Origin of the sequence: Bhargavaea beijingensis (assembly GCF_900101985.1) — a bacterium.
GTDB classification, from domain to species: domain Bacteria; phylum Bacillota; class Bacilli; order Bacillales_A; family Planococcaceae; genus Bhargavaea; species Bhargavaea beijingensis.
Genome location: NZ_FNAR01000001.1, coordinates 57,346 through 281,845 on the forward strand (window position 1 = coordinate 57,346; position 224,500 = coordinate 281,845).

Annotated in this window: 248 protein-coding genes, 6 tRNA genes, 1 riboswitch and 1 other annotated feature (1 of these 256 cut by a window edge); of the genes, 202 read left to right on the forward strand and 52 right to left on the reverse strand. The window is 55.1% G+C overall.

What is annotated here, in order from left to right:
* The 3 genes from BLT01_RS15480 to BLT01_RS00325 form a co-directional block, all read left to right on the forward strand.
* Positions 1-221, forward strand: the final stretch of a protein-coding gene (locus BLT01_RS15480; RefSeq protein ID WP_092092834.1) for a M28 family peptidase. Its footprint begins 1,126 nt before the window's first position; only the last 221 of its 1,347 coding nucleotides appear in the window; its start codon lies off the left edge, out of view; the stop codon is at positions 219-221.
* A gap of 150 nt (positions 222-371) precedes the next feature.
* Positions 372-701 (forward strand): PadR family transcriptional regulator, encoded by a 330-nt coding sequence (locus BLT01_RS00320; RefSeq protein WP_092092840.1) that lies wholly within the window; start codon positions 372-374, stop codon positions 699-701.
* On the forward strand, positions 698-1,456 hold the full coding sequence (locus BLT01_RS00325; RefSeq protein ID WP_092092845.1) for an HAAS domain-containing protein: 759 nt from the start codon (positions 698-700) through the stop codon (positions 1,454-1,456). Before BLT01_RS00320 ends, BLT01_RS00325 begins: the two co-directional genes overlap by 4 nt.
* Positions 1,457-1,783: 327 nt before the next feature.
* Here BLT01_RS00325 and BLT01_RS00330 read toward each other — a convergent pair whose 3' ends face one another.
* The 4 genes from BLT01_RS00330 to BLT01_RS00345 all read right to left on the reverse strand — a co-directional run bounded on the left by BLT01_RS00330 (position 1,784) and on the right by BLT01_RS00345 (position 5,169).
* Positions 1,784-2,689: an acetamidase/formamidase family protein gene (locus BLT01_RS00330; protein ID WP_092092849.1), complete on the reverse strand. Its 906-nt coding sequence runs from the start codon at positions 2,687-2,689 to the stop codon at positions 1,784-1,786.
* Positions 2,690-2,819: 130 nt separating this feature from the next.
* Entirely contained in the window at positions 2,820-3,143 is a 324-nt protein-coding gene (locus BLT01_RS00335) for an MGMT family protein (protein ID WP_092092854.1), read from the reverse strand.
* Positions 3,116-4,672, reverse strand: a complete 1,557-nt coding sequence (locus tag BLT01_RS00340) for a PH domain-containing protein (protein ID WP_092092858.1) — start codon at positions 4,670-4,672, stop codon at positions 3,116-3,118. Before BLT01_RS00340 ends, BLT01_RS00335 begins: the two co-directional genes overlap by 28 nt.
* Positions 4,672-5,169, reverse strand: coding sequence for a PH domain-containing protein (locus tag BLT01_RS00345; RefSeq protein WP_092092861.1), 498 nt, complete (start codon positions 5,167-5,169; stop codon positions 4,672-4,674). The genes BLT01_RS00340 and BLT01_RS00345 overlap by 1 nt, the downstream gene beginning before the upstream one ends.
* A 123-nt stretch (positions 5,170-5,292) precedes the next feature.
* Here BLT01_RS00345 and BLT01_RS00350 point away from each other — a divergent pair, with 123 nt between their 5' ends.
* Together BLT01_RS00350 and BLT01_RS00355 are read left to right on the forward strand one after the other, a co-directional pair.
* A complete protein-coding gene (locus BLT01_RS00350) occupies positions 5,293-6,966 on the forward strand; it encodes a DUF2207 domain-containing protein (protein ID WP_092092865.1) in 1,674 nt (557 codons plus the stop codon).
* Complete coding sequence (locus BLT01_RS00355; protein WP_092092870.1) at positions 6,959-7,228, forward strand: hypothetical protein; 270 nt, start codon at positions 6,959-6,961, stop codon at positions 7,226-7,228. Before BLT01_RS00350 ends, BLT01_RS00355 begins: the two co-directional genes overlap by 8 nt.
* Positions 7,229-7,306: 78 nt before the next feature.
* Here the strand turns inward: BLT01_RS00355 and BLT01_RS00360 are convergent, their stop codons facing one another.
* Entirely contained in the window at positions 7,307-7,942 is a 636-nt protein-coding gene (locus tag BLT01_RS00360) for a spore coat protein (protein ID WP_092092875.1), read from the reverse strand.
* Between the two features lie 180 nt (positions 7,943-8,122).
* Here BLT01_RS00360 and BLT01_RS00365 point away from each other — a divergent pair, with 180 nt between their 5' ends.
* Positions 8,123-8,470 (forward strand): TOBE domain-containing protein, encoded by a 348-nt coding sequence (locus BLT01_RS00365; RefSeq protein ID WP_245696825.1) that lies wholly within the window; start codon positions 8,123-8,125, stop codon positions 8,468-8,470.
* Between the two features lie 88 nt (positions 8,471-8,558).
* Here BLT01_RS00365 and BLT01_RS15105 read toward each other — a convergent pair whose 3' ends face one another.
* Entirely contained in the window at positions 8,559-8,714 is a 156-nt protein-coding gene (locus BLT01_RS15105) for a hypothetical protein (RefSeq protein WP_176764975.1), read from the reverse strand.
* Between the two features lie 129 nt (positions 8,715-8,843).
* Between BLT01_RS15105 and BLT01_RS00370 the strand changes: the two genes are divergently transcribed.
* The 3 genes from BLT01_RS00370 (at position 8,844) to BLT01_RS00380 (ending at position 11,270) form a co-directional block, all read left to right on the forward strand.
* Positions 8,844-9,698: a dimethylarginine dimethylaminohydrolase family protein gene (locus BLT01_RS00370; protein ID WP_092092880.1), complete on the forward strand. Its 855-nt coding sequence runs from the start codon at positions 8,844-8,846 to the stop codon at positions 9,696-9,698.
* Positions 9,699-9,774: 76 nt separating this feature from the next.
* Positions 9,775-10,161, forward strand: coding sequence for a DUF302 domain-containing protein (locus BLT01_RS00375; RefSeq protein ID WP_092092884.1), 387 nt, complete (start codon positions 9,775-9,777; stop codon positions 10,159-10,161).
* Positions 10,162-10,280: 119 nt separating this feature from the next.
* The gene (locus BLT01_RS00380; protein WP_092092888.1) at positions 10,281-11,270 is read left to right on the forward strand and encodes a M23 family metallopeptidase; all 990 of its coding nucleotides are present in this window, start codon (positions 10,281-10,283) and stop codon (positions 11,268-11,270) included.
* 31 nt (positions 11,271-11,301) lie between these two features.
* Here BLT01_RS00380 and BLT01_RS00385 read toward each other — a convergent pair whose 3' ends face one another.
* From BLT01_RS00385 to BLT01_RS00395, 3 genes are all read right to left on the reverse strand, one after another.
* Positions 11,302-12,711, reverse strand: a complete 1,410-nt coding sequence (locus tag BLT01_RS00385) for a sensor histidine kinase (RefSeq protein WP_092092891.1) — start codon at positions 12,709-12,711, stop codon at positions 11,302-11,304.
* Positions 12,708-13,418: a response regulator transcription factor gene (locus tag BLT01_RS00390; protein ID WP_092092896.1), complete on the reverse strand. Its 711-nt coding sequence runs from the start codon at positions 13,416-13,418 to the stop codon at positions 12,708-12,710. Before BLT01_RS00390 ends, BLT01_RS00385 begins: the two co-directional genes overlap by 4 nt.
* 116 nt (positions 13,419-13,534) lie before the next feature.
* Positions 13,535-14,992 (reverse strand): S1C family serine protease, encoded by a 1,458-nt coding sequence (locus tag BLT01_RS00395; protein WP_092092901.1) that lies wholly within the window; start codon positions 14,990-14,992, stop codon positions 13,535-13,537.
* 148 nt (positions 14,993-15,140) lie between these two features.
* On the opposite strand from BLT01_RS00395, the gene BLT01_RS00400 reads away from it, so the two are divergent.
* Positions 15,141-15,425, forward strand: coding sequence for a DUF6509 family protein (locus BLT01_RS00400; RefSeq protein WP_092092906.1), 285 nt, complete (start codon positions 15,141-15,143; stop codon positions 15,423-15,425).
* 201 nt (positions 15,426-15,626) lie between these two features.
* A complete protein-coding gene (locus tag BLT01_RS15110; RefSeq protein WP_176764976.1) occupies positions 15,627-15,803 on the forward strand; it encodes a hypothetical protein in 177 nt (58 codons plus the stop codon).
* A 96-nt stretch (positions 15,804-15,899) separates the two neighbouring features.
* Here the strand turns inward: BLT01_RS15110 and BLT01_RS00405 are convergent, their stop codons facing one another.
* The gene (locus tag BLT01_RS00405; RefSeq protein ID WP_092092911.1) at positions 15,900-16,283 is read right to left on the reverse strand and encodes a VOC family protein; all 384 of its coding nucleotides are present in this window, start codon (positions 16,281-16,283) and stop codon (positions 15,900-15,902) included.
* Between the two features lie 241 nt (positions 16,284-16,524).
* Here BLT01_RS00405 and istA point away from each other — a divergent pair, with 241 nt between their 5' ends.
* The 3 genes from istA to istB all read left to right on the forward strand — a co-directional run bounded on the left by istA (position 16,525) and on the right by istB (position 18,828).
* On the forward strand, positions 16,525-17,601 hold the full coding sequence (istA, locus tag BLT01_RS00410; protein ID WP_245696837.1) for an IS21 family transposase: 1,077 nt from the start codon (positions 16,525-16,527) through the stop codon (positions 17,599-17,601).
* Positions 17,602-17,885: 284 nt separating this feature from the next.
* A complete protein-coding gene (locus BLT01_RS15355; protein ID WP_245696826.1) occupies positions 17,886-18,074 on the forward strand; it encodes a hypothetical protein in 189 nt (62 codons plus the stop codon).
* On the forward strand, positions 18,049-18,828 hold the full coding sequence (istB, locus tag BLT01_RS00415) for an IS21-like element helper ATPase IstB (RefSeq protein ID WP_092093897.1): 780 nt from the start codon (positions 18,049-18,051) through the stop codon (positions 18,826-18,828). The genes BLT01_RS15355 and istB overlap by 26 nt, the downstream gene beginning before the upstream one ends.
* A 55-nt stretch (positions 18,829-18,883) precedes the next feature.
* Here istB and BLT01_RS15115 read toward each other — a convergent pair whose 3' ends face one another.
* The 4 genes from BLT01_RS15115 to BLT01_RS00425 all read right to left on the reverse strand — a co-directional run bounded on the left by BLT01_RS15115 (position 18,884) and on the right by BLT01_RS00425 (position 23,612).
* Complete coding sequence (locus tag BLT01_RS15115; protein ID WP_176764977.1) at positions 18,884-19,021, reverse strand: lipoprotein; 138 nt, start codon at positions 19,019-19,021, stop codon at positions 18,884-18,886.
* A 215-nt stretch (positions 19,022-19,236) separates the two neighbouring features.
* Complete coding sequence (locus tag BLT01_RS00420; protein ID WP_092092916.1) at positions 19,237-21,867, reverse strand: hypothetical protein; 2,631 nt, start codon at positions 21,865-21,867, stop codon at positions 19,237-19,239.
* 370 nt (positions 21,868-22,237) lie between these two features.
* Positions 22,238-22,375, reverse strand: a complete 138-nt coding sequence (locus BLT01_RS15120) for a lipoprotein (RefSeq protein ID WP_176764967.1) — start codon at positions 22,373-22,375, stop codon at positions 22,238-22,240.
* A gap of 589 nt (positions 22,376-22,964) precedes the next feature.
* Positions 22,965-23,612, reverse strand: coding sequence for a hypothetical protein (locus tag BLT01_RS00425; RefSeq protein WP_092092921.1), 648 nt, complete (start codon positions 23,610-23,612; stop codon positions 22,965-22,967).
* A gap of 141 nt (positions 23,613-23,753) precedes the next feature.
* On the opposite strand from BLT01_RS00425, the gene BLT01_RS00430 reads away from it, so the two are divergent.
* From BLT01_RS00430 to BLT01_RS00440, 3 genes are all read left to right on the forward strand, one after another.
* Positions 23,754-24,980 (forward strand): phospholipase D-like domain-containing protein, encoded by a 1,227-nt coding sequence (locus tag BLT01_RS00430; RefSeq protein ID WP_092092926.1) that lies wholly within the window; start codon positions 23,754-23,756, stop codon positions 24,978-24,980.
* 427 nt (positions 24,981-25,407) lie between these two features.
* The gene (locus BLT01_RS00435; RefSeq protein WP_092092930.1) at positions 25,408-25,827 is read left to right on the forward strand and encodes a very short patch repair endonuclease; all 420 of its coding nucleotides are present in this window, start codon (positions 25,408-25,410) and stop codon (positions 25,825-25,827) included.
* 105 nt (positions 25,828-25,932) lie between these two features.
* Positions 25,933-27,216, forward strand: a complete 1,284-nt coding sequence (locus BLT01_RS00440) for a DNA cytosine methyltransferase (RefSeq protein ID WP_092092935.1) — start codon at positions 25,933-25,935, stop codon at positions 27,214-27,216.
* A 7-nt stretch (positions 27,217-27,223) separates the two neighbouring features.
* On the opposite strand, the gene BLT01_RS00445 is transcribed toward BLT01_RS00440, so the two are convergent.
* The gene (locus BLT01_RS00445; RefSeq protein WP_176764978.1) at positions 27,224-27,610 is read right to left on the reverse strand and encodes a DUF3427 domain-containing protein; all 387 of its coding nucleotides are present in this window, start codon (positions 27,608-27,610) and stop codon (positions 27,224-27,226) included.
* Positions 27,611-27,754: 144 nt separating this feature from the next.
* On the opposite strand from BLT01_RS00445, the gene BLT01_RS00450 reads away from it, so the two are divergent.
* From BLT01_RS00450 to BLT01_RS15125, 7 genes are all read left to right on the forward strand, one after another.
* Positions 27,755-28,201, forward strand: a complete 447-nt coding sequence (locus BLT01_RS00450; protein WP_092092945.1) for a hypothetical protein — start codon at positions 27,755-27,757, stop codon at positions 28,199-28,201.
* Positions 28,202-28,206: 5 nt separating this feature from the next.
* Positions 28,207-28,989, forward strand: coding sequence for a phosphotransferase family protein (locus tag BLT01_RS00455; protein ID WP_092092949.1), 783 nt, complete (start codon positions 28,207-28,209; stop codon positions 28,987-28,989).
* Positions 28,990-29,002: 13 nt separating this feature from the next.
* Positions 29,003-29,248 (forward strand): hypothetical protein, encoded by a 246-nt coding sequence (locus tag BLT01_RS00460; RefSeq protein WP_092092953.1) that lies wholly within the window; start codon positions 29,003-29,005, stop codon positions 29,246-29,248.
* Positions 29,220-29,669: an aminoglycoside 6'-N-acetyltransferase gene (aac(6'), locus tag BLT01_RS00465; RefSeq protein ID WP_092092958.1), complete on the forward strand. Its 450-nt coding sequence runs from the start codon at positions 29,220-29,222 to the stop codon at positions 29,667-29,669. Before BLT01_RS00460 ends, aac(6') begins: the two co-directional genes overlap by 29 nt.
* Entirely contained in the window at positions 29,669-30,208 is a 540-nt protein-coding gene (locus tag BLT01_RS00470) for a histidine phosphatase family protein (protein ID WP_092092961.1), read from the forward strand. Before aac(6') ends, BLT01_RS00470 begins: the two co-directional genes overlap by 1 nt.
* Positions 30,209-30,306: 98 nt before the next feature.
* On the forward strand, positions 30,307-31,497 hold the full coding sequence (locus BLT01_RS00475) for a DHH family phosphoesterase (RefSeq protein ID WP_092092965.1): 1,191 nt from the start codon (positions 30,307-30,309) through the stop codon (positions 31,495-31,497).
* 91 nt (positions 31,498-31,588) lie between these two features.
* Positions 31,589-31,750, forward strand: a complete 162-nt coding sequence (locus BLT01_RS15125; RefSeq protein WP_176764979.1) for a hypothetical protein — start codon at positions 31,589-31,591, stop codon at positions 31,748-31,750.
* 92 nt (positions 31,751-31,842) lie between these two features.
* Here the strand turns inward: BLT01_RS15125 and BLT01_RS00480 are convergent, their stop codons facing one another.
* Complete coding sequence (locus BLT01_RS00480; RefSeq protein ID WP_092092970.1) at positions 31,843-32,394, reverse strand: GNAT family N-acetyltransferase; 552 nt, start codon at positions 32,392-32,394, stop codon at positions 31,843-31,845.
* A gap of 101 nt (positions 32,395-32,495) precedes the next feature.
* Between BLT01_RS00480 and BLT01_RS00485 the strand changes: the two genes are divergently transcribed.
* Positions 32,496-32,693 carry a PspC domain-containing protein gene (locus BLT01_RS00485; RefSeq protein ID WP_407639295.1) on the forward strand — a complete coding sequence of 66 codons (198 nt, stop codon included), beginning with the start codon at positions 32,496-32,498 and terminating at the stop codon, positions 32,691-32,693.
* Between the two features lie 27 nt (positions 32,694-32,720).
* On the opposite strand, the gene BLT01_RS00490 is transcribed toward BLT01_RS00485, so the two are convergent.
* From BLT01_RS00490 to ligD, 3 genes are all read right to left on the reverse strand, one after another.
* Positions 32,721-33,095 (reverse strand): hypothetical protein, encoded by a 375-nt coding sequence (locus BLT01_RS00490; protein WP_143020569.1) that lies wholly within the window; start codon positions 33,093-33,095, stop codon positions 32,721-32,723.
* A complete protein-coding gene (locus tag BLT01_RS00495) occupies positions 33,076-34,245 on the reverse strand; it encodes a ParM/StbA family protein (protein ID WP_125903642.1) in 1,170 nt (389 codons plus the stop codon). Before BLT01_RS00495 ends, BLT01_RS00490 begins: the two co-directional genes overlap by 20 nt.
* Positions 34,246-34,817: 572 nt before the next feature.
* Complete coding sequence (ligD, locus tag BLT01_RS00500; RefSeq protein WP_245696838.1) at positions 34,818-36,659, reverse strand: DNA ligase D; 1,842 nt, start codon at positions 36,657-36,659, stop codon at positions 34,818-34,820.
* A 173-nt stretch (positions 36,660-36,832) separates the two neighbouring features.
* On the opposite strand from ligD, the gene ku reads away from it, so the two are divergent.
* From ku to BLT01_RS00560, 12 genes are all read left to right on the forward strand, one after another.
* Complete coding sequence (gene ku, locus BLT01_RS00505; protein WP_092092989.1) at positions 36,833-37,663, forward strand: non-homologous end joining protein Ku; 831 nt, start codon at positions 36,833-36,835, stop codon at positions 37,661-37,663.
* Between the two features lie 148 nt (positions 37,664-37,811).
* Positions 37,812-39,347: an AbgT family transporter gene (locus BLT01_RS00510; RefSeq protein ID WP_092092993.1), complete on the forward strand. Its 1,536-nt coding sequence runs from the start codon at positions 37,812-37,814 to the stop codon at positions 39,345-39,347.
* Positions 39,348-39,528: 181 nt separating this feature from the next.
* Positions 39,529-40,920: an alkaline phosphatase gene (locus tag BLT01_RS00515; protein WP_092092997.1), complete on the forward strand. Its 1,392-nt coding sequence runs from the start codon at positions 39,529-39,531 to the stop codon at positions 40,918-40,920.
* A 273-nt stretch (positions 40,921-41,193) separates the two neighbouring features.
* Positions 41,194-42,045, forward strand: coding sequence for a malate synthase (locus tag BLT01_RS00520; protein ID WP_092093902.1), 852 nt, complete (start codon positions 41,194-41,196; stop codon positions 42,043-42,045).
* 58 nt (positions 42,046-42,103) lie between these two features.
* The gene (locus tag BLT01_RS00525; protein WP_092093000.1) at positions 42,104-44,392 is read left to right on the forward strand and encodes an ATP-binding cassette domain-containing protein; all 2,289 of its coding nucleotides are present in this window, start codon (positions 42,104-42,106) and stop codon (positions 44,390-44,392) included.
* Between the two features lie 171 nt (positions 44,393-44,563).
* Positions 44,564-45,700: a YibE/F family protein gene (locus BLT01_RS00530; RefSeq protein ID WP_245696827.1), complete on the forward strand. Its 1,137-nt coding sequence runs from the start codon at positions 44,564-44,566 to the stop codon at positions 45,698-45,700.
* Positions 45,697-46,470, forward strand: a complete 774-nt coding sequence (locus BLT01_RS00535; protein WP_092093004.1) for a YibE/F family protein — start codon at positions 45,697-45,699, stop codon at positions 46,468-46,470. The genes BLT01_RS00530 and BLT01_RS00535 overlap by 4 nt, the downstream gene beginning before the upstream one ends.
* 257 nt (positions 46,471-46,727) lie before the next feature.
* Positions 46,728-48,377: an FAD-binding dehydrogenase gene (locus BLT01_RS00540; RefSeq protein ID WP_092093009.1), complete on the forward strand. Its 1,650-nt coding sequence runs from the start codon at positions 46,728-46,730 to the stop codon at positions 48,375-48,377.
* Positions 48,378-48,610: 233 nt separating this feature from the next.
* Positions 48,611-49,051, forward strand: a complete 441-nt coding sequence (locus BLT01_RS00545) for a TlpA family protein disulfide reductase (RefSeq protein WP_092093013.1) — start codon at positions 48,611-48,613, stop codon at positions 49,049-49,051.
* Positions 49,052-49,371: 320 nt separating this feature from the next.
* Positions 49,372-51,069 carry a ribosomal protection-like ABC-F family protein gene (gene abc-f / locus BLT01_RS00550; RefSeq protein ID WP_092093016.1) on the forward strand — a complete coding sequence of 566 codons (1,698 nt, stop codon included), beginning with the start codon at positions 49,372-49,374 and terminating at the stop codon, positions 51,067-51,069.
* 82 nt (positions 51,070-51,151) lie between these two features.
* Positions 51,152-51,670, forward strand: a complete 519-nt coding sequence (locus tag BLT01_RS00555) for a peroxiredoxin (protein WP_092093020.1) — start codon at positions 51,152-51,154, stop codon at positions 51,668-51,670.
* Between the two features lie 38 nt (positions 51,671-51,708).
* On the forward strand, positions 51,709-52,149 hold the full coding sequence (locus BLT01_RS00560) for a TlpA family protein disulfide reductase (RefSeq protein WP_092093023.1): 441 nt from the start codon (positions 51,709-51,711) through the stop codon (positions 52,147-52,149).
* A 126-nt stretch (positions 52,150-52,275) separates the two neighbouring features.
* Here the strand turns inward: BLT01_RS00560 and BLT01_RS00565 are convergent, their stop codons facing one another.
* Positions 52,276-52,947: a phospholipid phosphatase gene (locus BLT01_RS00565; protein WP_092093027.1), complete on the reverse strand. Its 672-nt coding sequence runs from the start codon at positions 52,945-52,947 to the stop codon at positions 52,276-52,278.
* 102 nt (positions 52,948-53,049) lie between these two features.
* Positions 53,050-53,604, reverse strand: a complete 555-nt coding sequence (locus BLT01_RS00570; RefSeq protein WP_092093032.1) for a hypothetical protein — start codon at positions 53,602-53,604, stop codon at positions 53,050-53,052.
* A gap of 101 nt (positions 53,605-53,705) precedes the next feature.
* On the opposite strand from BLT01_RS00570, the gene BLT01_RS00575 reads away from it, so the two are divergent.
* The 10 genes from BLT01_RS00575 (at position 53,706) to BLT01_RS00620 (ending at position 61,949) form a co-directional block, all read left to right on the forward strand.
* Positions 53,706-54,290 carry a TetR/AcrR family transcriptional regulator gene (locus BLT01_RS00575; RefSeq protein WP_092093037.1) on the forward strand — a complete coding sequence of 195 codons (585 nt, stop codon included), beginning with the start codon at positions 53,706-53,708 and terminating at the stop codon, positions 54,288-54,290.
* A gap of 57 nt (positions 54,291-54,347) precedes the next feature.
* Positions 54,348-54,456: riboswitch (TPP riboswitch) on the forward strand.
* Positions 54,457-54,550: 94 nt separating this feature from the next.
* The gene (gene tenA / locus BLT01_RS00580; protein ID WP_092093041.1) at positions 54,551-55,234 is read left to right on the forward strand and encodes a thiaminase II; all 684 of its coding nucleotides are present in this window, start codon (positions 54,551-54,553) and stop codon (positions 55,232-55,234) included.
* Positions 55,231-56,022 carry a hydroxyethylthiazole kinase gene (gene thiM, locus BLT01_RS00585; RefSeq protein WP_092093044.1) on the forward strand — a complete coding sequence of 264 codons (792 nt, stop codon included), beginning with the start codon at positions 55,231-55,233 and terminating at the stop codon, positions 56,020-56,022. The genes tenA and thiM overlap by 4 nt, the downstream gene beginning before the upstream one ends.
* Positions 56,019-56,858 (forward strand): bifunctional hydroxymethylpyrimidine kinase/phosphomethylpyrimidine kinase, encoded by an 840-nt coding sequence (thiD, locus tag BLT01_RS00590; protein WP_092093049.1) that lies wholly within the window; start codon positions 56,019-56,021, stop codon positions 56,856-56,858. The genes thiM and thiD overlap by 4 nt, the downstream gene beginning before the upstream one ends.
* A gap of 22 nt (positions 56,859-56,880) precedes the next feature.
* Positions 56,881-57,513, forward strand: coding sequence for a thiamine phosphate synthase (gene thiE / locus BLT01_RS00595; RefSeq protein ID WP_218123182.1), 633 nt, complete (start codon positions 56,881-56,883; stop codon positions 57,511-57,513).
* Positions 57,510-58,013 (forward strand): energy coupling factor transporter S component ThiW, encoded by a 504-nt coding sequence (thiW, locus tag BLT01_RS00600; RefSeq protein ID WP_245696828.1) that lies wholly within the window; start codon positions 57,510-57,512, stop codon positions 58,011-58,013. Before thiE ends, thiW begins: the two co-directional genes overlap by 4 nt.
* Before the next feature lie 193 nt (positions 58,014-58,206).
* On the forward strand, positions 58,207-58,836 hold the full coding sequence (locus BLT01_RS00605; protein ID WP_092093056.1) for a TetR/AcrR family transcriptional regulator: 630 nt from the start codon (positions 58,207-58,209) through the stop codon (positions 58,834-58,836).
* Positions 58,833-59,723, forward strand: coding sequence for an ABC transporter ATP-binding protein (locus tag BLT01_RS00610; RefSeq protein WP_092093060.1), 891 nt, complete (start codon positions 58,833-58,835; stop codon positions 59,721-59,723). Before BLT01_RS00605 ends, BLT01_RS00610 begins: the two co-directional genes overlap by 4 nt.
* Positions 59,720-61,282: an ABC transporter permease gene (locus BLT01_RS00615; protein WP_092093063.1), complete on the forward strand. Its 1,563-nt coding sequence runs from the start codon at positions 59,720-59,722 to the stop codon at positions 61,280-61,282. The genes BLT01_RS00610 and BLT01_RS00615 overlap by 4 nt, the downstream gene beginning before the upstream one ends.
* Positions 61,283-61,424: 142 nt before the next feature.
* A complete protein-coding gene (locus tag BLT01_RS00620) occupies positions 61,425-61,949 on the forward strand; it encodes a GrpB family protein (RefSeq protein WP_092093067.1) in 525 nt (174 codons plus the stop codon).
* A gap of 26 nt (positions 61,950-61,975) precedes the next feature.
* Here BLT01_RS00620 and BLT01_RS00625 read toward each other — a convergent pair whose 3' ends face one another.
* Together BLT01_RS00625 and BLT01_RS15360 are read right to left on the reverse strand one after the other, a co-directional pair.
* Positions 61,976-62,167: a hypothetical protein gene (locus tag BLT01_RS00625; RefSeq protein ID WP_092093072.1), complete on the reverse strand. Its 192-nt coding sequence runs from the start codon at positions 62,165-62,167 to the stop codon at positions 61,976-61,978.
* 47 nt (positions 62,168-62,214) lie between these two features.
* Positions 62,215-62,529, reverse strand: a complete 315-nt coding sequence (locus tag BLT01_RS15360) for a hypothetical protein (protein WP_092093075.1) — start codon at positions 62,527-62,529, stop codon at positions 62,215-62,217.
* A gap of 144 nt (positions 62,530-62,673) precedes the next feature.
* Here BLT01_RS15360 and BLT01_RS00635 point away from each other — a divergent pair, with 144 nt between their 5' ends.
* Complete coding sequence (locus tag BLT01_RS00635) at positions 62,674-63,081, forward strand: thiol-disulfide oxidoreductase DCC family protein (RefSeq protein ID WP_092093914.1); 408 nt, start codon at positions 62,674-62,676, stop codon at positions 63,079-63,081.
* Positions 63,082-63,213: 132 nt separating this feature from the next.
* Here the strand turns inward: BLT01_RS00635 and BLT01_RS00640 are convergent, their stop codons facing one another.
* The gene (locus BLT01_RS00640; protein WP_176764981.1) at positions 63,214-64,407 is read right to left on the reverse strand and encodes a DUF3238 domain-containing protein; all 1,194 of its coding nucleotides are present in this window, start codon (positions 64,405-64,407) and stop codon (positions 63,214-63,216) included.
* Between the two features lie 143 nt (positions 64,408-64,550).
* Between BLT01_RS00640 and BLT01_RS00645 the strand changes: the two genes are divergently transcribed.
* The gene (locus BLT01_RS00645; protein ID WP_245696839.1) at positions 64,551-65,480 is read left to right on the forward strand and encodes a nuclease-related domain-containing protein; all 930 of its coding nucleotides are present in this window, start codon (positions 64,551-64,553) and stop codon (positions 65,478-65,480) included.
* Positions 65,481-65,741: 261 nt separating this feature from the next.
* Positions 65,742-67,442, forward strand: a complete 1,701-nt coding sequence (locus BLT01_RS00650; protein ID WP_092093087.1) for a hypothetical protein — start codon at positions 65,742-65,744, stop codon at positions 67,440-67,442.
* Between the two features lie 36 nt (positions 67,443-67,478).
* Here the strand turns inward: BLT01_RS00650 and BLT01_RS00655 are convergent, their stop codons facing one another.
* Positions 67,479-68,081 (reverse strand): GNAT family N-acetyltransferase, encoded by a 603-nt coding sequence (locus BLT01_RS00655; RefSeq protein WP_092093093.1) that lies wholly within the window; start codon positions 68,079-68,081, stop codon positions 67,479-67,481.
* 307 nt (positions 68,082-68,388) lie between these two features.
* On the opposite strand from BLT01_RS00655, the gene BLT01_RS00660 reads away from it, so the two are divergent.
* The 75 genes from BLT01_RS00660 to BLT01_RS01030 all read left to right on the forward strand — a co-directional run bounded on the left by BLT01_RS00660 (position 68,389) and on the right by BLT01_RS01030 (position 134,294).
* Positions 68,389-68,895, forward strand: coding sequence for a CtsR family transcriptional regulator (locus BLT01_RS00660; protein ID WP_092093097.1), 507 nt, complete (start codon positions 68,389-68,391; stop codon positions 68,893-68,895).
* Between the two features lie 58 nt (positions 68,896-68,953).
* Positions 68,954-69,502, forward strand: coding sequence for a UvrB/UvrC motif-containing protein (locus BLT01_RS00665; RefSeq protein ID WP_092093102.1), 549 nt, complete (start codon positions 68,954-68,956; stop codon positions 69,500-69,502).
* On the forward strand, positions 69,489-70,559 hold the full coding sequence (locus tag BLT01_RS00670) for a protein arginine kinase (protein ID WP_092093105.1): 1,071 nt from the start codon (positions 69,489-69,491) through the stop codon (positions 70,557-70,559). Before BLT01_RS00665 ends, BLT01_RS00670 begins: the two co-directional genes overlap by 14 nt.
* Positions 70,560-70,787: 228 nt before the next feature.
* Positions 70,788-73,250, forward strand: coding sequence for an ATP-dependent protease ATP-binding subunit ClpC (gene clpC / locus BLT01_RS00675; protein ID WP_092093108.1), 2,463 nt, complete (start codon positions 70,788-70,790; stop codon positions 73,248-73,250).
* Between the two features lie 83 nt (positions 73,251-73,333).
* Complete coding sequence (radA, locus tag BLT01_RS00680; protein WP_092093113.1) at positions 73,334-74,707, forward strand: DNA repair protein RadA; 1,374 nt, start codon at positions 73,334-73,336, stop codon at positions 74,705-74,707.
* Positions 74,708-75,019: 312 nt separating this feature from the next.
* Positions 75,020-76,096, forward strand: a complete 1,077-nt coding sequence (locus tag BLT01_RS00685; RefSeq protein WP_092093116.1) for a PIN/TRAM domain-containing protein — start codon at positions 75,020-75,022, stop codon at positions 76,094-76,096.
* A 52-nt stretch (positions 76,097-76,148) separates the two neighbouring features.
* On the forward strand, positions 76,149-76,853 hold the full coding sequence (ispD, locus tag BLT01_RS00690) for a 2-C-methyl-D-erythritol 4-phosphate cytidylyltransferase (protein WP_092093120.1): 705 nt from the start codon (positions 76,149-76,151) through the stop codon (positions 76,851-76,853).
* Complete coding sequence (gene ispF / locus BLT01_RS00695) at positions 76,850-77,326, forward strand: 2-C-methyl-D-erythritol 2,4-cyclodiphosphate synthase (protein ID WP_092093124.1); 477 nt, start codon at positions 76,850-76,852, stop codon at positions 77,324-77,326. Before ispD ends, ispF begins: the two co-directional genes overlap by 4 nt.
* A gap of 435 nt (positions 77,327-77,761) precedes the next feature.
* Positions 77,762-79,219 (forward strand): glutamate--tRNA ligase, encoded by a 1,458-nt coding sequence (gene gltX / locus BLT01_RS00700; RefSeq protein ID WP_092093127.1) that lies wholly within the window; start codon positions 77,762-77,764, stop codon positions 79,217-79,219.
* A gap of 391 nt (positions 79,220-79,610) precedes the next feature.
* The gene (gene cysE, locus BLT01_RS00705; protein ID WP_092093130.1) at positions 79,611-80,267 is read left to right on the forward strand and encodes a serine O-acetyltransferase; all 657 of its coding nucleotides are present in this window, start codon (positions 79,611-79,613) and stop codon (positions 80,265-80,267) included.
* Complete coding sequence (cysS, locus tag BLT01_RS00710; RefSeq protein ID WP_092093134.1) at positions 80,264-81,664, forward strand: cysteine--tRNA ligase; 1,401 nt, start codon at positions 80,264-80,266, stop codon at positions 81,662-81,664. The genes cysE and cysS overlap by 4 nt, the downstream gene beginning before the upstream one ends.
* A 4-nt stretch (positions 81,665-81,668) precedes the next feature.
* Complete coding sequence (locus BLT01_RS00715; RefSeq protein WP_092093137.1) at positions 81,669-82,088, forward strand: Mini-ribonuclease 3; 420 nt, start codon at positions 81,669-81,671, stop codon at positions 82,086-82,088.
* Entirely contained in the window at positions 82,085-82,840 is a 756-nt protein-coding gene (gene rlmB / locus BLT01_RS00720; protein ID WP_092093141.1) for a 23S rRNA (guanosine(2251)-2'-O)-methyltransferase RlmB, read from the forward strand. Before BLT01_RS00715 ends, rlmB begins: the two co-directional genes overlap by 4 nt.
* Positions 82,840-83,349 carry an NYN domain-containing protein gene (locus BLT01_RS00725; RefSeq protein WP_092093144.1) on the forward strand — a complete coding sequence of 170 codons (510 nt, stop codon included), beginning with the start codon at positions 82,840-82,842 and terminating at the stop codon, positions 83,347-83,349. The genes rlmB and BLT01_RS00725 overlap by 1 nt, the downstream gene beginning before the upstream one ends.
* Positions 83,350-83,422: 73 nt before the next feature.
* On the forward strand, positions 83,423-84,073 hold the full coding sequence (gene sigH, locus BLT01_RS00730; RefSeq protein WP_092093917.1) for an RNA polymerase sporulation sigma factor SigH: 651 nt from the start codon (positions 83,423-83,425) through the stop codon (positions 84,071-84,073).
* Positions 84,074-84,255: 182 nt separating this feature from the next.
* Entirely contained in the window at positions 84,256-84,441 is a 186-nt protein-coding gene (gene secE, locus BLT01_RS00735) for a preprotein translocase subunit SecE (RefSeq protein WP_092093148.1), read from the forward strand.
* 200 nt (positions 84,442-84,641) lie between these two features.
* Entirely contained in the window at positions 84,642-85,175 is a 534-nt protein-coding gene (gene nusG, locus BLT01_RS00740) for a transcription termination/antitermination protein NusG (RefSeq protein ID WP_092093153.1), read from the forward strand.
* 165 nt (positions 85,176-85,340) lie between these two features.
* Complete coding sequence (gene rplK / locus BLT01_RS00745; RefSeq protein ID WP_143020570.1) at positions 85,341-85,766, forward strand: 50S ribosomal protein L11; 426 nt, start codon at positions 85,341-85,343, stop codon at positions 85,764-85,766.
* A gap of 117 nt (positions 85,767-85,883) precedes the next feature.
* Positions 85,884-86,585, forward strand: coding sequence for a 50S ribosomal protein L1 (rplA, locus tag BLT01_RS00750; RefSeq protein WP_092093157.1), 702 nt, complete (start codon positions 85,884-85,886; stop codon positions 86,583-86,585).
* Positions 86,586-86,625: 40 nt separating this feature from the next.
* Positions 86,626-86,770: a sequence feature (ribosomal protein L10 leader region), on the forward strand.
* A 36-nt stretch (positions 86,771-86,806) separates the two neighbouring features.
* A complete protein-coding gene (rplJ, locus tag BLT01_RS00755) occupies positions 86,807-87,307 on the forward strand; it encodes a 50S ribosomal protein L10 (protein WP_092093161.1) in 501 nt (166 codons plus the stop codon).
* 71 nt (positions 87,308-87,378) lie between these two features.
* A complete protein-coding gene (gene rplL / locus BLT01_RS00760) occupies positions 87,379-87,741 on the forward strand; it encodes a 50S ribosomal protein L7/L12 (protein ID WP_092093166.1) in 363 nt (120 codons plus the stop codon).
* A 129-nt stretch (positions 87,742-87,870) separates the two neighbouring features.
* Positions 87,871-88,473, forward strand: coding sequence for a class I SAM-dependent methyltransferase (locus tag BLT01_RS00765; protein ID WP_092093171.1), 603 nt, complete (start codon positions 87,871-87,873; stop codon positions 88,471-88,473).
* 305 nt (positions 88,474-88,778) lie between these two features.
* Complete coding sequence (gene rpoB, locus BLT01_RS00770; RefSeq protein ID WP_092093176.1) at positions 88,779-92,327, forward strand: DNA-directed RNA polymerase subunit beta; 3,549 nt, start codon at positions 88,779-88,781, stop codon at positions 92,325-92,327.
* A gap of 99 nt (positions 92,328-92,426) precedes the next feature.
* Positions 92,427-96,029, forward strand: coding sequence for a DNA-directed RNA polymerase subunit beta' (gene rpoC, locus BLT01_RS00775; RefSeq protein ID WP_092093180.1), 3,603 nt, complete (start codon positions 92,427-92,429; stop codon positions 96,027-96,029).
* A gap of 257 nt (positions 96,030-96,286) precedes the next feature.
* A complete protein-coding gene (locus tag BLT01_RS00780; RefSeq protein ID WP_092093185.1) occupies positions 96,287-96,532 on the forward strand; it encodes a ribosomal L7Ae/L30e/S12e/Gadd45 family protein in 246 nt (81 codons plus the stop codon).
* Between the two features lie 97 nt (positions 96,533-96,629).
* Positions 96,630-97,049, forward strand: a complete 420-nt coding sequence (rpsL, locus tag BLT01_RS00785) for a 30S ribosomal protein S12 (protein ID WP_092093189.1) — start codon at positions 96,630-96,632, stop codon at positions 97,047-97,049.
* 44 nt (positions 97,050-97,093) lie between these two features.
* Positions 97,094-97,564 carry a 30S ribosomal protein S7 gene (rpsG, locus tag BLT01_RS00790; protein WP_092093194.1) on the forward strand — a complete coding sequence of 157 codons (471 nt, stop codon included), beginning with the start codon at positions 97,094-97,096 and terminating at the stop codon, positions 97,562-97,564.
* 51 nt (positions 97,565-97,615) lie between these two features.
* On the forward strand, positions 97,616-99,694 hold the full coding sequence (gene fusA, locus BLT01_RS00795) for an elongation factor G (protein WP_092093197.1): 2,079 nt from the start codon (positions 97,616-97,618) through the stop codon (positions 99,692-99,694).
* A 115-nt stretch (positions 99,695-99,809) separates the two neighbouring features.
* Positions 99,810-100,997: an elongation factor Tu gene (gene tuf / locus BLT01_RS00800; protein ID WP_092093200.1), complete on the forward strand. Its 1,188-nt coding sequence runs from the start codon at positions 99,810-99,812 to the stop codon at positions 100,995-100,997.
* Between the two features lie 522 nt (positions 100,998-101,519).
* Entirely contained in the window at positions 101,520-103,187 is a 1,668-nt protein-coding gene (gene ilvD / locus BLT01_RS00805; RefSeq protein WP_092093203.1) for a dihydroxy-acid dehydratase, read from the forward strand.
* A gap of 355 nt (positions 103,188-103,542) precedes the next feature.
* On the forward strand, positions 103,543-105,282 hold the full coding sequence (gene ilvB, locus BLT01_RS00810) for a biosynthetic-type acetolactate synthase large subunit (protein WP_092093207.1): 1,740 nt from the start codon (positions 103,543-103,545) through the stop codon (positions 105,280-105,282).
* Positions 105,279-105,794 (forward strand): acetolactate synthase small subunit, encoded by a 516-nt coding sequence (ilvN, locus tag BLT01_RS00815; protein WP_092093212.1) that lies wholly within the window; start codon positions 105,279-105,281, stop codon positions 105,792-105,794. The genes ilvB and ilvN overlap by 4 nt, the downstream gene beginning before the upstream one ends.
* Complete coding sequence (gene ilvC, locus BLT01_RS00820; protein ID WP_260470080.1) at positions 105,701-106,921, forward strand: ketol-acid reductoisomerase; 1,221 nt, start codon at positions 105,701-105,703, stop codon at positions 106,919-106,921. The genes ilvN and ilvC overlap by 94 nt, the downstream gene beginning before the upstream one ends.
* Positions 106,908-108,458 carry a 2-isopropylmalate synthase gene (locus BLT01_RS00825; protein ID WP_092093218.1) on the forward strand — a complete coding sequence of 517 codons (1,551 nt, stop codon included), beginning with the start codon at positions 106,908-106,910 and terminating at the stop codon, positions 108,456-108,458. Before ilvC ends, BLT01_RS00825 begins: the two co-directional genes overlap by 14 nt.
* Positions 108,459-108,494: 36 nt before the next feature.
* Positions 108,495-109,592: a 3-isopropylmalate dehydrogenase gene (gene leuB / locus BLT01_RS00830; protein ID WP_092093223.1), complete on the forward strand. Its 1,098-nt coding sequence runs from the start codon at positions 108,495-108,497 to the stop codon at positions 109,590-109,592.
* Positions 109,593-109,610: 18 nt separating this feature from the next.
* A complete protein-coding gene (gene leuC, locus BLT01_RS00835; RefSeq protein WP_092093226.1) occupies positions 109,611-111,020 on the forward strand; it encodes a 3-isopropylmalate dehydratase large subunit in 1,410 nt (469 codons plus the stop codon).
* A 28-nt stretch (positions 111,021-111,048) separates the two neighbouring features.
* A complete protein-coding gene (gene leuD, locus BLT01_RS00840; protein WP_092093229.1) occupies positions 111,049-111,639 on the forward strand; it encodes a 3-isopropylmalate dehydratase small subunit in 591 nt (196 codons plus the stop codon).
* Positions 111,640-111,885: 246 nt separating this feature from the next.
* Complete coding sequence (locus BLT01_RS00845) at positions 111,886-113,202, forward strand: Na+/H+ antiporter family protein (protein WP_092093232.1); 1,317 nt, start codon at positions 111,886-111,888, stop codon at positions 113,200-113,202.
* An 869-nt stretch (positions 113,203-114,071) separates the two neighbouring features.
* The gene (gene rpsJ / locus BLT01_RS00850) at positions 114,072-114,380 is read left to right on the forward strand and encodes a 30S ribosomal protein S10 (protein ID WP_008298888.1); all 309 of its coding nucleotides are present in this window, start codon (positions 114,072-114,074) and stop codon (positions 114,378-114,380) included.
* A 45-nt stretch (positions 114,381-114,425) separates the two neighbouring features.
* Positions 114,426-115,052: a 50S ribosomal protein L3 gene (rplC, locus tag BLT01_RS00855; protein ID WP_092093235.1), complete on the forward strand. Its 627-nt coding sequence runs from the start codon at positions 114,426-114,428 to the stop codon at positions 115,050-115,052.
* An 18-nt stretch (positions 115,053-115,070) separates the two neighbouring features.
* Positions 115,071-115,694: a 50S ribosomal protein L4 gene (gene rplD, locus BLT01_RS00860; protein WP_092093238.1), complete on the forward strand. Its 624-nt coding sequence runs from the start codon at positions 115,071-115,073 to the stop codon at positions 115,692-115,694.
* Positions 115,694-115,978: a 50S ribosomal protein L23 gene (rplW, locus tag BLT01_RS00865; RefSeq protein WP_063182516.1), complete on the forward strand. Its 285-nt coding sequence runs from the start codon at positions 115,694-115,696 to the stop codon at positions 115,976-115,978. The genes rplD and rplW overlap by 1 nt, the downstream gene beginning before the upstream one ends.
* A gap of 42 nt (positions 115,979-116,020) precedes the next feature.
* Positions 116,021-116,851: a 50S ribosomal protein L2 gene (rplB, locus tag BLT01_RS00870; RefSeq protein ID WP_092093241.1), complete on the forward strand. Its 831-nt coding sequence runs from the start codon at positions 116,021-116,023 to the stop codon at positions 116,849-116,851.
* 60 nt (positions 116,852-116,911) lie between these two features.
* Positions 116,912-117,190, forward strand: a complete 279-nt coding sequence (gene rpsS / locus BLT01_RS00875; RefSeq protein ID WP_092093244.1) for a 30S ribosomal protein S19 — start codon at positions 116,912-116,914, stop codon at positions 117,188-117,190.
* 19 nt (positions 117,191-117,209) lie between these two features.
* A complete protein-coding gene (gene rplV, locus BLT01_RS00880) occupies positions 117,210-117,554 on the forward strand; it encodes a 50S ribosomal protein L22 (RefSeq protein ID WP_092093247.1) in 345 nt (114 codons plus the stop codon).
* 3 nt (positions 117,555-117,557) lie between these two features.
* A complete protein-coding gene (rpsC, locus tag BLT01_RS00885) occupies positions 117,558-118,214 on the forward strand; it encodes a 30S ribosomal protein S3 (protein WP_092093250.1) in 657 nt (218 codons plus the stop codon).
* Between the two features lie 2 nt (positions 118,215-118,216).
* Positions 118,217-118,651 (forward strand): 50S ribosomal protein L16, encoded by a 435-nt coding sequence (gene rplP / locus BLT01_RS00890; protein ID WP_092093252.1) that lies wholly within the window; start codon positions 118,217-118,219, stop codon positions 118,649-118,651.
* Complete coding sequence (gene rpmC / locus BLT01_RS00895; protein ID WP_008298877.1) at positions 118,641-118,841, forward strand: 50S ribosomal protein L29; 201 nt, start codon at positions 118,641-118,643, stop codon at positions 118,839-118,841. Before rplP ends, rpmC begins: the two co-directional genes overlap by 11 nt.
* An 18-nt stretch (positions 118,842-118,859) precedes the next feature.
* Positions 118,860-119,123: a 30S ribosomal protein S17 gene (gene rpsQ / locus BLT01_RS00900; RefSeq protein ID WP_063182502.1), complete on the forward strand. Its 264-nt coding sequence runs from the start codon at positions 118,860-118,862 to the stop codon at positions 119,121-119,123.
* A 31-nt stretch (positions 119,124-119,154) separates the two neighbouring features.
* Positions 119,155-119,523, forward strand: coding sequence for a 50S ribosomal protein L14 (gene rplN / locus BLT01_RS00905; protein WP_008298875.1), 369 nt, complete (start codon positions 119,155-119,157; stop codon positions 119,521-119,523).
* Positions 119,524-119,559: 36 nt separating this feature from the next.
* On the forward strand, positions 119,560-119,895 hold the full coding sequence (gene rplX, locus BLT01_RS00910; protein WP_008298874.1) for a 50S ribosomal protein L24: 336 nt from the start codon (positions 119,560-119,562) through the stop codon (positions 119,893-119,895).
* Positions 119,896-119,922: 27 nt separating this feature from the next.
* Positions 119,923-120,462, forward strand: coding sequence for a 50S ribosomal protein L5 (gene rplE / locus BLT01_RS00915; protein ID WP_092093255.1), 540 nt, complete (start codon positions 119,923-119,925; stop codon positions 120,460-120,462).
* 19 nt (positions 120,463-120,481) lie between these two features.
* Positions 120,482-120,667 (forward strand): type Z 30S ribosomal protein S14, encoded by a 186-nt coding sequence (locus BLT01_RS00920; RefSeq protein ID WP_008298870.1) that lies wholly within the window; start codon positions 120,482-120,484, stop codon positions 120,665-120,667.
* 30 nt (positions 120,668-120,697) lie between these two features.
* Positions 120,698-121,096, forward strand: a complete 399-nt coding sequence (gene rpsH, locus BLT01_RS00925) for a 30S ribosomal protein S8 (RefSeq protein ID WP_008298867.1) — start codon at positions 120,698-120,700, stop codon at positions 121,094-121,096.
* 30 nt (positions 121,097-121,126) lie between these two features.
* Complete coding sequence (gene rplF / locus BLT01_RS00930) at positions 121,127-121,666, forward strand: 50S ribosomal protein L6 (RefSeq protein ID WP_092093258.1); 540 nt, start codon at positions 121,127-121,129, stop codon at positions 121,664-121,666.
* Between the two features lie 31 nt (positions 121,667-121,697).
* Positions 121,698-122,057 carry a 50S ribosomal protein L18 gene (gene rplR, locus BLT01_RS00935; RefSeq protein ID WP_063182490.1) on the forward strand — a complete coding sequence of 120 codons (360 nt, stop codon included), beginning with the start codon at positions 121,698-121,700 and terminating at the stop codon, positions 122,055-122,057.
* 23 nt (positions 122,058-122,080) lie between these two features.
* Positions 122,081-122,578, forward strand: coding sequence for a 30S ribosomal protein S5 (gene rpsE / locus BLT01_RS00940; RefSeq protein ID WP_092093262.1), 498 nt, complete (start codon positions 122,081-122,083; stop codon positions 122,576-122,578).
* 13 nt (positions 122,579-122,591) lie between these two features.
* The gene (gene rpmD, locus BLT01_RS00945) at positions 122,592-122,771 is read left to right on the forward strand and encodes a 50S ribosomal protein L30 (protein ID WP_092093265.1); all 180 of its coding nucleotides are present in this window, start codon (positions 122,592-122,594) and stop codon (positions 122,769-122,771) included.
* A gap of 33 nt (positions 122,772-122,804) precedes the next feature.
* Positions 122,805-123,245: a 50S ribosomal protein L15 gene (gene rplO / locus BLT01_RS00950; protein ID WP_092093269.1), complete on the forward strand. Its 441-nt coding sequence runs from the start codon at positions 122,805-122,807 to the stop codon at positions 123,243-123,245.
* Entirely contained in the window at positions 123,245-124,540 is a 1,296-nt protein-coding gene (gene secY / locus BLT01_RS00955; RefSeq protein ID WP_092093273.1) for a preprotein translocase subunit SecY, read from the forward strand. Before rplO ends, secY begins: the two co-directional genes overlap by 1 nt.
* Positions 124,541-124,592: 52 nt before the next feature.
* On the forward strand, positions 124,593-125,240 hold the full coding sequence (locus tag BLT01_RS00960; RefSeq protein ID WP_092093277.1) for an adenylate kinase: 648 nt from the start codon (positions 124,593-124,595) through the stop codon (positions 125,238-125,240).
* A 298-nt stretch (positions 125,241-125,538) separates the two neighbouring features.
* Entirely contained in the window at positions 125,539-125,757 is a 219-nt protein-coding gene (gene infA / locus BLT01_RS00965) for a translation initiation factor IF-1 (protein ID WP_092093280.1), read from the forward strand.
* Between the two features lie 35 nt (positions 125,758-125,792).
* The gene (gene rpmJ, locus BLT01_RS00970; protein WP_076758849.1) at positions 125,793-125,906 is read left to right on the forward strand and encodes a 50S ribosomal protein L36; all 114 of its coding nucleotides are present in this window, start codon (positions 125,793-125,795) and stop codon (positions 125,904-125,906) included.
* A 24-nt stretch (positions 125,907-125,930) separates the two neighbouring features.
* Complete coding sequence (rpsM, locus tag BLT01_RS00975; RefSeq protein ID WP_092093285.1) at positions 125,931-126,296, forward strand: 30S ribosomal protein S13; 366 nt, start codon at positions 125,931-125,933, stop codon at positions 126,294-126,296.
* A gap of 25 nt (positions 126,297-126,321) precedes the next feature.
* On the forward strand, positions 126,322-126,711 hold the full coding sequence (rpsK, locus tag BLT01_RS00980; RefSeq protein WP_008298848.1) for a 30S ribosomal protein S11: 390 nt from the start codon (positions 126,322-126,324) through the stop codon (positions 126,709-126,711).
* A 132-nt stretch (positions 126,712-126,843) separates the two neighbouring features.
* On the forward strand, positions 126,844-127,785 hold the full coding sequence (locus BLT01_RS00985; RefSeq protein ID WP_092093289.1) for a DNA-directed RNA polymerase subunit alpha: 942 nt from the start codon (positions 126,844-126,846) through the stop codon (positions 127,783-127,785).
* A 47-nt stretch (positions 127,786-127,832) separates the two neighbouring features.
* The gene (rplQ, locus tag BLT01_RS00990) at positions 127,833-128,213 is read left to right on the forward strand and encodes a 50S ribosomal protein L17 (protein WP_008298846.1); all 381 of its coding nucleotides are present in this window, start codon (positions 127,833-127,835) and stop codon (positions 128,211-128,213) included.
* Between the two features lie 405 nt (positions 128,214-128,618).
* Positions 128,619-129,464, forward strand: a complete 846-nt coding sequence (locus tag BLT01_RS00995) for an energy-coupling factor ABC transporter ATP-binding protein (protein ID WP_092093294.1) — start codon at positions 128,619-128,621, stop codon at positions 129,462-129,464.
* Complete coding sequence (locus BLT01_RS01000; RefSeq protein WP_092093301.1) at positions 129,440-130,312, forward strand: energy-coupling factor ABC transporter ATP-binding protein; 873 nt, start codon at positions 129,440-129,442, stop codon at positions 130,310-130,312. The genes BLT01_RS00995 and BLT01_RS01000 overlap by 25 nt, the downstream gene beginning before the upstream one ends.
* A complete protein-coding gene (locus BLT01_RS01005; RefSeq protein WP_092093305.1) occupies positions 130,309-131,106 on the forward strand; it encodes an energy-coupling factor transporter transmembrane component T family protein in 798 nt (265 codons plus the stop codon). Before BLT01_RS01000 ends, BLT01_RS01005 begins: the two co-directional genes overlap by 4 nt.
* 119 nt (positions 131,107-131,225) lie before the next feature.
* Positions 131,226-131,972 carry a tRNA pseudouridine(38-40) synthase TruA gene (gene truA / locus BLT01_RS01010; RefSeq protein ID WP_092093310.1) on the forward strand — a complete coding sequence of 249 codons (747 nt, stop codon included), beginning with the start codon at positions 131,226-131,228 and terminating at the stop codon, positions 131,970-131,972.
* Between the two features lie 184 nt (positions 131,973-132,156).
* Positions 132,157-132,594, forward strand: coding sequence for a 50S ribosomal protein L13 (rplM, locus tag BLT01_RS01015; RefSeq protein ID WP_092093314.1), 438 nt, complete (start codon positions 132,157-132,159; stop codon positions 132,592-132,594).
* A gap of 18 nt (positions 132,595-132,612) precedes the next feature.
* Positions 132,613-133,005: a 30S ribosomal protein S9 gene (gene rpsI, locus BLT01_RS01020; protein ID WP_092093318.1), complete on the forward strand. Its 393-nt coding sequence runs from the start codon at positions 132,613-132,615 to the stop codon at positions 133,003-133,005.
* A 90-nt stretch (positions 133,006-133,095) separates the two neighbouring features.
* Complete coding sequence (locus tag BLT01_RS01025) at positions 133,096-133,716, forward strand: NAD(P)-dependent oxidoreductase (protein ID WP_092093323.1); 621 nt, start codon at positions 133,096-133,098, stop codon at positions 133,714-133,716.
* A gap of 143 nt (positions 133,717-133,859) precedes the next feature.
* A complete protein-coding gene (locus tag BLT01_RS01030) occupies positions 133,860-134,294 on the forward strand; it encodes a DMT family transporter (RefSeq protein ID WP_092093327.1) in 435 nt (144 codons plus the stop codon).
* Between the two features lie 35 nt (positions 134,295-134,329).
* Here BLT01_RS01030 and BLT01_RS01035 read toward each other — a convergent pair whose 3' ends face one another.
* Entirely contained in the window at positions 134,330-135,430 is a 1,101-nt protein-coding gene (locus tag BLT01_RS01035; RefSeq protein WP_092093330.1) for a nitric oxide synthase oxygenase, read from the reverse strand.
* 138 nt (positions 135,431-135,568) lie between these two features.
* Positions 135,569-135,961, reverse strand: coding sequence for an SET domain-containing protein (locus BLT01_RS01040; RefSeq protein ID WP_125904239.1), 393 nt, complete (start codon positions 135,959-135,961; stop codon positions 135,569-135,571).
* 155 nt (positions 135,962-136,116) lie between these two features.
* On the opposite strand from BLT01_RS01040, the gene BLT01_RS01045 reads away from it, so the two are divergent.
* Positions 136,117-136,380, forward strand: a complete 264-nt coding sequence (locus tag BLT01_RS01045; RefSeq protein WP_143020571.1) for a hypothetical protein — start codon at positions 136,117-136,119, stop codon at positions 136,378-136,380.
* 34 nt (positions 136,381-136,414) lie between these two features.
* On the opposite strand, the gene ptsP is transcribed toward BLT01_RS01045, so the two are convergent.
* The gene (gene ptsP, locus BLT01_RS01050) at positions 136,415-138,127 is read right to left on the reverse strand and encodes a phosphoenolpyruvate--protein phosphotransferase (protein WP_092093340.1); all 1,713 of its coding nucleotides are present in this window, start codon (positions 138,125-138,127) and stop codon (positions 136,415-136,417) included.
* Positions 138,128-138,394, reverse strand: a complete 267-nt coding sequence (locus BLT01_RS01055) for a phosphocarrier protein HPr (protein ID WP_092093344.1) — start codon at positions 138,392-138,394, stop codon at positions 138,128-138,130.
* A 130-nt stretch (positions 138,395-138,524) separates the two neighbouring features.
* Here BLT01_RS01055 and BLT01_RS01060 point away from each other — a divergent pair, with 130 nt between their 5' ends.
* From BLT01_RS01060 to BLT01_RS01070, 3 genes are read left to right on the forward strand one after another with little or no spacing between them, the layout of a single operon-like run.
* Positions 138,525-139,277, forward strand: coding sequence for a DeoR/GlpR family DNA-binding transcription regulator (locus BLT01_RS01060; RefSeq protein ID WP_092093347.1), 753 nt, complete (start codon positions 138,525-138,527; stop codon positions 139,275-139,277).
* On the forward strand, positions 139,274-140,203 hold the full coding sequence (pfkB, locus tag BLT01_RS01065; protein ID WP_092093351.1) for a 1-phosphofructokinase: 930 nt from the start codon (positions 139,274-139,276) through the stop codon (positions 140,201-140,203). The genes BLT01_RS01060 and pfkB overlap by 4 nt, the downstream gene beginning before the upstream one ends.
* Positions 140,200-142,125, forward strand: a complete 1,926-nt coding sequence (locus BLT01_RS01070) for a PTS fructose transporter subunit IIABC (protein ID WP_092093355.1) — start codon at positions 140,200-140,202, stop codon at positions 142,123-142,125. The genes pfkB and BLT01_RS01070 overlap by 4 nt, the downstream gene beginning before the upstream one ends.
* Positions 142,126-142,199: 74 nt before the next feature.
* Here BLT01_RS01070 and BLT01_RS01075 read toward each other — a convergent pair whose 3' ends face one another.
* From BLT01_RS01075 to BLT01_RS01085, 3 genes are all read right to left on the reverse strand, one after another.
* Complete coding sequence (locus tag BLT01_RS01075) at positions 142,200-142,598, reverse strand: YbgA family protein (protein ID WP_092093359.1); 399 nt, start codon at positions 142,596-142,598, stop codon at positions 142,200-142,202.
* A gap of 79 nt (positions 142,599-142,677) precedes the next feature.
* Positions 142,678-143,112 (reverse strand): YugN family protein, encoded by a 435-nt coding sequence (locus BLT01_RS01080; RefSeq protein WP_092093363.1) that lies wholly within the window; start codon positions 143,110-143,112, stop codon positions 142,678-142,680.
* A gap of 147 nt (positions 143,113-143,259) precedes the next feature.
* Entirely contained in the window at positions 143,260-144,279 is a 1,020-nt protein-coding gene (locus BLT01_RS01085) for an LLM class flavin-dependent oxidoreductase (RefSeq protein WP_092093367.1), read from the reverse strand.
* 152 nt (positions 144,280-144,431) lie between these two features.
* Between BLT01_RS01085 and BLT01_RS01090 the strand changes: the two genes are divergently transcribed.
* From BLT01_RS01090 to BLT01_RS01260, 36 genes are all read left to right on the forward strand, one after another.
* Positions 144,432-145,286: a squalene/phytoene synthase family protein gene (locus tag BLT01_RS01090; RefSeq protein ID WP_092093370.1), complete on the forward strand. Its 855-nt coding sequence runs from the start codon at positions 144,432-144,434 to the stop codon at positions 145,284-145,286.
* Entirely contained in the window at positions 145,270-146,304 is a 1,035-nt protein-coding gene (fni, locus tag BLT01_RS01095) for a type 2 isopentenyl-diphosphate Delta-isomerase (RefSeq protein ID WP_092093374.1), read from the forward strand. The genes BLT01_RS01090 and fni overlap by 17 nt, the downstream gene beginning before the upstream one ends.
* A 321-nt stretch (positions 146,305-146,625) precedes the next feature.
* Complete coding sequence (locus tag BLT01_RS01100) at positions 146,626-147,114, forward strand: PTS sugar transporter subunit IIA (protein WP_092093380.1); 489 nt, start codon at positions 146,626-146,628, stop codon at positions 147,112-147,114.
* A gap of 29 nt (positions 147,115-147,143) precedes the next feature.
* Complete coding sequence (locus tag BLT01_RS01105) at positions 147,144-147,977, forward strand: PRD domain-containing protein (protein ID WP_092093385.1); 834 nt, start codon at positions 147,144-147,146, stop codon at positions 147,975-147,977.
* Between the two features lie 19 nt (positions 147,978-147,996).
* Positions 147,997-149,442, forward strand: coding sequence for an N-acetylglucosamine-specific PTS transporter subunit IIBC (gene nagE / locus BLT01_RS01110; RefSeq protein ID WP_092093390.1), 1,446 nt, complete (start codon positions 147,997-147,999; stop codon positions 149,440-149,442).
* A gap of 31 nt (positions 149,443-149,473) precedes the next feature.
* Positions 149,474-149,749, forward strand: coding sequence for an HPr family phosphocarrier protein (locus tag BLT01_RS01115; protein WP_092093394.1), 276 nt, complete (start codon positions 149,474-149,476; stop codon positions 149,747-149,749).
* A 934-nt stretch (positions 149,750-150,683) separates the two neighbouring features.
* Positions 150,684-151,184, forward strand: coding sequence for an RNA polymerase sigma factor (locus BLT01_RS01120; RefSeq protein ID WP_092093398.1), 501 nt, complete (start codon positions 150,684-150,686; stop codon positions 151,182-151,184).
* Entirely contained in the window at positions 151,181-152,110 is a 930-nt protein-coding gene (locus tag BLT01_RS01125) for an anti sigma factor C-terminal domain-containing protein (protein ID WP_092093402.1), read from the forward strand. Before BLT01_RS01120 ends, BLT01_RS01125 begins: the two co-directional genes overlap by 4 nt.
* 542 nt (positions 152,111-152,652) lie before the next feature.
* A complete protein-coding gene (locus BLT01_RS01130; protein ID WP_092093406.1) occupies positions 152,653-153,315 on the forward strand; it encodes an ABC transporter ATP-binding protein in 663 nt (220 codons plus the stop codon).
* A gap of 2 nt (positions 153,316-153,317) precedes the next feature.
* Positions 153,318-155,732, forward strand: coding sequence for an ABC transporter permease (locus tag BLT01_RS01135; protein WP_092093410.1), 2,415 nt, complete (start codon positions 153,318-153,320; stop codon positions 155,730-155,732).
* Positions 155,733-155,766: 34 nt separating this feature from the next.
* A complete protein-coding gene (locus BLT01_RS01140; protein ID WP_092093413.1) occupies positions 155,767-157,149 on the forward strand; it encodes a VanZ family protein in 1,383 nt (460 codons plus the stop codon).
* A gap of 93 nt (positions 157,150-157,242) precedes the next feature.
* Entirely contained in the window at positions 157,243-157,614 is a 372-nt protein-coding gene (locus BLT01_RS01145) for a PaaI family thioesterase (RefSeq protein ID WP_245696830.1), read from the forward strand.
* 26 nt (positions 157,615-157,640) lie between these two features.
* On the forward strand, positions 157,641-157,787 hold the full coding sequence (locus BLT01_RS15130; protein WP_176764982.1) for a hypothetical protein: 147 nt from the start codon (positions 157,641-157,643) through the stop codon (positions 157,785-157,787).
* A gap of 199 nt (positions 157,788-157,986) precedes the next feature.
* Positions 157,987-158,745: an SDR family NAD(P)-dependent oxidoreductase gene (locus BLT01_RS01150; protein ID WP_092093421.1), complete on the forward strand. Its 759-nt coding sequence runs from the start codon at positions 157,987-157,989 to the stop codon at positions 158,743-158,745.
* A gap of 63 nt (positions 158,746-158,808) precedes the next feature.
* Positions 158,809-159,246 carry a MarR family winged helix-turn-helix transcriptional regulator gene (locus BLT01_RS01155; protein ID WP_092093425.1) on the forward strand — a complete coding sequence of 146 codons (438 nt, stop codon included), beginning with the start codon at positions 158,809-158,811 and terminating at the stop codon, positions 159,244-159,246.
* 13 nt (positions 159,247-159,259) lie between these two features.
* A complete protein-coding gene (locus BLT01_RS01160) occupies positions 159,260-160,066 on the forward strand; it encodes an SDR family NAD(P)-dependent oxidoreductase (protein WP_092093430.1) in 807 nt (268 codons plus the stop codon).
* Positions 160,067-160,436: 370 nt separating this feature from the next.
* Positions 160,437-161,156, forward strand: coding sequence for a GntR family transcriptional regulator (locus BLT01_RS01165; RefSeq protein WP_092093435.1), 720 nt, complete (start codon positions 160,437-160,439; stop codon positions 161,154-161,156).
* A 16-nt stretch (positions 161,157-161,172) separates the two neighbouring features.
* On the forward strand, positions 161,173-161,727 hold the full coding sequence (locus tag BLT01_RS01170) for a dihydrofolate reductase family protein (RefSeq protein ID WP_092093440.1): 555 nt from the start codon (positions 161,173-161,175) through the stop codon (positions 161,725-161,727).
* A gap of 152 nt (positions 161,728-161,879) precedes the next feature.
* Positions 161,880-162,302 carry a phosphonate C-P lyase system protein PhnG gene (phnG, locus tag BLT01_RS01175; RefSeq protein WP_092093444.1) on the forward strand — a complete coding sequence of 141 codons (423 nt, stop codon included), beginning with the start codon at positions 161,880-161,882 and terminating at the stop codon, positions 162,300-162,302.
* 12 nt (positions 162,303-162,314) lie between these two features.
* Positions 162,315-162,923, forward strand: coding sequence for a phosphonate C-P lyase system protein PhnH (gene phnH, locus BLT01_RS01180; RefSeq protein ID WP_092093449.1), 609 nt, complete (start codon positions 162,315-162,317; stop codon positions 162,921-162,923).
* A complete protein-coding gene (locus tag BLT01_RS01185) occupies positions 162,911-164,020 on the forward strand; it encodes a carbon-phosphorus lyase complex subunit PhnI (RefSeq protein ID WP_092093453.1) in 1,110 nt (369 codons plus the stop codon). Before phnH ends, BLT01_RS01185 begins: the two co-directional genes overlap by 13 nt.
* Positions 164,010-164,876, forward strand: a complete 867-nt coding sequence (locus tag BLT01_RS01190; protein WP_092093457.1) for an alpha-D-ribose 1-methylphosphonate 5-phosphate C-P-lyase PhnJ — start codon at positions 164,010-164,012, stop codon at positions 164,874-164,876. Before BLT01_RS01185 ends, BLT01_RS01190 begins: the two co-directional genes overlap by 11 nt.
* Positions 164,863-165,711: an ATP-binding cassette domain-containing protein gene (locus BLT01_RS01195; RefSeq protein ID WP_092093461.1), complete on the forward strand. Its 849-nt coding sequence runs from the start codon at positions 164,863-164,865 to the stop codon at positions 165,709-165,711. The genes BLT01_RS01190 and BLT01_RS01195 overlap by 14 nt, the downstream gene beginning before the upstream one ends.
* A gap of 13 nt (positions 165,712-165,724) precedes the next feature.
* Positions 165,725-166,906 (forward strand): phosphonate metabolism protein PhnM, encoded by a 1,182-nt coding sequence (gene phnM / locus BLT01_RS01200; protein WP_092093465.1) that lies wholly within the window; start codon positions 165,725-165,727, stop codon positions 166,904-166,906.
* A gap of 15 nt (positions 166,907-166,921) precedes the next feature.
* Positions 166,922-167,635, forward strand: coding sequence for a phosphonate C-P lyase system protein PhnL (locus tag BLT01_RS01205; protein ID WP_092093470.1), 714 nt, complete (start codon positions 166,922-166,924; stop codon positions 167,633-167,635).
* Complete coding sequence (locus BLT01_RS01210) at positions 167,632-168,453, forward strand: PHP domain-containing protein (RefSeq protein ID WP_092093473.1); 822 nt, start codon at positions 167,632-167,634, stop codon at positions 168,451-168,453. The genes BLT01_RS01205 and BLT01_RS01210 overlap by 4 nt, the downstream gene beginning before the upstream one ends.
* A 124-nt stretch (positions 168,454-168,577) precedes the next feature.
* Positions 168,578-169,606, forward strand: coding sequence for a PhnD/SsuA/transferrin family substrate-binding protein (locus tag BLT01_RS01215; RefSeq protein ID WP_092093476.1), 1,029 nt, complete (start codon positions 168,578-168,580; stop codon positions 169,604-169,606).
* 91 nt (positions 169,607-169,697) lie between these two features.
* On the forward strand, positions 169,698-170,474 hold the full coding sequence (gene phnC, locus BLT01_RS01220) for a phosphonate ABC transporter ATP-binding protein (RefSeq protein WP_092093479.1): 777 nt from the start codon (positions 169,698-169,700) through the stop codon (positions 170,472-170,474).
* A gap of 14 nt (positions 170,475-170,488) precedes the next feature.
* Positions 170,489-171,274: a PhnE/PtxC family ABC transporter permease gene (locus tag BLT01_RS01225; protein ID WP_092093482.1), complete on the forward strand. Its 786-nt coding sequence runs from the start codon at positions 170,489-170,491 to the stop codon at positions 171,272-171,274.
* Positions 171,275-172,126 carry an ABC transporter permease subunit gene (locus BLT01_RS01230; RefSeq protein WP_092093486.1) on the forward strand — a complete coding sequence of 284 codons (852 nt, stop codon included), beginning with the start codon at positions 171,275-171,277 and terminating at the stop codon, positions 172,124-172,126.
* A 158-nt stretch (positions 172,127-172,284) separates the two neighbouring features.
* Positions 172,285-172,788, forward strand: a complete 504-nt coding sequence (locus BLT01_RS01235) for a methylated-DNA--[protein]-cysteine S-methyltransferase (protein WP_092093490.1) — start codon at positions 172,285-172,287, stop codon at positions 172,786-172,788.
* A gap of 310 nt (positions 172,789-173,098) precedes the next feature.
* Positions 173,099-174,433 (forward strand): type I glutamate--ammonia ligase, encoded by a 1,335-nt coding sequence (gene glnA / locus BLT01_RS01240; protein ID WP_092093493.1) that lies wholly within the window; start codon positions 173,099-173,101, stop codon positions 174,431-174,433.
* A gap of 30 nt (positions 174,434-174,463) precedes the next feature.
* Positions 174,464-174,763: a rhodanese-like domain-containing protein gene (locus tag BLT01_RS01245; RefSeq protein ID WP_092093496.1), complete on the forward strand. Its 300-nt coding sequence runs from the start codon at positions 174,464-174,466 to the stop codon at positions 174,761-174,763.
* Between the two features lie 229 nt (positions 174,764-174,992).
* Positions 174,993-175,718, forward strand: coding sequence for an N-acetylmuramoyl-L-alanine amidase (locus tag BLT01_RS01250; protein WP_092093498.1), 726 nt, complete (start codon positions 174,993-174,995; stop codon positions 175,716-175,718).
* 72 nt (positions 175,719-175,790) lie between these two features.
* Positions 175,791-176,903 carry a P-loop NTPase gene (locus tag BLT01_RS01255; RefSeq protein WP_092093501.1) on the forward strand — a complete coding sequence of 371 codons (1,113 nt, stop codon included), beginning with the start codon at positions 175,791-175,793 and terminating at the stop codon, positions 176,901-176,903.
* Between the two features lie 153 nt (positions 176,904-177,056).
* Complete coding sequence (locus BLT01_RS01260) at positions 177,057-177,521, forward strand: GNAT family N-acetyltransferase (protein ID WP_092093504.1); 465 nt, start codon at positions 177,057-177,059, stop codon at positions 177,519-177,521.
* Positions 177,522-177,595: 74 nt separating this feature from the next.
* On the opposite strand, the gene BLT01_RS01265 is transcribed toward BLT01_RS01260, so the two are convergent.
* Positions 177,596-178,003 (reverse strand): DinB family protein, encoded by a 408-nt coding sequence (locus tag BLT01_RS01265; protein WP_092093507.1) that lies wholly within the window; start codon positions 178,001-178,003, stop codon positions 177,596-177,598.
* Positions 178,004-178,085: 82 nt separating this feature from the next.
* The gene (gene gerD, locus BLT01_RS01270) at positions 178,086-178,703 is read right to left on the reverse strand and encodes a spore germination lipoprotein GerD (protein ID WP_092093510.1); all 618 of its coding nucleotides are present in this window, start codon (positions 178,701-178,703) and stop codon (positions 178,086-178,088) included.
* Between the two features lie 131 nt (positions 178,704-178,834).
* Here gerD and BLT01_RS01275 point away from each other — a divergent pair, with 131 nt between their 5' ends.
* Positions 178,835-179,548 carry a KinB-signaling pathway activation protein gene (locus tag BLT01_RS01275; protein WP_092093515.1) on the forward strand — a complete coding sequence of 238 codons (714 nt, stop codon included), beginning with the start codon at positions 178,835-178,837 and terminating at the stop codon, positions 179,546-179,548.
* Between the two features lie 46 nt (positions 179,549-179,594).
* Here the strand turns inward: BLT01_RS01275 and BLT01_RS01280 are convergent, their stop codons facing one another.
* On the reverse strand, positions 179,595-180,251 hold the full coding sequence (locus BLT01_RS01280; protein ID WP_092093519.1) for a hypothetical protein: 657 nt from the start codon (positions 180,249-180,251) through the stop codon (positions 179,595-179,597).
* Between the two features lie 194 nt (positions 180,252-180,445).
* Between BLT01_RS01280 and BLT01_RS01285 the strand changes: the two genes are divergently transcribed.
* The 3 genes from BLT01_RS01285 to BLT01_RS01295 all read left to right on the forward strand — a co-directional run bounded on the left by BLT01_RS01285 (position 180,446) and on the right by BLT01_RS01295 (position 182,556).
* A tRNA-Asn gene (locus tag BLT01_RS01285) sits at positions 180,446-180,520 on the forward strand.
* Between the two features lie 512 nt (positions 180,521-181,032).
* Positions 181,033-182,295 (forward strand): MFS transporter, encoded by a 1,263-nt coding sequence (locus tag BLT01_RS01290; RefSeq protein ID WP_092093523.1) that lies wholly within the window; start codon positions 181,033-181,035, stop codon positions 182,293-182,295.
* Positions 182,296-182,483: 188 nt separating this feature from the next.
* Positions 182,484-182,556, forward strand: a tRNA-Thr gene (locus BLT01_RS01295).
* 237 nt (positions 182,557-182,793) lie between these two features.
* Here the strand turns inward: BLT01_RS01295 and BLT01_RS01300 are convergent.
* Together BLT01_RS01300 and BLT01_RS01305 are read right to left on the reverse strand one after the other, a co-directional pair.
* Positions 182,794-183,453: a class I SAM-dependent methyltransferase gene (locus BLT01_RS01300; protein ID WP_092093527.1), complete on the reverse strand. Its 660-nt coding sequence runs from the start codon at positions 183,451-183,453 to the stop codon at positions 182,794-182,796.
* A gap of 151 nt (positions 183,454-183,604) precedes the next feature.
* Positions 183,605-184,000, reverse strand: a complete 396-nt coding sequence (locus BLT01_RS01305) for a hypothetical protein (protein WP_245696841.1) — start codon at positions 183,998-184,000, stop codon at positions 183,605-183,607.
* Positions 184,001-184,339: 339 nt separating this feature from the next.
* Between BLT01_RS01305 and BLT01_RS01310 the strand changes: the two genes are divergently transcribed.
* From BLT01_RS01310 to BLT01_RS01320, 3 genes are all read left to right on the forward strand, one after another.
* Entirely contained in the window at positions 184,340-185,497 is a 1,158-nt protein-coding gene (locus BLT01_RS01310) for an AAA family ATPase (RefSeq protein WP_092093531.1), read from the forward strand.
* A gap of 11 nt (positions 185,498-185,508) precedes the next feature.
* Entirely contained in the window at positions 185,509-186,915 is a 1,407-nt protein-coding gene (locus tag BLT01_RS01315; RefSeq protein WP_092093535.1) for a VWA domain-containing protein, read from the forward strand.
* Positions 186,916-186,995: 80 nt separating this feature from the next.
* Positions 186,996-187,430, forward strand: a complete 435-nt coding sequence (locus tag BLT01_RS01320; RefSeq protein ID WP_092093539.1) for a YugN family protein — start codon at positions 186,996-186,998, stop codon at positions 187,428-187,430.
* Positions 187,431-187,774: 344 nt separating this feature from the next.
* Here BLT01_RS01320 and BLT01_RS01325 read toward each other — a convergent pair whose 3' ends face one another.
* The 4 genes from BLT01_RS01325 to BLT01_RS01340 form a co-directional block, all read right to left on the reverse strand.
* A complete protein-coding gene (locus BLT01_RS01325) occupies positions 187,775-188,056 on the reverse strand; it encodes a hypothetical protein (RefSeq protein ID WP_092093542.1) in 282 nt (93 codons plus the stop codon).
* Positions 188,053-188,361 carry a DUF2089 family protein gene (locus tag BLT01_RS01330; protein ID WP_092093545.1) on the reverse strand — a complete coding sequence of 103 codons (309 nt, stop codon included), beginning with the start codon at positions 188,359-188,361 and terminating at the stop codon, positions 188,053-188,055. The genes BLT01_RS01325 and BLT01_RS01330 overlap by 4 nt, the downstream gene beginning before the upstream one ends.
* Before the next feature lie 149 nt (positions 188,362-188,510).
* Positions 188,511-190,148 (reverse strand): PDDEXK-like family protein, encoded by a 1,638-nt coding sequence (locus BLT01_RS01335; RefSeq protein WP_092093548.1) that lies wholly within the window; start codon positions 190,146-190,148, stop codon positions 188,511-188,513.
* A gap of 33 nt (positions 190,149-190,181) precedes the next feature.
* Positions 190,182-190,784, reverse strand: a complete 603-nt coding sequence (locus tag BLT01_RS01340; RefSeq protein ID WP_092093550.1) for an HD domain-containing protein — start codon at positions 190,782-190,784, stop codon at positions 190,182-190,184.
* Between the two features lie 81 nt (positions 190,785-190,865).
* Here BLT01_RS01340 and BLT01_RS01345 point away from each other — a divergent pair, with 81 nt between their 5' ends.
* The 5 genes from BLT01_RS01345 to BLT01_RS01365 all read left to right on the forward strand — a co-directional run bounded on the left by BLT01_RS01345 (position 190,866) and on the right by BLT01_RS01365 (position 192,309).
* Entirely contained in the window at positions 190,866-191,726 is an 861-nt protein-coding gene (locus tag BLT01_RS01345; RefSeq protein WP_092093553.1) for a pirin family protein, read from the forward strand.
* Between the two features lie 198 nt (positions 191,727-191,924).
* Positions 191,925-191,996, forward strand: a tRNA-Glu gene (locus tag BLT01_RS01350).
* Positions 191,997-192,002: 6 nt separating this feature from the next.
* Positions 192,003-192,086 (forward strand) — tRNA-Tyr (locus tag BLT01_RS01355).
* Between the two features lie 60 nt (positions 192,087-192,146).
* Positions 192,147-192,221: transfer RNA gene (locus BLT01_RS01360), tRNA-Gln, on the forward strand.
* A 15-nt stretch (positions 192,222-192,236) separates the two neighbouring features.
* Positions 192,237-192,309: transfer RNA gene (locus BLT01_RS01365), tRNA-Lys, on the forward strand.
* A gap of 35 nt (positions 192,310-192,344) precedes the next feature.
* Here BLT01_RS01365 and BLT01_RS01370 read toward each other — a convergent pair.
* On the reverse strand, positions 192,345-193,031 hold the full coding sequence (locus tag BLT01_RS01370) for a hypothetical protein (protein ID WP_245696831.1): 687 nt from the start codon (positions 193,029-193,031) through the stop codon (positions 192,345-192,347).
* A 315-nt stretch (positions 193,032-193,346) separates the two neighbouring features.
* Here BLT01_RS01370 and BLT01_RS01375 point away from each other — a divergent pair, with 315 nt between their 5' ends.
* Together BLT01_RS01375 and BLT01_RS01380 are read left to right on the forward strand one after the other, a co-directional pair.
* Positions 193,347-193,922 carry a GNAT family N-acetyltransferase gene (locus BLT01_RS01375; protein WP_092093559.1) on the forward strand — a complete coding sequence of 192 codons (576 nt, stop codon included), beginning with the start codon at positions 193,347-193,349 and terminating at the stop codon, positions 193,920-193,922.
* Between the two features lie 116 nt (positions 193,923-194,038).
* Positions 194,039-194,746, forward strand: coding sequence for a DNA alkylation repair protein (locus tag BLT01_RS01380; protein WP_092093564.1), 708 nt, complete (start codon positions 194,039-194,041; stop codon positions 194,744-194,746).
* Between the two features lie 54 nt (positions 194,747-194,800).
* On the opposite strand, the gene BLT01_RS01385 is transcribed toward BLT01_RS01380, so the two are convergent.
* Entirely contained in the window at positions 194,801-195,256 is a 456-nt protein-coding gene (locus tag BLT01_RS01385; protein WP_092093569.1) for a VOC family protein, read from the reverse strand.
* A gap of 156 nt (positions 195,257-195,412) precedes the next feature.
* On the opposite strand from BLT01_RS01385, the gene rocF reads away from it, so the two are divergent.
* The 3 genes from rocF (at position 195,413) to BLT01_RS01400 (ending at position 197,756) form a co-directional block, all read left to right on the forward strand.
* Positions 195,413-196,318: an arginase gene (rocF, locus tag BLT01_RS01390; RefSeq protein ID WP_376739639.1), complete on the forward strand. Its 906-nt coding sequence runs from the start codon at positions 195,413-195,415 to the stop codon at positions 196,316-196,318.
* A gap of 217 nt (positions 196,319-196,535) precedes the next feature.
* On the forward strand, positions 196,536-197,099 hold the full coding sequence (sigW, locus tag BLT01_RS01395; RefSeq protein WP_092093577.1) for an RNA polymerase sigma factor SigW: 564 nt from the start codon (positions 196,536-196,538) through the stop codon (positions 197,097-197,099).
* Positions 197,100-197,111: 12 nt separating this feature from the next.
* Positions 197,112-197,756 carry an anti-sigma factor family protein gene (locus BLT01_RS01400; RefSeq protein ID WP_092093582.1) on the forward strand — a complete coding sequence of 215 codons (645 nt, stop codon included), beginning with the start codon at positions 197,112-197,114 and terminating at the stop codon, positions 197,754-197,756.
* A gap of 244 nt (positions 197,757-198,000) precedes the next feature.
* Here BLT01_RS01400 and BLT01_RS01405 read toward each other — a convergent pair whose 3' ends face one another.
* Complete coding sequence (locus BLT01_RS01405) at positions 198,001-199,587, reverse strand: SulP family inorganic anion transporter (RefSeq protein WP_092093585.1); 1,587 nt, start codon at positions 199,585-199,587, stop codon at positions 198,001-198,003.
* Positions 199,588-199,906: 319 nt separating this feature from the next.
* On the opposite strand from BLT01_RS01405, the gene cdaA reads away from it, so the two are divergent.
* From cdaA to BLT01_RS01450, 9 genes are all read left to right on the forward strand, one after another.
* A complete protein-coding gene (gene cdaA, locus BLT01_RS01410) occupies positions 199,907-200,743 on the forward strand; it encodes a diadenylate cyclase CdaA (RefSeq protein WP_092093922.1) in 837 nt (278 codons plus the stop codon).
* Positions 200,736-202,136, forward strand: a complete 1,401-nt coding sequence (locus BLT01_RS01415) for a CdaR family protein (RefSeq protein ID WP_092093589.1) — start codon at positions 200,736-200,738, stop codon at positions 202,134-202,136. Before cdaA ends, BLT01_RS01415 begins: the two co-directional genes overlap by 8 nt.
* A 38-nt stretch (positions 202,137-202,174) precedes the next feature.
* Positions 202,175-203,527, forward strand: a complete 1,353-nt coding sequence (gene glmM, locus BLT01_RS01420; protein ID WP_092093594.1) for a phosphoglucosamine mutase — start codon at positions 202,175-202,177, stop codon at positions 203,525-203,527.
* A gap of 114 nt (positions 203,528-203,641) precedes the next feature.
* Positions 203,642-204,397 (forward strand): hypothetical protein, encoded by a 756-nt coding sequence (locus BLT01_RS01425; protein WP_092093597.1) that lies wholly within the window; start codon positions 203,642-203,644, stop codon positions 204,395-204,397.
* A 164-nt stretch (positions 204,398-204,561) separates the two neighbouring features.
* The gene (locus BLT01_RS01430) at positions 204,562-205,656 is read left to right on the forward strand and encodes a carbohydrate kinase (RefSeq protein ID WP_092093600.1); all 1,095 of its coding nucleotides are present in this window, start codon (positions 204,562-204,564) and stop codon (positions 205,654-205,656) included.
* The gene (locus BLT01_RS01435) at positions 205,653-206,570 is read left to right on the forward strand and encodes a pseudouridine-5'-phosphate glycosidase (RefSeq protein WP_092093606.1); all 918 of its coding nucleotides are present in this window, start codon (positions 205,653-205,655) and stop codon (positions 206,568-206,570) included. The genes BLT01_RS01430 and BLT01_RS01435 overlap by 4 nt, the downstream gene beginning before the upstream one ends.
* Before the next feature lie 273 nt (positions 206,571-206,843).
* The gene (locus BLT01_RS01440; RefSeq protein ID WP_092093611.1) at positions 206,844-207,410 is read left to right on the forward strand and encodes a TetR/AcrR family transcriptional regulator; all 567 of its coding nucleotides are present in this window, start codon (positions 206,844-206,846) and stop codon (positions 207,408-207,410) included.
* Positions 207,411-207,511: 101 nt separating this feature from the next.
* Complete coding sequence (locus tag BLT01_RS01445) at positions 207,512-210,604, forward strand: MMPL family transporter (protein WP_092093615.1); 3,093 nt, start codon at positions 207,512-207,514, stop codon at positions 210,602-210,604.
* Between the two features lie 106 nt (positions 210,605-210,710).
* Positions 210,711-211,121: a VOC family protein gene (locus BLT01_RS01450; protein WP_092093620.1), complete on the forward strand. Its 411-nt coding sequence runs from the start codon at positions 210,711-210,713 to the stop codon at positions 211,119-211,121.
* On the opposite strand, the gene BLT01_RS01455 is transcribed toward BLT01_RS01450, so the two are convergent.
* Positions 211,105-211,524, reverse strand: coding sequence for a hypothetical protein (locus tag BLT01_RS01455; protein WP_092093925.1), 420 nt, complete (start codon positions 211,522-211,524; stop codon positions 211,105-211,107). The two genes, BLT01_RS01450 and BLT01_RS01455, sit on opposite strands and share 17 nt — an antisense overlap.
* Before the next feature lie 107 nt (positions 211,525-211,631).
* Between BLT01_RS01455 and BLT01_RS01460 the strand changes: the two genes are divergently transcribed.
* Both BLT01_RS01460 and BLT01_RS01465 read left to right on the forward strand, forming a co-directional pair.
* Positions 211,632-212,486, forward strand: coding sequence for a DUF4037 domain-containing protein (locus tag BLT01_RS01460; RefSeq protein ID WP_092093624.1), 855 nt, complete (start codon positions 211,632-211,634; stop codon positions 212,484-212,486).
* 13 nt (positions 212,487-212,499) lie between these two features.
* A complete protein-coding gene (locus BLT01_RS01465) occupies positions 212,500-213,120 on the forward strand; it encodes an HAD family hydrolase (RefSeq protein WP_092093628.1) in 621 nt (206 codons plus the stop codon).
* Here the strand turns inward: BLT01_RS01465 and BLT01_RS01470 are convergent.
* Entirely contained in the window at positions 213,109-213,594 is a 486-nt protein-coding gene (locus BLT01_RS01470; protein ID WP_092093631.1) for a hypothetical protein, read from the reverse strand. The genes BLT01_RS01465 and BLT01_RS01470 overlap by 12 nt on opposite strands.
* Positions 213,595-213,756: 162 nt before the next feature.
* Here BLT01_RS01470 and BLT01_RS01475 point away from each other — a divergent pair, with 162 nt between their 5' ends.
* Positions 213,757-214,167 carry an HIT family protein gene (locus BLT01_RS01475; RefSeq protein ID WP_092093634.1) on the forward strand — a complete coding sequence of 137 codons (411 nt, stop codon included), beginning with the start codon at positions 213,757-213,759 and terminating at the stop codon, positions 214,165-214,167.
* Between the two features lie 223 nt (positions 214,168-214,390).
* Here BLT01_RS01475 and BLT01_RS01480 read toward each other — a convergent pair whose 3' ends face one another.
* The 3 genes from BLT01_RS01480 to BLT01_RS01490 form a co-directional block, all read right to left on the reverse strand.
* A complete protein-coding gene (locus BLT01_RS01480; RefSeq protein ID WP_092093638.1) occupies positions 214,391-214,894 on the reverse strand; it encodes a GNAT family N-acetyltransferase in 504 nt (167 codons plus the stop codon).
* 1 nt (position 214,895) lies between these two features.
* Entirely contained in the window at positions 214,896-215,336 is a 441-nt protein-coding gene (locus BLT01_RS01485) for a YtoQ family protein (protein ID WP_092093642.1), read from the reverse strand.
* Positions 215,337-215,431: 95 nt separating this feature from the next.
* Positions 215,432-216,004 carry a TetR/AcrR family transcriptional regulator gene (locus BLT01_RS01490; protein ID WP_092093647.1) on the reverse strand — a complete coding sequence of 191 codons (573 nt, stop codon included), beginning with the start codon at positions 216,002-216,004 and terminating at the stop codon, positions 215,432-215,434.
* Between the two features lie 133 nt (positions 216,005-216,137).
* Here BLT01_RS01490 and BLT01_RS01495 point away from each other — a divergent pair, with 133 nt between their 5' ends.
* The 3 genes from BLT01_RS01495 (at position 216,138) to uvsE (ending at position 218,361) form a co-directional block, all read left to right on the forward strand.
* The gene (locus BLT01_RS01495; RefSeq protein WP_092093651.1) at positions 216,138-216,803 is read left to right on the forward strand and encodes a carboxymuconolactone decarboxylase family protein; all 666 of its coding nucleotides are present in this window, start codon (positions 216,138-216,140) and stop codon (positions 216,801-216,803) included.
* A gap of 16 nt (positions 216,804-216,819) precedes the next feature.
* A complete protein-coding gene (locus BLT01_RS01500) occupies positions 216,820-217,254 on the forward strand; it encodes an OsmC family protein (RefSeq protein WP_092093654.1) in 435 nt (144 codons plus the stop codon).
* Positions 217,255-217,467: 213 nt separating this feature from the next.
* Positions 217,468-218,361 carry a UV DNA damage repair endonuclease UvsE gene (uvsE, locus tag BLT01_RS01505; protein WP_092093657.1) on the forward strand — a complete coding sequence of 298 codons (894 nt, stop codon included), beginning with the start codon at positions 217,468-217,470 and terminating at the stop codon, positions 218,359-218,361.
* A 185-nt stretch (positions 218,362-218,546) separates the two neighbouring features.
* Here the strand turns inward: uvsE and BLT01_RS01510 are convergent, their stop codons facing one another.
* Together BLT01_RS01510 and BLT01_RS01515 are read right to left on the reverse strand one after the other, a co-directional pair.
* A complete protein-coding gene (locus tag BLT01_RS01510; RefSeq protein WP_092093661.1) occupies positions 218,547-218,915 on the reverse strand; it encodes a hypothetical protein in 369 nt (122 codons plus the stop codon).
* Positions 218,912-219,664 carry a class I SAM-dependent methyltransferase gene (locus BLT01_RS01515; RefSeq protein WP_176764983.1) on the reverse strand — a complete coding sequence of 251 codons (753 nt, stop codon included), beginning with the start codon at positions 219,662-219,664 and terminating at the stop codon, positions 218,912-218,914. The genes BLT01_RS01510 and BLT01_RS01515 overlap by 4 nt, the downstream gene beginning before the upstream one ends.
* 300 nt (positions 219,665-219,964) lie before the next feature.
* Here BLT01_RS01515 and BLT01_RS01520 point away from each other — a divergent pair, with 300 nt between their 5' ends.
* The 3 genes from BLT01_RS01520 to BLT01_RS01530 are packed head-to-tail and all read left to right on the forward strand — an operon-like array spanning position 219,965 to position 221,214.
* The gene (locus tag BLT01_RS01520; protein WP_092093668.1) at positions 219,965-220,456 is read left to right on the forward strand and encodes a DUF2975 domain-containing protein; all 492 of its coding nucleotides are present in this window, start codon (positions 219,965-219,967) and stop codon (positions 220,454-220,456) included.
* Between the two features lie 13 nt (positions 220,457-220,469).
* On the forward strand, positions 220,470-220,679 hold the full coding sequence (locus tag BLT01_RS01525; protein ID WP_092093672.1) for a helix-turn-helix domain-containing protein: 210 nt from the start codon (positions 220,470-220,472) through the stop codon (positions 220,677-220,679).
* 58 nt (positions 220,680-220,737) lie between these two features.
* A complete protein-coding gene (locus BLT01_RS01530; protein ID WP_092093675.1) occupies positions 220,738-221,214 on the forward strand; it encodes a DinB family protein in 477 nt (158 codons plus the stop codon).
* Positions 221,215-221,380: 166 nt separating this feature from the next.
* Here the strand turns inward: BLT01_RS01530 and BLT01_RS01535 are convergent, their stop codons facing one another.
* A complete protein-coding gene (locus BLT01_RS01535) occupies positions 221,381-221,947 on the reverse strand; it encodes a hypothetical protein (RefSeq protein WP_092093678.1) in 567 nt (188 codons plus the stop codon).
* A 184-nt stretch (positions 221,948-222,131) separates the two neighbouring features.
* On the opposite strand from BLT01_RS01535, the gene BLT01_RS01540 reads away from it, so the two are divergent.
* Together BLT01_RS01540 and BLT01_RS01545 are read left to right on the forward strand one after the other, a co-directional pair.
* A complete protein-coding gene (locus BLT01_RS01540; protein ID WP_092093683.1) occupies positions 222,132-223,118 on the forward strand; it encodes an NAD(P)H-quinone oxidoreductase in 987 nt (328 codons plus the stop codon).
* A 197-nt stretch (positions 223,119-223,315) separates the two neighbouring features.
* Complete coding sequence (locus BLT01_RS01545) at positions 223,316-224,416, forward strand: metallophosphoesterase family protein (protein WP_092093687.1); 1,101 nt, start codon at positions 223,316-223,318, stop codon at positions 224,414-224,416.
* The last annotated feature ends 84 nt before the right edge of the window (positions 224,417-224,500 follow it).

The window sequence follows — 224,500 nt, forward strand, 5'->3', positions numbered from 1 at the left end:
CCGAGCTTGTCCTTTACAAGCGGGGCTCCTCGGATCATGTCAACTTCCACGAGGCGGGCATCCCGGCGGTGAACTTTATCCGCCGCGAACCGGGAACAGCGGCACTTGAGCCGTATTACCACACACCTCAAGATACCATCGAGTTTGTCAGCCAGGAACGCCTCAAGGAAGCGGGCGACCTTGTCGGGTCCGCGCTTTACTCGGTCATCCGCAAAAACTGAACAGCTGAATCAGCCGTCCGGCAACAGCCGGGCGGCTTTCTCTATGCCGGTAGTTTGTTTAGCAAGTTAGTTGACGAGGGCATTTCTGTCTGCTATCATGGTAAACAAGATAGAGGTAATTGGTTAAGCAAGGTACTGGAGGCGGACGCTATGTCAACAAGCCAGATGCTGAAGGGGGTGCTGGAAGGGTGCCTTCTGGCCATCATCGGCAGGGGAGAAACATACGGTTACGAGATGGTCGAGAAGCTGGGGGGATACGGGCTGACCATGGTGAGTGAGGGAAGCATTTATCCGGTGCTCCTGCGCATGCAGAAGGAAGGCTTAGTCATGACGGTCATGCGGCCGTCGCCAAATGGGCCGAAGCGCAAGTATTACCGGCTGACGGATGCCGGGGAACTAGAGCTTGAGGCATTCAAAAAACGCTGGAATGTGATGGCGGGAGCCGTCGGAAACCTGCTGGAGGGGGGGCGGAAACGATGATGCTGTCGAAGAGAAGTGAGGAGTTTATCGCAAACGTCCGGATGTACCTGATGACGTCCGGCAAGAACGAACGGGAAATCGATGAAGTCGCGGAAGAGCTGGAGGACCATCTTGCAGAGCTTGAGATTCGCGGGGAAAGTGTGGACAGAATCACTGGCGGATCACCAAGGGAATACCTCGCGTCGCTTGAACAGGAGATGGACAACGACTATGCCGGCTGGCTCAAGTATGTGCCTGCGTTTCTGGTGTCATTTGCCGCTTTTGCCGCCATGGGCCCGGCCATCCGAGGAATGTTTTCTCTCAATCTGCTGCAGCTGATCGGCTATCCGGTTGTTGCTGGAGTGGTCATCATGCTTTACCGGACCATGTTCCGTAAGATGGCTGCCGGCCAGTGGAGCGATAAAAAACTGTTCCTTGTGGGGGGCGGCCTGTCGATGCTGTCCGTTCTCCTATTTGTCGGTGTGCTTCTGGCTGGTTCCTTTATCATGGATCCGTTCTACACGGCCGGCCGGACCGGAAACTTGGTGATCATCCTGCTGTCGGCAACGGCGTTTGCAGCGGCAGCGGCCATGATGGGCTCCTGGCTCCTCATCACGATTCCTGTAGCGCTTTTTCTGCCGGAGTGGCTGATCCTTTCCATGCCGCTCCAGGAGGAAGCCAAAATGCTTTTCTCTGCCGTCCTCCCATTTATTGCTGTCGTTCTCGTCCTTGCAGCTCACTTGCTTTACGAAAAACGCAAGGCTGATGATGTATAAAAAGCCCCGGCTGTCGTCCGCTCATGCGGTCAGGTTGCCGGGTTTTTGTCTGGCACCCGCGTGATGACTTGCACATGTGCAGGCCAGCCCATCCGGTATCGAGACATTCAGCGCAGGTATCGGGGCATTCACGGCAAGTATCGAAACATTCAGCATGGGTATCGGGACATTCATGGCCAGTATCGAGACATTCGGTCGCAGTATCGCTTTCCGCATGAGCCACGGCAACAGCAATTGCTGGAACGGGCATTCAACCGGACGGAGAAACCCTCGTCCTTATTTAATAAGATAAAGCCGGCTCCCCATCGGAAACCGGCTTGTCCCATCTTATTCGAACAGCGTCACATTGTATGCATCCAGGACGTACTTCGGCACGAAGAATCTTGCCGTCATGAGCGGATCGACAATCTGGCTGATCTGCGACTGTCCGGCGGCGCTCAACATCATGGCCAGGTCTGCGGCGCCGAGGCCGGTCCTTGTAAGCAGGAAGTCTGCCATCTCTTCGACGGCCGCTTTTGCCGCTTCATCGAGAGTCGGTTTCGAGACGAGGAATGCGATGCCGTCCCCGTTCTCGAGGAGCGGGTGGCGGAGGGCGCCTTCCTTCACGACTTCAAGCGTAACGGTCGCCTTGCCGGGCACCTCAATGCCCGAGACGCCGATTTCACCGTCGCCCATCGCCGCATGGAAATCGCCGAGTGCAAACAGTGCGCCTTCCGCGAACACCGGGAAGTAAAGCGTCGCGCCCTCGGCGATCAGGGTCGTGTCCATGTTGCCGCCGTGTGCGCCGGGCGTCCCGCACGGCACGGGCTCGCCTTCAGGAGCGACGCCGATCACACCGATCATCTTGTTGAGCGGGATCTTCAGCTTGTCGTCAAAGACGGCGTGATCGCCCTCGACCGGGATGATCTTGGACGCCATTTCTTCCTGGCGGTGTCCGAGCACGCCGAGATCAGGGCCTGTTGCCATCACTCCCTGGTTTCCGATTTCAAGCTTCTCGATCCGCACTTTCAGCACATCGCCCGGCTGTGCCCCTTCCACATAAATCGGCCCCGTCGCGGGGTTGATCCGCTCCCAGTCGATGCCCCCGATTTTCGTATCGGCCGACTGGACCTGGTTTTCAAAGCAGTCATAGGTTTCGATTTCGATTGTCGTTCCCGACTCCACGCGCTTGACCGGTTCGTGTGTTTTGTCGAACGCATAGATCACATCTTTGCACGCCAGCGTTTCTGCCATTACCGATTGCCCCCTTGCAGACTTGTTGCCAATAGTCTATCAATTTAGCGGCGTTCTGACCAGTGATGCCCTGGCCGAGGTTCAGATGCACTCATTTCACACTTCGGACCGCTCGCACAACCAAAGAGAATCATTCCTCTTCGCCAAACCCCGGGTGCCATCTGTATCGCTCCATGTCCACACGCTTTCCGCCGATTACAAGTACCCCTTCTTCACGCAGCCGCTCCTCCTGCTCAAAAGCGGCCTCCCCGTCACTGATGACGATTTCGCCCTTTGCGTTCACAATGCGGTGCCAAGGGATGCCGTGCTTCCGGCTCATCGAGTGAAGAATTCTGGAAACCTGGCGCGCCCCTCCCGGATTGCCGGCAAGACGCGCAATCTGCCCGTAGGAGGCGACCGTTCCGGCCGGCACTTCTTTCAAAAGCTTCACGACCCGCTCCGTAAAGTCTTCCATGATTCCGCCTCCTCATCTGCCCGTACCAGTTCCGGATTCCGTTCCGTATACCATCGGTTAAACTGTTCCGCCGCCGATTTCGGCAAATCCTTCAGTTCCTCGACATGGACCGGCTTCGCCCGGTTGGTCGTGCCGACTGTGGCGACACCGAACCGCTTCTGCAGAAATGACTGGGATACCGCGGCCTCGATGACTTTCTCCCGTCTGGTCACGAACGTTTCACGCGACAGGCCGCCTTTACTGAATTGGACAAGCGGGCCGCGGATGGCATAACGGGTATTGCGGTAGTCAAAGTACCTCAGGGCATAAGTGAAGACAAAAAGTGCCGCTGCAAGTACCGGCCAGTCCGGGACAAATGGGAAGTCGGGACGCCAGAAGGAAAGCACGAGGGTGCCGATCATGGCGGTCCACGGGAAACGGAGCATCCGTACAGTCAGCGCTGCCTTTGGAAGACGCTCCATCCCGTCCAGCACCCGGATGTCGGGAAGCAGCTCGCCGACCAGCTCAACCGCGCGCTGCTTCCCGAGAAATGGATAAAGTGAGCTGATGTCTTCGAGTCCTTCTTCAAAACTCCCCACGGTAACAAGCTTGGCCTCAGCGAGCCCAAGCAACCGCTTAAACGGCGTTTCGGTGATTTGGATGGCCTGGACATGCTTTTTCCTGACGGAGAGCGAGTGCTCCGTCAGCACGCCCCTCCGGATGTAAATCCGCTCGTCATCCGATGAAATCTCGTACCGGCCATACTTCAAATAGGTCCTGATGATGCCGAACGCGATCGCCGCGACTGCGAACAGGGCGACAGTGATGACGAGCACGATTCCGGAACCAGCCAGGAACGACAGGAAACCCTCTGCCCGGCTGTCGAGATCAAAGAAGTCATCGATGTTCGAATAAAGGGTCGCGAGCACGGGGATGAGTGCGATAAAACTGAACGACAGGAACGATGCCTTCAGAACGTCTTTAAGCTCCGGCGTGAAGTGGACGGTACGGATTTTCCCGGGGAGGGGCCCGGTACCGGCCATTTGCTGAGCTTCACCGCCTATGCTGCCTGATCCGGTAACCGGCCGGTCCGCTTCCATCCGCTCCTTCCGGTAACCGTCCAGCGCCTCTTCGATCCGGGCGGCTTCCGCCTTTGTGATCGCAGGGAATTTCACGCTGGCATCCTCGCCGTCCGCGCCGGTTTCGAGGGTGAGCGAGGTCAGGCCGAACAACCGTAGAACGGCCGGCACTTGCCGATTGACGTTCTGCACGCGGCGGAACGGCACATTGCGATGCTTACGGGAAATGATGCCGCTGTTTATCTGTACCGAATCGGCCTCAAGCCGGTAGGTCGTGCGCCACCAGGACAGGATGATGTTTAGGGTGGAAATCGCGATGGCCGCGATGAAAATCCAGCGGCCCGCCACCACCCATCCCGCATCGGAGCCTCTCCTGAGGACGAACAGGAAGATGAACACAATAGCGCTGTTTTTGACGAGTTCATAAAGCGACAGGAGGATCCGCCCGGGATGCATACGCCGGCTTTCCATCACTCTTCCTCCTCCCGGATCTTCGCGAGCCGGGCGATCCGATTGCGGAATTCTTTGGCTTCCTGCTCCGGCAGCGCAGGGATGGAGTGGTTCGATCCCATCGTGCCGACCGTGAGCGTGTACAGGCCGTATTTCCGTAAAAGCGGGCCCTGTTCAAGCCCGACATACTGGACCTTTGTCATCGGAACCGTCTGGTGCTGGACGGTGAGGACACCGTGCCGCATCTGGACGAATTCCTCGTCCGCCCCGTAACGCCACGTCCGCTGAAGAATCACGGGCTCGATCAAAATTGAATACACCGCCGACAGGGCTGTCAGGCCGCCGAATATCCACAGCACGGTCATGGCCCAGTCCCACCAGCCAAAACGGCTCCCGGCGATGATGAGGCCCGCGAACACGAGCAGCGTGATGCCGTGGCCGATCGTATTTGACAGCCGCCATACCGTCACCGCTTTTTTTGAGATTCTTCCTTCCGGTTCCCTGATGTCGAGTTCCATTGCCCTGCACCTCCGATAAATCTTATTTCCTATACGGAACGGTGTGTGTGAAGGTTTCACGGAACCAGGGCAGCCGTTCTTCCGTATACGGTATCATGAAAGCATAAGACGGGAGGTGCCGGGATGAAACAATGGGTGATGGCGGGTCTCTTGGTGCTGATCATGCTGGCCGGGGCTGTTCCTGCATCCGCCGCGGATCTGAAAGTGAGCAAATCCCAGGTCCGGCTCTGGATCGGTCCTGACGGCGCGGTGAGAGTCAACGAAATCCATACGTATGAAATTCCTGACGGGACCGATGGGGTGTTGCGGGACTTTACTTATGGCACCCATGAAAATGTAAGCGGGTTCCGCGCAGGCGAAGTGGACGGCTCGGCACGGGTCGGTGAAGTCGCGGACGAAGAGGTCCGTCCCGTCGCGGTGAAGGAAGGCGGAACCGGCTGGGAGCTGCTTATGGACGGCCGGGGAGGAAAGCGGACCTTCCTCTTGTCTTACTTACTGGAAGATGCGCTGAAGGTGTACGGCGGATACAGCGATCTTGAGGTCGGGCTATTCTCCAGCACCAGCTACGAGTTTGAGGGGCTCCGGAATTTCGAAGTTTCCGTGGTCCTGCCCGGCAATGCCGGCGCCGCTTCGATCCGGCCGTACACGAGGAACATGAACGGTTCAGAGGTGGATGTGAAGGATAATGGCGTCATTTTCCATGACCCGCTCGTCGAGGAACCGCTGGACGCGGCCTACCGCTTGTTTTTCCCGTCCGATGTGATGGCGGACGCTGTGAAAGGGAACGCACCGCAGACTTTGGAGGAAGCCGCAAAGGCGGAGGAAAAGCGCTACACCTATCTTGCGGCGATCCGTCCGTACCGGGAAACGTTTGAGAACGCCGGGTTCCCGATCGCCCTGGCATTTATCCTGGCCGGATTGGCGGGCTTGGCCATGCCCCAGCGGCTGCCCATCGCAAAAAGGGATGAAGCGATGATCCTTTCCCTGGATCTCGTCTACCTGCATTTCGTCCGCTGGGCGGGTCGCTTCACACCCCGTGCGACAGATGCGGTGCTATATGGGCTTCTTGAAAAACGTGCGGTGTCCGTCATCGGAGGTCCGGGCGAACAGGTCTGGGAGGTGAAGGGCGGCACGGACCGTCTTGAGCCGCATGAGCAGCTGTTCATCAGGAAACTGTTTCGCAATACTGGCGGCCGGCGCATCCTCGGTCCGGCAGAAATCAAGTCGGACCGGGCAAAGCGGGCGCTGAAGGAATGGCACAGGTCCGTTCTCCTCATGTTGGAGGAAGCGGGCACGATGAACCTGAAAATCCCGAAGCGCGTCCTGCTGATCTCCGCACTTATCCCAACAGCTGCCGCCATGATTGGAGTCGTGGTCGCCGCGATGCCGGCGGGATGGCTTGCGGCATTTCTGGCGGGCATACTCGTCTTTTTGTACCTCCATGCGAAGAACATGCATTGGCGCTGGCTCGGTATCGCCTACGGGCTTTACCTGACCCTCAGCGTGGCGGCGTTTGACGTGCCGGATACCGGAGCGGTGATCCTGCTGTTCGTCATCGGCTATCTTCTCGTGTGGCTCTTTTTCCCCCGGGCGCTCCTCGTCTCCCGGTTCGCCTACCGGCTCAAATACGCCATCAACCGGCTGATCTATACGGGGGACCGCTTCCGCGTGCCGGATGGGACATTGGAAGAAAACCGGCTCCGCGAGCACCGGGTGCATGTGCTGGCCCCGAAATTCAAAGGACTCGCCGGGATGATCAGGAACCGGAAAGAAAAGGAAGTGAAGGCGGATGGGTGACCTGTTTATGCTGTTGGCCGCCTTCCTGGAAACCCGCTGGCCCACAAAGAAAAACCGCCTCATCAATCAGCGGATGAAACTGTTGAAGAAAAGCGGAATCCTAGACAGTCTGAACGTCCGTTACGGCCCTGTCGTGATTCACAGCACGGAATTCCGTGAGTTTATCAGAGAGCGGGAATTGGAAAGGATTCTTCAGAATCCCCGTCGGACGGATGAATGGATGAGGGAGCTGGACCTGTATGTGAAGGAACGGGGACTATAAACGTGGATGGAACAAGACACAAAAAAAGCATGCGGACCGCAGAGGGGTCCGCATGCTTTTTCTCCGTTCATGCAGCGATTACTGCATGCCTCCCTGGCTGCCGGCCGGGGCATAGGCGTTCATGATGGCCTGCATGTCCTGCTCGGCAAGCTGCGGCACCTGGTAGTAGTGGTGCTTGTTCTGGTAGATCGACAGCTCGTAGGCCATCTCGATGCAGTTCGGCACCGAGTCGGCGAGCACACGGCGGACAACAGGATTTGTAGTCTCCAGTGCTGCGGCCGTACAGGCCGTCGCGCCGGCTTTGTGGCCAGACAGAAGGAAGCCGGAGATGGCTGCGTCGTTCAGCTCCTGCGGGGACTGCATCGGCTTTTTCGGCTGCGACTGCTTCATCCCGTAAACCCAGTCATTGCCGCCTGCCATCTTGTAGCTCTGCGTCGGCATCTGGGGATCGGTCCCAGACTTGAAGCAGTCGACAAGCGTGTTGTACGACTGCTGCATGAACCGGTACTGGCGGTCCATGATATCGATGAGCTCGGGATCCTGTGCATGCGGACGCATCAGGGTCGACATATCCATCGCACCGATCATCGTCGACAGCACTTCGTGGACGTCAAATGCCTCATGTCCCCCGTGGTTCATCTGCTGGCCCACCTGGCCGGTATGCATATTCGTGTGGGTGACGTTCTGCGGGTCTTGGCCGAAGTTTTGCGTCATCTGCATATTCCCTCCATTTTTTCATGTTGGCCGAACACGGATAGTATCCGCTTTTCTTACGGCATTATGCATTTGCTGAAGGGATGATCGAGTGTCGACGGAATCGTCATGGCAGTGACTTTCATACTGCCTTTATGAAGAAAAAGGCAGTTCGTCATTAACCGACAAGTCCTGCCTTTTATGGACAGAAATAATGTAGAACTATCGATAAAGACGCCTGGCTACGGCGAAGGCCCGGTCACGATGGGCATCCGCCCGGAACATGTCGCGCTCGGGCAGCCTGCTGCCGCAGGCCAGTCAATGGCCGTTGTGGACTCGGAAGTCATTGTTTCCGAGCTGACCGGAGCGGAAACACTTCTCTACTCGAAACTCGGCAGTCAGGAGCTGATCGCCCGTATCGACTCGGGGCTGGATCTCCGAGCAGGGGAAAGTGTCCGGCTCGCCTACGACATGGAACTCGCCCACTTTTTCGATGCCGTAAGCGGAGACCGCCTGAAGCTCGGGGAAAAGGCGGCAATCTCACTATGAATAAAAAACGCAGTTCCGGTTTTACCGGAGCAGCGTTTTTTTCGTTCGGCACATACTGAAACCGGCATTTCAAGATGCCGGTTTTTGGTTACTCGCTTTTTTCCTCATTATGGGTTTCGGCCGATTCACGGGCCTCTTTTTTCATGTCGTCAAGCTTTTCTTCTGCCTTCTTCGCGGCATCATTGGCTTTTTCTGCCCATTTTCCATTCTGCTGATTTTTGTCGTTGTCCGCGTAGCTTTTCATCAGAATCGCTCCCTTTCTGTTCTTGCCCTTATTATTCCCGAGTGCCGTGGAATGAAACAGCCTGTTTTTATCCGTGCGGAATGGGGAAAAGTAAAGCGATCATGGATTTATAGTGGAGGAGAAGAAAAGTTGACATTGCCGAAGGACGAAACATCCAAGATTGAAGTCAGCACAGAATACGGCACGCTCCGGCGGGTGATTCTCTGCCCGCCGCGTTATATGGCGATTGAAGAAGCGATCAATGAAGTGCAAAAGCAATATGAAGATGAGAACATCGATCGGGAGCGGGCGATGGATCAGTACCGCACGTTCCGCGACACGCTCCGTGCCCACGGCGCGGAAGTGATCGAGCTGGAGCCATCTGAAGAATACCCGGAGCAGGTGTTCACCCGCGACATCGGTTTTGCAGTTGGTGACGAGCTGTTCATCTCCCGGATGGCGAGCGATATCCGCCAAGGCGAGGAAGAAGCGCTGGAAACGTTTCTCCACGAAAAAGGCATCCGTTACCGGAAGCTGGAAGGCGGCAGAATCGAAGGCGGGGATGTCATCGTCGACCGGGACACCGTCTATGTCGGAGTCAGTGAGCGAACTTCCCGCGATGCCATCCGGATGCTGACGGAAGAGCTTCCTGAGCATGACATCATACCGGTCGATTTTGACGGGAAATACCTGCACCTCGACTGCGTCTTTAATATCCTGTCGCCGGATACGGCACTGATTTTTCCGGAAGCACTGGATTCGGAGACTGTGGGGAAGCTTGGTGGTAAGTATAATCTGATCGAAGTGAACGCGGACGAGCAGTTCACGATGGGGACGAATGTTCTGTCGATCGGCGGTCGCAAGCTGTTCAGCCTGCCCGTCAACCCTGCGGTGAATCACGCCATGCGTGCACACGGTTACGAGGTCATTGAAATCGACTTTACGGAGATCATCAAATCCGGCGGCTCGTTCCGTTGCTGCTCGATGCCGGTGGAAAGAGACTGACTGTTCGTTTTGACTCATTTCCCGGGGAATCATGTTATTTCCCGGGAAATCGACAAACTGGAACGGAGGAGATAAAATGTTCGATTACACAATGGAAACGGCCAAATCCAGGGAAGAGGCGATTTCGGCTCTTAAAGAAGAACTGGCAGGCGTTCAGTTCGGTGTTCTGTGGGAGCTGGACATGACTGATACGCTTCAGCAGAAAGGACAGGATTTCGACAAGCCCATCACGATTCTGGAAGTATGCAACCCGGCCGCTGCAGCAGAAGTGTTGAAAAAAGAGTTGAGAATCGGCTATCTCCTGCCATGCAAGATCGCTGTCTATGAGGACGGCGGCAAGACCCATATCGGGATGCCAAAGCCGACACAGCTGCTTGGCCTGACCGGCAGGGAAGATATGATTGCTTTTGCCGGGGAGATCGAGGAGACAATGAAAGCTGTAATTGATCGGGCGGCAAAATAATGGTCACATCAAGAATGAGCCTAATGTTAGGTTGAATCAATATTAATATAACCGCATATTGCCACTCATGAGAATGGGACGGCCGGCAAGCCTAAGAGGGTGAAGGGAGGTTATGACCCGTGCGCCACGCCATCTGGCTGCCGGCCTATTTGGTGCTGCTGTCCGTCCTTTTTGTTACGATCGTCCGGGCGGAAGATTCTGGAGAGGAAACGGAGCAGACCACTGCAGAGGAACGGATGAATTTGTATATGACGTACGAGACGCCTGCCGTGCCGTGGCATACGCTTGCCGCAATCGACCGGTACGAGCGGAACATCCAGCGGGTCCGGAACGATCTGGAAGAGATCGGGGGCCCGGTCGCTTTCCGGTTCGAGGATGAATTCTGGGCCGGCGCGCCGAATCCGGAACAGGAGGAAAGCGATCCTGCGGCCATTGAGTTTTTTGAAGGCGGCGGCATGGACGGCAACGGGGACGGCAAAGCCGACCCGGAAGACCCGGAAGACATTCTTTATACACTGGCAAACACGATCGGCAACAAGGGCGGAGACGTGCAGGACCGGCGTCTCGCGCTATACGAATTCTTCGGCAGTGAAGAGGCCGTGCGGCAAATCATGACGATTGACGAACTGTTCCGCAGCTTCGGCACCATCGAGCTCGACGCCCATGTGTTTCCTTTGCCCAAGACCCACCACTACACCTACAGGAGCACATGGGGTGCCAGACGCGGCTGGGGCGGCCGACGGATGCATGAGGGGACCGATCTGTTCGCCTCGTACGGTGTTCCGGTCCGTTCCGTTACCTATGGCGTGATCGAGATGAAGGGCTGGAACGAGTTCGGCGGCTGGCGGGTCGGGATCCGCGATGCTCACAACGTATATCATTATTACGCTCATCTCTCGGGCTTTGAAAAAGGAATCGAAGAAGGGCAAGTCGTCGAGCCTGGAACAGTCGTCGGCTATGTCGGCAGTTCCGGCTACGGCAAGGAAGGTACTTCCGGCAAGTTCCCGCCCCATCTCCATTACGGCATGTACAAATTCGACGGCCGCTCCGAGTGGGCGTTCGATCCATACCCGTCGCTGAACCGGTGGGAACAGGAAGACAGGAAATAGCGAAAGGGCCTTCCCGATGCGGGAGGCCCTTTTACTCTTGGGGAGGAAAGCGCAGCACAAACCTTGTGCCGGCACCTTTTTGGCTTACGACATCGACAGTTCCGCCGTGCAGCCTGACAAGCTGCCGCACGATCGACAGTCCGAGGCCGAATTCCCCGAACGGGTTGGACGTCCGGGAGACGCCTGCGCGGTAGAAGCGGTCCCAGATTCGCTCGACGTCTTCCGGATCGATGCCTTCGCCGGTGTCGGTGATCTCGATGACCGCCGTCCCGCCGTCCACGTATCCCCTAAGAGTGATCGTGCCGTCTCTGGTGAATTGAATGCTGTTTTTCGTGATGTTGATCAGAATCTGGGTCAGCCGGTCGTAATCGGCGAAAACCGTTACGCCGCCTTCTGTTTCCGTGCGGATGACATTGCTTTTATTGTCTGCAATCGGCTCCAGCTGCTCGGCAATCAACGGCAACAGCTCATCCAGCAGGATCTCCGTTTTCTCGAGCGTGATCTGGCCGGAGCGGATCTTCTCATAGTCCAGGTTTTCATTGACGAGACGGATCAGCCGGCGGGTTTCCTTGCCGGCCAGGGCGAGTGCCCGCTCCCGTTCCTGTTCCTGGATCATGCCGTCCCGGAGGCCGTCAAGCGTCCCGCGGATCGTCGTGAGCGGCGTGCGCATCTCATGGGAAACATCAGCGATAAACTGCCGCCGGCGGTTTTCGAGCCGGTCGATTTCATCCATCGATTCCTCCAGCTGTTCTGCCATTCCATTAAAGTCCTCGGACAGCTCCCCGATCTCATCCACTTTGGAAGAAGGAACGCGCACCGAATAGTCGCCGGAAGCGACGAGTGATGCCGCGTTGCGCAGCCGCTTGAGCCGTTTTACATGGAAGGCGGACAGGCCCCATCCGAGCAGAAGGGAGGCGGCAAGCGCCGCAAGCATCGCCCAGAGCAGGTAGCGGTTCAGCTCGGTAATGATCTCACGCGACCCGGAGATCGGGGAAGTGAGCAGCACGCCTCCGGTGAACTGTCCGCCCCGGACATAGGGCAGGAGGGTGAAGGTGACTGCGACATCCGACCGCTCAAACTCCTGGTTCACGATGATGGCCTGTCCGTTCCGGATCTTATCCCATTCCTCTTGGCGCAGCTTAATGAGAGACGCGGGCCTGCCCGAAGAGTAGATCACCGCGGAGTCCGAGTCGAACAAGCTGAACTGGATGTCTCTGCCTTCCAGTACGCGCCCATATTCGCCGAGGATCCGCCGGGTCTGCCCCGGCTCTTCCGACAGGTCCCCCATCAGATTGCGCCCGTAGGACACGAGCTCATCGGCCTTGTCCTCATAAATCAGCTGCTCGGCGAAATGGGCGAACAGCAGTGTCAGGATGAGGAAGGCGATCAGGAGGACGCCGATGTGGCTGGCGATCAGCTGGTAGAGATACCGGAACTTCATCCGTCCGTCTCCTCGAACCGGTAGCCGACGCCCCATACGGTATGGAAAAACTGCCGCCCGCCCGATTCCGTCTTGGAGCGGAGACGCTTCACATGCACGTCCACCGTGCGGTCATCGCCGTAGAATCCGTATCCCCATACATTTTCGATCAGCTGCTCACGCGAGAAGACCTGTTTGGGATGACGGGCGAAGTGGGTAAGCAGATCGAACTCCTTCGGTGTGAGGCCGGGCAGCGGCTCGCCGTCAAGACGCACTTCCCGGGTTTTCTCGTTGATCAGGAAATGCCGGGTCCGGATGATGCCTTCTTCCTCCGGCTGCGGCTGTTTCCCGTATCGGCGGGTCACGGCGCGGATCCGGGCCATGAGCGCAGCCGGGCTGAACGGCTTCGTTACGTAATCGTCCGCTCCGGTTTCAAGCCCCGTCACCTGGTCTTCCTCGCCGGTCTTCGCCGTCAGCATGATCACCGGCACATCGAGTCCCGCCTCGCGGACTTTCCGGCAGATCGTCACACCATCCATGCCCGGGAGCATCCAGTCGATGATCAGGCAGTCATACTCGCCCGTCATCGCCTCCCGGTAGCCCGTGTCCCCGTCTGTAATAAATGTACCGTCGATGCCTTCCTTCGAGAAAAACATCCCGATCATCGACGCCACGCTCTCGCTGTCTTCAATGACGAGAATCCTCACTGCCTCCGCCTCCTTTCCCATCAGATCTCACTCCTTTCAGTATAATCAAAGCTTTAACCTGCCTGCAAAAAAGGGAAGGTGCCGGGCGCCCACAATAAAAACCCGCCGGCAACCTGCTGCCGGCGGGCACTGCCCCATCAAGACGGGGAAGAAGCTTTATTCGAGCCGAGCGTGACCGGGATCTCCGTCTTCTTGCCTTCACGGTAAACAGTGAACACGGCCTGGTCGCCGACTTCAAGTTCGGAGTAGAGATAGCGGCGCAGTGCCTGGCCGTCCTCGATCTCCTCGCCGTCGATGGCGGTAATGACATCGCCTTCCTTGATGCCTCCCTTTGCAGCGGCGCCCTCCGGATCGACGCCCGCGATGTAGACACCCTGAGAGATGTCGTTCGGCAGGCCTTCGAGGTAGCCGCGAGGAATCTGGGCAACATCATACATCGAGATGCCGGCGTAAGGCCGCTCGACATGGCCGGATTCCATCATTTCCTCAACGAGCGGCACGACATCATTGGATGGGATGGCGAACCCGAGGCCTTCAACGCCCGAGCCGCCGATTTTCAGGCTGTTGATGCCGATTACTTCGCCATTCATGTTGACGAGCGCGCCGCCGGAGTTCCCCTGGTTGATGGCAGCGTCGGTCTGGATGACGTTCATCTCCCACTCGCCGGCGGATGTGTCGACGCTGATCGAACGGTCGGTCGCGCTCACGATCCCTTCCGTCACGGAGCGGGACAGCTCGAGTCCGAGCGGGTTGCCGATCGCGACAACCGAGTCTCCGGCGCGAAGCGCGTCAGAGTCGCCGAATGCCAGCGGTTCGGCATCCACCAGGTTCGCATCGACCCGGACAACGGCAAGGTCGCTCAGGGCGTCCGCGCCGACCAGTTCGGCCTCTGCACGTTCACCGTTTTCCAGGGAGACTTCGAGTTTGGATGCCCCTTCAACAACATGGTTGTTTGTCACGATGTAGGCGGACTCATCGTTTTTCTTGATGATGACGCCGGAGCCCGTGCCCGCAGGGATCGACTGGCCGCTGCCGGCGCCGCCGAACGGGTTGCGCTGCTGTTGCTGCTGGTAGTTCACGATGCCGACGATCGAGCCGGATACCTGCTCGACCATATCGGCAAGCGATCCGTCGGTCGACACCTTCGTTACTTTACCTGTCGACTGCTGCGACTCGGACTGCAGGCCGCTCTCAGCCGGCTCGTTTGTCTCTGCAGGATCTCCGTCAAGGAGCGGTACCGCGATGGCGAGCGTCAGGACAGAGCCCGCGACCCCGCCGCCGATCGCCTGCAGCCAGCCGGCGCCGCCGCGCTTTTTCTTTTCGCGGCTGTCTCGCGCCTGCACGGGGGCAGAGGGTTCTTCTGCGGCTCCGGGCATGTCGGACCGGTAGGCTTCCTCGCGTGTTTCTTCCGGGGATTCTTCCGTACTGAAGCGGGCGGGCTCCGTCAGCCGTTCGTCAGGAATCTGGTCGGGCACCCCGTCCTCGCCGTGCTGCCATTCCTGTTCACGGATGTCCGGCTCGGCCGGATTGTGGTTCGGTTCATTTATAGGATCATGCTGATCGCCGGGTTCCCGGCCATTATGGTGATTTGTCATCTGACAATTCCTCCTTGCATCTGTTGACTTCACTTTAAGGGACAGATATGAACAAAGTATTAACAAGATTAAAATCGATTTCCCCGCGTCCCGCGCGCCCCTCTCGGGTATAATAGAACCACCATCACGGAACGGAAGGATGTTGCACATGGAAATCACGGGCCACACGGTCGAACTGCTGAATGACCCGACCGGAATCATCGAAGGGGACCGCTATGAGTTCTTCCTGGATCTCAACCTTGATGAAGAGGACGAGCTGTACACGGAAGGCGGCGTGAAGCTCCGCGTCCTTTTCGCCGTACAGGACGGACGCGAATGGATCGCGAATTATGACTTCATCGAAGCCGCAACCGGCAAGGCGATGGGCTTCGCGCTTGAAGAGGACGAGGAAAAAGAAGTCCTCGAATACTGCCGTACCCATAAGGACGCATGACCCCGCGGACCGGATGCACCGGTCCGTTTTTTCATGCACCTTCAGCACGTATTCTTCCCTTCAGCTGAAAAGGCAAACTTTTGAGCAATGTCCTTTCTAAATGGGCAGAATTTTCGTATAATGATAGCAGGAAAGGTTGTCTGTCTCTAAGTCTCTCTGTCTCTAAGTCTCTCTGTCTCAACACAAGTGAGGAGGGATCGTATGGTAAGGCATCCAAACGGCAAGTTGAACCAGCCCGACGACAAAGAAGCAGTCCTTAACATGATTGATGAGGGGGCCCCGGTCCATTCCGCCCGCGAAGAACAGGCCGGGGACTTTAATCTCCGGCGGGAAAACAGCTTCGGCGAAGAGGAACTCAGGAACATCACGTATCAGTAAACAGCGAACATCGCCCTCCATTGCTGCTGGAGGGCGATGTTCATTTTAGTAAATAATGCCCCCTCTGCAGCTTGGGCTGCGAAGGGGGCACTCTTATTAATCATTGCAGATCATCAGTACATTGCCGTCCGGGTCCCGGAAATTAAAATAGGCAAAATCGCCGATCCGCTCGATCTCTCTTGCAATAGGAATGTCATTCTCCTGAATGAACCGGTAAGCCTCATCGATATCCTCAGCATAAAAGTTAAACAACGCATGATCAGAGGGCTTGAGGGTGAAGCCAGGGTCAAACGTATGGTCATCCAGCGTCAGCCCGGCTTTCGAGGTCACGGGGATATTATAAACAGGTGACTCCACATCACGTTCATCAAACGGAAGTCCAAGCAAGCGGCTGTACCATGCTGCGGACTTCTTGAGGTCACTGACATGAATAAACACATTGTTCACTTTTCCGGCAATCGGTGAAGCGGTTGAATTCATTTTCATCCACCTTTCAGTGAGGGTTAATCTTAGCATTCAATAAGGCGGACGAAATTCCTTTAAAATACAATCAAAAAAGCACCGCCTGTGACGGTGCTTTGTCTCAGTCTTCGTTTTGTTGTAAACGATAAACTGAAAGTGACCAATTTCGAAAAATAGAATAGAGCCACTTTCCAACCAGAAAAACACCTTCTGTATACTGGGATCAGTAGACGGAAGGCGGGGATTGGAAGTGAAGAAAATGGAACTGTATTACAAGATGAAAGACTTGGAGGGAAAGGGATTTTCCCAAAGACAGATTTCTAAAAAGCTGAGAGTCGGAAGGAATACGGTTAGCTCCTACCTGGGCATGTCTTCAAAGCAGTTCATCGAGTATATCCATTCGCTCGAGACGCGGCCAAAGAAGTTGGATCCTTATCGGGAGCACATTCTCGGATGGCTTCGGGAACATCCGGATCTTACCGGCGCCCAGGTCCACGATTGGCTGATTGAGCGGATGGAGCTGAAAGGCGTTACCCAGGCAACGGTCCGAAGCTACGTGAAGGATATAAGGGAGCGTTATGGGATTCCGAAGGTGAAGAACCAACGGGTCTACGCAGCGGTGCCCGAGTTTCAGCCGGGCCATCAGGCCCAAGTGGATTTCGGACAGTTGAAGGTGCTTACGGTGGACGGAAAGGAAAGAAAGCTGTATTGCATCGTCTTCATCCTTTCCCACTCCCGCTTTAAATACGCGGAGTGGTTGGACCGGCCATTCAGGACAGTCGATATGATCCGGGCCCACGAGAATGCCTTCCATTATTTTGGCGGAATGCCGGAAGAGATGGTCTACGACCAGGATGCCATCCTAGCGGTCAGTGAGAATGCGGGCGACCTGATCCTGACATCGGAGTTCGCCAGATACCGGGAACACTGTAGCTTCATTGTGCATCTGTGTCGGCGGAGCGACCCGGAGTCCAAGGGAAGGGTCGAGCAGGCCGTGAAGTACGTGAAGAACAACTTCGCCAAGAACCGGCTATTTGAGGATTTGGCAGCCTGGAACGAATCGACACTCCGCTGGCTGGCACGCACGGGAAACCATAATGTCCACCACAATACAAAAAAGAGACCCGCCGAAGTGCACGCCCTCGAAAAGCCGCACTTACGGAAGATCCCTTCTGAGTTCCCGCTTGGGAACCTAACTGATACCAGTATAACAAGGACCATCCATAAGGACAATGTCATCCGCTTCTCAGGCAACCGGTATTCGGTGCCTGCCGGCACTTTCGGAGCGATGGAAAGAATGTCGCCTACGTCGAAGAGAAGGCGGGAACCCTCCTGATCCGGTTAAAGCCGGAGGCGCCACCAATCGCCATACACCGGATCCCTGAAGAAAAAGGGCTCGTTGTCAGTGATGAGAATCATCGGAAACGAGATGTCTCCAGGAGTACGATTCTCGCCGCAAAAATTACAGAAGCCTTTGCGGACAAGGAACTGATCGGCTGGTATCTCGATGAGTTAAGGAAGAAGTATCCGCGTTATCTTTCAGCTCAGTTCGAACGGATGGAAGACGCCATCCGCGCATACTTGCCTTATGTGGACGAGGCACTTGAGAAGGCCAGGCTATTGAACTTGGTAAGCGCAAATGATTTCCGTGATATCGCCTCTTCCCTGGCAAGGGACTCAAAGGAGAAAAAGAACGGAAAGGCCGAAGAATGGGTTTCTACCTACGAGCACCTCCGGGCAGCCGAGAGGACAGTAGATTACTACGCAAGCGTATTGGGAGGGAATGGCCATAACCAGTCCGGCAACTGATCTACAGGAAAAGTGCAAGTCGCTCCGTCTCGCAGAAACAGCAAAGGAGCTGCCAGAGCTTCTGCGGAGCGCGGAATCGGAAAATTGGACCTACCATGAGTTCATTCACCAAGTCCTTTCTCACGAGCTGGGGGCCCGTGAAAAGAAGAATATCGAGCGATTCATGAAGTGGGCCAATTTCCCGTATCACCGGACGCTTGCGGAGTATGATCTCGGCGAACAGAGCGCAATCGGGGAACGGCAGTTCAAGCTCCTGAAGGAGCTGACATGGATTGACAACCACTTCACGCTCATCCTCATGGGTCCACCCGGGGCCGGCAAGACCCATCTTGCGGTCGGCCTGGGCATCCATGCGATCGAAGACGGCCGCCAGGTAGCCTTCGTCTCGATGGCTGAGCTCGTACATATCCTCAAGACCCGTGAATATGCGAGCAAGTCCCGGACGAGATACAAGCGGATTATCGACTCAGAGCTCGTCATCATCGATGACGTCATGTATATGTCAATCGACCCCAAGGAAGCCAACCTGTTCTTCCAGTTCATCTATGAGCGCTATGACCACACGGCTTTTATCCTTACGTCGAATAAGGGGCCGAATGAATGGGGACGCTTTCTGGGCGACCAGACACTCACCGCCGCCATCCTTGACCGCCTGCTTCACCGCAGTGAGGTCATCTCATTCAGTGAGCACGATGACAGCCTCCGAATGAAGCATCGCAAGACGTTGTTTTCGGATACAATGGCTCCATCCTAATTTGCGAAAGTGGTAACATCCTAATTTTCGAAAATGGCACTTTTCTACTTGACGGTTACATTTGTTCCTGTTGCTCGGAAGGCTCCTCTGTCGGATCCGGTTCCTGCTCATCGCCTCCGGTGCCGCAACCGAACAGAAGGCCTGCTGACAACAGGACAGACATGAATCCGAAAAGTTTCTTATTTAACCCCATCACTCCTTTCTAAAGGATGGGATTAGCTTGTGGGATTTAGGGAAATGGAGGAAAATCGAGGTATATTTTTACGATGTGTATGCAACCACTCACTAAATAAGCGAACAGCGCCCCCTTGTATCATGTGGGAGAGCGCCGTATGTTGCATTCGACAGGAGCTATTAACAATAGCGAATCCTCAGGACATTGCTAAAAAGAAGAAACATCGATATCCATTATTTCGTTGCTTTAAACTCAAACAAACTATCTATATTATGGGTTAACTCACTTGTAACTTCTGTAAAGTCAATTAGTTTTTTATTAGCATTTTTTAAAGTCTTACTAATGATAAACTCCATATGTTTTTTTTCTATTAATGCACCTTTCGATGCCAATAAAACTTTATTTATCAAATTAAAAAATAGGTCTTTAACATTTTCGATAAGTTCATAGTTTTTTCTGTACTCTTCATGAAGATACAATAAGGCATCATTAGTTAAGAATACAATTTCTGTATCATAATATTTGCTAATTGAAGCTCTAATGTCTTCATAAGTATTGGTTGCATTTTTTTGTTTGAATATGTTGCTTATAAAAATATGCCCATCTAAATGTTTGCTATTTGTAAAGTCAGACAACTCTATTGTTTCACTTAATGATCTAATGTAACGTATTGCTTTATCCTTTTCACCCACACTAAAATTGTATCCTTTTAAATCTGTATTTAGCTTACAATCATAGGAAAATGCCAATTTATTAGTTTCTATTTTCTTTCCCACATATTCATCGAAACCCAAGGTAAATACCCCTTCGGGTAGCTCATGACCAATATATTCATGCCCCCACTTTTGTACATTAATAAAGAGGTCTTTTAAAATAGTATAAATATCATCCTCATAATCGGCTGGGGTATAATTATGTACTTTTGGATTTTCTATATTGTGTTTTACTGTTAAATATGATTCAGATGCAGCATCAGAAATGTAATTCTTTGTTTTTAATTCAAGTGTGTAAAATGTTTTATTTAAGAAACTTACTAAATTATTGCTATCTCTCTCGTAAAAGTTTCCGAAACTTATTGCAGAAAAACAGCCGCTAGAATAGCGTTCTATTGCTTTACTTCCCTGACCCACTGTAATAATTAATGTAGGATCTAAAAATTTCTTTAGTTTTGAGAAGGCTAGACCTGAAATAGTTTCAGTACAAACTAACACTTTAAAAAGCTTACCCATCTTATTCTCAATCTTTAAAAATTTAAAAGTAGAACCAGCTACTTTTCTGTTGGAAATACCATTAAATTCCCACTCAGAAGACTCGCAAATTTCCTTTACCTTCCATATTACATATTTATCAATCTTATCATTGTCCATTGTTACAATATGATCATCGATCGTTTTTACCTCAGAATCACAATCAGGACAATCTTCTTGTATAACTTCACCATCCTCAATAATTTCCTCATATGTGCATGAAGTATTTGAGCAAAATCTTTTTAATACCTTAACTTTATTCAACAATCCAGCCTTAAATAATTCATCACGTTTTTTTATTTCTATTGAATTAAGATTTCTTCCATTCCGACTGTTCATTATATAATCTACTAAGTCAGCTTCACCATCTATTGTACCTACATTGGAAATTTGTTTATACAGCGGCAAACCAAAACGGCTAAAAAACTTCTCTTTTAAAATTCTCTTTTTCTCAACGTCTAATCTACTATCGTTCATTTGAAAGATAATATTGCCATTATCTAAGATCGATGAAAATATTGTCCTTCTAGTTCCATGCGATCGAAAAGAAATAGACTCCACACTTTTAATACTACTGATGCTTATTGCTCCCTTTTCATAAGCATCATAAACGGACTGGCTAATATCAATATCTTGCAGGGCAAATGCTATAGCTGGTGAATTTTCTAATGGACTTTCTCTAAATTTAATTCTATCTACTAAAAAGTCGTCTACTTGTTCCCCGGAGAAATTTTTTCCTTTTAAAATGCTGTCTCTAACTGCTTCATGGTTAACATCATTAAATGGCTCTTCCTTAATTTTGGTTGCCGAAGCTTCAAATGTTTCTTCAAGATATTCTTTAATAGCGACTAATTCAAAATTAGCCTTTGTTTTAATTTCAAATAAATTCTTGCTCGAGTCTATCGAAAACAAGATTCTTATGATTTCTCTATTACGGATCGCTTCATTAAAGTCCTCTTTTGAAATATCATTCACTTCTTTATAAAGCAAAATAATGTACAATCCTTCAATTTCGCAATATGAATGAATTTTGTAATTATTCTCCTCCCTAGAAGCCTTGTATAGTTTATCTCTAAGTTTTTGTTCAAAAGTAAATTCATTAGATACTTTATTAACAATAGATTTGTCCATTTCCTTGTCAATGCCATATATAGTTCCAGAAGAATGATTTTGCCATATATTTAATGTTCTAATTGCAAAAAGATGTGACGGTGACTTCTTATATAATGAATAAATTTTACTAATTGGCTTTGTATAGTTTTCGCTTTCTTCATTTGAATGCAATTCGAAATACTGATTAATTGTCTTTTTCTTTCTATTCATGTAATCCTGAAGGTTAAGTATAAGTAATTTTTGAGAGTCGGATAATTTATTACAAAGATCGTCAATAAGTGATTCCTTATTTTCATCTTCTTTAACTTTTATTTCACCTAGTTCTGCTATTTCTTTAATTTCTTTTATTGAATATGAATTTAAATAGCTTCTTATTATTGAAGTGAGTTGAACTGAAGTCTTTTCCTTATTTGAATCAATATTAACTCCTAATTCACGCCAAAATCTTATATCTGATTTATCAACTGCCTCAACGGTATTGTAAACCTTATTGAAGTTTGCCAATTATACACTTCCTCCATATAAGATAGGTTAAATTTGTATTTTTTCACTTTAGTTATTATTCTATCATGATTTATATTAATGTCTCAATCACTCTCACAATGGGGAAGCATTGTCCTAGATAAAATAGTTTGCATCATTGATACCAATATTCGGCTGCAGGTTAAATCCGAGGTCAAAGGCGTGGTAATCAAGTGTCAGGTGATGGACCTCCTCATACTGGCATGGATAAATGTATTGTTGACCTTGCCGGTAATCGGTGAAGCAGTTGAATTCATCGTCATCCGCCTTTCAGTTGGGGTTTAGCATTCAATAAGGCGGAGGAAATTCCTTTAAACTCATCAAAAAAGCACCGCCTGGACGGTGCTTTTCCTCAGTCTTCGTTTTGTTCCTGCTGCTCAGAAGGCTCTTCTGTCGGATCCGGCTCCTGTTCGTCGCCCCCATTGCCGCAACCGAACAGAAGGCCTGCAGACAACAGGACAGACATGAATCCGTATAGCTTTTTATTCAACCCCATCACTCCTTTCATCGGGATGTGATTAGGTTGGGTGAATTTGAGGGGTTTTATTCCGATGCCACTCAGTAAATAAGCGAACAGCGCCCCCTGTATTATGCGGGAGGGCTCTCCGGAATCCTTAATACATGCCTTGCGAAGCACAGAAGTTAAATAGGAGAAATCACTTATCCATTATTTCGTTGCACTCAAAAATACTTTCTATCTTTCTATAATGGGTTAACATTGTTTACCTTGCCGGCAACCGGTAAAGCGGTTAGTTAATCTTCATCCTTTCAGAGATTATCTTAGCCACAACAAGGCGATCGAAATTCCTTCAAACTCATCAAAAAAGCACCGTCTGGACGGTGCGCGGAATTTAAATATCATTATCTTGTCGAAGGTTCATCATCCAGATCGGGCTGCTAATCGTAGCCAACGGTGATGCAACCATACTAAAGCGTGGCTGATAGGAGGACAGGCGTAAGCCCAAATAGCTTTTTATTCACACCTTACCGCCTTTCTTAGGAATAGGTTAAGTAATATTAAGTAATATTTAGAGGGGTCATACTTCCAAGCTGACTTATGAGGAGACCAAATAATAAATCTACTTATACAAGAGTTTATGGCGGTACACATAGAAAACATGTTGGTTTTGTGTGCCTCTTTCAGTTCTGATTATACTATTTTCCAAAACGAGGTTAGGGTTGAGCTCTTGAGCATTATCTATATTCAAAATAAGAGATATACCGGGCACTGTTCTTATAGGTGATGGGAAGGAATACATTTTTCTATGTCTAACAACCCCGTCTCCATAATCACCAAATCCTATTTCCTGTGTGTTTTGGTGAGAGTGTGCAAAAGTATGGTCAAAATTAAAATAATCTCCATAACACAGACAGAATTCTTGGAGATTCCCGAAATCTCTATCCATTTTATAACGGGCAATTGCATAATAGCACTCGCCTTCCTGGTCTTTTCGTCTAAACCGACCACATGGGATTGTACTATTAAACTGAATTGATCCATTACTTTTCAAGGATTTGAGTTCGAACCCCACTCCTTCAATTACTGCATCTGGATGATCGTTAGCGCCAAAATGTTGAATATCAAATGGAATTCCTTTTTCGAACCACTCACTAAAAAGTTCTTGTGAACCGCTTCTATATATGTATGGATAACGATTATTAATTAAATCTCTACACTTAATGTCGAAGATATCAATAGCAACTTTAATTCCATGCAACTCAGACAAATTACTTCCTCCTTATCTCGAATATTATAGATACATAGTACACCACGGGATCCAAATATTCTATTTTATGGATTTGAACTGTGGTATAATACTATTATACTGCGACTGACGTACTATTTTGCTGGAAGGCAGGAGAAAAATTTGGAAGCACACTTTTATCTTCCTCATTCAGAAAGTTTCGTAAAAAATCCTAAAGGCAGTGCACCACCTTTTGTTGATCTTTTAATTAAAGAGCTTAATGATGCGAAGGAGATATATATTTCCCTATTTCTCTTTAATAATATATCGCTTTACAGAGCATTAAAGAGACTAGCTGAACTAGGAACATTAATAAACATTTACACAATACCTTTAAATGGTTATGACGACAAGAAGGTAAGAGCCTTTGACGGATCGAAAAGTATTGATGTATCCAAACGCCAATATGCAGAGTGGATTGTAAAGGATATAATTACAGAAAACATTAATATAAACTATTACTTGGTACCTCATACAAATTTATGGAGCAAACAAAAAGCTTCGAGAGGCAATAATTCGTACGCCTTACATAATAAATCAATATTAGTTAGGTATCATAATGATACTTATAAATGTATTTCTACCTCTTCTAATTTGGCTGTAGGAGATCCTGAAAAGAGTGAAAATTTATTAATTATAGATAGAAATAGTGATATAGCAATGTTTAAAAAGTATTTTGAGTTACTTGGTGAAAACAGTATAAAGTTAGATAATTATCAAAAATTCCGTTCAAAGCATGAAGATTCTCATCTTATTACAACTCCTATTAATTTAAGGGACGACTATGAAAGTTGCTACTTCACTGCTCCATTTATTAAATACAATAATCAAGGTAGTAATCATTTCGTTCAGAATAAAATAATAAAATTCATAGCTAGTTCTAAGAGGAGATTGTTTATATGTTCCCAGCATTTTAGTGATATTAATTCCTATGATAGAAATTCAAAAAGCACTGTTAAAGCAATTATGGATATTGCAAGAAAAAACCCTAGGCTAGAAGTAAAAATTATTAAACAAACTAGAGAATCCCACCAAGCACAGGGAGGTCGTAGCACAGAGGCTGAAGAAGCTTTGATAGGTTTTCCTAATGTTGAAATGAAATTTTGGTACCCTGTTTTGCATGATAAATTTATTATTGTGGATGATGAAATCTTAATAACTACAGCGAATTTCACCCCTACTCAATTTGCATGGGCTGAAAAACATCGAATGAGGTATCATGATAAAGAAATTATCAATACTTTTTCGGACATTAATAGTTTTCACTTTGTTAATGATAAAGACCTTACAGACAGCTATATAAGTCATTTTAATTCTTTATGGGATAGAGGAGAAAGAATTTCATTGTGAATGCGCTTAGATATATCTATTAGTTTCTCCAAAGAAGAGGGGCGAATTTGTATTGAGGTGTTCAAATTGCGGTTGTTATTTCTCTGAAAACGATATGGAAGAGTTAGAAGCAGGAATTAACTTGTGTGATTACTGTAGTATTTCAGATGAATTTTACTTAATATATTGTGATGATTTATCTTGGATAATAAGAGCATCAGACACGCTCGATGCAATTGATAAGTGGAGCAAGGATCTAGTGAAAAGAAAACTCGAGGTTAATGCAGATTGTTTTAAGATTAATAAAGTAAACTATAACGTAGTTAATTGAGATATTAAGAGCCTAGTAAACCTAGGCTCTTTCCTTTTTCTATTTTGAACAGTTGATTCATTAAATAATTGAAGGGTAATTTATATAAAATTAAAGCGTCGTAAAAAGGAGAATTCCATGGATAATGATACCCGCAGCAAAATTATGAAATCAGTAAAATCTGTTTCTAAGCTCGAGGATTTAGTTGCAAGCGCACTGTGGAATAAAGGATATAGATTTAGAAGAAATACAAAGAAATTGTTCGGGACCCCTGACATATCAATTAAAAAATATAAAGTTGTAATTTTTATAGACTCCTGTTTTTGGCATTTTTGTCCCGAGCACGGTAGAATTCCCAAAGTAAATAATGATTATTGGCAAGCAAAGTATATTAAAAACACCACTAGGGATAAAAAAGTGAATGACTTTTATCAGGAACGAGGTTGGAATATCATTCGAATTTGGGAGCATGAATTAAAAGAAGACTTTGATCTAACAATAAGCAAGTTGGCTAAGTTTATTGATAGGGCTATGAAAGAGGAAAAGATTGAAGGTTAAGAACAAGCGTTCTATAATTGACATGCTTAGAAAAATAACCAGTGGCCTTTATTATCATTTTTTGTTAGAATAAATTTATGAATGGACGGGAGGAAGAACAAGACAATGAGTATAAAATTAGAGGTGAAAGGAAGAGCGAAGTATAAACCTGCACCTGACTTTTCTCTAGAGGACGTGCAGAACGTTCTAATGGAGAAAATTGCAGAAGAGAATTCTTTGATATTTGAAAATGAAGATGATCTAGACGTAATTGAAAAAACAAATTACAAGACAGATAAAATAAATGTCTTGAGCCTTTTCTCAGGATGCGGAGGTTTAGATCTCGGGTTTGAACTTGCAGGTTTAGCCGAAGTAATTGGGGAAGAACAGGCGATGTCTGCATTTAAAGATAAGGACTCTTTTGACCAGGTTCGAGAAAGAAGTCTATTCCATACAATTTACTCTAATGACCTTTTTAAAGAAGCTAATGAATCATATAAAGAAAACTTTCCATCCCATGTTATACAACGTGAAAAGGACATAAGGAAAGTTAAGTACTTTCCGAAGTGTAATTTAATTCTCGGTGGATTCCCATGCCCGGGTTTTAGTGAAGCAGGACCTCGCTTAATTGATGACGAACGCAATTTTTTGTATATACATTTTATTAGAAGTTTGATTCAAGCTCAGCCTGAAGTTTTTGTTGCTGAAAACGTGAAGGGTCTAATGACGTTAGGTAAAGGGGAAGTACTGAAACAAATAATTGAAGATTTCTCGTCGGCAGGATACAATGTCCAATTTAAACTCCTTAATGCAAGGGATTATGGAGTTCCTCAGATCCGTGAACGTGTCATTATTGTGGGTGTTAGGAAGGACTTAGATTTTAACTACAAATATCCTGCCCCAACTCACGGGGAACAGGCGCATTTAAAACCTTATGTCACATTGAGAGAAGCTATAGGTGACCTCGAAAATGATCCGGGTCCTTATTACAAGGGATCATACTCCACAATATTTATGTCAAGAAATAGAAAGAAAGACTGGAATGAACAAAGCTTTACGATCCAAGCCTCTGGACGCCAAGCGCCTATTCACCCAGGGGGTATGCCGATGGAGAAAATCGGTCCTGACGAATGGATATTTTCTGATGGCGAAGAAAACAACAGAAGGCTTTCTGTAAAAGAGGTGGCAAGGATACAAACGTTCCCAGATTGGTTTGTTTTCAGTGATGGAGGCAATAACTTAGCGTCGCTAAACTCAAGAATTGATAAACAATATAAGCAAATCGGAAATGCAGTTCCAGTATTGTTGGCTAAAGCAATTGCAGAGCCAATTGCGAAATGGGCCAAGCAATATATTGACAATAATCAGGTGCCAGAACCTTCAAAGGATATTCAATTAGATCTTTTTTAAGTAATATTTAATAATATAATTCCCAAATCACTCTTACAGGCTTCGTTATCCGTATTTTTTTCATCTTGCCTAGTCCTTGAAAGGTATATTTGTCTTTATTGCTCGTTCGAGTAAAGATGTAGATATTTCCTTCCGGGGCAATCATGGCTTGAATTGACGGTGTTTTGTAAGAGTGATTATTTTTTCCGTACCAAATCAACCTATTGTCTTCTAAAAATTCGTTTTCATAATCATGTCCTGTGGTTCCGGCAGTATCTATATTAGCAAAGATAAAAATATCATTATCGTACGTAGTATATCCTGTATTCCAAGTGCCTTTTTGTCTGTGGACTGGGACATCTAAAATATTATAGATATCCTTTTTGGAATATCTCTTTCCAACCGCAAATAGCATTAGGATCATCCTTAATTTGTTGTTAATTTAAGTATAACTTGCATTTGTACTACTATCTACCGTTCATAGAAACAATAACTTGATACCTAAAAATTTTCTATAAGTTCTTGTGAGTTTCTGGACAATGAACAGGGGGAACACCCATTGATCAAACCAAAATTATCCTTGATGGAGGCCTATATGGTCGAATCGCTCCGCAGTAAAGGAGTTTCGAATGAAGAAATCGTCACCTTAGTCGAGCAAGGAAACGCTGGTCGTCTAAAAGAGATCGAACCGCGGTTTGATTATGATGAGCTGGTGAAGGCTGCGCGAAAGGATCTGGCGGTGTTCCGGTCGGCTCTTTTTGTCGGTTATGAAGTGAAGTTTGTGACGTTTAACGGTTTAAAGAACCTCCTCCGGATGCGGTTCGGTAAAAAAGAGGAGCGGGATTATGCGCTGACTGAGACGGGGATTCGGAATCTCCGACTCACTTCGTCTGAATTGGAGCAGTTAAGCGACATGCTGTCCTCGAACTGGGTGATAACCAGTGAGGGTTCCGGAGCGGTAACGGTGGAACTGAACAAGCCAGCTGGTCCCACCATCCACAGGTGAATAACATGCCAATCCACCGTGAAGATATCCCCAAGTGGATAACCGGATATGTTCCCGGAACCATCCACAGTGTGGACAGTTTGCCGGAGGGCGGGACGTCGGAAGTGGCCCTGTTGACAACGGATGAGGGAAAGTTTGTGCTGAAGCGCTCGAAGAAGCCGCCGTACGATGAGTGGCTCAAGAGAGAGGCTGAGGTGTTGAATCATCTGTCGGGAACGAGTTTGCCGGTGCCCCGGCTGATTGCCTTTCTGGAAGAGCCGGTCTGCAGCTGGGCGCTGATGACGTTCATTGAAGGGGAGACGGTTCGCAGTGCGTTAAGACGGACGACTGATCCCGAAGGCCGGCGTCAGATCATCAAAACATTTGCAGAGGCACTCAGAATGATCCACCGGACGCCTGTGCCGGCCGTTCTTAAGCAGGACCGTCCCTGGATTGACCGCATGTTGGAAGAGGCGGAGGATCACCTGCGCCGCTATGAGACAGACGGGACTCCTGAGCTGCTGGAGCAGTTAAAGAGGAAGCGGCCCGTCATCACGGAGGAGTGCTTGATACACGGCGACTGCACCGTCGACAACGTCATGGTGAAAGACGGCAGGCTTACGGGCATCATCGACTGGAGCGGAGGCACATCGGGGGACCCGGATTACGATATTGCGCTGGCTGTCCGGCCGAAGCCGGGTATCTTCAGTTGGCCGGGAGACCGAGATCTCTTCTTCGAAGTTTACGGAAAAGGCATTTCACCTGAAACGTACCGATATTATGCAGAAGGGCTATACGAATTCTACTGACGGGGGAATGAAAATGGGGATCACGTTTTGGCTAAAGCTGTTCGGCAGCGCGACGGTCGTTGTCGGCATCATTGCCGGGATCGGAACGGCTGATGCAGGTGCGGGGCCTGAAGGCGGGCTGCTTAATCTGATGGTCGCCTTGAGTGTGCTCGTGATCATCGTCTCGATTGGTATTCTGATGCACGGCATGGCTGAGGTACTTGAACGTTTGGATGAAACGGTGGAAGCACATGAACGTTCGGCAGGCGACACAGAATGATGCCCGGGTAACCGGGGAACTTGCCCTGCTTCTTTGGCCGGACCATGCGGCAGAAGAGCTGGAAGGGGAGTTCTCGGAGCTGATCGGTAATCCGGAAGCAGCAGTTTTTCTCGCGTTTGACGAAGAGGAGCCGGTCGGGTTCTCGCAGGTCCAGCTCTGCCACGACTATGTCGAAGGCACATCGACCAGCCCGGTCGGTTACCTGGAAGGGCTGTTTGTCAAAGAGGCCTACAGACAGGAAGGCCTCGCCCGTGAGCTCGTCGTGCGTGCAGAACAGTGGGCGAGGGATAAAGGCTGCAGTGAATTTGCGAGTGATTGTGAGCTGGACAATGAAATCAGCCTGCAGGTCCATCTCGCCCTTGGGTTTACCGAGGCCAATCGGATTATCTGTTTTACGAAGCCGATCGGAGAAGCCCGCTGATGGCAAAGCTGGTTTATGTCATCCGGCTTTGCGCCGCGGAAGGGCAGGAGCCGGAGGCCCCGCTGACTCCTGCAGGGCATGATCAGGCCGGGCAGCTCGCAGAACGCCTGATGGGTCTTGGAGTTGAATCAGTCATTTCAAGCCCCTATCTGCGTGCCAGGCAGTCGATTCAACCTTTTTCGGAACGGAGCGGGCTGGCAATCAAGATGGATGAACGGCTTGCGGAAAGAGTGCTGAGCACCACTCCGATCGCTGACTGGATGGAGAAGCTGAAGAGTTCTTTTGCCGATCCGGACATTTCATACAATGGAGGAGAATCCGGAAGGGAAGCCGCCATGAGAGCGCGCTCTGTGATCGATGGGCTCCCCGAAGGTTCCTGCACGGCTCTTGTCACCCATGGGAACCTGATGTCGTTATTGATTGGGGAATACGATCGGCAGTTTGGCTTTGAGCAATGGAAAGTCCTCACAAATCCCGATGTATTCAAAATTTCAATCGGAACAAAAGTGCATATTCAGCGGACCTGGCTGGAGGAATGACGAATTTTCGGCTTCCTCCTTTTTACTTTTACAAGAAAAGCGGAAGCAAAACGGGTATACTGTTTAGAGCATGAAAAGCATTTATCTGAGGTGATTCGGTGTATAAATTATTGTCCCACAACGACCTGGACGGCATCGGCTGCGGCATCGTGGCGAAGCTGGCGTTCGGGGACGATGTGAACGTGCGATACAATTCCGTCCAGATGCTGGACCGCGAAGTGGAGCGGTTCCTGGGAGAAGGAAATACCGGCACGGAGCTGATCATCACCGATTTGTCGGTGGATGAGGAAAATGAAACCCGGATCGAGGAATTCATCAAAAAAGGCGGCAAAGTGACGCTGATCGATCATCACAAGACGGCACTCCATCTGAACGAATACGACTGGGGCAATGTCACGGTCGAGCAGGAGGACGGCAAGCTGACATCGGCCACATCGCTCCTCTATGCCTGGCTGATCGACAAGGGCTTCCTGGAGCCTACTCGCGCCGCAGACGAGTTTGTGGAGCTTGTTCGGCAGTACGATACGTGGGAATGGGAGAAAAACGGCAACGACAAGGCGCGCCGGCTGAATGCGTTGTTCTTTATGGGATCGTTTGACGAGTTCGAGTCGAAGATGCTGGAACGGCTGCAGTCGGATAGCCCGTTCCAGTTTGATCCTTTTGAGAAGCAGCTGCTCGACATGGAAGACGACAAGATGGCACGCTACATCCGGAAAAAGCGACGTGAAATGGTACAGATCGAACATGAAGGCCTTTATGCCGGTGTCGTGCATGCCGAGTCGTATCATTCTGAGCTGGGCAACGAGCTTGGCAAGGAGAACCCGCATCTTGACTACATCGTGATTCTGAACATGGGCGGCCGCAAAGTCTCGTTCCGCACCGTGCATGACGATGTCGATGTGTCGCAAGTGGCCGGCACATTCGGCGGCGGCGGTCATGCCAAGGCGAGCGGCGCCTCGATGTCGAAAGAGGCATTTGCTTCCTACGTGGAAGCGGCATTCCAGAAAGAGCCGCTCCGCGAAGACGCCCGCCATACCCGCTACAACCTCAAGGAATCCCCGTTCGGCACAATTTATCGCGCACCGGAAGGCGACCTGTACTTTGTCCATCCGGTCGAAGATGGCCGCTGGGGAATCGAGCGCAACGGCCGGACACAGGACGAGACCTTTGCGACGTTCTTTGATGCTGAGAAGTTCCTGAAGCGCGAGAGAAGCGTCTGGCTGCTGAATGACGACCAGTTCGTCAAGTTTCTTTTGGACAGGCTCCAGAAGGCCGAGAAGGGCGAATAAGAATGCATGAAAGGTGACGGGCACGAAAAGGGCCCGTCGCCTTTTTTGCCTGTCCGTTCTTCTGTATACTCGGGGAAAAGGAGGGACCTTCATGCGGGAACTGGTGGGCACATGCGAGTCATGCGGCAGGGATGTCTTCTGCCTTGACGGCTTTCTGAATGGCGTATCGGAAGCGGGAAGGCTGGAATGCTTTGAATGCGCGGACAGGGAAGAGGGGACTGCCCGTCCACAGGATAAGGAAAAATCTGAATAAGCTGTGGATAGGAACAAAATTGAAGAGTTATCAACAAGTGGATAAAGATAATCAAACAGAAACCCGCCGGGAGTGGCGGGTTTTGTGCATAACTATTGGCGGTTCGGGTTGAGGATGCCGTAAAGCAGCAGGTCCTCGTACCGGCGTTCTTTGCAGATATGTTCTTTCTGCGTGCCTTCATGCGTCATTCCGATCTTCTCCATGACCTTGCCGGAAGCGGGATTGGAGGCGAAGAACCGGGCGTAGACCCGGTGGTAGCCCTTTTCGTTGAAGGCGAAATCCAACACGGCTCTGGCGGCTTCGGTGGTATAGCCTTGGCCCCAGTATTCTTCCCCGATCCAATAGCCGATTTCTCCGTGGCGGTGCGCCTGCTGGTGGGAGAGTCCGACAGCACCGTAGAGCGTGCCGCTTTCCTTGTCCGTGATGGCGAACTCATACATCCGTCCGGAGGTGTAGCTTTCTTCGTGCGTGGCAATCCACTCCAGCGCGCTTTCAACCGGGTAGGGGTGCGGCAGGTTCAGCGTGCTTTTATACAGGTTGTAGTTGTCACACAGCCGGCTGACTTCCGGGGCATCGGCTTCCGTGAAGCGGCGGAGCAGCAGGCGCTCTGTTTGGATCCTGGGACTTGTGGCTGACTGGTTCATCGGATTCTTCCCTCCCTGTGGATGGTAGAATAAACTTATTGGACATGGCCAGTGTTTTTTCCTGCCGGCCGGTGAAACAGCGGGGATTCAGATCAGAGGGGATGGTAGTGTTGAAAAAGCTCAGAAAGTCATCGGGCGACCGTGCAATCGTCGGGGTATGTGGGGGAATAGCGGAATTCTTCGGGATTTCGTCGTTTGTCGTCAGGCTGATTTTTCTCCTGACGATCTCGGTCTCTCTTTGGGTGTATCTTGTTCTGTCATGGGCATTGGATGATTCCTATCTGCTCAGGCAGAAATAAAAAACCCGCCAAATCGGCGGGTTTTTCTTATGCGAACGGGTCGTCGAAGTCGTCCAGGGCACCCCAGGCGGGGGCTGGCTCCTTCGGCGGTTCCGGTTCGGGTTCCGGTTCCAGTTCCACTATCGGTTTTTCTGCGCGGACAGGCGCCGGCGGGGCGGCCTCCGGTATGAAAAGATCACGGTCTTCCGCGCCGGCGAGTTCGAAGTTGATTTTTCTCGGCATGACTTCGGCAACATCGACGAAGCCCGTCTTCCGGTACAGCTGCTGGGCGGCGTACAGGAAGAAGTTCGACAGGTCGGACTGGGTGTTGATCCAGTCGATGAACTCCGGTGTGAGATCGCGGCTCAAGTAAATATTGATCCGCTCCCCCTGCTGATAAGTCTTACTTCGATTCCGCGCCACTTGCGACCACACCTAATTCCTTTTCTTTCTGCTGCTCATAGCGAGGCGAGCAGGTGTAGACGAGGAGGCCGCGCGCATTGACGAACATCGGGTCTTGGAGGAACGTGACGTTGGTCGTGCGTTCCTTCGCATTCAGGATTTGCTGCAGGTAGTCTTTCAGGATGGCTGCTCCGCCGCCGTAAATGAAGACGTACGGATCATCCTTCAGGTCATCGATCTTGTTGATGATCGGACGGCTGATGCGCTGAGCGAGTTGCATCAGCCCGGTCTGTGACTCTGCCTTGAGCTCGTTATGGCGCGGGTGTTCAGGGTCGAAGTAGATCTCGTTGAACTCCGCCATCGAATCGATCGACTTGACCGGATGGTTGCGGTTCCAGCGCTTGAGGATCTCGCTGATCGCCGATTTCACGCCGAAGTTGAGGCCTTCCGACAGTTTCGGATTAAAGCGGACGCCTTCAGTCACGACAATTTCTGTTGTGCCGGAGCCGATGTCGAAGTGAAGAAGCGTCTTGTCGCTGAAGTCGACCTTCATGATCTTATCGCCGACTTCCACTTTGCGCTCGGACAGCTTGCCGCCTTCGTCAAAGACAACGCCCCATGCGGCTGCAGCGCCTTCAGGCAGGCACTTGCAGTATTCGATCTTGATCGTCACGGTCACATTGCGTCCGGACGGATGGTGGAAGATGACTTCATGTGTCCCCATATAGCGAGCCGCGTTGTTTCTTGCCGCTTCCTGTGTGATCATGCCGACCGGCAGCGCGACGGACAGGTCGTAGGTCACCGTAATCTTGTTTTTCTTGTATTCGCGGCGCATCGCATCGATCGCAAGGCCTGCGAGCGTCACGAGGACCGGAATTTCATCGGATGACTTGTCCGAGCGCTTTTCGAGTTCGATGCCCGGGAGGTTGTCATTCAAAACCTTTTCCCCGATGACATAACGCTGCCCGTTAAAGGAAAGCGCTTTGGAGTTGATGGTGACGTCAATGTTTTCAAGAAGGGCGTCCTTCGGAATATCTTCCATATCCATCAGTTCCGTCGTCTCTCCCATGTACAGCGAGTAGACAGTCGGAATCAGAATTGGTTCATGATCTTTCACCCATAATTTTAGTGCGTTGTTGCCAGCATCTGCGCCGGCTTTGAGTACTGCCATTCCCATTCACTCCCTCTAGGTTTCTATCAATGATTATACATGTCTCTCCTCATGATAGAAATAGAGAATATGTAGGATATGCGCACAAAAATCTTACAAAAACCGCCGAAAAACGCCTTTTAGGAGGACAATATGTTTCCGTTGTGCGCACAAGGTGTGTATGCATTTGTGAGCACATTGTATTTCTGTTGTGCGCACAAAAGAAATACAATGTGTGAGAGTTAATAAAAGTAAATAAAGGGAATGTAATAAGAAAAACAGCGGTTGTCTTCCCGCCGAAAATTCTCTGTCCGACAAAAATTGTGGTCATGTTTTACTGTAGAAAAGTTTGTCTTCGAATCAACTTATCGTTCTCAAATACGAATTTACACCTTCTCCTCTTTCATCACTTGTTCCCCTCTATCATCCGACCTTCTGCGGACTTCTCTATTCGCTTGTCCGGCAACCTCAAAATCGAAATTAAAGAATCCACAGGATTAGCAGACATCCTGTGGATAATATACGCACATTAGCAATATACGCAAACTGTATTTCGGGTGTGTGGACAATATGTGTATAAGTCGATGAGGATCCTAACTTGTAATTTCTTTTAGTTTTTTCAAGACATCGCCAAACGGCTGCGAGAGTCTCGCTTCTTCCATCAACAGAAAAGGATCGCCTTTCGTGCGCAGTCGCTCCGTCACCGCAGGGATCGTAAAGCTTTCCGGCCGGAGGGCCTCCGTCAGTTCGTGCCATTCAAGCGGGGTGGCGACCGGTGCATGTCCTGCTCCGCGTGTGGAATACGGAGCGATGATGGTCTTTCCCATGGCATGCTGGACATAATCTACATACAGGCGCCCGCCCCGTTTTTTCTTTAACCTTTCCGTCGTGAACCGATCCGGTGCCTGCTCGCATAGATAATTCGAGGCAAATGAAGTAAAGAGCCGGGTTTCTTCGTAGGTGAACGTACTGGAGGGAAGCGGGAGATACAGTTGCATCCCTTTGCCGCCGGAAGTCTTTACGAACGCTTCAAGCCCAAATCCGTCAAACACTTCTTTAAACCGGTGCGCAGCATCTACTGCAAGCTGGAACGTTGAAGCATCCGGCGGATCCAAGTCGAAAACAATCTCATCCGGGAAAGCCGACACTTTTCCCTCCCTCAATCGCCCAAATGGAACGTGCAACTCCAGTGCTGCCTGGTTGCCGAGCCAGAGAAGGGTCTCCAAACTGTTGCATAACAGAAGTTCGCCGTCTTCCCCGTGGACGGTTTGGGCAAATGACGGGACGGAATCCGGGGCATGCTTCTGATAGAACCGCTCGGCGTCATCCGAGCCGTGCGGATACCGGATTACGGTAAGCGGACGGTCTTCGAGCCAAGGCAGAAGATAGGGTGCGGCATGCTGCAGGTAAAGAAGGTAACCGTCCTTGTCGATCCCGGCTTCGGGAAAAAGCGTCTTGTCGGGATTGGTCACGGCAACGCCGGGCGGAATCGGCTCAAGCGCCCGCCGGTAGCGCTGCAAGGTAACGGTCGCGGGGGATTCCTCCAAAAGAAAACGGGAAAATCGGGGTTCGCGGAGCTTGCCGCCCGATTCGCCGATTGTCAGTACTTCTGCAACAATCGCCGGTGCCAATCTAAAGACGCCGGGCGGCCCTTCCGTCCCATTTGCCCTGAAAAGAGCGGTGAGTGTTTTCAATTCTTCATCGGAAAATCCGTGGCGCAATGTGACGACTTCACGCCATTCTTCCCCGTCCAAAATGCGCCCTGAAAAGTTGGTGTTTTCCGTTTCAAAGCCTGTGAGGACAACCGGGACAGTCCGCCAGTTTTTCACTTTGATCCAATCAGTGGACCGGATGCCTTCCTGCCAGCGGCTGCCGCTCCGTTTAGCCACCAGTCCCTCGCCATTGCCTGCAATCAGCCGGCTTTTAATCGGCTCCGGTTCGCTATATGCGGTCACTCCCTGTACTGGAGAAAGGTTGCGGTAGTCCGTTCCTGCCGGAAAGCCGGCTGCCCGGAGGACGCGCCCAAGTTCGTCTTTTCGCTCATCGACCGTATTTGACCGCAGATCGTCGCCGCCCGTCTCCAGCAAGTCGAATGCTGCGAAGCGGCACGGGAACATGCGGCTCTGCTCCTCAATCGACGATTTCGTGCGGAGCCTGGAGCGGCGGGCGACGACCGAAAAATCGCTTCGCACGTCGTTCAGCAAAAACACGAGCTCGCCGTCCAGAAAAATAGGCAGATGGGGGCGCGCCGCACTGCTCGCCTCTTTGATTCCGTTGATGATTTCGGGAAACCGATCCGATAGGTCTTGCCCGTTGCGGCTGAGCAGGCGGATGCCGTCTTCCCGCCAATCAAGGAGACACCGGAAGCCGTCGTATTTGATTTCATACAGCCAGCCGGGCCCTTCCGGCAAGGTTTCCGCTGGCGTGAGCTTCATCGGTTTCAAGGCTTGGTCTCCTCCTTCGTGCGCCAGGATTCTCCGAGTGTTAAGATAAACGCCCTGAGTGTTAAGCAGGACCGATCTGCATGACTCCAGTGTGCGCACCGCCGAAAACTTCATACATAGCGCCGCCTGGGCGGGACATGCTAGAGGAAAAAGCAGGTGATGGGATGCATACGGTATGGAAGGGCAGCATCAGCTTTGGGCTCGTCAATATCCCGGTGAAGCTGCACGCGGCGACCGAGGATCGGGACATCAAGCTCCGGCAGCTGCACAGAGAGTGCAACGCGCCGATTTCCTATAAGAAGGTGTGCACGTCGTGCAACGCGGAAGTGAAATCGGAAGATATTGTGAAGGCGTATGAGTACACGAAGGGCAAGTTTGTCGTTCTCGACGAGGAAGACCTGAAGGCACTCAAAAAAGAGAACGAGGACAAGGCGGTTGAGATTGTCGACTTCGTCAAGCTGGAGGAAATTGATCCGATTTACTTTGAGTGCACTTATTTCCTCGCGCCGGACAAGGGCGGGGCAAAGGCATATGCGCTACTCCGTGCCGCTCTCGGGGATTCGGACAAGATCGGCGTCGCGAAAATCATCATCCGCCAGAAAGAACAACTGGCCGCGGTCCGGGTTTACAAGGAGGCGCTTGTCCTGGAGACGATACATTATCCGGATGAAGTAAGGAAAGTCGAGGATGTTCCGAATGTGCCGGGGGAGGAAGCAGTCCAGAAAAAAGAGCTTGATGTGGCACTGATGCTGATCGAGCAGCTGACGACACCGTTCGAGCCGGAAAAGTATAAGGATGAGTATCGTGAGGCGCTGATGGAACTGATCGAGGCGAAAAAGGCGGGCAAGGAAACCGTCACCGCAGCCGAGCGGGAAGCACCGGCCGCCACGAACGCGACCGACCTCATGGCCGCGCTCCAGGCATCCCTCGAGAAAACCACGAAGAAAAAGCCCGCTCCGAAAAAACGGGCAACCACAACAAAGAAAAAGGCATAAAGAAAACCGGAAGCGCCGCGCGCTTCCGGTTTGTTGATGTCCGTACTGTTTGAAACCGTCTCGATAAATTTTAAAAATGGGTTGAATTATCAGTAGATTTTGTTAACATAGAACACATTCTTTAACTTGCTAAAGGGGGAAACTGCTGATGACCGTCGCCTCGGAAACAAACAAAAAGAAAAAGGGGCTCTTCAACCGGTTTCTGGATCTGATTGAACGCTACGGCAACAAGCTTCCTGATCCGATCATGCTCTTTGTTTACATTACGGTCGCCATTCTCATCGCTTCGGCAGTGTTCGGTTTGATGGGCACGACAGCGACGCACCCCGGAACAGGGGAGACGATCAAGGTCGTGAACTTGCTGAACGGGGCGGGGCTCGTCCGGATCCTGACTGAAATGATCACCAACTTCACAAGCTTTCCGCCGCTCGGTCTTGTGCTCGTTGTGATGCTCGGCGTCGGCTTGGCAGAATCCACCGGCCTGATCACGGCATTCATGAAGGCTTCGATCCTGAAGGCACCGAAAAAAATCATCCTTCCGGTCATCGTTCTTGTCGCCATCTGCGGAAACGCCGCTGCGGATGCGGCCATGGTCGTTCTTCCGCCGATTGTCGCGATGATCTTCATCGCGCTCGGCCGCCACCCGCTTGCCGGAATGGCTGCAGCCTATGCATCTTGCGCGGGGGGCTTCGGGGCCAATCTGATTCTCTCGATGTCAGACCCGCTCGTCTACGGCTTCACCGAATCGGCCGCACACATGATAGACCCGGCCTACACGGGTAATCCGATGATCAACTATTACTTCCTCGTTGCCTCCGCGCTGCTTCTCGTGCCTGTCGCCACGTTCGTGACCAATAAAATTGTAGAACCGCGTCTTGGCAAGTATGAAGGCGAGGCGGAGGGTGTCGAAGCCGTGATTACGCCTGGGGAAAAGAAGGGGCTCCTGTGGGCCGGTGTTTCCCTTCTTGTGGCAGGTGGCGCATTTGCGATTCTTGCGCTTCCGGAAAACGCCATCTTGAGAAATCCCGAAGACGGCGGCCTTATCATCTCGCCGTTCATGGATTCCATCGTCCCGATCATGATGATCCTCTTCCTCGTGCCGGCCATCATTTACGGCAAAGCCGCCGGTACCCTGAAAGATTCCAAGGACTTCGGCGACCAGCTCGGCAAGGCCATGTCCGGCATGGGGACGTATATCGTCATCGCGTTTGTTGCCGCGCAGATGATCGCCTACTTTAACTGGAGCAACCTCGGTCCGATCGTTGCGATCAAAGGTGCTGCCATACTGGAGGCGCTCGGATTCACCGGGCTTCCGCTGTTCGTCGGTTTCATCCTGATCGCCGCACTCATCAACCTGCTGGTCGCGAGCCAATCCGCCAAGTGGGCAATTCTCGCGCCGGTGTTTATACCGATGTTCATGCTGCTGAATTATGACCCGGCGGTCACGCAGGCCGCCTACCGTGTCGGCGATTCCCTGACGAATCCGATCACGCCGATGCTTGCCTACTTCGCGATTGTCCTGACATTCGCGAAAAAATATGATCCGAAGATGGGGATGGGGACCTTTATGTCAGCTCTTCTCCCGTATTCGATCGCGTTCACCATCATGTGGATCGTCCTTTTCAGTGCCTGGTATCTTCTCGGCCTGCCCCTCGGACCGGGTGGCGGCATCCATCTTAAATAAGAGTGGAATTTGCCGCCCGTTTTGCCTGCATCGATGCCTTGGGCGGCTTGAAGGGACTTTCGTAATGGTTCATTGGCAATGGAATTATCAAACAATTTCTTTACATCGGATTAACTCTACGTAAACATTCCTCCGATAAAGTGGCAAGTGTTGGATGAACTTGTTTGGAGGAGTGGGTAGCATGCTGAAGAAAGTCGGAATTGCCGCGCTGGGAGCGGGCCTCGTATTGTCCGGAATGGGATGGACAGCCGCAGATGCAGCCAAGCCTGAATGGGCAGGGCAGGGAAAGCCGGAGTGGGCCGGAAAGCCTGACCGGGCAGGCAAAGGGGAAGGGAAAAACAAAGGCAAGGCCGAAAATGTCATCTACATGATCCCTGACGGCTTCAGTGCCGATTATGCGTCGAACTACCGGATTTACAAAGGGGAAGAAGCGGTATGGGATGCTCATCTGAAAGGGATGTTCACCACCTATTCGGCCAACTCCGCAATCACGGATTCCGCGGCGGCTGGCACGGCGATGGCGACAGGCGTCAAGACGAACAACGGCGTAGTCGGCCTGGATGCGGAGGGGGATGAACTCGAGACCATCCTCGAAGCATCGGAAAAAGCCGGAAAATCCACCGGTCTGGTCGCCACTTCGACCATCACGCACGCAACACCGGCATCGTTTGTCGCAAATGTAGACAGCCGGAACAATGAAACGGAAATCGCCCGCCAGATGGCGGACAGCGGTGTGGATGTCATCCTGGGCGGCGGCAAAAACAATTTCCTCCCGGCATCCGAGGGCGGCAACCAGGACGAACGCAACCTGATCCGGGAAGCACAGGACAAGGGCGCTGCATACGTGGAAACCCGTGAACAGCTGTTGGATGTCGATGACCTTGACGTGGACGAAGGCGACCGCCTGCTCGGACTTTTTGCAGATGACGAACTGGCTCCCGAACTCCAACGCGGAGAAACGCAACAGCCAAGCATTGCGGAAATGACGGAAGCGGCCATCGATGCGCTTGAAGAAGACAAGGACGGATTCTTCCTCGTTGTGGAAGGCAGCCAGATCGACTGGGCGGGCCATGCCAATGACGCGGCATGGGCCATGTCTGAAGCCGCGGCCTTTGAAAAGGCAGTGGAAGAAGCGATCGAATTCGCGGAAGAAGACGGCAACACACTCGTCGTTGTCGCGGGCGACCATGACACAGGCGGCATGACAACCGGATCGAACGGATCCATGGAGCTGAACGCGGACATCCTCCAAAACGTGAAGGCGACAGGCGACCACATGGCGGCACAATTAAACGAAGACCGTACGAACGTGGCGGAAGTGGTGAAAACCTATACAGGCTTTGACCTGTCTGAACAGGAGATCAGCTCGGTCCGCGAAGCAGACAACGCCGGCCTGGCGATCAATCATGTGATCAGCGACCGTGCGAACATCGGCTGGACAAGTACGAACCACACAGGCGTGGACATCCCGCTTTATGTGTTCGGGCCGAAAGCCGACCACTTTGCCGGCTTCCATGACAACACGGACCTTCCAAAACTGATCGCCGAAGCGATGAAACTCGACAAGGAATAATGGGAAAGCCAAGAAGGGGATTGGACAGCCAATCCCCTTCTTTCTTTATGATAAACAAGAAATCATATAATACACCACGCCGGTTTGTCAACGATAAGTTTGTGTTATTTTCGAAAAAATGTTACAATAATTGTACAATTGTTTTTCCGTCACGTATTCCATATTCCGCTCTTTGGTCCGCGGATTAGAAAGAATGCGTTTTTTTATATTCTTTTTTTGTACCGAAGTAAAAACAGTTGTGCAACTTATCTTTTACGGAGGGAGAAAAGAATGATGAATCTGATCGATCAGAAAGTGACGCATCGGCGTTTTGGAACGGGCAACATTGTCCATATGAGTGACTCGAGGGTTGAAATCGCATTTGGCGAAGAAAATAAACGGTTTATTTTCCCGGACGTTTTCGGAGAGCATTTGGTCCTGAAAGACCAAGAGGCCGCTCGTTCGCTTAAGCAGATCATTAAACAAAAAGAAAGTGAACGGCAAGCCAGAGAATCCACAGCAGAAAAGAAAAAAGAGCTTCAGCGGAAAAAGCATGAACTTCGTACAGAGCTGGAAGGTCTGATGAAAAATCAGAAGCTGCATCCGCAATCTCAAATGGTTTCTTGGTGTGAACCGGAAGAACTGGAACAGGTTTTCACAGAGTGGAAGGTGTTTTCTGGTGAAATCAAAAGCGGGGAAAATAAGGGGAAGCCGAACAAACCCGTCCGTCTTCACCAAAACAGCGCGGTCCTTCTGACTGCAAGAGACCCGGGCATGCCTGAACAGTCCAGACAGATCATCGGGATGTATATGGTCAATGAGGAATTCACCGGCAGGCTGTGCGAGGACGGAATGATTCCTGCACATTCAGTGTACAAAATCCGGCTTACCGAACAGGAATCGGCCGACATGCTGTTCTGGAACTATTATGTGAACGAGAGATCCCCCGGCAAGACAACGTGGAATACCGGCAAATACCGTTATTTCGATAATACGGTGATGGCCCAGATATTACAGGATATCGTTTCAAAAAGTAACGCGGAAGAACAGGCAATGGCACAGCAGTTCTTCGATCATTTCTGCAAAATGAATCAGATCACCGCGGATGAACTGCCACAGCCGGACGGCGTATTGATGCGCAAATAAAGGCCGATTCCGGGACGGTTTCGTCATTTATCCGCATACCGGCAGAAAGGATCAGGAAATGTCACGAGAAAAAGACGAGATCATCCTAAGAGGACTCAAAGAAAACAATCTGAAGAACATCAGCCTGAATCTGCCGAAAGAAAAAATCATTGTGTTCACCGGCCTGTCCGGCTCGGGCAAGAGCTCGGTCGTCTTTGATACCCTCGCAACCGAGAGCAGAAGGCAAATGACGTTGAACTATCCGGCTTACGTCAGATATCAGATGCCGAGATACGAAAGGCCCCAGGCCGATCTGATGCAGAACTTAAGCCCGGTGATTGTCGTGGAGCAGAGGCCGGCAGGAGGCAATTCCCGTTCCACGGTCGGCACGTATATGGACATCGATCCGCTGGTCCGGCTGCTGTTCTCGAGAATCGGGCAGCCGGCGATCGGAACCGCCAATGATTTTTCCAGCCAGAGTACATTCGGAAGGTGTCCGGAATGCGGCGGTTTCGGGCAAGTGATCACGCCGGACGCCAACAAACTGGTCGATTTCGACAAGTCGCTCAGGGAGCATGCTGTCAGGTTCAAGCCATTGTCGCCTTCCGGCTGGCAGGGGCATTGGATGATGACCTGCGGGCTGTTTGATCCGGACAAACCCATCCGGGACTATTCGGAAGAAGACCGGCGCCTTCTGCTGTATGGCCCCCGGGAAGGGGAACGTGCCTATGCGCCGTTCCACACAAAAAACGGACCGCAAAACGCGGAGTGGGACGGGTTACTGCCGAGATTCACGCGGGTCTATATAAATCGGGACATCTCCAAGCTCAAACAAGTTTCCCGGGCCGATGTATTGGCGGTGTCTGCTCATACCCGGTGTCCGACCTGCCAAGGTTCCGGCCTGAACCCGGATGTGCTCGAAAGCAGAATCAACGGCCTGAACATCGCGGAATATGATTGGCTGGAGCTTTCGGAGCTGCTGGAAGAGCTGTCGAACATCCGGGATCCTATGGGAGAATCCATCGCCAAGCAGGTGATCCCCGGTGTAAAGCAGTTGATCGGCATGGGGTTGGGCTACTTGAGCTTGTCCAGGAAAATGGGCACCCTCTCCGGAGGTGAAGCCCAGAGGGTGAAAATTGCCCGTCACCTGGGAAACAGCCTGAACAACCTGACCTACATTTTCGACGAACCCAGCGCGGGGCTTCATCCCGAGGAAGTGCACTTGCTGATCGGGATGCTGAAAACGATCAAAGACCAGCATAATACAGTGATCGTCATCGAACACGATCTGTCGGTGGCCAGGGCGGCGGATGAAATCGTTGAGATGGGTCCGGGAGCAGGCGTAAGCGGGGGCAACGTTGTCTTCCAGGGACCGTTGGAAGGCTTAAGCAATACCCCGACCGCGAAAGCCCTGGAACAAAAGCTGGAAATCAATCATACCCCGAGGAACCGCAAAGGTTATTTTACGGTGAAGGGAGCAACTGACAATAATTTAAAAGACGTAAATGTGGAGATCCCCAAAGGGGTGCTCGTTTCGGTGTGCGGCGTATCGGGTTCAGGCAAAAGCTCCCTGATCCTGGAGGCGTTCAAGGAAAGGCATCCTGAATCCATCACGGTGGGGCAGGGAGGGATCGGGGTCTCCAGCCGCTCGACGATGGCAACGTACATGGGAATCATGGACGACATCCGGGCCGCCTTTGCAAAAGCGACGGGACGGCCGGCGGGACTGTTCAGTTTCAACTCCCTGGGTGCCTGCCCGGTCTGTAAAGGGAAGGGCGTCCTGACGCCGGAAGTGGCATTTGCGGATCCGGTGACGATTCCATGTGAGGCTTGCGGCGGAACGCGGTACTCGGATGAGGCTCTGTCCTATCGGTACGAAGGCAAAAACATCATCGAAATTCTGGAACTGACGATCGATGAGGCTGCGGATGAATTTAACCGGCCAAAGATCCTGAACAGGGTGCATACGCTAAGGGATGTCGGCCTGGGGTACCTGACCTTGGGGCAGACGACCAGTTCTTTGAGCGGCGGAGAAGCCCAGCGCCTGAAGCTTGCCAGCCAATTGCGGAAAGAAGGCCAGATCTACCTGCTGGACGAACCGTCCCTGGGGCTGCATGCCGAGGACGATGAAAAGCTTCTTGAAGTCTTTCGGAAACTTGTGGACCGGGGAAACTCCGTCATCATCATCGAACACAATCTGGGCTTTATCGCCGCGAGCGACTGGGTCATCGAAATGGGCCCGGGCGGGGGAAAGCGGGGCGGTGAAATCCTCTTCGAGGGAACCCCGGAAGAGATGCTGGATGCCGGCACGGTGACTGCGAAATGGTTAAGGGCCGGGATCGGCAGACGACACTCCGATACGAAGTAAATGTCTTTAGCTGCACTCCTAAATGGAGTGCAGCTTTTTCTGGTTGGTTCTCTCCGATCAGGTTTGCGGGTGTGTCGTGTTCCGGCCGGAGGAATATGATTGATATGTCGGATAGAAAGTGAGAAAGTCGGTGATATAGAAAACCGGATTTTCACCGGGAGGTGTTTCCAATTGAAGTGGTTAAGCGGCACGTCCATCCGTATCCGAAGACAAACACTCATCCTGTACGGCGTCCTGATTCTCCTTTGTGCCGGTTCCATGGTGTTCGTGTTCAATAATCACGCTTTTTACGACACCCCGATCGCCAAAGTGATCCGGGTGGAGCCCGGAAAATCCGAAGAAGTGACCGACACGAACGGAAACTCCGATCGGCTGTTTACCCAGCGGATGATCGCAGAGCTGAAAAACGGGCCTTACAAAGGGGAGCAAATTCACCTGGAGAATACCTATTCCCTATCAAAAGCTTTTGACCAGGAGCACAGGGCAGGGGATGAATTGTTTGTCTATATCGCCGGACAGGCTGAGGACAGTCACGTCCTGGCAGGTGACATTGAGGACGTGAAGCGGGACTATTATATGATGGGCGCATTCTGGCTGTTTCTGTTTGTGCTCACGGTTGTCGGAAAAAAGAAAGGCCTGTTTGCCGTCCTCAGCCTGGCCATCAATATGGCCATCCTGGTTCTTGCCGTCGAGCTTTACGTCCGGACCGGGGTGAACCTGCTGCTGATCGCCGCGGGGCTTGCGGTCCTGTTCACGATATTGTCCCTCCTGTTTCTCAACGGCTTCAATGAAAAAACATACGCGGCCATTTTATCCACGTTGCTTGGAACCGCTGCTTCCCTGTCCGTCACCCTGCTTGTGATCCGGCTGACGGACGGAAACGGGCTGCATTACGAGGAGCTTCAGTTTTTGACGCGCCCGTATGAGACGGTCTTTCTGGCCGGACTGTTTATCGGGTCACTTGGAGCGGTGATGGACGTAGCCATCACGATGTCAGCGTCCGTGTTTGAACTGTGGGAAAAAAATCCGCGAATTTCTATGGATGCCCTCAGGACATCGGGAATGGATATCGGGCGGGACATCATGGGCACCATGACGAGCATTCTGTTCTTTGCCTACATCAGCGGCTCCATCCCCATGCTAATCCTATACTTTAAAAATGCGTCCCCGTTCGGGTACACACTGTCGATCAACCTGTCGCTGGAACTGGCACGCGCGCTGTCAGGTGGAATCGGGATTGTGCTGACTATCCCGATCGGTCTGTATATTTCAATGTTCTTTGTGAGGAAAAAGAGGGCTGAATCATGAATGCAATCATTTTGCTTGCGGCAATTCTGTTCGGATTGATGGTTTGGGTCGGCGGTAAAAAGGGGGTCAGGTCCTTTATCTCGCTGTTCTTCAATTTTATCGTGTTTCTGATCGCGCTGATGTTTATCATGGCCCCGAGCGTCAACCCGATTGCAGTAACCTTGCTGGCCTGTACGGCAATCAGCTCAATCAACCTGTTTTTCATCAACCGGGTGAACAGCAAAACGATCATGGCATTCGCATCCACAATCATTACCATCTGCCTTCTGCTGTTTTTGATAGACTGGATCGCCAATCAGTCGATGATCCAAGGCTTCGGCGAGGAGGAAATCGGTGAAATCAGTATGTTCTCCCTGCATATCGGCATTGATTTTGTGCAGATTGCTGTTTCCATGATCATAATCAGCACGATCGGAGCAATCACGGATGTCGCCATCGCGATTTCATCGCCGATGCGCGAGCTGATTATTCATGACCCGGACATCAGCCGGGAGGACCTGTTCCGTTCCGGCATGACGATCGGCAGGGACATCCTCGGTTCTGATACCAACACCCTGTTTTTTGCTTTTATCGGCGGGTATATGGCACTGATCCTCTGGTTCCGGGACCTGAACTACTCGGTCGGCCAGATGGTGAACGCCAAAGTATTCGGGGGAGAGATGCTGACGATTTTTTGCGCGGGTATCGGCATCGCCTTGGTAATACCGGTTTCCGCCGGAATCAATGCCTGGTACCTGACCCGCCGGCGGGAGCGGAAGCAAACCGGTTAGAAGACGGAAAGTTTCCATGGCGTCTGCGCGACCGGAACTCTCATTGGACGTAAAGCTGCAACTGCCCGGGATGCTGTTTGAAACGGTTTTCCGGGCTTTATTTATCCTGCATGTAAAAGACTTCGTCGGCTGAACACTATCTGTCAGAACCTTTTGGATGACTGACGGTCTAGTCTGTGCAGATTTCGTTCCACTGTAAGTTATCGGAACATTCATTTAATATAATGAGAGACACAATCGGGAGGGGCGTGGTATGGATGGATTACGACGTAATCACGGTCGGCCATGGGTTGGCGGGTCTTGTGGCGACGGCTGAACTTGCCGATGCGGGAAAGAAGGTGCTGCTCCTCGACCAGGAGCCGGCGTCGAATATCGGAGGCCAGGCGTGGTGGTCGTTTGGCGGGCTGTTTCTCGTGGACTCGCCGGAACAGCGCCGGATGGGCATCAAAGATTCCCATGAACTGGCGTGGCAGGACTGGCTCGGGACGGCGGGGTTTGATCGGATGAGCGACGAAGATGAGTGGGGCTACCAGTGGGCGAAGGCGTATGTCGATTTTGCCGCTGGTGGGAAGCGGGCATGGCTCCGGTCGCTCGGCGTCCGGTTCTTCCCGGTCGTCGGCTGGGCGGAGCGCGGCGGGAGCCTTGCTGATGGGCATGGAAACTCCGTCCCGCGTTTCCATATCGTCTGGGGAACGGGTCCGGGGATCGTCAAGCCGTTTGCGGAGCGCGTACGGCAGGGAATCCGTGACGGGCACGTCCATTACCTGCCGCGCCACCGGGTGACGGATTTTGTCACGGAAAACGGTGCCGTGACGGGCGTTCGGGGGGAGAAACTTGTGGAGGACGACCGGCATCGCGGCGAAAAAACGTCACGCCAGGTGGAGCGGCTTTTCGAAGTGCGGGCGGGGGCGGTGCTCATGACAAGCGGCGGCATCGGCGGCAACCATGAGCTGGTCCGAAAAAACTGGCCGGAGCGGCTAGGCGGGCCTCCTGGGCGCATGCTGTCGGGCGTGCCCGCCTATGTCGACGGGCAATTGCTCGGAGCGGCGGAACAGGCCGGAGGGCGGCTCGTCAATCGCGACCGGATGTGGCATTACACGGAAGGCATCCGAAACTATGACCCGGTATGGCCTCACCACGGGATCCGGATTTTACCGGGGCCTTCCCCGCTCTGGTTTGACGCGGAAGGCCAGCGATTCGGCGCGCCGAACTTCCCGGGTTTTGATACGCTCTCGACGCTTGAAGCGATCGGAAAAAGCGGGTACGACTATTCCTGGTTTGTCCTGACGAAAAAGATGATCGAAAAGGAATTCGCCCTGTCCGGCTCCGAACAGAACCCGGACCTGACCGGAAAAAGCATCCGGATGATCCTCTCGCGCGTGCTGCCGGGCGCGCCGGAACCTGTCGAGAAGTTCATGAAGCGCGGAGAGGACTTTGTCGTCGCCCGGACGCTTCCGGAGCTGGTCGACGGCATGAACGACCTGGTCGGCGAGGAGCGCATCTTCCTTGAAGAGATGGAGCGGCAGATCCGTGCGCGCGACCGCGAGATCGACAACAAGTTTGCGAAGGATCTTCAGGTGATGGCAATCCGGAGCGCACGGGCATCCATGGGCGACAAGCTTGTCCGCGTCGCGCCTCCGCACCGCGTTCTCGATCCCGCAGCCGGTCCGCTGATCGCCGTCAGGCTGAACATCGTCAGCCGGAAAACACTCGGCGGCCTGCAGACAAACCTGTCGGGACAGGTGCTGGGTGCGGACGGTGAACCGGTGCCGGGCCTTTACGCCGCAGGCGAGGCGGCCGGCTTTGGCGGAGGCGGCGTCCACGGCTATCGCTCACTTGAAGGCACCTTTCTCGGCGGCTGCCTGTTCTCCGGGCGTCAGGCGGGAAGGGCGCTGGGGAAAGACTAGGAACCTGATTGGCCGGATGGAGCATCCTTGCCGACGGGTTTGAGAACGGCTTAAATTAGCGAGTGTTGAGCAAAGCCGGCTGAGTGTTAAGAAAACATCTGTGAGTGTTAAGAAAACCGGCCGCGGATGCCGGGCAAGCCGGCTGTTGCCAAAGCAATGTTAGCCTAATATGAAGCCACCCTGTTTCAAGGGTTCATTTCCCGGGAAACTTATGCAACAGGAGGGGATTCCCGATGAAACTGCATGAACCGATGCCGGAACTGACCGGCGCAACCGCATGGCTGAACGGCGAAGTGACCAAATCCGAGCTGGTCGGCGAGAAGCCGACGCTCATCCATTTCTGGGCCGTCAGCTGCAACATCTGCAAGGAAACGATGCCCGAAGTGAACGAGCTGCGGGACAAGTACAAAGACGATTTGAATGTCGTGGCGGTCCACATGCCGCTCACCGGCGCGGACAACGACATGGACAAGATCCGGGAGACGGCGGAACAGTACGGCCTCACACAGCCTGTATTCGTCGACAGTGAGTACAAGCTTACAGACGCCTTCGAGAACGAGCTTGCCCCGGCATACTATGTGTTCGACAGGGAAGGCCAGCTGCGCCACTATCAGGCGGGCAGGACCGGCCTCGACATGGTGGAGGACCGGATCGAGCGCGTCATTGAACAATGAGGGGGACCCGGCACGACAAGTGCCGGGTTTTCCTGTGCATAGTTGCCGGCCGGCAGGGCATATGATAATCTGGACTCAACTTCAGCCGGAAAGGGATGACGAATGGGAAGATGGACAAGTGACGGAGTGCTTTGGACGAATCGGATGCTTTTTTCGAACGTCGGCGGGATCCGTCTGCCCATTTTTCCATCGTCATCCAGAACTGCAGCCGCAAGCGCGCGGCTTGTTTGGCGACGTGTAAATGAGCATTTTTTGGATTCCTCCGGCCACTAAGGCCGGGGGGCTTTTGCGTGCCCTCCGAGAAACAGGGAGGAATCTGCATGTTGCTTGGACAACTTGAGGAACTCTCCGTCATGTACGGGGATGTCACGATTTTTGAGAGGGTATCGGCCGATATCCCGGAAGGCGCGGTCATCGCGCTTGTCGGACCGAATGGGGCGGGAAAATCAACGCTGATGGAGCGGATCGCGGGCAGCCGGGAGCCGTCTTCGGGGCAGGTGCGCTGGAACGGGAAGCGTCCGTCCGTCACCTATTTCCGCCAGGAAGAGGCATCGCCTGACCTATTGGACGGTGCCGCCGACGTGTTGGCCGAACGGAAAAGATGGCGCTTATCCGAAGAGGTTGCATACAATACCGCGAGCGGGGGGGAGCGGATGAAGCTCCGCCTGTCCGCCGCCCTTGCAAAACAAAGCCGGCTCGTGCTGCTGGATGAGCCGACCAATCACCTCGACCGGGAGGCGATGGACCGGCTGATCGGACAGATCAGGAAAAGCCGGTCGACGTTCATCATCGTGTCGCACGACCGGCATTTTATCGACCGGGTCGCGGACCGCGTATGGGAGCTGGATCATGGCAGCCTCACCGAATACGGGGGCAACTACACGGATTACCGGATTCAGAAAGAAGCCGAACATGCCGCACACCAAAAGCGGTATGAACAGCAGCAGAAAAAAGTCGCACGGGTCGGTGAACAGCTCAAGCAGCTGTCGGATTGGTCGGACAAGGCACACCGGGAATCGGCGAAGAAGGGCGAAGGCCGGATGGGAGCCAAGGAATACTACCGCGTCAAGGCCAAGAAAAAGGACATCCAGATCCGCTCGAAGCGCAAACGGCTCGAAGCCGAGCTGGAAAAGGATGGCGTTGAAAAACCCGTAGAGGAGGCCTCCGTCACATTCGATGTGAAAGGGGGGCGCCGTAAGGGCATGCGGGTATTCGAGCTCCGGGGCGTCTCGAAATCATATGGAAAACGGACACTTTTCCGTGACGCGCGATTTACCGTCCTGTCCGGAGAACGCCTCGCCCTCCTCGGACCGAATGGGTCGGGCAAGACGACGCTTTTCCGGATGCTGCTTGGTGAAGAACCGCATGAAGGAGAGATCTGGCGGACGGAAGGAATGACGATCGGTGTCCTCAGCCAGTCGGTGCTGGACCTCCCGCTTGAAACAACCATGGGGGACTACTTTTCCGCCGCCACTTACGAACAGCAGGGAAAGCTCCGGACCGACCTGTCGAATCTCGGATTCACTGCAAAGCACTGGACACTCCCGCTTTCACAGTTGAGCATGGGAGAGCGGCTCAAAGTGAAACTCATGCGGTTTATCCTGGAAGGCACCGACGTCCTGCTCCTCGATGAGCCCACCAACCATCTCGACCTGCCGGCCCGTGAAGAGCTGGAACGGACACTTGGCACATTTCCGGGTACGCTCCTGTTCGCCTCCCACGACCGGTATTTCACCGAGAAGCTCGCGGACGACATCCTGGTCTTCGGGGAAGGAACCATCCGGAAGCTGCTGATGGCACCTGCTGAATGGGAAGAAAAGCGGAGCAGGGCTGCCCATGGCAGGGATGAAAAGACACTGGCGGAAGAGCACCTGCGGCTCGAGACGGAGTGTCAGGCTGTTCTCGGGAAGCTCAGCCTGCTTTTGCCGGGCGACAAGGAATATGCCGCGCTTGACCGGCGATTCATGGAGCTGACCGGCGAAATCCGGCAGCTTGAAGAGCGCCGGAAAGATGAGTAAGCCATTGAAAATCGACCATTGTTCTGCTATTCTTTCTTTAATAAGATTGAATTTTCCATAAACTTAAAAGGGGCAGGTCGCAATGACTAAAAGACTGATCGGTAATCCGGCACCCCGCTTTGAGATGAAAGCTGTCCTGCCGAGCAGGGAATTCGGCACGGTCAGCCTGGAGGATAATATAAGAAAACACAGATGGACGGTTCTGATCTTTTATCCGATGGACTTCTCGCTGTCCAGCCCGGCCGAACTCACTGCTTTTTCCGACCGCCACGTTGAGTTTGCGGAGCTGAATGCCGAAGTGATCGGCATCTCGACGGATACGGTGCATGCCCACCTCGCCTGGGTGGGGATCGCCCGAATAAATAACGGTCCGGGCGGGCTGAATTTCCCTCTGGCCTCCGACCGGAAGCTTGCCGTTTCGCGCGAGTACGGCATGCTCATTGAAGAGGAGGGCATCACGCTCCGCGGCCTTTTCATCATCAGCCCGGCAGGTGACCTGCTCTACCAGGCTGCTTTCCGTGAAGACATCGGCCGCGACGTCGATGAAACGCTCCGCGTGCTTCAGGGCCTGCAGATGGGAGGCAGGCGCGCCGCAAACTGACCGACGCCGGGGACCTTATAAACAGAAGGAGAGAGCGGATGAAGCTTCGAACACCGATGCCTGAGCTCGACGGAGCAACTGATTGGTTGAACGGTGTGAAAACAAGGACGGACCTTGTCGGCGAACGGCCGACGCTGATCCATTTCTGGTCCGTCAGTTGCGGCCTCTGCAAAGACACGATGCCGCATGTCAGCGAAATCCGAGACAAGTATGTTGGACGGCTGAATGTCATTGCGATCCACATGCCGCGTTCCAAAGAGGATAACGACCCGATGAAAATCCGGGAAGCCGCTGCAGCCCACGGCATCACTCAGCCCATATTCGTCGATGGTGCAAGGAAGCTGACGGAGGTATTCGGAAACCGGTATGTGCCTGCTTATTACGTTTTTGATACGGGCGGACGCCTCCGGCACTATCAGGCGGGTGAAGGCGGCATGCTGCTGCTGGAAAAGCGAATCATCCGACTTCTGGAAGAGTGACGGGGAAAATGAACGCCGCCCTGACCCGGAGAGGGAATGGCCGGAGTGTTTGGTGTCTTCATAAGTTGTCTGCTCCAGATGGAATAAGGCCGCATCCGGAAAAGGGGTGCGGCCTGTTCCTGCAGGTCATTGCTGAACCATGGAATCCGTATCGGGCCTGTTCTCCAGCTTCACCTTCGTCACGGCGAGCGAGGCGATCAGGACCAGTTCAAAGAGATTCGTAGCGGCTTCACTCGGAATGTCCGGATTGAACATGCTGCCGATGGCCATGGCGATCGTGCCGGCAAGTATCCACCAGGAACCGGCTTTCCAGGCAAGGAAGATCCCGGCGACCAGGAGTGCGGCAATGACAATGAGGATCATGGCCGGCGGTCCGGACGCTTCCTCAGCGGATGAATAGCTCAATACGCCATAGCGTTCAATTTTCTTTAATTCCAGTCCATTGATGACGGTGACGAATTCAACGATGACCGCGGAGATGGCAGCCGCCCAGAAAAGAAGGGCCGCCCAGCCTCGCCGGGCCCATCCGATTCCCGCTTGTCTCATCGCACCGAGCGAGAACAAAATCAGGGTCGGCGTCACGAAGGCGTGGAGCCAGAAGCGTGCGGCGTTCAGTCCTTCCAGCAGGGCGCCTTCCCCGATCAGGGTGCCGAGCGCAAGAATCCCATTGTCGTAGACGAGGGACAACATGACGAGCAAGATGACGCTCATGAGCGCCCATTCCCTTTGTTTACTGACAGTCCCAATTAGCAGTCCCGAATAAGCGAGGGCAAATCCCCCGAAAATATACGCATCCATTCCATCACTCCCGTGCCCGGGTCCGGACAGTTTCTCCCACTCTTCCCTTAGGAGAGCCTTCTGAAAACCTATTGGTGTTATATAACAGAAGCGGACAGCACCTTATCGGAAGCTGTCCGCTTTGGCTTTTCTCGGCCAGATAAAATACGAAAGGGAAAGGGCGACGTCGATGGCGGCCACGAGCGTCCAGACCTTCAGGATCTGCAGGAGGACTTCGGTCTGCCCGGGATTCCCCGCGAGACGAACCAGCAAAAACAGGTAACCCCCGCCGAGCATCCAGGCAAGCACATGGAGAAGGCTGCCGGACAGCTCATGCCGGGCATGGTCGAACCCGTAACGTTTCACCGGTTTCGGCCCTTTTTTCATGAGGTGGTAGCGGAACCGCTCATCCGCCCACCGGATCATCCGCTTCCCGAAGGTGAGGGAGACACCGAGATAGATGGCAGCGATGCCGTGGGCGGCCGTTGCGGTCGCGTCATTGGCAAGGATGTCGACGGTTGTCGCAATCAGTAGCGTCAGGTCGAGCACCGGCGTTATGGCGAGCAGCAACAGTCCGAGCCGTTTTCTTCCGAAAAGATAGCGCGTGACCAGGCCGGCGGCGATAAACACCCAGAAACCGATTTCCACGGCAATGATCAGGTAAGCGATGAGGTTCATGTTTGCACTCCTTTTTAATACATTTGTGTTATTTAGATTTTAGCACTCCGCTTTTATTTAGCACAAGTGTTTTATTTAGAGGTGGATGATATACTAGAGATATGCCAAAAATCGTGAATCATGAAGAACGGCGCGAACAGATCGCGGAAGCCATGTGGCGGGTCATCCTGGAAAAAGGCATGGAAGGAGCGACGGTGCGCAACATTGCCGGGGAAGCAGGGCTGTCAACGGGGGCGCTGCGGCATTATTTCAAAGACCAGGATGAACTGCTGGTGTACGCGATGCGCCTTGTCAATGAGCGGGTTGAAAAGCGCGCGTTGAAGATTCTGCAGGAAGGACTTCCGCCCAAAGAGAAGGTGATCCGTGTCCTGTTGGAGATTGTGCCTGTCGATGAAGAGCGGCGGGCGGAGATGGATGTGTGGTTCACCTTCCAGGCGCATATCCGCCACCGGAAGGACCTGGAGGGCGCGCCCGGCCATGCGCTCCGTGGTGCCGTCAGCAAGTTGCTCGGCTTTCTGACCTATGAAGAAGTGCTGAGAGAGGATCTGGACATCGGGCTCGAAGCGGAGCGGCTTTATTCAATCATCGACGGCCTTGCGCTCCATGCATTTCTGGAACCGGAGCGGCTCGAGGCTGGTAAAGTAGAGATGCTGATCCGGGATTCAGTCGGCCGGATCTGCAGGTAAAGCCGTCACTTGCAAAATCTTCTGCCCATGATATAGTGGGTGTGAAAACTGAACATGAACTGCCACTGGGGGAGCCTTTGAGAAAGGCTGAGACGTGCATGGGCTGCGCGGACCCTTGGAACCTGATCCGGATCATACCGGCGTAGGGAAGTGGGGCCCGCAGCGCTTTGCTGCATTTGAATGCATACTCAGGCCGCCTTCCGCGTCGATCCGGAAGGCGGCTTTTTCATGTTCTCCATCAAGGAAAGGGGACGGAGAAGATGGGATTTTGTGAACGGGTGCGGCGGGAGTGCGATGGGATCTGGGAAGCGAGTTTCAAGCATCCATTCGTGGAGGCACTCGCAGCCGGCACGCTTGATGAGGATGTCTTCCGGTTCTATGTGCTGCAGGATGCGTATTACCTGTCACATTTCGCGAAAGTCCAGGCGCTCGGCGCGGTAAAGGCGAAGGATTTGCTGACGACACAAAGCTTTGCAAAGCACGCGGAAGCGACATGCTCCGCGGAGCTTGCGCTGCATGAAGAGTTCTTCACCTTGCTGGGTGTGACACCTGAAGAGCACGAGGCGTTCCGGCCGGCGCCGACCGCGTACGCCTATACGTCACATATGTATCGTGCGGCCGTGGAGGGAGATCTCGCCGATGTGCTCGCCGCACTTCTTCCGTGCTACTGGCTGTATTGGGAGATCGGCGAGCGGCTGAAGGGCGCCGAGCCGGGGCATCCGATCTACGATAAGTGGATCGCGACCTACGGTTCCGAGTGGTTTGGCGAGCTGGTGAACGAACAGATCGGCAGGATGAACCAGCTTGCGGACGGTCTTCCGGAAAAACGGATCCGTGAGCTCGCGGAGCGCTTCCGAAAAAGCAGCATCTATGAGCTGAACTTCTGGGAGATGGCATGGACAACAGAGCAGTGGGAGACCCCGGAAATGGAGGGCGTCCGATGAGCGGAATGCTGACGGAACTCCGTGAAAGGCGGCCGCTTGTCCACTGCATGACGAACATCGTCGTTGCAAACTTCCAGGCAAACGGGCTGCTCGCACTCGGTGCTTCCCCCGTCATGGCGGATGCGCCGGAAGAAGTGGAAGAAATGGCAAGCGCCGCTTCCTGCACGGTGCTGAATATCGGCACCCTCCGGCTCGGGACGCTGGAAGCGATGGAGATGGCAGGCAGGGCGGCAAACGGTGCGGGGAAACCGGTCGTGCTGGATCCGGTCGGAGCGGGTGCCACCCGGTTCCGCCGGGAAGCCGTCAGCCGGCTGCTCGGGGCAATGGAAATCATGCTGATCCGCTGCAACGCCGGCGAACTTGCGGCAATTGCGGGCGTGGACTGGCAGGCGTCCGGTGTGGATGCAGGACAAGGTGAAATGGACGTGGAAGCCGTTGCCGCGCAAGTCGCGCGGCAGCACGGATGCCTTGTCGCGGTGACCGGTCAAACGGACGTGCTGGCGGACGGGGAGCGGACGGTGCGCATCAGCGGCGGGCATCCGGTCATGAGCCGGATCACCGGCGCCGGCTGTTTATTGAGCGCGGTGTGCGGAGCATTCCTCGCGGCGGGCAACGACCCGTTCCGTGCGGTCGCCACGGCACTTGCTTTCTACAAGGCGGCAGGGGGACGGGCGGCTGAAAAGTCATCGCTTCCGGGAAGTTTCCTTCCGGCGTTTATCGACCAGATGGCACTTCTGGAGGACAAAGATCTCACGGTTCCGGAACCGGAGAAGGAGGTGCGGGCATGACGGGCGTAGGTGTGGCACTCACGATTGCCGGATCGGATTCTGGCGGGGGAGCGGGCATCCAGGCGGACCTGAAGACATTCCAGGAACTCGGTGTATTCGGCACTTCCGCGCTCACCGCAGTCACCGCGCAGAATACGCTCGGTGTTCACGGCGTCTGGCCGCTCGGGCCGGAGGCGATCCGTGCCCAGATGGATGCGGTGTTTGCGGACTTTGACGTGGCAGCCGCGAAAACCGGCATGCTGTTTTCGGGGGAGATCATCGGGGAAGTTGCGGCGGGCCTTGCAGCAGCGGGCAACCCGGTTCTGGTCGTGGATCCTGTCATGATCGCGAAAGGCGGCGCACATCTGCTCCAGGAAGAGGCTGTGGAGGCAATGCGGGAAAAGATCCTGCCGATGGCCACCGCCATCACGCCGAACATTCCCGAAGCCGAAGTGCTGGCCGGGGTGGCGATCCGGTCGCCGGAAGATATGGAAGAAGCCGGCCGCCGGCTGCTCGGAATGGGCACCAAGTCGGTCGTCGTCAAAGGGGGCCATCTGGAGGGAGAAGAGCGGGCCTGTGACCTGTTCATGGACGGACGCGGAGAGCGGATCTGGATGTCGGCAGAGCGCATCCGCACAAAGGACACCCACGGCACGGGATGCACTTTTTCCGCGGCGCTCACTGCATTTCTTGCAGCCGGGGAGCCGCTCGGGAAAGCTGTAATCGAAGCCAAACGGTTTATCCACGCGGCGATCTCCGACGGTCTCGGCCTCGGTGAGGGCCACGGACCGACCAATCATTGGGCGTACCGCCGGGCGGGCAGTGCCCTGAAGGGAGAGGTGCTCATTGATTCGTGAACAGCTTGCCGTTTACTTGATCATGGGCAGCCGGAATGCCGGCTCGCGTGACCCGCTGCACGTGCTTGAGGCAGCGCTGAAGGGCGGAATCACCAGTTTCCAGCTGAGGGAAAAGGGCCCTGGTGCACTTGCCGGCAGCGAGCTTCGCGCATTCGGTGAAGCCTGCAGGGACCTGTGCAGGACGCATGGCGTGCCATTTATCGTGAACGATGATGTCCGTCTGGCGATGGAGCTCGATGCAGACGGGGTCCATATCGGACAGGAAGACGACGACGCCAGGGAAGTGCGCCGGAAAATCGGCAACAAGATCCTCGGTGTGTCGGCGCATAACTTGGACGAAGTCAGGGAAGCCGCTGCCGCAGGCGCGGACTATATTGGCATCGGGCCGGTCTACGGGACAACATCCAAGCCGGACGCCCGCCCTGTCTGCGGTACGGTCCCGATCAAAGAGGCGGCGGAGGCAGTTCCTGAACTTCCGTCAGTAGGCATCGGCGGCATCACCGCGGACAATGCCGGCCCTGTCATCACGGCAGGCGCATCCGGCGTCTCCGTCATCACGGCGATTGCGCTTGCGGATGATCCGGAGCGTGCGGCAAGGAATATCCGGCAGCCGGTTGAAGAAGCCCTTGGACAAAAAGGGCGTGCGGCCAGGTGAAATGGAAGACGAAGACACTCGTCCTGATGACGATGTTCACGGCCATTGCTGTCGCGGGCTCGGTGTTTGTCTCCTTTCCGGCCGGCGTGGCAAGGGCCTATCCGGTCCAGCACGCGGTGAATGTCATCGCGGCCGTCTCGCTCGGACCCGGCCCTGCCGTCGGAATTGCGTTCCTGACTGCACTGATCCGGATCCTTACCGGAACCGGTTCGCTGCTCGCGTTCCCGGGCGGCATGATCGGCGCGCTTCTTGCCGGCTGGCTGTATCGGAATACAGGCAAGGCCTGGACGGCATCGGCCGGCGAGATGGTCGGCACCGGCATCATCGCCTCCTTGCTCGCGGCGCCCTATGCCAATCTTCTGATGGGCGCTTCGGCAGGCGCATGGTTCTTCCTTCCGGCTTTTCTCGTTTCGAGCATCAGCGGCGCGCTGATCGGCCTGGCCATCACCATGCGGCTGGAGTCGGCGGGCAGGCTTCCCGTGATGAGTGAGCGCTCATAGAACGGCGGCGAGGGCAGGTGTGGATACCGTCAGGCCTCACATACCTTCTGTGAGCGCTAATAGAAGTCCGGGAATAGGCGGAGGCAGGCGGCCTCCGCCTTTCTCCGGCTCCGGGTTGACCGAGCTGGTCAGTTTCCCATATACTGATGTTGACCGGGGTGGTCAATAACCATCCGCAGAATGGGGTGAAACGGTGAAAGAAGCGTTCAGGCGCCTTGAGAGCGGGCGGCAGGAAGAGATACTGAAAGCCGCCATGCGCGAGTTCGCCGAAAAAGGATATGATCAAGCATCGACAAACCGGATTGTAAAGGATGCCGGCATGAGCAAGGGGATGCTGTATTACTACTTTGAGAACAAGGAAGACCTGTTCCTGGATTGCATCGGCTATGCGCTGGATCATATGGAACAGGGCTTGGATGACTGGATCGGCAAGGAACGGGAGGGGTTCATCGAACGGATGGCCCGCATCGCAGAGGCGAAGCGCCGGTATTTTGCAGAGCATCCGGAGATTTCGGAGTTTGCGGCAGTGATTTACCTGTCGCCCGATGTACCCGCACCTTTACGGGAACGGCTGCAGGCGCTCAGCGAGGAAGGAAAACGGAGGATGCTCAGGGAGCTTGACCTGTCACGCTTCCGCGGCGACCTCCCGCCGGAAACGCTCATGCGGCTCGTCCAGTGGACATTCGACGGCTATGCGAGGGAAACGGAAGAACGGATGAAGGTGGAAGGAGTGGATTTTGCGGACCTGGACCGTTACTGGGATGAATTCGGCGGATATCTGGATGCGATGAAGACGATTTATTACAAGGGGGACCGGTCATGAGCGTGCTGGAACTAAAGGGGATTACGAAGCGTTTCGGAAAGTTTACCGCGGTGGAGGATGTATCGTTTGAAATCCGGAAAGGGGAAGTGTTCGGGTTTATCGGACCGAACGGTGCAGGCAAGTCGACTGCCATCCGGACCATCATCGGGGCGATCAGCCCGACTTCCGGGGAGGTGTGGCTTCACGGAAAACCTGTTGCCTCACAGCCCGACTACAGGAAGCACATCGCTTATGTGCCCGGGGATGTCCAGCTTTGGCCGAACCTGACCGGAGGTGAAGTGATCCGATTCTTCATGAAGGCGAGCGGAAATGCCGGAACGGAAAAAATGGATGCCCTGATCCGGGAGTTCCGGCTGGACCCAAAAAAGAAGTGCAAGACGTATTCAAAGGGGAACCGGCAAAAAGTCGCGCTCATCTCCGCGTTTTTATCGGATGCGGATCTGCTCATTTTCGATGAGCCTACAACCGGGCTCGACCCGCTCATGGAGCGGACGTTCCACCGCCATGTGCTCGCGGCGAAATCCGAGGGCAAAAGCATCCTCCTCAGCAGCCATATCCTGTCGGAAGTCGAAAAGCTCGCCGACAGGATTGCCATCATTAGGGAAGGGGAAATCATCGAGACCGGCCGGTTCGATGATCTTAAGCACATCACGCGCGTGCATTACCGGGTCCGTACACCGGATGACCTGGCGGAAATCGGACGCATGGAAGGGGTGCATGAATTCAGGCAGGAGGCCGGGGAGGCGGAGTTCCTAGCCGATGCGGACCGTGTGAAGAAAGTGCTGGCTGCGCTGAAGAACTACGAGCTGGAAGACCTTGAGACGCTGCCGCCGAAGCTAGAGGACATTTTCATGCGCTACTATGATGCCGGGAGCGGTGCGTCATGAGGCATTATTTTCGCCTAACCTTGAAAGACACCCGGTTTCGGATGTTTTGGTGGATCTTCGGCATTGCCTCTCTGACGCTAATGATGCCGCCGGCTTTCCAAGAGCTTTACCCGACACAGGCGGACCGGGACGTGTTGAAGACGACGATGGAAAACCCGGCCATCATTGCGATGACCGGCCCGATCCAGGAAGGCGACTACACGCTCGGCGTCATGTTCTCCCATGAAATGGCGGTGTTCATGGCGGTCGTCGTCGGCTTGTTCAACGTCATGGTTGCGAATTCCCTGAGCCGCCGCAAAGAGGACGACGGACTGCTTGAGGTGGTGCTGTCCAGAAACATCACACGGAGCGGGATTTTCGCATCGCAAGTGTTGGTCGGCATCCTCATGAACGCCATCCTTGCCCTTGTGTTGTTTGGAGGTCTCCAGTCGTTTGGTTATGAGTCGATGGAAACAGCGGGGAACTTCCTTTATGTTGCTCAGACATTCGCCTTCGGCCTGTTTTTCTATGGGTTGACGCTTCTCATGGCACAAATGCTGCCCTCCGCGGACTGGACGTTCGGCATCATGCTGTCCGTGCTGCTCCTCGGCTATGCGTACCGCGCGGCGACCGACGTGGCTGCCCCGGTACTTTCCGTTGTCTCGCCCTACAATTGGATCAGCAGGCTATCTATGTACAGCGATAATGAAGCGGTCTGGCTCGTCCCGTTTATCCTGGGCCCGGTCTTTCTGTTTGCGGCATGGCTGTTGTTCAGGAATCGGGACCTCGGAGATTCCGTTATCCGGCTGGAGGCAGGCCGCCGCAGCCGGAATATCCGGAGTCACTTGCGCCTGGCATTCACGCTGAGCCGGGCGCTCATCATCAGCTGGCTTGCCGGGATGCTCCTGATCGGCGCAAGCTATGGGTCGATCCTTGGTGACTTGGAAACCTTTATCGCAGACAACGACATGTTCCTCCAGATGGCCGGTATGGGCGGCGGCAGTCTGACTATCCAATTTATCGGGACACTCATGGTGATCGTGACCACTATCGGGCTCGTGGCTCCACTGATGGTAATGGGAAAACTGTTGAAGGAAGAACGCCGCACGCATGTTGAATACCTGGGAACATTGAATATCAGCCGCGTGAGAATAATGGGGGATTACCTCATTCTCTCGCTCTCGGCGGGTTTCCTGTCCATGTTCCTTGCAAATGTCGGCATGTATGCGGCGAGCCTCGGCGTGGAAGAAATTGGCCTCACGTTCGGCGATTACGTGTCGAGCGTATTGAATTATTTTCCGGCAGTCCTGCTGTTTACCGGCCTGTCCGCGTTTCTGATCGGCCTTCACCCCCGGCTCCACGCACTGGTCTGGCTGTATCTGCTCTACAACTTTTTCGTCAGCTACCTCGGCCAGCTGCTGGGCTTGGATGACATGTACAAGATCCTGACCCCGTTCCATTACCTCAATGAAACACCAAGTGAAGCCGTTGATCTGCGGGCCTGCCTGGCGGTCGGGGGAGTGGGTTTGGTACTGATGTCAATTGGGCTGATTCTTTTCAGGAAAAGGGATCTTGCCTAGGGAAAAGGCATTTCCCGGGAAACAAAAGCGGAGGCAACCTGCCTTCGCTTTTGGAGTTTCTATTATACCAATCAAACAACTGAATGTTCAGTCTTTAAATGCATTTTCAGATCCGCTAACCTGGTTGATAGGAGGCGATAGGATGGATGGATTGCCGGCAGGGAAAGTGTTTCTCGTTGACCATGACGACAGATGGAAAGAATCGTACCGGGAAGAAGCGGAACGGCTCCGTGAACTGCTCGGCCCTTATGTAATTGCGGTGGAACATATCGGAAGCACGGCAGTGCCGGGACTGAGAGCGAAGCCGCTCGTCGACCTGCTCGTCGGGCTGGACGACCTTGCCGGGTATGACCGGTTCGATTTCCGGGAGCTCGGTGCTCACGGCTATTACCGGCTGCGCAATGAGCCGATCGAGGGAAAGCGGGTCATTGCCAAATTCCGGCAGCTCGACCCGCCAGTCAAGACCCATGTCGTGCACATCGTGGAACACGGCGGGAACTGGTGGCAAAAGCATCTTCTGTTCCGCGACCGGCTCCGGGAAAATCCGGAGACCGCACGGGAATATGAGCGGCTGAAACTCGAACTGGCAGAGCGGCATCCCGCTGATGAGCGTGCTTATGCCGATGCCAAGCTGGAGTTTGTCGAACGGGTGCTTGCCGGGAATTAAAAAACCCCGCTTGAGGCGGGGCCGGGTCAATTCTCCGGGTCCTTCGGTTCTGTCGGGAACAGGAACCAGGAGATGACGCCGCTCAGGAGGGCAGCGCCGATCGTGATGTACATGCGGTGTGTTCCGGGGACGTCCTGGAATTCCTTGTTCAGATACCACCAGGCCAGACCGGCGACAATGAGCGCGATGGGGATTGCAAATGTAAGTGCTCGTTTCAATCGGAGTCATCCTTTGTATGTTGTTGACCCGATTTTACCACACTGCTTCAGTAATGGCGGCCGCGGAAGAATCCGGAATCACCGCAGCCTGGTTTGCCGAAGCCCGGTTTGCCGAAGCCCGGATCGTAGGGATCCGCGTAGATGTTGCGGCCGGGAACCGTGGTTTCGCTCTCGGTAAAGTAATGGCGAGGGACGTTCACGACGTTTTGCCGGTTGACGTTCACAATCGGATGGACGAACGGAACTTCGCGCTGGGTGAAGGTGTCATGGAAGCGGTACATCGGCGGGCAGACGATTGGCTGAGTGCGGCACGAATGGCATCCGCAGCCATATCCGCATCCGCGATTTTTGTGTCGACGCATGGTGGGCACCTCCTTTCTTCCTCTATTAGATGCGCCGGGCTGGTGGGCACAATGGACGCACGCCCCGTCCCGGTCCTGTTTTGCCTTGCGGCGGAAGGGGAATACAAGGAAGACAACGAAACAGCCGGAAGGAGGCAACCCGATTTGCAAAAAGAACGCATCGTGCTGTTTGACGGGACCTGCAATTTTTGCGACAAAAGCGTCCAGTTCATCATCAAGCGGGACCCGGTCGGGCATTTTAAATATGCATCGCTGCAAAGTGACGTCGGCCGGGAATTGAGGGAGAAGTACAAAATCCCCGAAGATGTCGACTCGATGGTGCTGATCGAAGGGGACAAGGCCTACACCAAGTCGGCCGCCGCCCTCCATATCGCAAAAAAACTTGACGGGCTGTGGCACCTGGCTTTCTTGTTCATCGTCGTGCCAAAACCGATTCGGGACCGCGCCTACGACTACATCGCGGCAAACCGATTTAAATGGTTCGGCAAAAAAACCGAAGAAGAAGCCTGCAGGCTGCCGCCCCGGAACATCCGGGAACGCTTCCTCGCATAAAAACCGCGGACTCCGCGGTTTTTATATTTGCGGGAAATTGTCGATTGCCGCCGATATTTCCCGGGAAATATGTCGGATTTCATGATTATTTCCCGAAATAAAAAGGCCTGCCATTTCCGGCGGCCTTATGACTTATTCAAGATTCGAAGTGATCCAATGCTGATAGGCGATTACTTCCGACATGTGGGCAAGGCCTTTCGACGCGGCGCGGTGAATCGGCATCCAGCCGTCGCCGTTATCGAGGTAAACCTCATGGTGAGGCGCCTGGTCATGATAGCCTGTCACGTGGTAGGTGCCGTGTCTGCGCAGGACCGCATGGATTTCGTAGTCGATCAGCGGAGCCGGGGTGAGCGGGTTGCCGACAGAGTGTTTCATCTCGAAACCGAACTCGCTGCCATCGTGCTCAAGCGGTTCGATGGTGAAGTCGTCGATCGAAGCGGTGCCTTCCTCGCGTTTATTGCCCGACAGCCCGTAGGCGACCGTCTTGCCGGCTTCCTTCCTGAAAACGAGCGGATAGCCCGGATCCCTGTAGGACAGCGTCACGTCACCGCGCGTACGGAACGTTTCACCCTCGGCGTCAAAGTCCCGGCCGTCTCCCTTGAATGTCCGGTTCGGGGACAGCACGTTCGGATTACTGATGAACTCTTCTTCGAGAAAGGTCGTGTACCGTAACCGCCAGCGCTCGACCGGCTCAGGCTCGCGCCATTCTTCCACCGGCAGGAGAAGCTTGGACGGCTGCCCGATCACTTTTGTGATCCAGAACTCCTCCGTGACGTCTTCCTGGGTGCTTGATTCCGGATTGAACTTTCCGGCAATTCGGCCGAGGATGGATTTCCCCGCGCTCATCGGTTCTTCCGCCTTTCTTGCCGGGCGGCTTGTCCGGATCATGTAATAGGTCCGCTCGTCGGGCACGTTCCGGTCGATAAAAAAGCAGTCTCCGGTTTCTTCCGCCAGTTCACCATTTTTAAAGATGGAGTAGGTCTCCGCTCCGGGGATCTTCTCCCAGGAAAGGGCGACCTGCGACTTGGCGACGATCGTTGTGAACACAAGGTAACGGAGCGGGTTATGCGCATCTTTTTTTCTTTTCATCGCGGAAGTCTGCATCATGATGACATCCTCGGTCCGGCCGTTTCGGATCCGTTCGATGGAATAGTGATACATTTTGCCATCCTTCACGTTCTCATCAGTGTAGTCGCACACCGGGCCTTCCTGGCGAAGCTCGCCTTCCTTATAAACCCGGTAATGGTCACCCGTATCATCCCATTCGAAAGTGATCAGGCCGGGATGATGCGTCACAGAGCGGATCTCAAATTTCTCAGGTTCCAATCGGCTCACTCCTTTTTGTGCAGTGGTCTGTTGTTCCGAGTATCGGGAGTCTTCCATTTGTGTATACCCGGAAAAGCGGTCTGATACTGCATGGAAATTTGCGATTGGCGGGGTATGATGGAGATGGAGGTGATTGATTGATCATGAAAGACCGGGCGAGGCCCGGAATTGAGAAGGTATGTGACGCCGGGTTGCGCAGGCTGTGGCCGGACAACCCGGTCGCCGGCAAGCTGGAAGAACGCCGGAAACAGGCCGAGGCAGGTTTTGGCGGCGAAGAGCGGGTGGACAGTGTGCTTGCGGAGTATCGACACCCCGGTCCGATCCGGATCATTCCGGACGTCGGGCTCGTCTGCGGATCCCGGTTCCAGCTTGATGTACTTGTGCTCACGCAATCGTGGGCATGCCTTCTCGAAGTCAAGAACATTTCCGGCCGCTCCGTGATCAAGGACATCCCCCCTCAACTGGTCCGGATCACCAAGGACGGCCGCGAAGAGGCGCTCGGCAGCCCGTTTGCCCAGCTGGACAGCAACCTGATGCTGTTCAGGGACTGGCTGCATGAGCGCAACACCCCCATTCCTGTATACGGCGCCGTCGTCTTCGCCTACCCGAGCCAGATGGTCGAAGCCGCAGCCGCTACTCACCCCATTCTCTTTCCGAATCGTATTCCGTTTTTCTTGCGCAATCTTCCCGGACGGCCACTGCTTGATGAGCATGATCTGAATGAGCTCACCCGGCAAGTGCTCGTATCGCATGAGCCATACGTCCAGCGGCCGCTCTGCACGATGTATCCCCAGGTAACCGAAAGAACTGTCCGGACCGGCGCCATGTGCATGGCCTGTGGCGAGTTCGGTATGCGCTGGCGTGACCGGGCGTGGCATTGCAGCTGCATCTCCCGTTCCGCCCACGTTAAAGCGATCCAGGATTGGTTCCACATTTTCAGCGGCGGCATGACCAATGAGGAATGCCGGAGGTTTCTTGAAGTGGAGGATCGGCATGCGGCTAGGAGGATGATGAAAAGTGCCGGGCTGATTGAAAAAGGGCAAGGCCGATGGAAAACCTATCATCAACCATGATTTTGGGGCCCTCCGAGAGGGGGCTCTTTTTTGATGAGCGCGCATAGAAGTGCCGGAAGCGCGCATAGAAACCGGATAACCGCGCATAGAACACTCGCTGCCGCGCATAGATTGCCGATAACCGCGCATAGATTCCTATGCGCGCTTCGCCGCCCCGAAATCGCGGCCCCCCGTTCCGTATCAATCACCCAAATTATGAAACCCTGCCCCCTTCTTTCCCGTAGAAAGACCATACACTCCAAAATAGAGAGGGTTTTCCTCATGCTGAATTTATTGTTGTTTTCCGTGATTTCGGGTCTGGTTCTGGCGCTGCTGGCGGTACCGTTCCGGGCTGCTGGTGTTATGAAGAAAGACGGCCGCAAGGCAACGGAGCCGGTGAACACGGTGCCGCTCCTGATCGGGTGCGCCGTCTCGTTCGCAATCATCACGTTTGGCGTTTATTACTTCCTCAACCTGGACCGCAATTGGACATCGCTTTGGCCGGCGGTCGTCGTGGCGGCGGTGATCGGAGCCGCGTCGGCTGCCGGGGGCACCGAGCGTAAGGCACGGACGGTCGTTTCGCTTGCGGCGCTCGTGTTCGCGGCGTACCTCCTCGCCGCACCGCTCTTTAACGCCAATGACAAATACAAGGCGGTCGAGATGGAGGAGCAGGTTGAAATCAGCGCGTTTGACGAGACGAAGACGCCCGCAAGCGTGCCGCCGAAGTTTGCCCGCAACAAGATGAAAAAGGCGTTCGGCCAGGTGCCGAATACAAGCTACTACGAACTCGGCGAGCTGCAGATCCAGAAAGTCGGCGGCGAGTTCGTCTATATCGCGCCGGTGGAGTTTGCCGGATTCTTCAAATGGCTCAACGGCGACACGACACCGGGTTACTTTACGATGAGCGCGACCGATTCCGCCGACAATCCGAAGTTCGTGAAGGCGGAAATGGCCTATACGCCATCGTCCTTCTTCCACAAGAACGTCGGGCGCCACATGCGCATGGCACATCCGGGCCTCATCTTCTACGGCGATGCCCAGCTGGAGATCGACGACGATGGCAAGCCGCATTATATCCGCTCGTACGGGAAGTTCATCTCCGCGCGAAACGGCTTTGATGTGAAGGGAATTGTCGCTGTCGATCCGGCGACCGGGAAGACACAGCGCTACGCCATAAGGGACGTGCCGGAATTTATCGATGGCGCCGTATCGCCCGAGGCCGTCAGCCTGGCGAACAGCTACTTCGGCAAGTACGTGCACGGCTTCTGGAATTCCCTGTTCGGCAAGAAAGACGTGAAGCTGCCGTCCGACGAGGGCACGGAGGCAAACGTGAGCCCGGTATTCGATGAGACCGGCCGCATGTATTACTTTACTGACTTCACGAGCCCGAAAGAAGAAGTCGACTCGATGCTCGGCTATGCGCTCACCGATGCGCGGACGGGGGAGGCCACTTACTACACGGGCAACCTCGAGGAGTCGTACATGGACTCGCAGGGCACGCTCCAGATCATCGAAAAGAAATTCATCGAGAAGAAGTGGTCCGGAGAAATGCCGGTGCTGTACAACTTCTACGGCGAGGCCAGCTGGCTGACGCCGGTGCTTGACCAGAACGGCTTCCTGCAGAACTACTTCATCGTCTCGGCGGCGAATCCGGAAATCTCGGCATTCGCGGGCACGCCGAACGAAGCCCTCAAGCTGTACAAGACGGCGCTCCAGCGCGGCGGTTCGACCGTCGACGGATCGTCGGAGGCGGAAGAGGCGAAGGCGGCCGTCACTGTCCAGCGCGTCTACAAGGAGCGGGCGGGCGACTTCACGCTTGTGTCGATTCTGGCAGAAGACGGGCGGAGCTTCCTCGCTTCCACGGAAACGGTGCCGCTTTCCGTCTATATCCAGGAAGGCGACCAGCTCGACGTCACCTACCTTGAGACCGGCGAGTTGTTCCTGCCGGTCAAAGAAATTGCGAATAAGACCATCGGACAATAAGGGAAGCCCTCCGCGTCACGCGGAGGGCTTTCTGCCTTATGCGGAGGCCGTGAACGGCTCCAGGATATCTTCTTTACGGCTTTCTTCCGTGTGGAAGTCGAATACGTCGTCGGTGTGCTCGTACGATTCGCCATAGAAGTCCTCGTCTTTGTAGGTGTGGATCTCTTCATATGTCTTGCGCATATGGTCGTAGATGGCCTGTTCCACCGATTCTTCACCCTCATGGTCCGGCGCCCAGTAGAGAATTTCAAGGTCCGTCTTTTCGCCTGTCGCCAGCGACCTGCGGCTGTAGCCGATGCGGCGGGCGTGGGAAAATCCGTTGCGGGCATAGAACGTCAGGCGTTTCGCTGTGTCGGTGTCCTCATAGTCGACGGGCTCGACTTCGAGGATGATCGGCTTGTTCTTGGCTTTCAGCTTTTCGATCAGCTTGCCGCCAAGGCCCTGGCCGCGGGATTTCGACGAAACAAACAAATAATCGACAAAGAGAAACTCGTCGAATTCCGCGTACATCAGCACGTGGCAGGGGCCTTCATCTTTGCCGTACACACCTTCTTTTTCCTGAAGGAGTGTTTCCATGTGATCTTTGGACTTCATTTCTTCCACTGGGAAATATTCATTGAGCTTGTCGTACCAATTCAAATTGAACCGCCTCCGGTATGTTTGGATTCATCCGGGGTTTTTGTTTGGGGAAAGGTCGGATGAGGAAAAAAACAGATGAGAAAAAATCCTCGTCACCAACTGGGGGAACCGGAAAACGCAATTCACATCCTCTTCTTTACCCGCTCAGAACCGGGTTAAACCTCCTTTTGGGAAGAAATGCATGATCCCCTTAAAAACAGGCTCCTGCCCGCGCAAAACCTTTGCGGATGCTTGTATAACATCGTATAATTAAGTCAAAGATAGTCAAAGTCAACTGAGTCCATATGCCTTGGAAAGAGGTGAAACCATGCGGAACATCTCCGACATCATTGAAGGATATCTCAAGTCGATTCTCGAAAAAGAACAGGACGGGATGGCTGAGATCAAGCGGAGTGAAGTCGCGGAGAAATTCCAGTGCGTCCCTTCGCAGATCAACTATGTCATCAAGACCCGGTTCACGACGGAGCGCGGCTATATGGTCGAGAGCAAGCGGGGCGGCGGCGGATATATCCGGATTGTCCGCGTCCGGCCGAACAGCCGGATCGACCTGATCGAGCAGATTGTTGAGGGGCTCGACGGCGGCTCCACGCAAGCGATGGCCGAGGACATCATCCGTCGCCTTATCGATGAGGATGTCCTGACGGAGCGGGAGGCAAACATGATGCTTGCTGCCGTGCACCGGCTGACGCTCATGACACAGCTCCCGGAACGGGATCTGCTCCGCTCCCGGATCATGCAGGCAATGCTCAGCACATTAAAATACGAGGCGGCACGCGGCCCGGCGAAAAAACAGGGCGGTCCCGCCGAAAACTGAAAAAGCAAGTGACCTTGGCCGGCACCCGCATGCCGGCCGCTGAAAAGAGGTGTGTTCGTTGATCTGTGACAACTGCAATGAGCGGCCGGCATCGGTCGTCGTGACCCAGAGCAAAAACGGAAAAACCGAGGAACGGCATTTGTGCGACGTCTGCGCGGCGCACTTCCAGCCGTTCCAGGGGGACTTCGGGGGTGACCCGCTCGGCATCCAGCAGTTTCTCCAAAACTGGTTTGCCGGACCGGGCGCGTTCCAGAAAACCGCACAGCCCCAAGTCTCAAACGGCCCCGAGTGCCCGAACTGCGGGCTGACGTTCCGCCGGTTCATCGAACGCGGAAAGTTCGGCTGTGCGGAATGCTACAACGCATTCCGGAAAGAGCTGCCCGAAGTGTTCAACAAGGTCCAGGGCGGCCACACAAGGCATGAGGGCAAGGTCCCCGCTTCCTACAGCGGACGCATTGCGGCAGAACGGAAGATCAAGGACCTGAGAAGGCAGATGAAAGAAGCCATCAACCAAGAAGAATTTGAGCAGGCGGCGAAGCTCCGGGATGAAGTCCGGGAACTGGAACGCGGCCTGGAGGAAGGGGGCGGACAGGATGTCGTCGATTGAAAACTTCCTTAAAAACGCGGTCACCCCTTGGATGGGGCCCAAGGGGGAGCATTCGAATATCGTCATGTCGACACGCGTCCGCCTTGCGCGGAACCTGAAGGGCTTCCGTTTCCCCCTTGACTTCAGCAGGGAGGAAGCGGAAGAGGTCGATCATCAAGTTGCCGCAGCACTCGAGGGCATGGAGGACTTTTCCCATATCCCGATGGAAAGCGTCCCGGCGATCCAGCGGCAGGCACTGGTCGAAAAGCATCTGATCAGCCCTCAGCTGGCGGACCCGGAACGGCCCGGATCCGTGATCCTCTCCGGCGATGAGTCGGTTTCGATCATGGTGAACGAGGAAGACCATATCCGGATCCAGGTGATTTACCCGGGTCTTCATCTCTTGGAGGCCTTCGACCGGGCGAACGACATCGACAACCGGCTCGAAGAGGCCCTGCCTTACGCGTTCGACGGGGAATTCGGCTACATCACCAGCTGTCCGACCAATACGGGCACCGGACTCCGCGCCTCGGTTATGCTGCACTTGCCGGCGCTTTCCATCACGAGCAACATGGCGCGCATCGCACAGGCGGTCGCCCGGCTCGGAATGACGGTCCGCGGCAGCTACGGGGAAGGGTCCGATGCGCTCGGCAACGTCTATCAGGTGTCGAACCAGCTGACGCTCGGGAAGTCGGAGCGGGATATCCTGATGGACCTGCGCGACCTGGCGGAGCGGCTGATCGAGCAGGAAGAACGGGCGCGCCGCGCGCTTCTGGAGCATTCACCGATGAAGCTTGAGGACCGCGTCTGGCGTTCGTACGGAATCCTGACGAACGCCCGCGTGCTCGCGACCGATGAAGCGGCAAACCGGCTTTCCGACGTCCGGCTGGGGATTGACATGGGCATCATCCCCGATGTCGACGTGTCGGTCCTGAACGAGCTCATGATCTTCATGCAGCCGGCGTTCCTCCAGCGGTACGCGGGAGAAACGCTCCAGCCGGGCGAGCGAGACGTTTTCCGGGCCAAGCTGATCCGTGAGCGGATCGGCATGGGCCGCCAGTCTGGCAGAGAAAACTGAGCCGCCGGATGGAAAGTGTTCGCCGAGCATATGTTTTGAACGGGAGGACACTTCGGTTTAAAATGGTCAAAGAAGGTCAAACAAAACCTTCGCGAAAGAGTTGTCCCGGTTCATCCGTTTCCGGTTTGATTCCGGACGGTTTAGGGGAACCTTTTATCATATAAACAGAATCAAAGTTCATCAGGATCTGCATACATGAATCATTAATAGAGAAGAGAGGGATTGTATATGATGTTCAACCGCTTTACGCAACGCTCACAAAAAGTTCTTCAGCTTGCGCAGGAAGAAGCGATCCGGATGCGCCATGACGCTATCGGGACCGAACATATCCTCCTTGGCCTCATCCGCGAAGGCGGCGGCATCGCCGCAAAAGCGCTCGAGGCGATCGGTGTGAATTTCGAGACGATCGAAGAAGGCGTCGAGAAGCTTGTCGGCACGGGCGACCGTGAAGTCGGCCCGATCATCCACTACACGCCGCGGGCGAAAAAGGTCATCGAACTGTCGCTGGATGAGTCCCGCAAACTCGGCCACTCCTATGTCGGCACCGAACACCTCCTCCTTGCGCTGATCCGCGAAGGGGAAGGGGTAGCGGCACGCGTGCTCGCCAACGCCGGTGTTTCCCTGAACAAAGCACGCCAGCAGGTGCTTCAGCTGCTCGGCTCCAATGAAAACGGCCAAGGAGCACAGGCAGGCGGCGTCAATTCGTCCGCCAGCACGCCGACGCTCGACTCCCTGGCACGCGACCTGACCGAGATTGCGCGCGAAGGCACGCTCGACCCGGTCATCGGCCGCTCCAAGGAAATCACCCGTGTGATCGAAGTCCTGTCACGCCGGACGAAAAACAACCCGGTCCTCATCGGGGAGCCGGGTGTCGGTAAGACGGCCATTGCGGAAGGCCTCGCCCAGCAGATCGTCAACAACGAAGTGCCTGAGACGCTCCGCGACAAGCGCGTCATGACACTCGACATGGGCACGGTCGTCGCCGGCACGAAATACCGCGGCGAGTTTGAAGACCGCCTGAAGAAAGTGATGGAGGAGATCCGCCAGGCCGGCAATATCATCCTCTTCATCGACGAGCTCCATACGCTGATCGGTGCGGGCGGCGCGGAAGGCGCGATCGACGCGTCGAACATCCTGAAGCCGGCACTTGCACGCGGAGAGCTCCAGTGCATCGGCGCGACGACGCTGGATGAGTACCGCAAGTACATCGAAAAAGATGCGGCGCTCGAACGCCGCTTCCAGCCGATCCAGGTAGACGAACCGACAGTCGAAGACACGATCAAGATCATCCACGGACTGCGCGACCGCTACGAAGCGCATCACCGTGTGAAAATCACGGACGAAGCCGTCGAAGCGGCAGCCAAGCTGTCGGACCGCTACATTTCCGACCGCTTCCTCCCGGACAAGGCGATTGACCTGATCGATGAAGCCGGCTCCAAAGTCCGCCTGCGCTCGTTCACGACGCCGCCTGACCTGAAAGAACTCGAGCAGCAGCTCGAGAGCGTCCGCTCCGAAAAGAACGCCGCGGTCCAGAGCCAGGAGTTCGAAAAGGCCGCTTCGTTCCGCGACAAGGAACAGAAGCTGAAAGAAGAACTGGAACGCACGAAGGAAGAATGGAAAGAAAAGCAGGGCAAAAAGGAATCCGAAGTGACTGTCGAGGACGTCGCGCAGGTCGTCTCCATGTGGACCGGCGTACCGGTTTCGAAAATCGCGGAAACTGAGACCGCGAAGCTCCTCAACATGGAAGAAGAGCTTCATAAGCGGGTCATCGGCCAGAACGAAGCGGTCGACGCAATTTCCCGGGCCATCCGCCGTGCGCGCGCCGGCCTGAAGGATCCGAAGCGACCGATCGGCTCGTTCATCTTCCTCGGCCCGACCGGTGTCGGTAAGACGGAACTTGCCCGGGCGCTTGCCGAAGTGATGTTCGGCGATGAAGACGCGATGATCCGCATCGACATGTCGGAGTACATGGAGAAACACTCCACGTCCCGCCTCGTCGGCTCTCCTCCGGGGTATGTCGGATTTGACGAAGGGGGACAGCTTACAGAGAAGGTCCGCCGTAAGCCATACTCCGTCATCCTGCTGGATGAAATCGAGAAGGCGCACCCTGACGTCTTCAACATCCTCCTTCAGGTGCTCGAGGACGGCCGGCTTACCGACTCTAAGGGCCGCACGGTCGACTTCCGCAACACCGTCGTCATCATGACGTCCAACGTCGGTGCGGAAACGCTCAAGCAGAACAAGTACGTCGGATTCAACCTGCAGGACGGCAAGCGGGATCATAAGGACATGAAGGACACGATGCTCGGCGAACTGAAGAAAGCCTTCCGTCCGGAGTTCCTGAACCGAGTGGACGAAATGATCGTCTTCCACTCGCTCGACAAGGAAGAACTCGGCCAGATCGTCAACCTTATGGCCGATCAGCTCACGAAGCGCCTGTCCGAGCAGGACATCGAACTCGTCATCACGGAAGCCGCGAAGGCACGGATCGCCGAGGAAGGGTACGACCCTGAATACGGTGCCCGCCCGCTTCGCCGCGCGCTCCAGAAGAACGTCGAGGACCGCCTGTCCGAAGAGCTCCTGAAAGGCAAAGTGCTCGCAGGCCACAAGGTCGTGTTTGACGTTGATGAAGACGGCCAGTACACGGTCCGCGCCGAAGAGCCCGCAACTGCAGGAAGCGCGAAAAAATGATATAATACACCTATCAAACCAATGGTTCTGACATCCCGCCCGCATTCCGCGGCGGGATGTCTTTTCCGTGCCTGGAGGTCCAAATGGCGAAAAAGAAAACCAAGTTTATGTGCCGGGACTGCGGATACGAGTCTCCGAAATGGATGGGCCGCTGCCCGGGCTGCGGCGAATGGAACACGATGGACGAGGAAGTGGCAATCGTAGGGAAAACCGCACGGGGCGGGGCTTTCCGAACCGAGTCGGGACCTGCCGGCAAGGCGTCCCCGATCACGTCGGTCGAGACGCAGGAAGAGCCCCGCGTCGAGACGGCGTTCGGCGAGCTGAACCGGGTTCTCGGCGGCGGCGTGGTCCCGGGCTCCCTTGTCCTGATCGGCGGGGATCCGGGCATCGGGAAGTCGACGCTCCTGCTGCAGGTGTCGTCGCTGCTTGCGGAAAAAGGACGGCGCGTCCTTTACATCTCCGGAGAGGAATCGGTGCGGCAGACCAAACTCCGCGCGGAGCGGATCGGCGTCACTTCCCCGGAACTCTATATATATTCAGAGACCGACATGGAACATATCCGGCTGTCGATCGAAGAGCTGAAACCGCAGTTCGTCATCGTCGACTCCATCCAGACGGTCCACCATCCGGATGTCACGTCCGCTCCGGGAAGCGTGTCCCAAGTGCGCGAGTGCACCGCTGACCTGATGCGGATCGCAAAAACGACCGGGACCGCCATCTTCCTTGTCGGGCACGTCACGAAGGAAGGCCAGATCGCGGGCCCGCGCCTGCTCGAGCATATGGTCGACACAGTTCTTTACTTTGAAGGGGAACGCCATCACACGTACCGGATCCTCCGGAGCGTGAAAAACCGGTTCGGGTCGACAAACGAGATGGCGATCTTCGAGATGCTGCAGTCGGGTCTCAAGGAAGTGCTGAACCCGTCCGAGCTGTTTCTTGAAGAGCGCTCACAGGGCGCGGCGGGCTCCGTGGTCGTCGCGTCGATGGAAGGCACCCGTCCGATCCTGGTCGAGATCCAGGCGCTCGTCACGCAGTCCAGCTTCAACTACCCGAAGCGCATGGCGACCGGCCTGGACCAGAGCCGCGTGTCGCTTCTCATGGCTGTGCTTGAGAAGCGGATGAACATGCTGCTGCAGACGCACGATGCCTACATCAAGGTGGCGGGCGGCGTGAAGCTCGACGAGCCGGCGATCGACCTCGCCGTCCTGACGAGCATCGTCTCGAGCTTCAAGGACACGGCCGTCAGCCCGTATGACGTCTTTGTCGGCGAGGTCGGCCTCACCGGCGAAATCCGCCGCGTATCCCGGATCGAACAACGCGTCCAGGAAGCAAAAAAACTCGGCTTCAAGCGCGCCATCGTTCCTGCCTCGAACCTCGGAGGCTGGGATTATCCTGAAGGCATCCGGGTTATCGGCGTCAGCACCGTCGCCGAAGCGCTCGGAGAGGCGTTCAAGTAAGCGGATTTCCTGGAGTCTCTCTTGAATAGCGATGCCGTCACGCAAAAAACACCGGGGCATAGATTAAAACAAGGCGGTTCCGTTGCATATACATGCGGCGGGACCGTTTTTGGTTTCGGGAGCGGAGGGAATGGGAAGGAATTGAGGATCCGGACTTTCACAAAAAGCCCTGCGGGGCGGCTGAAATCCCCGGAAGGAACTTCATTCTCCCTTTTGCGTCTGATTATTTATGGAAATCATCTGGTTTTTCATCCCCTGTAGAAGGAAGTCCGGGGGGCGAACGTGTATACTTTAAGCAAGGAGGTGAAAACCATGCTGAACTTTTTTGTGAAGGTCGCGTATGCACTGATCGGGGCCACGCTTGGTGTTATTTTTCTTCCGTCATTATTCGAACTCTTATCCGTTAACCAGCCATGGCTCACCAACGCATATGCGTCAGCCCTGATCGGCGCCATCCTGTTCTATCTGCTCAGCCTCATGCTGGCCGAGCCGACCGTGCGATCGATCAAGTGGCTCGAGGAGCGGCTGATGAAAGCGCCGGTGCTTGATCTTCTGTTCGGGACGGTCGGCATGATCATCGGCCTGATCGTCGCGTTTCTTCTGACCTTCGCGATCGGGGCGATTAAAATCCCGGTCATCACGGACGTTCTTCCCGTCATCCTTTCCGTGCTTCTCGGCTACCTCGGTTTCCAGGTCGGCTTCCAGAAGCGGGAAGAGCTGATCCAGACGTTTACGAGAAGCGGGGAAAAGAAAAAAGACGGTGTCCAGCCGCCTGACGAGTTTAAGGCAAGCCAGAAAATCCTGGATACGAGCGTCATCATCGACGGCCGGATCGCGGACATCTCCGAAACCGGGTTTCTGGAGGGCGAACTGGTCATTCCGCAGTTTGTCCTGACCGAGCTGCAGCATATCGCGGATTCGTCCGATTCGCTTAAACGGACAAAGGGACGGCGCGGGCTCGACATCCTGAAGAAAATCCAGGACGACCGCCAGACCGTGATCACCGACGAAGACTTTGACGACGTGAGCGAGGTCGACATGAAGCTTGTGCGACTCGCAAAGAAAAACGGCGGGGTTGTCGTGACAAACGACTTTAACCTGAACAAAGTGTGCGAACTGCACAATGTCCGGGTGCTCAACATCAACGACCTGGCAAACGCCGTCAAGCCGGTCGTCATCCCGGGAGAGGAAATGCGCGTCACCGTCATCAAGGAAGGCAAGGAAGCCAACCAGGGCGTCGCCTACCTGGACGACGGGACGATGATCGTCATCGAAAACGGGAAAAATCAGATCGGCAAGACGCTCATCGTTGCGGTGACGAGTGTCCTGCAGACGTCTGCGGGACGCATGATCTTCGCCCGGCCGCGTGACATGAAAGCGAAAAACTGACGGAAGGCAGGGCCCTGCGCCCTGTCCTTTCGCTTGATGGAGTGGAAATCACATGGACTACACAGTCATGCTGCCGGCTGCGGGAAGCGGCCGGCGGATGGGGGCAAGGGAGAACAAACTGTTCCTTCCGCTTGCGGGAAAGCCGATCCTGGTCCGGACGCTTTCCGTGTTCCAGAATGATCCGGACTGCGCCGGAATCATCCTTGCGGTTCGCCCGGACGAACGGGAGCGGATCAGGGAGATGCTGGCAGCGCATGGCATCACGAAAGTCACGGCAATGCCGGCCGGCGGGGGAGAGCGCCAGGACAGCGTGCGCGCCTGCGTCCGTGCGTTCATGGAAGCGGGCGGCAAGGATGACTCGGTCATCATGGTCCATGATGCCGCGCGGCCCTTTCTTTCACGCCGGGTGATCCGGGAACTGGCGGAGACGGTTCGGGAACACGGTGCCGCGATTGCTGCGGTTCCGTCCAAGGATACCGTCAAGCAGGTTGCGGACGGCATCGTGGAATCCACGCCGGACCGAAGCACTGTCTGGCTTGTCCAGACCCCGCAGGCGTTCCGCGCGGGCCTGTTGGCCGAAGCGGAGGAAAAAGCGCTGGAAGAAGGGTTCATCGGGACGGACGAATCGATGCTTGTCGAACGGCTCGGACATCCCGTCCGCGTCGTCGGGAGCACGTATGATAATCTGAAGATGACGACCAAGGTGGACCTCGCGATCGGCGAGGCGCTGCTGAAACGGCAGGAGGAGATGGAATGATCAGGATCGGACAAGGGTTTGACGTGCATGAATTCGCGGAGGGGCGCCCGCTCATCATCGGCGGCGTCACCATCCCGCATGAGCGCGGCCTCACCGGCCACTCGGATGCGGATGTGCTGCTCCATACCGTGACCGACGCGGCGCTTGGCGCCATCGGCAGGGGGGATATCGGCCATCACTTCCCGGACACCGACGAGGCGTTCAAGGACGCGGATTCCGCGGTGCTGCTGGAGCGTGTGTGGGCAGATGTCGAAGCGCAGGGCTGGAAGCTCGGTAATGTCGACTGCACGATCATGGCCCAGCGCCCGAAAATGGCGCCTCATATCGACAAGATCCGCGCCCGCATCGCGGAATTGCTTCATGCGGATGTGGCGCAGGTGAACGTCAAGGCAACCACGACCGAAAAGCTCGGCTTTGTCGGCCGGGAAGAAGGCATCGCCGCACTTGCGGTGATTTTATTGGAGAAAGCATAAGAACAGGGCCGCCCGCCATTGACGGGCGGCCTTTTGCGTGAAAAAGGGGGTTAAGGGTTCGCGTACGAATCGCGAAAGTTCGCGTGCGAAAAACCCTCGCCCCCGTGGTTTGCGTACGAATCACAAAAAGTTCGCGTACGAATCGCGAAAGTTCGCGTGCGAACCCCCCCGCCCCCGTGGTTCGCGTACGAATCACAAAAGTTCGCGTGCGAAAAACCCTCGCCCCCCGTGGTTTGCGTACGAATCGCAAAAGTTCGCGTACTAAAATCCCCTCGCCCCCAAAAAGTTCTCCCTCCAAAACCCCTGCCACCCGACTTCCCGGCATACCAGGATTGGTCACGGCCGCCAGCGGCAGCAACCTGGCGCTTTAAAACCACACATGCTGTGGTAAAATGGACGGAGCAAACATGTTCGAACGAACAGGAGGAACCATCTATGACACAGGAAGTTCGTGTACGCTATGCGCCGAGCCCGACGGGGCATCTGCATATCGGGAACGCCCGGACGGCGCTCTTCAACTATCTTTACGCACGCCACAACGGCGGCAAGTTCATCATCCGCATCGAAGACACCGACGCGAAGCGCAACATCGAGGGCGGCGAGGAATCGCAGCTCCGCTATCTGAAGTGGCTTGGCATCGACTGGGACGAGAGCATTGATGTCGGCGGCGAGTACGGTCCGTACCGCCAGTCGGAGCGAAACGACCTATACAAGGAACTGTACGGCGGGCTCCTGGAAAAGGGTCTGGCCTACAAGTGCTATTGCACCGAAGACGAGCTTGAAGCCGAGCGCGAAGCCCAGCAGGCACGCGGGGAAATGCCGCGCTACAGCGGCAAGTGCCGCCACCTGACAGACGACGACCGCGCGAAACTGGAGGCGGAGGGCCGCAAGCCGAGCATCCGTTTTGCTGTTCCGGAAGGCCGCACGTACAAATTCCACGACATGGTCAAGGATGAGGTGTCGTTCGAGTCTGGCGATATCGGCGACTGGGTCATCGTGAAAAAGGACGGCGTGCCGACCTATAACTTCGCGGTGGCGGCCGATGACCACTACATGAAGATTTCTCACGTGCTCCGCGGGGATGATCACATCTCCAACACACCGAAGCAACTGATGATCTACGAGGCGTTCGGCTGGGAGCCGCCGACGTTCGGCCACATGACGCTGATCGTGAACGAAAGCCGCAAGAAATTGTCGAAGCGTGACGAATCGATCATCCAGTTTATCGAACAGTACGAAGAGCTCGGATACCTTCCGGAGGCGCTCTTCAACTTTATCGCGCTGCTCGGCTGGTCGCCGAAGGGCGAGGAGGAGATTTTCTCGAAGGACGAGTTCATCGAAATGTTCGAAGCGGACCGCCTGTCAAAGTCGCCTGCGCTTTTCGACAAGCAGAAGCTGACATGGATGAACAACCAGTACGTCAAGCAGCTGCCGCTCGAGGAAGTCGTGAAGCTGGCGCTTCCGCATCTCCAGAAGGCGTGCCGCCTGCCGGAAGAGCTGTCCGCGGAAGAACGCGAATGGGCGGAGCGCCTGATCGCCCTGTACCAGGAGCAGATGAGCTTCGGCGCGGAAATTGTCGAATTGTCCGCCCAGTTCTTTAACGACGGGATTGAATACGATGAAGAAGCGAAAGCAGTTCTGTCCGGCGAACAGGTTCCGGAAGTGATGACGGCATTCAAGGCGAAGCTTGAAGAGCTTGAGTCGTTTGACCCGGCATCGATCAAGGGCGCCATCAAGGCCGTACAAAAGAAAACCGGCCACAAAGGCAAGAATCTCTTCATGCCGATCCGCGTCGTGACGACGGGCCAGACACACGGCCCTGAGCTTCAGGAAGCGATTTCCCTCCTTGGCCGCGACAAGGTCATCCGCCGCGTCTCCGCGTACGCGGGCTGAATATACCGGGCATTCGCCGCATACGGTTCAATCAATTGACATTCCGCGTTCCCCAAGTACAATAAAGGTCAATAAGGATTCAACATACCGAAAGCGACGAAGAGGAGAAGTACGTTGCGCATGCTCGTCAGAGAGGGCCGCCGCCGGCTGAAAGCGGCCCGGGCCGCTGCGCGCGGAAATGCACCTCGGAGCGCCGAGCCGAAGTCCAGTAGGCCGGCCGTCTTGCCCCCGTTACGGGCACCGAGGGGGGAGGGGCTTTCTGCTCCTCCCAAACCAGAGTGGAACCGCGCATACGAGGCGTCTCTGTCAGCTGACAGAGACGCTTTTTGTTTTGGCGGAGCTCCGGGGCGCAACTGCAGCCGTTTTTCGGATTTTGGAGGAATGTTTAACCATGTTCAAGAGGATGAAAGAAGACATCTCGACGATTTTTGATCAGGACCCTTCGGCAAGGAGTTCAATTGAGATTGTCCTGACATATGCCGGGCTCCATGCGATTTGGGGATACCGGGTCGCCCATTTTCTTCACACGAGAGGACTGCGCTTCCTTGCTCGGGTCGTTTCCCAATTCGTCCGGTTCCTGACGGGAATCGAAATCCATCCGGGTGCGGTCATTGGCCGCCGGTTCTTCATCGACCACGGCTCCGGTGTCGTCATCGGGGAGACGTGCGTGATCGGCGATGACGTGACGCTTTATCAGGGTGTGACCCTTGGTGGGACCGGCAAAGAAAAAGGGAAGCGCCACCCGACGCTCGGCAACAATGTACTCATTGCATCCGGGGCTAAGGTGCTCGGTTCGATCACGCTCGGCGACAACGTCAAAGTCGGCGCGGGATCGGTCGTGCTGAAAGACGTGCCGCCGAACTCGACAGTCGTCGGGATTCCGGGAACGGTCGTCGTCCGGAATGGCGTCAAGGTGACCAGGAAACTGGACCACCAGGATATCCCGGACCCGGTCGCAGACAAGTGCGACATGCTGGAAGTGAAGATCAAGCGACTTAACAACGAATTGGAACGGCTGCAGGAGCAGTTGAAGGAGGAGCGACGATGACCATTCAGATTTTCAATACTCTCACCAGACAAAAAGAACCGTTTGTCCCTATCGAAAAAGGGAAAGTGAAGATGTATGTGTGCGGCCCGACCGTCTACAACTACATCCATATCGGCAATGCGCGTCCGGTCATCGTCTACGACACGGTCCGCAATTACCTGGAGTACAAGGGCTACGATGTCCATTATGTCTCAAACTTCACCGACGTCGACGACAAGATCATCAAGGCGGCAAATGAGCATGGCGAAGAAGTCGGCGAACTGACGGAGCGGTTCATCGCCGCGTATTTCGCGGATATCGAGGCGCTCGGTTGCCGCCATGCGGACGACCATCCGCGCGTCACAGCGCATATACGGGACATCATCGACTTTATCGGTGTGCTGATCGACAAGGGCTATGCTTACGAGTCGGGCGGCGATGTGTATTACCGGACGAGAAAATTCGACGGCTACGGCAAGCTATCCCAGCAGTCGATCGACGAGCTCAAGGTCGGCGCGCGCATCCAGCCGGGAGAGAAAAAGGAGGACGCGCTCGACTTTGCCCTCTGGAAGGGCGTGAAGCCCGGTGAGGTCTCGTGGGAAAGCCCGTGGGGCGCGGGCCGGCCGGGCTGGCACATCGAGTGCTCAGTCATGGCGAGGGAAGTGCTCGGGGACACGATCGACATTCACGCCGGCGGCCAGGACCTGACATTCCCGCACCACGAGAACGAAATTGCCCAGAGCGAAGCGCACAACGACAAGACTTTCGCCAACTACTGGATGCACAACGGCTACGTCAATATCGACAACGAGAAAATGTCGAAATCACTCGGCAACTTCATCACTGTCCACGATCTCCGGCAGAAGATCGACCCGCAGGTGTTGCGCTACTTTATGCTGACCGTCCATTACCGGAACCCGATCAACTTCTCATCGGAAGTGATCGAAGATGCGGAAAGCGCGCTCGGGCGGCTTCGGACGGCGTACCGCAACCTCATGTTCCGCCTCGGGCAGACAGCGGACAACGGCGACCAGGCCGACGTCTGGCTTCACCGGATCACGGAAGCGGAGAAGGCGTTCGTAGATGCCATGGACGATGACTTCAACACGGCAAACGCCATTGCTGCACTTTTCGATCTGGCCCGATTGTCCAACACCTACCTGAACGAGAAAAACACCCAGAAAGACGTGCTCCAGGCATTCCTCGGCACATTCGGCAAACTTGCCGGCGTGCTCGGCATCTCCCTTGAGACGGCGGATGAACTTCCGGGAGAGGAAGTCGATGCATTGATTGCCGAACGCGAAGAGGCACGTAAAAACCGTGATTTCAAGCGCGCTGACGAAATTCGTGATCACCTGCTGAGCCAGGGCATCGTCCTTGAGGATACCCGTCAGGGCGTCCGCTGGAAGAGGGGCTGATCGGATGGCCGGAATCAGTGATGGCGACATCCGCCAGCTAAACGGGCTTGCGCTCGCCTATATGGGGGACGCGGTCTACGAAGTCGCTGTCCGCGAGCACCTGATCCGCTCCGGGCGGGCGAAGCCGAACACCCTTCACCGGCTTGCGACCGGCTACGTATCGGCAAAGTCCCAGGCGGCGATCATTCTCTCGATGGAGGAGGGCGGATTCCTCGAGGAAGCGGAATCCGCGGTCGTCCGCCGGGGGCGCAATGCCAAATCGGGACATGCCCCGAAAAACACCGACATACAGACGTACAATTACAGCACGGCTTTCGAGGCGCTGGTCGGCTATCTGCATCTGCTCGGGAATGAAGAGCGGCTGGACGAAGTGATCCGATACGCCATCGACTTTGCCGAATCGAAAGGAGGGGAAGTGCGGTGACGAACCGTGAAGAAGAAATCATTGCGGGGCGCAATCCCGTCCTCGAGGCGCTGCGTTCCGGGCGACAGCTGAACAAAGTCTGGATTGCCGAAGGCATGCAGAAGGGCTTTGCTTCGGATATCCGCCGGCTTGCAAAAGAATCCGGCACGGTTGTCCAGCAGGTGCCGAAGAAAAAGCTCGACCAACTGACCGAGCTGACCCACCAGGGTGTCGCCGCTTCGGTTGCCGCGTACGGCTACGCGGAAATGGATGATCTGTTCCGCCGGGCGGAGGAGCGCGGTGAGGATCCGTTTTTCCTCATCCTGGACGAGCTCGAGGACCCGCACAATCTGGGATCGATCCTCCGGACGGCAGATGCGTCCGGCGTCCACGGCATCATGATTCCGAAGAGGCGTTCCGTCGGCCTGACCGGCGTGGTCGCCAAGGCGTCGACCGGCGCGATCGAGCATGTCCCGGTCGTGCGGGTCGGCAATATGGCACGCACCGTGGATGAACTGAAAGGCCGCGGCGTATGGATTGCCGGCACGGATGCCAAAGGGGAGGCGGACTACCGCAGCATGGATGCCGGCCTGCCGCTCGCCGTCATCATCGGCAGTGAGGGCCGCGGCATGAGCCGTCTTCTCCGGGACAAATGCGACTTCCTGTACAGCCTTCCGATGGTCGGCCACGTCAATTCCCTGAATGCCTCCGTCGCGGCGGCCCTTCTCATGTACGAAGTGTTCCGCAAGCGTGATCCGGAAGGCGGTCAGTGATGGACGTCCTGATCGTCGACGGCTATAACATCATCGGCGACTGGCCGGAGCTGAAAATGCTCCGGGATGCCCGGCTTGAGGATGCCCGCGACCTGCTCGTCGAGATGATGGCGGAATACCGGGCGTATACGGGCTGGCGGGTGATTGTCGTCTTCGATGCGCAGTACGTCCCGGGCATTCCGAAGCCGGAGCGGCGGCGGGATGTCGAAGTGATCTATACAAGGGAGAATGAGACGGCTGATGAACGCATCGAGCGCCTGGCCTCCGAACTCGGAAACCGGCGGACCCGGGTGCATGTCGCCACATCGGACTTTACCGAGCAACGTGTCATTTTCGCGCAGGGCGCCCTCCGGAAATCCGCCCGCGAACTCCGGCTCGAAATGGGTGAAGTCCGTGACGGCATTGCAAAACGGGTGAAGGAAATCCGCGAAAACCGGCCGTTCTCCAAGATCCCGCTCAGCGACGATGTGGCCGAAATTTTCGAAAAATGGCGCCGCGGACTCAAATGAGCAGTTGACGACAATATTTTCCTTCCTGTACACTTGTCATTAAATTCGTGGGGGACCGGGGTGATCTGAAATGATGATTGACAGCCGGAAAGAGGTTTTGGGGGAATCGTTTGAAAACCATAGCGATGAGTCGCTTGTCGGGCTGGTGCATGCCGGGAGGTCGGACGCGCTCGATTACCTGATCCGGAAGTATCATTATTTCGTCCGGATGAAAGCGCGCTCATACTTCCTGGTCGGAGCGGACCGGGAAGACATCATCCAAGAGGGGATGATCGGCCTGTACAAGGCAATCCGGGACTTTCGCCCGGATAAGCTCAGCTCATTCCGCGCCTTTGCGGAGCTCTGCATCACGCGGCAAATCATCACAGCGATCAAGACTGCGACGCGCCAAAAGCATATCCCGCTCAATTCGTCGATCTCACTTGACAAGCCGGTCTACGAGGATGAGTCCGAGCGGACGCTTCTGGATATGCTGACGGGGCCGGAGCTGGACGACCCCGCGGATCTCATGGTTCACCGGGAGGATTTCCACCGGCTTGAGGAAGAGGTCAACAACGTCCTGAGCACACTGGAACGGCAAGTGCTCGCCCTTTATCTGGAGGGACGCAGCTACCAGGAAATATCGGACAAGCTCGACCGCCAGGTGAAGTCGATTGATAACGCCCTCCAGCGGATCAAGAGGAAATTGGAGCAGCACCTTGCCGCCGCGGGGGCGCGCCGGTAGGCACCCGGCCGCGTTGACAGCCTTGTTTGCAGGTGGTAGGCTGTAAACGGACCGGTCCGCGGATCGGCGGCACGGCCGTCCTTACCCGGCGGCCGGCGGAAAATCGTGATGCGACGCCGGAACTTCCGGTGACACAACCACACTTGACTTAGACACATTTACAATCCGGAGGTTTACGATAAATGGGCAAGATTCGTGAGTTTTTCAGCGGCGTCGTCTCCGAGATGCGGAAGGTCAGCTGGCCGAAGCGCAAAGAACTGACCAAGTACACGATTGTCGTTCTTTCGACGGTCGTATTCATGGCTTTGTTCTTCGTAGTGATCGACCTTGGCATTTCGGAGCTGTTCCGCTGGTTCCTGAGCATCTGACTCAGGCTGTCTGAATACATGGCCACAATAGCCCGTCTGGAAGACCGCACGGGCTTTTTCATTTTGCTGAAGTCCGGGGCGGTTGTGTCTGCCGGATGCGGACACACTCATTGGAGGAGCCGCATCCGGGAAACCGCCGCCCCGGCGCTCAGTCGTTGATTTGGAAGTGAAAGGGAGGGACGGACGGCCAGTCCGATCGAATGGAGAAAAATTGGTACGTGGTGCACACCTATTCCGGATACGAGAATAAGGTGAAGGCGAACCTTGAAAAACGGGTCGAAACGATGGGAATGCTTGATAAGATCTTCCGCGTCATCGTTCCCGAAGAACAGGAAACAGAGCTGAAAGACGGCAAGAAAAAGACCGTCATGCGAAAAACTTTCCCGGGATATGTCCTCGTCGAAATGATCATGACGGATGATTCCTGGTACGTCGTCCGCAACACGCCGGGCGTCACGGGCTTTATCGGCTCGTCCGGCGGCGGTGCGAAACCGACGCCGCTCATGCCGGACGAGGTCGACTTTATCCTCCGCCAGATGGGCATGAAGGAAGCCAAAGTCGAAATGGACGTCGAAGAAGGCGAACTTGTCGAAGTGCTCGAAGGGCCGTTCGCGAACTTCCAGGGCACGGTCGAGGAAGTCGATCCGGCCAAGGGCAAAGTCAAAGTCGCCGTCGAGATGTTCGGGCGCGAGACGAAGATGGAACTTGATTTCGCCCAGATTCGTAAAATTTGACATCCCCGCTTGCATGCGGGAGGCGTTAGTGGTATTATTCCATAGGTCAGGCCTAAAATGGGCCTGCTGCGGATCAACCGTATTCTACCGGCAATGCCGGCAGACACATATGAGTGGGAGGGGCAACCCTATTACCACATCACGGACTTTAAGGAGGTGCGTCTCGTGGCTAAAAAAGTAAGCAAAATCGTTAAACTGCAAATCCCTGCAGGTAAAGCAAACCCGGCACCACCGGTCGGACCGGCACTCGGTCAGGCAGGTGTGAACATCATGGGCTTCTGTAAGGAATTCAACGCACGGACATCTGACCAGGCAGGTCTCATCATCCCTGTTGAGATCACGGTTTTTGAAGACCGCTCGTTTACATTCATTACAAAAACTCCGCCGGCTGCCGTTCTTCTGAAGAAAGCAGCAGGCATCGATAAGGCGTCCGGCGAACCGAACAAAAACAAGGTTGCCGTCGTCAAGCGTGATAAAGTCCGCGAAATCGCGGAGACTAAAATGCCGGACCTCAACGCCGCTTCTGTTGAAGCAGCGATGCAGATGGTCGAAGGCACTGCCCGCAGCATGGGCATCACGATCGAAGACTGATTCTTTCACTTGATGTTGTTCTGTTACAGGAGGGTTGCGCCCGTTCTACGCGAACGCCGCAATCCTTTTTCGTGGGAGGGTTAATCCGCTATAACCACAATCAAGGAGGAAACAAACATGGCTAAAAAAGGCAAGAAGCTCGTAGAAGCGGCTAAAAAAGTAGACCGCGAACAACTCTACGGCGCAGAAGAAGCAATCGCGCTCGCTAAAGAAACGAGCACAACCAAATTCGACGCAACGGTCGAAGTCGCATTCCGTCTCGGGATCGATACTCGTAAAAACGACCAGCAAATCCGTGGCGCAGTCGTCCTTCCGAACGGAACGGGCAAAACGCAAAAGGTCCTCGTTTTCGCAAAAGGCGAAAAAGCGAAGGAAGCGGAAGCTGCAGGCGCTGACTATGTAGGCGAAGCGGACTACGTCCAAAAGATCCAGCAAGGCTGGTTCGATTTCGACGTCGTCGTTGCGACTCCTGACATGATGGGCGAAGTCGGCAAGCTCGGCCGCGTCCTCGGGCCAAAGGGCCTCATGCCAAACCCTAAGACAGGCACTGTCACGTTCGACGTGACAAAAGCTGTCCAGGACATCAAAGCAGGTAAGGTTGAATACCGCGCTGATAAGGCCGGCATCATCCACGCACCGATCGGAAAAGTTTCGTTCGATAACGAGAAGCTCATCGAGAACTTCGAAACCATCTTCGAAACGATCCAGAAAGCGAAGCCTGCAGCTGCAAAAGGCACTTACATGAAGTCTGTCAACGTGACGACTACAATGGGCCCTGCAGTGAAAATCGATGCGGCAAACGTCCTCGTCAAAAAATAATCATTGACAACAGAACGGCAGTCTGGTAATATTGCCGATGTTGTGAATATCGTTTGTACCGTAGACAGCAGGGGCGGCATGCCGCTTAATCTTCCTGCCGAGGACAAAGACGTGCTTGATTGAATGAAGCCGACTTTAATGCCCTGTGTCTGCGTTCGCGGATACAGGGCTTTTCCGTTGATATGCGGTATAAATGAGCCACTCTAACAGGAGGTGTTGACATGAGCAAGATTCTCGAACAGAAACAAGCGCTCGTCGATGAAATCAGCGGCAAGCTGAAAGAAGCGGCATCCGTTGTTGTCGTGGACTACCGCGGCCTCAACGTGGCGCAAGTGACTGAGCTGCGTAAACAGCTTCGCGAAGAAGGCATCGAGTTCAAAGTTTACAAAAACTCGATGACTCGCCGCGCGGCTGAAGCAGCAGGCCTCGAAGCACTCAACGAGTACATGACAGGCCCGAACGCAATTGCGTTCTCGAAAGAAGACGTTGTCGCTCCTGCGCGGATCATCAATAACTTCGCAAAGGACAACGATGCGCTTGAGATCAAAGCGGGCGTCATCGAAGGCAACGTTGCAACACTGGAAGAAGTCAAGGCACTGGCGGAACTCCCATCCCGGGAAGGTCTCCTCTCCATGGTCCTCAGCGTACTCCAGGCACCGATCCGCAACTTTGCACTCGCTTCGAAGGCGGTTGCAGAGCAGAAGGAAGAGCAAGGCGCATAATCCAGCAGCCTGAGCCAACGGAACGCGGCATCGCCGCATAAAATAAATCGATCCATTAGGAGGAAACATCAATGAGCAAAGAGCAAATCATTGAAGCGATCAAAGAAATGACGGTCCTCGAACTGAACGACCTCGTCAAAGCTATCGAAGAAGAATTCGGCGTAACAGCAGCAGCTCCTGTTGCAGTTGCAGGCGGCGCAGCAGGCCCTGCAGCAGAAGAAAAAACAGACTTCGACGTTGTCCTTGCTTCCGCAGGCGACCAGAAGATCAAAGTCATCAAGGTTGTCCGCGAAATCACTGGCCTTGGCCTGAAAGAAGCGAAAGCGCTCGTAGACGAAGCGCCGAAGCCGATCAAAGAAGGCGTAGCGAAAGAAGAAGCAGAAGAAATGAAAGCGAAGCTCGAAGAAGTCGGCGCAGGCGTCGAACTCAAGTAATTCCCGCTTCCCATACAAAAAAGCCCGTCTCAACTCGACGGGCTTTTTTATTCATGTCCGAAGGGTATGATAGGAGCAGCAGTTCCCGGCCCCGGCCGGGCACAATCTTCATGAACGGAGGCGACGGGCATGGCGGATCATTATTATTCAAAAAAGCCGGGCACCGAAAGTGCACCGCAAACCTGGACGGCAACGCTCCGCGGCATCCCGTTCCGTTTCAAGACGGATGCGGGCGTATTCAGCAAGCAAAGCGTTGATTTTGGATCGAGGCTTCTGATCGACACGTTCAGGGAGCCGGCGATCCCGGGCAATGTCCTGGATATCGGCTGCGGATACGGGCCGGTCGGCCTGACAGCCGCCAGGCTGATGCCGGACAGAGTCGTCCATATGGTCGATGTGAACAGCCGGGCGCTTGGCCTCGCACGCGAAAATGCCGGCACAAACGGCGCCGGCAACACGGAGATCTATGAAAGTGACGCAGGTTCGGATGTGCGCGGAGCCGGCTTTTCGGCGATTTTGACCAATCCGCCGATCCGCGCCGGCAAAGACACGGTCTTCAGGATCTATGAAGATGCCTTCCGCCTTCTTGCCGAAGGGGGCGAGCTCTGGGTCGTCATCCAGAAAAAACAGGGCGCCGCGTCCACGGAAAAGAAGCTTCAGGAGCTTTTCGGCAATGTTACGGCCGAAGCCAAGAAAAAAGGCTATTTTATCTACCGGTCGCTTAAAAAATGACTTGACAAACATTGACTTGACAAATATTCAATGATAGTATAATAAAATGCACAAATAAAATTGAGGTCGTGTGCCCTTTTGACTGAAGTGCCTCCGGCTGCCCGCGCGGCATCCGGGGCCGGACATTCATACCGTATAGTCTGGCTCTTCAATTGGGAATACTGGCCCGGAATGGAATAAGCCTGGTGAAACCGAAAATGAGCTTCTGCATCGGACTCGTTTTCTTTTTGTCTTTTCGGATATCATACATCAATTTGCCGGCATCCGCAAAGACCCATTATCGCTTTAATTGAGGGGTGAATCAGTTGACAGGTCAACTAGTTCAGTACGGTCAACATCGTCAGCGCAGGAGTTTTGCGCGGATCAGTGAGGTGCTTGAGCTCCCGAATCTGATCGAGATCCAGACGAAGTCCTATGAATGGTTCCTTGAAGAAGGTCTGCGGGACATGTTCCGCGACATTTCTCCAATCGAGGACTTCACGGGCAATCTTTCGCTTGAATTCGTCGACTATAGCCTCAGCGAACCGAAGTATCCGGTCGGCGAGTCGAAAGAGCGCGATGCGACGTACGCGGCACCACTCCGCGTCAAGGTCCGCCTCCATAATAAAGAAACCGAGGAAGTAAAAGAGCAGGATGTCTTCATGGGCGACTTCCCGCTTATGACGGACAACGGGACATTCATCATCAACGGCGCGGAACGCGTCATCGTCTCCCAGCTCGTGCGCTCCCCGAGCGTTTACTTCCACGATAAAACGGACAAGAACGGCAAGCGCGGCTTCGGAGCGACAGTCATCCCGAACCGTGGCGCATGGCTCGAATACGAGACGGATGCGAAAGACGTCGTCCATGTCCGCATCGACCGCACGCGCAAATTGCCGGTCACGGTCCTTCTGCGCGCGCTCGGTTTCGGTTCGGATCAGGAAATCATCGATCTGATCGGGGACAATGAATATCTCCAGAACACACTGGAGAAGGACGGCACCGAAAGCACCGAAAAAGCACTCCTTGAAATCTACGAGCGTCTCCGCCCGGGCGAGCCGCCAACGGTGGAGAGCGCAAAGAATCTGCTTTACTCCCGCTTCTTCGATCCGAAGCGCTATGATCTTGCCGACGTCGGACGCTACAAGATGAACAAGAAACTCAGCATCAAAAACCGCCTGCTCAACCAGACGCTCGCAGAAGCGATCGCTGATCCGGAGACGGGCGAAATCATTGCGGAAAAGGGAACGCTTCTCGATCGCCGCGAACTCGACCGCATCATCCCGTTCCTCGAGCAGGGCGCCGGCTATGAAACCCTTGAGCCGGTCGGCGGCGTACTCGACGAGGATATCACGATCTCTTCGGTGAAAATCTATGCACCGAACAGTGAAGACGAGAAAGTCATCAACGTCATCGGCAACGCAGATGTCGAAGAAGCGGTGAAGCACGTCACGCCGGCGGACATCGTCGCGTCGATCAGCTACTTCTTCAACCTGCTTTACCAGGTCGGCACGACTGATGACATCGACCATCTCGGAAACCGCCGTCTCCGTTCGGTCGGGGAACTGCTGCAGAACCAGTTCCGCATCGGCCTTTCCCGGATGGAGCGCGTGGTCCGCGAGCGGATGTCGATCAACGATACACAATCTATTGTGCCTCAGCAGCTGATCAATATCCGTCCGGTCATCGCATCGATCAAAGAATTCTTCGGCAGCTCCCAGCTGTCCCAGTTCATGGACCAGACGAACCCGCTTGCGGAACTGACGCATAAGCGCCGCCTATCCGCACTCGGGCCGGGCGGGCTCACGCGTGAGCGCGCCGGTATGGAAGTCCGTGACGTCCACTACTCCCACTACGGGCGCATGTGCCCGATCGAGACGCCGGAAGGCCCGAACATCGGGCTCATCAACTCGCTTTCGACCTATGCGAAAGTGAACAAATTCGGCTTCATTGAAACACCGTACCGCCGGGTGGACCCGGAGACGGGTATCGTCACGGACCGGATCGACTACCTGACGGCCGACGAAGAGGACAACTACGTCGTCGCCCAGGCGAACGCGCCGCTTGATGAAGACGGCCGTTTCGTCAACGAAGAGGTTGTCGGCCGCTTCCGCGGTGACAACTCGGTCTTCAAGCGCGAATCGATCGACTACATGGACGTCTCGCCTAAACAGGTTGTCTCGGCTGCGACTGCGTGCATCCCGTTCCTTGAGAACGACGACTCGAACCGCGCCCTCATGGGTGCGAACATGCAGCGCCAGGCCGTTCCGCTCCTGAATCCGGAAGCGCCGTTTGTCGGCACGGGGATGGAGTACGTCTCGGCGCGCGACTCGGGCGCGGCGATCGTCTCGAGGCACCACGGCATCGTGGAGCATGTCGAGGCGAAGGAAGTCCGTGTCCGCCGCATCGAAACGGTGGACGGCAAGGAAGTCAAGGGCGACCTCGACATCTACCGCTTTGAGAAATTCGTCCGTTCCAACCAGGGGACATGCTACAACCAGCGCCCGATCGTCAGCGTCGGCGATCGTGTCGAGCCGCTTACCGTACTCGGTGACGGCCCTTCGATGGACAACGGCGAGCTTGCGCTCGGCCGCAACGTCCTCGTCGCGTTCATGACATGGGATGGCTTCAACTACGAGGATGCCGTCATCATGAGCGAGCGCCTGGTAAAGGATGACGTGTATACATCGATCCATATTGAAGAATATGAATCAGACTCCCGCGATACGAAGCTCGGACCTGAAGAAATCACCCGTGACATCCCGAACGTCGGTGAAGACGCGCTCCGCAACCTCGATGAGCGCGGCATCATCCGCATCGGTGCTGAAGTGCGTGACGGCGATATCCTCGTCGGCAAGGTCACGCCGAAAGGTGTCACCGAGCTGACGGCGGAAGAACGCCTCCTCCACGCCATCTTCGGCGAGAAGGCACGGGAAGTGCGAGACACCTCGCTCCGTGTTCCTCACGGGGCGGGCGGAATCGTCCTCGACGTCAAAGTGTTCAACCGCGAAGACGGCGATGAGCTTGCGCCGGGTGTCAACCAGCTTGTGCGCGTGTACATCGTCCAGAAGCGGAAAATCTCCGTGGGCGACAAGATGGCTGGCCGCCACGGGAACAAGGGTGTCATCTCCCGGATTCTTCCGGAAGAGGACATGCCGTTCATGCCGGACGGCACGCCGGTTGACATCATGCTCAACCCGCTCGGCGTCCCTTCCCGGATGAACATCGGCCAGGTGCTCGAACTTCACCTCGGCATGGCTGCGCGTTACCTCGGCCTCCATATGGCGAGCCCGGTCTTCGACGGTGCCAACGAAGAAGACGTCTGGGAGACCATGGAAGAAGCCGGCATGGACCGCTCGGGTAAAACGACCCTCTACGACGGGCGTTCCGGCGAACCGTTCGACAGCAAAGTGTCGGTCGGCATCATGTACATGATCAAGCTCGCCCACATGGTCGATGACAAGCTCCACGCCCGTTCGACCGGGCCATACTCACTCGTCACACAGCAGCCGCTCGGCGGTAAGGCGCAGTTCGGCGGACAGCGTTTCGGCGAGATGGAAGTATGGGCGCTTGAAGCATACGGTGCAGCCTACACGCTGCAGGAAATCCTGACGGTCAAGTCCGATGACGTCGTCGGACGCGTGAAGACCTATGAGGCGATCGTCAAAGGGGAAAACATCCCGCAGCCGGGCATCCCTGAATCGTTCAAGGTTCTGATCAAGGAACTCCAGTCCCTCGGCCTCGATGTCAAGATGCTGACGGAGGAATACGAGGAGATCGAGCTCCGCGACCTCGATGAGGACGAAGACCTGCAGCCGACGGATGCGCTGAACATCCTGCCGGCCAACGAGCAGGAAACAATCGGAGCCGAATAACGCGGACGAAGTTGCAGCCGGGCGGCAGGGCCGCCCGTGAAGCTGCATTGCCATGAACGGTGAGCCTGTTCAGATTGAGACTAAAGGGAGGTAGGCTCCTTGATAGATGTAAATAATTTCGAGTATATGAAAATCGGCCTCGCATCCCCGGACAAAATCCGGTCGTGGTCCTACGGCGAAGTGAAAAAGCCGGAAACGATCAACTACCGGACGCTGAAGCCGGAGAAAGACGGCCTGTTCTGCGAACGGATCTTCGGCCCGACAAAAGACTGGGAATGCCATTGCGGAAAGTACAAGCGCGTCCGCTACAAGGGCGTCGTCTGCGACCGCTGCGGCGTTGAAGTGACTCGCGCGAAAGTCCGCCGCGAACGCATGGGCCATATCGAGCTTGCAGCTCCGGTATCCCATATCTGGTACTTCAAGGGCATCCCGAGCCGCATGGGGCTTCTTCTCGACATGTCCCCGCGTTCGCTCGAGGAAGTCATCTACTTCGCTTCCTACGTTGTGACCGAGCCTGCGGACACCGGCCTTGAGCGAAAGCAGCTCCTGTCCGAGCGCGAATACCGCGCGTACCGCGAAAAGTACGGCAACAAGTTCTCCGCGCTCATGGGCGCGGAGGCAATCGAGAGGCTCCTTAAGCAGATCGACCTCGATAAAGAGGCCGACGCGCTGAAAGAAGAGCTCAAGACGGCACAGGGCCAGCGGCGCACACGCGCGATCAAGCGCCTGGAAGTCGTCGAATCGTTCCGCCATTCGGGCAACCGCCCGGAATGGATGATCCTCGAAGTGCTTCCGGTCATCCCGCCGGAACTGCGCCCGATGGTCCAGCTGGACGGCGGCCGCTTTGCGACGTCCGACCTGAACGACCTTTATCGCCGGGTGATCAACCGGAACAACCGTCTCAAGCGACTGCTTGATCTCGGCGCACCGGGAATCATCGTACAGAACGAGAAGCGGATGCTGCAGGAAGCCGTCGATGCCCTCATCGACAACGGCCGCCGCGGCCGCCCGGTCACCGGTCCGGGCAACCGCCCGCTCAAGTCCCTCTCGCACATGCTGAAGGGTAAACAGGGCCGATTCCGCCAGAACCTTCTCGGTAAGCGTGTCGACTACTCCGGCCGTTCCGTTATCGTCGTCGGGCCGAACCTGAAGATGTACCAGTGCGGCCTGCCGCGCGAAATGGCGATCGAGCTGTTCAAGCCGTTCGTCATGAAGGAACTCGTCGAACGCGGTCTCGCGCACAACATCAAGAGCGCGAAGCGCAAAATCGAACGCCTTCACTCGGACGTCTGGGATGTTCTTGAGGAAGTCATCAAGGAACACCCGGTCCTCCTGAACCGGGCACCGACGCTCCACCGTCTGGGAATCCAGGCGTTCGAGCCGACACTTGTCGAAGGCCGGGCCATCCGCCTCCACCCGCTCGTCTGTACGGCATACAACGCCGACTTTGACGGTGACCAGATGGCGGTCCACGTGCCGCTTTCCGCAGAAGCACAGGCGGAAGCCCGCCTTCTCATGCTTGCGGCACAGAACATCCTGAACCCGAAAGACGGCAAGCCGGTCGTCACGCCTTCCCAGGACATGGTCCTCGGGAACTACTACCTGACGCTTGAGCGCAAAGGCGCGCTGGGCGAAGGGATGATCTTCAGCAATTCGGACGAAGTGGTGGTCGCCTACCAGAACGGCTACGTGCACCTGCACAGCCGGATCGCCATCCATGCGTCATCGCTGAACAATCCGACATTCACGGAAGAGCAAAACCGTCAGCTGCTCATGACGACGGTCGGCAAGGTCATCTTCAACGAGATCCTTCCGGAGTCGTTCCCGTACATCAACGAGCCGACAGACCACAACCTGCAGGTCGAAACGCCTGAAAAGTACTTCATCAACCCGACAGAAGACGTCAAGGCGAAGATCCAGGAAGCGGAGCTTGTCCAGCCGTTCAAGAAGAAAATTCTCGGAAACATCATTGCAGAGATCTTCAAGCGGTTCCACATTACGGAAACATCCAAGATGCTTGACCGCATGAAGGACCTCGGATTCAAATATTCGACCCGTGCCGGCATCACGATCGGCATTTCGGACATCGTCGTCTTGCCGAACAAGGGGGAAATCCTCCAGGAAGCACAAGGCAAGGTCGACAAGGTCACGAAGCAGTTCCGCCGCGGTCTCATCACCGAAGAGGAACGCTACGACCGTGTCATCTCGTACTGGTCCCAGGCCAAAGACACCATCCAGTCGCTGCTGATGGAGTCTCTCGAGAACACGAACCCGATCTTCATGATGTCCGACTCCGGCGCCCGGGGTAACGCGTCGAACTTCACGCAGCTTGCGGGGATGCGGGGCCTGATGGCCAACCCGGCAGGCCGGATCATCGAGCTCCCGATCAAGTCGTCGTTCCGTGAAGGCCTTACCGTCCTCGAGTACTTTATCTCGACGCACGGTGCGCGTAAGGGTCTTGCCGATACAGCACTGAAGACGGCCGACTCGGGTTACCTGACACGCCGGCTCGTCGATGTCGCGCAGGATGTCATCGTCCGCGAAGACGACTGCGGAACCGACCGCGGCCTTGAAGTGAGTGCCCTCACCGAAGGGACGGAAATCATCGAAACGCTCGATGAGCGGATTATCGGCCGGCATGCGAAGAAATCGGTCCGCCATCCTGAAACGGGCCAAGTGCTCGTCGAACGCGATGGCCTCATCACCGAAGATGTCGTACGCGCGATCATGGATGCGGGCATCGAGACGGTCACCATCCGTTCGGCGTTCACGTGCAACACGAAACACGGCATCTGCAAGAAGTGCTACGGCATGAACCTGGCGACAGGCGAAGCGGTCGAAGTCGGCGAAGCAGTCGGCATCATCGCTGCACAGTCGATCGGAGAGCCGGGCACACAGCTGACGATGCGTACGTTCCACACAGGCGGTGTTGCCGGAGACGACATCACCCAGGGTCTCCCGCGTATCCAGGAAATCTTCGAGGCGCGGAACCCGAAAGGCCAGGCGGTCATTTCCGAGATCAACGGTGTGATCACCGAGATCGAAGAGATCCGGGAAGGCCAGAAGGAAATCACCGTCACCGGCGAAGTCGAGACGCGCAAATATACACCGCCGTATAACGCGCGCCTCCGCTTCGGCCTGAACGACACCGTCAAGCGCGGCGATGCGCTGACCGAAGGGTCCATCGATCCGAAACAGCTCATCGTCGTCAAGGACGTCAAGACCGTCCAGGAATACTTGCTGAAGGAAGTCCAGAAGGTCTACCGGATGCAGGGCGTTGAGATCAGCGACAAGCACGTCGAGGTCATGGTCCGCCAGATGATGCGCAAAGTCCGCGTCATCGAAGCCGGCGAAACCGACCTCCTGCCGGGCACGCTGCTCGACATCCACCAGTTCACGGAGGCAAACTTCGATGCCATCCGCGACGGCCGGCTGCCTGCGACAAGCCGCCCGGTCATCCTCGGAATCACGAAGGCGTCCCTCGAGACGGAGTCCTTCCTCTCGGCCGCCTCGTTCCAGGAAACGACACGCGTCCTTACCGACGCAGCCATCAAAGGCAAGATGGATGAACTCCTCGGACTCAAGGAGAACGTCATCATCGGGAAGCTTGTTCCTGCCGGCACCGGCATGCAGCGTTACCGCCAGATCGAAATGACTTACGAAGGCATGGAAGAAGAGCAGGAAATCGCAGCAACCGAATAAGTTGCCTGACCCCCGGGAAGCCCATCGCTTCCCGGGGGTTTTTGCCTGTAGGCGGAGTGGGAAAAAGAGCGGCGTTGAGCGGCAAAGCTTTTCTTGCGCGCATCAAACGCAGTTTCGGTAGGCCCGGAACGGAAATCGTGTTTTCCGCTTCTTCTGCAGCTTCCAAAAAGTAATATGTTTTTTATTGACATACTGTTTCAGGGATGATAATATGTTCAAGGTTGAGAGTTGACTTTTGGTTCCTTGGAGGAAATGGCATGTCTCATGGACAAGCGAATCAGAAACAGACGATCATCGGTATAAAGCAGGCAGTAAAGGCGCTCCGGAAAGGCCGGGTGCGGGAAGTGATTCTCGCTTCGGATACTGACGGGCGGCTGATCGGCGACGTTCTGTCCCTTGCGGAAGAGAACGGGATTCCGGTACGCTATGAAGGCACGAGGAAAGACCTTGGCCGGGCATACGGAATCGATGTCGGCGCATCGGTCATCGCCATTACTGAGTAGGTTTTTGCGTCATGCTGCGCAAAGACTTTGTTTTTACCCCTAAAATGAACCACCTGGATGTGTGGTATTAAAAAGAACTGAAGGGAGGACCCTATCGATGCCAACAATTAACCAGCTGGTCCGCAAATCGCGTAAGTCGAAAGCGACCAAATCGAAGTCTCCGGCACTCGGGAAAGGTTACAACAGCTTCAAGAAAACTCTTACAGATGTGAACTCGCCTCAAAAGCGCGGTGTCTGCACTCGTGTCGGCACAATGACGCCTAAGAAGCCGAACTCCGCGCTTCGTAAATATGCTCGTGTCCGCCTGACGAACACGATCGAAGTCAACGCGTATATCCCGGGCGAAGGACACAACCTGCAAGAGCACAGCGTTGTCCTGATCCGTGGCGGCCGTGTTAAAGACCTTCCGGGTGTCCGCTACCACATCGTGCGCGGCGCCCTCGATACAGCCGGCGTTCAAGGCCGTATGCAGAGCCGTTCCCAATACGGCGCGAAGAAGCCAAAAGCGAAAAAATAATCACCTTTCCAAAGGTGTCGTAAAGTTTGAAAGGAGGAACACACATGCCTCGTAAAGGTCCAGTAGCAAAACGTGACGTGTTGCCTGACCCGCTTTATAACTCGAAGCTCGTGACACGTCTTGTAAACAAAATCATGGTAGACGGCAAGAAGGGTACAGCCCAGAAAGCCCTCTACGGCGCATTCGAAATCGTCCGTGAGCGTTCCGGCAAGGATCCTCTGGAAGTATTCGAAGCAGCGCTTGAAAACATCATGCCAGTCCTAGAAGTGCGTGCCCGCCGTGTCGGTGGCGCGAACTACCAGGTACCGGTTGAAGTCCGCCCGGACCGCCGTGTAACACTCGGCCTCCGTTACCTCGTCAACTACTCCCGCCTGCGCGGTGAGAAGACGATGGAAGAGCGCCTGGCAAATGAAATTCTTGACGCTTCCAACAACACGGGTGCATCCGTGAAGAAGCGTGAAGATCTTCACAAGATGGCGGAAGCGAACAAAGCATTCGCCCACTACCGCTGGTAAGTTCAAGCCGAAGTACACTCTATTCCGACATAACAGGAGGAGAAACACATTATGGCTAGAGAATTCTCCTTGGAGAACACTCGTAACATCGGGATCATGGCTCACATCGATGCCGGTAAGACGACAACGACAGAGCGTATCCTCTATTACACAGGTAAAATCCACAAGCTCGGCGAAACGCACGAAGGGGCTTCCCAGATGGACTGGATGGAGCAGGAACAGGAGCGCGGAATCACGATCACATCCGCTGCGACGACTGCTGCATGGAAAGGCCACCGCGTCAACATCATCGACACGCCCGGACACGTCGACTTCACAGTTGAAGTTGAGCGTTCCCTCCGCGTACTCGATGGTGCGGTAACGGTCCTTGACGCCCAGTCCGGCGTTGAGCCGCAGACGGAGACAGTATGGCGCCAGGCAACGACTTACGGCGTACCGCGTCTCGTATTCGTCAACAAGATGGACAAGACTGGCGCGGACTTCCTCTACGCAGTCAAGACGCTTCACGACCGTCTGGATGCCAACGCTCATCCGATCCAGCTGCCGATCGGCGCCGAGGATCAGTTCAGCGGCATCATCGACCTCGTCGAAATGAAAGCGACTATCTACGGTAACGACCTCGGCACAGATATCGAAGTTACAGATATCCCTGCCGAGTACCAGGAACAGGCAGATGAATACCGTGAAAAGCTCATCGAAGCACTCGCGGAGTTCGACGAAGAGCTCATGGAGAAATACCTGGGCGGCGAAGAACTTTCTGTGGAAGAGATCAAATCGGCCATCCGTAAAGCGACGCTAGCGGTAGAATTCTACCCAGTTGTCTGCGGTACGGCGTTCAAGAACAAAGGTGTCCAGCTCGTCCTCGACGCAGTTGTCGACTACCTGCCATCTCCGCTTGACATCCCGGCTATCGACGGGATCGACCCGGATACGGGCGAAGCTCTCGAGCGCCACGCCGACGACAGCGAGCCGTTCTCGGCACTCGCGTTCAAGGTCATGACTGACCCGTTCGTCGGTAAGCTGACATTCTTCCGTGTCTATTCCGGTATCCTTCAGTCCGGTTCATATGTTCAGAACTCGACAAAAGGCAAGCGTGAGCGCGTCGGCCGGATCCTGCAAATGCACGCGAACTCCCGTGAGGAGATCTCCGAAGTGCACGCAGGTGAAATCGCCGCTGCCGTCGGCCTGAAAGATACAGGCACAGGCGACACGCTCTGCGACGAGAAAGCACTCGTCATCCTTGAATCGATGGAATTCCCTGAGCCGGTCATCTCGGTTGCAATCGAGCCGAAGACGAAAGGCGACCAGGACAAGATGGGGATTGCCCTCGGCAAGCTCCAGGAAGAAGACCCGACATTCCGCGCGCATACTGACCAGGAAACTGGCGAAGTCATCATCGCGGGTATGGGTGAGCTCCACCTCGACATCATCGTTGACCGCCTCAAGCGCGAGTTCAAGGTTGAAGCGAATGTAGGCGCGCCTCAGGTATCCTACCGTGAGACGTTCCGCCAGACTGCCCAGGTCGAAGGTAAGTTCGTACGCCAGTCCGGTGGCCGCGGTCAGTTCGGTCACGTCTGGATCGAGTTCTCCCCGAACGAAGAAGGCGCAGGCTTTGAATTCGAGAACGGCATCGTCGGTGGTGTCGTGCCGCGTGAATACGTCCCTGCTGTTGAAGCGGGCGTAAAAGACGCACTCGAAAACGGTGTCGTTGCAGGCTTCCCTGTCATCGACGTCAAAGCCAAGCTCTTCGACGGTTCTTACCACGATGTCGACTCCAGCGAAATGGCGTTCAAGATTGCCGCTTCCATGGCAGTCAAGAATGCTGCAGCGAAAGTCAACCCTGTTCTTCTTGAGCCGATGATGAAAGTAGAAGTCGTCATCCCTGAAGAGTACATGGGTGACATCATGGGCGACATCACTTCCCGCCGCGGACGTGTCGAAGGCATGGAAGCACGCGGTAATGCCCAGGTCGTCCGTGCAATGGTTCCACTTTCCGAAATGTTCGGCTATGCGACATCGCTCCGTTCGAACACGCAGGGCCGCGGTACATTCTCGATGGTGTTCGATCACTACGAAGAAGTGCCTAAGTCCATCCGGGAAGAGATCGTCAAAAAAAATAAAGGCGAATAATTGAAATTCACCTTTGTTTCAAGTATAACTAACGTATAAGATATGGAAGGTGGGGAAGTATGACTTCCCTGCGGACCATACCAATCATCTCTTACATTTAAGGAGGATTTTCCTAATGGCTAAAGAAAAATTCGACCGCTCCAAGGAGCATGCTAACATCGGTACAATCGGTCACGTTGACCACGGTAAAACGACTCTGACTGCTGCAATCGCGACAGTACTCGCGAAAAAAGGCGGCGGTGAAGCACGTTCGTACGCTGACGTTGACAACGCTCCTGAAGAAAAAGAGCGCGGGATCACAATCAACACATCCCACATCGAATATGAAACAGACAAGCGCCACTACGCTCACGTTGACTGCCCTGGTCACGCTGACTATGTCAAGAACATGATCACTGGTGCAGCTCAAATGGACGGCGGAATCCTCGTTGTATCCGCAGCTGACGGCCCAATGCCACAAACTCGTGAGCACATCCTCCTGTCCCGTCAGGTTGGTGTTCCTTACCTCGTCGTATTCCTTAACAAGTGCGACATGGTTGACGACGAAGAACTCCTCGAGCTCGTTGAAATGGAAGTCCGTGACCTCCTTTCCGAGTACGACTTCCCTGGCGATGACGTTCCTGTCATCAAAGGTTCCGCTCTGAAAGCCCTCGAAGGCGAAGCAGAGTGGGAAGAGAAAATCGTTGAGCTCATGGACGCAGTTGACAGCTACATCCCAACTCCGGAGCGCGACACTGAAAAGCCATTCATGATGCCTGTCGAGGACGTATTCTCGATCACAGGCCGTGGTACGGTTGCAACCGGCCGTGTAGAACGTGGCCAGGTTAAAGTCGGCGACACTGTTGAAATCATCGGTCTTGCTGAGGAAGCAAAATCGACTACAGTAACAGGCGTTGAAATGTTCCGTAAGCTTCTCGACTATGCAGAAGCAGGCGACAACATCGGTGCGCTTCTCCGTGGTGTTGCCCGTGAAGACATCCAGCGTGGCCAAGTTCTTGCAAAGCCAGGCTCGATCACTCCACACACAAACTTCAAAGCTGAAGTTTACGTTCTGTCCAAAGAAGAAGGTGGCCGTCACACGCCATTCTTCTCCAACTACCGCCCGCAGTTCTACTTCCGTACAACTGACGTAACTGGCATCATCTCGCTTCCAGAAGGCGTTGAAATGGTTATGCCTGGCGACAACGTTGAAATGACAGTAGAACTTATCTCCCCAATCGCGATCGAAGAAGGTACAAAGTTCTCGATCCGTGAAGGCGGCCGCACAGTTGGTGCAGGCGTCGTTGCAACAATCCAGAAGTAATGAATGGTGACTGAATAACGGAAACGGACCGGCCTGATCAGCCGTTCCGCTTCCTCTGTCCAGACGTGGACAGTGACCTCCGCCCAGACGTGGGCGGGGGTCTTTTTTATGTTTGGGATTTCCAAGGCCTGTTCCAACCTGACGCCTGGAACAAATTCTGCAGTCTTCTCCGCAGCAACTGCCCGGCAGGAAACGAACACCGGTCACTAAACAGAAAAGGACTGACGTAACCTGTCAACCAATCCTGTTCAGATTTTCCGGCATCCCTGCTGGACTGGACATCCATCTTAGCCAACGCTCCCCGGCCATTCCTGAAAAACTTTTTAAATTAAGCAGAATGCGATATATCAGCATTTGCAAACGTTTACATGGAAGATTTAATTCTAAATTGAACGAAAACTTGAAAAAAGCGACTTGACGCAATATTTCAACCGCGTTATGATGTGTTCAATTCATTTTGAGAGACGGCACAAGAGCATGGCCAGAAGCCGCTCCGCCTCCATCCAGAGGAGAGATCATCTTATGCGAAGCGACATGATCAAAAAAGGAATCGACCGGGCACCGCACCGGAGCCTGCTATATGCGACGGGCGTGAAAGCGAAGGATTTGGGCAAGCCGTTTATCGGCGTGTGCAACTCCTATGTGGACATTATCCCGGGGCATATGCACCTCAACAAATTTGCGGAAGTCGTCAAAGAGGCAATCCGTGAAGCGGGCGGCGTCCCGTTCGAGTTCAATACAATCGGCGTCGACGACGGAATTGCAATGGGTCACATCGGGATGCGCTACTCGCTTCCGAGCCGGGAGATCATCGCCGACTCCGCGGAGACCGTCATCAACGCGCACTGGTTTGACGGCGTGTTCTACATCCCGAACTGCGACAAGATCACTCCGGGAATGCTCATGGCAGCTGTCCGGACCAACGTACCGTCGATTTTCGTATCGGGAGGACCGATGGAAGCCGGAGTGGACTCCAACGGCAAGGCGCTTTCCCTTACTTCCGTGTTCGAAGGCGTGGGTGCCTACAAACAGGGTAACATGACACAGGCACAGCTGCTCGAGATCGAGCAAAGCGCCTGTCCGACATGCGGATCCTGTTCGGGGATGTTCACCGCCAACTCGATGAACACCCTCATGGAGATGATGGGCGTCACGCTTCCTGAGAACGGCACAATCGTCGCCACATCGGACCAGCGCAAAGAGCTGATCTACGAAGCGGCCAAGCACCTGATCCGCATGGTGGAAGAAGACGTGAAGCCGCGCGACCTCGTTACGGAAGAAACCATCGACGACGCATTTGCCCTGGACATGGCGATGGGCGGATCGACAAACACCGTCCTTCACACCCTCGCCATCGCCCATGAGGCAGGCATCGACTACGACCTGAAAAAGGTCAATGAGATTGCCGAGCGTGTCCCGTATCTGTCCAAGCTCATGCCCGCATCGGATTACTCAATGCATGATGTGCACCTTGCCGGTGGCGTCAGTGCGATCATCCGTGAACTGTGTGACATCCCGGGTGCCATTCACCCGGACCGGATGACGGTCACCGGCAAGACCCTTTATGAAACCGTGAAAGACAGCAAGATCCTGAATGAGCAGGTCATCCGGCCAAAGGAAAACCCGTATAGTCCGGTGGGCGGCCTATCCGTCTTGTACGGGAATGTGGCACCGGATGGCGGCGTCATCAAGGTCGGTGCGGTCGATCCTTCCATCAAGGTATTCGAAGGCGACGCCATCGTCTTCGAGTCCCAGGAAGACGCCCTCCAGGGTATCGATGACGGCACGGTCCAAGAAGGACATGTGGTCGTCATCCGGTACGAGGGCCCGAAAGGCGGGCCGGGCATGCCGGAAATGCTCGCGCCGACTTCGGCAATTGTCGGCCGTGGTCTCGGCACGAAGGTCGCGCTCATCACAGACGGAAGATTCTCGGGCGCATCCCGGGGGATCGCTGTCGGCCATATTTCGCCGGAAGCGGCGGAAGGCGGGCCGATCGGCCTGGTGGAGAACGGCGATATCATCAAAATCGACCTCGTCAACCGCAGGATCGAACTCAACGTTCCGGAAGACGTACTTGAAGAGCGGCGAAAGAATGTGAAGCCGTTTGAACCGAAAATCAAGACGGGCTATCTCGCCCGCTACTCCAAACTGGTCACATCCGCCAACACCGGCGGCGTCATGAAAATCTGACAGCGATCGATCAATCAAACGAAAGCGCAGAAGAGGAAAAAGGAAGAGGACCCCATGCACTCCCAGAGAGCCGGAACCGCTGGAAACCGGCAGTGCATCCTATCCGACATCACCTCCGAGCGGAACACTGAACGGATCATTCCCAAGGTGTTCCCGGGGCTGGCATCGCGCCGCCCCGTTACCAACCGGCCGGGCACCTGCCCGGCTGCCGAGGCGGCAATGCCGCGAACAAGGGTGGTACCATGAAAGGCTCTTTCATCCCTTGCAACGGAAGACGACTGTGTTCCGTGCAGGGAGTGGAGGGGTCTTTTGTTTTTTTATATACAAAACTCACAAGTGAAGGAGGAAGGCGCAGATGGAAGCGAGCGTCAAGGTAAGGGAAACAAAACAAGCCGTCACACCGGCAACAGCCGGCAACGGAGCCGACCTGCTGGTCCGGTCTTTGAAAAACGAGGGCGTGGACATCATTTTCGGCTACCCGGGCGGTGCGGTGCTCCCGATCTACGATGCACTGTACAAGAATCCGATCCGGCACATCCTGGCCCGTCATGAGCAGGGTGCCATCCACGCAGCCGAAGGGTATGCGCGCACGACAGGAAGGACCGGCGTGGTCATCGCCACTTCCGGGCCGGGGGCGACCAATCTTGTGACCGGCATCGCGGACGCCATGCTGGACTCGCTCCCGCTCGTCGTCCTGACCGGGCAGGTCGCCCAGCAGGTGATCGGCACCGATGCTTTCCAGGAAGCGGACGTGATCGGCATCACACAACCGATCACCAAGCACAACTACCAGGTGAAAGATGCAAAAGACATCCCGCGGATCATCAAGGAAGCATTCCATATCGCTTCCACCGGCCGCAAAGGCCCGGTGGTCGTCGATATTCCGAAGGACGTTTCAGTGGCCGAACTTGCCGCGGATATCCCCCATCCGGAAGGCGTCCATCTGCCGGGCTACCAGCCGACGGTCAGGCCGAACTTCCTCCAGATCCAGAAAGCCGCTCAGATGCTTTCGGAGGCTGAACGACCGCTGATCCTTGCAGGGGCGGGAATCCTGGCCGCAGAAGGTACAGGGGAGCTCGGAAGCTTTATCGAGCGGTACCGCATCCCGGTGACAACCACCCTGCTCGGCATCGGCACCGTTCCGGGGGGACACGATCTCGGGCTCGGCATGGCAGGCATGCATGGGTCGTACGCGGCGAATATGGCCATCCAGGAGTGCGATGTGCTCCTGAACATCGGCGCCCGCTTCGATGACCGGCTCACCGGCAATCTTGACGGGTTCGCGCCAAATGCAACGGTCATCCACATCGACATCGACCCGGCCGAAATCGGCAAGAACGTCCCGACGGAGATCCCGATCGTTGCGGACGCCAAGGCCGCACTCACCGAGCTGAATAAAAAGGACTTTAAAGCACCGGACACGGAAGCGTGGCTTGCACGCCTAAGCGAGTACCGGGAAACCCGTCCGTTCGGTTACGAGCGTGCAGCCGATGGGCAGATCATGCCACAAGATGCGGTTCGGCTCATCCACAAATACACGGGAGGAGACGCGATAGTCACGACCGACGTCGGCCAGCACCAGATGTTCGCCGCCCAATATTATGAACCGAACCACCCGCATCACTGGGTGACATCCGGTGGCCTCGGGACGATGGGCTTCGGATTTCCGGCCGCGATCGGCGCCCAGCTGGCCTTCCCGCACGAGAAAGTCGTCGCGGTCGTCGGCGATGCCGGCTTCCAGATGACGCTGCAGGAGCTGTCGATCCTCCAGGAGTTCAATCTCCCGGTAAAGGTCATCATCCTGAACAACGCGGCGCTCGGCATGGTGCGCCAGTGGCAGGAAACCTTCCACGGGGAACGCTACTCCTCCTCGCTCGTGCCGGTGCAGCCGGACTTCGTCAAGCTGGCGGAAGCCTATGAGGTTAAGGGATATAAAGTCGAGACGCTTGCCGAGGCGGAACAGGTGATCGGGGAAGCGATCGAGTCGGACGGACCGGCGCTCGTCGACTGCAGGGTGCTCGCGACGGAAAACGTCTACCCGATGGTCGCGCCGGGCAAGAGTCTCAGTGAAATGATCGGAGTGATGGAACGGTGAAACGGGTCATAACGACAACAGTCCTCAACCAGAGCGGTGTTCTGAACCGGGTGACAGGACTCCTCATGAAGCGGCAGTTCAACATCGAGAGCATTACCGTCGGACATACCGAGACGCCGGGTATGTCGAAGATGACCTTCGTCGTCCACGTTGAAGATCCCTCAAAGGTCGAGCAGCTCGTCAAGCAGCTGTCCAAGCAGATCGATGTCATCAAGGTGAACGATATCTCGGACAAGGCGATGGTCATGCGGGAGCTGGCGCTCGTCAAAGTCGTTACCCCGCCCCAGCTCCGCCAGGAAGTCCGGAGCATCGTCGAGCCGTTCCGCGCACAAGTCATCGACATGAGCAAAAACGTCACCACCTACCAGGTGACAGGGGACCCGGAGAAGATCGAGGCGTTCATCGACCTCGTCCGGCCATACGGCATCAAGGAAATTTCACGCACCGGTGTCACGGCCTTTACACGCGAGACGCAGCGTGCGGACACCATGCCCGATCTGATCCTTCAGTAAGGCAGAAGCACCGTCAGAGAGATTCCCGCGGCAGTCCGGCCCGCTTCCAAGTCCGGTCCAATAAAAAAACAGAACCCACAGGGAGGAAAATGAAAATGGCAAAAATGTACTATAACCAGGATGTTAACGAGGCAGTTCTCCAAGGACGTAAAATCGCGGTCATCGGATACGGCTCCCAAGGCCATGCGCATGCGCAGAACCTGAAAGAATCCGGCTTCGACGTCATCGTCGGCGTACGTCCGGGCAAATCGTTCGAAATGGCGAAGGAAGACGGCCTCCAGGTCGCAACCGTTGCCGAAGCTTCCGCGGCTGCGGATGTCATCATGGTTCTCCTCCCGGATGAGCGCCAGACACAGGTCTACAACGAAGAGATCAAGCCGTCCCTCACTGCAGGCAAGGCGCTTGTCTTCGCACACGGGTTCAACATCCACTTCGGACAGATCGTCCCTCCGGCTGATGTTGATGTGTTCATGGTTGCGCCGAAGGGCCCTGGCCACCTTGTCCGCCGTACGTACGAAAGCGGCGCAGGCGTCCCTGCACTGATCGCGATCCAACAGGACGCAACCGGCCAGGCAAAAGATCTTGCGCTTGCTTACGCCAAAGGGATTGGCGCCGCGCGTGCGGGGGTTCTTGAAACGACGTTCCAGGAAGAGACCGAAACAGACCTCTTCGGCGAACAGGCTGTGCTCTGCGGCGGAACGACCGCCCTCGTCAAGGCCGGGTTCGAAACATTGGTCGAAGCAGGCTACCAGCCGGAAGTCGCTTACTTCGAAGTTCTGCACGAACTGAAACTGATCGTCGACCTCATGTACGAAGGCGGCATCGAAAACATGCGCTACTCGATCTCCGACACTGCACAGTGGGGTGACTTCGTCTCCGGGCCCCGTGTCATCACGGACGAGACAAAAGCCCGCATGAAGGAAGTGCTCGAAGATATCCGGAACGGCAAGTTCGCAAAAGGCTGGCTGCTTGAAAACCAGCTGGGCCGCCCTGAGTACAACGCCATTAACCGCCGCGAGTCCGAGCACCAGATCGAGAAAGTCGGCCGTGAGCTCCGCTCCATGATGCCGTTCGTCAATGAAGGCAAAAAGATTAAAAAGGAAGTGGTCGCCAGTGCGCAAAATTGACATTTTTGACACGACCCTGAGGGACGGGGAGCAGTCGGCGGGCATCAACCTGAACACCGCCGAGAAGCTTGAGATCGCGCGCCAGCTGGAACGGCTCGGCGTGACGGTGATGGAGGCCGGCTTCCCGGCAGCCTCCCCGGGCGACCAGGATGCTGTCCGCAAAATTGCGGGCACGGTCAAGAATTCGATCGTGACGGGCCTCGCCCGCTGCAACCAAAAGGATATCGATGCCGCGTGGGAAGCGCTCCGCGTCGCGGAGCAGCCCCATATCCATATTTTTCTGGCGACGTCTCCGATCCACATGGCCTACAAGCTGAAAAAGACGCCGGATGAAGTGATCGAGGCATCGGTCGAAGCGATCAAGTACGCGAAGAAATTCTTTCCGCTCGTCCAATGGTCGGCGGAAGACGGTTCCCGCACGGAGCCCGACTTCCTCGCCCGCATCGTGAACGAAGTTGTCAAGGCGGGCGCCACGACCGTCAACATCCCTGACACCGTCGGATATGCGACACCGCATGACTACGGTTCCATCTTTAAATTCCTGAAGGAGACCGTGCCGAACATCGACCGGGTGAAGCTGTCCGCACACTGCCATGACGATCTCGGCATGGCGACGGCAAACACCCTCGCAGCCATCGAAAACGGTGCCGACCAGGTGGAAGGCACGATCAACGCAATCGGCGAGCGCGCCGGCAATGTCGGGCTCGAGGAAGTGGCGGTCGCCCTCCACATCCGGAAGGACCATTACAACGTCGAGACCGGCATCAACCTGAAGGAGATCAAGCGCACGAGCCAGCTGGTCAGCCAGCTGACAGGCGTCGCGATCCAGCCGAACAAGGCAGTGACAGGCAAGAACGCCTTTGCTCACGAGTCCGGCATCCATCAGGACGGCATGCTGAAGAACCCGAACACTTACGAAATCATCACGCCGGAACTGATCGGCGATGCCCATACCGAACTGGTCCTCGGCAAGCACTCCGGCCGCCATGCGTTCAAGTCCCGCGCCGAAGAGATGGGCTTCACCCTCGAGCCGGAGCGGCTCAATGAAGCATTCGCAGAGTTCAAGAAGCTGGCGGACCGCAAGAAGGTGATCACCGAAGCTGACCTGCTCGTCATCCTGACCGATCAGCAGATCCAGGAAGCGGACGCGCCGATCTATGAACTGGCCGGTGTCCAGCTGTCCAGCGGCACGGCCAACATCCCGACATCGACCATCACGGTCGTCCGGCCTGACGGCGAGACCGTCACCGAGGCGGCGACCGGAACCGGTTCCGTCGAGTCGATCTTCAACGCGCTCGAGCGCATCGTGAGCGAGAAAGTCCACATCCTCGACTACCGCGTATCTTCTGTGGGCAAAGGGCGTGACGCGCTCGGTGAGGCGGTCGTCAAAGTCCTGATCGGCGAAGATGAGATCACGGGGCGCGACGCCGCACAGGATGTGCTGGAAGCCACGGCCAATGCTTATCTGAACGCCATCAACCGGAAACTTGTAAAAAATGCACAACAGGCGCCGGAAGAAACCGTGCCTGTCACGTAATCTGAACCAGGCTGATATTAAAAGGAGGAAACGAACATGGAAAAGACAATTGCCGTATTGCCCGGAGATGGAATCGGCCCTGAAGTGACCAGGGCAGCCGTCAAGGTCCTGAAGCTGATTGCACGCCGCTACCAGCATGAGTTCAATTTTTCTTACGGCCTGATCGGCGGAGCGGCAATTGACGCCCTCGACAATCCGTTCCCGAAAGAAACGGCCGACGCCTGCGGAACGGCTGACGCCGTTCTCCTGGGTGCCGTCGGGGGACCGAAATGGGACCGCAATCCGTCCGAACTCCGCCCGGAAAAGGGGCTGCTTGCCATCCGCAAACATTTCGGCCTGTTCGCAAACCTCCGCCCGGTCAAGGCGGTACCGGCGCTTTTGTCCGCATCTCCGCTCAAAGAGGAAAAAGCGGCAGGCGTGGACCTCATGATTGTCCGCGAGCTGACCGGGGGCCTGTACTTCGGTGAAAAGGCCCGCACAGCAGACGATGCATATGACACGCTTGTCTACTCCCGTGAGGAGATCGGCCGAATCGTCGAGCAAGCATTCGAGCTTGCCCGTGTGAGAAGGGGAAAAGTGACGTCCGTTGATAAGGCCAATGTCCTGGAGTCCAGCCGTCTCTGGCGGGAAGTCGTCGAAGAAAAGAAGGCGGACTACCCGGACGTCACCGTTGAGCACCAGCTTGTTGACTCATGCGCGATGAAGCTGATCACCGATCCGTCCGCATTCGACGTCGTCGTGACGGAGAATATGTTCGGGGACATCCTGAGCGACGAAGCATCGGTCATCACCGGATCTCTCGGCATGCTGCCATCCGCGAGCATCCGCACCGACGGATTCGGCCTGTATGAACCGGTGCATGGCTCCGGTCCGGACATCGCCGGCAAAGGCGTCGCAAACCCGGCGGCGGCCATCCTGTCGGCCGCGATGATGCTCCGCTACTCGTTCGGCATGGAGACCGAGGCGGCTGCAATCGAAGAAGCGGTCCAGACGGTGCTTGAGGACGGGTGCCTCACGGCAGATCTTGCCGGGGCGGGAGGCCGCACCCTCACGACAGAAGAATGGACCGACAAAGTCATCGAGCAGCTCGACGCGGAAACCGTGTCGGAAGATATTATGTTTTCGTATATGTAAAACAGGAGGCGGAACGCAATGGCAAAGACAATCATCGATAAAATCTGGGACCGGCACATCGTCGTCGGGGAACCGGGCAAACCGGACCTCCTCTACATCGATCTCCATCTGCTGCACGAAGTCACGTCTCCGCAGGCGTTTGAAGGGCTTCGCCTGAACGGGCGCAAAGTCCGCCGCCCGGACCTCTGTTTCGCGACGATGGACCACAACGTGCCGACGGTTAACCGCAAGGTGATCAAAGACCCGATCGCTCGCAAGCAGATCCGGACACTTGAGGAAAACTGTGAGGAGTTCGGCGTGCCGTTGGCTGACGTCGACCACCCTGATCAGGGAATCGTCCATGTCATCGGGCCGGAGCTCGGGCTTACGCAACCTGGCAAGACTATCGTCTGCGGCGACTCCCACACCTCGACTCACGGGGCGTTCGGCGCACTTGCCTTCGGCATCGGAACGAGCGAAGTCGAGCATGTGCTGTCCACACAGACGCTCTGGCAATCCCGCCCGAAAACCATGGAGATCCGCATCGATGGTGAGATTGCCCCTGGCGTTGCCGCCAAGGATATCATCCTGACCATCATCGCGAAGTTCGGCACCGACATGGGAACCGGCCATATCGTGGAATACACGGGAGAAGCGATCAGAAAACTCACGATGGAAGAGCGCATGACAGTCTGCAACATGTCGATTGAGGCAGGGGCACGGGCGGGTCTCATCAGCCCGGATGAAAAGACAGTCGAGTATCTCCGCGGGCGCAAGTACGTGCCGCAGGGCGAAGCATTCGACAAAGCCGCCGAAGACTGGCTCTCTCTCGCTTCCGATCAAGGGGCATCGTACGATAAGTCCGTCTCCATCCACGCGGACGAAATCGAACCGTTCATCACCTGGGGCACAAATCCGGGAATGGGTGCAGGCATCTCCGGAAATGTCCCGAATGCGTCGGACTTTGAAAATGAGCTTGAGCGAGAGTCCTTCCTTCGGGCCATCGAGTATATGGGCCTTGAAGAAGGCCAGCCGTTCACCGACATCGAAATCCAGCACGTCTTCATCGGCTCCTGCACAAACGCCCGCCTGAGCGACCTCCGCGAAGCGGCCCGCGTCGTTGAAGGCAGGAAAGTCCGCGGAGGCGTCCGCGCCATCGTCGTGCCGGGCTCACGGACAGTCAAGAAACAGGCGGAAGAGGAAGGCCTCGACAAGGTCTTTACCGAAGCGGGCTTTGAATGGCGCGAATCGGGATGCAGCATGTGCCTCGCCATGAATGATGATGTCGTCCCGGCAGGTGAACGCTGTGCATCCACTTCCAACCGGAACTTCGAAGGACGGCAGGGGACGGGGGCCCGCACGCACCTTATGAGCCCGGCCATGGCCGCAGCCGCAGCCATCAATGGCCGTTTCACCGATGTCCGCGAAGAATTTGCCGTCCACGCCTGAAGCGGGACGATGAAAGGAGGCTGCATTCATGAAACCGATCAATGAAGTCACCAGCATCATGACGCCGCTCGATCGGAGCAACGTCGACACCGACCAGATCATCTCCAAGGAATTTCTGAAGCGCATCGAACGGACCGGCTTCGGTAAGTACCTGTTCTACCACTGGCGTTTCGACGCCGAAGGCAACAAGAGGGACGGATTCGTCCTGAACGATCCGCGGTTCGACGGATCAGAAATCCTCGTCGCACGTGAAAACTTCGGCTGCGGCTCGTCCCGCGAACACGCGCCGTGGGCCATCCTCGATTATGGATTCCGCGTTGTCATCGCGCCGAGCTATGCCGATATCTTCTACAATAACTGCATGAAAAACGGGATCCTGCCGATCAGGCTGCCGGAAGAGGAAGTGGAAGAACTTCTCGCCAAGGGCAAGGCCGAACCGGCCCGGCTCGCAGTCAGTCTTGCGGAACAGACCGTCACGCAGCCGGACGGCACCGTCCGCCGGTTCGGCATCGACCCGTACTGGAAAGAAATGCTCCTGAACGGCTGGGATGAAATTGCCCTGACCTTCAAATACGAAGACCAGATTTCAAAATACGAAGAAGCCATGCAGCGCGCATGACCAATCAACCGGCAGCCCCCTTTTGGGAGCTTGCCGGTTTTGTGGTTGAGTGCGATGAAGGGAGGGGGCTAGGCGAGGATGGGTCATGCCGATCCGAGGATGCTCGCCGCCCGTCTGTCCGCGGAAACTCTTCCGTCCGAGAACTGCCGATAAGGAGTTGACAGTCTCCAGCCGCCATGATAATCTAATAGCATTCATTTAGTGCTTTATCACGGTAAAGTGGTGAAGCGAAAAGGAGTCCGTATTATGAACGCAGTGATCATAGCGGTCGCAGTCATGCTGGTCTTGAGTCTTTTCCGGGTCAATGTAGTGCTGGCCCTGACCATCGGAGGACTTGCCGGCGGCCTGACGGCTGGTCTTTCGATCGAAGATACGATCGGGGCATTCACAGAGGGCCTTGGAGGCGGTGCCACAATTGCACTCAGCTACGCCCTCCTCGGCGGGTTCGCGGTTGCCATCTCCCGGACCGGCATCCCGGAGGTGCTCGTCAAGCTCATTCTGAAAGTCGTTGGCAATGAAGGGGAAGGGGAGCGGAAAGGACTCGCCAAAGCGCTGATCGTCCTCATCCTGCTTCTGGTCGCCATTTCATCGCAAAATGCGATTCCGATCCACATCGCCTTTGTTCCGCTGCTGGTTCCTCCCATTCTGCACATTCTTGACATGCTGAAAATCGACCGGCGGCTCATCGCCTGTGTGCTGGCATTCGGTCTCACGGCTCCGTACATCCTGCTCCCATTTGGCTTCGGCCTCCTCTTCCATGAGGTCATCGCCAACCAGATGGCGCTGGCAGGCCTTGAAATCAACATGGCAGACATCCCGTCAGCCATGGCGCTTCCGGTTGCCGGCATGGCACTCGGACTCATCATCGCGATTTTCATCTCGTACCGGAAACCGCGTGACTACGGAGACAGCCGGGCGATTGCCTCCGGTCCGGAGCGGGAAGTGCGGAGACGCAATATTGTGTTCACAGTCATCGCGCTTGCAGCGGCACTTACGGGACAGATCACGACCGACTCGATGATCATCGGCGCCATCTCCGGTATCGCAGTTCTTTATGCAACAGGCGCCGTCCGCTGGAAAGAGGCGGACGAGCTCCTGAACGACGGCATGAAGATGATGGCCTTCGTCGGCTTCGTCATGATCGCAGCAAACGGATTTGCCGGCGTCATCCAGGCCACGGGCCACGTCGGGACACTCGTCGAATCAGCCAGCGGCATGCTCGGCGACAACAAGAGCATGGCCGCCCTGATCATGCTCCTCGTCGGCCTGCTCGTCACGATGGGCATCGGCTCTTCGTTCGCGACTGTACCGATCATTGCCGCCATCTTCGTTCCGCTAAGCGTCGAATTCGGGTTCAGCACACTCGCGATCATTTCCTTGATCGGTACGGCCGGAGCACTCGGCGACGCCGGCTCCCCGGCATCCGACTCCACGCTCGGACCAACCGCCGGACTCAATGCCGACGGCAAACACAATCACATCTGGGACACCTGCGTCCCGACCTTTATCCACTTCAACATCCCCCTCATCCTCTTCGGCTGGATCGCCGCCATGATTCTCTGAGAGAAGGGGGAACAGAATAAAGCTCCGGACAGCCGGAGCCCGAACTGCAGACAGCGTGAGTGCGTATTGCTCATTTGTCTGCAGTTTTTCTTTTTTCCGAGAGGCCTTCCCTTACCGGGGACGCTGTCTTAGTAAGTGCAAAGCCCGCAGCGGAAGATGGCCCACGGGCAAAAGCATGGGAGTTGATAAAGGAGCAGCGCGTGGATCGTCTGCCGCGGTTTCGTCATTCGCTCCTGAAGTTTCATCATTGGACTGGTTGGATTTCGTCATTCAGCCGATAAATTTCGTCATTCGCTAAGATGCCGACCGTGAATGACGAAACCGGTGGCGTAAATGACGAAATTTCGCCCCTGAAAGAAGAAACCGCCGCTGGGACCGAAGCCTGTATTCTCGGAGTTTTTAATGGACACCAAAGCTGCCGGAATTGATTAAGCTCTCGATGAGAATCTTTGAAAGAGGCGCTGTCCACCGCTCTGCTTGTGGCGCAGCCGCCAATCATCGCAGTGCGGCATCGCGCCAGCAACGTGATTTGCAGAATCACTGCGCCCGCAAAGCGTCTTCGTTCAAAAGAGAGCCGGAACAATCGACTTCCTTCCATATAACAACCTGGCTTCCGGCAACCTAATATTCCGACTCTTCCCTTACCGATTGCATCCTGGGCCGAACCGTTATATAATTCTAAGGTCCAACAAAGAATCTCGCGCGTAGTACTTGCGAGGCTCTTCCGTTTTGTGTATAATACGGAATGTTGGTCATTTGACTGCGATGAAGCGGGAGGTTGCTGACACACCCGGCCGCTTTGCCATGGCGGTGTGCAGGAGATTTCCGTGGAGAATTGTCTTGAAAAAAGGCGAAAGGGAGGGAAAGTAATGGCAAAACAAAAAATCCGTATCCGTTTGAAAGCGTACGACCACCGTATCCTCGATCAATCAGCTGAGAAGATTGTGGAAACGGCAAAACGTTCTGGTGCAAGTGTTTCGGGTCCGATCCCGCTTCCGACAGAGCGTTCGGTTTACACGATTCTTCGTGCGGTCCACAAATACAAGGACTCGCGTGAACAGTTCGAGATGCGCACACACAAGCGTCTGATCGACATCGTCAATCCGACACCAAAAACGGTTGACGCGCTCATGAAGCTTGATCTGCCGTCCGGCGTAGACATCGAAATCAAACTTTAATCAACACCAAATAAAAAAACACACAGAATGCAGGAGGTGTGACGAATGACCAAAGGAATCTTGGGTAGAAAGATCGGCATGACGCAAGTCTTCGCTGAAAACGGCGATCTCATCCCGGTAACTGTCATCGAAGCGGCACCAAACGTTGTCCTTCAAAAGAAGACAGCAGAAACGGACGGCTACGCAGCAGTCCAGCTCGGCTTCGAAGACAAGCGCGAAAAGCTCGCGAACAAACCGGAAAAAGGCCATGCAGCCAAAGCAGAAACTGCGCCTAAGCGCTTCGTTCGCGAATTCCGCGGAGAGGACACGGCCGATTATGAAGTTGGTCAGGAAGTCAACGTAGAAATTTTCGCAGCTGGCGATTTCGTCGATATTACAGGCGTATCAAAAGGTAAAGGATTCCAGGGTGTCATCAAGCGCCACGGGCACGCCCGCGGACCGATGAGCCACGGATCCCACTTCCACCGCGCGCCAGGTTCGCTCGGTCCGGTTGACCCGGCACGCGTCTTCAAGGGCATGAAGTCCCCAGGCCGTATGGGTACCGACACCGTAACGATCCAAAACCTCGAAATTGTAAAAGTGGACGCAGAGCGCAACCTGCTCCTCGTCAAAGGGAATGTGCCGGGCGCACGCAAGTCGCTCGTAAAAGTACGCGCATCCCTCAAGAAATAAGGAAAGGAGGACAACACAATGCCAAAAGTATCCGTACTTAATCAAACTGGCGCTTCTGTCGGCGAAGTCGAACTGAACGAATCCGTATTCGGAATCGAGCCGAACGAAGCTGTACTTTTTGAAGCGATCATCGCCCAGCGCGCATCCCTGCGCCAGGGTAACCACAAAACAAAGCAGCGCGGAGAAGTAGCAGGCGGAGGCCGCAAGCCATGGCGCCAAAAAGGCACAGGCCGCGCACGCCAAGGCTCCACTCGCTCCCCGCAATGGCGCGGAGGCGGTACCGTATTCGGTCCGGTTCCACGCAGCTACAGCTACAAGCTTCCTAGGAAAGTCCGCCGTCTGGCACTCCGTTCGGCACTTTCCGCGAAAGTCCGCGAAGAAAGCCTCGTCGTACTCGACGCACTTACTTTCGACGCACCAAAGACGAAAGCATTCGTTCAGGTCCTGAAAGATCTTTCCGTCGACAAGAAAGCATTGTTCGTCACTGCAGAGCTCGATGAAAATGTGGCACTGTCCGCGCGCAACATCCCGGGCGTCACAGTCGTCTCCGCAAACGGCATCAACGTCCTCGACCTGGTTGGCCATGACAAGCTCGTCATGACAAAATCCGCGGTCGAAAAAGTAGAGGAGGTGCTTGGTTAATGGATGCACGTGATGTATTGAAGCGTCCGGTCATTACCGAGCGTTCCGCACAGGCGATGGAAGACAAAAAGTACACGTTCGATGTAGATGTCCGTGCCAACAAGACACAGGTCAAACAGGCCGTCGAAGAAGTCTTCGGTGTCAAGGTCGAGAAAGTCAACATCATGAACGTCAAAGGCAAGTTCAAGCGTATGGGCCGTTTCGGCGGATACACGAACAAACGCCGCAAAGCCATCGTCAAACTGACGGCTGACTCTAAAGACATTGAACTTTTCGAAGCGTAAAACTTGCGCTCTGAACCGATAAAACAATGAGGAGGGAAAACAATGGCGATCAAGAAGTATAAACCAACTTCCAACGGCCGACGCAACATGACGGCTTCCGACTTTGCAGAGATCACAACTGACAAGCCGGAAAAATCGCTCCTCGCGCCTAAACACCGCAAGGGCGGCCGCAACAACCAAGGCCGTACGACAGTCCGCCACCAAGGTGGCGGCCATAAGCGCCAATACCGTGTCATCGACTTCCAACGCCGGAAAGATGGCATCCCGGGACGCGTTGCCACGATCGAATACGATCCGAACCGTTCTGCGAACATCGCACTGATCAACTACGTGGACGGGGAAAAGCGTTACATCCTCGCTCCTAAAGGCCTCAAGGTCGGCATGGAAATCATGTCCGGTCCTGAAGCAGACATCAAAGTGGGGAACGCACTCCCTCTCGAAAACATTCCGATGGGTGCAACCATCCACAACATCGAACTGAAGCCTGGCAAAGGCGGACAGCTTGTCCGTTCCGCGGGTACATCCGCTCAGGTTCTCGGTAAAGAAGGCAAGTACGTCATCGTACGCCTACAGTCCGGCGAAGTCCGCATGATCCTCGGCACATGCCGCGCGACAATCGGCCAGGTCGGCAACGAACAGCACGAACTGATCAACATCGGTAAAGCAGGACGTTCCCGCTGGATGGGCAAGCGCCCGACAGTACGCGGTTCCGTCATGAACCCGAACGATCACCCGCACGGTGGTGGTGAAGGCCGCGCGCCAATCGGACGCCCGGCACCGGTCACTCCTTGGGGCAAACCGGCACTTGGTCTCAAAACCCGCAAGAAGAAAAACAAATCGGACGACTACATCATTCGTCGCCGCAAAAAATAATGTGGTTTCTCAGCGGTTCACGGGGTGGGCCGCCGGGCAATCACGGAGGGAGGTACCAAAATGGGTCGCAGCTTGAAAAAAGGACCTTTTGTGGATGATCATCTCATGAAAAAGGTCGAGGCACAGAACGCAAACGACAAGAAGCAGGTCATTAAAACATGGTCCCGCCGCTCTACAATCTTCCCGAACTTCGTCGGCAACACGATTGCTGTCTATGACGGACGCAAACATGTACCGGTTTACGTAACGGAAGACATGGTCGGCCACAAACTGGGTGAATTCGCACCTACACGCACATACCGCGGTCATGGAGCCGACGATAAGAAAACGAAACGCTAATTGAGAGGAGGTACTCCTGATGCAACAAGCAAAAGCCGTAGCCCGCACAATCCGGATTGCTCCTCGCAAAGTCCGTTTGGTCGTCGACCTGATCCGGGGCAAGCAAGTGGGTGAAGCGGTCGCAATCCTGCGACTTACACCGAAAGCCGCATCGCCGGTTGTCGAGAAAGTATTGAAATCCGCAATCGCCAACGCAGAGCACAACTACGACATGGACATCAACAACCTCGTCGTCAGTGAAGTCTTTGTAGACGAAGGTCCGACGCTCAAGCGTTTCCGTCCTCGCGCACAAGGCCGTGCAACTGCAATCAACAAACGTACTAGCCACATCACAGTAGTGGTATCCGAGAAGAAGGAGGGATAATTCGTGGGTCAAAAAGTACATCCAAATGGTATGCGACTCGGAGTCATCCGTGACTGGGAGTCGAAATGGTATGCAGAAAAAGACTATGCAACTCTTCTCCATGAAGACCTTAAGATTCGCGAGTATATCGATGAGCGCCTGAAAGACGCTTCCCTGTCCCAGGTGGAGATCGAGCGTGCTGCGAACCGTGTGAACATCACGATCCACACAGCGAAGCCCGGCATGGTAATCGGGAAGGGCGGTTCTGAAGTTGAAGCGCTCCGCAAAGAACTCAACGCTCTTACAGGCAAGCGTGTGCACATCAACATCGTTGAAGTGAAGCGTGCAGATCTTGATGCGAAACTTGTCGCAGAAAACATCGCCCGCCAGCTTGAACAGCGTGCATCGTTCCGCCGCGCTCAAAAACAAGCGATCCAGCGCACCATGCGTGCAGGCGCCAAAGGGATCCGCACAATGGTATCGGGACGCCTCGGCGGCGCCGACATCGCCCGTGCCGAACACTACAGCGAAGGTACTGTACCGCTCCATACACTCCGTGCCGACATCGACTACGCTCACGCGGAAGCCGATACAACATACGGTAAGCTCGGCGTGAAAGTATGGATCTACCGCGGTGAAGTCCTTCCTGAGAAGAAGAAATCCGAGGAAGGAGGCAACTGATCATGTTGATGCCTAAACGTGTTAAGCACCGTCGTGTACACCGCGGCAAAATGCGCGGGGAAACAAAAGGCGGCGGCACAGTGAATTTCGGTGAATACGGCCTCCAGGCTACAGAAGCTGGCTGGATCACCAACCGTCAGATCGAATCTGCCCGTATCGCCATGACCCGCTACATGAAGCGTGGCGGTAAGGTCTGGATCAAGATCTTCCCTCATAAGCCATATACGAAAAAGCCTCTTGAAGTCCGGATGGGTTCCGGTAAAGGTGCCGTTGAAGGATGGGTGGCTGTCGTGAAGCCAGGCCGTGTTATGTTTGAAATCGCAGGCGTTCCCGAAGAGGTTGCCCGCGAAGCTTTGCGTCTCGCATCGCACAAACTGCCGGTTAAGAGCAAGTTTGTAAAACGCGAAGAAATTGGTGGTGAATCGAATGAAGGCTAAGGACATCCGGGATCTGACCACTGCTGAAATCGAACAAAAAGTGAAGTCGCTGAAAGAAGAGCTCTTCAACCTGCGTTTCCAGCTTGCTACCGGCCAACTCGAAAACACAGCTCGCATTCGTGAGGTGCGCAAGTCGATCGCGCGCATGAAGACAGTTATTCGCCAACGCGAACTCAGCGCCAACAACTGATAAAAGGAGGCTGCAAGCATGTCTGAGCGTAACCAACGCAAAGTTTACACAGGCCGCGTCGTTTCCGACAAAATGGATAAGACAGTCACGGTCGTTGTCGAGACATACAAGAAACACCCTGTTATCGGCAAACGTGTAAAATACTCGAAAAAATATAAAGCTCATGATGAAAACAATGTTGCAAAAACAGGCGACATCGTCCGCATCATGGAAACTCGCCCGCTTTCCGCTACGAAGCGTTTCCGCCTTGTAGAGGTCGTTGAAAAAGCGGTTATCATCTGATCGGAATTTAACTTGAGAGGAGGTACCCTCAATGATCCAACAAGAGAGTCGTATGAAAGTCGCTGACAACTCCGGCGCCCGTGAAGTCCTCACGATCAAAGTGCTCGGCGGTTCCGGCCGTAAGACAGCGAACATCGGCGACGTCGTCGTCTGCACCGTCAAGAAAGCAACACCAGGTGGCGTTGTTAAGAAAGGTGACGTCGTGAAGGCGGTTGTCGTCCGTACGAAGAGCGGTGTCCGCCGCAAAGACGGTTCTTACATCAAGTTCGACGAGAACGCATGCGTCATCATCCGTGATGACAAGGGCCCTCGCGGCACGCGTATCTTCGGACCTGTCGCACGTGAGCTGCGCGACAACAACTTCATGAAAATCATTTCCCTCGCTCCGGAAGTACTTTAATCCATAGGGTAGTGCCAACCAAGGAGGTGCAAGAGAATGCACGTTAAAAAAGGTGATAAAGTCCAGGTGATCACAGGAAAAGACAAAGGGAAAACCGGCGTCATCCTTGCTGCATTCCCTAAGAAAGACCGTGTCATCGTGGAAGGTGTCAACATCATCAAAAAGCACACGAAGCCGAACCAGGAAAGCCCACAGGGCGGCATCGTGAGCAAAGAAGCCCCAATCCACGTTTCCAACGTCATGCTGCTTGATCCGAAATCGGGCGAACCGACTCGCATCGGCTACAAAGAAGTAGAACAAGACGGCAAAATGGTCACAGTCCGTGTTTCCAAGAAATCCGGCGAGATCATTGCTGACCCATACAAGAAATAAGCGACTTAGAGGAAGGAGGTACTCCTGATGAACCGCCTGAAAGAGAAATTCAAAACAGACATCACACCTGCTCTCATGAGCAAGTTTGAATACAGCTCGGTTATGCAAGTGCCGAAAATCGAAAAGATCGTCATCAACATGGGTGTCGGTGACGCTGTCCAGAACAGCAAGTCCCTCGACGCTGCTGTAGAAGACCTTGAAATCATCTCCGGCCAAAAACCGGTCATCACGAAAGCGAAGAAATCGATCGCCGGCTTCCGCCTCCGTGAAGGAATGCCGATCGGTACGAAAGTAACGCTCCGCGGTGAGCGCATGTATGATTTCCTCGACAAGCTGGTTTCCATCGCGCTTCCGCGTGTCCGCGACTTCCGCGGCGTATCGAAGAACGCGTTTGACGGCCGCGGCAACTACACGCTCGGCGTCAAAGAACAGCTGATCTTCCCGGAAATCGATTACGATAAAGTATCCAAAGTCCGTGGCATGGACATCGTCATCGTCACGACTGCTAACACGGACGAAGAAGCCCGTGAGCTCCTGACGCAGCTCGGCATGCCATTCCAAAAGTAAACGAAAGGGAGGCGAAATTGTGGCTAAGAAATCGATGATCGCGAAGCAAAAGCGCACACCGAAATACAAAGTGCAGGAATATACACGCTGCGAGCGTTGCGGACGTCCTCACTCCGTATATCGTAAATTCAAGCTTTGCCGTATTTGTTTCCGTGAACTTGCATACAAAGGGCAACTGCCTGGCGTCAAGAAGGCCAGCTGGTAATCCCTATACCTGGGAAGGAGGTACAACACAATGACTATGAGTGATCCGATCGCAGATATGCTTACGCGTATCCGAAACGCCAACATGGTACGCCATGAAAAGCTGGAAGTTCCTGCTTCCAACATGAAAAAAGAGATTGCCGAAATCCTGAAACGCGAAGGATTTGTCCGCGATGTTGAATATATCGAAGATGATAAGCAGGGGATCATCCGGATCTTCCTCAAATACGGCCAGGACAACGAACGTGTCATCACGGGTCTGAAGCGTATTTCGAAGCCGGGTCTGCGCGTCTACGCAAAGACTAACGAAATCCCTAAAGTCCTGAACGGCCTGGGCATCGCCCTCGTCTCGACTTCTCACGGCGTCATCACTGACAAAGAAGCACGTGCGAAGAAAGTCGGCGGCGAAGTCGTCGCATACGTCTGGTAATCTGCTACAAACGAATGGAGGTGCACACACATGTCCCGTATTGGCAATAAGCTGATCGAAGTGCCTGAAAGCGTGACAGTCACCATCGCGGATGACAACACGGTCACGGTCAAAGGCCCGAAAGGCGAACTCACTCGCAAACTGAGCAGTGAAATCACGATCAACCAGGACGGCAACGTCATCACAATGACACGCCCGTCCGACAACAAAGAACACCGCGCGATCCACGGAACGACCCGTTCGCTCCTGAACAACATGGTCGAAGGCGTCTCGAAAGGCTTCGAAAAGTCCCTCGAGCTCGTTGGTGTCGGTTACCGTGCGCAAAAACAGGGCAACAAGCTCGTCCTGAACGTCGGTTACTCCCACCCGGTCGAGTTCACACCTGAAGAAGGCGTGGAAATCGAAGTTCCTTCGAACACGAAAGTCATCGTCCGCGGTTACAACAAAGAGCACGTCGGCGCGCTCGCTTCCAACATCCGTGCCGTACGCCCGCCTGAGCCGTACAAAGGCAAAGGGATCCGCTACGAAGGCGAACAAGTCCGCCGCAAAGAAGGTAAGACAGGTAAATAATGCCGCATAGGCATCGAAAGGAGTGACCACGATGATTACGAAACAGGACAAGAACCAGGTCCGCAAAAAGCGCCATGCACGTGTGCGTTCCAAGATCAGTGGCACTGCCGAGCGTCCGCGCCTGAACATCTTCCGGTCCAACAAGCATATCTATGCTCAGCTGATCGATGATGCGAACGGTGTGACACTCGCAAGTGCGTCCACAATGGACAAAGGTTTCGAAGGATCCACTTCGAACACTGAAGCAGCAGTGAAAATCGGCGAAACCATCGCCAAGGCAGCTGTTGAGAAGAACATCAAATCTGTCGTCTTCGACCGTGGGGGTTACCTCTATCACGGCCGTGTGAAGGCTCTGGCAGATGCAGCCCGTGAAAACGGACTCGAATTCTAATTAAAAAGGAGGGACCTATACACATGCGTCGCAATGAAGTGAAAAGTGAGTTCGAAGAACGCGTAGTTACGATCAACCGCGTAGCGAAAGTCGTAAAAGGCGGACGTCGTTTCCGCTTCACGGCACTCGTCGTCGTCGGCGACAAGAATGGCCGTGTCGGTTTTGGTACAGGTAAGGCACAGGAAGTTCCGGATGCAATCCGCAAGGCAGTCGAGGATGCGAAAAAGAACCTCGTCAACGTTCCTATGGTCAACGGCACAACGCCACACGAAGTGACCGGCCGTTATGGTGCAGGCTCCGTCTTCATCAAACCTGCTGCTCCTGGTACCGGTGTTATCGCCGGCGGCCCAGTCCGCGCAGTACTTGAACTTGCAGGCATCACGGACATCCTTTCGAAATCCCTCGGATCCAACACGCCGATCAACGTCATCCGTGCTACGATCGCAGGTCTCCAGGACCTCAAGCGTGCCGAGGAAGTTGCAAAACTCCGTGGCAAATCTGTAGAAGAACTGCTGGGTTGAGGGGGGAAAACTAATGGCTAAGCTCGAAATCACCCTTAAGAAGAGCGTGATCGGAGCGAAACCGGATCAACGCAAAACGGTTGAAGCTCTCGGTCTGCGCAAGACGAACCAAACGGTCGAACACGAAGACAATGCTGCAATCCGCGGCATGCTGAACAAAGTCGGCCATCTCGTCGAAGTTAAAGAAAACTAATCTTTCATCAAACCATAAGGAGGTGCCAGTCAAATGAAACTGCATGAACTGAAACCTGCAAAAGGATCCCGCAAAGAACGCAACCGTGTGGGCCGTGGACCTGGTTCGGGCAACGGCAAGACGTCCGGCCGCGGTGCAAACGGTCAAAACTCGCGTTCCGGCGGCGGTGTACGCCTCGGCTTCGAAGGTGGCCAGATGCCTCTTTTCCAGAGCCTGCCTAAGCGCGGATTCACGAACATCAACCGCAAGGAATATGCCATCGTGAACCTCGAAACGCTTAACCGCTTCGAAGAAGGTACGGAAGTCACTCCAGCGCTCCTGCTTGAAACAGGCATTGTGAGCAAGGAAAAATCCGGCATCAAGATCCTCGGCAACGGTCAGCTTGAGAAAAAGCTTACTGTACGGGCTCACAAATTCTCCGCTTCCGCTAAAGAGGCCATCGAGAACGCAGGCGGCTCCGTCGAGGTGATCTGATGTTTGAGACTATCTCCAACTTTATGCGTGTCCGGGAAATCCGGAAGAAAATCTTATTTACGCTGGCGCTGCTCATCGTGTTCCGGATCGGGACGTTCATCCCGGTGCCGAACGTCGACGCGTCAGCACTTCAGGCAGCCGATCAATTCAGCCTGATCGGCTTTCTGAATACGTTCGGGGGCGGCGCGCTCGCGAACTTCTCCATTCTGGCGATGGGGATCATGCCGTACATTACGGCGTCGATCATCGTCCAGCTTCTTCAGATGGATGTCGTCCCGAAATTCGCCGAGTGGGCGAAACAGGGCGAGGTCGGCCGGAGGAAGCTGGCCCAGTTCACCAGATACTTCACGATCGTCCTGGCATTTATCCAGTCGATTGCCATGTCGTACGGCTTTAACCGCATGTACGGCGGCACGCTGATCCAGAACGACAGCATTGCGACTTACCTCGTCATCGCGGTTGTCCTGACAGCAGGCACGTCGTTCCTTCTCTGGCTCGGTGAGCAGATCACCGAGAATGGTGTAGGGAACGGGATCTCGATCATCATCTTTGCGGGAATCGTTGCGGCGATTCCGAACGCGGTGAACCAGATCTATGCGCAGCAGATCCAGGATGCAGGGGACCAGTTGTTCCTGAACATCCTCATTCTGGTCCTTCTGGCACTCGCGGTCGTCGCCATCACGGTCGGCGTCGTGTATGTCCAGGAGGCGCTCCGGAAAATTCCGGTGCAATATGCCAAGCGTGTCACGGGCCGCGGCCGCCAGCAGGCCGGCCAGCAGACCCACCTGCCATTGAAAGTAAACGCGGCCGGCGTCATCCCGGTGATTTTCGCCGTCGCGTTCATCATAACCCCTCAGTCGATCGCATCGTTCTTCGGCCAGAACCGCTGGACGGCAGCGATCATCGAAATCTTCGACTATACGAAGCCTGTGGGGATGATCATCTATGTCGCGCTCATTATCGCCTTCACATTCTTCTATGCGTTCATCCAGGTCAACCCTGAGAACGTATCGGACAATCTGAAGAAACAGGGCGCATACATTCCGGGCATCCGCCCGGGCCAGGACACCCAGAACTATCTGACCCGTGTCCTGAACCGCCTGACCTTCGTTGGTGCGATCTTCCTTGCGGCCATCTCGGTCATGCCAATCTTCTTCATCAGCCTGGCAGGCCTCCCGCAGTCCGTGCAGATCGGCGGCACCAGCCTCCTGATCGTTACGGGGGTTGCGCTCCAGACGATGAAACAGCTGGAATCCCAGCTTGTCAAGCGGCACTATAAAGGCTTTATGAAGTGATCCGCTTCCGGTTTCGGCCGGCAGCACAAAACACTGTAGGAGGGCACGACGTATGAACATCGTATTGATGGGCCTGCCGGGTGCCGGTAAAGGCACCCAGGCGGACAGGATTGTCGAGAAGTACGAAATCCCTCATATCTCTACAGGCGACATGTTCCGTTCCGCAATCCAAGAAGGAACGGAACTCGGTCTGAAGGCAAAGCAGTTCATGGATGAAGGGGCACTCGTCCCTGATGAAGTGACCGTGGGCATCGTCCGTGAACGCCTGTCTAAGCAGGACTGCGAGCAAGGCGTCCTTCTGGACGGCTTCCCGCGGACGGTCGCACAGGCGGAAGCACTGGACGAAATCATGTCCGGTCTCGGCCGGAAGATCGACCATGTCATCAATATCCGGGTGGAGCATGACGAACTCGTCAAACGGCTGACCGGCCGCCGCATCTGCAAAGTATGCGGAACTTCCTACCACCTTGTCTTCAACCCTCCGAAGCAGGAAGGGGTCTGCGACAAGGACGGCGGGGAGCTCTACCAGCGCGCCGACGACAACCCGGAGACCGTCAATAACCGCCTGGAAGTGAATATGAAACAGAGTGAACCGCTTCTCGCCTACTACGGCGACAAAGGCGTTCTGACCCACATCGACGGGCAGCAGGACATCGATGTCGTGTTCGAGGACATCGACCGGCTGCTCCGGGGCAACTGAGCCCGTGCCGGGGAGGCGAGACGATCCTGTTTTATGGCATGTGACGGCAGACCATGTCCGGCGTCCGCTGCGAACGGCGGGCATGGCGCGGAAATGCTGGCATGGCGGGACTCCGCTCATGCAAGGCAGTCCGGAACAAGGTATAATGGAGACCGTGGATTTGTCCGTTTTCCGGACAGGGAAGCGGAATCCATTGGTAGTCTTTCGGACATCTCTCATGCAGACCGTTCATATGTTTGAAGGTAGGGCGCAGCGGGACGAAGAGAGACCTGATTCTAACATGAAGGGATGATGATGGATGGCGAAAGATGATTTAATCGAAGTGGAAGGCACGGTCGTCGAGACTCTGCCAGGAGCTAATTTTCAAGTGGAACTCGAAAACGGCCATACGATCCTTGCGCACGTTTCCGGAAAAATGCGGATGCACTATATCCGGATTTTGCCGGGTGACCGTGTGACAGTGGAACTTTCCCCCTACGATCTGACCCGTGGCCGTATCACATACCGTTACAAATGATCTAAGCACTCCGGACGATAAGGAGGTTCTATGCGATGAAAGTAAGGCCATCTGTTAAGCCGATCTGCGAAAAGTGCAAAGTCATCCGCCGTCGCGGTCGGGTCATGGTAATCTGTGAAAACCCGAAACATAAACAACGCCAAGGCTAAACCCTAAGGAGGTGCACGAATAATATGGCACGTATTGCTGGTGTAGACGTACCGCGCGAAAAGCGCGTAGTCATCGCTCTCACTTACATCTACGGAATCGGTAAAACGACTTCCCAGAAGATCCTCGCCGGCGCAGGCGTTTCCGAAGAGACTCGCGTCCGCGATCTCACTGACGCCGAGCTCGACAAGATCCGTGAACAAATCGACAGCCTGAAAGTTGAAGGTGACCTTCGCCGTGAAACGAACCTCAACATCAAGCGTCTGATGGAAATCGGCAGCAACCGTGGTATCCGCCACCGCCGCGGCCTTCCTGTACGCGGTCAGCACACGAAGAATAACGCACGTACCCGCAAGGGCCCGCGCAAGACAGTCGCAAACAAGAAGAAATAATCAGCAAAGGAGGTAACTTCACACTATGGCACGTAGACAACAAACGCGTAAACGCCGCGTCAAAAAGAATATTGAGTCCGGCATCGCACACATCCGTTCCACTTTCAACAACACAATCGTCACGATCACGGACACACAAGGTAACGCAGTATCCTGGTCGAGCGCAGGTGCACTCGGATTCAAGGGCTCCCGTAAGTCCACGCCGTTCGCTGCCCAGATGGCTGCAGAAACAGCTGCACGCACATCGATGGAGCACGGCATGAAGACTCTTGAAGTAACGGTTAAAGGACCTGGTGCAGGCCGTGAAGCGGCAATCCGCGCACTGCAGGCTGCAGGCCTTGAAGTCACTGCGATCCGCGACGTAACTCCGGTTCCACACAACGGTTGCCGTCCTCCAAAACGCCGCCGTGTATAATGGCTGTCCGTCCATTGATTGAGAAACACGATTTACGGATAAACTGGTTTGTGAGAGTGCAATAGTTGTCTTGTATATCGATTTCCAATAGGAACTGCCATTCATGGACGTTTTGAGGGAGGGTGAATTTGAATGATCGAAATAGAAAAACCGAGGATTGAAGCTGTACAGACTGTGGAGAACACCTATGGAAAGTTCATCGTGGAGCCGCTTGAGCGGGGCTACGGAACCACCCTGGGCAATTCCCTGCGCCGGATTCTTCTTTCTTCACTGCCGGGTGCCGCTGTAACATCCATCCAGATTGACGGAGTCCTCCACGAATTCTCGACGGTGGACGGCGTAGTGGAAGATGTGGCATCGATCATCCTGAACGTGAAGCAGCTGGCTCTGAAAATCTACTCGGACGACGAAAAAGTCATCGAGATCGATGTAAAGGGCGAGAACCAGGTAACGGCCGCAGATATCACGCATGACAGCGACGTTGAAATCCTCAATCCGGATCTCCACATTGCAACCGTCGGCAAGAACGGCCACCTCCGCATGCGCATGTATGCTCAGCGCGGTCGCGGTTATGTTCCGGCTGACCGCAACAAGCGTGAAGATCTGCCAATCGGCGTGATCCCGATCGACTCCATTTACACCCCAGTCTCACGCGTCAATTTTCAGGTGGAAAACACACGGGTCGGACAACTGTCCGATTATGATAAATTGACCCTCGACGTCTGGACCGATGGCAGCATCGGGCCGCAAGAGGCAATCTCGCTCGGCTCCAGGATCCTGACCGAGCACCTCAACATCTTCGTCGGCCTCACGGATGAAGCACAGTCCGTCGAGATCATGGTGGAGAAGGAAGAAGACCAGAAGGAAAAGGTTCTCGAGATGACCATCGAGGAGCTCGACCTGAGCGTCCGTTCCTACAACTGCCTGAAGCGTGCCGGCATCAATACGGTGCTTGAGCTCGCGAACAAGACCGAAGATGAAATGATGAAAGTGCGCAACCTGGGCCGCAAGTCCCTCGAAGAGGTCAAGGCGAAGCTTGATGATCTCGGACTCGGCCTGCGTACGGAAGAATAAATCGTCCATAGCGGACACTCCAATTCACCCAAAAGGAGGGAAACTCGATGGGCTACAGAAAGTTAGGTCGTACAAGCTCCCAGCGTAAGGCGATGCTTCGTGACCTCGCAACCGATCTCATCATCAACGAACGCCTGCAGACGACTGAAACGCGTGCGAAAGAGCTCCGTTCCGTCGTTGAGAAAATGATCACTCTCGGAAAACGCGGTGATCTCCATGCACGCCGTCAGGCTGCCGAATTCATCCGTCGTGAACTCGTTACGACGACTGACGAAGAAGGCAACGAACAAACGGTCTATGCACTGCAGAAACTGTTCGACGATGTGGCACCTCGCTACGCTGAGCGCCAGGGCGGCTACACACGCATCATGAAGGTCGGCCCTCGTCGCGGTGACGGCGCACCGGTCGTCATTATCGAACTCGTTTAATTGCGGTACGGAAAAGGGTGTGCGGTTACCTGAGTATGGACGGCACCCTTTTCTTTCTATAATGATTTATACGGCAAATGAAAAAGCTGAGCGTTATGATGGGCGGAGCACTTGCTTGCGTCCCGTCTAGCTCTCCGCACCCCATCATGGTCCCGGCGGTGTGAGCAGCCGCCGGTCATGCCATACGACAAAAGCGCAGTCACCAGTTGGGGTGCGCGCTTTTTTTTTACATACGTACGGAAACCGGAGACGCGGCGGCAACGGAGTGAGACGTGAAACCTACCGGTGCGGTTATCCACCTTCTGCCTCCTGGCGGCCGTTGAATCCCGCCGGGACCGGACGACACGGTCCCCGCATTCCGTTACAATAGACAGCAGAGTTGAGTGAAGCAGAGGAGGAATGACTATGGAACGGATCCTGTCCCTTCAGGACATCCGTTTTAGCTATACACCGGACGACCCGGATAGCCGCTTTGCGGTGGACGGCGTATCGTTCGATATGCAGGCGGGTGAATGGATCGCCGTCGTCGGCCACAACGGCTCTGGCAAGTCGACGCTGGCACGGCTCATCATCGGCCTCCTGTTCCCGCAGGAGGGGACCGTCGGGCTGTTCGGCGACCCGCTCACGGAGGACAATCTGTGGGAAAAGCGCTCGCAGATGGGCATGGTGTTCCAGAACCCCGATAACCAGTTTGTCGGAGCAACCGTGCAGGACGATGTCGCTTTCGCCCTTGAAAACAACGGCATCCCGTTCGGGGAGATGACGCTCCGTGTGCAGAATGCACTGGAACAGGTCAAGATGGACACCTTCCTTGACCATGAGCCGCACCATCTGTCGGGCGGCCAGAAGCAGCGTGTGGCCATCGCAGGGGCTCTGGCGCTCCGCCCGAGGCTGCTGATCCTGGACGAGGCGACTTCGATGCTCGATCCCCAGGGGCGCGAGGAAGTCATCCGGGTCATTCTCGAACTAAGAGAAAAGACGGGACTGTCCGTCATTTCGATCACCCATGATCTGGAGGAAGCGCTGCTTGCTGACCGGGTTGTGATCATGAACGGCGGCCGGAAGTTCGCGGAAGGAACGCCGCAGGACGTCTTTCTGAAGGGAGAGGCACTGACGGCACTCGGGCTCGATTTGCCGTTCGCCATGCGGCTGTCCGCCCTTCTCAAGGAGCAGGGGATCCCGACAGAGCCCGGAACAATGACGGAACGGAAGTTGGTGGAGCAGCTATGGACATTGCACTCGAACAGGTAGGTTACACATACGCCGCGGGCACGCCGTTCCAGAAGCGGGCTCTCCATGATGTGAACGTCCGCATCCCTTCGGGCTCCTATACGGCCATCATCGGACACACAGGCTCCGGCAAATCGACGCTCCTGCAGCATCTGAACGGCCTTCTGAAGCCGACGGCGGGCAGAGTCCGCATCGGGGATACAGAAGTCACCAAGGAGACGAAAGGCAAGCAGTTGAAGCCGGTCCGCCGCAAAGTCGGCATTGTTTTCCAGTTTCCCGAACACCAGCTGTTCGAGGAAACTGTACTGAAAGACGTCATGTTCGGCCCGCTGAACTTCGGTGTGCAGGAAGAAGAGGCAAAAGCCCGGGCACTCCGGTGGATCAATCGTCTCGGCCTGCCGGAAGGGACGGCGGAAAAGTCGCCGTTTGACCTGTCTGGCGGACAGATGCGGCGTGTCGCGATTGCGGGAGTGCTCGCGATGGAGCCGGATGTGCTCGTCCTGGACGAGCCCACCGCGGGGCTGGACCCTGCCGGCCGCAAGGAGATCATGGACCTGTTCTACGAGCTGCACGAACAGCGGGACATGACGACGATCCTCGTCACCCACAGCATGGAGGACGCCGCTCGCTATGCGGACCACATGATTGTCATGCATGACGGCACAGACGTCCTCCAGGGGCCTCCAGGGGAAGTGTTCGGGGATGCGGAGCGCCTCGCAGGCTGGCGCCTCGGTGTCCCTCGCACCGTCAGCTTCCAGCGGCTGTACGAGGAAGGCGCAGGCCTGCCGCACGGTCCTGCGGCACTCACCGAAGAGCAGCTCGCATCCTATCTCGCGGCGCACCTCGGGGAAGGGGGCAGCGCATCATGATGGAGAAAATGGTGTTCGGCCGCTACATCCCGGGCGATTCGTTCGTCCACCGGCTCGACCCCCGATCGAAGCTGATTTTCGTTTTCATCTTCATCGCGGCCGTATTCCTCGCGAACAGCACCTTAAGCTACGCGCTCCTGCTCGCTTTCACCTTGCTGTCAATCCTGGCATCCAAAGTGCGCATCGGATTCCTGATCGGCGGCCTGAAGCCGGTCATGTTCCTGATTGCTTTCACATTCCTTTTGCACATCTTCTTCACGAAAGAAGGCGACCTGCTGTTTGAGCTCGGTTTCCTGAAAATCTATGAGGAAGGCTTGCGGCAGGGAATCTATATCTCGGTCCGGTTCCTCGTGCTCGTCCTGATGACGTCGCTCCTGACATTGACGACGTCGCCGATCTCGATCACGGACGGCCTCGAGGTGCTCTTGAACCCGCTGAAGAAAGTGAAGTTCCCGGTCCACGAGCTTGCCCTGATGATGTCGATCTCGCTCCGTTTTATCCCGACATTGATGGACGAGACCGACAAGATCCTGAAGGCCCAGCTGGCCCGGGGGTCGGACATTTCGTCGGGAACAATGAAAGAACGCGTCCAGGCGGTCGTGCCGCTGCTCGTCCCGCTTTTCGTCAGCGCCTTTAAGCGCGCCGAAGACCTCGCCATCGCGATGGAAGTCCGCGGCTACCGTGGGGGAGAGGGGCGGACCCGCTACCGTCAATTAAAGTGGGACTGGCGGGACACGACCGCGCTGCTCATCCTGCTTGCAGTGATTATCGCCCTCTGGTTCCTGAGGGGATGATCCCGGCGGGTTCGGACTTAGAGTAGGGGGGGCGCCCGATTCGTACTTAGGGTCCGCGATTCTTACTTACAGTCCCCGGTCCGGACTTACACACCCGGCTACCTGAAAGGAGAGATCCCATGCCACGCATCAAACTGATCATCGCCTATGACGGAAGCGGTTTCGAAGGCTATCAGATCCAGCCGAAGGGGCGCACCGTCCAGGGCGAGCTGGAACAGGCGCTCTCCGTGATCCATAAGGGGGAGGCGGTCCGTGTGCACGCTTCCGGCCGGACAGATGCCGGCGTGCATGCGAGCGGACAGGTCGTCCACTTCGATACGCCGCTCGGCATCCCGGACGGCCGCTGGGCCATGGCGCTCAATACGCGCCTCCCGGGGGCCATCCGCGTCCTCTCCGCGGAGACGGTGCCTGACCGCTTCCACGCGCGCTTTTCTGCGACGGGGAAGACCTACCGGTATATCTGGCACCTGTCCGAAGTCATCAGCCCGTTCAGGCGGTATTTCACGACGCCGTCACTCGGTGTGACACCGGATGTGGCCAAGATGGAGGAGGGAGCCCGGCACCTGATCGGCACCCACGACTTCACAAGCTTCTGCTCGGCGAAGACCGATGTGGAGGACAAGGTCCGCACCGTCGAATCGATCCGGTTCGAGCGGCACGGAGAGGAGCTCCATATGGTGATCACCGGGAGCGGCTTCCTGTACAACATGGTCCGCATCATCGCCGGCACCCTCTGGATGTGCGGCAAGGGGGAACTGGATCCAGCAGGCATCCCCGGCATCCTCGCGGCAAAGGACCGGTCCAAAGCCGGAAAAACCGCGCAGGCACAAGGTTTGTACCTTGAAAAGGTGCGCTACGGGGAATGAAACAACTTTTCCTGGCGTACACACAAAAACAGTTGACTTCAATGCCAATTCAAGGTATGATGATAAACGGTATTTCGATAACCCCACTAAGAATGCCCCGGTAAGGTTTCTTTGTGTTTGGGATAGAGAATCGGAACTTGGAACTCGGAACTTTTGATTGAGTGAAATTTAGGAGGACTAACAAATGCGTACAACGTACATGGCGAAAGCCCAAGAAGTCGAGCGCAAGTGGCTCGTTGTCGACGCAGAGGGCAAGACGCTCGGCCGTCTATCGTCCGAAGTCGCAGCAATCCTGCGCGGCAAGCATAAACCAACGTACACTCCGAACGTGGACACAGGCGACCACGTCATCATCATTAATGCAGAAAAGATCGAAATGACTGGCAACAAACTCCAGAATAAGATCTACTACCGTCACACCGGCCACCCGGGCGGCATCCGCCAGCGTACTGCAGGCGAAATGCGCGAGAAGTATCCTACAAAGCTTCTTGAAACGTCCATCAAAGGCATGCTTCCAAAAGGCCCGCTCGGCCGTCAGATGTACCGCAAACTGCATGTTTACGCAGGCGCTGAACATCCACACGCAGCACAACAACCGGAAGTCTACGAACTTCGCGGGTAATTAAGAGGAGGAACCACTTTGGCACAAGTTCAATACATCGGCACTGGCCGCCGCAAGACTTCCGTTGCCCGCGTACGCCTCGTACCCGGCGAAGGCAAAGTCATCATCAACGGCCGTGACGCAGAAGATTACATTCCATTCGAAACACTCCGTGAAGTCATCAAGCAACCGCTTGTAGCGACTGAAACTCTCGGCAGCTACGACGTTCTCGTCAACGTCAACGGCGGCGGCTACACTGGACAAGCCGGCGCAATCCGCCACGGCGTTGCCCGTGCCCTGCTTCAGGTAGACCCTGACTTCCGCCCTGCGCTCAAATCCGCAGGTCTCCTCACACGTGACCCACGCATGAAGGAACGGAAGAAGTACGGCCTCAAAGGCGCGCGTCGTGCACCTCAATTCTCGAAGCGCTGATTTTCAACAGCTCAAAGGCTCTCAACCATTTTGGTTGGGGGCTTTTTTGTTATGATTAATAAGATAAGAGACGCAAGAGGAGGCCCATTCTTGAAAATCATAATATTAGGCGGGACCGGGCGGGTTGGCAGCCATATCGTCAAGTATGCCCTTCAGGACGGACACCATGTCACCGTCCTTGCCCGTCACCCGGAGAACGTTCAACTCAATGATGAACGCCTCACAGTCATCCAAGGCGATGCACTAGACGAAGAAGCGATTGCACAAGCTATGAATGGAATGGATGTGGTCATCAGCGCGCTCAATACGGACGGAGGCACGACACTCTCGGAAAGCATGCCGCTGATTCTCACAGCCATGAAAGCAGAAGGAATCAGGCGGATCATTACAATCGGGACCGCCGGAATCCTGCAGAGCCGGGTGGCGCCGGATGTCTTGCGCTACCGGTCCAGCGAGTCCAGACGGAAAACGACCCGGGCCGCAGAAGAACATGAAAAGGTCTACCATATACTCAGTCAATCCGATTTCGACTGGACCATTGTCTGTCCGACCTATTTGCCGGACGGCGAGCGTTTGGGCACCTACCGGACAGAAACCGATTTCCTGCCGGAAGGCGGCAGCCGGATTTCCGTTCCGGACACCGCAGAATTTGCGTATAGCCTGATCGAAAGCGGTGAACATATCAAAAAGCGTGTGGGGATCGCCTACTAAAAGAGGTTCATGCAAACGGCCCTTTCCGGTTTCAGCCGGAAAGGGCTCTTTAATAATACCGAGATTTCGGCGGTGGACAGGTCGATTATGATAAAATATTCAAAAGACTCAAAGACGATTGGTTCACAAGGGGAGAATGTCGAATGAAGCTGCTTTTTCCGTTGCTCGCATTGATTGGCGGCATTGCCGTCGCCATCCAGAGCCAGGTAAATGGGAACCTGGGCAGAAACGTCGGGGTGATCGAAGCGTCGTTTATTTCGTTTCTGATCGGGACGCTCGCGCTGTTTTTTGCGGTTCTATTTGTCGGCAACGGCAACCTGCTGGCCATGGCATCGGTTCCGAAATGGCAGCTGATCGGGGGGCTGATGGGCGCGATTTATGTCATCATCCTTGTCTTCTCCGTACCTAAAATCGGCGTGGCTGCGACGCTTGCCGGAATCATCGCGGGGCAAATGATCATGGGGGCGGTCATCGACCACTTCGGGCTGTTCGGAGGGGAACGCTTCCCGGTTGATGCGAAAAAGCTGCTCGCAATCGTGTTGCTGTTTGTATCGCTTTATTTATTTAATCAAAAGTAGGACTGCAAAGGGACCCATCCGCGGATGGGTCCCTTTCACAGTTCAGGAGGGTCCTGATAAAAATAGTTCGGAGTCAGCTTCTCATTGTTGTATGGCTTGTGGAAGATGTGCGTCGAAGCGGGAGACAGCGGCGGGATCAGCCAGGACCAGTTTCCGGTGACAGGACGTCCGTGTTTCCGCTCATTTTCTTCGAACTTCCTGAACTGCTCGGCTGCCGTATGATGGTCGACCAGCGTGACGCCGGCCTGCTGGTACGAATGCAGCACGGCGATGTTCAGCTCGACGAGCGCGCGGTCGACCCAGAGCGACCTGCTCGAGGACGTATCCAGGCCGAACACATCCGCCACTGCCGGCAGAAGATGATAACGTCCCTCATCCGCGAAGTTCCTCGCTCCGATCTCCGTGCCCATGTACCAGCCGTTAAACGGTGCCATCGGATACTCAATCCCGCCGATCTCAAGCAGCATATCCGAAATCATCGGGACGGCGTACCATTTCAGGCCAAGTTCGCCAAGTCCCTCATTGTCCGGATGGGTGATCGGCACTTCCATCACGGCATCGTCGGGAATCCCGAACAGCTCCGGTTCTTTTCCGTCTTCCCGGATGACGAGAGGGAGGACGTCAAACGGCGTGCCTTCCCCTTGCCAGCCGAGCTTCTCGCACAGCCCGGTGAATTCAAGCGATGCGGGGTCGCCGGTCACCCCGTCGACAGCCTCGTACCCGGCATACCGGATCAGCTGATGGTTCAGGACGCGGAGCGGATCGGCGCCGTTTTTCCTCGGAGGGAAAACGGTGATCGTGGAGCGGATTTTCCCGCCGTTCGTCGCGAATCGGATATGGTCAAGCAGTTGCCCATATGCTTCATCGGCGGTGCGCAGATGGCGGGCATCCACAACGTGAAGGGTATGCCAGAGCAGCCGTCCGATACAGCGGTTGCTGTTGCGCCACGCCATCCTTGCCCCATGGGTGAGTTCAGCGGATGTGTGGACATAGGTGCCGGTGGCTTCCACTTCCTCCCGGATTTCCCGGATCCGTTCTTCCTGCCGGTCCTCCGGGATTCCAAGCTCCGCGTAGCATTCCCTGATAAACTGTTCGGCTTTCATGATCAGTCGGTTGACCGTGGTCACTTGGTTCATTCGTCTCAACCTCCAGTACACAAAGTGTAGCATGGGCATCCGGTTAATCTTCGGTGAGACCGTGGAGGTTTGGTGAACGTTAACGGCAAAGAGCCTGCGTACCGGATTGCGGTACACAGGCTGATAGATGATCGATGATCAGGCTTCAGGTTCTTCTTCCCGGTCAAACCACAATTTTTCCTGGTCATCCACATCTCCATTGTAGTTGATGAGGATCTCCTCGCCCGTTTTGATGGGTGTATGGGCATAGAAGTTGAACGTATGGTTCTCGAAGCTGATTTCATAGGTCGCATTCGGCTCGTACGAGTGGTTGAACAGCATCCCGTAGCCGAGAAGGATGGCGGTATGGTTGAGACCGTACTCGAACGCGTAGTCCGCCAAAAGCGTCTGTTCGATATGCTCATGCTGGTCATTCGGATAGGCGATCACCGGTGCCTGATGGATCAGCGCACCCTTACGGATATCACACGTGGCAAATACCCCTCTGTTGAACTCCCCGTCGCTTAGTGTCGAAGTCTTGATTTCGATCAAACAATTCACCTGCTCATTTCTGATTTGAATTCATACACGGATGGTCTATATAAACTAAGAATAGTCGTCGGTATTCCCTCAGTATACAGCAGAATGGCGGGGAGCGTGTACCGGGGGGCTTTTGGTGACATCAAACGCGGTCGCCGGCCGGATGGTTGACGTTTCAGTCAGGGTTGTCAACGACTCACCAGGGATCAGGCGGGCCGGAACTCTCGGACCCGCTTGCTGCCGCGAAGGTTTCCGCATTCACCGGTCCGGTTTCGTCATTCGTCACTCTGGTTTCGTCATTCATCCCGATCATTTCGTCATTCGACAACTCGCGGGGCGTGAATGACGAAACCGGGGACTCGAATGACGAAACTGCAGCACTGAATGACGAAACCGCGGCCTCCAATGACGAAACCGCATTCCGGAATTAAAGCGCATCACCCTCACGGGGGCGATGCGCTTTTCTTATAGGGACTCCTCAATATATGAACGGACTTCTTCGCCGGAGGAGAGGGACAGGATGTGGTCGATCTTCGCTTCCATCTCCGTCTTGGAAAGGCCGGCGATCTTTGCGCGTGCTTTCAGGATAGAGGAAGCGCTCATCGAGAATTCATCGAGGCCCATGCCGAGCAGGACCGGGATGGCGGCTTCGTCGCCTGCCATTTCGCCGCACATGCCGGCGTGCTTGCCTTCCCGGTGGGCGGCGTCGATGACCATCTTGATCAGGCGGAGGACTGCCGGACTGAACGGCTGGTACAGGTACGACAGCTGTTCGTTCATCCGGTCGGCGGCCATCGTGTACTGGATCAGGTCGTTCGTGCCGATCGAGAAAAAGTCGACTTCTTTGGCGAACTGGTCTGCCATGAGCGCAGCGGACGGGATCTCGACCATCATGCCGATCTCGATCCGGTCGCTGACGGGGACGCCGGCTTTTGCAAGCTGTTCTTTTTCATCCAGGCAGATGGCCTTGGCTCGGCGGAATTCGTCCAGAGTCGCAATCATCGGGAACATAATCTTCAGGTGCCCGTGTACACTTGCCCGGAGCAGGGCGCGAAGCTGGACGCGGAACATGTCTTCCTCTTGGAGGCACAGCCGGATGGCGCGGATGCCGAGGAACGGGTTCGCCTCTACCGGGAGGTCCAGATAAGGCAGTTCCTTGTCGCCGCCGATGTCGAGTGTGCGGACGACCGTCGGGCGGCCTTCCATCTGTTCCAGCACGCTTTTATACGCTTCGTACTGTTCGTCTTCAGTAGGTAACTGGTCGCGGCCCATATAGAGGAACTCCGTGCGGAACAGGCCGATGCCTTCTCCGCCGTTTTCCAACACCTTCGCGACATCTGCCGGTGAGCCGATGTTGCCAGCCAGTTCCACTTGGTGGCCGTCTTTGGAGCGGGTCGGCTCATGGACCAACTGCGTGAGCTGTGCCTGCTCCTCCGCGTATAGGCGTCGCTTTTCTTCATAGGCTTTGAGCGTGGCGTCAGACGGGCTGACAATCACTTCGCCGGCTGTACCGTCGACGATGACCGTCATGCTGTTTTCAATCTGTGCCATTGCGGAGCGGCATCCGACGACCGCCGGAATCTCAAGCGTTCGTGCCAGGATGGCGGAGTGGGATGTGCGGCCGCCAATGTCGGTTACAAATCCCAGAATGTATTCCGGGTTCAGCTGGACGGTGTCGGACGGGGTCAGGTCCTCGGCGATGATGACCGTCTGCTCGCGGATCATCGCGGGACTCTGGAGCGTCACGCCGAGCAGATGGGCCAGGATGCGCTGGGTGACATCCCGTACGTCGGCTGCCCGCTCTTTCATGTATGCATTGTCCATCGATTCGAACAGGGTGACAAAGCCGTCTGCGGTTATTTTCAGCGCATGTTCCGCATTCACCTTTTCCGAGCGGATTTTGTCCTTGACCGGCCCGATAAGTTCGGGGTCGTCAAGCACGAGCAAATGGGCGCTGAAGATCTCTGCTTCGCTTTCGCTCAACTGTTCGGATGCATGCTTTCGGATGGTTTCAAGTTCTTCGCGGGAAGCCGCGATCGCCCGGTCCAGGCGTGCGCTTTCCGCTTCCGTGTCTGCGACAGTGACTTTTTCGGTTTGAAGGTCGGGATGCTCCAGCCGGAAGGCCTTTGCAATGGCAATGCCTCCGGAAGCCGCAATCCCTTTGATCCGCTGTTCCATTCAGCTGGCCAGCCCTTCGGATTTCATGACTTCGTCAATTTTGGCGATCGCTTCATGTTCATCCGGGCCTTCCGCCTTAACCGTGATGGTCGATCCGGAAGCGACTCCGAGGGACATGACGCCGAGAATGGACTTCATGTTCACGGATTTGTCTTGATAGACAAGAGTGATATCGGAAGAAAACGGGGCGAGCGAACCGACGAGCAAGGAAGTCGGACGTGCGTGTAGACCTTCGGATGCGCTGATTGTATATCGTTTTTCGACCATGTGTAATTCCTCCCTGAATGAAGACAGTCAGACAGGTGACTGTTTTTGATTGTTTATGAACGATTATGATGGATTTTGAAACCGATTTCAAGTAAAATGGGCTTAATCAATGACAGACGGGTGATCAAACATGCTGACAACAGAACGCCATGAGTGGATCATGGGCCAGCTAAAACAAAAACAGACCGTGAAAATTGCCGAGCTTGTTGAAGGCACCGGCGCATCGGAGTCGACCATCCGCAGGGACCTGACGGAACTTGAGGCGATGAACCTTCTGGAGCGCATTCACGGGGGCGCCACGATCCGTGAACGGAATATCCAGGAATTGAGCGTTTCTGATAAGTCCGTCAAGAACGAAGCAGAAAAGCGGCGGATCGCCGCACACGCCGCCGGGCTCGTCGAGGAGGGGGAATTCATCTTTCTTGATGCGGGCACGACGACTTTCAGGATGATTCCGTTCCTGGCGGAAAAGGGGGCTGTCGTTGTGACGAACGGCCTGACCCATGTGGATGCGCTCATCGACCACGGAATCACGACTTATTTGACCGGCGGCTACGTAAAAGGGAAGACGCTTGCACTGGTCGGACCGCAGGCGACCGGGGCACTTTCAGAGTACCGCTTTGACCGGTGTTTTCTCGGGGCGAACGGTTTTCATACAGAGTACGGTTACACGACGCCTGACCCCGAGGAAGCTGCCATCAAGAAACTGGCCGCTTCCCTGGCACGGCGCACCTATGTCGTCGCGGACCACAGCAAGGCAGGCAAGGTCAGCTTCACCAAAGTCCTTCCGATTTCCGGGGCCGCGCTGATCACGGATTCCCTGGAGGCGGCCATGCTGGAAGCGATTGAGAACCAAACAACTGTCAAGGTGGTGACGGAATGATCTACACCTATACGCTGACTCCTTCTCTGGACTATACCGTTTACCTTCCCGGCTTTACACCCGGAAAACTTAACCGTTCGGAAGAAGTGTACTACTATCCGGGCGGCAAGGGAATCAACGTCTCCCGTGTTTTGAAACGGCTGGGAACCGACAGTACGGCCGTCGGTCTTGCCGGGGGCTTTACGGGTGATTATCTCGAGCAGTTCCTCCGGGGTGAAGGCATCCGGACAGAGCTGATCCGGACAGACGGCATCACCCGCATCAATGTGAAAATCAAGTCCGGGCAGGAGACCGAACTGAACGGCCCGGGCCCGGACATTACGGAAAAGGATCGCCGGCAATTGCTGGACCGTGTAAGACGGATGGAGCGGGGCGACTGGCTTGTGCTGGCGGGCAGGATTCCCGATTCGGCAGGGACGGACTTTGCCGTGGAATTGGCGGGCATCTGCCGGGACATCGGCATCCGCCTCGCTGTCGACACATCCGGACCCATCCTGAAAGAGCTCGCCGGCATGCGGCCTGAACTGATGAAACCGAACGAGCATGAGCTCGGTGAGTTGTTCGGCGCCGACATTAAATCGAAGGAAGACGCCCTGCATTATGCCCGGCTGCTCGCAGGGCAAGGGGTCCGGCATGTCATCGTGTCGATGGGCGGGGCAGGCGCGCTCTACGTTTCAGACACCATGGAAGCCGAAGCGCAGGCCCCCAAAGTCGATGTGGTCAATACCGTCGGCGCGGGTGACTCACTCGTGTCGGGCTTTATCGCTGCACTCGAATCCGGCAAGGATGCGGAGGCCGCCTTCCGTTACGGTGTGGCCGCGGGAAGTGCGACGGTTTCGCGTTCGGACTTGTGCCGGAAAGAGGACGTTGACACACTGGCCGACCGGGTGACGATCACACGATTGAACGGAGGGGAAAACCGATGAACATCACTTCATTATTAACGAAAGATACCGTGCTTCTCGACCTGGCGGCTTCGAGCAAGGAAGCTGCGCTTTCGGAGCTTGTCGGCAAGCTTGATGAGGCGGGCAAGCTGTCGGACAGGGAAGCGTTCATGAATGATATCCTCGCGCGCGAGGCGCAGAGCACGACGGGCATCGGTGACGGGATTGCCATCCCGCATGCCAAATCCTCCGCGGTCCATGAGCCGGCGATCGCGTTTGGCCGCTCCGCACCGGGAATCGACTATGAGGCGCTCGACGGACAGCCGGCCCACCTGTTTTTCATGATCGCCGCAAGTGAAGGGGCGAACAATGATCACCTTGAAGCGCTGTCCCGGCTCGCAACGTTCCTCATGGACGGGAAGTTCCGGGAGCGTGTCCTGAAGGCGGCATCCGCCGATGAAGTGCTGGCAGCCGTGAACGACAAGGAGCGGGAGCTGGAGGAGCCCGAAGAGCCGGCGGAACCTGCCCAAGTACAAGCGGAGGCAGCACCTTCTCCAGGCAAAGTCCTCGCAGTCACCGCCTGCCCGACCGGCATTGCGCACACCTACATGGCGGCAGAGAAGCTGAATGAACGGGCGAAGGAACGCGGCATCCCGATAAAAGTTGAAACAAACGGCTCCTCCGGCGTGAAAAACCGGCTGACGCCGGAAGAGATTGCCGAGGCGGACGTCATCATCGTCGCCGCAGACACGAAAGTGGAGATGGCCCGCTTTGACGGCAAACCGGTGATCCAGACAAAAGTCGGCAAGGCAATCCATGAAACGGATGTGCTGCTGGACCGCGCCACTCAAAAAGACGCCCCGATCTACCACGCCGAAGCCAAATCGGACAAGGGCGATTCCACCGAGCCGAAAAGCGGATTTTATAAGCACCTGATGAACGGTGTATCGAACATGCTGCCGTTTGTCGTCGGGGGCGGGATCCTGATCGCCCTGTCATTTTTCTGGGGCATCCATTCCAGCGACCCGGCAAGCCCTGAGTATAATGCATTCGCCGCCATGCTGAACACGATCGGGGGCGGCAAGGCATTTTTCCTCATGGTCCCTGTATTGGCAGGTTTCATCGCATCGAGCATCGCAGAGCGTCCCGGCTTCGCACCCGGCATGGTCGGCGGCCTGATCGCGATCACTGTTTCCGGAGTGGAAGGGGCGGACGGCGGCTCCGGCTTCCTCGGCGGGATCATCGCCGGCTTCCTGGCCGGTTATGTCACCCTCTTCGTGAAAAAGATGTTCGCCAAACTGCCGGATGCGCTTGAAGGACTCAAGCCGGTTCTTTTTTATCCGCTGTTCAGTATCGCCATCACCGGTATCATCATGATGCTGATCAACCCTCAGCTGACGAAGCTGTACACCGGCCTGTCTGCCTTCCTCGAAGGGCTCGGCGGCACCAACCAGGTCCTGGTCGGCCTGATCATCGGTGCCATGATGGCGGTCGATATGGGCGGCCCGGTCAACAAGGCAGCCTACACGTTCGGCATCGCCATGCTGGATGCCGGCAACTTCAACTTTATCGCGGCGGTCATGGCTGCGGGCATGGTGCCGCCGCTCGGCATGGCCCTCGCCACGACCCTCTTTAAGAAACGCTTTTCCAGACAAGAGCGTGAAGCGGGCAAGACGGCCTACGTGCTCGGTGCCTGCTTTATCACGGAAGGGGTCATTCCGTTTGCCGCGGCTGACCCCGCGCGCGTCATTCCGGCGTCCATCGGAGGGGCAGCCGTGACGGGCGCGCTCACGATGCTGTTCGACATCAGCCTCCGCGCGCCGCATGGCGGGATCTTCGTCATGGGCCTCGTGGACGGCGGCATCATGAAAGTGCTCCTTTATGCAGCGGCAATCATCGCAGGTGCGTTTGTCACGGCATTCCTGGCGGGTATGCTGAAAAAGCCTGCCGTGCCGGCTGCGTAAGAGTCGGGTATGCGGAGACGATATCATCCCGGAGTTAGACGTATCTATTTCATTGAAACGTTAAGGGCAGTCCGTCAATGCGGACTGCCCTTTTTGTGCTGGCCTGATTCGATGATCGTGCTGTTCAGCAAGTACCCCACACGATACTTTTCTGCTAGCTGTCGGATAAAACAGAGCAGCTCCTCCTCTCGGACACTGCCGGCAGAGAACCCGTCCAGGAGACGCAGGTACGCCTGCCTTTCACCCTCATCCGCCTGCCTCTTGAAATAGCCCCACATATGCTGGACAGCATTCCGTACCGACCCGGGCGTGGGCCGTGTTCGAACCGCTTCACCGATCAGCGACTCGATGTCCGCAAAAGACGGGTTCCCTTTCAAGATCTCCCGGATCCGGCCGTAATGGGCCTGGCTATGGTACATGACCCGGTATTTCTCACGGCTCCATAATTCCTCCATCTGTCGCCGTTCATTCATGGACGCATCCTCCTTGGCAATACAGCTAAAACACCGGCACGGTTCCGTTCCCGTGCCGGTTGTTTCGTATTTGGAGCAGTCAGCCGATATGCCGCTCGTCCAGGAGAGGAAAGCTTTCGACGATTCCCTGGACGACACGTTCGCCTTCTTCTTCCCAATGGGACTTGCGCCGGATCGGGCCATCTTTTTCTTCAGGGCTTTGGAACTGGTTGAGGCCCGTGGTCGCCAGCAGGTCGTCGCCTTCATGGTCAAGGCCGATGTTGAGAACATGCTTGAGGACGAACGGCTGGCCGAACACGATCTGTGTCTCAGGGTCCTCCAACATGCCGGAGATCACATCAAAGGGGATCCGGAGATAAATCGTTTCTTCCCCGTCCTTGGATAGGACCCCGTCAAACATGGCCTCGTCGTATTCCCAGTTGCCGCAAAGCGTAATATTCCGTTCAAGCAGAATCGGATAAATATCACCGAACCGGGCCTGTTTGCCCTGAAGCTCTGTTTCCAGTTTCAGCATTCCTACCACTCTCCTTTTCAATTCGCAGGTGATAGTCTATTCCCGGTATTGAGGGAAATAACCCCGATGAAAGAGAGCGGATCCGGAAATCGCTAAATTTCGTCATGGCGAGCAGCTATTTCCCGGGAAATATGTCGGATGCCGCAGTCAGCCATTCGCCGCTTCCTTCAATACTGCCATCGAATGGCGTTTGCTTTCCGCACTGAATACAGGGGTGATCGCCATGAGTTCATCGACGCCCAATGCAGAGAGAGGATCCATTTTGCGCCTGAGTGTTTCCTTTGAGCCGATCAGGTAGGTGGACAGGATGTCGCGGACTTCCTGCTTTTCCTTTTCCGTCATGCTTCCGGCAAGCGCTTCGGAAGGATCGGGCAGCCGCATCTGGATGCCCCGGTGGAATCCGAATTGAACATGGGCGGAGCTCCTCGCGATCCATTCCGCTTCATCATCCGTGCCGGCAGCAAACACCCGGGAGGCAAGAGCGACATAAGGCCTTTCCAAAAAGGGAGAAGGGCGGAACTTTTTTCTGTACAGTCCGATCGTCTCCCGCATTTCTTCCTGCTCCGCATTAATGAAGCGGGCGAAGGCATACGGCAACCCGCGCTCCGCGGCGAGCAGGGCGGACGCGGGTCCGGTTCCGAGAATCCAGGGGAGAGGCTTTTGGACGGCGGCAGGGGAGGCCTGCAAATAGCCGCTCATCGGGTGGCTTTCCGGCAGCTCATCTTCCAGGTACTCCATCAATTCATCGACCATCTCCGGGAATCGCTCCTTTTGCCGGGGTTTCGCATCGGCAAGCGCACGGCCGCCCTGGAGCGCGATTGTCGGCAGGTGTGTGCCGCCGGGTGCCTTTCCGACGCCGAGGTCGACGCGCCCCGGGGAAAGTACGCTCATCACCCGGAAATTTTCGGCCACCTTGTACGGTGCATAGTGTGTCAGCATGACGCCGCCCGTGCCGATGCGGATCGTTTCCGTTTTTGCCAGCAGATGGGCCGCGAGAATTTCCGGGGAAGAACCGGCAATTGTGTCGGAACCATGATGCTCCGACACCCAGAAACGCCGGTACCCAAGGCGGTCTGCGAGACGCGCGGCCTCCACGGTACCGGCGAACCCCTCCTCGGCGGTTTGCCCTTCTGCAAGTTGTGTCTGGTCCAGCATGCTTATTTCCATCTGTGCCGCCTCCTTTCTGCAAATGCTATCGGCCTGATACCGAATTTTCAACGAATGTACACCGGAGAGAAGGGATGCGGACTGTATTTATCGAAAAAATTGAGTTACGATGAAAGGTATATCATTCACTTACGAGGAAGGATCGGGATCAAATGAGTGGGTTTCCAAAAGAAGCGATGCGAGTACTGAAAGAAACAAGCCGGACATTTTATATTCCGATTACTTTTCTGCAGAAGGAGCTTAAGGCTTCCGTCGCCTCTGCCTATCTCGTTTTCCGGGCGATCGATGAGATTGAGGACCACGAGGAGATCGGCAATGAGCTCAAACATTCCCTTCTCATGCAGGTGAGCGAGCTGTTCGGGCAGCCGTTCGACAATGAGCGCTACCTCGGCATCCTCGGGCCGGTCAGCGAGCGGATGCCGGAAGTGACGCTCAAGCTTGCCGACTGGATGGAGGCCTGCCCGGACGCTGTGCGCCCGCGTGTTGCGGATGCGGCGCGGGAAATGTCCGAGGGCATGGCCAAATGGGCAAAGGCCGGCTGGAAAATCCGTACCAGGGAAGACCTCGACGATTATACCTACTACGTGGCGGGGCTCGTCGGTGTATTGCTGTCGGATCTCTGGGGTCACTATGCAGGGGAAAAGACGGACCGGCAGCTTGCGATCGGCTACGGGCGCGGCCTCCAGGCGGTCAACATCCTGCGCAATGAAAAAGAAGACCTGGACGAGCGCGGCGTCCGCTTCGTGCCGGACGGCTGGACGCGTGACGACCTGTTCCGCTATGCGGAAGACAATCTCGCAAAGGCGGATGAATACATGAAGGCGCTCCGCTCAAAGAGCGTCATCCTGTTTTGCCGGCTGCCGCTGGCCCTTGCCCACAAGACGCTCGGTGCGCTGAAGGAAGGGCGCGAGAAGATGTCCAGGGACGAAGTGGTCCGGACGGTCGAGGAGGTCCGTGTCGAACCAGCAAAGACAAAAGGCGGTGTTGGCATTGGCGGGCTCGATTGAACAGAGAAAATCCGAACACATCCAGATCACACTAAACGAAAAGGTCACAGGCGATGCGATTACAACGGGGTTTGAGTCGTATGCCTTCATCCATAATGCCCTTCCTGAGATCGACTTCGCGGAGATTTCGACAGAGACGGAGTTTCTGGGCCATGCCTGCCGGACACCATTCCTGATCAGTTCCATGACGGGCGGGACGGCGGTTGCCGAGATGATCAACCGGAACCTGGCGGAAGCCGCCGAGGAACGCGGCTGGGCGCTTGCGCTCGGATCCACCCGCGCGCTCCTGGACAGCGACGGCCATCCGCCATCGTTTCTCATGCGCAAGTACGCGCCGAGCGTGCCGATCATCGCGAATATCGGTGCCGTCCAGTTTAACTACGGTTACGGCACAGACGAGTGCAGGCGGATCGTCGAGCTGACGGAGGCCGATATGCTTGTCCTGCACCTGAACAGCATCCAGGAAGTGATCCAGGACGGCGGGGATACGAACTTCAAAAACCTCCTGATGAAGATCGAGACACTCTGCGCGGGGCTCGGCGTCCCGGTTGGCGTCAAGGAAGTCGGCTGGGGCATCGACGGCGACACCGCCCGGCGCCTGACGGAAGCGGGCATCGCCTTTGTAGACGTTGCGGGCGCCGGCGGCACATCGTGGAGCCAGGTGGAAAAGTTCCGGTCCAAGGACCCGGTGCGCCGTGCCGCGGCAGAGACGTTCAGCGACTGGGGCATCCCGACGGCCGACTCGATCCGGATGGTACGCGGGGAAATCGGCGGCCGCCCGCTTGTCGCAAGCGGCGGCATGCGGACGGGACTCGATGGCGCAAAAGCGCTGGCACTCGGCGCGGACTTTGTCGGTTTCGGCCGCTCGATCCTGAAGGAAGCGACGCAAAGTGCCGAAGACGTTCTGGAGTCAATGGCCGTGCGCGAAATGGAGCTCCGCATGGCGATGTTCGGCGTCGGTGCATCGAGTCTGCGGGAACTAAAGGACACATGGCGTTTTGTAAGAAAAGAGCGTTGACACGCCCCGGCACCGGCCGGGGCGTGCAGTGTTGCGGGTGGGGAGAGCCGGCATCGTTACTGGCCAGTATGGGGTCGTCTCAATGAGTTTAACCAACGCCTCACCGAATCCGCCGTGCATACAGACAAATTTCAACAAAATGTAAACGCTTTATTGAAACACCCGCCTGCTTGTGGTATTCTTTACCTATAAAATCACAGCGGTCTCATGTGACTGATCCGATCAGGCATGGGGGCAAGAGCGGAGCCTGCGGGCTCACGCTCTGCTCCCATGCCTTTTATCGTGATCACAACGGGACGACCCGAAAGGTGGAATGTGCGAATGCTGTCCAATCTGTTCAAGAAAAAAAGCAAGGAAGAAAAGGTGATGGCACCGGTCTCCGGTCAACTGATGCCGATCGACCAAGTGCCGGATCCGGTTTTTAGCAGCAAGATGATGGGAGAGGGAATTGCGGTCATGCCGGAATCGGGACGTGTCGTCGCGCCGGTTGACGGTACGGTGGTGATGGTCGCCAATACGGGCCACGCGATCGGCATCCGCTCCGGCCAAGGGACCGAGTACCTCATTCATATCGGACTGGACACGGTGGCCCTGGAAGGCGAAGGATTCAATGTTCTCGTGCGCCAGGAAGACAAAGTCACTGCCGGACAGCCGCTGATTGAGGCGGACTGGACGTATCTCGGTGAAAACGCCAAAAGCACGGTCACACCGATTGTCGTAACAAATGGGGAAGGAAAGACGGTCCAGCCGGAAGCCGAAGGCACCTGCACGGCGGGAGAAACAGTGATCATGACTGTCACAACCGACTGAGCCGGCTTCCCGACTGGAGGAGGGGTCCGATGAAGATCAGCAAAATCCTCAATAACAATGCGATTATCGTCCGCGACGGGGACCGGGAAAAGGTTGTGGTCGGAGCGGGGGTCGCCTTCGGCAAAAAGCGCAACGATCCCGTTCCGGCCGACAAGATCGAGAAGGTGTTTGTCATGACGGAAAACGAGCAGCTCAGCCAGCTGCTCGGCAGGATTCCGGAGGAGCATTTCACAGTGTCGGAAGCGATCATCTCGCGCGCCGAAAAAACACTTGGAACCAAGCTTAATGAGCACATCCACCTCGTTCTGACCGACCATCTGTCGTTCGCGATCGAGCGGACAAAAGATGGCATCCATGTCCATAATAAGCTGCTCGGGGAAATCCGGCTCCTTTACCCGAAAGAGTATAGCATCGGGCTATGGGGAATCGGTCATATCCGGGATACGCTCGGCGTGGAGATGCCGGTCGACGAGGCGGGGTTTATCGCGCTTCATCTCCATACGATGAAACCGCACGGCAGCAACCTGAACGACACGATCCGCCAGGCGACCATCGTCCGTGACATGCTGCGATCGATCCGCGGCTGCCTGAAGGAGGAGATTGAGGAAGACGACATCTCCTACCAACGGCTTGTGACCCATCTCCAGCACTCCGTCGCCAATCTCGGCCGGTATGACGCACATACGCTGGACAGGGAAATGGCAGAACTGATCCGCAGCCGCTACGCAAAATCGTACCAGTGTGCGAAAGTGATGGCGGCGGAAAGCAGACGGCTTCACGAAATCGAAATACCGGAGCCCGAATTGGCATATATTGCATTGCACATCGAAAGGCTCAGGAATCCGGGAAATCAGGGGACATGACGAAAGGGGGAAATTTCGAATGAAAAAGTATTTGCAAAGGCTGGGTAGCTCCCTTATGCTGCCGGTCGCGGTCCTTCCGGCTGCGGCCATCCTGATGGGGATCGGCTACTGGATTGACCCGACCGGCTGGGGATCCGGAAACGTCTTCGCGGCGTTCCTGATCACGGCGGGGGACTCGATTCTCAAAAACATTCCGATCCTGTTCGCGGTGGGGGCCGCAATCGGGCTTTCCAGGGAAAAGGATGGAGCGGCGGCATTAAGCGGCCTGGTCGCCTACCTCGTGGTCACTTCCATGCTATCGACCAATTCGGTGGGGCTTCTGACACAGACAGACCCGGAAAACGTCGATATGGCATTTGGCCAGATTCAAAACGCATTTATCGGTATTCTTTCAGGGGTCATCGCATCCATCATGTATAACCGGTTCAGCCAGGTAAAGCTGCCGGACTTCCTGGCGTTCTTCAGCGGCAAGCGGCTTGTGCCGATCATGTCGGCTGTGGCAATGCTTGTCGCATCGGCGGTTCTGTTCTTTGTCTGGCCGATCGTTTACGGCGGGCTTGTCTCATTCGGCCAGTCGATCCTCAACCTCGGAGCGGCGGGCGCAGGGATTTACGGTTTCTTTAACCGCCTGCTGATTCCGACAGGGTTGCACCACGCGCTCAACGCTGTGTTCTGGTTTGACACGGTCGGCATCAACGACATCGGCAACTTCTGGAGCAGTACCGGCGAACAGGGGATCACGGGCCGCTACCAGGCCGGATTCTTCCCGATCATGATGTTCGGACTGCCGGCAGCGGCGCTCGCGATGTACCATACGGCAAAGACAAAACGACGCAAGCAGGCGGCCTCACTCATGCTTGCAGCCGGATTCGCCTCGTTCTTCACGGGCGTCACCGAGCCGCTTGAGTTCTCGTTCATGTTCCTCGCGCCTGCACTGTACGTCGTACACGCGGCGCTCACAGGACTGTCGCTCTTCATCGCGGCTACATTCCAGTGGACGGCCGGTTTCGGATTCAGTGCCGGGCTGGTTGACTTTCTGCTCAGCCTGCGCATCCCGATTGCCAACATGCCGCTCATGCTCTTGGTACAGGGCCTGTTCTTCGCGCTGATCTACTACTTCCTGTTCCGTTTCCTCATCAGGAAATTCGACCTGAAAACACCTGGCCGGGAAGACGATGAAATCGTCGAGGAAGAAGCGGAAACCGCAACAGGCGACGACAAGTTCAAGTCGATGGCCGTGAAAATCTATGACGGCCTCGGCGGCAAAGACAATGTCCGCAGTATCGACAATTGCGCGACAAGGCTGCGTGTCGAAGTGGCCGACATGGCCAAAGTCGACCAGAAGAAAATCAAATCCACCGGCGTACCGGGCGTCAATGTCGTCGGCAAACACAATATCCAAGTCATCGTCGGCACAAGTGTCCAGTTCGTTGCTGATGAAGTGAAAAAACTGCACAAAAAATAAGTGTTAAACGAACCAACGGAGGCGTTTCCAGATGCAAAAAACATTCAAAATCACTGCACCAGAAGGGCTTCACGCCCGTCCCGCCACACAGCTTGTTTCAGCGGTCAATTCACTGGATGCGGACATCCAGCTGATTCACGGCAGCAAATCGGCCAATCTGAAGTCCATCATGGGCGTCATGGCTCAGGCCGTCCCGCACGGCGCAACCGTTACGGTCACTGCGGAAGGCGCCGAAGCCGAAAAGGCGATCGAAAAAGTGACCGAGGTGTTCGTCTCCCAGTCACTCGGGGAAGAAACGGAATCATGATCCAAGCGCTGCGGCTACTGCCGTGGCGCTTTTTTTACGTGTTCACTTCTTCTAATTACTCTTTTGTCTTTAGTTTTTGTCCTTTGGATAAAAAACATATCTTTTAGCACTGGAGTTTTTTTCTTTTTTTATTTAATATTGCTACAAGATATTTTTGAAAAGGGTGGATCTAATGGAAAAAATGATGAAAATATTATTGACTATATCTCTGATAATACTGGCTTTTAACAGCTTTTTGTTAGTGAGCTATTTAAAAAATATAGCTGAATTAATGGGTGCATTAATAAACTCGACTTACTAAAAAACTTTTTATAATGTAGAGTTATTTAATTTTATATAACACCCCTGCCGAGTTTGAACCACCCCCGGATTACGGACTCTTTAAGTCGTGGTTCGTTTTTTTTTTTGTTGCCATAACTCTGTATACTGGGCAGAAAGTTGAACGGACGAGATTTTGATGAGCTGCTCATTCAATAGTGAACCTATTTGCGGACCTCGATCATAAAACTCTCCTGGGCGATGGCAAGGTTATTGTCTGAGAGAGCTGTGGTAGCATCAGCAGTCACCTTCAACTCTTTATGGTCTTCTAAAGGCATTCTTTTAGAGATTTTCCCGGGACAAATTTCTCATCTTTTCCCGGACAGTTAACACCGTCAATTATCGGGCTTTAAGCCGCGTCATTAACTATAGTGTATGTACCGATATGGTCCCACTCTCCAGCTCCAAACACTGTAATTACAGGGGGGAACTTCGGGTAGGTCTTCTACTAATACGCCATCAACAGATATAGCCGTTGTATTAGTATCATCCTATTTACCAAAGGCAAACACCTATGCTGAGCTGCTTGATTTGACGCAAACCAAGTTAGTGTTGTGTCTTCAAAAATCTTGTTTACCTTTTCTTAATTCAATCGTGAATTAATTAGGAGGGTGTTATGGAAGAAGGACTAGGTGTTTTTTTGTCAACGAAACTTGAAAAATTATACAAAACACTAAGAAAGATGGGAGCTAATAAGGAGGATGCAGAAGATATAATTCAAGAAACAGCTTACCGATTTATTTTATATATTGATGGAATTGATATCAATTATTCAGAAGCTTGGCTGCATCGCGTGGCCATCAATCAGTTTTACGACTTAATGAAGAAAAGAAAAACGATTAGGGGTTATCTGGAGAACATCAAAATTGAAGATTTACTTGATTACCATACACCTGAACAAGTAGTACTCGACATTGAAAGCCGTCAAAAAATAAATAAGTGGTTTGATAATATATCCCGAAAAAACAAAGAAATGATTTTACTAAAATACGTTGCGGGGTTATCACTTAAAGAAATCGCAATGATTTATAAAACAACCGATAAATCAGTCAAAACACAGCTTGCAAGATCTAGAACAAAATTGAAAAGGTTAATTCGTTGGGAGGAGAAAGTTTGAAGGAACACCAAAATCGAATTTTTGATAAAGGTTCATACGATGACATATTAAAAAAAGCAAAAAAGCGATCAATTCGTAGAACTGTAATTATTTCGTTCACCATTACATTTATAGCTTTTTTATTGCTAGCAACATTTTTATTTTTTGCGTACCAAAATATGAACAATTCTATGGAAGATTACTCAGAATTAAGATTAACAGAATCAAAAATACAAGGTGCAAATATTAATCATGATAAGATTACAATCAGCTATGGTATAGAGTCAGCTATCACTCAGGAACAGTACATAAAGAATATCGCAGGTTTACCTTTCACTTGGTACAATGAGCAAACTCTCTATAAAATTTATGATGCCCCAACTACAATTATGGATAGCTCGATTACCTCAATAAATGGGATTCACTATTACAGAAATGGACAGAGGGTAATCAATTTTAGGTATCCAACTGCAGGTGCTGCCAATGATGATCGCGATTTACTGAAGAACCTTCCTGCCAATTCAAAAGTTGAAGTAGCTCTCTCTTTTAAGAAAGCTATGAAAGTTGAGGAACTCGCTGATTATTTCCCAAATGCCCAATGGGTTTGGGTAGCAGATCCTGAATTGGAGGATAGAATAGCGGAAGAGCTTAGATCTGTCACAGACACTGAAGAAAGAAAAAGGATGGGATATGTGATTGGGGATTATGCATACGGCTTTAAAATGGAAAAGGACGTGAACAAATCCTCCGGCAATTTCATAACTTCATTAAAGAAGTTAGAGAAACAGCACCATCAAACTGCAATTTCTATTTTGTCTAAGACCACTAATCCAGACGACTTGGAGATATCGGGAGTAGTCTTAACGGGAACCGCTTCTGAATTGTCTTCGTTAAATCATATGCACCTCATTCAATTTGTCAGTGTGGGAGTTATTATTCCATATTAAACTAGAATCCAGAAATATGGTCGCATCCAGTAGGTCACTTGCTAGGAGATATTGTAGCGTCGCGTAGAAGGCATGATAACCTGATAGTTATAAAAGAAAAAACGGGGGAGATAGTTATTTTGTCCTCCTCCGTTTTCTTGTTCTTCCATGTGGAGGCTCTTGTCTAGGTCAACCACAAAACCGCCTTTTATAAAGAAAACCAAACTTTGAAGGGGCCAAGGGGAAAAAGTAACCTTGGTCCCTTCGTGTTAAATCAAGTGTTTCTTCAATCATCTAGTGGACCAATCACGAGGTGTCCCCGGCCTGATCAGAAAATCAGTCAGTGCGTTGCCGCCTTATTGATAAGCCTTACGATCGGCAGGACCAGCTGTATGATTTCAGACTGCGGACGAGGCAAACAAATCCCGTATGGCTTCTGAATGTTCGATATAGCGAACTATATATGGGCCGGTCAATGTTAAAATGGTCTATAAATAACTCATAAGGATAAAAAAAGTAATTGTGTATGCCGGTATGCATATAGAGCCAACGTGGAGGCGAGTATGGAAAATCAGCTGACTGCAGACAGCATTTCTAAATCATTCAATGGAAAAACCGTGGTTCGTGCAACCAGCCTTAAAATACGAAAAGGTAGTATACATGTGATTGAAGGGAAGAGCGGATCGGGGAAATCGACTTTGCTGAGTATGTTGGGTGGAATGGAAAAGCCGGACAAAGGGGAAGTTCGCTTTAAGGGATCTTCACTTTACCGACTAAATGATACCGAGCAATCAAAGGTCAGGGGAACCTCTTTCGGTTATGTCTTTCAATCATTTCATTTGATTCCTGAGTTGACGGTGAAAAAGAATATTGAGTTACCTCTGCAATTCAATCCTCGAGGCGTTAAGAAACACAGGGTTGATGAGATTGCGGATGCGCTGGGCATTTCATCTCAGTTGGAAAAAAGACCTGACTTTCTATCCGGCGGTGAACAGCAGCGGGTTGCCATCGCGAGGGCGGTCATCACGAATCCTGACATCTTATTTGCAGATGAACCAACTGGCAACTTGGATCAAGCCACGTCTAAAACTGTTGTAGAACTCTTAACCACTCTTGTGGAGTCTATGCAGATCAGTTTGGTTGTAGTGACACATGAACAAAACCTCTTTTCTCATCCTCATTATCTCTATCAGATGGAGAATGGTCGTTTAAGAGAGGTGGATTGAACGTGTTTAAACTAGCGATGAAGCTAATGCTCTCCAGAAGAAAATGGTTAATCGTCATTATTTGTTCGTTTGCCCTAATGCTTGCCGCCACTTTCTCCATCCTGATGGCTTCTGAAACGATCAAGTCAAACCTAAAAAAAGCGGCCTATCAAAATTACGGGGAACACACCGGCGTTATACTGGGCGCGGAAGCTTTGAAAGAAGATGTCCGTAAGAATGCCGATAGCGTCGGTGAGTTTGCATTATCTGATCGGCTGATATTGAAAAACGGCAAAGTGGTATCCGTTGGATGGTTTGATGAAGAGGCACTTAGGCTAAGTCATATCCGGTTATCCGAAGGTACATTTCCAAGCAAAGCAAATGAAATCGTGATTGAAAGTTCCTATAAGAAATTGCTGGATAAACAGGATGGTCAAGTGTGGAAGATCGGAGAAAGCAAACTTCTTGAATTTGAAAGCGGCCATGAGCAAGTGACATTAGCCGGAGTCATTGAAGATTATTCAGCAAACTGGTCGGTGCCGGCAGGTGTGGAGAAAGGCAAGGATGATTTCCCGAACATCCTAACCTTGAAGCCAGAAATCACCCCCTATCAGACGCATAACTATATGTTTCAAATCAAGGCCAATAAATACACTGCCCTTGATCAAAGTTCCAGTTTGATCAGTGATTACGGCGAGGGCTTTATTAATTCACGACTTTTACATACGGGGCTTATCGATTATGGGACTGTCTCAACCGTGGCCTTTGCGTTTCAAATCGTGGTCATCTGCCTGTCCATTATCAGTATTTTAACCCTGCTCTCCTTTTATTTTGCAAATACAGTGAAGAAGATCGGCATATTTAAAGCGGTTGGCGCAAATAGCCTACATCTATTTTCCATCATCAGCTACCAATACTTGATTATGCTGTCTGCCGGCATATTGCTTGCAGTTCCGATGTCCATCCCGCTTACCACTCTGATTGTGGAGAACACATATGACAATGGAAAACCGAACGATTTAAATTGGGCCTATATCATCGGGCTGAATCTGGTCATGATTTTAATCATTTCTCTGTGTGTGGTTTTGAAGACCATTCAAGATGTTAGAAAGGTCCATGCATCTTCTGTTGCCTCTTCCATGCGCGGCAACACTCAACAGCTGGATATTTCAAAGCTGAGAACTGAGAAGTTTATTCTTAAACAGTTATACATGCAAGTTGTGACATTTAAAAAGTGGTCCATCCTTACCGTTCTGTCATTATCTCTCTGTATGCTGGTCATCACCCTGTCAATCTTCATTCAAAAAGAGACAGCTGGGATTTGGGGCAGTGATGTCGACTATTACATCTCAGCCCAAGAGTTGTTTCAGTCCAAAACGATTGGCCATCTGGAAGTTTTAAAAGAGGAAGGGCTCACAATTTCAGCAAATGACGTCAATCGGATCGAAAGCTTACCTTTTGTCTCCAATGTAGAGAAAACTCCCTTCATGGTCGATGTCCATCCTTTAATTGAGGAGGAGTTTATCCCGCAATCGCTTGGAAATTGGATATCTTCCCTAGACCCTGAGGAGGGGGCATATAAGGATAAACGAATCATCCCCCATGCCAATTACCAAGTGGTAGATGCAAAAGGATTTGAAGAATTATACGGAGAGAGATCGTTCGAAGAATTTCAGGGAAAAGTGCTTCTATTGTTACCCTCAGGCATTCATGGCGAAAACTTAAAAGGACATGAGATGCAATTTGTGAGGAAATACAAAAGCGGATCAGGCCTTAAAACACAGGAATGGACGTACCCCATCTATGATGTCATGGATGCTTCGGAAGTAGGAATGGAAGATTTGGCTTTCACGGTTATTTTAGACGAGGAAACTGCTATTAAAAATGGAATGTTCCGAGGGTATTATAATCTCTCCATTTCTACCAAGGATTATTTGTCCGAAAAGCAAACTGATGAGCTGGAATCCATTCTGAGCGAAATCGTTTCCACGACACCGGGGAGTCTATATCAAAAGATTTCCGATTTTGAAATCGAAGACACAAAGATTTCGTTCTTCTTCGGTTTCCTGGGCAAACTCTCCTATAGCACAGCCATTTTGTTGGCTGTTATCAGTACGATCACGATGATATTCGGTAAATACAACAACCAAAAGCTCCGTTGGGGAACTTATATGTCCTTAGGGATGAGTAAAAAGCGGGTAATCCAATATCTGGGGTTGGAGTTGCTCCTTTACCTGGTCTGCGGGTCCATCATCAGCACGCTGATCTTTTTGGCCATGGCGTTCTGGATTGGCCATGTATATCCAATATCCCTCTACTTGCTGTATCACTTGCTTTCGATTGCAATGATCAGTCTATTGCTTCTGACAGGCATTTGTTTAGTCAGAAACCAGATTAACAAACACTCGATACACGATTTGCTGAGAAGAGATGAATAAGTAAGATGAATTTTTTAACGCGGGGTGGATAAAGGTGAGACTGGCAGAACTGATTGGGATTGTGAAAGAAAATTTTTATCTGGCTGTAGTTGTGGTCATCGTATTAGGTGTCCTGTTTTTCCTGTTGAACAGGAGTTCTATGCATCATGGAAAAGGAGATACCAAAAAGCGGTTGGTTTTGTTGGCCTTGTTCATAGGCTATTTGATCATGGTCATCGGCGTCACCTTTCTGAACAGGGGACCGGGCTACACGAGCAACGTGGACTTGTCCCTTTTCTCCTCATACCGGGAAGCTTGGTATCTATACAGTACCCGGCACTGGCAGTTCATCTATTTGAATATCCTGATGTTTGTCCCGTTCGGCATGCTCGTTCCGCTGCTGAACCCGCGCTTTAAACAGGCGCTTTGGATGATCGGGGCAGCCATGCTGTTCACACTGTCCATTGAAAGTCTCCAACTGATCACGGGTTACGGGACGTTTGAGGCGGACGACCTGTTCAACAATCTGTTGGGCGCGGTCATCGGATACGGTCTCACAATGGGTTTCCTTTCCCTGAAGGAGAAGAAGGGAGTAAAAAGCTCCCTCATCTATCTGACGCCCTTATTGGTCACAGTCATTTTGTTTGGAAGCATATTTGCCTATTATCATTCCAAGGAGTACGGGAATCTCTCCATCGTCCCGGCGAACCGGGCAGACATGAAACAGGCCGAAGTAACGACCAACGTAACGTTGGATGGCAGCCGAAAAACTGTCCCCGTCTATCGGGCACCCAGTTATACGAAAGAAAGGGCAGACGAGTTTGCCGGAGAGTTTTTCGGAAGGATGAAGATTGATCCGGCGGAAATTGAGGATATTTCGTATCCCGATGAAGGGCTGTATCGGGTACATGGAGATTCCGCCTACCAACTGTCATTTCGGTTTCTGGATGGAAGCCATAGCCTGACAGATTTTTCTCTGTTGGATGATGGCCGTGAACCGGAAGACGCAGACGAGGGGAAGGTAAAAGCAAGCCTGAAAAAGTACGGGCTGGAAATTCCCTCGGAGGCCAGCTTCCAAAGGATCGATACGGGGAAGTATGAGTGGACGGTAGACCAAGAGGCAAGCGGGAACCGGCTTACAGACGGTGAATTGTCCGTCACCTACTACAATGACGGGACCGTGAAGGAATTCGATAACCGCCTGGTTACCTATGAGAAACAAAAAGATGTCCGGATCAAAAGCGAACAGGAGGCCTATCAGGAGCTTTTGAAAGGGAAGTTTCAGCACTTCTCGGAAAACCGGAAAATCGGCAGCCTGCAAATCGATGAGGTGAGGATAAGCTATGCGTTGGACTCTAAAGGCTTTTACCAACCCGTATATGCCTTCCAAAGTATAGTGGATGGTACGGAGATGACCATCCTGGTTCCGGGAATCTAACAGAGTTAGTTGCTGCCTTATTAAATTCCAACTGTTGTTGAAGGCGTGCAACAGACAGATCCATGAAAAAGCTAAGGGGAAGGGGAAGGCATCATGTGGATCCGGCAGCCGTTTGATGAATTTCTTGGGTATACATACAACCGGCTTTCTGAAGAGGAAGTGGAGGTCGGGCTAGAAGTGAAGGACCTGTACGTGAACAGTGCCGGTGTCATTCACGGGGGCATCATTTCGTCACTTGCCGATGTGGCGATGTCGAATTTGGTGCCGGCCGATGAAAACGGCGTCCAGCAGATGGTGACGGTCGATCTGAACGTGTCGTTCCTGAGGGCGGCGAGAGGGCGGGCCCTCCATGCGGTTGCGCGCATCGAAAAAGACGGGCGCACACTTGTCCATGCGGTTTGCACCGTCTATGACGAACAGGAGCGCCCAGTTGCCTCGGCAAAAGGGATATTTTTCCGGATCTGAAGGGGCAGGGCGGATGAAGTGATGGTATGCCCACGTTCAAGAACGGGAACAATTCTCTTTATGATGATAAGCGGGGAAGCGGCGACCCGCTGATTTTGCTGCACGGCCTCACGATGAATCATCTTCACTTTCAGCAGGGATATGGAACGGCTTCGCCGGCACTTCCGATCTGATCGGCGACCGTATCGGTGATGTGCTTGCGCTCATGGACATCCCGGGCCTGAAAAAGCGGGGATCGACGGGAAACTATATTGCCCAAGGCACCGCAATAAGGAGTTTCTGGATGGTGACAAGTGGGTGACGTCAAAGCCAAATAGTTTAACGTTAAACTATTTGGTGATAAACTAAATGCACTATGAGGAGGGATTTATGATGACTGGAAGACTGCAAGGTAAAACAGCAATCATTACAGGTGCCGGTGGAGGAATCGGCAAAGGGATGGCGCTCGCCTTTGTAAAAGAAGGTGCTAAGGTCGCTATCGTGGACATCAACGAGGAGATGGGAGCAAAAGCTGAAAAAGAGCTGCAGGCCTATTCTCCGGAGTCATTCTTCATCAAGGGCGATCTGATGGACCACCAGAATCTCCACAAACTTGTTGAGGAAGCGGTTGCAAGGTTCGGCAAGCTCGACATTCTTGTCAACAACGCACACGCTTCCCGGCAGAAGCCGTTTGTCGAGACGACACAGGAAGACCTGGATCTGAGTTTTGGAACAGGGTTTTATCCGACTTTCTATCTGATGCAGGCGGCTTATCCGCATCTGAAAGAGACGAAAGGGGCCGTCATCAACTTTTCTTCCGGCGCGGGACTTACCGGCCAGGTCAACCAGGGTTCCTACGCGGCGGCGAAGGAAGCCATCCGAGCCATTTCCCGCAACGCGGCGAACGAGTGGGGACCGGACGGCATCAACGTCAACCTGATCTCGCCGATCGCCAACTCACCTGGCATCCAGCAATGGAAGGAGCATGAGCCGGAAATGTTCGAAGCCATGCTGCAGAAAATCCCGATGCGCCGGCTTGGCGAACTGGAAGGGGACATCGGCCGCGTCGCTGTCTTCCTCGCGAGCGAAGACGCCTCTTACATTACAGGCCAGACCATCATGGTCGACGGCGGATCGATCATGCTTCGCTGACTGCGTCAGCACGCAACAAAAAGTGTTGCGCTGATTATGCGTAATTTCTGGGAGTGTGAATAGATGAAGGAAACGGACCTGTTTAGACTGATTCATTCGACCGAGGCGGTAACGAATGAGATGGTCATCCGATGGACGAAGGCGTTCCGTTACAACATCGGCATCTCCCCGGTACTTGTTTTGTGGGAATTGAAGACAACCGGACCTCAAAAGCAGTCGGTCCTTGCAGCCAAGCTCGGTTACACGGCTGCCGCCATCACCAATATTGCGCGGAAGCTTGTAAAGGAAGGGATGGCAGAAAGGCTCTCCGATGAGCAAGACCGCCGAAAGGTGCTTCTTTCGATTACGGAAAAGGGAGAAGATGTTCTCCGCGAAGCGCAAGAAACCGGAACCCGGCTGCGGTTGAACATGTTCAGCGTGCTTTCTGAAGAAGAAGTCGATCGGTATCTCGCCATCAACGAGAAACTGCTGACAGCCCTGGAACCGGGGCTGAAGGAATGAAGGAGTGAAATTCATGGGGCGTATGGAAGGAAAAGTGGCTCTGGTGACAGGCGGTGCATCCGGCATCGGATTGTCGTCGGCCATCCTGATGGCACAGGAAGGCGCAAAAGTGGTCATCAGTGACTTTAACGAGGCAGGCGCGAAAGCAGAAGCAAAGAAAATCACCGATTCGGGAGGGGCCGCAAAAGGCATCTTCCTCGACGCGGGCGATGAGGCTTCGATCCGTGAAGCGGTCGAGTTTACAGTGAAGGAATTCGGCAAGATTGACGTCTTATTCAACAATGTCGGCCTCACGAATCTCCAGAAGGACCTGGACGTGGTCAATATGGACCTGGAGGAATGGGATCGTCTCATGGACGTGAATTTAAAGAGCGTCCTGCTCGGTGCCCGGTTCGCCATTCCTCATATGGTTGAGGCGGGCGGCGGCTCGATCATCAATACGGCTTCGATGGCGGCATTTGCCGGTGACGCCACGCGCTCCGCATATGGGGCATCCAAGGCGGGCGTCGTAAATTTGACCCGCTACATCGCAGCCCAGTACGGAAAGGATAAAATCCGCTGCAACGCGGTTGCACCCGGATTGATCCTGACCCCTGCCGCAAAAAGAAATATGCCACAGCAGGTTCAAGACATCTTCAGCAAGTTTAATGCCCTGCCGTACCACGGCGAAGCGGACGATATCGGTTATACGGTCGTGTTCCTTGCTTCCGATGAATCCAAATTCATCACGGGCCAAACGATTCAGGTCGAGGGCGGGCATTACATGGCCAACCCATCGATCGCGGATTTCCAGGCATTCATGAACCAGTCCGGGCAATAACCATCGCCCCTTCTATCAGGAAGGAGCCGTCCCTCACCATAGGTGAGGGGCGGCTTTTTTGAGGTTTCCTGATGACGATGTCCGGCTTCGGTTTCGTCATTCCCCCCGGAAGTTTCGTCATTCGGTTGTCTGATTTCGTCATTCGCAGAGGGCGGGTCCACGAATGACGAAACTGGGGCCGTGAATGCTGAAACCGGAGTCTTAAACGATGAAACCGAGCCTGTGAATGCAGAAACCGCCGCATGTACCGAAATGTGGGCGTTGAGCTGTGCGTAGGTTTCCGGTCAGGGGCTTGCCCCGGGAACTTCCGGAAGACCCGGACGTTCAGGTATGATGGAAAACAGGATCATCTGCACAGGGAGCGAGAATGATGGAAATCGAGAAAGATGCATTGATCATCGATGAACTGGTTGACCTGCTGGAAAACGGAGGCATCCCGCCGGGAGGGAAGCTGCCGTCGGAAAACACGTTGGCTGAGCGGTACCGGGTGCCCCGCTATACCGTCCGGAATGCGCTCAATCACCTGGAGGAGCGGGGGCTGATCGAGTCCATCCAGGGAAAGGGGCGTTTCCTTAAGCCCGGGCCGGCCCGGATCCGGATGTCGCTCAGCGGCAGGACAAGCTTCACGGAGAAGATGAAGGAACTCGGTCATCAGCTCGAGACCGCTGTTGTTTCGTGTGTGCCTAGTGATAATGGGGAAGCGGCCCGGGCTCTCGCGGCCGGACCGGACGATACAGTCTGGCGGATCGGCAGGCTGCGCGTGGTGGACGGGGAGCCGATGGCCATCCACTATTCCCATGTGCTCGAGTCCCGGTTTCCTGAAATCGGCGAGGAGGGACCGGGCATCCGGTCCATGTTCGAGTACTACCGGGAACGGGGATACGGGGACTTCGAAAGCGGCAAGTCCGTCCTGAGTGTCGTGTTCCCTTCTTCCCTGGAACAGGAACTGCTCAGCTGCAGCCGCCTCGTTCCTCTGCTCGCCTTGGAAAGCAGCTGCCTGGACGGACGTTCCGGCGATACACTGGAATACACGCGGATCCTTTACCGGAGCGATACCTTTAAGTACGAGATCTCAGACATACAGGAGTAGAAAGGAGATCAGAACGATGCCCGAACAAGAAACGAGAAGAGTCCTGTTGGATCTGGCTGTCTCACTCGACGGATTCATCGAAGGGAAAGACGGTGAAACCGACTGGTGCATCATGGAGCCCGATATGAAGTTCGATGAATTCCTCGACGGGATCGATACGATTCTCTATGGAAGGAAAAGTTATGACATGTGGGGGCAGTATGCCCCGGAAAAAGGGGCATCCGAAGAAGAAAGGGACTTTTGGGAACGGATCAACAGCAAGGAAAAGATCGTATTCTCAAGAACAAAGCACGGCGATGATGCAGGTTGCATGCATGATGATATTCCCGGTACGATCGCGCGGCTAAAGGCACGGCCGGGCAGGGACATCTGGCTGTACGGCGGAGCGGAGCTCATCACGTCGTTTGTCCATCACGGGTTGATCGACGAATTCAGGCTTTCCGTCCATCCGGTCGTACTTGGAGATGGCAAGCCTTTGTTTATGGACATCAGAGAACGGCTGAATCTGAAGCTGGCACATACCCGCACATTCTCATCAGGCGTGGTCCAGCTGATTTATCATCGGAACTGAACAGTTTTAAAATGCAAGGCGGATTTCCGGGAAACCGGAGGTCCGTCTTTTTTATGGTCCTCTCACATCTTTACATTTCTTTACACAGCCTTAACCCGCGCTAAGTTGTCGCCAAGTTAGGATGGAGTCAGTCAGAGGAGGGAGAGTCCGAAATGAAGCGGAGACGCATGACTGAAATCCTGATCGAAGGGAACCCGGAGCTGGCGGATCGGTTCGCATCCGAAATCAGGCGCCACCATCCCGTACGGGAACTGGTGGCCCCCCGGCAGGGCCTGACGATGATCAAGATGAGGGAGACCGCCAGACAGTCGCTGTTTTATCTGGGTGAAGTGCTGGTGACGGAAGCGAAGGTCGAAATCGGCGATTACATCGGTGTCGGGATTGTCGCCGGCGCCAAGGAACAGCTTGCCGCAGATCTGGCGGTGATCGACGCCGCCTGCCGCGCGGGGCTATCCGAAACGGCAGGGTGGAACGCGATGCTGGAGGCGGAGGAAGTACGCCTGGCCGGCAAAAAGCGCAGGGAGCTGGCCGCTCTGGAAAAGACTAAAGTCCAATTCGACACGATGGAAGAGTGAGGGGAGAACGCAATGCAACTCGATTCAGTGCATGACATCCAGAAAGTTTACCGTGAACTGCTGCAGTGCATGGCAAGGCCGGGGAAGATCGCGGACACCCGGGAAACGGCGGCCAAGGCGGACCTGATCAGGGAATGCCATCCGGCGACGTTCCTTGTGGCCCAGACGCTGCTCGATGCGGAAGTCACGTTCCATGTGCTCGGGGACCGCGCTGAAAACATCCGCCGGAAAATCGCGGATTACACGTTTGCCGCGCATGCGCCTGCCGAAGAAGCGGACTACATCATCGCGCCTCTTTGCACAAGTGAGCCGGAACTGCTTGAGGCGATGCAGGCCTGCAAGGCCGGGACGCTCGAGAATCCCCACGATTCTGCCTTGTGGATCATCGAGTCCGGTGCACTGGGAGAGCCGGCGGGCAGGAAGCTCTCGGGTCCCGGCATCAAGGATGAAGCGGACGCTCCCATTGCCCTCAGCGACGCGTTTGTCAGCACGCGGAATAGGAAAACGCAGGAGTTCCCGGCGGGCATCGACCTCATCTTCACGGACAGCGACGGGGGCATCTCCTGCATCCCGCGCACGACGGCCATTTCGGCAAAGGAGGGGTCGGCATGGGTTATGTAGCGGTCAAAGGCGGGACGGAGGCGATCGAGGCTTCCATCAGCCGCCTGAAATACGAACGCTTAAAGGGCGGCGAACAGGTGGATGTGTCTGCCATCCTGTCCTCGATGAGGCTCCTCATCGACCAGGTCATGTCCGAGGCGAGCCTCTACTCCCCGGAGCTTGCAGCGCTCGCGATCAAGCAGGCGGAAGGCAGCATGGAGGAAGCCGTGTTCCTTCTAAGGGCTCACCGCTCGACGTTGCCGCGGCTGTATTACAGCGAAACCGTGGAGCCGGAGCGGATGGCTGTCGAGCGCCGGATCTCGGCGAGCTTCAAGGATATCCCCGGCGGGCAGCTGCTCGGCGCCACCCATGACTACACGCACCGCCTGATCGATTTTTCCCTTCTCGGAGAAACGGAAGAAGAGCGGAAACGGTGGCTGGGAAAGTATGAAGCGGAATTGTCCGGCCTGGAAGACGCATCAGGTGACGGCTCGTATCCGAAAGTGGTGGAGTACCTGAGGAGCGAGGGGCTGTTCGAGACATTCAAGCCGGACGATACCGAGCCGGACGACGTCACGAAGAATGTCTTCCAGTTCCCCGCATCTCGCAGCGAGCGCCTGCAGATCCTGACGCGCGGCCAGACCGGCGCGGTGACGGCGCTCGGCTATGCATCGCTCAGGGGCTACGGCCAGGTTCACCCGACGGTCGGCGAAGTCCGCGTGGGCAATCTTCCGATCACGGTCCAAGCGTACGGCGGCGATGACGGGGACGATTCGTACTACATCGGATCAATCCGCGCGACCGAGGTCGAATCATTCGTTCCGATGCCTTCCGGAGGCCCGGACGGCAAGCAGGAGCTCCGGTTCGAGATCGGCTACGGCATCTGCTACGGGCAGAATGAAACGAAGGCGATCGCCATGAGCATCCTGGACCAGTGCCTGGAGCATCCGGAAAGCGATGCCCCGTCCCATGACGAAGAGTTTGTCCTGCTCCATGTGGACACGGTGGAGTCGACCGGCTTCATCTCGCACCTGAAGATGCCGCACTATGTCACATTCCAGTCCAAGCTGGACAGCGTGCGGAACACGAGGAAAGGAAGGGACGGACATGAGAGCTGAACCGCAATTCGCCTTTCTGGATGAAGGCTCGAAAAAAGAGATCCGCAGGGCGACGCTGAAGGCGGTCGCCATCCCGGGCTACCAGGTGCCGTTCGCCTCGCGCGAGATGCCGATGGCGCGCGGATGGGGGACGGGCGGGCTGCAGCTCACCTGCTCGCTTGTCGGCAAAGACGACGTGCTGAAAGTGATCGACCAGGGGGCCGATGAATCAGTCAACGCCGTCAGCATCAAGAAGCTGATCCGGGCGACCACAGGCATACCGGTGACCGAGCGGACGGAGGAAGCGACGCTGATCCAGTCCCGCCACCGGATTCCGGAAGTCCCGCTGACGAAAGAACAGATTCTCGTCCTGCAGGTGCCGACGCCCGAACCGCTCCGCCAGTACGAGAAAAAAGAATCCGTCACAAAGCGGCTCCACGCCGAGAGCGAATACAGCGGCGCGTGGCTGATGCTGTTCGAGCAGATCATGAAATACGGGCGCACGACGACGGGCGCCGACCATCCGGTCCTCGTCAACGGGCGGTACGTCATGGCGCCGAGCCCGATCCCCCGTTTTGACAATCCGAAAATGGACCATTCCGAAGCGCTGATCCTGCTCGGGGCAGGCAGGGAAAAGAAAATCTACGCTGTCCCGCCGTATACCGATATCCGCTCCCTCGCCTTTGAGGACCACCCGTTCGAGGGAGAAGACTTTTCCGGGAAGTCCTGCCGATTCTGCGGCGCTACCGGTGTTTTCCTGGATGAACTTCATGTCGAAGAAACCGGCATGACGGAGTACCAGTGCAATGACACGAGCCACTGCGCGGACCGGCTGGAGCGCCAGGATGAAAAAGAGGTGCAGCATGCAACGATTTGAAGAGCGTCCCCTACTGGAAGTGGAGAACCTGACCAAACAGTACGGTCCCGGATGTGACGAATGCGGACAGCCCGGAAGGCCGGGGCTCATCAAGAACTATTGCCCGTCCTGCGGTACGGTCTACGCCTGCAGCGATGTCTCGCTCGATGTGTTCCCGGGGGAGATCCTCGGGATCGTGGGCGAGAGCGGAAGCGGAAAGTCGACCCTGATGCAGTGCCTGTACTTTGACCAGGAGGTCACTGCCGGCACGCTGACGATCAGCGATCCGGAACTGGCGGGGGAGAACCTGTTCGGAGTCTCCTCCCAGCGCAAGCGGTACATCCGCAACCACAAGTACGGCATGGTCTACCAGAACCCGGTCAAAGGTCTCCGGATGGACTTTTCCGCCATCAGCAACATCGCGGAAAAGCAGATCGCCGCGGGCGGGCGGCATGTCGGGAACATGCAGTCCGCCGGGGAGCGGCTTCTCGACGTCGTCAGCATCCCGCTGTTCCGGATGAAGGAAGAGCCGCGGAATTTCTCGGGCGGCATGCAGCAGCGGGTCCAGATCGCCAAGGCGCTGTCGAACGATCCGCCGATCCTGTTCCTCGACGAGGTGACGACAGGCCTCGACCTGTCGGTACAGGCGGCCGTCATCGACCTGATCAAGCAGATCCAGCGCGACCTCGGCATCTCGATGATTGTCGTGTCGCACGACCTGGCCGTCATCCGGATGCTCGCCGACCGGACGCTCGTCATGCTGAACGGCCGGGTGATCGAGTCCGGCCTGACCGACCAGATCCTTGAAGACCCGCATCACGCATATACCCAGCAGCTGGTCTACTCGCTGCTGTAGGGAGGACAAACACATGCACATTCTGCATAACGGAAAAATCATCCTGGAAGACCGGATTCTCGAGGGGATGGCCGTGCTCGTCGACGGAGACCGCATCTCCGACATCGTCCCGGAAGAGGAAATCGGACGCTGGCCGGACGCGGAGCGGCTCGATGCAAACGGCGGCTACATCACGCCGGGCTTTGTCGACATCCATTCGGATTATATCGAGACGATCGCTTCTCCGCGGCCGACGAGCATGATGGACTTTAACCTGGCCCTGCGGGAAGCGGAGAAAATCCTGATCAATCACGGGATCACGACGATGTTCCATTCCCTGTCCTTCTACAAGGAAGACATGTTCACCCATAAGCCGATCCGGCAGCCGGAGAACGTCCAGCGCCTCGTGGATGCAATCAGTTCGCTGCGCGACGGGCTTCACCTGATCCGACACCGGCTCCACGCCCGGTTCGAAGTCGACAATATCGATGAAGTGGACATGCTCATCCAAAACATCCGGGACGGCAAGGTGCATCTCCTGTCGTTCATGGACCATACGCCGGGGCAGGGGCAGTACCGCGACCTTGAAATGTACCGGAACACCCTGAAGGGCTACCGGGACATCTCGGACGATGAAGTGGGTGTCCTGATCGCCGAGCGCACGAGCCGCGAGCAGATGGCGATCGAACGCATCCAGGAAGTGGCCGAAGTCGCCATCTCCCGGGGGATCGCGGTCGCCTCCCATGATGATGATCACGAAAAGAAGCTGGAGCTGGTCCGCTCGTACGGCACGACGATCAGCGAGTTCCCGATCACCTTGGATGTCGCCAAAAAAGCGAATGAACTGGGGATGTCCACGATTGTCGGCGCGCCGAACGTGCTGATGGGCGGTTCGCATTCGGGCAATTTGTCCGCCGCGGAAGCGATCAAGGAGGGCTGTGCGGACATCCTGTGCAGCGACTACTATCCGGCGGCGCTCCTGCATTCGATTTTCAAGCTGCACGACGGGTGCGGCCTGCCGCTCCACGAAGGGTTCGCCAAAGTGACAATCCGTCCGGCCCGGGCGGTCAACATGGAACAGGAAATCGGTTCGGTCTGCCCGGGGAAAAAAGCGGATCTGCTGATCATCGAGCGGATGGACGACGGCTATCCGATGCTGAGCGCGACGATGGTCAACGGCGTGGTCGTCACCCGGACGAATTACCGGAAAAGCTGAGAGGAGGGGGACGATTTGGTCATGCTCGAAGTGAAAGATTTCGGCAAGCGGTTCACGAGCCATCATCAGAACACCACGAGGAAAGCGGTCGAAGGCATCAGCTTCAGCCTGGAGCAGGGCGGTTTCATCGGGATCGTCGGAAAAAGCGGAAGCGGCAAGTCGACCATCCTGAAAAGCATTTACCGCACTTATCTGCCCGATGAGGGGGAGATCTGGTTCGACTCGGAACGGTTCGGCAGGTTGGACCTGCTGAAGGCGGAAGAGCGGCAGATCATCTGGCTCAGGAAGCACGAGATCGGCTACGTCTCGCAGTTCCTGAACGTCATGCCGCGCACGACGGCAAGGGAACTCGTCGAGCAGGCGCTCCTCGGCATGGGCGAAACGCCCGGGGCGGCAAAAATCGGGGCCGAGCGGTCGCTCCGCCACTTCGATCTGGATGAGCGGCTGTGGGACACGTTCCCGAACACGTTCTCCGGCGGGGAAAAGCTCCGGCTGAACATCGCGATTGCCACGGTGAAAAAACCGCGCCTTCTGCTGCTGGATGAGCCGACGGCAAGCCTGGATCACCAGTCCAAGCTGAAGGTCCGGGAAGTGATCAAAAAGCTGAAGGCGGACGGCACGACACTCGTCGGAATCTTCCACGACCTGGAGTTCATGGAAGGGCTGTGCGACGGTGTGTACGACATGAACGAAAAAGCCCTTCGCGGGATGCCTGAGGTGCAGCGATGAAAGCGGACCTTCATGTGCACAGCCGGTATTCGGACGGAGCCGATACGGTCCGGGAAGTGCTGGAGCAAGCTGTTGCTGCCGGCATCACCCACATCAGCTTTGTCGACCACGATACGACTGCCGGCCTGGAAGAGGCGCTTGCCTTGGGTCAAGAATACGCGGTGACCGTCATCCCGGGGATTGAAATCTCTGCCTATGACTTCAGACGGAACCGCAAAGTCCATGTGCTGGGATACGATTACCGCCCGGACGCGCCGCATATCCATGCCCTTTGCCGTCCTCTCCTGGAACGGCGCCACCGGCACACGCTTGAACAGGCCGGGAAAATCCGCGAAACCGGCCTCCGGCTTGACGAGGAGCAGGTGCTCGCCATGGTTCCGGAAGGCGGCATCGCCTACAAGCAGCACCTCATGGACCTGCTGACAAATGCACCGTTTGAGTCGTCGGACTACCGGCAGCTGTACCGCTCCCTGTTCAAGGACGGCGGGCCGGCCTCGGGAGATATCCGGTACATCGATGCGTTCGATGCTGTACGCGCCATCAAAGCGGACGGCGGCTTCGCGGTCATTGCCCATCCAGGGCAGCTTGATTCTTACGGGCTGATCCCGGAACTTGCGGCGGCCGGGCTGGACGGCATCGAACGCCATCACCCCGACCATACGAAAGACGATCACGAACGGGCCGACCGCCTGGCGGCAGAATTGGGCCTGTTCATGACAGGCGGTTCCGATTGCCACGGACGGTACGGCCACCCTGTCACGCTTGGCGAATTCACCAGTCCGGGCAATCCGTTGTTAATGTCTTGTAAACATTCTTAAAGCTGTCTAAAGAAGCCGGCCAACCCATAGCCCCGCGCCCCGGTTCCGTGCTTCAATGAAGCTGAACCACGCAGGATCTGCAGAATGGAAAAAGCCAAAACATCAGGAAAAGGGGATCTGTCAAATGGTGAAAAAGCGATTCGGGCTGCTGCTTGCCGCCGCAGCCACTGCCGCACTGTTGGGAGCTTGCTCCGAAGGGGATGCACAAAGCACAGGCAAGGAAGACGACGTCGTCGACATCGTCTGGTATCCGAACGAATCCGGGAACGACCTGAAGGGGGCCCGTGATGCCATCGGCGAAGCGGTCGGCGAAGCCACCGGCAAAGAAGTGAAACACCACCTGACGACGGACTATGCCATTGCCATCGAAACGATCGTCAACAACAATGCCGAGCTTGCCTTCATGGGCGCGCAAGGCTATATCGAAGCCAAGGAAGGCAACGAAGCCATCGAACCGCTGGCCGTCCCGACCGGCCCGTCCGGCACGCTGGATGACGCCAAGTATCATTCCTGGATCGCAGTCGAAAAGGAAAATGCGGACGAGTACAAGGACGGCGATTCCTACACGATCGACCCGATCGAAGGGAAGTCATTCTCTTTCGTCTCGAACAGCTCGACTTCGGGCTTTGTCGTCCCTTCTTCCTCGATCCTGAATCACTTTTCCGACAAGGGGCTGAGCGAGGAAGACCTGATGGAGGGCGGCCCGTTTTTTGAACAGGTCCAGTTCGGCGGCTCCCACCAGGGCTCGGCAGTGAACCTGCTTAAAGGAACCGTTGAAGCGGCCGCATTCTGCGATACGTGCGTGGATAATTATGTGGAAGTGGCCGAGGGTGAGGCAAACACGCCGGGCTCCGTCTACCGGGTGAAGGATGACGCGGCAGAGCCGTTCCACACCGTACCGGGAGAAGAGTTTGTGCTCGTCAGCGTGACGCCTGTCCTGAACGCGCCGTTTGTCGCCAACACGGAAGTGCTGAGCGAAGAGGACTTCAACAAGATCCGCGATGTCTTCACTTCGGATGAAATCGCCGGCAATGAAGACATCTTTGTGCCGGAAGACTCGGAAGCATCGGGCCTCTTCAAGAAGACGGACGGGGAGCGCTTCGTGGAAGCGGAAGACAGCTGGTTCGATCCGATCCGCGAGCTTTCCAACTGAGTCGATGGGTTCCCGGCCCGCCGGAGCGGCCTGTTGCCGGACGGCGGGCCACTCCGCCAAGGCCATCTTATCAAGCAAAGGAGTTTTTTCAGTGTCATTACTGGAAGTGAACGGTCTGACGAAGTCCTACCAGCCGGGCAACCCGATCCTGAAGGATGTTTCGTTTTCAGTTGAAGCAGGGGAGTTTATCGCGGTGATCGGCCCATCGGGAGCGGGTAAATCGACTATGCTGCGCTGCCTGAACCGGATGGTCGACATCGGGGAGGGCCAGGTGCTCTTCGACGGAAGGGATGTCGGGGCGCAAAACAAAAAAGGCCTCCGCGATGTCCGCAAAAACATCGGCATGGTGTTCCAGCACTACAACCTCGTCCCGAGGCTGACGGTCATTGAAAACGTCCTGCACGGGCGGTTCGGGTACAAGTCGACCCTTCAGGGAGTGCTGGGGCGCTTCACTGAAGAGGAAAAGCGAAAAGCGTTCGACCTGCTCGGGAAACTTGGAATTGCCGAGCATGCCTACAAGCGGTGCGACCAATTGAGCGGCGGCCAGCAGCAGCGGGTCGGCATTTGCCGGGCGCTGATCCAAGATCCGAAAATCATCCTCTGCGACGAGCCGATCGCCTCGCTCGACCCGAACTCGTCCAGGATCATCATGGACCATCTGAAAACGATCTCCATCGAGTTCGGCATCACGTGCATCGTCAACCTCCACCAGGTGGACGTGGCGAAGGACTATGCCAACCGGATCATCGGGCTGAGAAAGGGCGAAGTCGTTTTTGACGGGCCGAGCCCTCTGCTCTCACAACGCTTCACCGACGAAATCTACGGCATGAAGACGGCTGTGGAAATGCGCGAACTGATCACTGTCTGAGGAGCTTTCCGCAAATGAATGAAACCGTACTGAAAAAACGAAAATTCCACATGACGTTGCTGTTCCTTGGGGCCATCCTCCTTACCTGGCTGTCCGCATGGGTCACAGACTACGGTTTTGCCAGCAGCCTCGAGGCGGTTCCCGGGGCGATGATGTGGATGGCCTCCAATCTGCTCGTGGACGGAGAGGCGCTCGTCAAGCTCCCGGACATCATGGGGAAACTGCTCGAGACCGTCTTCATGTCGATCGCCGCCACGACAATCGCCGCGGCTCTGTCGCTGTTCCTTGCGATCATGGGCTCGAAGACGACGATGGTGAACCGCCCGATCGGCGCCGTGTCCCGGTTCGTCGCCTCTTTGTCACGGAACATCCCGGTCGTGGCCTGGTCGCTGATCCTTCTCCTCTCCTTCGGGCAAAACTCGGTGACCGGATTCCTCGCCCTGTTCGTCGGCACGGTCGGCTTTCTGACGCGCGCCTTTATCGAAACGATCGATGAAGCGGCGCTCGGATCGGTCGAGGCACTCCGGTCGACCGGCGCGACATACTGGCAGATTGTCACCAAGGCCGTCGTTCCGCAGGGGCTCCCTCAGATGGTCAGCTGGGTGCTGTTCATGATCGAGACGAACATCCGCAGCGCCACGCTCGTCGGCATTTTGACGGGTACGGGGATCGGCTACATGTTCGACATGTACTACAAGACGATGAACTACGGGGTGGTCGCGCTGATCACGATCACGATCGTGCTGACGGTCATCGTGATCGAACTCCTCTCCACAAGAATCCGGAAGGTGATCCTGTAAATGCAGCAGATAACCCAGCAACCGTCCGTCACCCGGCATACCCGGTCCGGAAAGATCAACATCCGATCCGGCAACCGGGTCAGCCTGGTCCTCCGTGCCACGCTCTGGACGCTCGGCGCACTGACGGTCCTTGCCTTCTTCTTTTTCGACTACACCGGTTTCCGGCCGCTGCAGGCGATCCCGGAAACCCTCTATAACCTGAAAGCCATGTTCCTGGAACCGAAGCTCAGCCACTTCGGCTGGGGTGAGGCGGCGATGCAGGTCGCCATCACGCTCGGGCTCGGCGCGCTCGCCACGGTGTTCGGCGCGGCCTTCGCCTTTTTTCTGGCATTGGGCGCAGCGGAGAATCTCAGCGTCCCATGGCTGTCCAAATCGATCCGTATCGTCGTCGCATTTGTCCGCGCGGTGCCGACAGTCCTCTGGGTGCTGATCTTCGCCATCGCGGCGGGGCTCGGCAGCGAAGCGGCCGTCCTTGGGATGCTGTTCCACTCGGTCGCTTATCTTGTGAAGGCATTTTCGGAAGCGTTCGAGGAAGTCGATCCGAAGATCCTGGAGGCGCTCCGTTCGACGGGTGCCGGCTGGTGGCAGACCGTCGTCCACGGCGTGCTGCCGTCCACGTTCACTTATCTTCTGTCCTGGACCTTCCTCCGTTTCGAGATCAACTTCTCAGTGGCCGTCGCGATGGGTGCGGCCGCCGGAGCCGGCGGCATCGGATTCGAGCTTTTCATGGCTTCCGGATTCTACTTCGACCTGCGTGAAGTCGGTGTCATCACCTACATGATTCTGGCTATCGCCATCGTTCTTGAAGTGCTCTCGACGCGCCTGAAGAGCCGGGTTTACTCGGCAAGCTGACCGGGTTCCTCCCTTCTCTTAATGGAGAGGGGAGTTCTTTCGGGGCTGCGGGCAATTTTCCGACAGTCTTCGATTCATTTCCCGGGAAATATGTCGAGGGTTCCCGCTAACAGCTGAGGTATAATGGGATCACCAACAACAAAAGGGGTGGATGAACGATGGACACGATCCGCTGGTCAAAGCTTCAGCAAGGGGACTGGAACCTCATCATCGCCGCAACAGACAAGGGGCTCTGCTGGATCGGCTCGGAAGGACGCGGTCTGGATGAGTTGGAACAATGGGCGGCGTCAAGGAGGCCGGGTGCCGGACTCGTCCGAGACGATGCGGCGCTTGACGCCTATAGAACACAACTCGGGGAATATCTCGACGGCAACCGGACCGGATTTGACTTGCCCGCCGACCTCGGCGGCACACCGTTCCAGCAGAAAGTCTGGCAGGCGCTCCGGGAAATCCCGTGCGGAGAGACCGTGACGTATTCCGACATCGCGGAGCGCATCGGGCGCCCGTCTGCCGTCCGTGCTGTCGCCGCCGCCATCGGTGCCAACCCGGTGCTCATGCTCGTCCCGTGCCACCGTGTGATCGGGAAAAACGGCAAGCTCACCGGATTCCGCGGGGGCCTGGAGATGAAAGAGCGGCTGCTGGCGCTGGAAGCGGGGAGATGACATACGGATGCGAAAAGCGGGTGCGAATCCGTGGATATTTTGGTTGCCCGCCTGCAGCGGTCCGTGGTATTCTGATTGCCCGATCTGTTTCTGCCGTTTAGGCAGAATCAGGGAAATGAAGCGCTTCCACTTTCATCCTTTTCCCAATTATGGGGAAGGGGTTTTCTTTTGTCTTTGAATGGAAGAATAAATCTCATATCTTCAATTAAATTCCTGATTTTCTTCTTGCTTATGCCTTTTGGCGACAGTATGATAAAAAAATGTGATGGCCGGGCGCCGTCGCAACACTTTAAAAAGGAGAGTGGCTGGAATGGGCAAGTACACACGCGATGATATCTGGAAGTTTGTTGAGGAAGACAATGTGAATTTCATCCGTCTCCAATTCACCGACGTGCTCGGCACGATCAAGAACGTGGAGATCCCGGTCAGCCAGCTCGACAAGGCGCTCGACAACAAAATGATGTTCGACGGCTCTTCGATCGAGGGCTTTGTCCGGATCGAGGAGTCCGATATGTATCTGATCCCGGACCTCGACACGTGGATGGTGTTCCCGTGGACGACCGGCAAGGGCAAGGTCGCACGGCTGATCTGTGACATTTCCAAGGCGGACGGCACGCCGTTCGAGGGGGATCCGCGCAACAACCTGAAGCGCGTCCTGAAAGAGATGGAAGAAATGGGCTTCACGCACTTCAACCTTGGGCCTGAACCGGAGTTTTTCCTGTTCAAGCTTGATCAGAACCTGCAGCCGACGCTTGAACTGAACGACAACGGCGGCTACTTCGACCTTGCGCCGACCGACCTCGGCGAAAACTGCCGCCGGGACATCGTGCTCGAGCTGGAGGAGATGGGCTTCGAAATCGAAGCGTCCCACCACGAAGTGGCACCGGGCCAGCATGAGATCGACTTTAAATACGCGGACGCACTTGCCGCCTGTGACAATATCCAGACGTTCAAGCTTGTTGTGAAAACGATCGCGCGCAAGCACGGCCTGCACGCCACATTCATGCCGAAGCCGCTGTTCGGCGTGGCGGGATCCGGCATGCACTGCAACATCTCGCTGTTCAGGGGCGACGAGAATGCGTTCTTCGATGAGGCGGGCCAGATGAAGCTGAGCGAGACCGCCTACAAGTTCATGGCGGGCGTCCTCGAGCATGTCCGCAACTTCACAGCGGTCACGAATCCGACCGTCAACTCGTACAAGCGGCTCGTCCCGGGCTACGAGGCGCCAAGTTATGTGGCCTGGAGCGCGCAAAATCGCAGCCCGCTCGTCCGGATCCCGGCATCGCGCGGCCTGTCCACTCGGATCGAGGTGCGTTCCGTCGATCCGTCGGCGAACCCGTATCTGGCGCTCGCGGTCATCCTGAAGGCCGGCCTTGACGGCATCAAGCGTGACCTCGATGTCCCGGCGCCTGTCGACCGCAACCTCTATGAAATGACGCCTGAAGAACTGGAAGAGGCGGGCATCGGCACGCTTCCGACCGATCTGGACCATGCGCTCAACGCCCTCGCGACCGACGAAACGATCATTGACGCGCTCGGCAGCCATATCTACAACAACTATATGGCCGCCAAGCGCATGGAGTGGGAGCAGTACCGCATGACCGTCCACCCGTGGGAGCGAGAGCAGTACATGAAAATGTACTGATGCGCTACAATAACCGCAGGAGGGATCGACATGAACGAAATCTCGACGAAAGACCTGGAGGCGCGCCTCGATGCAGGCGAGCAGCCGAACATGATCGACGTCCGCGAGCACGAGGAAGTCGCGGCCGGCATGATCCCCGGTGCGGTCCATATTCCGCTCATGGAACTGCCCGAGCGGCTCGGGGAACTGGACCGGGACAGGGAGTACATCATCATCTGCCGCTCCGGCAACCGCAGCTCGATGGCATGCAACTTCCTCGGCGGCAACGGCTACAACGTGACGAATATGGCCGGCGGCATGCTGGAATGGGAAGGCGAAGTCATCGCCTGACCGGATTGGCTGGACCGGCGCACCCTTTGGGGGTGCGCCGGTTTTCATATGGCCGGGCCGTCTTGGTGATCTTTCGCGTGCTGTTGATGATCTTTCACCGCCCCTTATTGAACTTTCACCCCCAATCCCCCCGACCCGCCCGAAAAGAACCCGCACCGCCCGTCTCGGGTCCAAGCATAGCCGGTCCACCGCGCGCGTATGATGGTGAAAAAGGCGGTGACCGTTACGCATGGGGAAATTGAAGAAGCGGGTAGTGGTTCTTGCATTTATCCTGATCGCGTCGGCGGCGTTCCTGGCATATGAAACGTTCGCGTCGGATCGCGACTTTTTCCTGCCGGAGCCGATGGGCGGGGTGAAGGTCGTGATTGATCCGGGGCACGGCGGACCGGACGGGGGTGCGTCTTCGGGAGACATCATCGAGGGCGACATCAACCTGGCGATCGCGAAGGAACTGGAGAAGCAGCTGAAGAAAAAGGGTGCGACCGTCATCATGACGCGCACGAAAAACGGCGACGCGCTCGCGGAGCGGGAGCCGGGGAAGGATTTCCCGTCGATCCGCGCGCGGAAGTTGGCGGACCTGAAGCTCCGGGAGCAGATTGCGCTGGATGAGGAGCCCGATATGTTCCTGAGCATCCACGGAAATGCGGTTCCGGAGGAGAAGTGGCGCGGGGCGCAGGTGTTTTACCATCAGGAAGGTCATCCGAACAGCGAACTGCTCGCGAAGGCGGTGCAGGGGTCCATTGTCGAGAACGTGAAGAACACGGAGCGGGAGGCGCTTGCGGTCCGGCAGGTGTACCTGCTGAAGAAAGTGCCGACACCGGCCGTCCTGGTCGAAACAGGTTTCCTGAGCAACCCGGAAGAGCGCGGCCTGCTGACCGACCCGGGCTATCAGAAGAAGATGGCGTCGGCCATCGCGGACGGCGTATCGGATTACCTGTCGCAAGACATCCAGTGAGCGGTCTGCTCGATTCGGCATTTCCCTATGGTATAATGTAGGCAGAAATGACCGGATTGGGAGTGGCTGAAATTGATCAATGAACAACAAGTCCGGGAACTGGTCGGTGCGCTTCAGGACCCGTTCCTTCACCGTACACTGTACGAGACCGGCGGCATCGTCGAGGTCTCGATCAAGGAAGAAAAAGAACACGTGAGCGTCAAGCTCGCGATTGCCAAGATCAACAACGCCGAGCAGATGCAGCTCCAGATGAAAGTTGTCGACACGCTGAAGAAGGCCGGCGTGAAGACGGTCGGCATCCGCTTCGAAGAACTGCCGGCTGAGAAGCTCGAACAGTTCCGCGGCACGGCGGACGTTTCCGAGACGCAGGATATCCTGTCCCCGCTGAACAAAGTCCAGATCATCTCCGTCGCATCGGGCAAGGGCGGTGTCGGCAAGTCGACGGTCTCCGTCAACCTCGCCGTCGCCCTCGCGCGCATGGGCAAGAAAGTCGGCCTCGTCGATGCCGATATCTATGGCTTCAGCGTGCCAAACATGATGGGCATCGAGCAAAACCCGGTCGTCCGCGGCAACTCGATCATCCCGGTCGAGCGCTTTGGCGTAAAGGTCATCTCGATGGACTTCTTCGTCGACCAGAATGCACCGGTCGTCTGGCGCGGTCCGATGCTCGGCAAGGTGCTCGACCAGTTCTTCCGTGATGTGGAGTGGGGCGACCTGGACTTCCTCCTCCTCGACCTGCCTCCGGGTACGGGCGACGTTGCGCTCGACGTCCACCAGATGCTGCCGACGTCGAAGGAACTGATCGTCACGACGCCTCACCCGACGGCCGCGTTTGTCGCGGCGCGTGCCGGCGCGATGGCGCTGAAGACAGAACACGAAATTCTCGGCGTCATCGAGAACATGTCGTGGTTCGAGTCCAAGACGGGCGAGAAGGAATACGTCTTCGGCAAGGGCGGCGGCCCGAAACTGGCCGAAGAACTCCGCACCGAACTGCTCGGCCAGATCCCGCTTGGCCAGCCGGACTGGGACGAAAACGACTTCGCCCCGTCCGTCTACGGCGAAGATCACCCGACGGGCAAGCTCTACGGCGAAATCGCCTCGAAAGTCGTGGCGAAGCTCGGCAAAGACAGCGAGCCTGCACAAAACGAAGGCCCGGTCAGCCCGTTTGACCCAAGAAATAACTGATTGATATCAGCAGCCGCTGCGCCCGTCGGGGTGCGGCGGCTGTTTTGATCGGAGAGGATGTGCTTTCTCAACACTCGGTTCCGTTCGTTCCTGAAAGAGGAGCGGAGACACCCGCCGTCGAATGGTTCGTCATGCGGGGAAAGGGTGATCGACATGGAAATCCGGCCAATGGGCGAACGGGAAGCGAGGGAGATCGCGGGTTGGGAATATCCGCCGCCGTATGATTTCTACAATATGAACGGCGAGGGGGAAGAAGAGCTCCGGGGGGATGAGGCTGTTTTCGATGACGGCAGCCTCGTCGGTTTTTTCTGTACCGGAGCGGAAGCACGCGTGCCGGAGGGCTACGGGGCAGGCGCCTATCCGGAAGGAGCGGGAATCATCATCGATATCGGTCTCGGGATGAACCCGGAGCGTACGGGCCGCGGGGGAGGGATGGCATTTCTCACCCTTATCCTCGGCCATTTGAGAGCGGACCGGTCACCTGCCGCCTTCCGGCTCACCGTGGCGGACTTTAACGAACGTGCCATCCGACTATACCGGAAAGCCGGGTTCCGTGAGACCGCCTCCTTCCTGCGGAATGATACGCGATTTCTCGTCTTGGTGAAGAAAGAAAAATAAAAGGGGTTCCGGCTTCGGCCGGAACCCCTTTTCATTTGATGGCCAGCGCCTGGCGGATCTGCCTGAAATGATGCTCATCGTGTTCGAGCATACTGCACGAGCGTCATCCGTGACTCCCCGATCCGGAACTCCCGGCTCCAGTCTTCGGCCGGCAAGTCGCGGAGCGCACCAATCAGCTGCCGGCGCACCGAGACGAATTCATCAATCGTCTCATCACGGCTGCGACCGCGGCTTTCCCGCGCGGAGCAGCCATTCCGCGCATCCGCATCCGGCCCTTTCGGCAACGGGCCTTCCGCGAAAAAATACGGAAGCCGCTGCTCCAAGACAAACCGATCCCACGGGGCAAAATGGCCGGCGACTTCCGCGACTGTCCACTTGCCGGGACCGAGCGGACGCCGCCATTCTTCTTCGGTCAGCGTGCCGAGTGCCTGCATGAAACGGATGGATTCTTCATTGTGCCAGACGATTTCGGATGCTTGCATGGCGCGTTCCCCCTTTGCCTCATTATAAAGAAAACGCACAAAAAGGACGATTCCGATTTTTCCGGAACGTCCTTTTTCCTGATCAGCCGCCGCCGCTCATTCCGCCGCCCCCATCTTTTTTGTCTCCGCCTTCTTCATCCTTCTTGGTGCTTCCGCTATCTCCGCCGCCTTCTTTCTTGCCGGCTTCCTCGATAAGCTTCTTCCACTTCGAGGCGAGAAGCGGGGAGTTGATCGTCTCCTCGGCGACTTTCTTCATCTCTTCCCGCATGTCGGGGGATTTCATGACCTCACCGAGCGTTTTCTGCATCTCCGCCTGCCCGAACAGGGATTCCATCTCTTTGAGGAAATCCGGATCCTTCATAAGCTCCTTCATGACGTCCTTTTGTTGCTCCTGCATCGATTTGGCGATCGTTTCCTTGAATTTCGGGTCCTCGAACTGCTTTTTCCAGAACTCTTTGCCTTTGTCCGACAGCATCGTTTCCTCGATCGAGGTCTTGACTTCCCCTTGCTCGAGGGCGACCATATCCTTGAATTCCGGATCGGAGAGAAGGTCGCGGATCGCTTTTTTGCCGTCTTCGGTCTGAAGGGCATCGGTCACCATTTTTTTCGTCTCTTCATAGTTCGGAGCGGCCGGCCCGCCTCCGCATCCCGAAAGAAGGAGAAGAGCGAGTCCGGCCGGGAGGAACCGCTTCACGCGCATCAAATCCTTTCCCGCCATCGTTTCAATTATTGTTCACATTTCGGGGCAGGCTATGCATGCGTGAAATAGATTTTTCGGCCTATCGTTGGTACACTGAACAATGGAAATGAAAAACGGAGGCTTAATCTGACGTGACAATACGTAACTGGTTTAAATTTTTCCTCAACGCACTGCTGATCGGGGGCGGGATCACCGGCCTCGTCGGTCTGATCGTGCGCTGGAACGATACGTTTTCCCCATTTATCCAGTCCGGGGAATATGGCGAATTCATCGCGGTTTTCCTGTGGATGGTCTTTCTCGGTTTCACGATGAGCGTCGTGGCGCAGATGGGCTTTTTCGCTTATCTGACCGTCCACCAGTTCGGCGTGAACATCTTCCGCTCGCTGACGCTCTGGAATTGGGTCCAGATGCTGATCATCGCGGTCGTATTGTTCGACCTTGTGTTTTTCCGCTTTGACATCACGCAAGGTGATGGAAGCAGGACCGCCCTTTACCTGATGCTGCTCTTCTTCCTCCTCGCCGTGCCGGCACTGACCGCATGGCTGAAAGTGAAGATGACCGGCAAAAAGCATGTCCTCATCTCGTCGCTTTTCTTCATGATCGTCATCACGACACTTGAATGGCTTCCGGCGCTGATGGTCCGGAGCGGCAACATCGACCAGTGGGTCACCATCCTGTTGTTCCCGCTTCTGGCCGTGAATATGTACCAGCTGCTCATGCTGCCGAAGTACAATGCCAAATCGGAAGAAGACATCAGGAAACGCCAGGAGCGCCGCGAAGCCCGCAAACGGGCGGAAGGTGCATCCGGCAATCCGAAGCAAAAGAAAAAACGGACCGCCCAATGATGGGGGACCGTATTCGGCACCCGGCTCATGCCGGGTGTTTCTTGTGTTAGGGAAACTTCCTTTCCTTCGTCTCCACGCCGAACAGCACGTCTTCGATCGCCAGGAATTCATGGGCAGAAAGCAGTTCCGAGACTTTTTTCAGGTCCGTCCGTTCTTCCCGGTGATGCTGGACGGACAAAATCAGGCCTTCCCGTTTTTTCGGCAGCTTGCCGCCATCCCACCGCGTCGTCGATCCGAGCGCATTCACCTCTGCCTTGAAAAGCTGTTGCTGAAGGGCTTTCGGGAACGCCTCATCGGCCGTCCGGAAATAAAGCGGCTTGCGGCCGAAGTGGTCCTCGTACACGGCGATCTGTTCCTCCAGCAGCTTCGGCTCGTCTTCGTACCGTTCACCTGCCGCCCCGAGGAGGGCGACCGGGATGTTCCGCTCGATCATCAGTCTGACCAGCCCGGGAGACCGTTCCAGCCAGTCGGGATCGGCAAAGATGAGCGGATACGGGGCCTGCAGTTCCTCAAGCCACGCCTTCACCTCCGAATCGCCGAACGACAAATCGACGGTCACCGCCGCACCGTGGCTGCCCTGCACGATGACATCCGGCTCCTGGGTGATATTGAAGACGGGAATGAGCGCACCGCCGCCCGACGACCGGACAAGGACAAATGCGGTGAACAGGAAAAACAGCGTAAACAGCAGCAACTTCTTCAATCGGGGGCGCCCCTTTCCGTGAAACTCGCTGTTATCAGCTTATGCCGGGCAGGGGACGGGCATGAGCAGGGGAACGGGTATAGAAATACGGAATTCCGGACAGACTGAAACAGGTTCCGTTGATCAATAAAATAGGGTTGAAACGTACCGGAGTCCTGTGTATAATGATATCTGTCGGTACGATATTCCAATATTCCGCAGTAGCTCAGTGGTAGAGCAATCGGCTGTTAACCGATCGGTCGTAGGTTCGAGTCCTACCTGCGGAGCCATTTTTTTATGATCATGTGATCAAGGCAAGACCAGGATACTTAGCTTCATCAACTTAAAAATGAATCAACCACTTATTTGTATGGGAATACTCAAACAAATAAGTGGTTTTTATTTGTTCAAAAAAATCTTGCTGGAAACCTTGCATCTTGATCGGCTTTTCGCTACACAATCGCAGGGGAAAAGACAAGAGTGCGATTCTTATGAAAAAATAGGCATAAATTACATCTTCGATATAAGTGTTTTTTTAGTTGAAATCCTATTTATAAAATAGTAAATTTAAGTCTGCATTAAGCAATGATATGAAGGATTAGTTCATTTCTAACTATATATTTATAGTGCTAAGAAATTAGCATTTTTGATATGAATAATTTAAAAATTGCTTAATCACAGCATTCTTTGATATCTGGATGACATAGAACAGTTTAATCTTTCTTGGGATTATTTTATATCATTGGATGTTTAAAATTATTAGACAAATAATGATTTGTCGAGTGAAGGAGGGAATTTGAAGGTGAAACAGAGATCGAAAATTCATTACGCATGGTGGACGTTGGTCGCGCTAAGTATCATTGTCGGCATAGGCAAAGGGGCTCTCAACAATACTGCGGGTCTTTTCCTGACGAGTATTACTGAAGACCTTGGAATCGGGATGGGCCAATTATCGCTGTATTTCAGTGTATCGGCAGTGGTCACGATGGTCTTCCTGCCGGTTGGCGGGAAACTGATGGCGAAATACGATACGCGATTCATTTTATCCATCGGAATCCTTTTGCAGGCCGGGGCTTTTGCTTTATTCGGACTCATGAGTTCTGTGTGGGGCTGGTATATCCTCGCCGTTCCTCTGGCGATGGGTGGGGTTTTCATCACCGTGATTGCAGGGCCTGTCATCATCAACCAGTGGTTTAAAAAGAGCAATGGTTTGGCGCTGGGTGTACTCAGTGCTGTTGGTGGTGGCGTCGGGGCGATCGCACAACCGATTACAGCGGGGCTGATCGACGGGTTTGGTTGGCGTTCCGCTTACATCATCATCGGTGTGGCGTCCATTCTGATTGTTGTTCCGATTGCCATGTTGCTCATCAAACGTTCTCCGCAAGCACACGGCGTCCAATCGTACGGCGCGGATGAAGTGGCAACAGGGCAGGAAAACCAACAAGCAACTGAAGAAATCGGCATTTCCATGGCGGTAGCCAAGAAATCAACGGCGTTATATGCACTCATGCTCTTTTTCTTCCTCATTACATCAATCGCCAGCTTCTCGATGCATATTCCAACGTATTTGACCAATCAAGGGTTTGATATTACGTTCGCTGGAAATGTCATGGGCACATATATGTTGGGCATCTTATTCGGCTCGCTCCTCCTGGGTTACTTGGTCGATAAAATCGGTTCGAAGTACACAGCGATTTTTGCGATGGGGTCTGGAGTTGTGGCGATCAGTATGCTCCTCTTTTCGGGCAGCAACACAGCGATTATTACGTTTGCCGTCGGGCTCTTCGGATTGATCAGCTCTTCCATCGGTATCGTGGCACCTGCTTTGACTTCCACGATTTTCGGGAAGAAAGCCTATAGTCAAATCTATTCCACAGCCTCCTTGGGACTTGCGATTTCGTCCATCGTGGCACTACCTGCCTATGGGTTCGTTTATGATGCGACAGGCAGTTACATCTCGGTCCTGTATGCGCTGATCGTGATGCTCGTTATCAATATCGGCTGCGTATTTATCGCGTTTAACGATAAAAAGAAGATGGTTGAAAAAGGTTTCTGGACAGAATGAAGAAGAGATGGATCAGAGCGATGAGGATTTGCGCGAAAAGTTCTGTATCCTGATCCGACAATAACTGGGCTCCGGCGCTGTGCCGGAGTCCAGTTTTCATTTCTTCCAGATAAATTCGGTAAATGAAAAATGGGTCCGACATATTGACACGGAAGAGAAATCGCTTTATGATTGATGATGTCAGTCTTGCTTCCATAGCTCAGTAGGCAGAGTGCTTCCATGGTAAGGAAGAGGTCGCCGGTTCGAGCCCGGCTGGAAGCTTATATGCGAAAACGCCTGTCCCATTTGGGGCAGGCGTTTTCTTTATTGAACTTGAACCGATTATGGTCTGGGAATCGTCCAATCATTGAATTTGAAGAAGGTTGAGTTGCCGGACAATACCCAGGTTGAGATTGAGTTTATCTTTGCAGTAAATCCATACGCTTGTCCTAATTTGGGGAAAGTGTTTTTGTGTGGCGTGCAATTTAAAAAACGCCGCCCCTGAGGGCAGCGTCCTGCTTATCGGTCTGATTTACTCAATACTTTTGTATAGGCTACCACTTTGTATTCAAGTGTGGTTGTATTGACTTGATTGCCTTGCTCACCAAAATAAAAAGTTAATAGTTCTTTCGCTTCCCGGACATGATCAAAGATAAACTCTGTATGGATGACTTCATATTCATATCCCCGCTGGACCCACGGATCAACGGAGCTTGTGATGTCATTTGGAGAGTATGAACAAAACTCATCATCGCCGTAATTGTCAACGATGACAATCCGTCCGCCGTCTTTCACGACCCGTTCCACTTCACTTAGGCCTTCATCGATATCCTTAATCCCATCAAAAAAGAATGCCCAAGTCGAATACATGGCATCAAAGGTATTTGCGTGGAAAGGGATGGATTGTGCAACCCCATTGCACCAAATAAGGTTTTTGCTGCGATCAATCATTTTTTCGTCCGGTTCCATAGGGAGGACAAGTCTTCCTTCGCGGCTCAGCTTTTCAGCGGTGAATCCGTTTCCGGCGCCCACGTCCAAGACCAGGCCGTCCGGGAGCCGTTCATCCAGGTACTCGATGACTTTCCCTTTTCTGTCCATGCACCGTCTTTCAATTTCAAATAGCTTGGGTTTGATGCCGCCATAAAACGGAATGATTTTTGATGAAGAATCGTTTTTCATGGTTAGCCTCCTAAATAGTAAATCTGTTTAGAAGACCAAATAACGTAGTCGATACAATTGTGTTCACTCCAGTCAATAATTCCAGGATAGCACTTCGCCTGAGTTATTTAAATAGTTCAAACAAATAAACATTCTTCCTTGATTCGTCTAATCACGGTCCCAACTGAAGAAAGTACTCCCTTACGTCTTTTGGCAATTCATCCACAGCTAGAACTTCCAGTTTTGATGTACCCGGGGATGTCATGATCACAAAAGTCTTTTCGTCGTATTCGAAAAGAGAAAGTTGGCCTATCCGTTTCGGTGAATCTTCTGTTCCCGATATAAATTCAAAGTCTTCTTCTTGGAAATTCCCTTCGTACTCCTTCTGCATTAACTTTTTTGCTTCTCCAAAATCCTCTGCAAATGCAATGGCTTGATAGAGTTCCAGCGAATTTTTGGGCGTCAGGAAAGTCACATAATAGGTTGGTATTCCTAGGATGACCAAAACTGCTACCAAAAACAGCAGCCAACTTTTCAGCCAAGCCTTCAGTGTCTGTTTCTTGGACATCTCCACATAGGATCTTCCTCTCTTCTTTCTCATCATTCCTATAGCATATTGAGGACGAGCAGGGTGGCCACTAAACCGATCGCCAATCCGATTCCAATTGCTCTGATTATTTTTTTGTTGTCGTCATGTGCGGGTCGAAGGGTTAACACGATGATGCAAAGCAGAAGAGATAGGAAAGCCGGAATTTTGGGTGTCATATGGTTAAGTTTAGTTGGTTTTCAATTCGTTGTAAATATTGTGCGGATCCAACACACGGGCTTAGCCATCCCGCGATTAGGGAATGAAAAAGATGGAAACGATTATTGTGCGCAGACAGCATGAGACAGGAGCCGTGGTGAGATGGAAAACACGCTTGCAAAAATAGATGAAATCAAAGATGCGTTGAATGCGAGGTTCCAGGAGCGCGAAGCGGAGATTGAGGCAATTCTGGTCGCGGCGCTGGCACAGCAGCATATCCTCATGATCGGCCCGGCAGGCACGGCGAAATCCGCGCTGGTCATGGAACTGTCCAAGATGATCCAAGGGACGCAATACTTCCAGTGGCTGCTCACGAGGTTCAGCACACCGGAGGAACTGTTCGGCCCGTTGTCGCTGAAGGATCTGGAGCAGGGCGTCTACAAGCGGAATACGAAAAACAAGATGCCGGAAGCGCATGTGGCGTTTCTGGATGAGATTTTCAAAGCGAACAGCGCCATCCTCAACAGCCTGCTGACCCTTCTGAATGAGCGGGTCTTTTACAATGATGGTGCTCCGGTACCGGTGCCGCTCATGTCGGTGATCGGGGCGTCCAATGAATTTCCCGAGGACGGGGAGGGGCTTGAAGCCCTGTTCGACCGTTTCCTCCTCCGGTTTGAAGTGGACTATATCGCCGACGAGTCGAACTTCATCGCGATGATGAAAGACACGGGGCAGCATCACCGGATGCCGACGATGACGTTGGAGGAACTGATCGACCTTCAGCATATGACGGATCAGGTCGCCATTCAGGACGACGTCTATACGGCACTGCTGAAAATCCGGAACGAGCTGCGGGATGAAGGAATCTGTCCATCCGACCGCCGGTTCAAACAATCACTGTCTCTCCTGCAGGCGAGGGCGCTGATCAACAAGCGGCAGACCGTGTTGCCTGAGGACCTGATCCTCTTGGAACATTCCCTTTGGGAGACGACCGAGCAGAAAGAGGCCGTATGCGTCATCGTCCGCAGACACGCCCGGGATGCACTGGTCCGTACGCTGGATTCAATGAAAAATGAGGCCAAGGACATCTTTGAGCGAGTCAGGAAGGACCCTTCGGCGGAATACGGAATGGAAGCCACCCAAAAGCTGAAAAAGCTGGAGGCCGACCTGGATGGGCTGAAAGCGCGCCACCAGGGCCGCGCTGAGGAAGTCGATACGGTCCTTCTGAAAGTAAAATCGATGCAGCAGGAACTTGCCGTTAGCTCGATGTATGACGGGGAAACAGGCGAGGATACGTCCGGCATCTACTACAGAATGTGAGGCGATGTCGGATGACTAAGATTGATCCGGGAGATAACAGCTCAGTCCTGAACACAGACGCCTTCGACAAAAGGCGCTTCACGGAGATCCTGGAAATGTCAGAGGGGCTCCGGGAGCTTAAGGGCAAAGCGGTCATGCCGGCTTTCGAACCCCTGCTCGGGGACATCTGGGCATCCCTGTACAAGATGAAACCGTCAATCACGGATGAGGAAGTGAGCGGACCCCTTGCGGCCAACAAACAGCTGATGCAAGCGATCATGTCCGACCCTTCTTTTGAATCGTTCCGTCATTTCACCCGGTTAAATGACTGGGCTTCCGCGATCAGCACGGTCAAAACCGGTGAGAAGATCCACCAGTGGCTCGTCCGGCAGACTGAAAAAGACCGAGGCCTGCGGGACCGGCTCCGGAATGTCCGGGAACAGGTGAATCACCAGCAAGACGAGCCAAATCCGGAGGCCCTTGCGGAAAGCCTGGAAGAATTCAATGAAAAGCTCAAGCAGAGCATTGAGTTCAATCTTGAGAGTTTCCGGCAGTCGATGGACCAGGCGCGCGAAGAAGCCCAGCAGGCGGGAGAATGGCTGAAGTCACTTCTGGGCGGTAGCCGGGCGGGGAGCGGGGATGCGGAACTGAGAAAGGTCCCGCTCCGCGACAAGATCTACCTGGCGGAGAAACTCTCCGCCGACCGCAAGCTGAAGGAAATCGCGGACTGGGCGGGAAGATTCAAGCAGGCGGCGCGGAAAAAGCAAAAGGCGAAACAGACCGAATCGGTGGCCAGGCAGGGCGTCACGACCGGGATTGACGTCGAAAACTTGCTGCCGGTGGAACTCAGCCTGTATACGCATCCGATGACCAAAATGGATTTCCTCCGGCGATTCTCGGAAAGGCAGACGATGCAATTTGAACTGAACGGCCCCGAACCTCTCCATAAGGGCCCGATCGTCATTTGCCTGGACCAGTCGGACAGCATGAGGGAACTGGACAACCAGTCAAAGGGGTTCGTCCTCGCCCTGATGTCGATTGCGAAAAGACAGAAGCGGGACCTGTGTCTGGTCTTGTTTTCCTCGCAGGTCCGCCAGTTTGAATTCAGCAAAGGCGACATCGGCGCTTCCCAAATCGTCAAGCTCGCCGAAGCTTTTCTGGGAGGCGGGACAAAATTTGAACTCGCCCTCGAAGAAGCCCTGCAGGTCATCGGTGAAAGCCGGTTTAAAGAGGCCGACCTCGTGTTTGTCACGGACGGCGAAGATGAAGTCACGGATGAATTCCTGGAGCGGTTCAACCGGTTAAAACGGGACAAGGCGTTCCAAGTGCTATCACTACTTATAGGCACCAGCCCGGAATCGGTCGAGCCGTTCACCGACCGGGTGGTCCGGGTCAGTGATTTCGATGAAGAAGGCAGCTTGACTGCCTTTGAAGTGTAAGCTGAACGAATGGTGCTTCAGGTATGCCGTCCCCTCCTTTTGTAAATGCTGAAAAGGACCAACACAGAGGAGGAGACAGCATGCTGAAGCTTCAGACACAACTTGAAGGGCGAGAGGCATCTTACGGCATTGTGAGCGACTGCATTCAGGACCTTGGTTATCATATGGGCGGAAACTGGGACTATGACCACGGCTGCTTTGATCACATCCTGTGCCAGGAAGATGGCGAAACCATCTATGTCCGGCTTCCGTTCATCGTGGTGGACGGCCAGCTGGACCACCCGTTTGCCACCATCCGGTTCGGCACGCCCTACGTGATCAAGCACGTGGTGCATCTCGGGCTGGAACATGACGGAAGTTCCCTGATGGATGCAACTGGTTTTAGCCAGTTCCAGAGTCCCGTGGACAAAGACGGCAACATCACGGATAAAAACCGGTGGGTTCATGCGGGGGAAAAGGCTGTTGAGAATTTGCTGGACTGCCTGCATGCACAGGGATTGTTGAAAACGAGTTGAGACCATAAAACGCCAGTCTCCAGTGAATTCACTGGAGACTGGCCGTTTTTTAGTTTGCTCTCAAATCTGACGGGAGGCTACAGATGTCTACTACTATGAACTCCATTTTTGGAAGCGCTCATCAGAGTGAGAGTTCCGATAGTCCGCTTGTCTGTCCAACATTGCTTGACATTCAGAAGCCGTTTCTTAACACTCATCCGCACAACTCCCCATAAAAAAAGATCGGCCGCAACGGAGTGGGAGGCCCCTGCTGATTCGTCACTCTCAAACGGCCAATCGTCACTTCGACCAAATCAAAGAAAGCCATCATCCGAACTGCTGAAGATGTTGGCTTTTGACTGTATTTAAATATCTCGAGCTTTCATTTTCTCAAGTTCTTTGTTCAACTGTGCTTTTCTTTTGTTTTGTGTCCTGATCCCTTCGCCGACCAAAAGAAGAAGACCGACACCCGACAGGATCCATAGCTTGACGGATGAGTCAATGTAATTCGCTTTATATGCATACATCATGATGAACAGAAAAACGAGAGGGACCGGGATGATCCAAGGCAGTCCTTTTCTGCCGGAGACCCAATGCTGAAGTGCGGATAATACAAAAACTAAAAGAAATCCTGATATCAGATTCATGTTGTCCTCTTCCTCTCTTCCTCATATTTTTCGATTAGCTGCTGAGCAACCTGGAGGGATATTTGCTCTTCAATCGCCAACTTCTTGATAAAAGAAGTTAAGGAGGCTTCGTCTTTCTCTTTTTCATAATTCAAGTTGATGGTTTGAATCAAACGGTCCAGCCTCAGACGCACCGTTGGATAGGAGACCTCATAGTCTTTGGCCAGCTTTTTTAGAGAACCAGAGTTGATCATGAACTTACGGATGAATTCCAGCTCTTCTGGATCCAATGAAGAAATCCACAAAGGTAGTTGTTCTTTTCCCATTATTAACCTCCCCTTTATCGGTAAGTGTATTATTAATTTTAACAAAGTTAAATTTTTATTTAAATATATTAAAATTAAAATTAATGAAAGACTATATTTCGTTTAATGAAAAAGGCATCACCCGATTAAATTTCCGGATGATGCCTCTTTTATAATGACTCGATCGCCCGCCGAATCCGCCCGCGCATTTCACAGTATTCCGCACTGTCCATCAATCGGACCATCGCTTCCCCCAGTTCAGTCGCATCCTCGATATTCCCGACAGGAACCGCGCGGGAAAAGATCCGGGTGAAGCGTCTGCCTTCTTCATACGACAGCGCGCGGACCGGAACGCCTTCTGCCTCGAGCTGGGACAGAAAATGGTTCCTCTTCCCAGAGGGCAGGGGACCGACTTCGATGATCAGGCGAAGTGTGGAGTTCCTCGACCGGAACCAGGCGATGAGCGGGTAGCCGAGCCAGTATTTCTCGGCCAGCTGGTAGCCGTCAGGGAAGCGGGTCCATTCTGATTCGGCAAAGTTGGGGAGGCGGCGGTGGATCTGGTAATGCCGGATGTCCCTCGCTTCAAGCAGCTGGCGGAAAGCCTGCTCAATCGGTGTTCCCTCCGCAGCCCGACTCTGCACACCTTCCTCGCCATAGACCACAGCTTCGTTTGTGAGGCGGAGCAGGGATTGGAACGCCTCTTTTTGATAAAGCCGCTCCATCACCCGCGCGAGCTCACTGACGTCTTCCCACGATTCGGGGGATTCGGCATCCATATAGATGCGGGTGTACTGGCTGCTTTCCTCATAAGCCTGTTCCTTGATATCGAGGCCCCTTGCGGCCAGGCCCAGGAGCAGCCTGACACGCAGTTCGTGTTCGAGCGGGCCGACTTCCGCCCTTAGCTTGAGCCGGTCTCCTGCCCGCTCAAACCAGGCGATCAGCCCTCTGTTCATCCACCAGCTTTTCCGCAGGTCGCTTTCCCCGTAATGAGTAAACCAACTTTCCTCGAGGAAATGGGGAACGCGGAAATGAGCCGTGTAGAGATGCTCGGGCCACCTCTGTTTTCTGGCGAACTTCAGGAACGCCTCTTTCAGGATACTGTCGCCGACACTCTTGATGAAATCGACGGTCTCCTTATGCCGCTGGTAGGTGCTGAACAATAATTGATCCCCGTCCGCAGGGCCTTGCCGGAGCGAATAAAGGAGATCGATCGCCTCTTTATGATTCCGGTAAAGATCCATCCCGGTGGCATTCAGCTTTTCATTTTCGACAAGCTGATCTTCCAGGATGTCGGTGTAATACGAAATGAAGCTATGTATGTGGGCGTTCATATACTCTTTCCTGGTTTCAAGGAGCTGCTGCAGAATTGCCAGCACATCCGAATACCCGAGCATCAGATAATCCTCGTGTGTCGGCTCCTCATCCCGGAGGGTCAGGAATACCGGAATGATCTTATAACCTCCGTAGACTGATCTGGTGTATTCAATATATTCTTCCAGCTGGCCTTCCGATTCGCCCGACCAATACTTGTTTTCGATCAGAAGGACGATTTTATGCGAGTCGGATACGGCAAGCAGATCGATCCTCTTCCGGTTGGAAGTCTGCAGTTCCTTGTAAACGGTGAGGTCATGATAGGGATGGCTGGAAATCTCCAGCACATCGTAATTGGAAAGCTTGTCCTCGTCCTCTGTGTTCGCCGGGTTCGTAAACACTTTGGCGATGATCTTTTTCGCGAAGTAAGGGCCCAGGTTGTGATTCCCGGCCGGGTCCATCAGCCAGCATAGGACATTGGAGTGCCGGATCTTCATGGCTCATGGCTCCTCCTTCATTAGTGGGCTGATTTAGCGGTGTCCGTTCCACTCTTCATGAAATTCCTCCAGAAACGCTTCCATATACCGGTGTCTCGCTTCAGCAATCCTCTTGGCTTCTTCCGTGTTCATCAGAGCTTTCAGCTTCAGCAGTTTCTCATGGAAGTGGGCGATCGATGCCCCGGTGTCTTTGTCCGGGTCGTGAATCGCCCGGCCGCGGCTGCCGCCGTAGGCGAAGGTGCGGGCGATGCCGATGGCGCCGAGCGCATCCAGCCGGTCGGCGTCCTGGACGACCATGCCTTCGATGGTTGACGGCTGCTTGGAGCCGTTCTTGCTGAAGGAAACTTCGCCGATCATGGTACAGACGGCTTCTGCCTGGGCAGGCTGGATCCCTTGCTCGTCCATGAACGCCCGCGCGTTCGGAAGGCCTTCACTGTTTCCGAACAATTTCGGGTCGTCCGCATCGTGGAGCATTGCCGCCAGCCCCACCAGTTCCAGGTCGGCGCCTTCCGCTTCCGCGAGCCGCATCGCCATCCGGTACACCCGGAGCGTATGGTGGACGTCGTGTCCGGTCGCATCCTCGCTGAACAACCCGCTGATCCGTTCAAGAGCCGCCTCATATAAAGCCGGATTCATTCCGATCTCCTCCTCGTGAGCAATTCATTCCATCTTATCATTCCGGTACGGTTAAGATGGAAGCAACAGGGAGGGATTTCGATGCAACATTTCCAGCGGGACATAAAAGACCATTGGCGGGTCCGCTACCAGAACCCCGGATTCCCGCACGTCCAGCAGGGCTGGGTGCTGCCGCCGGGGCAGGAGGAGGCGTTCGATCCGTTCGTCATCATGGCGGATGACTGGTTCAAGCGGGGGACGTTCTCCGACCATCCGCACCGCGGTTTCCAGACGATCACTTATGTCATCGATGGCCGGCTTGAGCATATCGATAACGCCGGCGGCTACTCGGTGCTCGATGCGGGAGACGTCCAGTATATGAATGCAGGCTCCGGCGCCCGCCACGCCGAGGAGGCGTACGGGGATGACCTGATCCATACGCTTCAGCTCTGGCTGAATCTCCCGGCGCGGCTGAAGGGGACCGGCTCCTTCTATCAGAACATCCGCGTGGAAGATGCGCCGGTTGCCCATGTGGACGGCGGCACCATCCGCGTTTATTCCGGCGACGTCGCCGGTGTGAAGGGGCCGATAGAGAGCCTCGTCCCGATCACGATGGCGGAAGTCTCGCTCATGGAAGGCGCCGAGTACACGCACGTGCTTCCTGAAAACCACAACGCTTTCCTATACGTGCTGGCAGGTGAACTGGCAGCAGGGGAATCCGGCACCATCCTGTCCAAGACGGACGCCGCAACGCTCACCTTCAATGAAGGACGGGAGGCGTCTGCGCCAAGCGAGCTGAAGCTCCTCGCCAACAGCAGGGCGCGCGTGCTGATCTATTCCGGCGTCCCGCTCCGCGAGAACGTGGTCGCCCGCGGCCCGTTCGTCATGAACTCCGAAGATGAGATCCGACAAGCCTTCTTCGACTACCAGGCCGGCAAATTCGGCCCGCCTGCAGTTAAATAAGAATAGGAAAGCCCCGCGGAATGCGGGGCTTTTGCGGTGAGAGAGGAATGAAACGTTGCTATCGCCGCGAGAAACGTTGACTTTTATCACTCACATCCACATAATAAAGCCACACCAAAAATAAATATTCCGACTTCAAAATATGGGTTGCGTGGACAGTTTTTCTTTGCTAATATAAACGTTGTCCGATTGAGACGCGGCCCCTTGGTCAAGCGGTTAAGACACCGCCCTTTCACGGCGGTAACACGGGTTCGAATCCCGTAGGGGTCATATGTCGGAGGGGTAGCGAAGTGGCTAAACGCGGCGGACTGTAAATCCGCTCCTTCGGGTTCGGCAGTTCGAATCTGCCCCCCTCCACCACTTTTTATGTTTAAATCACCCGTTTCCGGGTAACATTAAAAAGGCAGCACTTCATAGCGTTGGGGTATAGCCAAGCGGTAAGGCAACGGACTTTGACTCCGTCATTCGTTGGTTCGAATCCAGCTACCCCAGCCATTTTTTTGTTTTCATGAGCCATTAGCTCAGTTGGTAGAGCATCTGACTTTTAATCAGAGGGTCGCAGGTTCGAGCCCTGCATGGCTCATACGGAACGCCTTCCCGGCAGCGGGAAGGCGTTTTTCAATTATCCAGTCCTCCCAGTTTCCGTTCCTTGCGATCTTCCTCGTCTTCATTGCCGTCCCGCCTGACCTCCTTGTCCTCGCCGTTTTCTTTCATCTTCTCTGCAGCCTCTTCCATTTCTTCCATCTGTTCTTCGATCTCTTCCATCTCTTCCCGGTACTCTTCCTCGACCTGGGTGGTGGAGGGGATGAACGGGTCGGTGTTGTAGTCGACCCGCTTGCCGTAGCGGAGCATCTCGTAGATGATCATGCCGTTGTTCGGCATGCCGTTGACTGTTTTCATCGGAACGACGTCAAACAGGACATAATAGAATTGGTAAAACAGAAATCGGCTCCAGAACGTTTCGTATTTGACGATGATGCCGTTGGCAAGCAGCGCGTTCAGAATCAGTGCCGGGATGAGGTTGATCAAAATCGGTCCCGCGTAAATGAGCACGTATATGAATTTGCCTTTGCGTTTCAGGTCATCATAGGAAAACCAGCTGTACAGGTGGTAATATCTCCGGAAATCGAATATTCCGAACTTGAAGACCCGCGGGCCGGATCCGACGGTCAGGCGCGGATTCACCACGCCGAAGACCGCGCTCGTGATCACATACCCCAACTCGCGGAGAAACACGACCACCGGCAGGATGATAAATGCCGAGATGATCAATGAAATCAGATCCTGTAAACCGAACACCGGCATCCCTCCTTTCGCTCTGAGGCATCTACCCCATTGCTATACCCTTTAAACCGTGATGTATGGCAGGCGCTTTGTGGAAAAAACGAGGAAGGGATCCGGCGGAATTACGTCCGGTCCGTTGTTATAATGGATGTGGAAAGATGGAAAGGAGGAACCGACTCTGAATCATGCGAAACCGCACGCCCAGGATGGCTTGTGGAGATCGAGACCGGAGATGGCCGCCTGTCCGCTTCGATCGCGGATCCGTGGTACCCGGTTGCAACGGTGAGTTGCCGATGATGTTCAGGACGGATCAAATCCAATCGGGGAGGTGGGCCCATGACGGTTCTCGAGTTGAGCGGCGTCAGGCTCAGGCCGCTGGGGCGGGAAGATTTCGAGGCGCTCTGGGGACTGTATTCGCCGGATATTTTCTTTTTTATGCTGAACCAGGTAGAGACGAAAGAGCGGTTCGACCGGTGGCTTGAAACCGGAATCACTGCGATGGAGACCGGGGACAGCTGCCTGGTGTTTGCGGTGGAAGACACGGAGACCGGAGACTTGATGGGGACGACGCGAATTTTCGGGATCGACCCGTTCAACAAGCTGTGCGAGATCGGTTCCACTTTCTACGGGAAGGCGTACCAGCGGACCCATGTGAATACGGTGTCGAAGTACCTGCTGCTCCGCCACTGCTTTGAAGAAATGGACATGATCCGCGTCCAGTTCAAGACCGACTTGGAAAACGTTCGATCGCAGAAAGCATTGGAGCGGATCGGGGCGGAGCTGGAAGGCGTCATGCGGAACGAACGCATCCGTTCCAACGGAAAACCGCGCGATGTCCACCTCTATTCGATCATCGACCGCGAATGGCCGGACGTAAAACGGCATCTGGAGCAGCTGATGGACAGGGATTGAAGAAACCGGCATACATCCGTAACGGGAGGCATGCCGGTTTCCATTCTCTATCCGTTTGTTTAGCGTTTGAACGTCTGCAGCACAAAGCAAATATGGGCGGAAGGAAGTCAACCAATATGGATTTCAAAACAGTCATGCAGGAACTTGAATCCCTGGGCAAGGAGCGGACGAAAAAGATCTACCTGTCAAACGGGGCGCATGAGCCGCTGTTCGGCGTGGCGTCGGGGGCGATGAAGCCGATGGCCAGAAAGATCAAGATCAACCAGCCCCTTGCGGAGGAATTGTATGCGACAGGCAATTATGACGCCATGTATTTCGCGGGAATCATCGCCGATCCGAAAGCCATGTCGGAAGCGGATTTCGGCCGCTGGATGGACGCCGCATACTTTTATATGCTGTCCGACTATGTGGTGGCCGTCACCTTGTCCGAGTCGCCTCTGGCACAAGACATCGCCGACAAATGGATCGCAAGCGGCGAGGAGCTGAGGATGTCGGCGGGCTGGAGCTGCTATTGCTGGCTGCTCGGCAGCCGTCCCGACGCCGAATTCTCCGAGAGCAAACTTTCCAGGATGCTCGAAGCCGTGAAAGACGGCATCCGTGATGCACCGGAGCGGACAAAATCGGCGATGAACAACTTCCTGTATACAGTCGGCATTTCTTACAGTCCGCTCAGTGAACAGGCGGTTGAAACGGCACGCGAAGTCGGCATCGTCGAAATGAAGCGGCCGAACAAGAAAAGCAGTTTCCTGAATGCCTACGACAATATCCAGAAAGACCTGGACAAAGGAAGGCTCGGCTTCAAGAGAAGATATGTCCGGTGCTAATGAAACCAAAAGCCTGTATCTGGGAGGAACCGCCTTCTCAGATACAGGCTTTTATTAGGCGTTCAGCTTCTCCCATTCGCTCAGCGTCATTCGCTCCGTGAGCTTGTACGGGTTGTCCATCTTGCAGATGAACTCAAGGCTGTTGCCGTCCGGGTCGTTAAAGTGGATCTTGGCATGGGCGTATTCCGGCTGCGGCATCACGAAAGGTTCGTCCGGCCCGAAACCGAACGCTTCCCTCGGCTCATACCCCCTTTCCCTTAGCCAGCTGACGGCGCCTTTCAACCCTTCAAGTGACACCTGGAAGGCGATGTGGCGGATGGAAGGGTGATAGTCCAGCTCCACCTTGTCGGTTTGCCAAAGACCCAGCCAGCTTTTGCCCTTCTCGATCCATAGAAAAGCCAGCCCCTCTCCGTGGGTGTGCGCAATTTCCAGCCCGAGGCCGGTATAAAACTTGAGCGAGCGTTCCAGGTTACTGACCGGCAGATGGGCTTCATACAGTCCCATGATCATCTTGGAAATTCCTCCTTATTCCATGGTGTATACGGCCATTATAACGGAACAGACTGACTCTTCCGATGAATAATTATCCTAATCTTTGTCCGGTTGAGCCATCTGCCTCTTCGATTCATAATAGTAGCCAGAGTCAGAAAAAGGGGGATGGACAACATGAACAGTCATAAAGAAATTTCAATTATCGGGGTTCCGGCAGATTTTGGCCAGAGCCGGCGCGGGGTCGATATGGGGCCGAGCGCGATCCGTTACGCGGGTGTCGTGGAGCGCATCGAAGCATTGGGGCATATCGTAAGGGACGAAGGGGATATCCCGGTCGACATCGATGCCCCGCGCGAGGTGTCGGGCACGAACCTGAAAAACCTGAAGGCGGTCACCGAGGGGAACCGGAAGCTTGCCGGTAAAGTGTCGGAAACGGTCAGCGACGGGCGCTTCCCGCTTGTCCTCGGCGGCGACCACAGCATCGCGATCGGCACCTTGGCCGGGCTGAATGAGCACTACAGCAACCTCGGGGTCATCTGGTATGACGCGCACACCGACCTGAACACGGCGGAGACATCGCCTTCCGGGAATATCCACGGGATGCCGCTGGCCGTCGCGATGGGCCTCGGACATGGGGATCTGACCTCGATCGGCAGCGGGCCGAAAGTGAAGCCGGAAAATATCGTCGTCATCGGGGCGCGCTCGATCGATCCCGGCGAACGTGAACTCGTCAAAGAAAAGGGAATCCGGGTGTACACGATGCACGAGATCGACCGGGACGGCATGACGGCGATCATGGAGGACGCCATCAGCTACCTGGAGGAGCGCGGGGTGGACGGCGTGCATCTTTCGCTCGACCTGGACGGGCTCGACCCGCTTTACACACCGGGTGTCGGCACGCCGGTGCAGGGCGGCCTCAGCTACCGGGAAAGCCACCTGGCGATGGAGATGCTCCACTCGACTGGCCGGGTCACGTCGGCTGAGTTTGTCGAGGTGAATCCGATTCTCGACGAGCGCAATAAAACAGCAGATGTCGCCGTCGGCCTGATGGGCTCCTTGTTCGGCGAAACCTTGATTTAAAGGCGTTTTGGCCGGTCTCCGATGATGGGGACCGGTTTTGTGGTTTTTCAACCTTTTTAGATTTTCCTTTGATACAATGAAGTCAATAAGTGGAACTGTGACCATACGGATGAAAAGGGTAATCTGAATTCAAACTTTTTAACGGAAAAAGTGAAACCCTTTGGCGCGCCCGTCCGTATACCAACTAGCCGCATGAAGCGGGGGGAAATCGAGAAGAATGGAAGACATCGTAAAAAAACGAATCAAACAAGTCCTGAAGGGGGACCAGTCGGCGTTCGAAGAAATCGTTTCCCTCTATCAGAACCGGCTTTACCAAGTATGCTATCGGATGCTGGGCAATCGGCATGAAGCCGAGGATATCGCGCAGGAAGCGTTCATCAGGGCGTACATCAACCTGCACACCTTCGACCAGAAGCGGAAGTTCTCGACGTGGCTGTACCGCATCGCGACCAATCTGTGCATCGACCGGATCCGCAAGAAAAAACCGGATACGTTCCTTGACGCACCGGTGCCGGGGACGGACGGGCTGGACCACTACTCCAGGCTCGCCCACGATTCCCCGCTGCCGGAAGAGGAAGTCGAGAAGATGGAACAGCAGGAGCGGGTCCAGTACGAGATCAGCCGCCTGCCGGACAAATACCGGTCGGCGATCGTCCTGCGCTACATCGAGGAACTGCCGCTCCAGGAGATCAGCGAAATCCTTGATCTGCCGCTCGGCACAGTGAAGACACGCATACATAGGGGCCGAGAAGCCCTTAGGAAACAAATGAAGAAGTTGTAGGAGGGAATCGGGATGAAACCGTGTCCGGAAGAAATCGTCCAGTACATGCATGATTATCTGGACGGGGAAATCACCCGCCGGGACGAACAGATTCTGAAAGAGCATCTCGAGCAATGTCCGGCCTGCCAGGAACATATGGACCAGCTCAGCCGTTCGGTCGCGTTCCTGAAAAGCGCCTCGCATATCGAAGCGCCGGAAGGATTCAGCGCCCGTATCATGGCCTCGCTTCCGAAGGAGCGCCAGGGAGCAGGCGTGCGCCGCTGGTTCGGCCGGCATCCGATGCTTGCCGCTGCGGCCATGTTCATGCTCCTCGCCGGGCTCGCCCTGTTCTCGAATTTTAATACATCCGACCAGCAGCTGGTCGTATCCACCCAGCCGAATCTTGTCGTCGAAGGAAACAAAGTCACTGTTCCGGAGGGCGAGACCGTCAAGGGAGATCTCGTTGTGAGGAACGGCGAGCTGCATATCGAAGGAGAAGTCGAGGGTGATGTCACCGTCATCAACGGCTCCAAATACATGGCTTCCACGGCTGTCGTCACCGGCCGGATCGAAGAAATCGACCGGGCTTTCGAGTGGCTCTGGTACACGATCAAGTCCGGCATCAAGGAGGGCCTTTCTGTCTTTGAAGGCCCCGGCGCCGATGATAAGGAAAAATAAAAAGCAGCCGCTGCAGAAGCGGATGCTTGGGCTGCAGGCGGAGGGATGACCTCTTTGCCTGCAGTTTTTTCTTTGCGGTGATCAAGGGCGGGACGACATTCTTTCTGTGAATGACGAAACGGGTAGGCTGAATGACGAAACCAAGAGCGTGAACGCCGAAACCCGTGTGCCGAATGACGAGACTGCCATCCGATTCCGCATCAACGGAAAAATCCGCCGCCCCGTTCCCGGGACGGCGGACGTATTATTTCACCATGTTTTCCGCGCCGATTTTGTCATACAGCCCGCTTTTTTTCAGCAGGATCTTCTTTTCTTCCGGGATGCCCTGGAAAAGAAGCCGGATCCCCTGCCGGCCGGCGAAATCATGGGCGGCTGACAGGGCGGCGACGCCTCCCGCATCGAGCGCGGAAAGCCCATGGAGACGGAGCATCAGTGCGTCGGCTGGGGGGCTGAGCTGTTTCTCGATTTCCCGCTCGAACTGCTGGGCGGTTCCGAAAAAGAGCGGGCCGTCGACGCGCACGGTGCGGAAAACCGAACCCTTCGGAATTCCGCTATAGATATAATCATCCGGCGTGGCTTCCCCGGGCTGCATCAACAGCTTGCCGCTCATCTTCTTCAGGAAAACGAGAACGGCGAGAAGGAAGCCGGCCTGGACGCCGACTGTCAGGTTGACGAAGACGGTCAGGAGGAATGTCGCCCACAAAACGGACGAGTCGCCGGTCCTCAGCCGGGAAATCTTCACGAAGGATCGGAGCCCGCTCATGTTCCAGGCGACGAGCATCAGAATCGGCGCCATGCTGGCGAGCGGCACGTGCGAGGCGAATGGCGCGAACACCAGCAGGACGAGCAGGACGAACAGACTCTGGACGACCCCCGACAGCGGGCTGACGGCCCCGGCCCGGATGTTCGTCGCTGTGCGGGCGATGGCGCCGGTCGCAGGGATTCCGCCGAAAAGCGGAGCGGCCATGTTGGCGACGCCCTGTCCGAACAACTCGCGGTTGGAAGCGGACTTTTTGCCGCCGGCCATGTTGTCTGCGACGACCGCGGACAGCAGCGACTCGATCGCACCGAGCGCCGCGATGATCAGCGCCGGCTGCCACAGCTCGAGAATCTTTCCGCCGGTGATTGCCGGCAGGCGGAATTCAGGAAGCTGCTGCGGGATGCCGCCGTAGGCCGTTCCGATTGTCGGGAGCTGGCCGGGATAAAAAAGCACCGACACCAAAGTCGGGATCAGAAGTGCGGCGAGGAAAAGCGGGACGCGCGGCGCAATCCGCGGGAGAACGATGATGACGGCGAGGCCGATGGCAGCCGTCATGAATGCATATCCGTTGAGCGTGCCGATATTTCGGAAGATCTCCCACATGTTCTCATGGAAAAACTCCCGGCGTTCCACGCCTTCGAGGCCGAGGAAGTTGCCGATCTGTCCGGTAAAGATCGTGACGGCGATTCCGGCGGTGAACCCGATCGTCACCGCCCGAGGGACAAAGTGGATCAGGTCGCCGATCTTCAGGAACGACATGATGACGAGGAAAACCCCTGCCATGAAGCCCGCGACGAGCAGGTCTTCATAACCGTATTCCAGGACAATGGCCAGCAGGATCGGAATGAAGGCACCTGTCGGTCCCGCAATCTGGAAACGGGAACCGCCGAGAAGTGCCACAAGCAGCCCGGCGATGACGGTTGTGTAGATTCCATATTCCGGCTTCACGCCGGAAGCAATCGCAAACGCCATGCCGAGCGGGATGGCGACAATCCCGACGGTGATGCCGGCGAGAATGTCCTTCCTTGCCGTCCGGCCATTCAGCGACTCGAAACGGCCCAAATTCCTCATGTTGACTCACGCTCCAATGTTGATGTGATCCGGCTGACAAATATAAGCCCGGATCCTTCTATGCAATATTATAAGTCAGAATGAGGAAATATTAAAAGGTTCGCATAGGAAAAAAGTTTTATGGCCGGCAAGGGGCCAGAAGCCGCGGATTGATAAAGACGTTTTTCCGCATTCTCCGGCCCGCGCGGATCCGGCCGTTTCCGCCTGTGTCCCGGGACACCGGTTCCTGCTGTCAAAAGTCTGCATCAGCCGAGCGGTGAAGCGGTCCGTTATGGTATACTAACCGATATGCAAGCGTTAAGAAAAGGCGGGGATGCCTGTGGCGTTTTTTGAGCGTTTTACGGACCTGACATGGGTGGAAGTCGTGATGAACATTTTGGACATTCTCCTGGTCTGGTACGTTCTTTATAAACTGATAACCATCATCAAGGGCACGAAGGCGGTCCAGCTGCTGAAAGGCGTATTTGTCGTCGTCATCGCCTGGTTCGTCACGAAGGAACTCGGCCTGACGACAATGTACTGGATTATGGAGCAGGTGCTGACGTGGGGGTTCCTCGCGGTCATCATCATCTTCCAGCCTGAACTCAGGCGCGCGCTCGAGCAGATCGGGCGCGGGAAGCTGTTTTCCAGAGGCGGCATGGCCGTGGAAGAGGAGCGGGACCGCCTCGTCGAAGCCGTCACGAAATCGGTCGGCTATATGGCAAAGCGCCGGATCGGCGCCCTGATGTCAATTGAAAGGGAGACCGGGCTGTCGGAATACATCGAGACCGGGATTCCGATGCATTCCGATCTGACCTCGGAGCTTCTCATCAACATCTTCATACCGAACACGCCGCTCCATGACGGGGCGGTCATCATCCAGCAGGACCGGATCGCGGCAGCGGCCTGCTACCTGCCTTTGTCCGAAAGTCCGTTCATCTCGAAGGAGCTTGGCACGCGCCACCGTGCGGCGCTGGGCCTGAGCGAGGTGACCGACGCCATCACCATCATCGTTTCCGAAGAGACCGGCGCGGTCAGCCTGACGCGCAACGGAGACCTGCACCGCAACCTGCCGCCTGAGGAATTCGAAACGCTGCTCCGGAAAATGTGGTTCGGCCCTGCGCCTGAACCGCAGGCCGCCTCGAAGCGGAAACGGGGAGGGAAGAAGAATGGATAAGTTCATGGACAATCCGTGGTTTATCCGCGGCATCGCCCTGTTCTTCGCCGTCCTGATGTTTCTCGTCGTGCAGTCGGACGAGGAACAGGGAAGCCGCGCCGCCGGCGGGACGGATATCGCCGTCCTGCAGGATGTGCCGCTTGAAGTGTATTATGATGATGAAAATACGGTCGTCACGGGCGCACCCGAGACGGTCAGCGTAACCATCGAAGGGCCGGGCAACCTTGTTCGGACAACAAAGACGATCAAGGACTTCACGGTGTTCGTCGACCTTCGGACGCTCACGATGGGCGCGCATAAAGTCCGTGTACAGACTGAAAACCTATCGGAAAAACTGCAAGCCTCCATCGAGCCCGAAACGGTCGATGTCGTCATTGAAGAGCGGATCAGCCGGGAATTCCGGGTGGACCCGGAGATGAACGAGCGGCTGCTCGCAGAAAACCACGTCATCAACTCGCTCGAGGTGGAGCCGGCGACCGTCATGGTCACGGGGGCCAAGAGTGTCATCGACTCAATCAGCTTCGTCAAGGCGTCGGTCACGGCCGACCCCGGCGTGGACGGGCCTCTCGAACAGCAGGCGAGCGTCCGCGTGCTGGACCGTGACCTGAACAAGCTGAACGTCGCCATCGAGCCGGCCGAAGTGACGGTCAAGGCGGACATTTCCCAGTACTCCCGGTCGGTGCCGGTCAAACTGCGGCGATCCGGCACGCCTGAAGAGGGCGTCACGATCAATTCCCTCAACACAGCGACGGAGACCGTCAAGCTGTTCGGCCCGAAAAATGTTCTGGATGAAATCGGCGAGCTGACCGCCGAAGTCGATGTTTCGAAAGTGACCGCGAGCGGGAAATTGACCGTGGAGCTCAAGAAACCGGCCGGCGTGACCAAAATATCGCCGGGCTCGATCGATGTTGACGTCCAGGCGACGGTCAACGATAACGATGAGGAGACGGCGGAGGCGCCTGGTGAGCCGGACGAACCGGTTGCCGAGGCTGAACCGCCGGAAGAAGAATCGGAGTCGGAGCCGGCAAACCAGGCAGACGAGTCGTCCGGCAGCAAGGAGACTGCGCAACAGGGCAACGCATCCGGCGCGGAAGACAGCGGAACTGCCGATCAGGAAGCATCCGGCACCCTGAACGGACTGGCAGTGGAAGTCCGGGGCCTTGAGGAAGGGCAGACCGGAGAGGTGATCCAGCCGGAAGGGCCGCTCTCCCTCAAGATCCGGGGGCCGAAAAGCGCCGTCGACAGCGCCAAGCCCGGCGACTTTAAGCTATTTGTCCATGCAGGCGGCATCACTGAAGGTGAAGCATCGCTCGTGGTCCAAGTGGACGGGCCATCCGGGCTCAAAGCCGAACCGGCCCCGGGACGAGTCACTGTCCGCATCGCCGCCGCATGAATACAAACTGAACGTCAACAGTGAAGGAGAGAGTCACGATGGGAAAATACTTCGGAACAGACGGGGTGCGCGGTGTCGCAAATGTTGGGCTGACACCGGAACTCGCATTTAAGCTCGGCCGCTACGGCGGATATATCCTCACGAAACATGCATCTGGCAAGCCCCAGGTCCTGATCGGACGCGACACGCGCGTCTCCGGTCATATGCTCGAAAACGCCCTTGTCGCGGGACTTTTGTCGACCGGGGCGGATGTCATGCTGCTCGGCGTCATCAGCACGCCGGGCGTCGCCTACCTGACCCGTGCGATGAGCGCGGATGCGGGCGTCATGATTTCCGCATCACACAACCCGGTGGAAGACAACGGCATCAAGTTCTTCGGCGGTGACGGCTACAAGCTCAGCGATGAGCAGGAAGCGGAGATCGAAGAGCTTCTGGACAAGGAAACCGATGAACTGCCGCGCCCGACCGGTGCCCATCTCGGCACGGTCACCGATTACAAGGAGGGCGGGCAGAAGTACATCCAGTATCTCAAGCAGACGGTCGATGAGGACTTCACCGGCATCCATGTCGCGCTTGACTGCGCGCACGGGGCGACATCGTCCCTCGCGACGCATCTGTTCGCCGACCTGGATGCGGATATCTCGTCGATGGGCTCTTCGCCGAACGGCCTGAACATCAACGATGGCTGCGGCTCGACCCACCCTGAAGTGCTCGCGAAATTTGTCGTGGACAAAGGTGCCGATATCGGCCTCGCCTTCGACGGTGACGGCGACCGCCTGATCGCAGTCGATGAAAACGGCAAGATCGTCAATGGTGACCAGATCCTGTTCATCCTGGCGCGCCATCTGAAAGAGGAAGGCCGCCTGGACAAGAATACAGTCGTCTCCACGATCATGAGCAACCTCGGTTTCTACAAAGCGATCGGCGACTACGGCCTGGAAAGCGTGAAAACTGCCGTCGGCGACCGCTACGTCGTCGAAGAGATGAAGAAGAATGACTACAATCTCGGCGGTGAGCAGTCCGGCCACATCATCATGCTGGATTACAACACGACCGGCGACGGCCTGCTGACCGCGCTGCAGCTCGTGAACGTCCTGAAGATGACCGGCCGCACGCTGTCCGATCTTGCATCGGACGTCCAGATGTTCCCGCAGGAACTCGTTAACGTCCGGGTCACCGACAAGCATGCAGTCACGGACAATGCCAAAGTCGCCGCCGTCATCTCGGAAGTCGAAAAAGACATGGCGGGCAACGGCCGTGTCCTCGTCCGTCCTTCGGGAACCGAGCCGCTCGTGCGCGTCATGGTCGAAGCGCAAAGCGAGGCGGAGGCCTCCCGCTACGTCAACCGCATCGCCGATGTGGTCCGCGCCGAAATGGGCACGGAAGCTTAATTGAATGAGCCAGATCCGCCCGGGAGCTAAACCGGGCGGATCTTTTTTTTAATTCGGGGCGGAGCGGGTAAATAAGATGATAAGAAGTGGATTTCCGGGAAGGAGAGATGGCAGATGGCGCGGATCAGCTGGCTCGCATTCCCCGCGGCACTGTTGCTGATATTCGGGGCGTGCGGGCAGTCGGACGTGGAGGAGCCTGAAGTGTCGGGGGAAACACACAAACAGGGTGAGCCTTCTCAAGTTAAGCAGGAAGTGCTGGCGGAAGTGTGGGAGGCCGTCGTGCAGAAATCGGGTGCGGAGCCGAAGCTTCCCCGGGATCTGGAGACCGGGGACCGGTATTTGGCTGCCAAGGTGGCCGCGGATGCCGATGGCTATGAAGTGGCTTATTACCTGACGGATCAGCCGGTCCCGCTGAATGACCCGGAGCTTGAAAAGGAAGCCCCTTATCTGATCGCGGCCGCCATCGTCCATGACTCTGCAAAAGGGGCTAGAGCCGGCGTCAGCTACGAACCGGACATGAAAACCGGACAGCCGGCGGATCTCGGACACGGCATCACCGGCTACATGGAAGCAGGTGACGGGAACTTGCGCCGCCTCGTGTGGCACGAAGGGAACTGGTCGTTCTCGGTACACCGGACGGACGGCGAAGGCACGGGCGAAGAGATGAAGGCGCAGGCAAAAGAGATGGCGGAGAAGCTTGAGAAACAGATGCTCCCGCCGCCGCAGGAAGTCGGGGCCGGAACGTTCGATATCTCTGGAACCGGCGCATCGGCGAACTCTATCCAGTGGCAGGCGGAAACCATCGTGTATTCCGTGCATTTCGGAAAGCCGCTGGAGCTGATCGACATCGTGGCCAAGATGAATGAATAAAGGAAACCGTCCGATTGCACGAGCGGACGGTTTTTTCATGCATATTAAGAGAAAGATGATAAAGGCTGTTGAGCTATAAACAAATGTTTAAAAAACAAACACTTGACTACCTCTTTACAAAAGTTTAAGATATAAACAAATATAACCGAGAGGGGTGGCGCCGGATGAATGAGAAGGAGGCGGCCATTTTGGAGATGCTCCGCAGGAACCCGTTCCTGACCCAGCAGGAAATGGCGGAATCGCTCGGCATTTCGAGACCTGCGCTGGCCAATCTGATCTCCGGGCTGATGCGGCGGGGCGTGATCAGGGGACGCGCCTACATCCTCGCCGAGGAAAACCGCGTCGTGGCCATTGGCGGGGCGAACCTCGACCGCAAGTTCCATTTAAAGGCGCCTGCGCAGTCCGGGACATCAAACCCGGCTTCGGTGACTGCGTCGGTCGGAGGGGTTGCGCGGAATGTGGCGGAAAATATCGGCCGGATGGGACATCCCGTCAGTCTCCTGACAGTCGCGGGCAACGACAGCGACTGGTTTCAGATCGAGCAGGAAAGTGCGGGCCACATCGACCTGTCTCATGCTGCGCTGCTCCCGGAGAAAACGACCGGCTCTTATTCCGCCGTGCTGGACCCGGATGGGGAGATGGTCGTCGCGATGGCCGACATGGAAGTCTACGAAGACCTGACCCCGCAGTACATCGATACCCATGCACCGCTCCTGATGAATGCGGCGCTTGCCGTTGTTGACCTGAACTGTCCGAAGGAGACAGTCGTCCACATCAAGGAGCTCATCCAAAGGAGCGGGAAGGAGCTCGCAATCGTTCCCGTCTCTTCGCCGAAGATGGACCGGATGCCGGATGATCTCGAAGGGGTCACCTGGCTGATCTGCAACCGCGACGAGGCGGAAACCTATACCGGCATCCAAGTGGAAGACGACGCTTCCTGGAGAAAAGCGGTCCGGCTTTTATTGGACAAAGGGGCCGAAAACGTGGTCGTGACGTCCGGTTCCAGGGGTGTCATGGCGGGGAACGCCGACGGGATCCGCCACTACGCGGCGATCGGCGGCGTCCATGTGGAAGACGTGACGGGTGCGGGCGATGCGTTCGTCTCCGGCGTGCTCCACGGGCACCTGTCCGGATTCGGCTTTGATGACAAGATTCGCTGCGGGCTGGTGAACGCGGCAAAAACATTGGCTTCCGGCGCGACCGTGCGCCCGGAGCTTTCTGCAGAACAACTTAAAACTGAAATGGAGGAACTCCGATGAAACAATATCTCGAATTTTCCAAGGAAGTCCAAGAAGCGATGGAAGCGGGCAAGCCGATTGTGGCGCTTGAGTCGACCATCATCTCCCACGGCATGCCGTACCCGCAAAACGTCCAGACCGCCCGCGAAGTCGAGCAGATCGTCCGTGACGGCGGCGCGGTACCCGCGACGATGGCGCTGATCGACGGCAAGATCAAGGTCGGCCTGTCTGATGACGAGCTTGAAATGTTCGGCAACGCGGACAACGTCGCAAAAGCATCCCGCCGTGACATCGGCTACCTGCTTGCGACGAAGCAGCTCGGCGCGACGACGGTTGCCGCGACGATGATCTGCGCGGACCTTGCCGGCATCCGGGTGTTCGTGACCGGCGGCATCGGCGGTGTCCACCGCGGCGCGGAGACCACGATGGACATTTCTGCGGACCTCGAGGAACTCGGCAAGACAAACGTCGCCGTAATTTGCGCGGGCGCGAAGTCGATTCTTGACCTTGGCCTCACGCTTGAATACCTCGAGACAAAAGGCGTTCCGGTTGTCGGCTACGGCACGGACGAACTCCCGGCGTTCTTCACCCGCAAAAGCGGCTTCCCGGTCAACTTCCGTTCCGACAGCGCGGAAGAAGTGGCGGGCATGCTGAAAGCGAAATGGGACCTCGGGCTTGAGGGCGGAGCGGTCATCGCGAACCCGATTCCGGAAGAGGATGAGCTCGATGCGGAGTTCATCAACGGCATCATCGGGAATGCCCTGAAGGAAGCGGAAACCAACGGCATCTCCGGCAAGGAGACGACTCCGTTCCTGCTCGGCAAAGTAAAAGAACTCACCGAAGGCAAGAGCCTCGTCGCCAACATCGCGCTTGTAAAGCACAACGCGAAGGTCGGGACGGAGATCGCGGTTGCATTTAATGAATTAAATCAGTGATGGATTGAAAAGCCGCCTGTGATGGGCGGCTTTTTGGATTGAGAATGGAAGTGCTCGATATATTTGGCAAAGCGCTCGATATGCGTTGGGAAGTGCTGGATATATCCCAGGAAGGGTTCGATCAATGTTGGCGGCGGTGGTAAACTTGCTTTGGCCTAATGGTTGTTATGATCGGAAACATATTTTCACAGTTGCAATCAAGGGTCATCTGATTATAATTAAGGAATGAACGTTCATTCCGGGGGTCGTAACCGGGAGAACAGGAGGGGTCTTGTGGCGGATAATAAGCATGAAAATATACTGATGGCCGCGCAGAAGCTGTTTGCGGAGCGGGGATATGACGGGACGACGGTGCCGATGATCGCAGAGGAAGCGAGGGTGGGCGCGGGAACGATCTACCGTTACTTTGAAAACAAGCAGATGCTGGTGAACGAGCTGTTCCGCGGATCCGTCGCCCGGTTTGCGGCAACGCTCCATGAAGGCTTCCCGGAGCAGAACGATTTCCGGAAGAGATTCCGGCATGTGTTTTACCGGCTGGTCCGCTATTCCCGTGAAAATCCGGAAGCGTTCCGGTTTATCAATGCGGCGGCGAATGCCTACTTCCTGGATGAAGTCAGCAAGTCGGATTTCGAAGGGTTTATGGACTTTATCGAGCGGCACCTCGATGAGGGGAAAAAAGCGGGGCTGCTGCGTGGGCTGCCTGCACAGGCGTTTATCGCAATTGTCTACGGGACGGTTTTCCACTTGTCGCGGATGTTCGAAGACGGGACGCTTGAACCGTCTGATGAATTGCTTGCCGGTATCGAGGAAAGTTGCTGGGACGCCGTCAGCGCGGATTGACGGCCTGGTCTGGCGGAGATGGAATGAACATTCATTCCACCGATCTGCACGATACGGAATGAATATTCATTCCCCTATGTTAGATAATGAAAGGTGATCCTATGATGAAAACGAAGACATCCAGAATTGCAGCGCTCGTACTCTGGCTGGCGGCCGCGGTGCTGGCCGTCGTCACGATGCCGGACATGGAACAACTGGTCCGGGAAAAAGGGCAGATTACGATTCCCGACTCGTTCCAGAGCGTTGTCGCCGATGAGATGGCGAAAGACCTGAGCGGCGACGGGGACCGGTATGAGCTGATCGCCGTCTTTAACAGCGGCAATCAGAAAGAACTGACTGATGCACAAAAGGAAGAGATCCGATCCGTCATCGACAGGATGGAAAAGGACCGGGAAAAACTCGGCATTAAAGACCTCCTTACGCCATTTGACAGCGAAGAGGCGGAAGCCCAGCTGGCGTCCGAAGACGGGACGACTTATCTTGCCCAGATTTCGGTCGACGAGAAGCAGGGCGAGCTGAAGGATGTCCGGGAAGACATCCGGGAAGCGGTGCAGGCGGAAGGCATCGACACATACTTGACGGGCGCGGGGCTGATCACCGATGACTTCTCGAGCTCGACGCAGGACGGCGTGAAAAAGACCGAGCTGATTGCGGTCGTCTTTATCGTCCTGATCCTGATCGCGGTGTTCCGCTCGCCGGTCGTGCCGTTCATCTCGCTGCTCGGCGTCGGGGTGTCGTACCTGGTCTCGCTCGGCGTTGTCACGCAGTTGGTCGACAAGCTGGACTTCCCGTTTTCCAACTTCACGCAGGTGTTCCTTGTCGTGATCCTGTTCGGGATCGGGACAGACTATAACATCCTGCTGTTTACCCGCTTCAAGGAAGAATTGAGCCGCCAGGAAAGCAAAGTCGCCGCCCTTCTTGAAACGTACAGGACCGCAGGGAAGACGGTGCTCTACAGCGGCGTGGCGGTCATGATCGGCGTGGCGGTGCTTGCGCTTGCCGAGTTTTCGCTGTACCAGTCGACGTCTGCGATCGGTATCGGCGTCGCGGTGCTGCTGCTTGTCCTCATGACGCTGAACCCGTTTTTCATGGCTCTGCTCGGCAAGAAGATGTTCTGGCCGTCGAAGAAATTCGAGGGCCACGGCGACAGCAAGCTCTGGCATTTCCTGTCCGGGCAGTCGGTGCTCCGGCCGTTTCTCGCGCTGCTGTTCACGCTCGCGATTTGCGTGCCGTTCATCCTCCTGCATGACGGCGGGCTGAACTACAATGACCTGTACGAAGTGGACGATAAATACGAGTCCAAGCAGGGCATCAACGTGATCGAAAAGCATTTTGAACCGGGCTTTGCTTCTCCCGCGGCCGTCATGATCCAGACGGATGAGCCGATGGATTCGCAGGAAGCGCTCAAGACATTGGATGAGCTGGCCGGCAAGATCAGCAAGGTGGACGGCGTCTCCAAGGTGCTGTCCCCAACACGGCCGGCCGGTGAACGCATCGGGGAATTGTATATCGATGACCAGTCGAAAACGCTGAACAATGGACTTGGCGATGCGAAATCGGGTGTCGAGGAGATCCGGGGCGGCCTTTCTGATGCGGAAGGGCAGGTCGGCAGCGGAAGCAGCACCGACCTGTCCAACGTCCAGCGCCTGATCGACGGTACGGGCGAGCTGAGAAGGGGAGCCGCGTCGCTCCAGGACGCGCTCGGCCAAGTGACGGCGGGCATGCAAAACGGGGCGGCCGGAGCCGGAGAGATCCGGCAGGGCCTTGCCACGGTCAATGAAAACGTCCGCACCCTCCAAAATGGCGTCGCCGACCTTCATGACGGGTACACGGCGATCGAATCGGGCCTCGGCTCGTTCACGCAGTCCTTTAACAGCATCCGCGAGGCAGTGGCCGGCGCCCGGGGAGCGTTCGGCCAGATCGAGGCCTCGCTCACCGCACTGATCGAAAGCAATCCGGACATGGCGCAGGATCCGAATGTCCGGCAGGCGCTCGGAACGGCCAAGGCGGCTCAGGAACAGCTGAACGGCCTGGCCGCGCAGCTTGAGCAGATGGCGCCTCAGTATGAGGGTGTGCTGGCGAAGTTCCGTGAAGCGAACGCCTCGCTCCAGTCCGTGGAAGACGGCCTGGCTGCCCTGCAGACAGGGGTCGGCCAGCTCCAGACGGGCGCTTCCGAACTGGAATCGGGCCTGAATGAGGGGGCAACCGGCGCCGGGCGCATCCGTCAGGAATCCGGCGGCCTCGCGACCGGTCTGGACACGGTCAATGACGGCCAGCGGCAGCTGATGGCGGGCCTTTCTGACCTTCAGGAGAAGATGGGCAAGCTCCAGTCCGGACTCGCCGCAAGCACCGAAGGCCTCGGACAGGTCAGCGAAGGGCTGGAAGAAGCCCAAAGCTACCTCGGCGGCCTGAGCGACTCCGAAGCTTCCGGTACGTTCTATGTTCCGGAAGACGTCCTGGAAGGCGAGGACTTCCAGCAGGCGCTTGACATGTACATGTCCCCCGACCGGAAAACGGCGAAGATGACGGTCATCCTTGACGTCAATCCGTTCTCGGCGGAAGCGATGGAGGTCGTGCAGGAAGTCCGGGACCAGGCGCAGTCCGCGGTGAAGGGGACGGACCTGGCGGATGCGGAGCTGGCCGTCGGCGGCAAGTCGTCGCAGAACGCGGACCTTCAGGAAATGTCGGCAGGCGACTTTAGCCGGACGGCGGCGATCATGCTGGTCGGCATCGCGATTGTGCTGATTTTCATCACACGGTCCGTGTACCAGCCGATCTTCATCATCCTCTCGCTCGTCCTGTCTTACTTCACGGCACTCGGCGTCACCGAACTGCTGAGCGGCTGGTTCCTCGGAATGACCGAACTCGGCTGGAACGTGCCGTTCTTCAGCTTCATCATGATCGTGGCGCTCGGAGTCGACTACAGCATTTTCCTCATGATGCGCTACAAGGAAACCGGCGGCCATCCGAAGCAGGCGATCGTTGACGCCGCCCGCCATATGGGCAGCGTCGTCATCTCGGCCGCGATCATCCTCGGCGGCACCTTCGCCGCGCTGATCCCGTCCGGCATCCTGACACTTATCCAGGTGGCGATCGTCGTCATCATCGGGCTCGTCCTCTTGGCCTTTGTCATGATGCCGAGCCTGCTTCCGGCACTGATCGCGCTGTCGAACAGGACGAAAAAAGAAAATTGATCATGGAAGCCTCCGAACCGTTTGCGGTTTGGAGGCTTTTGCTGTCTGAAGGAGAATGGAAACGGGAAAGAGAATGGTAAGGAATAACGTTCTTGGGGGGATCGAGATGAGCGGAAAGCTGCTGAGGGTCGGAACCGTCTACATTCCGGTGACGGATGTGGCACGGTCTGCAGGATGGTATGCGGATCAGTTGGGAGCGGAAGTCAGTTACCGGGACGAGGACAAAGCGATTGTCAATTTAGCGGGGATAAGCTTTTTTCTGGTGAAAGCGGCGGAAGGCGAGCACTCGAATTTCGTTGATCGTCATGGGGAGGAGCGGTTTTCGTTAACCTTCGAAGTGGACGGCTTTGATGCGCTTGAGGCTCTCCATGCGGAATTCTCGGATCAGGGAATCCGCATCGGTGACATTGAAGACAGGGGCCACGCCGGGCGGAACTTCGTGTTTGCCGATCCGGACGGCAACCGGTTCGATGTGTGGAGTGAGCTGAGCCCTGTCTATGTCAGATCCAGCGTCTGATGAGGCCGCCGACCACCCAGCCGAACACGGCATGGCCGAGCGTCCACCAGATCCACGCCTCGCCGTCCGAGAAGTCGGGCGGCTGCTCGGACAGGGCGGTCAGCGAAAACAAGAGCCCGCCGCCGATGGAGTAGACCGCGACATACGGCAAAATCTGCTTTTCCATCCCGAACGGCCTCAGCAGGTAATACAGCACGACCGCACTCGCGACGCAAGTGAGGGTATGGAACGCGAGCCCGACGAGCCACACCGGCTCCCAGCTGTTCACGACCGGGATGTAGTCAAAGTTGAACAAAAGCACATACGCCGGGCTCCCGGTCACCCATTGGATGACTTTCATGACCGCAATCAGCACCAGACCTGCGATAAAACCGATGAGGGCAAGTTTTCCGACCTTCTTCATCATCTGTCCACCCCGCACTTTAGGAATAGTGTTCTATTCCCCGGTGCGGGACGGACAAACAGCATCGAAGTGAAAAGTGAAAGTCAATCAGGAAGGGAGCGGGGAGGATGGACCATCAGACAAAATGGCGGCTTGACGCCGCCCGCATGCTCGCGGAGAAGCTGAAAGGGGTGGATGGCATCCGGGCGGTCATGGCGGCCGGCTCCGCAGCGCGGGGCTACTCGGATGTGTATTCGGGCCTGGAGCTGATCGCCTACTGGGACCGGCCGCCCGGGGCGGAGGAAAAGCGTGCGATCGCGCGGGAACTGGGGGCATCCTGTCCGGAGATCGGCCGCGGGCATGAGAGCGCCCTTGTGATGAACGGATTCCCGGTGGGCCTGAGGCATCAATCGGTGTCCGGGGAAGAGGGCGTCCTGGACCGGGTGCTGAAGGACTTCACCACGGATCTGAATGACAACAATGTGGCCGACACGGTACGAACCGGCATCCCGCTGTACGGCGAGGAACTCGTCCGGGAATGGCAAGGGAGGGCCTCGGAGTACCCGGAAAAACTGGCCCGGCGCTTTCTGGACGAATACCTGCCGCACTTCCGCCTGCGACAGCTTCAATTTGCGGCCCGCCGCAACAACCCGGCAGCTTTTTATAATATCCTCAGCAATATTCAGTCCAGCCTCTTCATCGTCCTGCTCGCGCTGAACGGCTCCTATTTCCCGACCTATAAATGGATGTTCAAACGGCTCCATGAACTGCCGGCCAAGCCGGAAAACCTGGAATGGCGGCTGAGGGAGATATACAGGGAACCTCCGGCTAAAGCTGCCGGAAGAATGCAGGAAGTGCTCGAAGAAACGCTGGAGCTTGTGGAGGCGCAATATCCGGACCTCGATACCGAATCCGCGCGCTGCGGCGTGGACCAGCCGCTGCCGGAGAGGTTTTCCGAGAGTCCGTTTAAGTCGGATAGATGAGGAGTGGGATAGGATGTATAACACCATTATTTTTGACGTTGATGGGACATTGATTGACACGGAAAAAGCTGTCTTGGGCTCGCTCCAGAAAATGCTGAAGGAAGACTATGGAAAACACGTGCCGCCCGAAGAGTTGACGTTTGTTCTTGGAATTCCGGGCTCCCGTTCATTGCCCAAGCTCGGGATCCAGGATATCGATCAAGCAAACGGGCGCTGGAATCAGTACATGAATGACTTCTTTCATGAGATCAAGGTATTTGACGGCATGAAGGAATTGCTCGAGACCTTGAAAAGCCTGGAGTTGGTTCAAGGCATCGTGACGTCCAAGACAAACGAGGAATTAATCAGTGACTTTGAGCCGTTCGGATTATCGGGATATATGACATACACCGTCTGTGCCGACGACACGGTAAAACACAAACCCAACCCGGAGCCCTTATTGAAGTTTCTAGAGGTTTCAGGCGCCGACCCGGAAACCTCCATCTACATAGGGGACACGGTTTACGACTATGAGTGTGCAAGAGACGCGGGAATCGACTTCGGCTTGGCGGTGTGGGGATGCAGACAACCGGAGCGGATTTCCGCAAAACACCGCTTTAAGAAACCCCAGGATTTGATCCGTCTACTGGGATGAGCGGATCCTGTCATTGTCCAATGGGTAATCTTCATCTCCATATTCCTCTTCTTTCCTGAAGAGCCAACCAAGGACGGCTCCGTACAGCGCATGTCCCGCGAGCCACCAGGCGAGCGACACCCAGTCGGCGGCTGCCGGCGTGCGGCCGGACAAGGAAGTGACCGGCCAGATCAGGACACCGACCAGCGTGTTCACGGTGACGAGCCAGACGATTACGCGGGAGCCGAGCATGCGCATCCGCCTGATCAGCCATAAAAGGATCACTGCAAGGGTGACCGAGACGACCAGGTGGAAAAGGAATTCAACCGGAGCGGGATAGGTGACCGCGTTCACGACCGGAATATAATCGACATTCATGAGGAGCGTATACACCCTCCGGCCGCTCTGCTCCTCGACTGCCCAGAGAAAGGCCCCGAGCAGGATGCCGCTGAGAAGTCCCGCCCTTATGCCGTGCCACATCCACTTCTGCTTCATTCCGATCACCTCCCATCTTTCACCAATTGTACAGGATTAGGGGGTCGAAGCAAACGGGAGAGGGAAGGGAGTGCGTCGAAAGGGGGCGGGAGTGTGTCGAAGTAGTGATCAGTGTATCCGCGTCAGTCGGGACGCGGCTAAATGTGAAAGGGGAAAAAGACCATGCCGTCCTGCATCTTTTGTGACATCATCAATCGAAAAGCCGAGGCGCATATCGTCTATGAGAACGACCTCATCTGCTGTTTCCTGGATAAGTTTCCGATCAACCCTGGGCATGTCCTGGTGGTGCCGAAGCATCATGCGGCAGAGTTCACCGACGTGGAACCGGAAAGCCTGCAGGCAGTGATCCTTGCCGCACAGAAAGTTGCCGGCGCCCTTGAATCCACCTTCAGGACAGACGGCATCACCGTCATGCAAAACAACGGGGCGTTCAAGGACGTGGAACATTATCACCTGCATGTTTTCCCTCGGTACAGAGGAGACGGCTTCGGCTGGACGGAGCCGGAGACCGACGTATCTTCGATTGATTTCGGTTCGTTGGGAGTGAAGATCAGGGAAACGATGGCGGAATGACCGATTGTTTCATGGTCCGCCTGCCGGTTTCGTCATTCGAGCGATCGGTTTCGTCATTCATCGGTTCAGTCTCGTCATTGGGTCGATTAGTTTCGTCATTCGCGCCCGTCCCCATGGCGAATGCCGAAACTGCCGTCCCGAATGACGAAACCCACAGCAGGAATGACGAAACCAGATACTGTCCCCATTAACGAAGCCGCCCGGCTCCCGCCGGACGGCTTCGTCATTCCAAAATCTTCGCCATGTAGTATTCATCCGCGTAACGGCCGTCGATGACGAGCGAATCCCGCTTCACGCCTTCGACGTCAAATCCCATCTTCCGGTAAAGGGCGACGGCGGACATGTTTTCAGCAATCACGGTCAGCTCCAGGCGGCGGAGCCCGCGTTCACGGGCCCATCCGTCAAGCTGGCGGAAAAGCGCCGTGCCGGTGCCTTTGCCGCGGGCGCGGTGATGGACACCGATGACGACATAGGCTCGGTGGCGGGTCCGGCCGGTACCTTCTCCACGTGCAATCAGGTAGCCGGCGATGCCGCCCGTGCCTTCCGCGACGAACAGGGCGGATGCGGGATCCTCCCGGAAGTTCCCGATCATCCGCTCCGCCTGTTCCATCGTCAGCCGGCGCTCGCCCGGGCCGAACAGCATCATGCCGGAGTCTTCCGCGCTGGCCATCGCTTTTAAAAGGCCGTCCGCATCAGACGGGACGGCCTCACGTACATTCCTGCTCATATCAGTCAAAGATATACTTGAGCGCCTTGATCGCCTGGTCGCAGTTTTCCACGGTGGCGCTCGCCTTGCGGGAAAGTTCCTTCAGCGCGTGGATGTGCTGTTCCGGTCGGATGAGGATGAGCGGCTTGCCGAGTGCGACGGCGGCGCTTGCATCCATCGCGGTGTTCCACTGCTTGTATTTCTCGCCGAACAGCGCGATGACAAGATCGGCCTTCTGCATGAGCACCTCTGTGCGCAGGTTGTTGAAGCTCGATGCTGCCCAGTCTTTGTAGAACGGACCCGGCTGTTCGCCGATGATCTCTTCACCGATGTTGTCGGAGCGGTCGTGGTCCTCCTGGGGACCGACAAAGTCGACCGGCAGTTTCAGCGCAGCCGCCTTCTCTTTGATTTCATCGCGCCAGGATGAGTGGATCTCTCCAGCCAAATAAACAGTCAAACGCATGATTATCCCCTCCGCAGAAAATTCAGTCTGCTTTATTGTATCACGAGTGGCCGGGCGAATGCTAAATTGGAGCCGGCTACAGGAAGCACCCCCCGTCACTTTCCAACCGGTGAAATCCCGCTCACCGCTCCCATGAGGAAAGGAAGGACGGTATCAATGAATTTCTCTTGCGGGATGGATTTATTTCCGCTGATCCAATAGCAGGTGGCGCTGTGGATGGACATGACCAGCATGGTGGCGACGATTTTTTTCTGGTCGGTATGCTCCAATGGAATGAATGTGCTGATGATCGTGATCAGTTTGTCTTTGATCATCCGTTCCATCAACAGGGTGACGGTTGGGTAATTTCGGCCGAAGGCAACTTTCAGGGCTTCGATTAATTTGTAAAAGCAGTCGAGGAGCAATCGGAATGCGGCTTCATCGAGCGAGGGCTGCTCCTTTAGTTTTTCAAACCCTTTGTTCTCCATCATTTGATCCAGAATGTGCTCAAGCAACAGGTATTTATCCGGAAAGTGCCGGTAAAAGGTCGCCCGGTTGATGGTCGCGCGTTCGGTAATGTCTTTTACGGAAATGGCTTCAAAATCTTTTTCCTGAACGAGTTCAAGAAAGGCCTCGATGATGAGTGACCGGGTCCTGACGATTCGCGGGTCTTCTTGCAGATGGACCATTTGACATTCCTCCCATTCATAAACAACTTCGCCGAAGTGTTGTTTAAGCAACACTCCGTCGGTTTTAACGATTGTAAAGCCAGACCTATCTTCTTACAATTAGTTTATACAACATGTGTTGATTAAACAATACATGTTTTATTGGAAGCCGGAACAGGAGGTGTATCTGATCGAACAAGTTCTATTCAAGAAAAAGTACACCATAAGAGAATTTTATCGTGCGCTCTATAAAGGGTTGCACACTTTCAAGGATTTAAGGATGGGCAAGAAAAGCGGTCAGCTGTCCAATCACTTTGTCGAGCGGATCATGCTGGCTGTCACGGAAGTGAACGGATGTGAAGTCTGCTCATATGCCCATACAAAAATCGCACTGGAGCAGGGCATGGATGAAAAGGAGATCAAAGGGCTCCTAAGCGGGACGGCAAGCGATATTCCCGAGGACGAAATGCTCGCCATCCTGTTTGCGCAGCATTATGCCGACACAAAAGGAAACCCGACAGAGGAATCGTGGAATCGGATTCTGGCGGCCTACGGTGAGCAAACGGCATTGGGCATATTGGGCGCGACCCGGCTGATCATGGCCGGGAACATCTACGGACTGGCCATGAGCGCATTGAAAAGCCGGATAAAAGGCAGGCCTGTAAAAGGGTTCAGCTTCATTTATGAGGCCGGCATGCTGATCAGCGCGGTTCCGTTTTTGCCGGCGGCAGCCATCCATGCATTCATTCTGAAACGCATGCAATCGCCCATGATTCAGTTTGAGCCTGAGAAGGCCGGTCAGGGCACACTAACCAACTAACTGGAGGTAGAAGGAAATGGCAATGGGAAAAAAAGAGATCAAGATTGTTTGGACTGGCGGAGTGGCAGGAAGCGGTAAATTGGAAGGCGAATATCTAAAGACGGAATTGGCCATCCCCCGGTCTTATAAAGGCAGCGGGGAAGGGTCGGAGCCGATGGAGCTGCTTGTTTCGGCAGCCGCGACCTGCTATATTGCGACGCTGACGTCGATCCTCGAAAACCGGAAGCTTCCGGTTGAAGACGTCACGATGGATTCCGAAATCGAGGCATCCAAAGAAGGCATGAAAATCACGCATGTTCCGCAAATCGCCCTTTCCGCCGATGCGACGGAAGAACAGCGCCAAGCTGCAGAAAAAGCGATGGAATTGGCAGACAAGGCATGTACCGTCGGGAATCTCCTGGAAAAAGCCGGTGCGGAGATTGACATCAGGGGGCTTGTCTTAAACAGGTAAGATCTCGGCCTCAGCAAGTCCGTTGGGCTCGAGTAACCACCATATGGCATGATCACAAGAGCCTTTCCGGCGAATTTGCCGGAAAGGCTCTTGTTCCATTTCCAAGATCCGGGCCGGCGGACATATGAGATAAGTTTTGCCAAGCTCCGGTAAACTATGGACGATGGGGTAAAGAGACTCAAGAGACAAAGGACCGGACGGGAGGAAGAAATCATGAAAGTCGGCTATGCCTGCATCAATACCACGTTAAAAGGAGGTTTTCGCACGTGCCGGGTGGCGACGGTGGAAAAGGAGGGCGAAAGCATTCTCAAAGAGCTGACGCTCGCGAACCTGCGCCATACAAAGAAAATCATCGGGTGGAACGTCGTCCATGGAATCGGCTTCTACCGGCTGAGCAGCGACCTGATCGTGCTTGCGACGCACCCGGTGAACACGTGGGACTGGGCGAACGACCCCGACGTGAAGGAAATCTGCGGGGAGATCAAAGCCCTCCGCAACAAATATGATCTCCGCCTCTCCATGCATCCAGGCCAATATTCGGTTTTGAATTCGCCCAACCCCGAAGTCGTCAGGAAGACGCATGAGGACCTCGCGCACCACGCAACGCTCATGGACCTGACCGGAGCGGAGGACATGATCCTCCACCTCGGAGGGAAGTACGGCGACCCCGAAGCCGCGCTCGGGCGCCTGATCGAGGAGACGGAGCGGCTCCCGGACTGGATCCGCACGAAACTGCGGTACGAGAATGACGACCGTACCTATAATCTGGCGGACGTGCTGCATGTATGCGAAGCAACCGGCATTCCGGCCTGCTTCGACATCCACCACCACCGCTGCCATCCGGCGGACACACCGCTGGACGAGCTTCTCCAGCGCGTCTGGAAAACGTGGGCGCCGGTCGGCATCCCCAAGGTCCACATCAGCTCGGGCCGCGACCGTCCCGATGACCGCCCCCATCATAACTACATTGTTCCGGAGGATCTCGACTGGCTGCTTGCGGAACTGGGCGGAAAAGACGTCGACATCATGGTCGAGGCGAAGATGAAGGAACAGGCCGCGCTCGGCGTGATCGGGATGCTGAAGGAGCGGGGGGTGGACCAGCCGTGAGCGGGGCGAAAGACATCGGAGTCGGGAGGCTTTGCGTTCTTTCACGACGCTTCAGTGTACTTTCGGCGAAAGAGTTGGATGATCAACAAAGGGACAGTCCGCAACGGATGGCCCCTTTGTTTTTGGATGAATAGTCGAGCCGGAAAAAGAGGACTGAACTGCCTGTCTTCAGGATGAGGATTCACTTAAAATGTATCCTCGGCGTCCGGATTATTCCGCTTTAATAAACTAAATATAAAAGCGAATAGACTGAGAATCGCGGTGATTCCGGTCGATATAAGTATGCCGACATCTCGGGAGTTCCAGTACACCCCGACCAATAATGCAGCCGTCAAGACGGTGTCCAGGAACTTGAAGGCTTTGTGGTCAAAGACAGTCTCGAGGTCTTTTCCAATCGTCATGTTAAAAATCACCCGGATAATGCCAATGGCAATCAGTACAATAAGGGCTTCAATTTCTGAAGTACGTTCAAACACCGAAACAATTGCGATGATTACCGACAGGTAAAAAAGAAGCTCAAAGGTGATTTTCCATTGTCTGACGGTGATGATCATTGCTTTTCCCTCTTACAGATACACACGAACTGTCCGCTTTCAGCCTCAAAGGGACGACCGCTCCAGTCACCATACATCTGCTCCATTTGAAAGCCATGCTGCCTGAGGAGCCGTTCCAGTTCGCGCGGATACGTATAGCGGAGCGAGAGGCCGTCCCGACCGAGCGGTGTGCCATCTTCGGTGAACTTCTCCGTCCAGCAATGAAGGATCTGCGTGACGGGATCATACGTCTCGGTATGCACCTCGCGGATTTTGCGCCCGCCGGACTCCACAATCTCTTCATACCGGTCCGGTTCGGCCAGTTCCGAGAGCACGGGATTCCGCGCGTCGAAGATAAAACGGCCGCCCGGCTCAATATGCCGCCTCACACTCTCCAGCATCCGGTCCTGGTCCTTATTCGTCAGGAAATGCTGGAACGAGTTGCCCGCCATGACGATGAGAGGGGCGGTAAACGGGAGATCCAGCGCCCGGCAGTCCTGCCGGAAGAAGCGGACGGAAAGCCCTTGTTGCGCCGCTTTCTCCCGGGCACGCGCAAGCATCCCGTCATGCAGGTCGACGCCGGTCACCTCATTACCGGCCTCTGCCAGCGGTAGCGTGATCCTCCCCGTGCCGCATGCAAGGTCGATGACCGTTGAGCCGGCAGGGGGCAGGTTCCCGAGGATGAACCGGATATCTGCGTCGTAACCGCCGTACTGCCTGTCATACTGGAGCGGGTCCTCATACTTTTCCAGGTTATCAGTTGTCTTCATGAAATCCCTCCCCCATATCCCTCCTGATATTTCCATTATACTGTGAATAAAAGTGAATATGGACATCAATTCACTCCACGGGTCAGGAAAAATTGGCGGTAGTGATCTTTCGAGAGATGTTAATGATCTTTCGCGGGATCTTATTGATCTTTCATTTCTCCGATGGTGGCCTGCTCAAGAACGAATTTTTTCGATTTACATTCATTGTTTATTGATATTCGATATTTATTTATTTATAATCAAATCATTACGATGATGCCATCGCCATCCGGCGGAAAATAAGAAACGAGGTGCACGTGTATGAAAAAAGGTTCTACTTTGCTTCTGAAGCTCGCGGTCATCGTGATGGGCATCCCGGTGCTCCTGATTGCGGTACTGATCCTTCCGAAGATTGTCCTGGAAGCAATGGGGTATATCGGCGAAGGGATGCAGTTGCCTGGAATTGTCCTCGGCCTGCTGGCCATCATGTACATTTCGGCCATTCCGTTCTACATGGCCCTTTACCAGGCGCTGAAGCTTCTTGGCTATATCGACCGCAACGAGGCGTTCTCTGAACTCTCGGTCGCGTCGCTCAAGATAATCCGCAACTGCGCGGTCACGATCAGCGCTCTGTATGTGGCTGCGCTGCCGTTCATCTTCATGATCGCGGAATGGGATGACGCTCCGGGCCTTGTCCTGCTCGGGCTGGTCATCGTCGGCGCATCACTCGTGATTGCCGTCTTCGCAGCAGTGCTCCAGCGGCTGCTGAAACAGGCGATTGACATGAAACAAGAAAACGAACTGACGGTCTGAGAGGGGGAGCCAAATGCCAATCATCATCAATCTCGATGTCATGCTCGCCAAGCGCAAGATGAGCGTCACCGAACTCTCCGAAAAAGTCGGCATCACGATGGCCAACCTATCCATTCTGAAAAACGGAAAAGCCAAGGCCGTCCGCTTCTCGACACTCGAAGCCATCTGCAAAGCGCTCGATTGCCAGCCGGGGGATATCCTGGAGTACCGGGAAGAGGAATAGCCTGCAGCAGGGGCGAATGTGTATGTCACAATCAGATTAAAAACAGGAGCGTGTCCGCATGATCCCTTTCTTTGAATACAACTGGCAGGTTAGAGACGAATGGTTTGCCTGGTGCAGCCGGCTGCCTGAAGAAGAGCTGGTCGGCCCCAGGACCGGTGGGGTAGGCAGCATCTTAAAAACGTTGTTTCATATCATTGACGTCGAATACAGTTGGATCCGCGGAATTCAGGGCAAAGAAGATATCGTGTTCGGCTATGCCGACTACGATACGCTTGAGAAGGTACGGTCCCTTTCTGACCGGTGCAGAGGTGAGGTCACTGAATTTCTGAAGGGGTATGGAGAAGGGCGGAATGAGAAAGTAGTACGGGTCCCGTGGGATGAGGAGGAATACACAGTGGATGAAGTCATGCACCACCTCATTGCACATGAGATCCACCACATCGGCCAGCTCTCGGTCTGGGCGAGGGAACTGGATCTTGCTCCTGTTTCTGCACATTATGTAGGACGATTATTAAAGACGCACTTCTCCAATTAGAAGTGAATGTAGAAGGAAAGGGACCATCGATTGCCGATGGTCCCTTTTAGATGCGATTGAGGTCGAATGACGAAACCGGCGCCGCGAATGACGAAACTGCGCACACGAATGACGAAACTGCACACCCGAATGGCGAAACTGCACACCCGAATGGCGAAACCAATATTTAAGACGATTCTCCGGGCAATTGTTCCCGCCCGGACACCCGCGGAAACTCGATCACCTGCGCAGACGCAGGCCGCTCATACAGGCTCATCAGCTCAATCGGAGTCTTCCTGAGCCGGTAGCTCATCTTCACGCGGTCCCAGTCGGCTCCGAACTTGATTTCGTATTCATCCCGGAGCGCGCGCATCATGAACTCAAGGTACGTCATGTCATTCCGGTTCTCCCGTGAATACACCTTTTCGGGCGTGACCAGCGCGATGCCCCGCGCCATCATCAGCCCCATCATCGTGTCCCAGTCGAACTTGATGGCGAGGCCGAACGAGTGGACGTGCCGCGTGACGATGGCATCGAATTCACCCATGTCGGCCCAGCGCAACAGTTCCATCGCGGCTTCGTTGCGCTTGTAGCTGCTCGCTTCGTAAAACAGGTCATAGTCGCAGCGCCCCTCGACCATGCGCAAGAGAAGTTCCCCGTTGTCGTCGGCTGAGGCATGGAGCGGCGAGCGCCCCCAGTAGGTCGAGCGGATATAGACGGCAGCCTTCCGGATCGGCGGCAGTTGGATGGTCATGTCGGATCGCCTCCAATAGATTCTGAGATGAACCTAGTGTGGGAGATTCGGCGGGGGATTATACATGGCGGCATGGATGCCCCTAGTACAAGAATGCCATTTGGGGAATGCTTTTCCTTAAATAACGTCATACCGTTTATAATCATGATGAGAAGCAGTTAATATCAAAAAGGAAGTGTTAGTCATGAAAGCAGTCACTGTGAAAAAACCGGGCGGCCCGGAGCAATTGGAGTTTGTTGAAGTGGCGGCCCCTGAACCGAAAAAAGGGGAACTGCTTGTCAGAGTCAACGCAGCCGCGGTGAATCGCACAGATATCATTACCCGTGAAGGGAAAGTCGGGTATGCGGAAAATCCGATTTTAGGCGTGGAAATTGCCGGAACCGTCGTTGATGCAAATGGTGACCATTCTTTTTCTTCCGGAGATCGGGTGATGGGGCTGGTCAATGGCGGCGGTTACGCCGAGTTTGCGGTCATGCCGGCCGATCGGGCGATGAAAATCCCCGAGTCGTTATCGATTGAAGAAGCGGCAGCGATTCCTGAAGTGTTCCTGACGGCCTATCAAACGCTATTTTGGATAGGCAAACTTCAAAAACAGGAAACCGTGCTGATCCATGCAGGGGCAAGCGGCGTTGGAACCGCAGCCATTCAGTTGGCCAAAAAGCTTTGTGATGCCAAGGTGATTGTCACTGCCGGCTCTGAAAGAAAGCTTGATTTTTGCCGGGAACTCGGGGCCGATGTCCTGATCAATTACAAGGAACAGTCGTTTGACGAAGAAGTGCTTAAAGCAACAGACGGCAAAGGGGCCGATTTGATTTTAGATTTCATCGGTGCCGATTATTGGGAGAAAAATTTAGCAAGCATCAGGAAAGAAGGCCGATGGGTGCTGATCGGAATACTTGGCGGAAGCGAACTGGAGAAGGTGAACCTATTTAGTCTGATGTCGAAGTGTATCCAATTAACCGGGACATTACTGACCCCGAGAAGTGACGAATACAAAGCCCGCCTGACTCATGAATTTGCCGAAAACGTAACGCCTTACTTTGAACGGAAAGAGATCGTGCCCGTCATTGACACTAAATTCCCTTTGGAGAAGGTCAGAAACGCCCAGCAGCACATGGAAGAGAACCGCAATATCGGGAAGATCATCCTCGAGATAAAGGACCAGATTTGATAAAAGCAGATCACCAAGCCGCCGGCGACCCCGGCGGTTTTTTCTCGCATCACACTTAACAATTGTTTATCCCCCGTTAACAATGTCTCAACAGACCCCGCCTATACTAAGGCACGTAGGCATGCCGGATCACGGAAGAACGGTGGACCGGAAGCAAGCCTGCACAACATGATATACATAGGAAAGAGGGTCTGATCATGAAATGGAAATCGCTGGCCGGCATCATCGTCATCGCTTGTGCTGTCGTTTTGATGACGACAAGTTTCCTCAACCCTTCCGTCAAGGGGAAAACGAACGAAAACCAAAAGCTGAAGTTCAACACTGACGGCAACTATAAGATTGTCCAGTTCAACGATATCCAAGACGACGAGGAAATCGATCCCCGGACCATCGAATTGATGAACACGGTTTTGGATGAAGAAAAGCCGGATCTGGCCATCCTTAACGGGGACATGATGAACGGGGACCTCGACACGAAAGAAGAGGTCAAACAGGCCATCGAAAACATCGCGAAGCCGATGGAAGAGCGGGGCGTCCACTGGGCGGTGACCTTCGGCAACCATGATGAAGACCACACGCCGAAGACCGGCATGACCGAAGCGGATCTGCTGGATGTCTACATGTCGTACGAACACAACGTGAACAAGCCGGGCCCGAGCGGAGTCACGGGGACCGGCAACGCATCGATCGGGATCGAGAACTCCAAGAATACGGAGACGGCATTTAACGTCTGGCTGTTCGACAGCGGCCGCTATGCGCCGGACGAAATTGCAGGGCAGGATTTCGAAGGCTACCAGCAATATGAGTGGCTCGGCCAGGACCAGGTCCAGTGGTACGACGAGACGTCGAAAAAGCTGGAGCAGACAAACGGACACAAAGTCCCGTCCCTCGCCTTCATGCACATCCCGCTCCCGGAATTTGAATTCATGTGGTACGCCAGCCCATTCGAGCGGACGGAAGAAAGCCACCAGAAAGCCGTTGAAAAGCACAGCATCGTCGGCGAGAAAAACGAATGCGTCTGCACCGGGCCGGTTAACAGCGGCATGTTCGCCGCCATGCTTGAGCGCGGCGACGTACAGGGCGTCTTCTCAGGCCATGACCACATCAACACCTACGTCGGCAACTACTACGGCATCCAACTCGGTTACGCGGGCAACGCCGGTTTCGGCACATACGGCCTCGGTGGCGAAGAAAACGACCGCCTCCGCGGCGCCCGCATCTTCAACCTGGATGAAAATGCAGAAGGGATCCTGGTCGACACGAAGATGGTCTTCGCGAAGGACTATGGGATTCAATAAATTTTATGGGCACATGAAAACCGCCGGAACCCCGGCGGTTTTTCCCTTTGAACCTAAAGAGGAATGACGCAATAAATGAGCACA

What these genes read in the sequence shown, in the direction of transcription:
- BLT01_RS15110 (WP_176764976.1), top strand. Translation starts at nt 15,627, where the DNA reads ATGGTAAGGCATCCAAACGGCAAGTTGAACCAGCCCGACGACAAAGAA.
- BLT01_RS01030 (WP_092093327.1), top strand. Translation starts at nt 133,860, where the DNA reads ATGAAGCTGCTTTTTCCGTTGCTCGCATTGATTGGCGGCATTGCCGTC.
- BLT01_RS00540 (WP_092093009.1), top strand. Translation starts at nt 46,728, where the DNA reads ATGGATTACGACGTAATCACGGTCGGCCATGGGTTGGCGGGTCTTGTG.
- BLT01_RS01305 (WP_245696841.1), bottom strand. Translation starts at nt 184,000, where the DNA reads ATGTCCAAGAAACAGACACTGAAGGCTTGGCTGAAAAGTTGGCTGCTG.
- BLT01_RS00355 (WP_092092870.1), top strand. Translation starts at nt 6,959, where the DNA reads ATGGGTGACCTGTTTATGCTGTTGGCCGCCTTCCTGGAAACCCGCTGG.
- rocF (WP_376739639.1), top strand. Translation starts at nt 195,413, where the DNA reads ATGAACAGTCATAAAGAAATTTCAATTATCGGGGTTCCGGCAGATTTT.
- BLT01_RS01545 (WP_092093687.1), top strand. Translation starts at nt 223,316, where the DNA reads ATGAAATGGAAATCGCTGGCCGGCATCATCGTCATCGCTTGTGCTGTC.
- BLT01_RS01155 (WP_092093425.1), top strand. Translation starts at nt 158,809, where the DNA reads ATGAAGGAAACGGACCTGTTTAGACTGATTCATTCGACCGAGGCGGTA.
- BLT01_RS00485 (WP_407639295.1), top strand. Translation starts at nt 32,496, where the DNA reads ATGGTAGTGTTGAAAAAGCTCAGAAAGTCATCGGGCGACCGTGCAATC.
- BLT01_RS01170 (WP_092093440.1), top strand. Translation starts at nt 161,173, where the DNA reads ATGCCCGAACAAGAAACGAGAAGAGTCCTGTTGGATCTGGCTGTCTCA.
- leuB (WP_092093223.1), top strand. Translation starts at nt 108,495, where the DNA reads ATGGAAAAGACAATTGCCGTATTGCCCGGAGATGGAATCGGCCCTGAA.
- BLT01_RS00395 (WP_092092901.1), bottom strand. Translation starts at nt 14,992, where the DNA reads ATGACAAATCACCATAATGGCCGGGAACCCGGCGATCAGCATGATCCT.
- truA (WP_092093310.1), top strand. Translation starts at nt 131,226, where the DNA reads ATGCCACGCATCAAACTGATCATCGCCTATGACGGAAGCGGTTTCGAA.
- rpsS (WP_092093244.1), top strand. Translation starts at nt 116,912, where the DNA reads ATGGGTCGCAGCTTGAAAAAAGGACCTTTTGTGGATGATCATCTCATG.
- BLT01_RS01425 (WP_092093597.1), top strand. Translation starts at nt 203,642, where the DNA reads ATGGCGCGGATCAGCTGGCTCGCATTCCCCGCGGCACTGTTGCTGATA.
- pfkB (WP_092093351.1), top strand. Translation starts at nt 139,274, where the DNA reads ATGATCTACACCTATACGCTGACTCCTTCTCTGGACTATACCGTTTAC.
- BLT01_RS01060 (WP_092093347.1), top strand. Translation starts at nt 138,525, where the DNA reads ATGCTGACAACAGAACGCCATGAGTGGATCATGGGCCAGCTAAAACAA.
- BLT01_RS01530 (WP_092093675.1), top strand. Translation starts at nt 220,738, where the DNA reads ATGATCCCTTTCTTTGAATACAACTGGCAGGTTAGAGACGAATGGTTT.
- BLT01_RS01300 (WP_092093527.1), bottom strand. Translation starts at nt 183,453, where the DNA reads ATGAAAAACGATTCTTCATCAAAAATCATTCCGTTTTATGGCGGCATC.
- BLT01_RS00455 (WP_092092949.1), top strand. Translation starts at nt 28,207, where the DNA reads ATGCCAATCCACCGTGAAGATATCCCCAAGTGGATAACCGGATATGTT.
- BLT01_RS00685 (WP_092093116.1), top strand. Translation starts at nt 75,020, where the DNA reads ATGCTGAACTTTTTTGTGAAGGTCGCGTATGCACTGATCGGGGCCACG.
- secE (WP_092093148.1), top strand. Translation starts at nt 84,256, where the DNA reads ATGGGCAAGATTCGTGAGTTTTTCAGCGGCGTCGTCTCCGAGATGCGG.
- BLT01_RS15125 (WP_176764979.1), top strand. Translation starts at nt 31,589, where the DNA reads ATGCGGGAACTGGTGGGCACATGCGAGTCATGCGGCAGGGATGTCTTC.
- rpsL (WP_092093189.1), top strand. Translation starts at nt 96,630, where the DNA reads ATGCCAACAATTAACCAGCTGGTCCGCAAATCGCGTAAGTCGAAAGCG.
- BLT01_RS01515 (WP_176764983.1), bottom strand. Translation starts at nt 219,664, where the DNA reads ATGAAGACAACTGATAACCTGGAAAAGTATGAGGACCCGCTCCAGTAT.
- rpmD (WP_092093265.1), top strand. Translation starts at nt 122,592, where the DNA reads ATGGCTAAGCTCGAAATCACCCTTAAGAAGAGCGTGATCGGAGCGAAA.
- BLT01_RS01335 (WP_092093548.1), bottom strand. Translation starts at nt 190,148, where the DNA reads ATGAAGATCCGGCACTCCAATGTCCTATGCTGGCTGATGGACCCGGCC.
- BLT01_RS00405 (WP_092092911.1), bottom strand. Translation starts at nt 16,283, where the DNA reads ATGAATTCAACCGCTTCACCGATTGCCGGAAAAGTGAACAATGTGTTT.
- BLT01_RS15105 (WP_176764975.1), bottom strand. Translation starts at nt 8,714, where the DNA reads ATGAAAAGCTACGCGGACAACGACAAAAATCAGCAGAATGGAAAATGG.
- BLT01_RS01375 (WP_092093559.1), top strand. Translation starts at nt 193,347, where the DNA reads ATGACGGTTCTCGAGTTGAGCGGCGTCAGGCTCAGGCCGCTGGGGCGG.
- BLT01_RS00495 (WP_125903642.1), bottom strand. Translation starts at nt 34,245, where the DNA reads ATGGCAGTACTCAAAGCCGGCGCAGATGCTGGCAACAACGCACTAAAA.
- BLT01_RS00615 (WP_092093063.1), top strand. Translation starts at nt 59,720, where the DNA reads ATGAGGCATTATTTTCGCCTAACCTTGAAAGACACCCGGTTTCGGATG.
- BLT01_RS01475 (WP_092093634.1), top strand. Translation starts at nt 213,757, where the DNA reads ATGCCGTCCTGCATCTTTTGTGACATCATCAATCGAAAAGCCGAGGCG.
- ilvD (WP_092093203.1), top strand. Translation starts at nt 101,520, where the DNA reads ATGCGAAGCGACATGATCAAAAAAGGAATCGACCGGGCACCGCACCGG.
- BLT01_RS01330 (WP_092093545.1), bottom strand. Translation starts at nt 188,361, where the DNA reads ATGGGAAAAGAACAACTACCTTTGTGGATTTCTTCATTGGATCCAGAA.
- BLT01_RS01435 (WP_092093606.1), top strand. Translation starts at nt 205,653, where the DNA reads ATGAAACAATATCTCGAATTTTCCAAGGAAGTCCAAGAAGCGATGGAA.
- BLT01_RS00525 (WP_092093000.1), top strand. Translation starts at nt 42,104, where the DNA reads ATGTCACGAGAAAAAGACGAGATCATCCTAAGAGGACTCAAAGAAAAC.
- gerD (WP_092093510.1), bottom strand. Translation starts at nt 178,703, where the DNA reads ATGCGCGTGAAGCGGTTCCTCCCGGCCGGACTCGCTCTTCTCCTTCTT.
- BLT01_RS00845 (WP_092093232.1), top strand. Translation starts at nt 111,886, where the DNA reads ATGAACGCAGTGATCATAGCGGTCGCAGTCATGCTGGTCTTGAGTCTT.
- phnG (WP_092093444.1), top strand. Translation starts at nt 161,880, where the DNA reads ATGAAGCGGAGACGCATGACTGAAATCCTGATCGAAGGGAACCCGGAG.
- BLT01_RS01345 (WP_092093553.1), top strand. Translation starts at nt 190,866, where the DNA reads ATGCAACATTTCCAGCGGGACATAAAAGACCATTGGCGGGTCCGCTAC.
- BLT01_RS01400 (WP_092093582.1), top strand. Translation starts at nt 197,112, where the DNA reads ATGAAACCGTGTCCGGAAGAAATCGTCCAGTACATGCATGATTATCTG.
- leuD (WP_092093229.1), top strand. Translation starts at nt 111,049, where the DNA reads ATGAAACCGATCAATGAAGTCACCAGCATCATGACGCCGCTCGATCGG.
- BLT01_RS15130 (WP_176764982.1), top strand. Translation starts at nt 157,641, where the DNA reads ATGCCCACGTTCAAGAACGGGAACAATTCTCTTTATGATGATAAGCGG.
- nusG (WP_092093153.1), top strand. Translation starts at nt 84,642, where the DNA reads ATGGAGAAAAATTGGTACGTGGTGCACACCTATTCCGGATACGAGAAT.
- BLT01_RS01210 (WP_092093473.1), top strand. Translation starts at nt 167,632, where the DNA reads ATGAAAGCGGACCTTCATGTGCACAGCCGGTATTCGGACGGAGCCGAT.
- BLT01_RS00460 (WP_092092953.1), top strand. Translation starts at nt 29,003, where the DNA reads ATGGGGATCACGTTTTGGCTAAAGCTGTTCGGCAGCGCGACGGTCGTT.
- radA (WP_092093113.1), top strand. Translation starts at nt 73,334, where the DNA reads ATGGCGAAAAAGAAAACCAAGTTTATGTGCCGGGACTGCGGATACGAG.
- BLT01_RS01430 (WP_092093600.1), top strand. Translation starts at nt 204,562, where the DNA reads ATGAATGAGAAGGAGGCGGCCATTTTGGAGATGCTCCGCAGGAACCCG.
- abc-f (WP_092093016.1), top strand. Translation starts at nt 49,372, where the DNA reads ATGTTGCTTGGACAACTTGAGGAACTCTCCGTCATGTACGGGGATGTC.
- BLT01_RS00645 (WP_245696839.1), top strand. Translation starts at nt 64,551, where the DNA reads ATGAAAGACCGGGCGAGGCCCGGAATTGAGAAGGTATGTGACGCCGGG.
- glnA (WP_092093493.1), top strand. Translation starts at nt 173,099, where the DNA reads ATGGGCAAGTACACACGCGATGATATCTGGAAGTTTGTTGAGGAAGAC.
- BLT01_RS01265 (WP_092093507.1), bottom strand. Translation starts at nt 178,003, where the DNA reads ATGCAAGCATCCGAAATCGTCTGGCACAATGAAGAATCCATCCGTTTC.
- rpsK (WP_008298848.1), top strand. Translation starts at nt 126,322, where the DNA reads ATGGCACGTAGACAACAAACGCGTAAACGCCGCGTCAAAAAGAATATT.
- BLT01_RS01520 (WP_092093668.1), top strand. Translation starts at nt 219,965, where the DNA reads ATGAAAAAAGGTTCTACTTTGCTTCTGAAGCTCGCGGTCATCGTGATG.
- BLT01_RS00325 (WP_092092845.1), top strand. Translation starts at nt 698, where the DNA reads ATGATGCTGTCGAAGAGAAGTGAGGAGTTTATCGCAAACGTCCGGATG.
- BLT01_RS01320 (WP_092093539.1), top strand. Translation starts at nt 186,996, where the DNA reads ATGCTGAAGCTTCAGACACAACTTGAAGGGCGAGAGGCATCTTACGGC.
- rplQ (WP_008298846.1), top strand. Translation starts at nt 127,833, where the DNA reads ATGGGCTACAGAAAGTTAGGTCGTACAAGCTCCCAGCGTAAGGCGATG.
- BLT01_RS01325 (WP_092093542.1), bottom strand. Translation starts at nt 188,056, where the DNA reads ATGAATCTGATATCAGGATTTCTTTTAGTTTTTGTATTATCCGCACTT.
- BLT01_RS01250 (WP_092093498.1), top strand. Translation starts at nt 174,993, where the DNA reads ATGGGGAAATTGAAGAAGCGGGTAGTGGTTCTTGCATTTATCCTGATC.
- BLT01_RS01150 (WP_092093421.1), top strand. Translation starts at nt 157,987, where the DNA reads ATGACTGGAAGACTGCAAGGTAAAACAGCAATCATTACAGGTGCCGGT.
- rpsH (WP_008298867.1), top strand. Translation starts at nt 120,698, where the DNA reads ATGACTATGAGTGATCCGATCGCAGATATGCTTACGCGTATCCGAAAC.
- BLT01_RS01195 (WP_092093461.1), top strand. Translation starts at nt 164,863, where the DNA reads ATGCAACGATTTGAAGAGCGTCCCCTACTGGAAGTGGAGAACCTGACC.
- BLT01_RS01455 (WP_092093925.1), bottom strand. Translation starts at nt 211,524, where the DNA reads ATGAAGAAGGTCGGAAAACTTGCCCTCATCGGTTTTATCGCAGGTCTG.
- BLT01_RS01165 (WP_092093435.1), top strand. Translation starts at nt 160,437, where the DNA reads ATGGAAATCGAGAAAGATGCATTGATCATCGATGAACTGGTTGACCTG.
- istB (WP_092093897.1), top strand. Translation starts at nt 18,049, where the DNA reads ATGGCCATAACCAGTCCGGCAACTGATCTACAGGAAAAGTGCAAGTCG.
- rplB (WP_092093241.1), top strand. Translation starts at nt 116,021, where the DNA reads ATGGCGATCAAGAAGTATAAACCAACTTCCAACGGCCGACGCAACATG.
- BLT01_RS01090 (WP_092093370.1), top strand. Translation starts at nt 144,432, where the DNA reads ATGAGTGGGTTTCCAAAAGAAGCGATGCGAGTACTGAAAGAAACAAGC.
- BLT01_RS01070 (WP_092093355.1), top strand. Translation starts at nt 140,200, where the DNA reads ATGAACATCACTTCATTATTAACGAAAGATACCGTGCTTCTCGACCTG.
- BLT01_RS00390 (WP_092092896.1), bottom strand. Translation starts at nt 13,418, where the DNA reads ATGGGAAAGGAGGCGGAGGCAGTGAGGATTCTCGTCATTGAAGACAGC.
- BLT01_RS00985 (WP_092093289.1), top strand. Translation starts at nt 126,844, where the DNA reads ATGATCGAAATAGAAAAACCGAGGATTGAAGCTGTACAGACTGTGGAG.
- rplC (WP_092093235.1), top strand. Translation starts at nt 114,426, where the DNA reads ATGACCAAAGGAATCTTGGGTAGAAAGATCGGCATGACGCAAGTCTTC.
- BLT01_RS01470 (WP_092093631.1), bottom strand. Translation starts at nt 213,594, where the DNA reads ATGAAGCAGAAGTGGATGTGGCACGGCATAAGGGCGGGACTTCTCAGC.
- BLT01_RS00670 (WP_092093105.1), top strand. Translation starts at nt 69,489, where the DNA reads ATGTCGTCGATTGAAAACTTCCTTAAAAACGCGGTCACCCCTTGGATG.
- leuC (WP_092093226.1), top strand. Translation starts at nt 109,611, where the DNA reads ATGGCAAAGACAATCATCGATAAAATCTGGGACCGGCACATCGTCGTC.
- BLT01_RS00375 (WP_092092884.1), top strand. Translation starts at nt 9,775, where the DNA reads ATGTTCGATTACACAATGGAAACGGCCAAATCCAGGGAAGAGGCGATT.
- BLT01_RS00360 (WP_092092875.1), bottom strand. Translation starts at nt 7,942, where the DNA reads ATGACGCAAAACTTCGGCCAAGACCCGCAGAACGTCACCCACACGAAT.
- cysE (WP_092093130.1), top strand. Translation starts at nt 79,611, where the DNA reads ATGTTCAAGAGGATGAAAGAAGACATCTCGACGATTTTTGATCAGGAC.
- BLT01_RS01120 (WP_092093398.1), top strand. Translation starts at nt 150,684, where the DNA reads ATGGAAGAAGGACTAGGTGTTTTTTTGTCAACGAAACTTGAAAAATTA.
- rpsM (WP_092093285.1), top strand. Translation starts at nt 125,931, where the DNA reads ATGGCACGTATTGCTGGTGTAGACGTACCGCGCGAAAAGCGCGTAGTC.
- BLT01_RS01450 (WP_092093620.1), top strand. Translation starts at nt 210,711, where the DNA reads ATGAGCGGAAAGCTGCTGAGGGTCGGAACCGTCTACATTCCGGTGACG.
- BLT01_RS15115 (WP_176764977.1), bottom strand. Translation starts at nt 19,021, where the DNA reads ATGGGGTTAAATAAGAAACTTTTCGGATTCATGTCTGTCCTGTTGTCA.
- BLT01_RS00400 (WP_092092906.1), top strand. Translation starts at nt 15,141, where the DNA reads ATGGAAATCACGGGCCACACGGTCGAACTGCTGAATGACCCGACCGGA.
- sigH (WP_092093917.1), top strand. Translation starts at nt 83,423, where the DNA reads ATGATTGACAGCCGGAAAGAGGTTTTGGGGGAATCGTTTGAAAACCAT.
- rplA (WP_092093157.1), top strand. Translation starts at nt 85,884, where the DNA reads ATGGCTAAAAAAGGCAAGAAGCTCGTAGAAGCGGCTAAAAAAGTAGAC.
- BLT01_RS00445 (WP_176764978.1), bottom strand. Translation starts at nt 27,610, where the DNA reads ATGCTATTTGCGGTTGGAAAGAGATATTCCAAAAAGGATATCTATAAT.
- BLT01_RS01485 (WP_092093642.1), bottom strand. Translation starts at nt 215,336, where the DNA reads ATGCGTTTGACTGTTTATTTGGCTGGAGAGATCCACTCATCCTGGCGC.
- rplW (WP_063182516.1), top strand. Translation starts at nt 115,694, where the DNA reads ATGGATGCACGTGATGTATTGAAGCGTCCGGTCATTACCGAGCGTTCC.
- secY (WP_092093273.1), top strand. Translation starts at nt 123,245, where the DNA reads ATGTTTGAGACTATCTCCAACTTTATGCGTGTCCGGGAAATCCGGAAG.
- phnM (WP_092093465.1), top strand. Translation starts at nt 165,725, where the DNA reads ATGCACATTCTGCATAACGGAAAAATCATCCTGGAAGACCGGATTCTC.
- fusA (WP_092093197.1), top strand. Translation starts at nt 97,616, where the DNA reads ATGGCTAGAGAATTCTCCTTGGAGAACACTCGTAACATCGGGATCATG.
- istA (WP_245696837.1), top strand. Translation starts at nt 16,525, where the DNA reads ATGGAACTGTATTACAAGATGAAAGACTTGGAGGGAAAGGGATTTTCC.
- BLT01_RS01075 (WP_092093359.1), bottom strand. Translation starts at nt 142,598, where the DNA reads ATGAATGAACGGCGACAGATGGAGGAATTATGGAGCCGTGAGAAATAC.
- tuf (WP_092093200.1), top strand. Translation starts at nt 99,810, where the DNA reads ATGGCTAAAGAAAAATTCGACCGCTCCAAGGAGCATGCTAACATCGGT.
- BLT01_RS01480 (WP_092093638.1), bottom strand. Translation starts at nt 214,894, where the DNA reads ATGAGCAGGAATGTACGTGAGGCCGTCCCGTCTGATGCGGACGGCCTT.
- BLT01_RS00570 (WP_092093032.1), bottom strand. Translation starts at nt 53,604, where the DNA reads ATGAACCTCATCGCTTACCTGATCATTGCCGTGGAAATCGGTTTCTGG.
- rplN (WP_008298875.1), top strand. Translation starts at nt 119,155, where the DNA reads ATGATCCAACAAGAGAGTCGTATGAAAGTCGCTGACAACTCCGGCGCC.
- BLT01_RS01035 (WP_092093330.1), bottom strand. Translation starts at nt 135,430, where the DNA reads ATGAACCAAGTGACCACGGTCAACCGACTGATCATGAAAGCCGAACAG.
- BLT01_RS01005 (WP_092093305.1), top strand. Translation starts at nt 130,309, where the DNA reads ATGATGGAGAAAATGGTGTTCGGCCGCTACATCCCGGGCGATTCGTTC.
- BLT01_RS01055 (WP_092093344.1), bottom strand. Translation starts at nt 138,394, where the DNA reads ATGGTCGAAAAACGATATACAATCAGCGCATCCGAAGGTCTACACGCA.
- nagE (WP_092093390.1), top strand. Translation starts at nt 147,997, where the DNA reads ATGAAAAAGTATTTGCAAAGGCTGGGTAGCTCCCTTATGCTGCCGGTC.
- rplM (WP_092093314.1), top strand. Translation starts at nt 132,157, where the DNA reads ATGCGTACAACGTACATGGCGAAAGCCCAAGAAGTCGAGCGCAAGTGG.
- rpmC (WP_008298877.1), top strand. Translation starts at nt 118,641, where the DNA reads ATGAAGGCTAAGGACATCCGGGATCTGACCACTGCTGAAATCGAACAA.
- BLT01_RS01500 (WP_092093654.1), top strand. Translation starts at nt 216,820, where the DNA reads ATGGCAATGGGAAAAAAAGAGATCAAGATTGTTTGGACTGGCGGAGTG.
- BLT01_RS00330 (WP_092092849.1), bottom strand. Translation starts at nt 2,689, where the DNA reads ATGGCAGAAACGCTGGCGTGCAAAGATGTGATCTATGCGTTCGACAAA.
- rplR (WP_063182490.1), top strand. Translation starts at nt 121,698, where the DNA reads ATGATTACGAAACAGGACAAGAACCAGGTCCGCAAAAAGCGCCATGCA.
- tenA (WP_092093041.1), top strand. Translation starts at nt 54,551, where the DNA reads ATGGGATTTTGTGAACGGGTGCGGCGGGAGTGCGATGGGATCTGGGAA.
- BLT01_RS01245 (WP_092093496.1), top strand. Translation starts at nt 174,464, where the DNA reads ATGAACGAAATCTCGACGAAAGACCTGGAGGCGCGCCTCGATGCAGGC.
- BLT01_RS01185 (WP_092093453.1), top strand. Translation starts at nt 162,911, where the DNA reads ATGGGTTATGTAGCGGTCAAAGGCGGGACGGAGGCGATCGAGGCTTCC.
- BLT01_RS01370 (WP_245696831.1), bottom strand. Translation starts at nt 193,031, where the DNA reads ATGCCGGTGTTCGGTTTACAGGATCTGATTTCATTGATCATCTCGGCA.
- thiM (WP_092093044.1), top strand. Translation starts at nt 55,231, where the DNA reads ATGAGCGGAATGCTGACGGAACTCCGTGAAAGGCGGCCGCTTGTCCAC.
- BLT01_RS00650 (WP_092093087.1), top strand. Translation starts at nt 65,742, where the DNA reads ATGCTGAATTTATTGTTGTTTTCCGTGATTTCGGGTCTGGTTCTGGCG.
- BLT01_RS00435 (WP_092092930.1), top strand. Translation starts at nt 25,408, where the DNA reads ATGGATAATGATACCCGCAGCAAAATTATGAAATCAGTAAAATCTGTT.
- rplX (WP_008298874.1), top strand. Translation starts at nt 119,560, where the DNA reads ATGCACGTTAAAAAAGGTGATAAAGTCCAGGTGATCACAGGAAAAGAC.
- rplL (WP_092093166.1), top strand. Translation starts at nt 87,379, where the DNA reads ATGAGCAAAGAGCAAATCATTGAAGCGATCAAAGAAATGACGGTCCTC.
- infA (WP_092093280.1), top strand. Translation starts at nt 125,539, where the DNA reads ATGGCGAAAGATGATTTAATCGAAGTGGAAGGCACGGTCGTCGAGACT.
- ku (WP_092092989.1), top strand. Translation starts at nt 36,833, where the DNA reads ATGCATACGGTATGGAAGGGCAGCATCAGCTTTGGGCTCGTCAATATC.
- BLT01_RS01105 (WP_092093385.1), top strand. Translation starts at nt 147,144, where the DNA reads ATGAAGATCAGCAAAATCCTCAATAACAATGCGATTATCGTCCGCGAC.
- BLT01_RS00365 (WP_245696825.1), top strand. Translation starts at nt 8,123, where the DNA reads ATGGACAGAAATAATGTAGAACTATCGATAAAGACGCCTGGCTACGGC.
- rpsJ (WP_008298888.1), top strand. Translation starts at nt 114,072, where the DNA reads ATGGCAAAACAAAAAATCCGTATCCGTTTGAAAGCGTACGACCACCGT.
- ilvB (WP_092093207.1), top strand. Translation starts at nt 103,543, where the DNA reads ATGGAAGCGAGCGTCAAGGTAAGGGAAACAAAACAAGCCGTCACACCG.
- BLT01_RS01525 (WP_092093672.1), top strand. Translation starts at nt 220,470, where the DNA reads ATGCCAATCATCATCAATCTCGATGTCATGCTCGCCAAGCGCAAGATG.
- BLT01_RS15360 (WP_092093075.1), bottom strand. Translation starts at nt 62,529, where the DNA reads ATGCGTCGACACAAAAATCGCGGATGCGGATATGGCTGCGGATGCCAT.
- BLT01_RS01310 (WP_092093531.1), top strand. Translation starts at nt 184,340, where the DNA reads ATGGAAAACACGCTTGCAAAAATAGATGAAATCAAAGATGCGTTGAAT.
- cysS (WP_092093134.1), top strand. Translation starts at nt 80,264, where the DNA reads ATGACCATTCAGATTTTCAATACTCTCACCAGACAAAAAGAACCGTTT.
- BLT01_RS01445 (WP_092093615.1), top strand. Translation starts at nt 207,512, where the DNA reads ATGATGAAAACGAAGACATCCAGAATTGCAGCGCTCGTACTCTGGCTG.
- BLT01_RS01215 (WP_092093476.1), top strand. Translation starts at nt 168,578, where the DNA reads ATGGTGAAAAAGCGATTCGGGCTGCTGCTTGCCGCCGCAGCCACTGCC.
- BLT01_RS01000 (WP_092093301.1), top strand. Translation starts at nt 129,440, where the DNA reads ATGGACATTGCACTCGAACAGGTAGGTTACACATACGCCGCGGGCACG.
- BLT01_RS00345 (WP_092092861.1), bottom strand. Translation starts at nt 5,169, where the DNA reads ATGGAACTCGACATCAGGGAACCGGAAGGAAGAATCTCAAAAAAAGCG.
- rplJ (WP_092093161.1), top strand. Translation starts at nt 86,807, where the DNA reads ATGAGCAAGATTCTCGAACAGAAACAAGCGCTCGTCGATGAAATCAGC.
- BLT01_RS00715 (WP_092093137.1), top strand. Translation starts at nt 81,669, where the DNA reads ATGGCCGGAATCAGTGATGGCGACATCCGCCAGCTAAACGGGCTTGCG.
- BLT01_RS00480 (WP_092092970.1), bottom strand. Translation starts at nt 32,394, where the DNA reads ATGAACCAGTCAGCCACAAGTCCCAGGATCCAAACAGAGCGCCTGCTG.
- rplD (WP_092093238.1), top strand. Translation starts at nt 115,071, where the DNA reads ATGCCAAAAGTATCCGTACTTAATCAAACTGGCGCTTCTGTCGGCGAA.
- BLT01_RS00725 (WP_092093144.1), top strand. Translation starts at nt 82,840, where the DNA reads ATGGACGTCCTGATCGTCGACGGCTATAACATCATCGGCGACTGGCCG.
- BLT01_RS00340 (WP_092092858.1), bottom strand. Translation starts at nt 4,672, where the DNA reads ATGGAAAGCCGGCGTATGCATCCCGGGCGGATCCTCCTGTCGCTTTAT.
- BLT01_RS00555 (WP_092093020.1), top strand. Translation starts at nt 51,152, where the DNA reads ATGACTAAAAGACTGATCGGTAATCCGGCACCCCGCTTTGAGATGAAA.
- rplP (WP_092093252.1), top strand. Translation starts at nt 118,217, where the DNA reads ATGTTGATGCCTAAACGTGTTAAGCACCGTCGTGTACACCGCGGCAAA.
- BLT01_RS01415 (WP_092093589.1), top strand. Translation starts at nt 200,736, where the DNA reads ATGGATAAGTTCATGGACAATCCGTGGTTTATCCGCGGCATCGCCCTG.
- BLT01_RS01080 (WP_092093363.1), bottom strand. Translation starts at nt 143,112, where the DNA reads ATGCTGAAACTGGAAACAGAGCTTCAGGGCAAACAGGCCCGGTTCGGT.
- thiD (WP_092093049.1), top strand. Translation starts at nt 56,019, where the DNA reads ATGACGGGCGTAGGTGTGGCACTCACGATTGCCGGATCGGATTCTGGC.
- BLT01_RS00470 (WP_092092961.1), top strand. Translation starts at nt 29,669, where the DNA reads ATGGCAAAGCTGGTTTATGTCATCCGGCTTTGCGCCGCGGAAGGGCAG.
- rpsG (WP_092093194.1), top strand. Translation starts at nt 97,094, where the DNA reads ATGCCTCGTAAAGGTCCAGTAGCAAAACGTGACGTGTTGCCTGACCCG.
- BLT01_RS00335 (WP_092092854.1), bottom strand. Translation starts at nt 3,143, where the DNA reads ATGGAAGACTTTACGGAGCGGGTCGTGAAGCTTTTGAAAGAAGTGCCG.
- BLT01_RS01235 (WP_092093490.1), top strand. Translation starts at nt 172,285, where the DNA reads ATGGACACGATCCGCTGGTCAAAGCTTCAGCAAGGGGACTGGAACCTC.
- thiE (WP_218123182.1), top strand. Translation starts at nt 56,881, where the DNA reads ATGGGCAGCCGGAATGCCGGCTCGCGTGACCCGCTGCACGTGCTTGAG.
- ligD (WP_245696838.1), bottom strand. Translation starts at nt 36,659, where the DNA reads ATGAAGCTCACGCCAGCGGAAACCTTGCCGGAAGGGCCCGGCTGGCTG.
- BLT01_RS01230 (WP_092093486.1), top strand. Translation starts at nt 171,275, where the DNA reads ATGCAGCAGATAACCCAGCAACCGTCCGTCACCCGGCATACCCGGTCC.
- BLT01_RS01490 (WP_092093647.1), bottom strand. Translation starts at nt 216,004, where the DNA reads ATGGTCCATCTGCAAGAAGACCCGCGAATCGTCAGGACCCGGTCACTC.
- BLT01_RS01190 (WP_092093457.1), top strand. Translation starts at nt 164,010, where the DNA reads ATGAGAGCTGAACCGCAATTCGCCTTTCTGGATGAAGGCTCGAAAAAA.
- BLT01_RS01315 (WP_092093535.1), top strand. Translation starts at nt 185,509, where the DNA reads ATGACTAAGATTGATCCGGGAGATAACAGCTCAGTCCTGAACACAGAC.
- BLT01_RS00320 (WP_092092840.1), top strand. Translation starts at nt 372, where the DNA reads ATGTCAACAAGCCAGATGCTGAAGGGGGTGCTGGAAGGGTGCCTTCTG.
- rplF (WP_092093258.1), top strand. Translation starts at nt 121,127, where the DNA reads ATGTCCCGTATTGGCAATAAGCTGATCGAAGTGCCTGAAAGCGTGACA.
- glmM (WP_092093594.1), top strand. Translation starts at nt 202,175, where the DNA reads ATGGGAAAATACTTCGGAACAGACGGGGTGCGCGGTGTCGCAAATGTT.
- BLT01_RS01460 (WP_092093624.1), top strand. Translation starts at nt 211,632, where the DNA reads ATGGACCATCAGACAAAATGGCGGCTTGACGCCGCCCGCATGCTCGCG.
- BLT01_RS00610 (WP_092093060.1), top strand. Translation starts at nt 58,833, where the DNA reads ATGAGCGTGCTGGAACTAAAGGGGATTACGAAGCGTTTCGGAAAGTTT.
- BLT01_RS00535 (WP_092093004.1), top strand. Translation starts at nt 45,697, where the DNA reads ATGAATGCAATCATTTTGCTTGCGGCAATTCTGTTCGGATTGATGGTT.
- BLT01_RS00515 (WP_092092997.1), top strand. Translation starts at nt 39,529, where the DNA reads ATGCTGAAGAAAGTCGGAATTGCCGCGCTGGGAGCGGGCCTCGTATTG.
- BLT01_RS01465 (WP_092093628.1), top strand. Translation starts at nt 212,500, where the DNA reads ATGTATAACACCATTATTTTTGACGTTGATGGGACATTGATTGACACG.
- BLT01_RS00995 (WP_092093294.1), top strand. Translation starts at nt 128,619, where the DNA reads ATGGAACGGATCCTGTCCCTTCAGGACATCCGTTTTAGCTATACACCG.
- BLT01_RS01085 (WP_092093367.1), bottom strand. Translation starts at nt 144,279, where the DNA reads ATGGAAATAAGCATGCTGGACCAGACACAACTTGCAGAAGGGCAAACC.
- sigW (WP_092093577.1), top strand. Translation starts at nt 196,536, where the DNA reads ATGGAAGACATCGTAAAAAAACGAATCAAACAAGTCCTGAAGGGGGAC.
- BLT01_RS01130 (WP_092093406.1), top strand. Translation starts at nt 152,653, where the DNA reads ATGGAAAATCAGCTGACTGCAGACAGCATTTCTAAATCATTCAATGGA.
- BLT01_RS00765 (WP_092093171.1), top strand. Translation starts at nt 87,871, where the DNA reads ATGGCGGATCATTATTATTCAAAAAAGCCGGGCACCGAAAGTGCACCG.
- rpsQ (WP_063182502.1), top strand. Translation starts at nt 118,860, where the DNA reads ATGTCTGAGCGTAACCAACGCAAAGTTTACACAGGCCGCGTCGTTTCC.
- BLT01_RS01160 (WP_092093430.1), top strand. Translation starts at nt 159,260, where the DNA reads ATGGGGCGTATGGAAGGAAAAGTGGCTCTGGTGACAGGCGGTGCATCC.
- BLT01_RS00575 (WP_092093037.1), top strand. Translation starts at nt 53,706, where the DNA reads ATGCCAAAAATCGTGAATCATGAAGAACGGCGCGAACAGATCGCGGAA.
- BLT01_RS00385 (WP_092092891.1), bottom strand. Translation starts at nt 12,711, where the DNA reads ATGAAGTTCCGGTATCTCTACCAGCTGATCGCCAGCCACATCGGCGTC.
- clpC (WP_092093108.1), top strand. Translation starts at nt 70,788, where the DNA reads ATGATGTTCAACCGCTTTACGCAACGCTCACAAAAAGTTCTTCAGCTT.
- rplV (WP_092093247.1), top strand. Translation starts at nt 117,210, where the DNA reads ATGCAACAAGCAAAAGCCGTAGCCCGCACAATCCGGATTGCTCCTCGC.
- BLT01_RS01405 (WP_092093585.1), bottom strand. Translation starts at nt 199,587, where the DNA reads ATGAGGAATTTGGGCCGTTTCGAGTCGCTGAATGGCCGGACGGCAAGG.
- BLT01_RS01145 (WP_245696830.1), top strand. Translation starts at nt 157,243, where the DNA reads ATGTGGATCCGGCAGCCGTTTGATGAATTTCTTGGGTATACATACAAC.
- BLT01_RS01535 (WP_092093678.1), bottom strand. Translation starts at nt 221,947, where the DNA reads ATGACCATCCAACTGCCGCCGATCCGGAAGGCTGCCGTCTATATCCGC.
- BLT01_RS01225 (WP_092093482.1), top strand. Translation starts at nt 170,489, where the DNA reads ATGAATGAAACCGTACTGAAAAAACGAAAATTCCACATGACGTTGCTG.
- ispF (WP_092093124.1), top strand. Translation starts at nt 76,850, where the DNA reads ATGATCAGGATCGGACAAGGGTTTGACGTGCATGAATTCGCGGAGGGG.
- BLT01_RS01540 (WP_092093683.1), top strand. Translation starts at nt 222,132, where the DNA reads ATGAAAGCAGTCACTGTGAAAAAACCGGGCGGCCCGGAGCAATTGGAG.
- rplO (WP_092093269.1), top strand. Translation starts at nt 122,805, where the DNA reads ATGAAACTGCATGAACTGAAACCTGCAAAAGGATCCCGCAAAGAACGC.
- ptsP (WP_092093340.1), bottom strand. Translation starts at nt 138,127, where the DNA reads ATGGAACAGCGGATCAAAGGGATTGCGGCTTCCGGAGGCATTGCCATT.
- gltX (WP_092093127.1), top strand. Translation starts at nt 77,762, where the DNA reads ATGACACAGGAAGTTCGTGTACGCTATGCGCCGAGCCCGACGGGGCAT.
- BLT01_RS01380 (WP_092093564.1), top strand. Translation starts at nt 194,039, where the DNA reads ATGGATTTCAAAACAGTCATGCAGGAACTTGAATCCCTGGGCAAGGAG.
- rpsE (WP_092093262.1), top strand. Translation starts at nt 122,081, where the DNA reads ATGCGTCGCAATGAAGTGAAAAGTGAGTTCGAAGAACGCGTAGTTACG.
- BLT01_RS00960 (WP_092093277.1), top strand. Translation starts at nt 124,593, where the DNA reads ATGAACATCGTATTGATGGGCCTGCCGGGTGCCGGTAAAGGCACCCAG.
- BLT01_RS00565 (WP_092093027.1), bottom strand. Translation starts at nt 52,947, where the DNA reads ATGGATGCGTATATTTTCGGGGGATTTGCCCTCGCTTATTCGGGACTG.
- ispD (WP_092093120.1), top strand. Translation starts at nt 76,149, where the DNA reads ATGGACTACACAGTCATGCTGCCGGCTGCGGGAAGCGGCCGGCGGATG.
- BLT01_RS00350 (WP_092092865.1), top strand. Translation starts at nt 5,293, where the DNA reads ATGAAACAATGGGTGATGGCGGGTCTCTTGGTGCTGATCATGCTGGCC.
- rplE (WP_092093255.1), top strand. Translation starts at nt 119,923, where the DNA reads ATGAACCGCCTGAAAGAGAAATTCAAAACAGACATCACACCTGCTCTC.
- BLT01_RS01340 (WP_092093550.1), bottom strand. Translation starts at nt 190,784, where the DNA reads ATGAATCCGGCTTTATATGAGGCGGCTCTTGAACGGATCAGCGGGTTG.
- BLT01_RS01385 (WP_092093569.1), bottom strand. Translation starts at nt 195,256, where the DNA reads ATGATCATGGGACTGTATGAAGCCCATCTGCCGGTCAGTAACCTGGAA.
- rpmJ (WP_076758849.1), top strand. Translation starts at nt 125,793, where the DNA reads ATGAAAGTAAGGCCATCTGTTAAGCCGATCTGCGAAAAGTGCAAAGTC.
- BLT01_RS00660 (WP_092093097.1), top strand. Translation starts at nt 68,389, where the DNA reads ATGCGGAACATCTCCGACATCATTGAAGGATATCTCAAGTCGATTCTC.
- BLT01_RS01115 (WP_092093394.1), top strand. Translation starts at nt 149,474, where the DNA reads ATGCAAAAAACATTCAAAATCACTGCACCAGAAGGGCTTCACGCCCGT.
- BLT01_RS00620 (WP_092093067.1), top strand. Translation starts at nt 61,425, where the DNA reads ATGGATGGATTGCCGGCAGGGAAAGTGTTTCTCGTTGACCATGACGAC.
- BLT01_RS01510 (WP_092093661.1), bottom strand. Translation starts at nt 218,915, where the DNA reads ATGATCATCACCGTCAGACAATGGAAAATCACCTTTGAGCTTCTTTTT.
- phnH (WP_092093449.1), top strand. Translation starts at nt 162,315, where the DNA reads ATGCAACTCGATTCAGTGCATGACATCCAGAAAGTTTACCGTGAACTG.
- BLT01_RS00780 (WP_092093185.1), top strand. Translation starts at nt 96,287, where the DNA reads ATGTCTCATGGACAAGCGAATCAGAAACAGACGATCATCGGTATAAAG.
- BLT01_RS00560 (WP_092093023.1), top strand. Translation starts at nt 51,709, where the DNA reads ATGAAGCTTCGAACACCGATGCCTGAGCTCGACGGAGCAACTGATTGG.
- uvsE (WP_092093657.1), top strand. Translation starts at nt 217,468, where the DNA reads ATGAAAGTCGGCTATGCCTGCATCAATACCACGTTAAAAGGAGGTTTT.
- BLT01_RS01100 (WP_092093380.1), top strand. Translation starts at nt 146,626, where the DNA reads ATGCTGTCCAATCTGTTCAAGAAAAAAAGCAAGGAAGAAAAGGTGATG.
- BLT01_RS01495 (WP_092093651.1), top strand. Translation starts at nt 216,138, where the DNA reads ATGTTTTATTGGAAGCCGGAACAGGAGGTGTATCTGATCGAACAAGTT.
- BLT01_RS00440 (WP_092092935.1), top strand. Translation starts at nt 25,933, where the DNA reads ATGAGTATAAAATTAGAGGTGAAAGGAAGAGCGAAGTATAAACCTGCA.
- BLT01_RS00520 (WP_092093902.1), top strand. Translation starts at nt 41,194, where the DNA reads ATGAATCTGATCGATCAGAAAGTGACGCATCGGCGTTTTGGAACGGGC.
- BLT01_RS00510 (WP_092092993.1), top strand. Translation starts at nt 37,812, where the DNA reads ATGACCGTCGCCTCGGAAACAAACAAAAAGAAAAAGGGGCTCTTCAAC.
- BLT01_RS00545 (WP_092093013.1), top strand. Translation starts at nt 48,611, where the DNA reads ATGAAACTGCATGAACCGATGCCGGAACTGACCGGCGCAACCGCATGG.
- BLT01_RS01260 (WP_092093504.1), top strand. Translation starts at nt 177,057, where the DNA reads ATGGAAATCCGGCCAATGGGCGAACGGGAAGCGAGGGAGATCGCGGGT.